Here is a 230,686-nt window from a genome sequence, read left to right on the forward strand (position 1 = left end):
CGAAGCTGCTCTTCTCCTCGTTCTTCATGCCCAGCGCGATGTAGCGTCCGGCAATCAGGTCGTACAGGGTTTCCACGGTGTAGGCCGGCACCTGGTGGTCGTAGTAGAACTGCGAATGGCCTTCGGCAACGCGCCACAGTTGGCCGCGGCCGTCGTAGTGGTCCACCAGGGCGACTTGCCAGCTGTCTTCGTCGATGAACATATGGCGTTTGGCATAGATGTGCCGCTCGCTGGGCTTGACGGTGCCGACCACTTCCCACACGCGGTGCAGTTCATAACGGGTCAGGTCCTGGTTGATATGCCCGGCCCTGATGATGTCGTCGTACTTGAGGCTTGGCGAATCGAGCTTGTAGCTGTTGTAGGGAATGTACATCTCCTTCTTGCCCACCAGTTTCCAGTCATAACGGTCGGGCGCGCCGGAGAACATGTCGAAGTTGTCGGTGGTGCGCAGGCCGTCGGAGGCGGTGCCTGGGCCGTCGTAGGACACCTGCGGCGCGCGCCGCACCCGGCGCTGGCCGGCGTTGTAGATCCAGGCCAGGCGCGGTTCCTTCACCTGGTCGAGGGTTTCATGCACCAGCAGTACGTTGCCCGCCAGCCGCGCCGGGGCGGTGACCGATTGCTTGAAATAGCTGAGCACGTTGGCGGCCTTGGCCGGGTCGATATCCGGAATGGCTTGCGGCACCGCTACTTCTTCTTCGAAACGGATCGGCGTGTAGCTGCCATTGGTCTGGGGCGTGGCCTGAGTGATGATGCGCCGCAGGTTGCCGCCGTGGTAACGGGTGATGTGATTCCACAGCACCTCGACGCCATTTTTAGGGATAGGGAACGCGTAGTAACGGTTGCCGGTAAAATTCTCCAGGCCGTTGCCATCGTTGATCGCCTTCACATTCACGGCGCTGCGCTTGATCGACTCGTAAATGTCCGCCGGCAAGTTGACCGTGCGGTGGCTGGTGTACACCGGAATCTTGTAGGTCTCGGGGTAGCGCTTGAACATCGCCACCTGGCCGTCGGAGAGCTTGTCCTTGTACTTGTCCACCGTGGCAGCGGTGATCACGAACAGTGGTTTTTCACTGGCGAAGGGGTCGGCGAGAAACCCCTTGCTGTCCACCGCGCCTGCATTCTTGGGGATGCCGCCGGTCCAGGCCGGAATCGAGCCATCGGCGTTGCCGGCTTTTTCCGCGCCGACCGGGGTCAGGGAAGTGCCGAGCTTGGCTGCTTCTTCGGGCGATACCGCCGCCATTACGTTGGCGGCCAATACGCTCAGGGCCAACATTGCAATCATCTTACGCATAGGGTCTTGTCCTTCTTTTAAGCCAGATCAGAAGTTCACGCCGAAGCTGAGGGCGAGGAAGTCGCGGTCGGTCAGGGTGTTGTAGTCACCGCCAAAAAAGTCGGTGTAGCTCAGGCTTGCGGTGTAGGTGCTGCGATAGTCCGCATCCACGCCGACGCTGATGGCCTTGGCGCCTTTGTTGAACAGGCCGTTGGGGCCGTAGCCCGCCACGTCGTGGGACCAGGACAGGTTGGGCTTGAGGTTCACACCGGCAATGGCGTTGTTGTAGTCAAGGATCGCCCGCGCCCGGTAGCCCCACGAGGTGGAGGTGACAAAACCGTCGGTGTCACCTTGAAAACCGTAGGCGCCGTACACCGAGTCTCGGCCGTAACGCAGTTTGGTTTTGTCTTCCAGGCCGGCGACGTGCACCACCGCCGCTTCGCCCACCAGGGTCAGGCGCTCGGCGCCCAGTACCTGGTCGAAGAACTGGGTCATGGTGCTCTGGATCTGGGTGATTTCCTTGCGGCGGTAGCCTTTGTTGTCATCGCCGAAATTGCTGCGGATGGGTGAGGCGAGCTGACCCGCGATGGGGTTGACCAGGGCCAGGGTCAGGTCGGTGGTGTTGAGCTGCACCGGCGCATTGGGCCGATAGCTGATTTCGCCGGTCCACGCCGTGCCCGTGGGCAAGGTGGTGGAGAAACTGGCGCCGAACAGGCGGATGTCTTCCGGGTAATCCAGGTAGTACTGGCCGCGGCCAAGCATGGTGCTTTGCGCCAAACCGCCCCCGGAACCGGGTGCCAGGGCGTTGGCGGTGTTGATGATGCGCCCGATGGTGGCCAGGTTGGTATTGGCGGTCAGGGTGCCGACGGTCGGTGTACGGCTGTGGTAGTTCATAAAGTACAGGCCGTACTCAGTGTCATCACCCAGCCAACGCAGGGCCGCGCCGAACTGGCCGGAGTCACGCGCATCGCGGTCACCGGCACGCCGCACGATCACGCCTTCATTGGTCACGCCAAACCCTTGACCAAAGGCAGCGGCCACCGGTTGCAGCGGTCGGATCGCCGGGCTGCCCACGGTGTAGTTATTGGTGCAGCCGTCCGCCGCCACGTCCCCACCGAAGAAGGTGCCGCAGTTGTCGAGCACCGTCTGGTCCCATTCCAGTTGGTAGAAACCTTCCACTGTCAGTTGATTGGTCAGGCTCTGGGAGGCAAACAGCATGTTCACCGGGATCAAGCCTTCCTTGATCTCGGCACCGGGCCTGCGAAACGCCGACACGTCGATCGGGTTGATGCTGTTGATGGAGTTACCGATGAAGGTACTTTCGCCCCAACTGACCACCTGCTTGCCGGCGCGCACGGTGCCGGGCAGGTCGCCCAGGGAGTAGTTGTGGTAGACGAAGGCATCGAGGATCTGCGCACCGCTGGACTTGGCGCCTTCCTTGCGGTTGTGATCGCTGATGGGCTTGAACTCGCGGTCTTCGTCCTTGAGCTCGAAGTCGTACCAATACTTGCCACGCACGAATACCCCGGTGTCGCCGTACTTCAACTCAAGGTCGTGCAGCCCCTTGAAGATCTTGGAGAAGGTCTCGCCCTTCTTGAAGTTGAGGCGCCCGTCATCCCCGGTGGACGCCTGGCCCGTCCCGCCATTGACCGTGCCGACCAGGCTTTTATCGGCATCGCGCATGCCCCAACTGGCGCCGACCGACAGCGAGGAGTCGAATTGCCCTTCGATCTCGCCGATGTTGAACGAAACAGCCTGCGCCTGGGCACAGCAGCCCAGCGCAACCGCAGTGGCCAGCGCCTGTGGCGTGAAGATGGCGCGCATTATTGTTTTTGTCATGCGTCTTCCCCGGTGAGTGACAGAAGGCCCCACCCTACTGCCGCCCTTGAGGAGCGATAAGCGCACCAAGGAGGTATTCGTGTTGTCGCTCGAAAGGATGACGGGGTTCTCTGGCCGGGCGTTGGCTTGGTGACATGCATGCGATGGATGAAGGGTTATCAGAAGGATCGATGGCGCCCTGTAATTATTGCCGATCTGGTAATAGTCCTTGTCCTGATTCGCTATTACTCATTTTGTTACAACCGACTATTCTTGCCTGGCTTTCAGGGCAAACAGCCCGCTCCCGCATTGGGGAGAAAAGCTGATTTATAACGGATTGATCCCGTAATCAGTCTGTTCCCGGTGTTCACTGACGTTGATTTGTCGCTCCTTGATCCAACGTCTTACTTCGGCCGCTGCCTATGCAGCGGCCTTTTTTATGCCTGCAATAAAACGGGGCGTCATCGACGCCCCGTGGGATTCATTGATTTACCGGCAATGATCAGAGGCTGAACTTCTGCAAGTTGGCCATCATTTCCTTCAGTGCCTCGATATTGTCCTTGGGGTGCGCAGCCCCTTCGAAATCGCAGATCTGCTGCCAGTGCGCGGCCACATCCTGCGGCGAAAAACCGGCCTCGGGATCAAAACCCACACCCAGGCTGCGCTCCCAACGGGTCTTGCCGATCCAGCCGCCACCCACTTCAAACAAGCCTGCGGTTTCTTCACAGGCGTCACTGCCCAGGTACACCACCAGCGGGCTGACCAGTTCCGGCTTGAGGCGCTCGAACACCTGCGGCGGGATCAGCCCTTCGGTCATGCGTGTGCCACCGGTGGGGGCAATCGCGTTGACCAGAATGTTGTTCTTGCGCCCTTCCAGCGCCAAGGTGCGGGTCAAGCCATACAGGCCCAACTTGGCCATGCCGTAGTTGGACTGGCCGAAGTTGCCGTAAATGCCTGACGTCGACGCCGTGAAGATCACCCGGCCATAACCCTGCTCGCGCAAATGCGGCCAGGCGGCGCGGGTGACTTTGTAGGCGCCTTCGACATGCACCCGGTAAACCAGGTCCCAGTCGTTGTCGTCCATTTTGTGAAAGGTCTTGTCGCGCAGGATGCCGGCGTTGTTGACCACCACGTCGACCCGGCCGAAAACATCCAGGGCGTTCTGTACGATCTTGTCGCCGTCGGTGACGGAGTCATGGTTGGCCTCGGCAATACCGCCTGCCGCGCGGATCTGCGCCACCACCCGGTCGGCCGCCGAGGCGTTGGCGCCCTCGCCTTGGGTTGAGCCACCGAGGTCGTTGACCAGCACTTTGGCCCCGTGCTTGGCGAACAGCAGCGCATGGGCCTGGCCCAAGCCACCACCGGCGCCGGTGACGATCACGACCTTATCCTGAAACTGCACTGACTCACTCATACCGAACTCCGCTGGCGACAATGGGATAGGCAGAGTGTCACGCACGCAGCCTTTGGTCACAATAAAGACGGCCGGGGCTGAATGGTGCTTGATAAGGCAGCGGGATGATGCGCGGAATCAGGAATAGGCCGCGCGGGGTGAAGGCTGGCTGATGCGCTCACGAAACGCCTGGTAATGCTTGAGCACCTGGACCGGCGCCTCGATCTGCGGGTAGTGGCCGATATTGGCCAGCCTTATCGTGTCGGGCGCGGGCACCAGTTGGCGATAGCGCTCGACCATATGAGCCCCGGAAATCGGGTCTACTTCGCCGTCGATCACCCGCAGCGGCACTTCACCTCGCTGCATGGCCGTGAGCCAGCGCTCGCGCAGACGACGGCGCTGGGGGATGTAGGCGATGAGTTTGTGCAGGATACGCGGGCCGTCGTTGCAACTGATCAAACTCCAGAAATCATCCAGCACGCTTTCACTGGGCCGCGTCTGGGGGCCGAAGATCTGGTTGAAACTGCTGGCCAAGGCATTGCGCCCAAAGGCCCGACCGATCATCCAGCCCAACGGGCTGAGCAGCAGCTTTTGCACCAGCGCCGGCCGATGGGTTTCCGGAAACAGCCCGCCGTTGAGAAATACACAACTCGCCATCGGAAACCGGCCCTCGTAATGCCGAGCCAATAATTCCTGGGCGACACTGTCGCCGTAGTCATGAGCCAACACATGCACCGGCTGCTCTACGCGCAGGTGCTCAAGCAGCGCCTGTTGCAGATCGGCCTGTTCCAACAGGCAATAGTCGTGGTCCAAGGGTTTGGCCGAGTCGCCAAAGCCGAGCATGTCGCAGGCAATCACCAGATTGCGCTGGGCCAGGGGTTGCCACAGGTAGTGCCAGTCCCAACTGGCCGTGGGGAAACCATGAATCAGCAGCAACGGCTCGCCCTGCCCGGCCATCCAATACCGCACGGTGTGGCCACGAAAGACGAAGTCCTGGCCGCGCTTGCGCCAGGCTCTGAGCGGTATCTCGGCGAGTGGCATCAGCTTTTATACCCGGGGTCCTGGTGGTCCAATTTGCGTAGCAGCGCCGGCCAGGCCAGCGCACCACCCATACCTTGGGCGCTTTTTGTGACAGCTGCCACCATCGCCTTGGCACCGGCGAGAATCTGCGGCTCGATGGCGATCAACTCGGTGCCGCCGCTCTGGGCCAGCACCTGGATCTCGCAGGCGCGCTGGAAGGTGAACATCATCAGGAAGGTATCGGCGATGGTGCCGGCGCAGGTCAGCAGGCCGTGGTTATGCAGCATCAGGAAATTGTTCTGGCCCAAATCCGCTTGCAGGCGGGCCTTTTCCTCGTGATTGAGCGCCACGCCCTCATAGGCGTGATAGCCCAGGCTGGACAGTACAAACAGCGATTGCTGGCTGATGGGCAATACACCCTGCTTTTGCGCACACACCGCTACGCCCGCAGCAGTGTGAGTGTGCAGCACGCAGGTCACGTCGTGGCGCACTTCGTGGATGGCGCTGTGGATGGTGTAGCCCGCAGGGTTGATATCGTAGGGGCTCTCCATTTGCTTATTGCCGGCCTGGTCAACCTTGACCAGGCTCGACGCGGTGATCTCGTGGAACATCAGCCCATAGGGGTTGATCAGGAAATCTTCAGTGCCCGGCACCTTGGCCGAAATATGCGTGAAGATCAGGTCATCCCAACCGTGCATGGCCACCAGGCGATAGCAGGCCGCGAGGTCCACGCGGGTTTGCCATTCGGCGGCGCTGACCTGGGCTTTGACGTTTTGTGGCGATGGAGCAGGGGCTAGGCTCATGGCAATGACCTCCTTGGCGCACTTCTTATGGTGTCTAAAGTGAGAGCCAGTCTAGTCAGACGCCGAGGCGCAAGGAGTTTCCTTGGCAGCCAGCTTGATGACTGAGCGAGTCAGTCAAGAGAATAGTACAAATACGTGTCAAACAAGCGCCGTCAATAACGGCGCTCCCTGGGGCTCAACCGCGCAGCGCGGTGATCAAATCGGCCAGCCAAGGCTCGGCGTCAGCTTCCGGGGTGACGCTTTCGCTGGCGTCCAGGCGCAGCATCGGCTGCACTTCGCGGATGCCCAGTTCGGCGAACAATTCGCGCATTTGTTCACCGCCGCCACAGAAAGTATCGCCATAGCTGGCGTCGCCCAGGCCGATGACCGCTCCCGGCAGGCCGCGCCAGGCGGCGGGCAGTTGGTCGCGGATGGTTGAGTACAGAGGCTGCAGATTGTCGGGCAACTCGCCCATGCCGGTGGTCGAGGTCACTGCCAGGAATGCATCGGGAGCAAAGGCCTGCACGTCTGCCAGCGTGGCACGTGCGTTGTGCCAGGCGTTGAAACCTGCGTCCTTGAGGATTTCTTCCGCGTGGCGAGCGACTTCTTCAGCCGTACCGTAGACCGAGCCGGAGAGGATGGCGACTTTCATCAATCTGATCCTGTGGTTGAGCGAAAGCGTGGGATATTAGCAGCCCGTGCCAATATTTCAGTGCGCACCGTGCAACATTCCAGACTTGCCATAAACTGGCAAGGTCAAAACCAGGCCATGGACCGCTCTATGATTAACGCCAAACTGTTGCAAATGGTCGTCAATGCGTCCAACGACGGAATCGTTGTTGCCGAGCGCGAAGGCAACGACAAACCGCTGATCTACGTCAACCCGGCCTTCGAACGGCTGACCGGCTATACCCTCGACGAGATCCTGTATCAGGACTGCCGCTTCCTGCAGTCGGGCGACCGCGACCAACCGGCCTTGATCGCCATCCGTGACGCGCTCGACAGCGGCGGCGCCTGCCGGGAGATCCTGCGCAACTTTCGCAAAGACGGCACGCCTTTCTGGAACGAACTGTCGCTTTCGACCGTGTACAACGAGGTCGACAAGCAAACGTATTTCGTCGGCGTGCAAAAAGACGTCACCACTCAAGTCAAAGCCCAACAGCGCGTCGCCCAGCTGGAAGCCCAGTTAGCCGAGCTCAAAAGTGAGCTCGCGGCACTCAAGGCGACGAGTGGATTTAACAAACTGTAAAAAACGCGGTCTTTAGAGCGATAATGGCTTTTTAATGCCTCAGCCTTGAGCCAGATCAATGCAACGCGACACGCTATTGACGCAGGACGAGCTGGATTTTATCCAGGACATGCAGCACAACCCGCAGCTCAACCTGCGGGATGCATGGTCGAGCCTGACGGTTAATGGCGGCGCACAGATTCGCGATTTGCTCACGCGGCTAGCGGCTCACGACCAGGTCACCATCCAGGCGCAGTTCGACAACCAGCAACTCACCTTCCCGTTGCACCTGGTGGAAGATGAGTTTCATGCCGTGCATTTGCGCCTGGGCGTACCGAGCATTTTTGAAGATGGGCCGATGATCCGCCCGTGGCGCCTGGCGCTTGAAACGCCGGTGGCGCTGGAAAACATCAAGGGCTACTCCAGCGCGCTGTGGGTGCACGAAGTGTCATTCAAAGGGGTGCTGGTAGAAGTGCGTGGCCGGGTCAAACCGCCAAAGACGTTTTCCCTGTGGTTCAGCCCTTCCGGCTACGAACGCATCGCCCTGCGCGGTACGCTGGAGCGGGAAACCGCCCGCGGCCTGTTCGCTTATCGCCTCAGCCAGAGCGATGCCGATGAGATCGAACGGTTACGCCAGTTCATCCTGCACCAGCATCGCCTGGTTCATCCTCACGTTCATGCCTGAGACTCCAGATGGCCGCTGAGCAGTTGCTGCAAGCGGCGCGGCATCAAGCGCCCGTCATTGCCCAGACAACCAATCGATGCCCCCTCCAGGCTGTGTTCTGCCAGCTCTGACGCCTCTCCAGCCAGCAGCAACGGGCAGTCGAGGGTGAAGGCCAGGCGATTGAGCCGCGACGCCAGCTCTGCGCCAGGGGCATGGTTGGAAAACAGCACCAGGGCTTGCGGCCGAGTGCGCTCACAGATCAGCGTTAACTCATCCAGTGGCTGGCCAACGCCCAGGACCTTGACCGCCAGTTTCTCGCTCGACATCAACAAGCCCGCCACCAGCAACTCCAGCTCACGGCACTCTCCGGCAATGGCTGACAGCAATACCCTGGGCGCTGGCGAGGCACAGGCCATTTGCAGGCACCGTGCGACACGCGAGCGCAGGAAATTATCGAAGAACAGCCACTCGCTGGCTTGGCCAAAGCGGCCTTGGTGACGTAACAACTGCTGCCACAGCGGGACCAGAATGTCCTGGAACACCACGGCCGTCGAATAGACGCTGAAGATCTGGCCGTACAACCGGTCGAGCTCACGATCATCAAAGGCACTGATGGCCTGCCGCAATTGCGCCTGCCATTGGCGCCACTCCAGTTCGGTATCGCTGCGTGACGCGGTAGCCGGTTCGTTGGGCTGTGGGTCGCGCGCCAAAAGCTTGCCGACTTTGCTCACCGCCACGCCACGTTCGATCCAGTCGAGGATGCGGTGCACGGTGTCGATATCGGTGCTTGAGTACAGCCTGTGCCCACTTTCGGTGCGTAAAGGCTGGATCAAACCGTAGCGACGCTCCCACGCCCGCAAGGTCACCGGGTTTACACCTGTGAGTCTTGCCACTTCACGAATCGGAAACAGCCCCTCGCAGTCAGAGTGGCTGTCGGCTGTCGTTTCGCGAAGAGGCGCAGTGATTTCGGGCATCAGCGGTCAAAAAACTTGTATGAATTTGAACACCATTTAACGCCGATTGAACTGCATGATTCAAGATCTACGGCGATCCATCCGAAGTTTCTGGCGTATTTGGGCAAATCCGGAATAATCCTTGCCTGTTCTTTTGCGTCGCTGCACCACCCCGCAGCCTCGTTCGTGCACAGCCTACCCGGCTCGGCGCACTTGCTGATTTGGAGATATACGATGTCTACCTCACCCGTCACCTTGATGGTTGCGCGCCGCGTGGCCAAAGGTCGCTACGAAGAACTGATGGCCTGGCTGCGTGAAGGCGAGCAATTGGCGACTGACTTCCCCGGTTACCTGGGTTCCGGCGTGCTGGCCCCGCCACCCCATGATGATGAGTTCCAGATCATCTTCCGCTTTGCCGATGAAAAAACCCTGCATGCCTGGGAATTCTCCGCGTCGCGCAGCGCGTGGCTGAGCCGAGGCAGCGAGCTGTTTGCCGACCCGTCGGAACACCGCGTCAGCGGTATCGATGGCTGGTTTGGCGCAGTGGGTGCCCGCCCGCCACGCTGGAAACAGGCGGTGGCCATCTGGTTGGCATTTTTCCCGGTATCGCTGCTGTTCAACTTCGGCCTGGGGCCGCTGCTCAGCGAGTTGGACCTGTTCAGCCGCGTACTGGTGAGCACCGCAGCGCTGACCCCGTTGATGGTTTATTTCTTTATACCGCTGTCGACCCATCTGTTGGCGAACTGGCTGCACCCTTCGCCCCCTCGCAAAGTCACTGAAGCCGCCGCTTGAGTACAGGGAGGCCGGCGCGCTGGTATAGTTTGAGCCTGCCAGCGACTTGAGCCTCCCATGAATGCAACCAACGCTCCGATCCTGATCACCGGTGCCGGCCAGCGTGTCGGCCTGCATTGTGCCGAGCGCCTGTTGGATGAAGGCCAAGCGGTGATGTTCAGCTACCGCAGCGAACGCCCCGGCGTGCAGGCGCTGCGTGAGCGCGGTGCCATCGGCGTGTTTGCCGATTTCTCCAGCGAAGCCGGAGTGCTGGCTTTCATTGCCGCAGTCAAAACCCATACTCAAAGCCTGCGCGCAATCATCCACAACGCTTCAGCCTGGGTCGCCGAAACCCCGGGCGACGAAAGCCGTGCCTTTATCGACATGTTCAGCGTGCACATGCTTGCGCCGTACCTGATCAACCTGCATTGTTCACCTTTGCTGCAACGCTCGACACCCGCCGATATCGTGCATATCAGCGACGACGTGGTGCGCAAGGGCAGCCGGCAGCACATCGCCTATTGCGCCACCAAGGCCGGGCTGGACAGCCTCACGTTATCGTTTGCCGCGCAGTTTGCGCCGCTGATCAAGGTCAACGGCATCGCACCGGCGATGGTGATGTTCAACGAAGGCGATGACGCGGCCTATCGCGCCAAGGTCCTGGACAAGTCGGCCTTGGGCATCGAGCCCGGGCCCGAGGTGATCTACCAGAGCGTGCGTTACCTGCTGGACAACCCCTATGTCACCGGTACCACCCTGACCGTCAACGGTGGGCGGCATATCAAGTAAGCCGTTTTTGAGGATGTTGTATGACCTTATCCCTGCCCCACCACTACCGCGAGATCCTCAAGGGCCTGGGCGAAGACCCGCAGCGCGAGGGCCTGCTCGACACGCCCAAGCGTGCCGCCAAGGCCATGCAGTACCTGTGTCATGGCTATGAGCAGAACCTGGAAGAAATCGTCAACGGCGCACTGTTCGCGTCCGACAATGACGAGATGGTGATCCTCAAGGACATCGAGTTGTATTCGTTGTGCGAGCATCACCTGCTGCCCTTCATCGGCAAGGCCCATGTGGCCTATATTCCGACCGGCAAGGTGCTGGGCCTGTCAAAACTGGCGCGCATTGTCGACATGTTCGCCCGGCGCCTGCAGATCCAGGAAAACCTCACGCGGCAAATCGCCGACGCCATCCAGGACGTGACCCAGGCCGCCGGCGTGGCGGTGGTGATCGAAGCCAAGCACATGTGCATGATGATGCGCGGCGTGGAGAAACAGAATTCAACCATGAACACCTCGGTGATGCTCGGCGCCTTTCGCGAGTCGAACACCACCCGCATGGAGTTCCTGCAACTGATTGGACGGAGCAAGTAGCAATGCCACAACTTCAACCAGGCATGGCGCGTATCCGGGTCAAGGACCTGTGCCTGCGCACCTTTATCGGCATCAACGAGGACGAAATCCTCAACAAACAGGATGTGCTGATCAACCTGACCATCCTGTATGCCGCCCAGGAAGCCGTGCGTGACAACGACATCGACCACGCCCTGAACTACCGCACCATCACCAAGGCCATCATCGCTCACGTCGAAGGCAATCGCTTTGCCCTGCTGGAGCGCCTGACCCAGGAACTGCTGGACCTGGTGATGAGCAACGAATCGGTGCTGTACGCCGAAGTCGAAGTGGACAAGCCCCACGCGCTGCGCTTTGCCGAGTCGGTTTCGATCACTCTGGCCGCCAGCCGCTGATACCAAGTGAGCCCTATGAACGACCAACAACGCCTCGAACTCGAAGCCGCCGCCTTTCGCCGATTGGTGGCCCACCTGGACAGCCGCAAGGATGTGCAGAATATCGACCTGATGAACCTCGCCGGCTTCTGCCGCAACTGCCTGTCCAAGTGGTACAAGGCCGAGGCCGACGAACGCCAGATCGAGGTCAGCCTCGATGAGGCCCGTGAAGTGGTGTACGGCATGCCGTACGCCGAGTGGAAAGCCCAATACCAGCAAGAAGCCAACGCCGACCAACAGGCCGCGTTTGCCAAAGGAAAGCCTCATGACTGATTTGAACACCCTGCGCGCCAGCCTCAACAGTGGCGAACACCTCTTTGCCGACACCCTGGCGTTCGTCGCGGCCGGTTACAACTACCAGCCGCAAGCTTTCACCAACGGCGGTGTGGAAAACGCTGCCGGACAGAACGAAGGTTCGTGCAAGACCCTGGGTTTGGCGCTGCTGGAAGGGTTGAGTGATAAGGAAGCACTGCTAGCATTTGGTGAGCATTATCGGTCGGTGGTGGCGACGCCTGAGGGCAGTGACCATGGCAATATCCGAGCGTTGATTGCCCATGGGCTGGCCGCAGTGAAGTTTGCTGAACAGCCTCTGACTCGCCGCTGATTTAATAATCAACCCCGCTCAATGTAGGAACCGGGCTTGCCCGCGAGGGCGGTGGTGACTATCACACCGCTATCGCAGGCAAGCCAGCTCCCACATTTGTTTTGCGGTGTCTCGGCTAGATCGCAGGCATAAAAAAACCGGCTTTCGCCGGTTTTTTCAATTTCACAGGTTTAGAACGAAGCGTCCTTCAAACCGTCGAGGTAACGCTCGGCATCCAGGGCCGCCATGCAACCGGCGCCGGCCGAGGTGATGGCCTGGCGGTAGACGTGGTCTGCCACGTCGCCGGCAGCGAAGATACCTTCGATGTTGGTCGCGGTCGCATTGCCTTCACGGCCACCTTGCACCACCAGGTACCCGTCTTTGGCTTCCAGCACGCCTTCGAACAGCGAGGTGTTCGGGGTGTGGCCGATGGCGATGAACACACCGTCGACTTTCAGCTCGTCGAAGCTGCCGTCGTTGTTTTTCAGACGGGCACCGGTCACACCCATGTTGTCGCCCAGGACTTCATCCAGGGTGGCGTTGAGCTTGAGGATGATCTTGCCTTCGGCGACACGGGCGTGCAGCTTGTCGATCAGGATCTTCTCGGCGCGGAAGGTCTCGCGGCGGTGAACCAGGGTCACGGTGCTGGCGATGTTGGCCAGGTACAGCGCCTCTTCCACAGCAGTGTTGCCACCGCCGACCACGGCAACCGGCTTGTTGCGGTAGAAGAAACCATCGCAAGTGGCGCAGGCCGAAACGCCCTTGCCCATGAACGCTTCTTCCGAAGGCAGGCCCAGGTAACGCGCACTGGCGCCGGTGGCGATGATCAGCGCGTCGCAGGTATACACACCGCTGTCACCGGTCAGGCTGTAAGGCTTTTTCGAGAAGTCGACCTTGTTGATATGGTCGAAGACAATCTCGGTTTCAAAGCGCTCGGCGTGCTCTTTCATCCGCTCCATCAGCACCGGGCCGGTCAAGCCGTGGACATCGCCAGGCCAGTTGTCGACTTCAGTAGTGGTGGTCAACTGACCGCCCGCCTGCATGCCGGTGATCAGCAGCGGCTTGAGATTGGCCCGGGCAGCGTAGACAGCGGCGCTGTAACCGGCAGGGCCGGAACCGAGAATAATCACTCGGGAATGACGGGTATCAGACATGACTCACTCCTACCGACCGCCCAAACCACAGGGCGGCGGGAATAAAAAAGGACCGCGAAGCACTTGGGGAAGGCTTTGACTCGCCAGGTCCTGAAAATAATGGGTGCAGCGTATCGAGGGGGGCAAGATTAAGGAAATACGCATTAACAATCCAGCTCATAGGTGTTCTCTATGTGCGCAATTAAGTTAATCGACACCTTTGTAACCCTGGATGTCGCCTACCTGCCCGCGCTTTCACAACAGGTGCAAAGCCGGTAAGGTCGGCGCGTTCGCCATTTTGCTCGGAGTATTCCATGCCCGCCCCTGCTCTTTCCGGCCCGCAATACCTGCGTGAAGGCCTCAAACTGGTGTTGAGCCCTGGCCTGCGCCTGTTCGTGTTGCTGCCGTTGGCGATCAACCTGGTGCTGTTCGTCGGGTTGATCTATTTCGCCGGCCATCAGTTCAGCCTGTGGGTCGATAGCTTGATGCCGACGCTGCCCCACTGGCTAGGCTTTTTGAATTACCTGTTGTGGCCGCTGTTTGTTGTGCTGGTGGTGCTGATGGTGTTTTTCACGTTCACCATGCTCGCCAATATCATCGCCGCGCCGTTCAACGGGTTTCTCGCCGAGAAGGTCGAGGTCGTGGTACGTGGCACCGACGACTTCCCGCCGTTCAGTTGGACCGAACTGGCCGCCATGGTCCCACGCACCCTGGCGCGGGAGATGCGCAAGCTGGGTTACTTCCTGCCACGTGCCATCGGCCTGTTTATCCTGTCGTTCATCCCGGTGGTCAACCTGATCGCGGCGCCGTTGTGGCTGCTGTTTGGCGTCTGGATGATGGCGATCCAGTACATCGACTACCCGGCCGATAACCATAAGCTGGGCTGGAACGAGATGCTCGCATGGCTGCGCCAGAAACGCTGGCAGAGCATGAGTTTTGGCGGCATTGTCTACCTGGTACTGCTGGTGCCGGTGGTCAACCTGTTGATGATGCCAGCGGCGGTGGCCGGCGCAACGTTGTTCTGGGTGCGTGAACAAGGCGCCGAGGCGATGGCGCAGCAAGCGGTGGCCAAGTCATAAATCCATCATCGCACTGACACAATGGCGACATGGCCCACGCCGACACTGTGGGTCATGACGACAGCCTCGCTTCACATCACCCTCATTACCGAAACCTTCCCGCCGGAAATCAACGGGGTGGCCAATACCCTTGGCCGCCTGTGCGAGGGTTTGCGCTCACGCGGCCATCAGGTCGAACTGGTGCGCCCACGTCAGAACACCGATAAGAGCCGATCAAGTGACGATCAACTGCTGCTGTGCCGCGGCTGGCCATTACCCGGTTACCCAGGGCTGCAATGGGGCCAATCGTCGATGCGAAAACTGCTCCGACGCTGGAGCCGGCAGCGCCCGGATGTGTTGTATATCGCCACCGAAGGGCCGCTGGGATTGTCCGCTTTGCGGGCGGCGCGGCGGTTGGGAATCAGCGTCGTCAGCGGCTTTCATACCAACTTTCAGCAGTATTCGAACCAGTACGGCTTGAGCCTGCTCAGTCGCGTGGTCACCCATTACCTGCGCTGGTTTCACAACCGCTCGAGCCTGACCCTGGTACCGAGCGCCAGTCAGCGTCTGGAACTGGAGCGTCGGCATTTTGAGCGCTTGGGGATGTTGGCCAGAGGCGTCGACAGCCAACTGTTCCACCCCGCTAAACGCGACAGCACTCTGCGCGAACGCTGGGCATTGAATAATGAGCAAATCGCAGTACTGCATGTAGGACGACTGGCGCAGGAAAAGAACCTGGGACTGCTCAAGCGCTGTTTCGAGACCTTGCAAGACAGATACCCACTGCGTCAGATGAAACTGATCATCGTTGGTGATGGGCCGCAGCGAGCCATGCTGGAGAAAGACCTTCCCGACGCCATTTTCTGCGGTGCCTTGCGCGGTGAAGAACTGGCTCGTCATTACGCATCCGGCGATGTGTTCCTGTTCCCCAGCCTGACCGAAACATTCGGTAATGTGGTTTTGGAGGCCATGGCTTCAGGACTGGGAGTTGTGGCCTACGACCAGGCAGCCGCCACCCAGCATATTCGTCATGGCTATAACGGGGTGCTGGCGATGCCGGGGGATGAAAATGCGTTTTGCGATGCCGCCAATTGGCTGCTGGAGGACGCAGAAGGTTTACGCCGTATGCGCCTCAATGCCCGTCAACACGCAAGCCGCCAAGGCTGGCCAGCGATTGTCGAGCAATTCGAGCATCAGTTACGTGGGGTGTGCGGGGAGAGTTTTGACCTTCCAACGCAACCTTACGTGCGCTGAACAATCGGTCAATGATCAAACGCATGGCGAGCCTGCTACCGGCCACTCAAGTTTTGCCCGGTATTTAAACCGGGAACCAACGGTTGCGTAACGCCAATCATAGAGACCTGCCGATCAAGCAGGCCCTTTGAATATGGAGATAATGAACAATGCCAATTTATGGAATGGGTGTACGCAATGGCGTCAACATGCCAACCGCGGAGTGGACACGCCAGCAACAATGGCTGGATCAATCCCGTGCAGAACCGCCAACCTACGGCCAGCCTGGGCACAAAGATGGGCTCAAGACTGATCATCACAAAGAGCTGAATAAGCGGCCAGGGTATTAATCACTAAAGCAACAGAACTCCCTGTGCCCCATCACAGGGAGTCCGAGTCCTTACACTAAGGTCGTCAACGCCTCACGACTGAAGGGCAGGATGTCGCCTTCACGCCCTTCGCGCACCTTCACCGCCCAATCCGGGTCCACCAGCAATGCACGGCCCACTGCCACGAGGTCGAACTCATCGTTGTTCAGGCGCTCCAGCAGTTTCTCCAGGCTGGCAGGCTGGGCGACTTTGTCGGTGTTGACCATGAACTGCAGGAACTCGCCATCCAGGCCCACGCTGCCCACCGTGATGGTTGGCTTGCCGGTGAGCTGACGCGTCCAGCCGGCCAGGTTGAGGTCCGAGCTTTCAAATTCCGGCTCCCAGAAACGACGGGTGGAACAGTGGAAAATATCCACGCCAGCGTCAGACAATGGCTTGAGGAACTCACCCAACGCTTCAGGGCTTTGTACCAGGCGCGCGGTGTAGTCCTGCTGCTTCCACTGGGAGAAACGCAAGATGATCGGAAAATCCGGGCCGACAGCGGCGCGGGTCGCCTGGATCAGTTCGATGGCAAAGCGCGAGCGGTTGGCCAGGCTGCCACCGTATTCGTCGGTGCGCTGGTTGCTGCCTTCCCAGAAAAACTGGTCGACGAGGTAGCCGTGGGCACCGTGGATTTCCACGCCGTCCATGCCGATCGCCTGGGCATCCTTGGCCGCTTGGGCGAAGGCGTTGATCACCTGCGTGATGTCCTGTTTGGTCATGCCGTGCACAACGACATTGCCGTCCTTGAGCTTTTCCATCGGGCCATAAGCCGGCACGCTGGCGTCAGGTTCAGTGCCGATACGGCGCACACTGCCCACATGCCACAGTTGCGGGACAATCTTGCCGCCTTCGGCGTGGACTGCATCGACCACTTTCTTCCAGCCGGCCAAGGCGGCTTCACCGTAAAAATGCGGCACGTTGGGGTAGCCGTTGGAGGCTGGGTGCCCGACCACGGTGCCTTCAGTGATGATCAAGCCCACACCGGCAGCGGCACGGCGACGGTAGTACTCAATGACTTTCGAGTTGGGTACGCCACCTGGGGAGAACGAGCGGGTCATGGGCGCCATGACCACGCGGGTCGACAATTGCAATGCACCGAGCTGGAAGGGTTTGAACAAGGCTTGGACGGGCATGGAGCGCTCCACGGCTAAGAAATTTATGACGTGGATAATATGGAGAGCAGAGCGTCTCTCAAAGCACTATTGATCTAAATGATTAAGGTATAGAAGCGCCCGAATACCTGTAGGCGTCAACTCAGGGCTTTTTCGATGGCCTGGATGATGGAGGGATCTTCTGGGGGCGTACGGGGTGAGAAGCGCGCAAGTACGCGGCCATCTTTACCTAACAGGAATTTCTCGAAGTTCCAGGTGATATCCCCGGGGAATTCAGCGCCCTCGCCCGCCAGCAAGCGGTACAACTGGTGCCGATCAGGGCCGTTGACGTCGATCTTGCTGCCCAGTGGAAAGGTCACGCCATAGTTCAGGCTACAGAACTCGCGGATTTCTTCCTCGCTGCCCGGTTCCTGACCGGCAAACTGATTGCACGGCAAGCCGAGCACCGTAAACCCTTGGCCCTTGTACTGCTGGTAGAGGTTCTCCAACGCCGCGTATTGCGGGGTCAAACCACATTTGGACGCCACATTGACCACCAGCACGACTTGGCCCTTGAAAGGCGCCAGCGGTAGCGCTTGTCCGTCCAAGGCTTTGAGTTTCAGATCGTGGAAAGCACTCATGACGAACTCCAGATATCCCATGTTCTTTGCATTGCAGCCCTTCGGAGCTTACAACCGGCAAAGCTGCAATCATAGACGCCGATGACGAAACTCGCCTGCAGGTTACTGAGCGGTCGGCCAGGGCAAAATCGGAATCGCCGTCACCGCATTCTGCGGGCTGCCTTCGATCAGGCGGTCGCTGTAGACCAGATACACCAAGGTGTTGCGCTTCTTGTCGAGGAAACGCACGACCTGCATGGTCTTGAACACCAGGGAGGTGCGCTCCTTGAACACTTCGTCGCCGTCCTTGAGCTCACCCTTGAAGTGGATCGGGCCCACCTGGCGGCAGGCGATCGAGGCTTCGGCACGGTCTTCGGCCAGGCCCAGGCCGCCCTTTACGCCGCCGGTCTTGGCGCGGGACAGGTAGCACGTCACGCCATCGACCTTGGGGTCGTCAAACGCTTCGACCACAATCCGATCGTTGGGGCCGACGAACTTGAACACCGTCGACACCTGGCCGACCTCTTCGGCCGAGGCCAGCAGTGGCATGGCCAACAGCAGGCCGAGCAATCCCTTCATCACGCGCATCGTGTATTTCCTATGGTTAGACCAGGATCAGGTTGTCGCGGTGAACCAGTTCCGGTTCTGCCATATAACCCAAGAGTCCGACAATGGCGTCGGAGGGTTGTCCGATAATCTTCTGTGCTTCCAGGGCGCTGTAGTTGGCCAGGCCGCGCGCAATCTCGCGACCGTCTGGCGCAACGCACACCACCATCTCGCCACGGCGGAAGCTGCCCTGCACCAACTTCACACCCACCGGCAGCAGGCTTTTGTTGCCCTGGGACAACGCCGCTACTGCGCCTGCGTCCAGCACCAGGGTGCCACGGGTTTGCAGGTGACCGGCCAGCCATTGCTTGCGCGCCGCCAGCATGCCGCGCTCCGGCGACAGCAACGTACCGATGCGCTCACCGGCCTTGAGGCGATCGAGCACGCGCTCCAGGCGCCCGCCGACGATGATGGTGTGGGCCCCCGAACGCGCGGCCAGGCGCGCAGCGCGCAGCTTGGTCTGCATGCCACCGCGACCCAGGGCACCGCCGACACTGCCGGCGACCGCATCCAGCGCCGGGTCATCGGCGCGGGCTTCATAGATAAGCTGGGCATCGGGGTTGTTGCGCGGGTCGGCGTCGAACATGCCATCGCGGTCGGTGAGGATCACCAGCAGGTCGGCCTCTACCAGATTGGCCACCAGGGCGGCCAGGGTGTCGTTGTCACCGAAGCGGATTTCGTCGGTGACCACGGTGTCGTTCTCGTTGATGACCGGGATGACCTTGAGCTCCACCAGCGCGCGCAAGGTGCTGCGGGCGTTGAGGTAGCGCTTGCGGTCGGACAGGTCGTCGTGGGTCAGCAGCACCTGCGCCGTGTGGCGGCCGTGCTCGGCAAAGCTGGATTCCCAGGCTTGCACCAGGCCCATCTGGCCGATGGCGGCGGCGGCTTGCAGTTCGTGCATCGCGCTGGGTCGCGCGGTCCAGCCGAGGCGGCTCATCCCGGCGGCAACCGCTCCGGACGACACCAGCACCAACTCAACGCCTGCTTCATGCAAGGCCACCATCTGCTCGACCCAGACGCTCATGGCTGCGCGATCCAGACCTTTGCCATCCGCCGTCAACAGCGCACTGCCGATTTTCACGACCCAGCGCTGCGCACCTGTCACTTTGCTCCGCATCATCTTCAACCTTAGAGTGAGGGCCGCGCGACCCAGCGCTGCCCATAACGTTATACCCGGATACCAAAACGCCGCTCCAAGGAGCGGCGTTCAAGTTTATCGCAACGGATCAGTCACGCACGTAAATGATTTCCGGACCGTCTTCATCATCCACGTCTTCTTCGTCCCAATCATCGTCGCCGATGTCGTGGACTGACTTCACGCCGCTGCGGCGCAGGGCGCGCTGGTCGTCCAGGGCCTGCAACTGGGCACGGGCTTCGTCTTCGATCTGCTGGTCGAGTTCGGCGAGTTCGGCCTTGTACACCGGGTCGGCCGCCAGGCGGTCGGCACGGTCTTCCAGGTAACGCATGATGTCGCGGGTCAGGCGCTCGGTGCCTTCTTTGGCGATGGCCGAGATGACGTAGACCGGGCCTTCCCACTCCAGGCGATCAACGATCTCCTTGACGCGCTCTTCGTGCTCTTCTTCAAGGATCTGGTCGCACTTGTTCAGTACCAACCAGCGATCGCGCTCGGCCAGGGCCGGGCTGAACTTGGTCAGTTCGCTGACGATGACTTCGGCGGCATCGGCGGCACTGGTGTCATCCAGCGGTGCCATGTCGACGAGGTGCAGCAGCAAACGGGTACGGGACAAGTGCTTGAGGAAGCGAATACCCAGGCCCGCGCCGTCGGAAGCGCCTTCGATCAAGCCAGGAATGTCGGCGACTACGAAGCTTTTCCAGCGGTCTACGCTGACCACGCCCAGGTTTGGCACCAGGGTCGTGAACGGGTAGTCGGCCACTTTCGGCTTGGCGGCCGATACCGAACGAATGAAGGTACTTTTACCCGCGTTCGGCAGGCCCAGCAGGCCCACGTCCGCCAGTACTTTCATTTCCAGCTTCAGGTCGCGCTGCTCGCCCGGCTTGCCCGGCGTGGTCTGGCGTGGTGCACGGTTGGTACTGGACTTGAATCGGGTGTTACCCAAACCGTGCCAGCCGCCCTGCACAACCATCAGTTTCTGGCCGGCCTTGGTCAGGTCGCCAATCACTTCCTGGGTCGCGGAGTCGATGATCGTGGTGCCGACCGGTACGCGCAGTACCAGGTCTTCACCTTTTTTACCGGTGCAGTCGGTGCTGCCGCCGTTGGAGCCACGCTCGGCATCGAAGTGCCGGGTGTAACGGTAGTCGACCAGGGTGTTGAGGTTTTCGTCGGCCATCATGTAGATGGAACCGCCGTCACCGCCGTCACCGCCGTTCGGGCCACCGTTTTCGATGAATTTTTCGCGACGGAAACTCATGCAACCGTTACCGCCGTCGCCTGCTTTTACTCGGATGGAAACTTCATCAACGAACTTCATAACAAAACGCCTCTCGCCGCATGGACGAGCTTAAGAAACCAAGACATAAGACTCTTGCAAAAATGAGCGCAGCGACCTCAATCAGCGACCGCAAACCAGCGCCTGAGCTCATCACAGACAGCTTTGCAAGAGACTCACTCCACAAACGAAAAAGCCCCGTCGCAAGACAGGGCTTTTCCAGCGATCTCGCAATTAAGCTGCGACAACGCTCACGTAACGGCGGTTGAACGCGCCCTTTACTTCGAACTTGATCACGCCTTCGATTTTAGCGAAGAGGGTGTGATCTTTACCCATGCCAACACCGTAACCGGCGTGGAATTGGGTGCCGCGCTGACGCACGATGATGTTGCCCGGAATGATTTTCTGGCCGCCATACATCTTCACGCCAAGGCGTTTGGCTTCTGAGTCGCGACCGTTACGGGTACTACCACCAGCTTTTTTGTGTGCCATGAGTCAATTCTCCTAGTGAGGAATTAGGCTGAAATTAAGCCTGAATACCGGTGATTTTGATCTCGGTGTACCACTGGCGGTGGCCCATACGCTTCATGTGGTGCTTACGACGACGGAACTTGATGATGCGGACTTTATCGTGACGACCTTGGGAGATCACTTCAGCCACAACGGTAGCGCCAGCAACAACTGGAGCGCCGATGTTCACGTCATCGCCATTGGCGACCAACAGAACGCGATCAAAAGTAACGGATTCGCCAGTAGCGACTTCCAGTTTCTCGATCTTCAGGTATTCACCTGGGGCGACTTTGTATTGCTTGCCACCAGTAACAATTACTGCGTACGACATGGTATTTCTCCGATAATCCTGCTCACCCAGCGCTTTATAAGAAGAGGTATTGGCTGGCATGGCTGCATGGGATGGACGTCCCGAATGCAATTGCGTAAGGCAGGTGCTGCCCAGGAAGTTCAGGGTGCGCGATTGTACGCAAGCTATGGGAGGCTTGCAAGGGGCCGTCTATCGCGCCTTGACACCCGGGGGTCAGGGTCCTAGCATGCCGCGCAACCCTTCTGGAGCGACTGTCGCTGATGCAACCCCAAGCTTTCTACCGCGCGGTCGCGGACGATTTTAGCGCCGTCGACGGCATCATCAAACAGCAGCTGACGTCTAAAGTGCCGCTGGTCTCCAAAATTGGCGACTATATTACGTCGGCGGGCGGCAAACGCCTGCGTCCTTTATTAGTGTTGCTGTGCGGCAAGGCCCTGGGCCGCCAAGGCGATGACCTGCGCCTGCTGGCCGCCACGATCGAATTCCTGCACACCGCCACCTTGCTGCATGATGACGTGGTCGACATGTCCGGCATGCGCCGTGGTCGCGAGACTGCAAACGCGATGTGGGGCAATGCGCCCAGCGTGTTGGTGGGCGACTTCCTGTATTCGCGCTCGTTCGAAATGATGGTCGAGCTGGGCTCGATGCCGGTGATGAAGATTCTTTCACAGGCCACGCGCATCATCGCCGAAGGCGAAGTGTTGCAGCTGTCCAAGGTGCGCGACGCCAGCACCACCGAAGAAACCTATATGGAAGTAATTCGCGGCAAAACCGCGATGCTCTTCGAAGCCTCTACCCACAGTGCCGCCGCGCTGTGTGGCGCCACCGCCGAACAGGCCGAGGCGCTGCGCACGTTCGGTGACCACCTGGGCGTGGCGTTCCAACTGGTGGATGACCTGCTCGACTACAAGGGCGACGCCGAAACCCTGGGCAAGAACGTCGGTGACGACCTGGCCGAGGGCAAGCCGACCTTGCCGCTGATCTACACCATGCGCGAAGGCACGCCGGAACAGGCCGCCCTGGTGCGCAAGGCGATCCAGAAAGGCGGGATCGAAGACCTGGAAGCCATCCGTGCCGCTGTAGAAGCTTCGGGTTCCCTGGAGTACACCGCGCAACTGGCGCGTGACTACGTGGCGCGGGCGATCACATGCCTGCAAGCGCTGCCGGCCAGTGAATACCGGGATGCCCTGGTTGAGCTGAGTGAGTTTGCGGTCGCCCGTACTCACTGATTCCGCGCTGTTTAATGTGGGAGCTGGCTTGCCTGCGATGACTGGAGTGAACTCACTGCCGCTATCGCAGGCAAGCCAGCTCCCACATTAGGACGAGTCCAACCCCATCCGCGTTTAAAACCCTATATAATGTGCGACTTTTAGCCATCCCTGACTTTCTAGGAGCTTTAGTGAGCACGTTGCCTCCCTGCCCGAAATGCAATTCCGAATACACCTACGAAGACGGCGCCCAGCTGATCTGCCCGGAATGCGCCCATGAATGGTCCGCCACTGGCGAGGCCGAAGTGGCTGGTGATGAAACCGTGAAGAAAGACGCTGTGGGCAATGTCCTGCAGGACGGCGACACCATCACCGTGATCAAGGACCTCAAGGTCAAGGGCACTTCCCTGGTGGTCAAGGTCGGCACCAAGGTCAAGAACATCCGCCTGTGCGACGGCGACCACGATATCGACTGCAAGATCGACGGGATCGGCCCGATGAAACTCAAGTCCGAGTTCGTACGCAAAGTCTGATCCTGCTGCATTCCATCCCGCGCCCGCCGCGGGATGGCGTTTCGCCCTCTGCGTTGATCGAACGCAATACCCACACAGAAAAACCCAGAAACTGCCAATAGACGCTTGCTATTCTACGAATAAGAATTATTCTCATTGAAACCCATCAAGGAGAACGACCATGACTTATTTGATAGATGCCTGGCTGGATCGCCCCCACCCTTACCTGCGAATCCTGCATCGGGAAACCGGTGAAGTCTGTGCGGTGCTTGAGGAAGAAGCGCTGAACGAGCTACAGGACCAAGGCGATCTGGACGTGAATGGCCTGAGTTCCAGTGAGCCTGGGGTGCTGAAGGAGGTGGTAAGGAATCTGTTTCTGTTCTGCTATGCACGAGCGTTGCGCCCGGCGACCGACTTGAATGGCAAGTTCCATCCATGAAGAAACTGGCAAATGCCTGTTGGGGCGAACGCGTTCGTCCCAACAGGTAATCAGCAGGTCTTACAGAACGTCGAGCAGCTCGACGTCGAATACCAGAACGCTGTGCGGCGGGATGCTGCCAACGCCTTGAGCGCCGTAAGCCAGTTCGCTCGGCACGTACAGGCGCCATTTGCTGCCGGCATTCATCAGTTGCAGGGCTTCGGTCCAGCCGGCGATCACGCCACCCACCGGGAATTCCGCAGGTTGGCCGCGCTCGTAGGAGCTGTCGAACACAGTGCCGTCGATCAGGGTGCCGTGGTAGTGGGTGCGCACTTGGTCTTCACGGGTCGGCTTCGCGCCGGTACCGGCGGTCAGCACTTCAAATTGCAGGCCGGAAGCCAGGGTGGTGATGCCATCACGCTTGGCGTTTTCTGCCAGGAAAGCCAGGCCAGCGCCCGCAGCAGCTTCAGCCTTGGCAGCGGCTTCGGCTTGCATGATTTCGCGGATCACTTTGAAGCTGGCTGCCATTTGCTCTTGGTCAACACGGCTTGGCTGGCCTGCAAACGCGTCGGTCAGACCGGCCAGGATTGCGTCCAGGCTCACGCCCGGTGGCGGGTTGTCGCGCAGTTGGTCGCCCAACTGACGGCCGATACCGTAGCTGACGCGGGTTTCGTCGGTGGACAGATTAACGTCGGACATGAAGAGGCTCCGCTGTAGGACACCACGGTTTCCCGCGCTGCCCAGAACTAAAAGGGCCCGCAGACTAGCACACAAGAGCGGCCCATGATCAGCCCCACCCCGGCATCGCATTAGCGTGCCGATGACCCTTCGTCGCCCGGCAATAAAAGTATTTCAGAATTGTCCCTTGCCGCCGATACAGCCCTACACATCTTGGCTGGCTCAAACAACAACACACCGTCCAGCAGACAGACATCACTCTTCAAGGAGCTTTCGATGAACAGCTGGTTCGGTAACATCAGCGTCAATCTCAAACTCGGCCTGGGCTTCGGCCTGGTGTTGGTCCTCACTTCAGTCCTGGCGCTCACGGGCTGGACCAGCCTCGGCGGCTTGATCGACCGTAGCAATTGGATGAGCGATATCACCCAGCTCAACGCCTCGCTGACCAAGCTGCGCATCGTGCGCTTGCAATACATGCTGGCCAATGGCGACGAAGCCGTGGCGCAGAACGTACAGACCAGCCTCGATGCCTTCGCCGCTCAGCAACAGAAGCTGCTGGATAGCTTCAAGAGCCCGGAAAACCTCAAGCTGCTCAATGACCAGAAAGCCGTCATTACCGCCTACCGCCAGTCCTTGAACAAAATGCGCGAGGCCTACCGCAATGGCAACGCTGCGCGCGACGTCATGGGCGCCAAGGCCGATATCGCCAACGCGCAAATCAATGCGCTGCAAACCAGTGTGCAACAGGCGCCGGATAGCCCGGAACGCTTCACGCAATTTCTGGCCGTGACCCAAGCCAAGAATGAGTTCCAGCAAGCTCGCTACGAAGTGCGCGGCTATACCAATAGTCCCAACGCAGAAACCGAAGCCCGCGCTGCGGCGCAACTGGAAAAAGCCGTCGCCGGTTTGAAGGACCTCAGCGCGGCGTTCGGTACCGGTCAGCAAAGCGCATTGTCGGCCCTGGAAACCGCCCTCGGTGCCTACCGCAGCGCCGTGCAGAGCTACAAGGCAGCCAACGCCAACATCGTCACCGCCCGCGCCGAAATGACCACCCAGGGCGCCGATATCGTGACCATCAGCGACAAGCTGTACGACATTCAACTGGAACGTCGCGACGCTGAAAGCACCCAGGCCCGCAGCCTGCAATTGATCAGCACCTTGCTGGCTTTGCTGGTTGGCGTAATTGCCGCCTGGGTCATCACCCGACAGATCACCCGCCCGATCCAGGACACCCTGGCGGTGGTAGAGCGCATCGCTTCGGGCGACTTGAGCCACAACATCCAGGTAACCCGTCGTGATGAGCTGGGCGTGCTGCAACAAGGCATCCAGCGCATGGGCACGACCCTGCGCGAGTTGATCAGCGGCATCCGCGATGGCGTCACTCAGATCGCCAGCGCCGCCGAAGAGTTGTCAGCGGTGACCGAGCAGACCAGCGCCGGCGTGAACAGCCAGAAGATCGAGACCGATCAGGTCGCTACCGCCATGCATGAAATGACGGCCACTGTGCAAGAAGTCGCGCGCAATGCCGAGCAGGCTTCCCAAGCCGCTTCCGACGCCGACGGCCAAGCCCGCGAAGGCGATAACGTGGTGGCTGAAGCCATCGCCCAGATCGAACGCCTGGCGGCCGAAGTGGCGCGCTCCACCGACGCCATGACGCACCTGCAACAAGAGAGCAACAAGATCGGCAGCGTGATGGACGTGATCAAGGCCGTGGCCGAACAGACCAACCTGCTGGCCCTGAACGCCGCGATTGAAGCCGCGCGTGCCGGTGAGGCCGGGCGTGGCTTCGCGGTGGTCGCCGACGAAGTACGCGGCCTGGCCCAGCGTACACAGAAATCCACCGAAGAAATCGAAGGCCTGGTTGCCGGCTTGCAGAACGGCACCCAACAAGTCGCCAGCGTGATGAACAACAGCCGCAGCCTGACCGACAGCAGCGTCGAACTGACGCGCAAGGCCGGGGTATCCCTGGAAAACATCACCCGCACCGTGTCGAATATCCAGTCGATGAACCAGCAGATCGCAGCGGCCGCCGAACAGCAAAGCGCCGTGGCGGAAGAGATCAGCCGCAGTATCGTGAATGTGCGGGATGTGTCCGAGCAGACCGCGACTGCCAGTGATGAGACGGCCAAGTCGAGTGTGGAACTGGCTCGATTGGGTAGCCAGTTACAGCAGATGGTCAGTCATTTCCGGGTGTAGCACCACAACCACTGTGGCGAGGGAGCTTGCTCCCGTTGGACTGCGTAGCAGTCCCGTTTTTTAGGGGCGCTTCGCACCCCAGCGGGAGCAAGCTCCCTCGCCACAGGTGCAAACTTAGACATACTCGGCCCTCCTAGAGTTGGGCCTTACCTCCAGCGCACTTACCGGAACACGTGAGCCTTTGGACGCGGGTCAATGCGTCCTTTGAGGTGGCCGGGCTAGTAGGCCTTCCGCATCAATCCGGCACGGATTACTAGCCCGTGGCGGTCAGTCCAGAATTCGCGCGCGTACCCGGCCCCCCAAAAGCGACAAACGCAGAACGGGGAAGATCCTAACCAACATTCCCGTCTAAGGTGTGTCTAACAGTGGTCAAATATCCAGTATCGCCGATAGATTCATTGCAAGCTTTTGCAGTCAAAATCAGGCAAGAGAAGATGCCTAAAGGATCCATGCCGGCCATCGTTCCGTCTTGCGTGACGACGTGACCGGCAGTTAGTATCCACCTGCGGGTCAATGCGTCCTTTGAGATAGCAAACCCCAGCCACTCACTGGGTTTGCAATAAAAAACCGCCCTACTAAGGCGGTTTTTTTTTGCCTGCCATTTACCCTTCAGACCTCGCTGTCCTCGACAAACGCCAGCCGATTCCCAAACGGGTCACGGATACTCATCTCCCGCGAGCCCCAGGGCGTGTCCTCAACCCCAGGCTTGGCATATCGGTACTCTTTGCCCAGCAACTGCTGCTGATACGCATCGACCCCTTGGGCCTGAATTCGCACCGCCGCCCCCGGCGAAGCATCACCATGATGCTCGGACAAATGCAGCACGCATTCCCCCAGCGAGACCTGAAGGTACAACGGGAAATTCGCCTCGAAACGATGCTGCCAATCGACCTTGAACCCCAGGAAGTCGACGTAGAATTCCAAGGCTTTGACCTCGTCGAAAATCCGCAGAATGGGGACGACTTTTCCTAAGTGCATGGCGACAGCTCCGTATAAAAGAAGCCCCACTATAGAGCCGTAAACCCACCACGCAAATCCCCGCTACGCGCCAGGAACCGGCCTGCTCTCGCGCCGTTCGCCTGCCCATCGCGATAGCTCAATACGCCATTGACCCACACGCCATCAATCCCTTCAGCTGCGCGCTGCGGTGCGGTGAAATCCGCCACATCCCGCACCCGCAGGGGGTCGAACAACACCAGGTCAGCCCAGTAGCCTTCACGGATCTCGCCACGCTCGGCCAGCCCAAAGCGCGCCGCCGACAAGCCGGTCATCTTGTGCACCGCCGTGTGCAAAGGGAACAAGCCGACATCCCGACTGAAATGCCCGAGTACCCGTGGGAAGGCCCCCCACAAGCGGGGATGAGGAAACGGGTCTTCAGGCAAGCCGTCCGAGCCCACCATCGACAACGGATGCGCAAGGATGCGCCGAACGTCGGCTTCATCCATCCCGTAATACACCGCCCCTGCCGGCTGTAAACGGCGAGCGGCCTCCAACAGCGAAACGTTCCACTCGCCAGCGATGTCCTGCAAATCGCGCCCGCCCATGTGCGGGTGCGGTGTCGACCAGGTGATGGTGATGCGAAACGCGTCGGTGACCTGTTTGAGGTCCAGGGTCGAGGAACTGGCAGCATAGGGATAGCAATCACAGCCCACCGGATGATTTTCCGCTGCAGCTTGCAGAGCCGCCAACAACTGCGGACTGCGCCCCCAATTACCGGCACCCGCGCATTTAAGGTGGGAAATAATCACCGGCACCCTGGCATGTCGGCCGATCAGAAACGCCTCATCCATTGCCTCCAGTACCGGCTCGAACTCGCTGCGCAAATGCGTGGTGTACACCGCACCGTAGGCCGTCAGTTCTTCAACAAGCTGCAACACCTCATCAGTCTCGGCGTTGAATGCGCTGGCGTAGGCCAGGCCTGTGGATAACCCAAGGGCACCGGCCTCCAGGCTCTCTTGCAACTGCACGCGCATGGCCGCGATTTCATAGGGCGTGGCGGTGCGATGCAGGTCATCCATATGGTTGCTGCGCAGCGCCGTGTGGCCGATCAGGGCGGCAACGTTCACTGCCGGATCGGCGCCTTGCACTGCGTTGCGATAATCGCTGAACCGCGGATAACAGAACTGCTCACGCTTGCCCAATAAGTTCATTGGGTCCGGCGGGTCGCTGCGCAAACTCACCGGCGAGGCGCTGATGCCACAGTTGCCGACAATCACCGTGGTCACGCCTTGGCTGAGCTTGGGCAGCATCTGCGGCTGGCGGATCACCACCGTGTCATCGTGGGTGTGCACGTCGATAAAACCCGGCGCCAATACGCGGCCATGGGCGTCGATGACTTGCTCGGCCCGGGCTGTGGACAAGTCGCCGATCGTGCGGATGCGCCCTGCGTGCACGCCCACATCGGCGACATACCCTGGGGTGTTACTGCCATCGATGATCAGCGCCTGGCGAATCAGCGTGTCGTACGTCATATCAGTCTCCAAGCGGCAGGCTGTCAGGGCCGCCGCGGTAATCATCCAGGGCCAGCTTGATCCGGCGCAGGCGTTCCTGGTTGTCGTCCGGCAGGGCCAGCGCCAGCTCGGTGGCGAGCAGGTCGATGGCCAGCAGCATGCCGTAGCGGGCGGCGGTGGGTTTGTAGATAAAACTGGTTTCCGCCGGTTGCAGCGGCAGCAGGACATCCGCCAATTCGGCCAGGGGAGAGTCCGCGAGGGTGATGGCAATGATCCGTGCGTCGTAGTTGCGCGCCAGTTTCACCACATCCAGTAATTCAGGTGTGCGGCCGGTGAGGGAACAGACAATCAAGGCATGTTGCGGGCCCAGGGTCGCGGCCGTGACGCGCATCATCACCGGGTCATGGCAGGCCGCAATCGGGTAGCCCAGACGCACCAGGCGCACCTGCAATTCATCGCTGCACAGGCTGGAAGGGCCGCCCATGCCGAACGCATGAATCATCCGCGCCTTGCCCAGCAAACTGACCGCATCGACAAAGCTGTGCTGGTTAAAACCTGACAAATGCTGGCGCAGCGTCGCTTCGATATCGCCCAGAATTTGCCGATGAAAGGCCGACTGTTCCGGCAACCCCGCCGGGTCCAGGAAGCGGCTGCCCACACCACTGGCCTGGGCCAGCTGCAGGCGCAAATCGCGCAAGTCACGGCAGCCAACGCTGCGGGCAAAACGCGACAAGGTCGCGGTGCTGACCTCGGCCCGCTGGGACAACGCCTCCAGGCTGGCCGAGGCGGCAAAGCCCACATCTTCAAGCATCAACTTGGCGATACGCCCTTCGCCGGCGCTGAACGAGTCCTGGCGGGCGCGGATCTGGTAGAGGATGTCCATGCAGGCTCCGGTTATAGAATCAGGCTCATAACACCAGGGACAAGCCGTAGGTCAGACCGAAGGCGACCAGCGAAATCAGGGTCTCCAGTACGGTCCAGGTCTTGAAGGTCTGGATGACCGTCATATTGAAGTATTCCTTGATCAGCCAGAAGCCGCCGTCGTTAACGTGGGAAAAGATCACCGAGCCCGCACCAGTCGCCAGCACCAGCAATTCAGGGTGTGGATAACCCAGGCCCAAGGCGACCGGCGCGACCACCCCGGACGCGGTGGTCATGGCTACCGTGGCCGAGCCGGTGGCGACGCGCATCAACGCGGCGAACAGCCAGCCCATCACCAGCGGCGACAACTGGAACGCATGAGCCAGGCCAAGGATTTCATGAGTAACACCAGCGTCCACCAGGATGCGATTCAACCCACCGCCCGCGCCCACCAGCAAGGTAATGCTGGCGGTCGGCGCCAGGCATTCGTTGGTGAACTTGAGGATCGACTCGCGGTTGAAGCCCTGGGCCAGGCCCAAGGTCCAGAAACTCACCAGGGTCGCCACCAACAGGGCGATCACCGAGTTGCCGATAAACAACAGGAACTGGTTGAAACCGCTGCCCGGCGTAGAAATCACGTTGGCCCAGCCGCCGATCATCATCAACACCACCGGCAGCAGGATGGTGCCCATGGTCAGCGCAAAGCTGGGCAGGCGTGTACGCGGTTCACGCTCGATAAACTGGCGCTCCAGCGGGTTTTGCGCCGGCAACTGAATGTGCGGCACGATGAACTTGGCGTAGACGGGCCCGGCAATGATCGCCGTGGGGATGCCAATCAGGATCGCATACAGCACCGTTTGCCCGACCGAGGCGTTATAGGCCAGCACCGCCATCATTGCCGCCGGGTGCGGCGGCACCAACGCATGCACCACCGACAGGCCAGCGACCATCGGCAGCCCGACCATCAGGATCGACACGCCCACGCGCCGCGCCACGGTAAAGGCAATCGGCACCAGCAACACAAAGCCGACTTCGAAAAACAGCGGCAGCCCCACCAGGAACGCGATACACACCATCGCCCAGTGGGCATTGCGTTCACCGAAGCGGTTGATCAGCGTGCGCGCCACCTGCTCGGCGCCACCGGACTCGGCCATCATCTTGCCGAGCATGGTACCCAGCGCCACCACCAGGGCGATATGCCCCAGGGTCTTGCCGACACCCGCCTCGTACGAACCCATGATGGTGTCCGCCGGCATTCCGGCCATCAGCGCCAGGCCGATGGACACCAGGGTAATCACGATAAAGGGGTTGAGTCGGTAGCGTGCAATCAGCACGATCAATGCAATGATGGCGATGGCAGCGTATGCCAACAGCCCGAAGCCCGGTGATGCGGCCATGCGGTACTCCTCGGAAAGGGTCACGTCGAATTGGTTGTGAAACTCATAAATCATTCCCGAGGAGCATTTTCAATTTTTATGAAAGTAATTTTCGCCCACGGATAAGCGCTGTCGCTTGGGGATATGCCCGACGTGGGTGGATGAAAATTCGGAGGGTGTTCTTACATGAAGATCAGTGAAGGCGGAAACTCAAACGCCGCCCTTGAGTCATAGACTGCGCATCCATTGCCCAGGAACCCGCTCATGATTCGCGCCACAATTGCCGCCAGCGTCCTGCTCTTGTGCAGCAGCGCTTATGCCGCCGACAACCCTGCCTTGAAAAAATGCATGGACAGCGCCAATACCACCGCCGACATGGTCAATTGCAACGCCAGGCAAACCAAGGTGCAGGACGACCGCCTGAACCGTGCCTACAAAACCGCCCTCGCCGCCCAGGAAGGCCCGCGCAAACAGCAACTGCAAGACGTGCAGCGCCTGTGGATCAAATACCGCGACGCCAATTGCGCCTACGCAGGCAGCGCCACCGGCGGCACGATTGATCAGGTAAACGGCTCAGGCTGCGTGCTGGACATGACCCAGACCCGCGCTCAGGAGCTGGAAGACCTGGTCGGGCCGTAATAACAACCTCGCTCCTACAGAAGAAGGCGTCAGTCGTGATGAACCTTGGCGCGCTTGAGCAGTTTTTTGCAGCGCTCGGATAAATGCAGTACCCGCAGGTGCTTGCCAGCCTTGGTGTAGCGCTCGCGCAGGGTCATCAGGGCGGCAATCGCCGAATAGTCGACAAAGCTCAGGTGACGGCAATCCAGCGTGACCTGAGCCGGGTCGTTGGCCGGATCGAACTGATTCAAAAACGGCGTGATTGAGGCAAAGAACAACGTGCCGTGCAGCCGATAGAGCTTGCTGCCATCGGCCTCCAGGTGTTCATCGGCGTACAGTTCCCGCGCCTGCTGCCAGGCGAAGTTCAGCGCGGCGATGACGATACCGCACAGCACAGCGGTGGCCAGGTCAGTGAACACCGTAATGATCGTCACCGCCATGATCACCAGCACATCATTGAGCGGCACCTTGTTGATCACCCGTAGCGACGCCCAGGCGAAGGTCTGTTGCGACACCACGAACATCACGCCCACCAACGCCGCCAGCGGGATTCGCTCGATCAGTGGCGACAGAAACAGAATGAACAATAGAATCATCACCCCGGCAAACGCCCCGGAGAAACGCCCACGCCCGCCCGAGCTGAGGTTGATCACGGTTTGCCCGATCATCGCGCAACCACCCATGCCGCCAAACAGACCCGAGACCATATTCGCCGCGCCCAGGGCCACGCTTTCGCGGTCAGGATAACCACGGGTCTCAGTGATTTCGTCGGTGAGGTTGAGGGTCAGCAAGGTTTCCAACAGGCCAACCATCGCCATCAAAAACGCGTAGGGCGCGATGATGCCGAGGGTTTCCAGGGTCCAGGGAATCTGCGGCAGCGCGAAGGTCGGCAAGCCACCGGCGATGTGCGCCATATCCCCCAAGGTACGGGTCGGCAAACCGAGCAGGTACACCGCCAGGCCCACACCCAGAATCGCCACCAGCGCGGGCGGCACGGCACGGGTCAGGCGCGGCAGCAGGTACACAATGGCCATGGTGACTGCCACCAGCCCGGCCATCACGTACAGCGGCGTGCCGCTGAGCCAGGTTTCGCCGCTCTTGAAATGCTCCAATTGCGCCAGCGCAATGATGATCGCCAGGCCGTTGACGAAGCCGAGCATTACCGAATGCGGCACCATGCGCACCAGCTTGCCCAGGCGCAACAGGCCGAAAGCGACCATGATCAACCCGCCCAACAATACCGTCGCCAGCAAATACTCCACACCGTGTTGCACCACCAGCGCGACGATCACCACCGCCATCGAACCGGCGGCGCCCGAGACCATGCCCGGCCGGCCGCCGAACAACGCGGTGAGGGTGCAAATGATGAAAGCACCGTAGAGGCCCATCAGCGGGTTGAGATGAGCCACCAAGGCAAAGGCGATGCATTCGGGCAGCAAGGCGAAAGACGTGGTGAGGCCGGCCAGGGCGTCGGCGCGCAGACGGGTGAGGTTCATGGAGTACCAGGGAATTGCGGGGGATAAGGCGGGGAATGGTACGGAATTGCGGCGGGTGGGGCTAGTGAAGTGTCAGCTCCGAGGTACCGAGTCGCCTCTTTCGCAGGCAAGCCAGCTCCCACATTTGATAGGGGTCACACCTTAAAAATGTGGGAGCCGGGCTTGCCCGCGATGGCCACGCCGCGGTGCTAAGCGAACATCAAATCATCTCGTTGCGAATCCACTCCACCACCGACGTACGCTTCGGCGCCCAGCCCAACAGTTCACGAGCGTGTTTACCGCGCACGCGGCTGTTGGAGCCCAACCCGTAATTGGCCATTTCATACCCCCACTCGGCCTCAGCCTCGGCCAATGGCCAATCCTGCGGCTCGCCCAGGTTCAGCGCTTGGGCAATCGCCGTGGTCATGTCGATGAATGCTGCTTCGCTGCTTTCCACGAAGTAGAAAGTACCCGGGACGTTTTTGGTCAGCGCCAGCAGATACAGGGCGACCACGTCTTCAATATGCACGTTGGACCAGATGTTCTGCCCGCTGCCCACATGGCGCACTACTCCGCTTTTGCGCGCCTGCTTGAGCAAGCGCGGCAATTGCACGCTGTCACGCTTCACGCCCAGGCTGTGGCCGTAGATCAGGGTGTTGCAGATCACCGCCGAATTCACGCCGTCATTGGCCGCCGCGAGGATCAGGTTGTCGATGGCCACGCGGGCAGCCTTGTCGACGGTCGGCTCAGGCAGATTGCTTTCGAAGTAGATGACCTCACTGGCCTTGCCACCGGAAGCATCGCCCACGATGCTTGAACCGCTGGTATGCAGGAATGGCTTGTTCGAACCTTTCAGGGCCGCCAGCAAGGTTTCTACGGCGGCGCGGTGATCGCTGCTGGCGGCGTTGATCACCGCATCGGCCTTGTGCGCCTGCTCGATCAATACGGCTGCGTCGTCGAGGGTGCCGATCACCGGTGCGATGCCCAGGGCAGTCATTTCGGCGGCTTGCTCGGCGCTGCGCACGAGGCCGGTGACGTGATGGCCGGCGTTGACCAGGCCGGTGGCGATCGAACCGCCGATAAACCCTGCTGCACCGGTAACGAATACATTCATGGAGGTTGCTCCTGACTGGGTAAGTGATGCGCCCAGTATCCAGCTCCCACTGCTGTCTAATAAGCCCGTACAGCCCAATTCACTCTTGCGCGCAAGTCACGAATCAGCGCGCATACCGCGCCAACTTGGCCTGAATGAAGTCCAGGAAGCACTGAATGCGCAGCGCCAATTGCGAGTTGCGATAGAACACCGCGTGGATCGGCTGGCGATAACCGCTGTTGGACGCCTCCAGCATGGGCACCAGGCGGCCGGCATCGATATCGTCGACCGTCATGAAATTCGACAGGCAACAAATTCCCTGCCCCTGCAGCGCCAACTGGCGCACGGTTTCGCCACTGGAGGCGCTGACATTGGGCTGGATCAGCCAGCGGTCACCTTCACCATGGCGCAGCGGCCAGTGGTTGAGGGTCTCGGTGTGGGTGAAGCCCAGCAAGGTGTGATCAGCCAACTCGGCAACGGTCGTCGGCGTGCCGTACTGCTTGAGGTAGTCGGGGCTGGCCAGGACATGCAGCGGCGTGCTGCCCAGGAACCGCGCATGCAGGGTCGAGTCGGCAAGGGCGCCGATGCGAATGGCGATGTCGGTGCTTTGCTCCAGCAGGTCGATGATCAAATCATCGCTGTTGAGCTCCAACTGGATATCCGGGTAGAGGCTGCGAAATTCAGCGATGTACGGCACGATCCCATGCAGCATGAACGGCACGGCGGCGTTGATACGCAGGCGCCCGGCCGGCTTTTTCTGGCGCGAGGACAGGCGCTCTTCCAGCTCATCCATCTGCGCCAGGATCAGCTTGGCCTGCTCGAAGAAGTACTTGCCCTCCTCGGTCAAGTCCATGCGTCGCGTGGTGCGGTTGATCAGCGTGGTATCGAGCTTGGCTTCCAGGCGCGACAGCGTGCGGCTGACCGCAGACGGCGTTTGCCCGACCTTTTCGGCGGCGGCAGAAATCGAGCCGCATTCAATCACGCTGACGAAGATCTGTAGCTCATCGGAACGGGCTTTCACGGGCAGTCCTTCATTAACGGCTGAAAAATGCCCGCTCATTATTAACCAGCCAGCAACAAATGGCCTCCCAACAACGCCATGCCGGTAAAAAATCCACGTTTGAACCACACGGCACTGATACGCCGACGCACCACCTGGCCCAGCCACATCCCCAGCAAGGCCGGCACCAGCGCCAACACCGACGCCCCCATTTCACCCCCGCCCAGCACACCGCGCCAAGCCAGCCCGGCGGCAAGTGCCAACGTCGATACGGTGAACGACAGCCCCAGCGCCTGCACCAAATGGTCACGGCTCAAGCCCAGCGCTTGCAGGTACGGCACCGCAGGGATCACGAAGACACCGGTGGCCGAGGTAATGATGCCGGTGATCACCCCGCACATGGGGCCCAGCCAGCGCTCGGTTCGGGGCGCGACCTTGAAGGTCGGCAGGAATAACCCGCTCAGCGCATACACCAGTAAAGCCGCGCCCAGGGCACGCACCACCCAAGGTCCGCTACCCATGCCTAGCCACAAGGTGCCCAACCCGGTGCCGAGGAAAATCAGCAACAGCATCGGCCACAGGCGTTTGAGCAAGGCACCCAAGTGCCCGCCAAAGGACAGTTGCCACAGGTTGGTCACCGTCGAAGGAATGATCAGCAATACCGCAGCCTGCGCCGGCAGCATAGCCAGGCCAAGCATGCCCATGGCTACAGTGGGCAAGCCCAGGCCGATGACGCCCTTCACCGTACCGGCCAGCAGGAAGGTAGTGATGACCAGCGCTGTCAGTGCGGGACCGAGGTTTTGGTAGAAGCAGAGGAAGGTATTCATGCATCGATTGTGCAGGGCTGGAGAGTGGCTGAAAATTCGCCATATACTGAGCCAGCCTCTTGTTTTGCGTGAGGCTGATGACGCTATCGCAGACAAGCCAGCTCCCACATTTGGAATTGTGAATACATTCAAGGGTGGGAGCTGGCTTGCCTGCGATGAGGCCCTTCCAGTCACTGGGAAACTTCATGCACTTTGACCTCATCGACCTGCGCCTCTACCTGCACATCCTGGACAGCGGCAATATCACCGCTGGCGCGGCCCGCAGCCACCTGTCCCTGGCTGCCGCCAGCGCACGCATCCGAGCCATGGAGTCTTCACTGGGCATCGCGTTTCTCGAGCGCGGCCGCCGTGGCGTAACCCCAACACCCGCGGGCAAAGCCCTGGCCCGGCATGCTCGCCTGCTGTTGCAGCAGGCCGACCATCTGCAGCAAGACCTGGCCGAATACGCCAATGGCGTCAAAGGCCAGGTACGCCTGCTGTGCAACACCACCGCCCTCAGCGAATACCTGCCGGAGCTGCTCGCGCAGTTTTTGCGCGAGCATCCCAACCTCGATATCGACCTGCAAGAGTTGCCCAGCCTGCGCATCACCCACGCCTTGCGCCAGGGCACCGCCGACCTGGGGATTATTTCCGATGCGGTAGACACCCACGGCTTGCAGACCCTGGCGTTTCGCGACGACCCGCTGGTGCTGATCATGCCCCTGGACCACCCGTTGACCAACCCGAGTTTTATCGAGAGCCTGCAATACGACTACGTGGGCCTGGGGGCGAACAGCGCGTTGGCGGTTTACCTGGAAGAACAGGCACTGCACGCTGGCTTTCGCTTGCAGACGCGCATTCGCGCCGACGGTTTTGAGGGGTTGATTCGCATGGTCGTCGGCGGTGCGGGCCTGGGCATCGTGCCTCAGGCCGCCTTGGACCGCTGGCCGTCAGAACGCCGTTTCAAGGCCCACCCCCTGCAAGAGGAGTGGGCCTGCCGCACGTTGCTGTTATGCGCACGCTCGTTCGAGCAACTGCCGGGTTATGCCAGGGCTTTGTTCGACGCCTTGGCCCTGCCCTTGCGGAAGAACCCGTAATACACAGCCGACAGAATCAGCAGGAACGGCACGCCAAACACCAGTGTCATCTTGAAGGCGTCGGTGAAATAGGTGGTGATCATCACCGCCCCCATCAGCACCAACCCCAGCAACGTGCTGTAGGGAAACAGGCGCAACTGGAACGACAACTTCGCCCCGCCATGACGCTTGCGATAGCGGCGGAAAAACAGGTGAGTGAGGAAGATCATGAACCAGGTGAAGATCGCGCCAAACATCGAGATCGCCATCATCAGGGTGAACGAACTTTCCGGGTACACCACGTTGAGCAACGTCGCCAGGGCAATACCCGAACTGGACAGCAGCAAAGCGTTGAGCGGAATGCCGTTCTTGCTCAACGCGCCCATGGACTTGGGCGCAAAGCCGGCGCGGGACAGGCTGAACATCATGCGCGTGGTGATGTAGAGCTGGCTGTTCATGGCCGACAGCGCTGCGATCAGGATCACAAAATTCATCACTCCAGTGGCGCCGGGAATGCCGATGGTCTGCATCACTGTGACAAACGGGCTCTGGGCCTGGCCGGCCTGGTTCCACGGTACGATGGCGAGCATCAGCGCCAGGGTCAGCAGATAGAACACCACCAGCCGCACGATGGTAGCGCGGAAGGCTTTCTTCACCGCCTGCTCCGGGTCGGCGGCTTCACCGGCGGCCACGGCGATCATCTCGACACTGAGGTAGCTGAAGATCGACACGATCACCGCGATCCACATGCCACTCAAGCCATGGGGGAAAAAGCCGTCGTGGGCCGTGTAGTTCTGCACGCCGTAGTCGGGGTTACCAGAGCCGAACACCACATACACTGCCAGTATGATGAAACCGACAATAGCGCTGATCTTGATCGTCGAGAACCAGTATTCGAAGTTGCCGAAGGTCTTCACGCTGATCGCGTTGAGCAGGATCAGCACACTGGAAAACGACACGATCCACACCCACTCCGGCACGTTGGCAAACCAGTACTTCATGTACATCGCCACCGCCGTGACCTCGGCCCCCACCGCCAGCACAATCGCCGCCCAGTAGGCATACCGCACCAGGAACCCGGCCAACGGGCTGATGTAGAACTCGGCATAGGCGCCAAAGGAGCCGGAGGTGGAATGGGCCACCGTCATCTCCGCCAGGCAGCCCATCAGCAGCAAGGTAATCAATGCGCCGATGGCGTAGCTCACCAGCACGCTCGGCCCGGCATAACCGATGGCGTAGGCGCTGCCCATGAACAGCCCGGTGCCGATGGCGCCACCGATGGCGATCATGCTCATCTGGCCGGAAGTGAGCTGGCGCCTCAGGCCCAGTTCACGGTGGGTAATCTCTGCAAAGCCGTTGTCTGGCGTGGTCACGGGTGTGCCCCTTTATTATTGTGATAGTGGCTGACGCTGAACCTGTGGGAGCTGGCTTGCCTGCGATAACGGTAGTGAATGCACCGACGCTATCGCAGGCAAGCCAGCTCCCACATTTGATCTGTGTTGCTCTTAAGTAACGCTGTTGCGGACTTTGAATTGCGGCTGGTCCCAGGTGGCGTTGTCGAGAATTTCACCGAGAATTTCCACGGCGTCCCACACCTCGGTAAAGCTGCTATACAACGGCGTGAAGCCAAAACGCATGATCCGCGGTTCACGGTAATCGCCGATCACGCCTCGGGCGATCAAGGCCTGGATCACCGCGTAACCTTCGGGGTGTTCAAAGCTGACGTGGCTGCCGCGCCGGGTGTGTTCACGCGGGGTTATCAGTTCCAGGCCATGGGCGGCGCAACGGCTTTCGACCAACGCAATAAACAGGTCGGTCAAGGCCAGGGATTTGCGGCGCAGGCTGGCCATGTCGGTCTGGGCGAAAATCTCCAGGCCGCATTCCACCATGGCCAACGAGGTAATCGGCTGCGTACCGCAGAGGTAGCGGGCAATGCCGGCGCTGGGGGCGTAGGTGGACTCCATGGCGAACTGGCGGGTATGCCCGAACCAACCCGACAACGGCTGGCGCACCACATCCACCAACGCCGGGTTGACCCACACAAACGCCTGGGAGCCCGGGCCGCCGTTGAGGTATTTGTAGGTGCAGCCAATCGCATAATCCGCGCCGGCATGGTGCAGATCGACAGGCACCGCGCCCGCCGAATGCGCCAGGTCCCAGATGCTCAGCGCGCCGCACTCGTGGCTCAGTGCGGTCAGCGCCGCCATGTCGTACATATAGCCGGTCTTGTAGTTGACGTGGGTGAGCATCACCACCGCCACGTCCGCATCAATGGCCTGGGGCAGTTCGGCCGGGCTGTTCACCAGGCGCAGGGAATAGCCTTGTTGCAGCAATTCGGCCAAGCCTTCGGCGATGTACAAGTCGGTGGGAAAGTTGCTCGCTTCGCTGACGATGACCTTGCGCGCAGGTGTACGTTGGCGCTGCACACTCAAGGCGGCGCTGAGCACTTTGAACAGGTTGATCGAGGTGGTGTCGGTGATCACTACCTCGCCGTCACGCGCACCAATCAATGGCGCCAGGCGATTGCCCAGGCGCTGGGACAACTGCGCCCAGCCAGCGCTGTTCCAGCTACGAATCAAGCCGTTGCCCCACTCCTCGGCGATCACCTGTTGTGCGCGTTCCAGCGCCGCCACCGGGCGAGCGCCGAGGGAGTTGCCGTCGAGGTAGATCACGCCCTCGGGCAAGGCGAATTGGGCACGCAGGGGGGCCAAAGGGTCCTGTGCGTCGAGGGCTTGGCAATGGCTTCGAGTGGTCATGGGTCGTCCTGGTTTTTATAGGTGAGGATGGACCAAATAATGAACGAACTTTTAGAGAATTTTCGTGCAAAGTGGTGGGTAAACGGCTATTTAAGCTGTAGGAAATTCGAATTTAACCTCCAAACACGCGGATATCTTCCAAGCATGATTCTCGACGCCACCGACCTGCGCCTCCTGCATTTCCTGCAACAGGATGGCCGCATCAGCAACCAGGAATTGGCGGAAAAAGTCGCGCTGTCGCCGTCTGCATGCCTGCGCCGTTTGCGCCTGCTGGAGAGCGGGAATCATCAGCGGCTACCGCGCGGTATTGAACGCCGAGCAGTTGGGGATCGAGCTGGAAGCCATCGTGCACCTGTCGTTGCGCCAGGATGTGGAGGACTGGCATGAGACGTTCATCAAGAAGGTGCAAGGCTGGCCGGAGGTGGCGAGCGCCTATGTGATCACCGGCGCCAGCAACTATGTGCTGCGGGTGCAGGCGCGCAACCTCAAGCACTTTTCGGACTTTATCGTGAACCACCTGAACCGCACGGCGGGGGTGATGGATATCCGTTCGGAGATCGTGCTGCAGAAGATCAAGGACCGGGATGAGGTGTTGGACCTGGTCGTGCGCAAATAACACAAACACCCCAAAACCAATGTGGGAGCTGGCTTGCCTGCGATAGCGGTAGTGAATGTTCCACCGCTATCGCAGGCAAGCCAGCTCCCACAGTTGACCGAGTTGATCAGTCTTCCAGAGCACGCACTCGTTGCATGCGCTGCTGTTCTATTGGCGCATCCGCCACCTGCAACTCAAAGTCAAAATCAATCTGCGCAAACCGTCCTTGCACGCCAAATTCCCGCGCCAGTTGCGGATCGTCGCTGAAGCGGATCTCGGCAATCAGTTCATCGCGGGTGGCATAGGCGAAGTCATCGTGCAGGTACGGGTCATCCGACAGGTTGATCTGCGTGGTCAGGTGCCGGTGCCCAGGCGCCGAAATGAAGAAGTGGATATGCGCCGGCCGTTGCCCGTGGCGCCCCAATTGGTCGAGCAACTGTTGCGTCGGCCCGCTCGGCGGGCAACCGTAGCCCGAAGGTACGATGCTGCGAAAACGGTAGTTGCCCTGGGCGTCGGTCTCGATACGGCGACGCAGGTTGAATTCAGATTGATTCGGGTCGAACCACGAGTAAGTGCCGCCGGTATTGGCCTGCCACACATCGACAATCGCCCCCGCCAATGGCTTGCCTGCGGTATCGCGCACTTGCCCGCGCATGAACAACGGCACCGCGTCGTCCTGACCATCATCCAGCCGTGCTTCGTATTGGGACAGCGGCGCGCCGGCCACATACAACGGGCCTTCGATGGTGCGCGGTGTACCGCCGGACTTGCCTGCCTGCTCATCGGCGGCGTCCATCAACAGGTCCAGATAATGCTCCAGGCCCAGGCCGGCAGCGAGCAGACCGGCCTCCTGGTTTTTGCCCAGTTCATTGAGGTAGTTGACCGCCTTCCAGAATTCTTCCGGGGTCACTTCCAGGTCTTCGATGATGTTCACGGTGTCGCGCAGGATCCGGTAAATCAGCGCCTTGGTACGTGGGTTGCCCGCGTCATTGAGGTTGCCGCTGGCTTCTTCGAGAAACTGTTGGGCGTGGGCAGTCTGGGACAGGCGGATGGACATGGTGCATTCCTCATCTTGTAGTTATAGGTGCAAGCCGGCTCAGCGGTCGTCCGCATGGATCGACGACGGATGGCGGCACAGCGCGTTCACTTCGATGGCCATGTAGGGGAACAACGGCAGTTGCATCAGCAGGTCGTGCAGGTCCTGGACGCTGTCGACATCGAACACGCTGTAGTTGGCGTAATGCCCGGCGATGCGCCACAGGTGGCGCCATTTGCCCTCTTGTTGCAGGCGCTGCGCCAAGGCTTTCTCCTCGGCCTTGAGGCTGGCGGCACGCTCGGGGTGCATATCGAGGGGCAGGTTCACGGTCATTTTTACGTGGAACAACATGGCAGAGGCCTCTTAGTGTTTGTCACGGCGAAAGAACGCCAGGCGCTCTTCATCGAGCGTCAGACCCAGGCCCGGCGCAGTGGACACATGCAGCTGGAAATCGCGGTACACCGGTGGCTCGGTGAGGATGTCTTCGGTGAGCAACAGCGGGCCGAACAATTCGGTGCCCCACGCCAGGGTGTTCAGCGTGAGAAAGGCATGGGCCGAGGCCAGGGTGCCAATGCCGCCTTCGAGCATGGTGCCGCCGTACAGGCCGATGCCAGCCGCTTCGGCAATCGCCGCCGTGCGCAATACAGCGCGAGGGCCACCGTTCTTGGCGATCTTGAGGGCGAACACCGTGGCCGCGCCTTCACGGGCCAGGTTAAAGGCGTCTTCCACACATTCGATAGATTCATCGGCCATGATCGGCACCGGGCTCGACAGGTTGAGCCGGGCCATGCCGCCACGGTTGTTGCGCGAGATCGGTTGTTCGATCAGATCGATACCGTGGTCGCCGAGCACCTTGCATGCCCGCAGGGCCACGGCCTCATCCCAGGCCTGGTTGACGTCGACGCGCACACTGGCGCGCTCGCCCAGGGCTTTCTTGATTGCGATCACATGGGCCAGGTCGCGGCTGACTTCACCGGCGCCAATCTTCAATTTGAAGAGGCGGTGACGGCGCAGGTCGAGCATTTTCTCGGCCTCGTTGATGTCCTGTTCGGTATTACCGCTGGCCAGGGTCCAGGCCACCGGCAACGCATCACGCACACGCCCGCCCAGCAGCTCGCTGACCGGCAGCCCGAGGCGTTTGCCGAGCGCGTCGAGCAAGGCGCTTTCGATACCGGACTTGGCAAAGGTGTTGCCGCGAATACTGCGTTCCAGGCGCAACATGGCCGCATTGACGTTGCTCGCGTCCTGACCGATCAATAGCGGCGCAAAGTGGCGGTCGATATTGATTTTGATGCTGTCGGGGCTTTCATTGCCGTAGCTCAGGCCGCCAATGGTGGTGGCTTCGCCGATGCCTTCAATGCCGTCGGCACAACGCAGGCGGATGATCACCAGGGTCTGGTTTTGCATGGTGTGCATCGCCAGCTTGTGCGGGCGAATGGTGGGCAGATCAACAATAAGCGTGTCGATCGATTCGATGGCGCAAATCGGCATGGCAATACCCGTTGGGTTCTTTATAGATTTGCGTCGATTCTGTGCCGCATTTTTTTGGGGTTCCAATATAGAATTGGTCTGGTGCAATACCCTCAAGGTATGAAAGGAGTCGATATGGAACTGCGTCACTTGCGCTATTTCCAGGTGCTGGGCGAAACCCTTAACTTCACCCGGGCTGCCGAACGCCTGCACATCGCCCAGCCGCCCTTGAGCCGGCAGATCCAGCAGCTGGAGGATGAACTGGGGGTGGTGCTGCTGGAGCGCAGTCGGCCTTTGCGCCTGACCGAAGCCGGGCGTTTTTTCTATGAGCACGCTAATGTACTGCTCGAACAACTGGACAAGGTCTGCGACACCACTCGGCGCATCGGCCAAGGCGAGAAAACCTGGCTGGGCATCGGCTTCGCGCCGTCGACCTTGTACGGCGTGCTGCCGGAGCTGATTCGGCGCCTGCGCACCCACGAGGCCCTGGAGCTGGAGCTGGGTTTGTCGGAAATGACCACCTTGCAGCAGGTCGAAGCGCTCAAGGCTGGCCGCATTGACGTGGGCTTCGGGCGTATTCGCATCGACGACCCGGCCATTGTCCAGCGCGTACTGGTGGAAGACCGCCTGGTGGCGGTGCTGCCCAGCGGTCACCCGTTGCTGGGCGCTCCGGCCACCCTCGCCCAATTGGCCGGCGAACCCTTCGTGCTCTACCCCGGCAACCCGCGCCCCAGCTATGCCGACCATGTGATCGCGCTGTTCGACGCCCATGGCTTGAGCGTGAAGGTGGCGCAGTGGACCAACGAATTGCAGACCGCTATCGGCCTGGTGGGCGCCGGTATGGGCGTGACGCTGGTGCCGGCGTCGGTGCAGGTGCTGCATCGGGCGGATATTGGCTATACGCCGGTGGTGGAGGCGACGGCGAGTTCGCCGATCATCCTCAGCCGGCGGGTGAATGACCGGTCGCCGGGGCTGACTCATTGCCTGCAACTGGTTGAGGAGTTGATCTGAGATCCTCCAGGCACCCCATACTCCATGTGGGAGCAGGCAAGCCAGCTCCCACCTGTTGATCCTCACCCGAGTTCAAGTAATGCGCAGGCGCTTGCGTTGCAATGTCTGGCTGGGCGACTCATCGAACAGCTTGCGGTATTCCGCCGAAAACCGCCCCAGGTGCGTAAACCCCCAGCCCAGGGCGATTTCAGAAATAGTGCGCATTGAGCCCTGCTCCAGAATTTCCTGGCGCACCGCCCCCAGCCGATGCTTCTTCAGATACGCCATGGGCGACAGTGCGAAGTACTTGCGAAACGCATCGAACAGTTTGAACCGCGACACGCCCGCCGCCGCTTCCAGGTCTTCCAGGTGCAGCACTTCACGGGCGTTGTCGTGGATGAATTGCCGCGCACGGATCAAGTAGTGCGGCAGTTTTACCCCCAACACGTCGCGCAACTCTTCAGAGTAGTTATTCGGTTGGGCCAGGATCAGCCCCTTGATCAGCGAGCTTTCCAGGTCACGGGTAAACGCCGCCTGCTCGTACAACTCGCTGCTGCATTCCAGTTCGGCGATGAAGTATCGCGCCATGCGCCACCACGAGGCCGGTGCTCCGTCCACAGCATCCATCACCGACTCAAACCGCAGCGGTGCATCGATGGGCCGTTGCAGCAAACCTTCCAGTGACTCGCTCATCGCCGCGCGGGTGATCACCACCTGCAACTTGCGGCAGTCACCGGAAATCGCCAGCACCTGATGCTCATTGGGTGAAATGATCACGCCCTGGTCGCGGTTGGAACTGAGGCGCTCACCGTTCTTGCTCAGCTCCTGCTCGCCCACCAGCGGCAGGCTCAAGCTGTAGCTGCGAAAGTGCTCGGCGTCTTCGATGTCGATGGTCACATCGGTACCGTATTCGATCACGCCCAGAGTGGTGGCGCGGGACTTGAACACGTTGGCGCTGTGGTGAAAGCGCAGGCGCTCGGGGGTGGCCGTCGCCAGGCGATGGGGCCCGCAGATGCCGGACATCCAGCTGCGCGCGCCTTCCAGGTCGAAGCGTTGAATATGAATATCGCGTGTCTGGCTACTCATCAGGGTGCACCCACGGCGGTTAGGCATTTGCGCGCTCTGGCGGCGCGTCGTTGAACCTCGACAGCAAGTTCCAGGCCACGCCAGCAGCGTGGCCACTGGGTGGATAGTAACGGTCGACTATGTGGATAAATCCCAGGGCTTTACGACCATCGCCCACCATCACAGTAGCGCATGCCGTCACCTGCGCGCACCGCCATGGGTATTTGCTGCCCAACTTTGCGGCCTGCGTTCCCCCATTAAGCGGATAGCCCGCCACCGCATCGCAGCCGCTTAATGGCTCACCGTTTAGCCATGATCAAAAGGTGCCTCCCATGAGTGGTGCAAGAACCGTCGAGCAGTGGAAATCCTTTATCGAAAGTTGCCTGGACTTTCGCCCGGCGGATGAAGTGTTCCGCATCGCCCGCGACATGTTCACCGAGCCCGAGCTGTTCGACCTGGAGATGGAACTGATCTTCGAGAAGAACTGGATCTACGCCTGCCACGAAAGCGAACTGGCCCATAACCACGACTTCGTGACGATGCGCGCCGGGCGCCAGCCGATGATCATCACCCGCGACGGCGAAGGCCGGCTCAACGCGCTGATCAACGCCTGCCAGCATCGCGGCACTACCCTCACCCGCGTGGGCAAGGGCAACCAGTCCACCTTCACCTGCCCGTTCCACGCCTGGTGCTACAAGAGCGATGGCCGACTGGTGAAGGTCAAGGCGCCGGGGGAATACCCGGAAGGTTTCGACAAGGCCACCCGCGGCCTGAAAAAAGCGCGCATCGACAGCTACAAGGGCTTTGTGTTTATCAGCCTGGACGTGAACGGCACTAACAGCCTGGAAGATTTCCTCGGCGACGCCAAAGTGTTCTTCGACATGATGGTGGCGCAATCGGCCACCGGTGAGCTGGAAGTGCTGCCGGGCAAGTCCGCCTACACCTACGACGGCAACTGGAAGCTGCAAAACGAAAACGGCCTGGACGGTTATCACGTCAGCACCGTGCACTACAACTACGTGGCCACCGTGCAGCATCGCCAGCAGGTCAACACCGAAAACGGCGCGGGTTCCAGCACGACGCTGGACTACAGCAAGCTCGGCGCCGGCGACGCGAATACCGATGACGGCTGGTTCGCCTTCAATAACGGCCACAGTGTGTTGTTCAGCGACATGCCCAACCCCAGCGTGCGCTCCGGCTACGCCACCATCATGCCGCGCCTGGTAGAAGAACACGGCCAGCAGAAGGCCGAGTGGATGATGCACCGCCTGCGCAACCTGAATATCTACCCCAGCCTGTTCTTTCTCGACCAGATCAGCTCGCAGTTGCGCATCATCCGCCCGGTGGCCTGGAACAAGACCGAGATCATCAGCCAGTGCCTGGGGGTCAAGGGTGAGTCCGACGCCGACCGCGAAAACCGGATTCGCCAGTTCGAGGACTTCTTCAACGTCTCGGGCATGGGCACGCCGGATGACCTGGTGGAGTTTCGCGAAGCCCAGCGCGGTTTCCAGGGCCGCCTGGAGCGCTGGAGCGATATCTCACGAGGCAGCCATCGCTGGGAGACTGGGCCGACGCCCAACAGCGAAGCCATTGGCATCCAACCAGCCATGACCGGCACCGAGTTCACCCACGAAGGTTTGTACGTCAACCAGCATCGCAACTGGCAGCAGTTCCTGCTCCAGGGCCTGGAGCGACAAGCGCTGACACTGCGGGAGGTGAAGTGATGAATGCGCAATTGCAGTACCAGATCGAGCAGTTCTTCTACCGCAAGTCCGAACTGTGCGACGCCCAGGACTGGGATGCCTACGTGCAGTTGTTCGACCCGCAGAGTGAGTTTCACCTGCCGCAATGGGATTCCGAACACGTCTACACCCAAGACCCCAAGCGCGAGATGTCGTTGATCTACTACGCCAACCGCTCGGGCCTGGAGGACCGTGTGTTCCGCCTGCGCACCGGCAAAGCCGCCTCTGCCACGCCGATGCCGCGCACCTTGCACCTGATCAATAACGTACGCATTGCCGAGCAGGCCGACGACACGTTGGAGGTGCGTTTGAACTGGCACACGCTCTTCTATCGCCTCGCCACGTCCGAGCAGTTCTATGGGCATGCCACGTACCGCCTCAAGCCTGCGGGCGACAGCTGGCTGATCATGCGCAAGCACGCCTTGCTGCTCAACGACACCATCAATTCGGTGCTGGATTTCTATCACCTTTAAAACCAGCCCCCCTGTGGCGAGGGAGCTTGCTCCCGCTGGAGTGCGCAGCGCTCCCAGTTTTTTGGGGCAGCTTCGCAGCCCAGCGGGAGCAAGCTCCCTCGCCACAGGGGCACGCGTGGAGTTCATCAATGAATCACAAAGTGGCCTTCAGCTTTGCCGATGGCAAGACCCTGTTCTTCCCGGTGGGCGCCCATGAAATCCTGTTGGACGCGGCCCTGCGCAACGGCATCAAGATCCCGCTCGATTGCCGCGAAGGTGTGTGCGGCACCTGCCAAGGGCGTTGCGAATCCGGTGAGTACACCCAGGACTACGTCGACGAGGAAGCGCTCTCCAGCCTCGACCTGCAACAGCGCAAGATGCTCAGTTGCCAGACTCGGGTGAAGTCCGACGCCACCTTTTATTTCGACTTTGATTCGAGCCTGTGCAACGCCCCCGGGCCCGTGCAGGTACGCGGCACGGTGAGCGCGGTGCAGCAGGTCTCGACCAGCACCGCCATCTTGCAGGTGCAACTGGACCAGCCACTGGATTTTTTGCCGGGCCAATATGCGCGTCTGTCGGTGCCCGGCACCGATAGCTGGCGCTCCTACTCCTTCGCCAACCGGCCGGGTAATCAGTTGCAGTTCCTGGTACGCCTGCTGCCCGACGGAGTCATGAGCAACTACCTGCGTGAACGCTGCCAGGTAGGTGATGAAATGCTGATGGAGGCGCCCTTGGGTGCGTTTTATCTGCGGCACGTCACCCAACCGCTGGTACTGGTGGCGGGCGGCACCGGGTTGTCGGCGTTGTTGGGCATGCTCGATGAGCTGGTCGTCAACGGCTGCACACAACCTGTGCACCTGTACTACGGCGTGCGCGGCGCCGAAGACTTATGTGAAGCGGCACGTATCCAAGCCTACGCGACGAAAATCCCGAACTTTCGCTACACCGAAGTGCTGAGCGACGCCTCAGCCGAGTGGACGGGCAAACGCGGCTACCTGACCGAACATTTCGACCTGGCCGAATTGCGGGACAGATCGGCGGATATGTACGTGTGCGGCCCCCCTCCAATGGTCGAATCCATCCAGCAATGGCTGGCGGATCAGACACTTGATGGCGTTCAGTTGTATTACGAAAAGTTTACGCAGAGTAATATCTGACCCTCAGCAGTTCTGAGGGGCCGATGCGGCGTGCAATCACCCTTGAGAAAAACAAGTAGAAGGGAATGTTAATGGCGGATGACATGGTTAACCCGGTGGGCCTCAAGCGCGGCCTGAAGAACCGGCACATTCAGCTGATCGCCTTGGGAGGTGCGATTGGTACAGGCTTGTTCCTCGGCTCGGCCGGGGTACTCAAGTCGGCGGGGCCGTCGATGATCCTGGGCTATGCGGTGGCCGGGTTTATCGCGTTCCTGATCATGCGCCAGCTCGGCGAGATGATCGTCGAAGAGCCGGTGGCCGGTTCCTTCAGCCACTTCGCACATAAATACTGGGGCGGTTACGCAGGCTTCCTGGCGGGCTGGAACTATTGGGTGCTCTACGTGCTGGTGGGCATGGCCGAGTTGACGGCGGTGGGCAAGTACATCCAGTTCTGGTGGCCGGAGATTCCAACCTGGGTCAGCGCGCTGGTGTTCTTCGTCGCGGTGAACCTGATCAACACTCTGAACGTGAAGTTCTTCGGTGAAGCCGAATTCTGGTTTGCGATCATCAAGGTGGTGGCGATTGTCGGCATGATCGTGCTCGGCTGCTACCTGCTGTTCAGCGGCACCGGCGGCCCGCAAGCCTCGGTCAGCAACCTGTGGAGCCACGGTGGGTTCTTCCCCAATGGCGGCATGGGGCTGTTGATGTCGATGGCCTTTATCATGTTCTCGTTCGGTGGCCTGGAACTGGTCGGCATCACCGCCGCCGAAGCCAGCGAACCACGCAAGGTGATCCCCAAAGCAATCAACCAGGTGGTGTACCGCATTCTGATTTTCTACGTCGGTGCGCTGACCGTGCTCTTGTCGCTGTACCCGTGGGATCAACTGCTGCAAACCCTCGGCGCGTCGGGCGATGCCTACAGCGGCAGCCCGTTTGTGCAGATTTTCTCGCTGATCGGCAACGACACCGCCGCCCACATCCTCAACTTCGTGGTGCTGACCGCGGCGTTGTCGGTGTACAACAGCGGCGTGTACTGCAACAGCCGCATGCTGTTCGGCCTGGCCGAGCAAGGTGACGCGCCCAAGGCGCTGATGAAGCTCAACAAACAAGGCGTGCCGCTGCGGGCCCTGGCGATTTCGGCGCTGGTGACCATGCTGTGCGTGGTGGTCAACTACGTGGCGCCGCACAGTGCGCTGGAGTTGCTGTTTGCCCTGGTGGTCGCGTCGCTGATGATCAACTGGGCATTGATCAGCCTGACCCATATCAAGTTCCGCAAGGCCATGGGCGAGCAAGGCGTGACGCCGTCGTTCAAGACCTTCTGGTTCCCGTTCAGCAACTACCTGTGCCTGGCGTTCATGGTGATGATCATTGGCGTGATGCTGGCGATTCCGGGGATTCGCGAGTCGGTGTATGCGATGCCGGTGTGGGTAGGGATTATCTACATCGCCTATCGGTTTCGGATCAGAAACGGGAAGGTTGCCGTGGCGCAGTAACCCCTGTGGGAGCGGGCTTGCCCGCGATTGTGGCGTGTCAGCCAATGGATGAGCCGACTGATACACCGCCATCGCAGCGATGCGGCGACCCGACAAGCCAGCTCCCACAATTGACTGTATTTCACCTAGAAAAAAGCCCCGGTAATCCGGGGCTTTTTTATTAGAGCGTGGAACGTACTCGCCAGAGTTCAGGGAACAGTACCGTGTCGAGCATCTTGCGCAGGTACCCCACGCCTTCAGTACCACCAGTACCCGGCTGGAAGCCGATGATGCGCTCCACCGTGGTGACATGCCGGAAGCGCCACTGGCGGAACGAATCTTCCAGGTCGATAAACTTCTCGGCCAACTGATACAAATCCCAGTAACGGCTCGGGTCACGATACACCTCGCGCCAGGCCGCTTCCACCGATTCATCGTGCACCGTGGCGGCGGTCGGGTCGCGCTCGGCGCGCTTGGGATCAATCGCCAGCCCCGCCTTGACCATCAGGTTTACGGCCTCGTCATACAACGACGGCGTGGCAATCGCCACCTGCAATTGCTGCAGCAACTCCGGGCGATGGGCATGGGGCCGCAGCAGCGCCGGGCTTTTGTTGCCGAGGATGAATTCGATCTCGCGGTACTGAAACGACTGGAACCCCGACGACTGCCCCAGGAACGGGCGAATCGCCTTGTATTCCGACGGGGTCATGGTCGCCAGCACCGCCCAGGCGTGCACCAGTTGATCGAAGATCCGCGACACCCGCGCCAGCATCTTGAACGCCGGTGGCAGCTCACCCAGGCGCACATGTTCGCGGGCGGCCTTGAGTTCGTGCAGCATCAATTTCATCCACAGCTCCGAGGTCTGGTGCTGGATGATGAAGAGCATTTCGTTGTGATCCGGCGACAGCGGGTGCTGGGCGCTGAGGACTTTGCCCAGGTCCAGGTAATCGCCATAGCTCATGGACTCGGAAAAATTCAGTTCGGCGTTATGCCATTCTTCCGGCGGTTGGTAATCAGCTGAGAAAGGACATTGGCTCATCGCGTGGGCTCCTTGAGCGGGCGGAGAATGGCGCGCACGGGGCTCGCGTCCAGGTTGGCGAAGCGCAGCGGCAGCGCGATCAGTTCATAGTCGCCCTCCGGTACGTCATCGAGCACGATGCCTTCGAGGATCGCCATGCCATGGCGCGCCACGGCGTTGTGCGAATCCATGGTCTTGGATTGCTGCGGGTCCAGGGACGGCGTATCGATACCGATCAGGCGCACCCCCAGGCTGGCCAGCAACTCAATGGTCTGGGGGGCGATGGCGGTGAAGTTCGAATCCCAGTCGGTGAGTGGCGCTTGTGGATAAGTGCGCAGCAGCACGCGCTCCGGCAGGTTATCCACACGCCCTTGCAACTGATGGGGCTGCACCAGAGCGCCGCTGCCCAGGCAATGCAATACCCGGCACGGGCCCATGTACACATCCAGCGATACCTCGCCAATCGGCGCCCCATCGGCGCTGTAATGCAGCGGCGCATCCACATGGGCACCGGTGTGCGGCGACAGGGTGACGCGCCCCACATTTACCGGACACTCCGGGCCGAACTGCCACACGCGCTCTTCCTGGAACGGTGTATCGCCCGGCCAGGTCGGGGTGGCCGTGCTCAAGGGCGGGCTGATATCCCACCACGTTTTTATTGGTTTCATTGCAAGGCTCTCACGGGGTACTGGGGTGAATGATACGAGGGCCAGCTCTGAATTTTCTTGCGAATTCTGGCGCGCCACGGGAAATATTTCGCAGTTACTGCGAGGAAACAGCGGTTTGATGCACAGATCTGTCGCTCAGATACACCAAGACCTCCTGTGGGAGCCGGGCTTGCCCGCGATAGCGGAGTGTCAGGCAATGGAGATGCTTGTTGTGCCAGCGTCATCGCGGGCAAGCCCGGCTCCCACAGGGGACTGCGGTGTTCAGGTGACTGCGCTTCTGGGCATCCCAATGTCGAGTTCAGACCACTGGCGCAACGCCCGAGGCCTTAGGGTTGAGCTTTCCCTTCCCTGCCTCGGAGTCATCATGACCAAGCCCATCACCGTACTACGCGACACCCACCCACTGCCGGTCCTGGATGCCTGCAAATGGGAAAAGCTCGAAGGCGACCCGCACACCGTCAACCTCAACGCCTACACCAGCGAAGACGGCAGCAAGATCATGGGCACCTGGATCTGCACACCGGGCAAGTGGTACGTGGAATACGTGAAGTGGGAATACTGCCATTTCCAGGAAGGCTACTGCGTGATCACGCCTGAAGGCATGGAGCCGATCCACTTGCGGGCTGGGGATATCTTTGTGGTGGAACCGGGGATGAAAGGAACGTGGGAAGTGGTCGAGACGGTGCGTAAGTATTTTGTGTTTGCCTGACCCAGCAAAAGCTGTGGCGAGGGAGCTTGCTCCCTCGCCACAGGTTTTTATTTGGGCTTGCGATAGCTGTTGATGATCGCCGAGAAGTCCTTGCCCCCTTCCCCACGCTGGCTCATCGATTGATACAGCTGCTGGGCCACTGCGCCGAGGATCACCGGCTGGTGCACCTGGCGTGCAGCTTCGGTGGCCAGGCCTAAATCCTTGAGCATCAGGTCGGCACCAAAACCACCGGTATAGCCACGCGATGATGGCGCGGTCTCGATCACGCCTGGCCAAGGATTGTAGGTATCGGAACTCCAGCAGCGCCCCGTGGAGCTGTTGATGATGCCGGCCAGCACTTGTGTATCAATGCCAAGTGCATCGCCCAGGGCCATGGCTTCACTGACGCCGACCATGCTGATACCCAGCAGCAGGTTGTTGCAGATCTTGGCGATTTGCCCAGTGCCGACATCGCCGCAGTGCACGATATTGCGGCCCATCTGCGCCAGCACCGGTTGCAGGGTGGCGAACAGTTCCGGGTTGGCGCCAACCATAAAGGTCAGCGTCCCGGCCTGGGCACCGCCGGTACCACCGGAGACCGGCGCATCGGCCACGTCCACGCCTTGTTTGGCTGCCGCAGCCGCTACTTCACGGATGGTTTGCGGGTCAATGGTGCTGCAATCCACGGCGGGGATGCCTTTGCCGATGCCGGCGAGTACACCGTCTTCATTCAGCCACACGCTGCGCACGTGGGCGGCGGCCGGCAGCATGGTAATCACCAGTTCGGCGCCCTGGGCCGCATCACGCGGCGAGCTGCTGATGGTGCCGCCCAGTTCGGCGAGTTCCTTGAGTACCGCCTGGTTCAGGTCGAACAGGTTAAGCGCGTGCCCAGCCTTGATCAGGTTGCGGGCCATGGGCGCACCCATGTTGCCCAGGCCGATAAATGCAATCTTCATGATCGTCTCCCAGGTTCAGCGCAGGTTAATGGTGGTGTTGACGCCATCGTTGACCGTGTCATCGTCGAACCAGCGGCTGGTGACGGTTTTGGTCTGAGTGTAGAACTGCACCACTTGCTTGCCGTAAGGGCCCAGGTCGCCGAGCTTGGAACCGCGGGAGCCGGTGAAGCTGAAGAACGGCACTGGCACCGGGATGGGGATGTTGATGCCGACCTGGCCCACATCGATTTCGCTCTGGAATTTACGCGCCGCCGCACCGCTCTGGGTGAACAGACCTGTGCCGTTGCCGAACGGGTTGGCGTTGACCAGGGCGATGGCTTGATCGAGGGTGTCGACTTCCAGCACCACCAGCACCGGGCCGAAGATTTCCTCGGTGTAGATGCGCATGTCGGTGGTCACGCCCGAAAAAAGAGTCGGGCCGACAAAGTTACCTTGTTCGAAGCCCGGCACCTTGATATCGCGGCCATCCAGCTCCAGCTTGGCGCCTTCTTTCACGCCGCTTTCGATCAGTTCAAGGATGCGTGCCTTGGCGCGCTTGGAAATCACCGGGCCGACATCCGTGCCGGCTTCGCTGCCTGCATTGACCTTGAGCTTTTGTGCCAACGCCTTGAGATCTGGCAGCCACTGCTTGGCCGCACCCACCAGCACCACCACCGAGGTGGCCATGCAACGCTGGCCCGCCGCGCCGAAACCGGCGCCGACCAGGGCGTTGAGGGTGTGCTCGCGGTTGGCATCCGGCAGCACCACCGCGTGGTTCTTGGCGCCCATCATCGATTGGACGCGTTTGCCGTGCTTGCCTGCCAGGTCATAGACATGGGTGCCGACGGCCGTCGAGCCGACGAAGGACACCGCCTTGATGTCTTTGTGGGTGCACAGTGCATCCACCACGCTCTTGCCGCCGTGCACCACGTTGAGCACGCCCGCCGGTACGCCGGCTTCCAGCGCCAGCTCCACCAGGAGCATGGTCGACAACGGGTCTTGCTCGGAAGGCTTGAGTACGAAGGTGTTACCGCAGGCAATCGCCATCGGGAACATCCACAGCGGAATCATCGCCGGGAAGTTGAACGGGGTGATGCCGGCGCATACGCCGATAGGCTGGCGCAGGGTGTAGGTATCCACGCCGCCGGCCACGTTCTCGGCGAACTCGCCCATTTGCAGGGTGCCGATGGAACAGGCGTGTTCGACCACTTCCAGTCCACGGAAAATATCGCCCTCGGCATCGGCAATGGTCTTGCCCTGCTCGGCGCTGAGGACTACAGCAATGCGCTTGGAATGTTCGCGGATCAAGGCTTGCAGCTTGAGCATGATGCGCATGCGCGCGCCGATCGGTGTCAGCTTCCAGGTCTGGAAAGCGCGATGGGCAGCGTCAATGGCGGCGTTGACTTCATCGGCAGTGGCGAACGGGACTTTGGCCAGCACTTGCTGAGTGGCCGGGTTGACGATGTCTTGCCACTCGGTGGTTTTGGACTCGACCCACTCGCCGTTGATCAGCAACTTGACCTGTTGCACGGAAATATCGGCAGATGCGTTCATATGGTCTCCAGAATCTTGTCGTTATGCAGAGAACCAAGGCGTTGAATCGCCTTGAAGAATGAGGCGTTCGGACTGTTTTTGGAGTATAGATGTGCAAATCTCTAATAAGAACGTACATAAAAGCCGGTCCAATATGCAAAAAAACATCACCTCCCTGGGCGCCCTGAACTGGGATGACCTGAAGTTTTTCCTCGAAGTGGCGCGCACCCGCAAGGCCAGCGTGGCCGCCAAGCGCCTGGCGGTGGACTACACCACCGTGTCGCGACGCATCAGTTCACTGGAAGTGTCCCTCGGCACGCTGCTGTTCGAAAAATCCCGGACCAACGGCTTCGTGCTCACCAGCGAAGGCCAGCGGTTGCTGGGTTATGCCGAATCCATCGAAAGCACACTGCACATGGCCTGCGAACAGGTGTCCGGGTCCGGCGTGGCACTGTCGGGCCATGTGCGCATGGGTTGCACCGAAGGCTTCGGCAGCTTCTTCGTCACCCCGCAACTGAGCCATTTCGTCGACACTTATCCCGCGATCTCGGTGGACATCCTGCCCCTGCCCCACTTCATCAGCCTGTCCAAGCGCGAAGCCGACATCGTCATCGCCCTGGAACGCCCGGAACACGGACCGTATGTGTGCTGCAAACTGTGCGACTACAAACTGCAGCTGTACGCCACCCAGGACTACCTCGACCAACACCCGCCGATTCGCACACCTGCGGACTTGGCCGAGCATCCATTTATCAGCTACGTGGATGACCTGGCGTTCAGCTCGGAGCTGCTGTACCTGGCCAACGTCGTGCCCGGCGCCAGCGCGAGTTTGCGCAGCACCAGCGTGATCGCGCAGTACGTGGCGGCGCAGCAAGGCCGGTCGATGGCGATATTGCCGTGCTTTCTGGCAGCGCAGGACTCGCGGTTGTTGCCGGTGCTGGGGGAGCAGATCGCGATTACGCGACAGTTCTGGATGTATTGCCGGGAGGATTTGAGGAAGTTGAAGCGGATTACGTTGTTGTGGGATTACATCCGGGAAGTGACGGAGCAGAATCAGGGGTTGTTGATGGGGGAGACGCGGGAGATCAGGTTTGCAGACTGAATGTGGGAGCTGGCTTGCCTGCGATAGCGGTGCATCAGCAAAAGCTATATCTACCGATCAACCGCCATCGCAGGCAAGCCAGCTCCCACATATTGAATGCATTTCAGCTGGGGGAAGCAGAACCCGCTTAGTCTGCGATTACTACAATTGACACCCGGCGATTCTCGGTGCGGCCTGCTGTGGTCGTATTCGGCGCCACCGGCTCGCTGCTGCCCAGGCCGCGCAGTTGGATGTTTTCTTCTTTCATGCCCACGCGGGTCAGCACCTTGCCCACGCTTTTGGCGCGGCGCAGGGACAGGGCCACGTTGTAGGGTTCTTTGCCGGAGGCGTCGGTGTGGCCGTCGACACGCACACGCTCGATACCCGCGCCTACCAGGGCCTGGCCGATGCGTTCGACGATGTCGGTGCTGGGTTTGTTGAGGGTTTCGACGTCACTGCCAAACAGCACTTTGCCGGACAGGCCGAAGGCCCAGCCTTCATCGGTCAGCTCGAAGCCTTGTTGTTTGAGCACGGCGACTTGCGCCGGGGTCAGGCCTTTGGGTGGCGTCTGGCAGCCGCTGAGGGCCAGGAAAGCGACGAGTAAAGAAACAAATAAAATGCGTGTGTTAGCGAACAAGGGAATCAACTCCTGTGTTGAACGTTGACGACGGGATGCTCCGACTCCGCCGTTTGCTGGCCGCCCGAGGACAATCGTTTGGCCTGGTACATCGCCGCGTCGGCGGCGTTGAGCAAGGTGCCGGGAGTGGCGCCATGCTCGGGATAAATGGCAATACCGATGCTGAGGGAGGTCAACACCTGGGTATCACCTGGCAGGGGGATCGGCATGTCCATGCTGGCAATGATTTTGTCGGCGATGCGATGGGCGTCTTCGGCCTTGTGCAGGGGCGCCAGTAATACCGCGAATTCATCACCGCCCAGGCGCGCCACCAGGTCGTCCTCGCGCAGTTGCGCCCGCACGCGGTCGGCAACGGCCACCAGCACGGCATCGCCAGCGGCATGACCGAAGCTGTCGTTGATGTCTTTGAAGCGGTCGCTGTCGAGGAACAACACCGCCACCCGCTCGTTGACCTTGGCGGCGCTGCGCAAGGCGCGGATCAGCCGGCCTTCGAAGAACGCGCGGTTGGGCAGGCCGGTGAGGCTGTCGTGGCTGGCCTGGTGGGCCAGGGTTTCGTTTTCGCTTTGCAGGTGGCTTTGCCAAGCCTCCATCTCACCGAGCAGGGCATTGAAGTCGCTGCCCAGGCTGTCGAGCTCGGCGATCTGCGCCGAGGGTACGCGGCGGTCGAAGTCTCGTTCGCTGCGGGCGGCGTGGGCGACGGCGGCCAGGCGTTGCAATGGCACGGTGATGCCATTCAATAGACGCCGCGACAGGTGCAATGCCACCCAGGCGCTGAGCGCTGTGCAGATCAAAATCCCGACCAGACCGCTGAGCAAAAAGCGCAACAGGCTGCCACCGTGGCCGACCAGGTGGATGCTGCCGACAGTTTGCCCCTGGCGCAGAATCGGCTGGCTGATGGGCTGTTCGAGCAGGGCGTGCGCTATTTGCAGCTCGACCCGTGACAACATGCCGGTTTCCGGGCGAACCCAGCGCGCCAGCAGCTTGCCGTTGATATCAAATACTTCTGCCTGGGCCACTTCTTCGGTGGAGGCAATCAGGCTCAGGGCTTCGGTGGCCGCCGCGCTATCGTTGAACACCACGGCCGCTTCCACGGTGTAGTTGATGGAGCGGGCGATCAGGTGCAGGTTGTGCTCGGCGTAAACCCGCAGGGCCAGCACGCCGAGCAGGGTCAGGGAAACACTGGCCAGGGTCACCGCTACCAGCGCCAGGATCATATGCCCGCGGGCAATCACCGAACGCAGGGTCGGCCGCACTTTATCGCGGCTCATGAGCCAGGCGCTCGACGGCGAGACAACTGCAACACACTGGGATGGATACGCACGCCGCTGCGGGCGACGGAATCCAGATTGACCTCGAATGACACCTGCTCATCGCTGACCCGCAGGCAGAACAGGCTGCCCACCGTGCATTGGTCGCCCCCTTCGCTGATGCTGAGCACAGGGTGGCCAATCAACGAAGTAAACAGGCGGTTGCGTTCGTCAGGCGTGATTTTGCCGATGTAGATGGCGTCGCAGGCATTGACGATATCCGGATGATCGACCAGCAGGCGCCGCACCCGCACCGGACGACCGGTGGCCTGAGTAGTGCCTTTGACCAGGTCATCGGTGTACTGAGTCGGCCCGACAATGCACAGCCGCAATTGCGCAGGCTCCACCGGCCACCGCGCGTAGCTGAGAATACCCAGCACGACCTGGGTGACCGCCTGGGCGCGCTGCTCGGCGAGGCTGGGCGTCTGCGCCCATACCTGCGGCGCGAGCAGGCACAGAACCGCCACCCGCAACATGCGTCTCCAGCTCAAACTGCGCTCTGTGGGCGAGACAGCCACGTTCATGCAGCACTTCTCTCAGGTATTTTCCAGGGTGATGCCGCAACGATAGCACAGCGGCGGGAACCCCCGCGCAGCACGGCTGGCACGGGGCCTACTATTTTTTCAGAAAAATCAGACATCTGAATCAGAAATATTTCATGACCTATCAGTCAGTTTTTCCGGTGCGGCGTCCAACTCCAGCATCAACCCGCTCAAACGCTTGACCTTGCGCCGTACCGCCTCTTCAAACACGCCACCCCGGGGCTCGATCAAGCTGAACCAGCGCTTGGCGCGGGTAATACCGGTATAGATCAATTCTTTGGTCAGCACCGGGTTCAAAGCATCCGGCAGGATCAGCGCCGTATGGATGAACTCCGAGCCCTGGGATTTGTGTACGGTCATCGCATACACGGTTTCGACATCATTCAAGCGGCTGGGCAGCACGAAACGTACGCCACCCTGGCCATCGTTACGTGGGAAGGCCACGCGTAGCACGTGGGGGCCGCCATCGCTTTCGGGCAGTTTCAGCGCGATGCCGATGTCCCCGTTCATCAGGCCCAAGCCATAGTCGTTACGGGTCATCAAGACCGGACGGCCCTCGTACCACTGCTCGTCGCCTTCGATCAGGCGGACTTTGCGCAGGGCCGCGGTGATGCGCTGGTTCAGCCCTTCAACCCCCCAGGGCCCTTTGCGCACGGCACAGAGCAATTGGAACGCATCAAAGGCTTGCAACAATTGTTGCGCCCAATAGGTCCAGGCCGGGTCATCGCGCGGCGTATCCAGAGGTGGACGTGCCGATTGCAGCAGGTTCAGGTAGTAGCGATAACCCTGGGCGCCGTCGCCCTGCCCGTCCAGCACCAAGCGCTCAAGGCCGTGGTCATGCTCGCCCTTGAGGCTTAGGCAAAACAGGTCGTCATGACGGCGCGCGGCCAGCAACTGACGTGCCTCTTCGGCATTCTGCTGGTTGACCCAGCGCGCCAGCTGGCCGATGCCGCTGCCTTCGCCGAAACGACGCGAATAGCGCAGCATCACCACCTGCTGGGCCAGGGGATGACGGGCATCGAGGTCTTCTTGCAGGCCGCTGGCACTGAGGTCTTCGCCGCTGACCGCTTGCAGCCATTGCAGAGTCTGCGGGCTGTACCAGCCGGCTTCGGCGTCACGGCACAAATCGCCGAGTACCGCACCGGCCTCCACCGACGCCAACTGGTCCTTGTCGCCCAGCAATACCAGACGCGCATGGGGCGCCAAGGCATCGAGCAGGTTGGCCATCATTTCCAGGTCAATCATCGAGGCTTCATCCACCACCAGCACGTCCAGCGGCAATGGATTACCCAAGTGATGCCGGAAGTGGCGGGTGCCCGGACGGCTGCCCAACAGGCGATGAACCGTGGTGACCTGGGTCGGGATTTTTTCCCGCACGTCGTCGGGCACTGTCAGTGACAGCACTTGCTGGCTGATGGATTCGGTCAGGCGCGCAGCGGCTTTACCGGTGGGCGCAGCCAGGCGAATACGCAACGGGCTGCCGGACTCCACAGCGGGTGCCTGCAACAACGCGAGCAGGCGCACCACGGTGGTGGTCTTGCCGGTGCCGGGGCCGCCGGTGACGATACTGAAGGCGCCGCGGGTTGCCAGGGCACAGGCAAGCTTTTGCCAGTCAATTACACCGTCGGGCGCCGGTTGGTCGAACAGGCGGTTGAGGCGTTGTGGCAAATCGGCAGCTGCGGGCTCCACGTTCGCAAGGCGCAGGCGCAGGGCGCGGTCGATACGTCGCTCGTAGGTCCAGTAGCGGCGCAGGTACAGGCGCTTGCCAGACAACACCAACGGACGACTCTGGGCCGCGTCGCTGCCATCGACCGCCAGCGCTACCAATGGGCTGCACGCCAGGGCATGGCACCAATGGGCACCGTCCAGGTCGTGCAGCAATTGCGACGGCAGCAGCATGGCGCCAGTGTGCAGGTCGCCTTCGGGCGGCAATGACAGGGCGAAGTCCGGCGCCTTGAGGGTTTCGAACAGGTCAAGGCAGACGTGACCATGGCCCAGTTGATGGCTGGTCAAGGCGGCCGCCAACAAGACCAAGGAGTCGGCCTGGGCGTCAAGCTCATGCAGGAAGCCGACGAAGGCTTTGTCCAGGGCCCGCAACCAGCCACGCTCGACCCAACGCTCAAGCAACTGCACCAGGTCGGTGGCGCGACTCAGCGGTGCCAGCTCCTCTAGCGGTAACCGCGACAGGCTCATAGCAACACTCCTTGTTCCCAGACGGGCTCGACCTTGGGCGGGATAGGCTTGCCCTGGAACAGCAGATCCAGACTTTCGATCAGCTCGCGGGGCGGCCGGGTAAAATACGCCCCCTGGCTCACCGACTGGGTGCCACGCAGAAACAGGTACAGGGCGCCGCCGACGTGCTGGTCGTAGTCATAATCAGGCAGGCGCGCCTTGAGCTGGCGGTGCAGGGCCAGCAGGTAAAGTACGTATTGCAGGTCGTACCGATGCTCAAGAATCGAGTGCTCCATGGCTTGCTGGGTGTAGGCCGAATCGTCGGGGCCGAGCCAATTGGATTTGTAGTCCGCCACGTAGTAGCGGCCATCGTGTTCGAACGTCAGGTCGATAAACCCCTTGAACATGCCGTTGAGCAGCACCGGCTCAGCGGCCACACGGGAAACACCGCCGTGGGTGTGCAGGCACACCAGTTTGTCGAGGGCCAGCACATCGACTGTGTGACTGGCGAACCAGAACTCCATTTCGATCTGGTACTGCTGAAGGCCGCTTAAGGTCACGTGGTCGTTGTACAGCGGCAACGGCGTTTGCAACAGATGACCCAGCCAGCCGCTGAGGGTGACGATCCAGCCTTCCCAGTTGCGGCGGTTACAACGTGCGCCCACGGCTTTTTCGATGGCCTCGGGCGTCACGTTGAAACCCTCTTCACCGGCCCACTCCAACAAGCCGTGGAGGAAGGTGCCTGGATTAGGACCGCGTGGGAAACGATGAATATCACCGCCGGACGCCGCCACTTCCCGTGGCGCATCGGGGTCGAGGCGTTCGTCATCGAACAGTTTCTGGGCCTGGGGGCTTTCCGGTGCTTCAAGACTGGCGGCGCTCATGCTGTCGCCAATGCGCAAGGCACTGTAGGAAGCAATCCACCAGTTTTCCGTGGCCTTACGTTCAGGCAGCAATGGTGCGAGCAGGGTCGCTTGATTGCGCGGCGGGTGGAACAGGATGTCTTGGGCGTCCGGCACATGGTCATAACCGATGGCCGCGCAGCCTTGCTGCAAGTCCAGCAACCAGCGCGCCAGACCCGCTGATTCGCCTAACGACGCGCCAGCACCAAGCAAATAGCCCAACGCCGACAGGTGCAAGACCGAGCTGCTGTTATTGCCGCGCTTGAGGTCGGCGATGCCTAGCCAGCAGGCGTGTTTGGCGCGGGTCAAGGCCACATAGAACAAACGCAGGTCTTCGGCCAGGCGCTCATCGTCGGCTTGGGCGATCAGCTCGGCCGTGGGTCGCAGGCTGACGTGGGACTTGCCCTGTCCATCGTGGTAATGCAGCGGCAAGCGACTGCCGTCCACAGGCTTGGCCGAACAGATGAACGGCAAGAACACCAGGTCGTATTCCAGGCCCTTGGATTTGTGGATGGTCACCACTTTGACCAGTTGCTCGTCGCTTTCCAGGCGCAGGATCTGCTCTTCACCGGCCTGTCCCGACAGCGCCAGATGCTCGGCCAAATGACGGATCAACGCCTGCTCGCCATCCAGTTCCGAGGCGGCCTGTTGCAACAATTCACTGAGGTGCAACAGGTTGGTCAGCACCCGCTCGCCATCACTGCGGGCGATGAGGGTTTGCGGCAGCTTGAAGTCGTGGAGCAGGCGACGCAGCATCGGCAACACGCCTTGGGTACGCCAGATGGCACGGTAGCCACGGAACTGCATCACCCGTGATTCCCACGCCAGTTCGTCCTGATTCAGACGCTCCAGCTCCGATAGGGACAGGTTCAGGGTGACGCAGGCCAGGGCGGCACGCAGCGGGCGTTCGACATCGGGTTCGGCGCAAGCCTTCAACCAGGCCAACAGGTCATGGGCTTCCTGGGCGGCAAACACCGAGTCTTTATCCGACAGGTACACACTGCGCACGCCACGGCGGGCCAGTTCGGCACGCACGGCCTGGGCTTCCTTGCCATCGCGCACGAGGATGGCGATGTCTGACGGCAACACGCCCTTGAGGTTACCCTCTATTACAAAGCCCGCCGTGCCTTGCTGCCCACCGTTGAGCAGCGCAACGATTTGCGTGGCGCAGGCGGCGGCCAGGTGTTGACGGTAAACCACGTTGGAAATCGGCTGGTCGGTGGGCAGGTGCCAAAGGTTCATGGCCGGCATTGGTTGGCCGTCGACCTGCAGGTGTTCGCTGCGGCCTTGGGACAGCACCGGGTGAAACGGCACCGGGTTATCCCCATTGGGCTCACGGAACAGGAACGCACCACGACCGGTTTCCGCACGCTGGAACACGTGATTCACCGCCTCGACCATCGCATGGCTGGAGCGGAAGTTGGTGCCCAGGGTGTGATGACGGCCGGTGGTGGATTGCCGGGCGCGCAGGTAGGTGTAGATGTCGGCGCCGCGAAAGGCGTAGATCGCCTGCTTGGGGTCGCCGATCAGGAACAGGCCGCTGTCGAGGTGGTTTTCTTCGATGCGGTAGATGCTGTCGAAGATGCTGTATTGCACCGGGTCGGTGTCCTGGAATTCATCGATCAGGGCCACCGGGAATTGCTCGCGGATCACGCTGGCCAGGCGCTCGCCACCGTCTGCCTGGAGGGCGGCGTTGAGGCGGATCAGCATGTCGTCAAAACCCATCTCGGCGCGGCGACGTTTCTCTTCCTCGAAGCGTTTGCCGACCCAGCCGGCAGCGTGTTGCAGCACCGCCGCGTCGGGCGTTGGCAAGGCGTCGAGGCTGGCTTTGAGGCTGGCCATGGCCTCGATGCCAGGGTGCTGCGGCGGCTCGCCTTTCCACGCTTCGGCCATGCCGTCAGGCGTCAGGCGGGTGAAGCCGGTGCCGATGTCCAGTTGTTCCAGGGTTTCGTCAGCGGCCCAGGCGCTGATCTTTTCGAACCAGGGCTCGAAGTAGCGCGCTTGCATCTTGCGCCCATCGACCGCCTTGGCGGCCACGGCTTGCAGGCAGATATCCCGCAGCTCGGCGGCCCATTGTTGCCAGGGTGCCTTGAGAGCAACCAGCGCGGCACGACGTTCTTGCAGGCAGGCGGTGATCAGTTCGGCTGGCTCGCGGGTTTCGTCGGTGGGCCGCTCGCTGCCGAACAACGCACGCACCCGTGGCATCAGCGCCGCGGGGCCGCCCCAATGGTTGCGCACCCAGTTGAGGGCATCGTCGTGCATTGGGTAGCAGAACAATCGCCAGTAGTCGCGCAGCACTTCGCCCAGCAGGTCGCTATGGTCAGTTTCCAGGGTCTGGGTGAACAGGCTGCCGCTGTCGAACGCATGTTCGCGCAGCATGCGCTGGCACCAACTGTGGATCGTCGAGACGGCGGCTTCATCCATCCATTGGGCGGCGATGTCCAGCCGGTTAGCGCAGGCGGGCCATTGCTGCGGTTCATATTGCTCACGCAGGTCGGCAATCAGCGCATCAGGCTGCTCGATTTCGTCACGGAAAAAGCGCGCGGCTTCGGCCAGGCGGATGCGGATGCGTTCACGCAGCTCCTTGGTGGCGGCGTCGGTGAACGTCACCACGAGGATTTGCGGTGGCAGCAGTTCGCGGCCGAAACCGGACTCACCACCGCCGTGGCCGAGCACCAGGCGCAGGTACAAGGCGGAGATGGTGAAGGTCTTGCCGGTGCCGGCACTGGCTTCAATCAACTGGCTGCCTTTGAGCGGGAACGCCAGGGCCAAGGGTTTGCCGATCATGCGTCAGCCTCCGTGCTGGAAAGCGATCGCCAGGGGGCGTTGATCAGCGGGCGATACAGGGTTTCGCACCAGCCTTCGAACTCTTCACTGGCGACCAGGGCCGCGTAGTCGGGAAATTGCCGCGTAAGGGCAGGCGTTTCGCGGCGTTCGCCGTCTGTGGTGATGCCATCGCCTTCATAGGCTTTGCTCGCTGCCGCTTGGGCCTTGGCGGGGTCAGTCTGGCCGAGCCAGGCGAACGCGGTTTTCACCGCGACCGGTAGCGGCGCGCTCATTCCCGTGTGCCAGGCCAACAGCAGGTTACCGAGGATGTCCTCGGCGCCGGCCTTGTCCAGTGGGGCCAACAACAAGGTGTCGTCACTGGCTACCAGGCCGGTGCTCAAGGGCAGGCCACAGGCGCAGGCCACCACGTGATTGACCCAAGGGCGGATGAGGCGGTGCCACTTGCGTGTCTTGATCGAGCCAATACTGTTGGGGATGGTGGTGACGCTTAACAGTCCGCCATCACTGCGTCGGTGCAGACCGCTGATCCAACCTTCCAGCTGGATACCTTGGTACGCAAAGCTGATCGGTTCAGCGCCAGTATGCGGGGTGGGCCACAGCGCTAGAAGGTGTTGATAGCGTTGCACCAGGTCCGGCAACGGCTCGATCAACTCGTTACGCAGGCATTCACCGAAACCGACCATCGGCAGCAGGCCGCTGCCTTGCAGGCGCAGGGCCTGGGCGTTGAGCGCCTGATCGAGTTGGTCGGGTTGGGTGAGGGCCGCGTTCAGCAGGCTGTCGCTTAAGCTGTAGCGTTGCAATGCGTCCAGCACGAAGGGTTCTTCATCAGCCAGGGGCACTTCAGCGGCTTCGAAGAATACTTTCAGGCGCTGGCTGAAGAAGTGTTTGACCGGATTGCGCAGGAAGTCCTGTAACTGGCCAAGGCTCAGGGGTTCTTCCTGTTGGTGAGGGATCAAGCCTTGCTCTTGGGTGATGACCGCCGGTGCCTGATGCAGCAATTGCCATTCGCGGGCATAGCTGAACAGCGAATCGCCTTCGTGGAAGTAGCGTGCGCTGAAGGGTTGCAGCGGGTGCTCTTGGGTCATTGCGTCGAGCAGCGGCTGATCATTGTTGGCGTGCTGCCAGCCGCTGGCCAAGTGGTCGCGCAGTTGGCCGATCAGTACCGAGGCCGGGCGATCACTGTTGTCACGGATGCTGCGGCCTACCCAGCTGATATACAGCTGGTCACGGGCTGACAGCAGCGCTTCGAGCAGTAAGTAGCGGTCGTCTTCACGGCGAGAACGGTCGCCGGGGCGGTAATCGCTGCCCATCAGGTCAAAATCCAGGGGTGGCTGGGCCCGCGGGTAATCGCCGTCGTTCATGCCGAGCAGGCAGACCAGCTTGAACGGGATCGCACGCATGGGCATGAGCGTACAGAAATTGACCGCTCCCGCCAGGAAGCGCTGGGACAGGCGCCCCTGATCCAATCCGGCAAGCCATGCCTCACGTACTACCGTAAGGGGTAACTCGTCTTGCAAGCCGACGGATTCGCAGGTTTCCAGCCAGGTTTCTCTTAGCTGTTCGAGCTGGCCCAGCAGGTAGTCATCGTGCTCGCTGCTGGGCAGGAAAAACAGCTGCATCAACCGTTGTAGACGCTCGCCCCAGGCCTGTGGCGCGGCGGGTTCCGATAGCGCTTGATGGGCATCGTGCAAGGCGTCGAGCAAGCCGACCAGCGGGCCGATCAAGGCCGCATCGAGGCCACCGATTTCGTCATAAGGTTCAATACCGTCGCAGGCCGTGCCGGTGCCGACGGCATAGCCCAGCAGCATACGGCGCAGGCCGAATCGCCAGCTGTTCTGCTCCAGTTCCGCGGGCAGGCCCAAACCGGCGCGTTGCTCGGCATTCAGGCCCCAGCGGATGCCGGCCCCTTCGATCCAGCGATGCAAGGTGGACAGGTCACGCTCTTTGATGGCGAAGCGTTCGCGCAGGGCCGGGACGTCGAGCAGGTCGAGGATTTCGCTGACGGGGAAGCGGCTGTCGGGGAGTTTGAGCAGGTGCTCCACAGCAATCAACAGCGGGTCGCGGCCACGTTGACCTTGGTCTGTGAGGGTGAAGGGGATAAAGCGTGGGTCATGGCGTTCGAGCTGGCCGAAGACCGCGCGAATATGCGGTGCGTAGCTGTCGACGTCGGGGACCATGACGATGATATCCCGAGGGCGCAAGGTGGGGTCGGCGCTGAAGCGATGAAGTAATTGGTCGTGGAGGATTTCTACTTCGCGCTGGGCGCTGTGGGCGATATGGAAACGGATCGAAGTATCGCGTTGCAAGTCGACAGCGGGCCACCGTTCACGGGTTTCATTCAACGGGCGCAGTTCAAGGATATCGTCCTGGAGTTGGTTGAGCAGCGTGGTGGGTTCGCTGTCGCTGAACAGGTCGATACGACCGTCGCGAAATGCGGCGCGGTAGCTGTTGGGATCATCGTAGCTGTCCAGCAGACTGATGTAATCACGGCCCTGCTTGCCCCAGGCAGCGAGCAGCGGATGGGCGTGCTGGTGCAAAGTTTGTGGGTCGATAGTGACGGGCATGCCCGCTTTGCGCGCCTGGCGTTTGTATTCGTTACGCAGCAAGTCTTTGTCGGCGACGATGTCCGACCAATGATGGCGGCAGGGGTTATGCACGCAGAGCAGGACCTGGCTGAAACGGGCCAGACCCGCCAAGGCTTCCAGCGCCTGGGCCGGCAGCGATGAGATGCCGAAGACGATCACCCGGGGAGGCAAGCCGGGCGGTGCTTGTTCAAGGCTGTTGATGCGCTCGATGAAACGCTGATGTACACCGGCCCGACTTTCGGCCATGCCTGCTTCACCCACATCCAGCAGCAGCGCGCGCCACAGCTCGGCTTGCCAGCAGTTGGCTGGGTTGAGCGGTTTGGACTCACCTCGACCATTGCGCAGTTGATGCCGGCCTGCGGCCCAATCTTCCAACCAGTCGGCACGGTAGACTTGGTATTGGTCGAAGAGGTCAGCCAGGCGCTCGGCGAGTTGGTAGCGTTTGCGCAGGTCGGTGTCTTGCGTCAGGAAGCGTTGCAGAGGTTCGAAGTGCGGTTGGTCGATCAGCTCGGGTAACAGACGCATGAGGCGCCAGGTCAGCGGGGCTTTATCAAGCAGGGACTTGGGCGGGATTTCGTCGCGGCCCAGGACCATGCGATAGAGCTGCCACATAAAGCTGCCAGGCAGTTGTACGTCGATGGCTGCGGCAATGCCACAGCCGCCCATATCATCTTCTTGCGGATCTTCAGCCAAGGCCAGCTTCAGCCACTGGGCGATGCCGTTACTTTGTACCAGGGCGATTTCGTTTTCCAAAGGCGCCAGTGGGTAACGGCGCATCCAACTGACCACCAGGCTGCGCAGTTCGTCCAGGCGGTTGCCGTGAACCACCATGAATCCAGGGCTGAGGGACGTCGCGTCCGGCATAACGGCTTCCTTGGGAAAAGCAAAATCGAGGGGTGGACTTTAGCACTGTGGCGCACGGGGCGGGCACAGCCTGACAGGCGTGCGGGGACAAGGCGGACACTTTTCGAGCGCCCAAAACAAAACCCCAACTGCTTTCGCAATTGGGGTTTCGGAATTTAATCTTGACGATGACCTACTCTCACATGGGGAAACCCCACACTACCATCGGCGATGCATCGTTTCACTGCTGAGTTCGGGATGGGATCAGGTGGTTCCAATGCTCTATGGTCGTCAAGAAATTCGGGTACTGAGTCGTGGCCAGCTGGCCTCGCTTCAGCAAATTGGGTATGTGATAGATCGTGGTGTTTTGTGAGCGTCGAACTTTCGGTTCATTGCGTCTTCACACACCGCAATCTGGCCTCTCTCGAGTTCGCAAATTGCTTGGGTGTTATATGGTCAAGCCTCACGGGCAATTAGTATTGGTTAGCTCAACGCCTCACAGCGCTTACACACCCAACCTATCAACGTCGTAGTCTTCGACGGCCCTTCAGGGAACTCAAGGTTCCAGTGAGATCTCATCTTGAGGCTAGTTTCCCGCTTAGATGCTTTCAGCGGTTATCTATTCCGAACATAGCTACCCGGCAATGCCACTGGCGTGACAACCGGAACACCAGAGGTTCGTCCACTCCGGTCCTCTCGTACTAGGAGCAGCCCCTCTCAAATCTCAAACGTCCACGGCAGATAGGGACCGAACTGTCTCACGACGTTCTAAACCCAGCTCGCGTACCACTTTAAATGGCGAACAGCCATACCCTTGGGACCGGCTTCAGCCCCAGGATGTGATGAGCCGACATCGAGGTGCCAAACACCGCCGTCGATATGAACTCTTGGGCGGTATCAGCCTGTTATCCCCGAGTACCTTTTATCCGTTGAGCGATGGCCCTTCCATACAGAACCACCGGATCACTAAGACCTACTTTCGTACCTGCTCGACGTGTCTGTCTCGCAGTCAAGCGCGCTTTTGCCTTTATACTCTACGACCGATTTCCGACCGGTCTGAGCGCACCTTCGTACTCCTCCGTTACTCTTTAGGAGGAGACCGCCCCAGTCAAACTACCCACCATACACTGTCCTCGATCCGGATAACGGACCTGAGTTAGAACCTCAAAGTTGCCAGGGTGGTATTTCAAGGATGGCTCCACGCAGACTGGCGTCCACGCTTCAAAGCCTCCCACCTATCCTACACAAGCAAATTCAAAGTCCAGTGCAAAGCTATAGTAAAGGTTCACGGGGTCTTTCCGTCTAGCCGCGGATACACTGCATCTTCACAGCGATTTCAATTTCACTGAGTCTCGGGTGGAGACAGCGCCGCCATCGTTACGCCATTCGTGCAGGTCGGAACTTACCCGACAAGGAATTTCGCTACCTTAGGACCGTTATAGTTACGGCCGCCGTTTACCGGGGCTTCGATCAAGAGCTTCGCGTTAGCTAACCCCATCAATTAACCTTCCGGCACCGGGCAGGCGTCACACCCTATACGTCCACTTTCGTGTTTGCAGAGTGCTGTGTTTTTAATAAACAGTCGCAGCGGCCTGGTATCTTCGACCGGCATGAGCTTACGGAGCAAGTCCTTCACCCTCACCGGCGCACCTTCTCCCGAAGTTACGGTGCCATTTTGCCTAGTTCCTTCACCCGAGTTCTCTCAAGCGCCTTGGTATTCTCTACCCAACCACCTGTGTCGGTTTGGGGTACGGTTCCTGGTTACCTGAAGCTTAGAAGCTTTTCTTGGAAGCATGGCATCAACCACTTCGTTACCTGAAAGGTAACTCGTCATCAGCTCTCGGCCTTAGAATCCCGGATTTACCTAAGATTCCAGCCTACCACCTTAAACTTGGACAACCAACGCCAAGCTGGCCTAGCCTTCTCCGTCCCTCCATCGCAATAACCAGAAGTACAGGAATATTAACCTGTTTTCCATCGACTACGCTTTTCAGCCTCGCCTTAGGGACCGACTAACCCTGCGTCGATTAACGTTGCGCAGGAAACCTTGGTCTTTCGGCGTGGGTGTTTTTCACACCCATTATCGTTACTCATGTCAGCATTCGCACTTCTGATACCTCCAGCAAGCTTCTCAACTCACCTTCACAGGCTTACAGAACGCTCCTCTACCGCATCACTTACGTGATACCCGTAGCTTCGGTGTATGGTTTGAGCCCCGTTACATCTTCCGCGCAGGCCGACTCGACTAGTGAGCTATTACGCTTTCTTTAAAGGGTGGCTGCTTCTAAGCCAACCTCCTAGCTGTCTAAGCCTTCCCACATCGTTTCCCACTTAACCATAACTTTGGGACCTTAGCTGACGGTCTGGGTTGTTTCCCTTTTCACGACGGACGTTAGCACCCGCCGTGTGTCTCCCATGCTCGGCACTTGTAGGTATTCGGAGTTTGCATCGGTTTGGTAAGTCGGGATGACCCCCTAGCCGAAACAGTGCTCTACCCCCTACAGTGATACATGAGGCGCTACCTAAATAGCTTTCGAGGAGAACCAGCTATCTCCGAGCTTGATTAGCCTTTCACTCCGATCCACAGGTCATCCGCTAACTTTTCAACGGTAGTCGGTTCGGTCCTCCAGTTAGTGTTACCCAACCTTCAACCTGCCCATGGATAGATCGCCCGGTTTCGGGTCTATTCCCAGCGACTAGACGCCCTATTAAGACTCGCTTTCGCTACGCCTCCCCTATTCGGTTAAGCTCGCCACTGAAAATAAGTCGCTGACCCATTATACAAAAGGTACGCAGTCACCCAACAAAGTGGGCTCCCACTGCTTGTACGCATACGGTTTCAGGATCTATTTCACTCCCCTCTCCGGGGTTCTTTTCGCCTTTCCCTCACGGTACTAGTTCACTATCGGTCAGTCAGTAGTATTTAGCCTTGGAGGATGGTCCCCCCATATTCAGACAAAGTTTCTCGTGCTCCGTCCTACTCGATTTCATGACTAAGAGATTTTCGCGTACAGGGCTATCACCCACTATGGCCGCACTTTCCAGAGCGTTCCGCTAATCTCAAAGCCACTTAAGGGCTAGTCCCCGTTCGCTCGCCACTACTAAGGGAATCTCGGTTGATTTCTTTTCCTCAGGGTACTTAGATGTTTCAGTTCCCCTGGTTCGCTTCTTGCACCTATGTATTCAGTACAAGATAACCATCTTATGATGGCTGGGTTCCCCCATTCAGACATCTCCGGATCAAAGTCTGTTTGCCGACTCCCCGAAGCTTTTCGCAGGCTACCACGTCTTTCATCGCCTCTGACTGCCAAGGCATCCACCGTATGCGCTTCTTCACTTGACCATATAACCCCAAGCAATCTGGTTATACTGTGAAGACGACATTCGCCGAAAATTCGAATTTCTCAATTAAGAGAACTCACAAATTTTACCTTAGCCTGATCCGTTACCAGTGAAAGTAACGTTCAGTCTATCTTTCTATCACATACCCAAATTTTTAAAGAACGAACTAGTCAAAGACTAGAAATCAACATTCACCATCACAACGATGGAATGCTCATTTCTAAGCTTTATACAAACAGAAGCAGTAGTGGTGGAGCCAAACGGGATCGAACCGTTGACCTCCTGCGTGCAAGGCAGGCGCTCTCCCAGCTGAGCTATGGCCCCGTATTTCTACAGGCGTTTCCCACACAAAATTGGTGGGTCTGGGCAGATTCGAACTGCCGACCTCACCCTTATCAGGGGTGCGCTCTAACCAACTGAGCTACAGACCCAATTTCGGGCTGCTTCTTTCGTCTTCTTCAATGAATCAAGCAATTCGTGTGGGAACTTATGGAGCAGCTGATGTCGTCGATTAAGGAGGTGATCCAGCCGCAGGTTCCCCTACGGCTACCTTGTTACGACTTCACCCCAGTCATGAATCACACCGTGGTAACCGTCCTCCCGAAGGTTAGACTAGCTACTTCTGGTGCAACCCACTCCCATGGTGTGACGGGCGGTGTGTACAAGGCCCGGGAACGTATTCACCGCGACATTCTGATTCGCGATTACTAGCGATTCCGACTTCACGCAGTCGAGTTGCAGACTGCGATCCGGACTACGATCGGTTTTATGGGATTAGCTCCACCTCGCGGCTTGGCAACCCTCTGTACCGACCATTGTAGCACGTGTGTAGCCCAGGCCGTAAGGGCCATGATGACTTGACGTCATCCCCACCTTCCTCCGGTTTGTCACCGGCAGTCTCCTTAGAGTGCCCACCATAACGTGCTGGTAACTAAGGACAAGGGTTGCGCTCGTTACGGGACTTAACCCAACATCTCACGACACGAGCTGACGACAGCCATGCAGCACCTGTCTCAATGTTCCCGAAGGCACCAATCTATCTCTAGAAAGTTCATTGGATGTCAAGGCCTGGTAAGGTTCTTCGCGTTGCTTCGAATTAAACCACATGCTCCACCGCTTGTGCGGGCCCCCGTCAATTCATTTGAGTTTTAACCTTGCGGCCGTACTCCCCAGGCGGTCAACTTAATGCGTTAGCTGCGCCACTAAAAGCTCAAGGCTTCCAACGGCTAGTTGACATCGTTTACGGCGTGGACTACCAGGGTATCTAATCCTGTTTGCTCCCCACGCTTTCGCACCTCAGTGTCAGTATTAGTCCAGGTGGTCGCCTTCGCCACTGGTGTTCCTTCCTATATCTACGCATTTCACCGCTACACAGGAAATTCCACCACCCTCTACCATACTCTAGTCAGTCAGTTTTGAATGCAGTTCCCAGGTTGAGCCCGGGGATTTCACATCCAACTTAACAAACCACCTACGCGCGCTTTACGCCCAGTAATTCCGATTAACGCTTGCACCCTCTGTATTACCGCGGCTGCTGGCACAGAGTTAGCCGGTGCTTATTCTGTCGGTAACGTCAAAATTGCAGAGTATTAATCTACAACCCTTCCTCCCAACTTAAAGTGCTTTACAATCCGAAGACCTTCTTCACACACGCGGCATGGCTGGATCAGGCTTTCGCCCATTGTCCAATATTCCCCACTGCTGCCTCCCGTAGGAGTCTGGACCGTGTCTCAGTTCCAGTGTGACTGATCATCCTCTCAGACCAGTTACGGATCGTCGCCTTGGTGAGCCATTACCTCACCAACTAGCTAATCCGACCTAGGCTCATCTGATAGCGCAAGGCCCGAAGGTCCCCTGCTTTCTCCCGTAGGACGTATGCGGTATTAGCGTCCGTTTCCGAACGTTATCCCCCACTACCAGGCAGATTCCTAGGCATTACTCACCCGTCCGCCGCTCTCAAGAGAAGCAAGCTTCTCTCTACCGCTCGACTTGCATGTGTTAGGCCTGCCGCCAGCGTTCAATCTGAGCCATGATCAAACTCTTCAGTTCAAACATCTTTGGGTTTTTAAGAAACCCTAAACTTGGCTCAGCAATCGTTGGTTACATCTTTGATTTCTCGCGGAGTAACTTGTGATGCTGATAATCTTGTTGACTATCAGTCTGACTCCACAAGCACCCACACGAATTGCTTGATTCAGTTGTTAAAGAGCGGTTGGTTAAGATCTTTCGTCTCAACCGAGGCGCGCATTCTACAGCAGCCTCATTTGCTGTCAAGTGGTTATTTTCAGAAGTTTTCGAAGATTTCTTCAACAACTTCAACCACTTGCGCTTGCGATCTCTCGTAAGCGGGAGGCGAATTCTACAGCGTTACACGCTGCTGTCAACACCTCTTTTTCAACTTCCTTTTGGCTTCGATGAACTGAAGCAACTTGCTGTCGAGAACTGCGTAACTCATTGTTTACCAAGGAGTTTTCCGTTTCGACTGCGCCGGAAGTGGGGCGAATTATAGGCTTCCAGAATCTGCCGTCAAGGCTTAATTACGCTTTTGTGGCAGAAGGCGCTTTTTTAGCAATAAGGCGAGGGATTCGACGCATTACCGGCGGCACCCGCATCAACAGAAGTAGCGCACCTATAGACGCGTAGATGGCCCACTCCTTCAGGTCCGCCCGCACTATCCATAGCATGTGCAGCAAACCGAGCCCAAGAATCACATAGACCAGACGATGCAGCTTCTTCCATCGACTCCCCAACCGACGCTGGCTATAGCGGTTCGACGTGACGGCCAAGATAAGGAGAGCAACAAACCCCAGCGCCCCCACAATGATGTAGGGCCGCTTGCTCAACTCTACACCGAGCTGCGACCAATCCAGCCCCAGGACAAACACACAATAGGCCGCCAGGTGCAGCACAACATAAGCAAAGCACCACAGCCCCAACTGTCGCCGCACCGCTATCCACCCCGCCCAACCGCTCAATTTCTGCAGCGGCGTCATAACAAGCGTGATCAGCAATAAAATGAGCGCCCCCAAACCCAGGCGATCAACGAGCACCTTGCCTGGATCAGGCCCCAGCGCAGAACTCCACGCTTCATACAGCCAGAGCAATGGCCACACTGCTGCGGCTACAAACACGCCGATGCGCCAGATGGGATAGCGCATCAGTAGTTCTTCCGCAGATCGAGGCCTGCATATAAAGAAGCGACCTCATCCGAATAGCCATTGAACATCTGCGTCTGGCGCACATTCGGACTGAACAGGCCGCTCGGCAGGCGGCGCTCCCGCGCCTGGGTCCAGCGCGGATGATCGACCGTAGGATTCACATTCGCATAAAACCCATACTCATCGGCAGCAATACTTTGCCAGGTCGTTTTCGGCTGCTCACTGACCAGACTGATACGTACGATGGACTTCACACTCTTGAAGCCATACTTCCACGGCACCACCAAGCGCAACGGCGCGCCGTTCTGGTTAGGCAACTCCCGCCCATACATGCCCACAGCGAGGATCGCCAAAGGATTCATCGCCTCATCCAGGCGCAGCCCTTCCACATAAGGCCAGTCGATCAAGCCGAAACTTGAGCGTTGCCCAGGCATGCTCTTGGGATCCTGGAGGGTTTCAAAACGGATGTACTTGGCTTTGGAGGTAGGCTCGACCTGCTTGAGCAACGCCGAGATGGGAAAGCCTATCCACGGAATCACCATGGACCATGCCTCGACGCAACGCAGACGGTAGATGCGCTCTTCCAGCGCATAGGGTTTCATGAAGTCCTCCAGGGCATAGCGCCCAGGTTTTGCGACTTCACCATCAATCACCACACTCCAGGGCTGCGTCTTGAGCGAGCCCGCATTCGTTGCCGGGTCGCCCTTGCCTGTCCCGAACTCATAGAAGTTGTTGTAGTGAGTTGCATCCTTGAATGGCGTGATGGCCTCATCTTTGACCGTCACCGATTGCCACGTCGTGTTCGGAAGTTTTTCCGTAAACCAGTTGGGCGCGCTGCCCGGCTCGACGTCGGCATACCGCGAAGCATCGCTCGCACTGGCCCAACGCGGCAAGCTGCTGGCGGCAATACCAGCAAGCGCACCACCGAGCAGGCTGCGGCGAGAGAGATAGAAGGATTCAGGCGTGACGTCCGATTCGTGACAATCGGACGCTTTGGGTAATTTGATTAACATGGTAACTCCGCAGCGTTGGAGAACTGATGCACCAATAGACTGCGGAGTATGGGGGAAATTACATTAAGACAATGTTTTGTCCCGACGCAGACGCAACAAGTACTGAATCGGACCCGAAGCGGCGTAGGCCAGGAACGCCAGCAGCAGGATACGCGGTGGATCACTGAACACGACCGCGAACACCAGCACCACCACAAGGATGGCCACGAAAGGCACGCGCCCTTTGAGGTCAAATTCCTTGAAGCTGTTGTACTTGATGTTGCTGACCATCAGCATGCCGGCCGCTGCCACCATCAGGGCAACCAGGAACGACATCTTCGATCCCTGAATCCCGTAATCACTGAACGCCCAGACAATCCCCGCGACAACACCCGCCGCTGCCGGGCTGGCAAGGCCGATGAAGTAGCGCTTGTCGGCAGTCCCCACCTGGGTGTTGAAGCGCGCCAGGCGCAAAGCGGCACCCGCGACATAGATGAAGGCAACCATCCAGCCAACCTTGCCCATGTCACCCAATGCCCAGGCAAATGCCAGCAATGCGGGGGCAACACCGAAGGCGACCATGTCCGACAGCGAGTCGTACTCGGCGCCAAAAGCGCTTTGAGTATTGGTCATGCGCGCCACGCGACCATCCAGGCCGTCGAGCACCATGGCCACGAAAATTGCGATAGCAGCAAAGCCAAAGTATTTGCTGGCACTCGCCGCATCACCCGCCGCCAGCGCGCTCTGGGCACTCATGGAGTTGATGATGGAGTAGAAGCCGGCGAACAGGTTCGCCGTGGTGAACAGGTTGGGCAGCAGATAGATGCCACGATGCCGGACCTTGCGGCCTTCGGCGTCATGCCCTTCTTCGACATGTTCATCGATCGGCAGCATGCTTTCGGCGTCGGAAGCCTGGTTTGGCTCTTCGGGACGTTCGCTCATGGACTTTACCTTGCAACGGTGTGAAAAAATTCGACAGATACTTGCAGCGAGTGTTCGCCTGCAAACGATGCAGCTTTATACCAGAACCAACCCCTCAAACGAAAAAACGCGGCCTAAGCCGCGTTTTCCCTTGATGCGTACGACTTAGTTCTTGGCTTTGTCGACGATCTTGTTGGCACCGATCCACGGCATCATGGAGCGCAGTTGCTCGCCGATGACTTCGATACCGTGAGCGGCGTTGTTACGACGCTTGGCGGTCATCGAAGGGTAGCCGGTAGCGCCTTCGCTGATGAACATTTTGGCGTATTCGCCGTCCTGAATACGTTTCAGGGCGTTGCGCATGGCCTGGCGGGACTCGGCGTTGATCACTTCAGGGCCTGTCACGTACTCGCCGTATTCGGCGTTGTTGGAGATCGAGTAGTTCATGTTGGCGATGCCGCCTTCGTACATGAGGTCAACGATCAGCTTGAGTTCGTGCAGGCATTCGAAGTAGGCCATTTCCGGCGCGTAGCCAGCTTCAACCAGGGTTTCGAAACCGGCTTTTACCAGCTCAACGGTACCGCCGCACAGAACGGCTTGTTCGCCGAACAGGTCGGTTTCGGTCTCGTCCTTGAACGTGGTTTCGATGATGCCGGTACGACCGCCACCCACGCCAGCAGCGTAGGACAGTGCAACGTTCTTGGCATTGCCCGACGCATCCTGGTAGATCGCGATCAGGTCAGGGATACCGCCGCCTTTGACGAACTCGGAACGCACGGTGTGGCCCGGTGCTTTCGGCGCGATCATGATCACGTCGAGGTCAGCACGCGGCACAACCTGGTTGTAGTGAATCGCGAAGCCGTGGGAGAAGGCCAGGGTAGCGCCCTTCTTGATGTTCGGCTCGATTTCGTTCTTGTACAGCGAGGACTGGAACTCGTCCGGGGTCAGAATCATGACCAGGTCGGCAGCCGCGACAGCAGAAGCAACGTCGGTCACTTTCAGGCCATGGGCTTCAGCCTTGGCTACGGTGGCCGAACCTTTGCGCAGGCCAACGGTGACGTCAACGCCGGAGTCTTTCAGGTTGCACGCTTGAGCGTGGCCCTGTGAACCGTAGCCGATGATGGCGACTTTCTTGCCCTGGATGATCGACAGGTCACAATCTTTATCGTAATAAACTTTCATGAGGTTCCTCTATATATCCAGGCCGTGAGGCCATTCGCTAATTTGGGTTAGATGCTGAGTACTTTGTCGCCACGGGCAATCCCGGTGACACCACTGCGTACGGTTTCCAGAATCGAGGCCGTCCCGATCGACTGGATGAAGCTGTCCAGCTTGTCGCTTGTACCGGTCAGTTGAACGGTATAAACGCTGGCGCTCACATCGACGATCTGCCCGCGATAAATATCGGTAGTGCGCTTGATCTCGGCACGTTGGGCACCCGTGGCCTTGACCTTGACCAGCATCAGTTCGCGCTCGATGTGGGCGCTTTCCGACAGGTCGACCAGCTTGACCACTTCGATCAGCTTGTTGAGGTTCTTGGTGATCTGCTCGATCACCTCATCGTGGCCCACAGTAGTCAACGTCAGGCGCGACAGGGTCGGGTCTTCGGTCGGGGCCACGGTCAGGCTTTCAATGTTGTAGTTGCGTTGCGAAAACAGGCCGACAACACGGGACAAGGCGCCGGGTTCGTTCTCCAGAAGCAGGGAGATAATATGCCGCATGATTAAGTACGCTCCGTCTTGTTCAGCCACATGTCGCGCATAGAGCCGTCTTTGATTTGCATCGGATAGACGTGCTCGCTGGTATCGACCTGAATATCGATGAACACCAGACGGTCCTTCATGGCAAACGCTTCTTCCATCTTCGGCTTCAGATCTTTCAAATCAGTGATGCGAATGCCGACGTGGCCATAGGCTTCAACCAACTTGATGAAGTCCGGCAACGATTCCATGTAGGAATGGGAGTGACGGCTACCGTAGCTCATGTCCTGCCATTGACGAACCATGCCGAGCACGCCGTTGTTCAAGCAGACGATCTTCACCGGAAGACCGTATTGCAGGCACGTCGACAGTTCCTGGATGTTCATCTGGATGCTGCCTTCGCCGGTGACGCAGGCAACGTCGGCATCCGGGAAGCTCAGTTTCACACCCATGGCCGCAGGGAAACCAAAGCCCATCGTGCCCAGGCCACCGGAGTTGATCCAGCGGTTAGGCTTGTCGAACTTGTAGTACTGCGCCGCGAACATCTGGTGCTGGCCCACGTCGGAGGTCACAAAGGCGTCGCCCTTGGTCACTTCGCACAGGGTTTCGATCACGGTTTGTGGCTTGATGATGCTGCCGTCACCCTTGTCATAAGGGAACAGACCGCGATCACCGCGCCATTCGTCGATCTGCTTCCACCAGCTGGCAACGGATTCCTTGTTCGGCGTTTCGCCGATGTCCTTGAGCGCAGCGACCATTTCGGTCAATACGCTCTCTACAGGACCCACGATTGGCACATCGGCCTTGATGGTCTTGGAGATGGACGCAGGGTCGATGTCGATGTGGATGATCTTGGCATTCGGGCAGAATTTGCTCGCGCCGTTGATCACTCGGTCATCGAACCGCGCGCCCACGGCCAGGATCACATCGGCGTGGTGCATGGTGAGGTTGGCGGTGTAGCTGCCGTGCATACCGAGCATGCCGACGAACTGACGGTCCGAACCCGGGAATGCGCCGAGGCCCATCAGGGTGTTGGTCACCGGCAGGTTGAGCAACTTGGCCAGTTCGGTCAACGGAGCGGAACCGCCGCCCAGAATCACGCCACCGCCGGAGTACAACACGGGGCGCTTGGCCGCCAGGAGCATTTCTGCCGCCTTGCGGATTTGCCCCGAGTGCCCACGGACGGCCGGGCTGTAGGAACGCAGCTTGGCTTTCTTGGGAAAAACATATTCGAATTTTTCGGCCGGGTTGGTCATGTCTTTCGGGATATCAACCACCACAGGGCCCGGGCGACCGGACTGGGCGAGGTAGAACGCCTTTTTCATGACTTCCGGGATTTCCGACGCGTGCTTGATCATGAAGCTGTGTTTCACGATCGGGCGGGAAATACCGATCATGTCGGTTTCCTGGAAAGCGTCGGTGCCGACCATGGTGCTAGGCACCTGGCCAGAGATGATCACCATCGGGATGGAGTCCATATACGCAGTCGCGATGCCGGTAATGGCATTGGTTGCGCCTGGGCCGGACGTTACCAGTACCACGCCGGCTTTACCGGTGGCACGGGCGTAACCGTCAGCCATATGGGTCGCGGCCTGTTCGTGGCGAACCAGGATGTGGGTAACAGCCGGTTCCTTGAACAGTGCGTCGTAGACATGCAGCAGAGCACCACCTGGGTACCCGTAGATATAGTCGACGCCTTCGTCACGCAAAAAGCGGACGAGCATCTCACCGCCAGATAAAAGCTCCACGTTGTTCACCTCTAAAACGCCAGAATACCGTCCGTTAAAAAACCGACGGGTCTTAATAGGTTTACTTCTCAACAGAGCATGAGCGACGGTGGTCGCCGACTACGTCAGCACTGACTGAGCAAGTATTGGGATCGTCCCAAGTGTTGCGGGCTTTTCCCACCCAGCGCGAGGTAACGCGTTGCGGGTGTTACAGGTCGGCGCGGATGTGCGCCTCATGATCTGCTGAGCGGGCCTGCTTCTGGCAGTCCCGATACAGCGGACTTTGGATTCTTCTGTTTCACGCCCTTCAAGTCAAGCAATAATTGCGCTTTTTTCCAACTAAGCGCATGAGAACGTAGAAGAAAGGGCTTTGAGGAGGGATAAAACTCGCCTGAATGTCGTCAAGCGGTAGAAATGTGCGCAAGACTGCCGGAAAAACCGGCAGTCAGGCAATTAACGAGCGTCGACGATCAATTGATCGAACTTTTTCAGCGCGTTACGCAAGCCGAGGCTCTCCCGCGGCCGGTCGGCGTAGACCATCTCGGCCATTTCCAGGATCCCCGACGCATTCGGCAAGGGCAGGTCCTGTTCCAGGATCTGCTTCATACGCGCAAGGAAGATCCACTGCAGCCACTGGTGGAAGTCCAAGGTATCGACGGAAAAGGGCTCGACACTGCTGAGCGCTTCAGCACTGGGGGAGACTTCATCCCACCAGCCCTGAACGCGCAGTTCGCGCTCGATCAGCAATAACTGCTCGGCAATCGCGGGAAAACGCGCATCCATCAGAGGCTGACCTTGGCTTTTTGCCGTGCCTGCGCAGCACCCGCTGCATCGCCTTGGGCTGCACGCGCATCCCCGATCAAGGCCCACAGGCTGGCTTGCAGGTCTGGGCGCCCATTGGCCAGGCTCAGGCCACGGCGAGCGAACTGCTCCGCCTGGGGCGCATCGCCCTGGGCCATGCGCACCTGGGCCAGGCGATAGAGCACTTGTGGCTCACGCGGCGCCACGCGCTGGGCACGTTCAAGGCTCGACGAGGCGCCATTCAAATCGCCACCCGCCTGCTGCTGCTGTGCGGTTGTGAGCAACGCCAGCACCGGGCCATCGAGTTGTTCGTCAGCCGACAACCCGCCCGCATTGGACGATGACGGAATACCGCTCGGCGTAGAAGGCATGTTGTAGGTGCCCTGGTTGACCGGCGCGGTTTGAATCGGCGTGGAGTTCACCGGCCCGGAAGTGCTCGGGCCTGGGGTCCATGGTTCGGCACTGATAGGCGCCGAGGTTGCAGCCCCACTGCCGGGCACCATCACCACGACGCCGGAATCCTGTGGAATTGCCTGGGTTGCAGCTTGGGCAGGCCGTTTGACCACGGTCTGACGGAAGCCACCATTGGCCGAAATGCGGTCGTTATTGGAGACGGACGTGCTTGAGTCCACCACAGGGATAGAGCCGCGCTGCACGCTGGAGCAACCGCCGAGCAAAGCCAGAGCCGTAATGGCTGGAATCCACAACTTGTTCACTTGAAACCCTCTTTGCTTAATTCATCCAGCCCTTGACCCAATCCATCACCGAATCCGCGTCAGCAGGGGCACTGCCACTGCACGCGGCGCCGGGTGGTGGTTCGCTGCCGCGAATATACGGCATCTGCACCGCGCCCGGACAGTTGGCATCGGAGCCTTGGCCGGTGTGCGGATCAATCCAGGCCTGCACGATATTGTCCGGCTGCGGCATGTTGAGCGGCAACGGGTCAGCCTTGCGCATGAAACTGGTCCATACCTGCAACGCGCCTGTCGCACCGGTGAACGGCGTCTTGCCATTGTCGTCGCGCCCCAGCCATACCACGGCCAGTACATCCTGGCCGAAACCCGCGAACCAGCTGTCGCGAGAGTCGTTACTGGTACCGGTCTTGCCCGCCAGGGTCAGGTTCGACGGCAGCACGCTATAGACCGAACGCCCTGTACCCTCGCGCATCACACGCTGCATGGCGTTCTGGATCAGGTAGATGGAGCCGGCGTCGAAGCGCTGCTGAATCTGGAACGGGTAGCGCTTGAGCGGTTCGCCATCGGCGGTCAGCACACTGCGAATACCGCGCATCGGCGTATTGAAGCCACCATTGGCCAGGGTCTGGTACATGGTGGTCACTTCCATCGGCGTCATGGCCGCAGCGCCCAGAAGCATGGACGGGAACGCCGGGAACTCACGTTCGATCCCCAGTCGCGCCAGGGTCTTCAGCACATTCGGCACACCGACTTCAAGCCCCAGGCGCGAGGTCGAGATGTTGTAGGAATGCGCCAATCCTTGATACAGGAACACCGTGCCATGAGAGCGGCGGTCGAAGTTCTTGGGCGTCCATACCTGGCCATCCGCACCTTTGATCGACAGCGGGTCATCGGACAGCCAACTGGTCAGCGTGTACTTGCTGGGTTTTTCCAGTGCCGTGAGATAGACCGCGGGCTTGACCAGCGAGCCAATCGGCCGCACGGCATCCAGTGCGCGGTTGAAGCCTGCAAAACTGGCCTGGCGGCTGCCGATCATGGCCTGGACCTCGCCGGTTTCCGGGTTGGTCACGACCATGGCGGCTTCGACTTCATCCGAGCCTTTACGGCCAGTCAGGCGCTTGAAGGTGTCGTTGACCGATGCTTCGGCCTTCATCTGCAGGATGGGGTCGAAGCTGGTGAAGATCCGCAGCCCCTCTTCGGTCAAGTCTTCGTCGCGGTAGTCTTCGCGCAGTTGGCGCTTGACCAGGTCGATAAAGCCCGGGAACGAGCTATCCGCCAGCTTGCCGCGGGTTGTCACACCCAGTGGCATTTTTTTCGCAGCGGCCACTTGTTCAGCGGTGGCCACACCCTGCTGCTCCAGTACATCGAGCACCAGGTTGCGACGTTCAAGCGCACGCTCCGGGTTGCGGCGCGGGTTGTAATAGGACGGCCCCTTGACCATCCCCACCAGCAACGCAACCTGATGCAATTTCAATTCGGACAACGGCTGCCCGAAGAAGAACTGGCTGGCCAGGCCAAAACCGTGCACGGCGCGCTGGCCATCCTGCCCGACGAATACCTCGTTGAGGTAAGCCTCAAGGATTTCCTGCTTGCTGTAATGCAGCTCCAGCAACATCGCCATCATGGCTTCGGTGAGTTTACGGGTCAGGCTGCGCTCGTTGGTCAGGTAGAAGTTCTTGACCAGTTGCTGCGTCAGCGTACTGCCGCCCTGAGTCATCTTGCCGCCGGAAGTGTTGACCCAGATAGCGCGGGCAATCGACTTCGGAGAAACACCCCAGTGGCTATAGAAATCGCGGTCTTCGACAGCGACCAGGGTATCCAGCAGATACGGTGGTACCTGATCGAGCTTGATCAGGATGCGATCTTCAAGGTTCTTCGGGTAAATACCGCCGATCAGCAACGGTTCGAGACGCACCACCGGCAGCTTGGAGCCATTGAGCGAGGACAGCTCAGCCACATAATCGCCAGAGAAACGCACGCGCACCGGCTGGGCTTTTTCCAGGCCTTCGTAGAACTGGAAGCCACGGGTGTTCAGGTCGACGGTATTACCGCTGACCGCCGCAGCGCCAGGGCCATTGCTCACGGGTTCGCGGCGGTAGCCCAGCGCATCGAGCTCGGTAAGGAAGTCTTCCTTGCTCAGCTTCTGACCAGAGAACAGCTCCAGCGGGCGTGCATACACCTTGGCCGGAATCGTCCAGCGCTTGCCGGAGAATTTTTCCTGCACCACGGCATCGAGGTACACCGCAAGGCCGGCGACCGCCACAAGGCCCACCAGGCCAAGCTTGATCACCCAGCCCAGCCAAGGGCGCGGGCCGCGGGAAGGAGGTTTTTTACGGGAACGGGGAGATCGGGTTCGAGTCATGGCGGCGGATTATACGCACTTTATTGATGATCAACATGAGCCGGACAGCGGTTTGCACGACTGGCATCAGCAGCCATAATGCCCCCCATGATTTTCCCCCGACTTTGAAGGATCGCCCGTGAGCCAGACCCTGATCGCTGCCCTGCAAAACCCGGCCTTGTACCCTCATCCGGTTGACGCGTTTCAAGTCATCGAGACCCATATTTCCTGGGTGATACTGACGGGCCCCTATGCATATAAGCTGAAGAAACCGATGAACTTCGGCTTCCTGGACTTCACCAATCTGGACGACCGCGGGCATTTCTGCCGCGAGGAACTGCGCCTCAACCAGCGCCTGACCGAAGACTTGTATCTTGAAGTGTTGCCGATTACCGGCACTGCCGAGGCGCCGCAACTGGGTGGCGACGGCCCAGCCATCGAGTACGCGCTGAAAATGCGCCAGTTCCCGCAAAGCCAGATGCTCAGCACCCTGCAAGCCAACGGCGAACTGACCAGCGCGCACATCGATGAGATGGCCAAGCAGATTGCGCAATTCCACCTCAGCGCCCCCAAAGTCCCGCAAGATCACCCCGCCGGCACGCCGGAAGAGGTGATGGCTCCGGTACGCCAGAACTTCGACCAAATCCGCCCATTCCTCAGCGACAAGGCCGACCTGACTCAGCTGGAGGCTCTGCAAGCCTGGGCTGAAAGCAGCTTCGAACGCCTCAAGCCTCTGCTTGCGCAGCGCAAGCTCGACGGTTATACCCGTGAATGCCACGGCGATATCCACCTGGGCAACGCCACGCTGATCGATGGCCGCGTGGTGATCTTCGACTGCATTGAGTTCAACGAGCCTTTCCGCTTTACCGACGTGTACGCCGACACCGCTTTTTTGGCGATGGACCTGGAAGATCGCGGCCTGAAATGCCTGGCACGGCGCTTCATAAGCCAGTATTTGGAGCTGACCGGCGACTACCAGGGCCTGGAGCTTCTGAACTTCTATAAAGCCTACCGTGCATTGGTACGCGCCAAGGTTGCGCTGTTCAGCATGCCCAGCGAAGCCAACCCGGTGCAACGCGCTACCACCCTGCGCCAGTACCGCAACTACGCCAACCTGGCGGAAAGCTACAGCACTATCCCTTCGCGCTTCCTGGCAATCACCCATGGCGTTTCAGCCGTGGGCAAGAGCCACGTGGCCATGCGCCTGGTCGAAGCCCTGGGCGCGGTACGCCTGCGTTCGGACGTAGAGCGCAAGCGCCTGTTTGGCGAACAACAGGTAGAGAACACCCTGCAGGCCGGTATCTACAATCAGGACGCCAGCGCTGCCACCTACGCACGCCTGAACGAGATTGCCGACACCGTGCTGCGCGCCGGCTACCCGGTGGTGCTGGACGCCACGTTCTTGAAACGCGCGCAGCGTGACGCCGCCGCCCAGGTTGCCGAAGCCACTGGCGCGCCGTTCCTGATCCTCGACTGCAACGCCCCGCAAGCCGTTATCACCAGTTGGCTGGCACAACGCCAGGCGGATAAAAACGATCCGTCTGACGCCACCCTGGCCGTTATCGAAGAGCAACAAGCCAGTCGTGACCCGCTGACTACCGAGGAGCTGCTGCTCAGCAAGCGTGTGGAGACCAATGAAAGCGGGACGCTCGACGCGTTGGTCGGGCATATCCGTCAACACCTGCCGGGCCTGTAAGAAATATTTCTTGGTCGCGTCGTCGTCTTCGGCGCGCGACCCAGCGATAGTGGCACTATACTGGCTCAATAACGCCAGCCAGAGTCGCGATCATGAGTCAGCCAAAGCTTCTTGATACCCCGCTCTACGCCCTCCTGCACAAGGACGACATCCGCGGCTTCAACCAGGAGCGCCCTGAAAATGGCCCCATCGACATGCGCGGTGGCGACTTTCGAGGGCTGGACCTGCGCGACCTGAACGCCACCGGTATTGACTTCACCGACGCCTATTTTCGCTCTGCCGACCTGCGCGGCCTGGACTTGCGTGGCTGCTCACTGGAAGGCGCCAGCCTGGCCCATGCGCAGATATCGGGGGCTTATTTCCCGCCCGAACTCACGGCTGACGAAATACTCATGTCGGTCAATTTCGGTACTCGCCTGCGCTACCGCACCAAGTAACGCCACACACCGAGTTCCTGCCACATCCCCTGCCTGCCGGGCACTTTGCGCCTGCCTGCGAGTAAGCGCCGTCGCGCCATCCTTATAATCTTTTCAGCCCTTTCTGACCAAAGAACCACGCTTTTCCTACTCAACGCTACACTCATTTTCAGGCTGCCTGGTCACGACACCCACCGCACCATTCAGCCAACGCAAGGAGGCTTGATGAACGATGAGCTGCAACACCTGAAAAACCTTGGCAAGACTTCAGCGCAGTGGCTGCATGCGGTGGGCATCCACAGCGCGTCCGACTTGCGCCGGCTGGGGGCGGTCGATGCTTACCGAGCCGTGCGCACGCGCGGGTTTCGAGCTTCGAAGGTTCTGCTGTATGCCATTGAAGGGGCATTGATGGATGTGCACTGGAACGACATACCCACGGAGCGCAAGGAGGCCTTGAACCGTCAGCTTGAAGCGATCTCAGTGCATCAGAAGAACTAGAGTGGCACTCAAACCCAGTGTTTACGGGCATTACAAACGAGCGTTTGAGAAAAATGGATGAAGCAGAAAAACAGATGTTGACTCTCAAATGAGAATCGTTATGATTATCACAACTGGTCGCGAGATCAGCCGATAACTGAAAGACCATTGGTTCGGACTCTCAGATTATCTCCTCATCAGGCTAATCACGGTTATTTGACCCGGCTCTTGCCGGGTCTTTTTTTGCCCGCGAATTAACCGGCCTCAGCGCGCAATGATCAACGGATGCCCACGCTCCGGATGCGGCTGTACCAATACATCCAGACCGAATACAGCCTTGAGCGGCTCTGGTTGCAGGACGTTAGAGGGCGTATCCAGCGCGTGGGGGCGGCCGTTTTCCAGCAACAGGATCCGGTCGCAGTAACGCGCCGCCAGGTTCAAGTCATGCAGGATGACCAGCACCGCAGCGCCTCTGTCGGCAAAATGCCGGATAGCTTGCAAGGTGGTGTGTTGGTGCAGAGGGTCGAGCATCGATGTGGGCTCATCCAGCAACAACGTCTGCCCTGCCTCACCCGGCCATAACTGCGCCAATACCCGTGCCAGGTGCACACGCTGCCGCTCGCCGCCCGACAAGGCCAGGTAACTGCGGCCACTCAGGTGGCCTACATCAGCAGCCTGCAGCGCGGCGTTGATGATTTCGTCGTCGCGCACTCGCCCGGTCTGATGAGGCAAGCGGCCCATGCCCACCACCTCTTCGACACGAAAGGCAAAGTCCAGGGTGGAGGATTGTGGCAGCACCGCCAGGCGCTGGGCACGCTGCACACCTGTCATGTGCTTGAGCGCCTGCTGATCCAGCCACACCTTGCCCTGATCCGGCTGCAACTCCCCGCACAGCGCTCCAAGCAAGGTACTTTTGCCGGCGCCATTGGGGCCCAGAACGCCCAGCACTTCGCCCGGCAATAGGTCCAAGGTGATATCGGCGAGCACGGTCTTACCACCGCGCCGGATCTGCAACGCTTCTACCCGCAACATCAGGCGCGCCCTCGTAACAATAAATAGAGGAAAAACGGCGCACCGATAAACGCGGTGACAATACCGATCGGCAGTTCCGCCGGCGCTAACGCCAGGCGCGCCACCAGGTCCGCAAACAGCAGCAGGCTCGCACCCGCCAACACCGAGGCCGGTAACAACACCCGATGATCCGGCCCAGCCAGCAGCCGCACCAGATGCGGTACCACCAACCCGACAAAACCAATCATGCCCGCCGCTGCCACTGCGGCGCCAACGCCCAAGGCCGTGCAGAACACCAACTCGCGCTTGAGCCCCTCGACATCAACACCCAGATGCTTGGCCTCGGACTCACCCAGCAACAGCGCGTTCAGCGCCTTGGCCCGGCGCGGCAACCATAGCGCCACGCCCGCACTCACCAGCAACAAGGGCCACAACCGCGAATAACTTGCACCATTGAGGCTGCCCAGGTTCCAGAACGTCAGGGTGCGCAAGGTGGCATCGTCTGCCAGATAGGTAAACAGGCCCACGGTCGAACTGGCCAGGGCCGTCAGCGCAATACCGGCAAGCAACATCGTCGCGACATTGGTCTGGCCATTGCGACGCCCCAGGCGATAGACCAGTGCCGTGACGCCCAGACCACCGAGGAAGGCGCACAGCGACAACAGGTACGGCCCGAAAGCATCCGGCAGCCCGCCAAATAGCGAGCCACCGACAATCGCCACCGCCGCTCCCAGCGCCGCCCCGCTGGACACGCCGACCAAGCCAGGATCGGCCAGCGGGTTGCGGAACAACCCCTGCATCGCCACACCCGACAATGCCAGCACACCGCCGACCGCCAGCCCCAACAGGGTCCGCGGCAGGCGAATCTGCCCCAGGATCAACTCGGCCTGCTCCAACCCCTGGGCCTCTATCGGTACGCCCATTAGTTTCAGCGCAGCCCTGAGCGTGTCCACTAACGGCAGGCTGACCGGCCCCAGTGCCAATGAAAGCCAGATCGCCAATACACACAGCAGCGACAGCCCAATAAACAGCGTTTTTGGCTTAACCAGAGTGGTCATGGAGCAGGCTTAGGCTGGGACGGATAAAAACCGGCAGACAGTTTCTCCAGGCTTTGCGGCAATCGGGGCCCAAGGCCACCTACCAGCAAGGTCGGATCCAGCTCAAAGACGCGGCCGTTCTTGGCTGCCGGCGTCGAGGCAAGGATCGGATTTTCCTTGAACAAGGCAGCACGTGCCGCGTCACCGGTCAGGGCGCGATCGGCAAACACCAGCACCTCAGGGCTCAACCCCGCCAGCGACTCGACGGAAAACGGTTTATAGCCGGTGTGCGTGGCCAGATTACGCCCTCCAGCCTGCTGCAACATCCAATCAGCGGCCGTGTCCTTGCCCGCGATCAGCGGCTTGCCACCGGCATGGCCGAGCAGCAACAGCACGCCTGGAGCTTTTTGCGTGGCCTGGGCCTTGACCACCCAATTTTTTTGCTGTGCCAGCGCCTGCTCATACCCGGCAAACAGGGCATCAGCCTGGGCCTCACTGCCGAGCAGTTTCCCCAAGTGTTCGAGGTTGCCTTTGAGCGTGGGCAAATCCGGCTGGGCCGAGAACATATCCACCTGCACCCCGGCACTGCGAATCTGTGCCAGCACCGGCGGTGGTCCCATTTCCTCCGTGCCCACAAGGATTTGCGGGCGCAGGCTGAGAATGCCTTCGGCTGACAACTGTCGCTGATAACCAATGCTTGGCAAGGCCTTGAGCGAGGCGGGATGCTGACTGGTGGTATCCACTCCCACCAACTTCGATTCACCGCCCAGAGCCGTCACCCACTCCGACAGCGCCCCGCCAGCACTGACCCAGCGTTGCGGCAGTTCAGAGGCGTGCGCCCCAGGGTTGACCAGCAGTGAAGCAACAAGCGCAATAGCGCTGGTACTCAGGCGCATAACAGGGTTTCCTTCCTAGGGCAGGGCCACTCAAGCACTCATTGATGTGACAGATAACCCCTGCCAGGCATCGTATTGAGCACCCAGTCAGCTGACGGGCGAAGCAGGCATTTGATAATTGTTTGCATTTGAACGTCAAGGCACTTAAGGATTGAAATGAAGTTTCTCTGCGCCTCAGGCGACCTCACCCCCAACAGCAGCCGCGGTTTTGATATCGATGGCCACAGGCTGTTGGCGGTGCGTCGGGACGGCACTGCGTACTTCTATCTCAACCGCTGCCCCCATCGTGGGATCCCACTGGAATGGCAACCTGATCGCTTCCTCGACGACAGCGCCAGCCTGATCCAATGCGCCACCCATGGCGCGTTGTTCCTGATTGAAAGCGGCGAGTGCATCGCCGGGCCCTGCGCAGGCCAACACCTCACTGCCCTGCCCGGTCGCGAAGACGAACAGGGATTGTGGGTCGATCTCTAGTCGCCCAGCAGCACCTTCAACCGACGCTCGACGTAAATCTCCTGCGGCGTGACCCGTACGCCGTAGGCGAGCACCTCCACACCTGCAGCCTTGGCCTCACGTAGCGCCGCCGCATAACCGGCGTCGATTTCCACAGCCGGGCGCACCGCGTCGATCCCCGACAGGTTCACGCAATACAACTGCACCGCCCGTATACCGTCGCGCGCCAGGTGGGCCAGCTCACGCAAGTGCTTGGCACCGCGCTGCGTCACCGCATCGGGGAAAGCCGCCACTGAGCTGCCATCAAAGCCCAGGGTGACGCTTTTGACCTCGACAAACGCAGCGCCCTGGGGGTAATCCAGGCGAAAGTCGATGCGGCTTTTCTCCTGGCCATAAGGCACCTCACGCTTCAACGCGGTAAAGCCGTTGAGTTCAGTGATCACACCGGCCAGCAGGGCTTCTTCCACCAATTGATTGGCACGCGCGGTGTTGACGCACGCCAGCCGGCCCTGGGGCGTTTCGGCAATTTCCCACGTGCCCGGCAGCTTGCGCTTGGGATCCGTAGAACGGCTGAACCAGACCTGACCACCTTCGACCATGCAGTTGAGCATCGAACCGGTGTTAGGGCAGTGAATGGTGAGCAACTCGCCGGTAACGGTTTCGATATCGGTGAGAAAGCGCTTGTAGCGGCGGATCAGCCGCCCTTCTTCAAGAGTAGGATTAAAACGCATCAGCCTTGCCAACTCCGCAAACCACGGGCAATCCGCTCCACCGCTTCTTGCAGCCGATCAAGGTTTTGCGTGTAGGCAAAACGCACATGGTGCCCCGCCTGGTAGCGACCGAAATCCAACCCGGGCGTAAAAGCCACATGTTCGGTTTCGAGGAAATGCCGGCAAAACGCGAAGGCATCGCCGCCGAACGCGCTGATATCGGCATACAGATAAAAAGCACCTTCGGGCTCCACGGCGATACCGAACCCCAGCTCACGCAGGGCCGGCAGCAGGAAGTCACGGCGGCGGCCAAATTCGGCACGGCGCTGCTCCAGAATCTCCAGGGTTTGCGGGGTGAAACAGGCTAACGCGGCATGCTGAGCCATGCTTGGCGCACTGATGTAGAGGTTCTGCGCCAATTTCTCCAGTTCACCCACCGCTTCATGGGGCGCCACCAGCCAACCGAGGCGCCAGCCGGTCATGCCGAAATACTTCGAAAAACTATTCAGAACAAAGGCGTCATCATCGACTTCCAGCACGCTGGCCGCGTCGGTGCCGTAGGTGAGGCCGTGATAAATCTCGTCGACCACCAAATGACCGTTGCGCGCCTTGATGGCGCCCGACAGCCCAGCCAGCTCGTCCCGGGTGAGGATCGTGCCGGTGGGGTTGGCGGGCGATGCCACCAGTGCGCCGACACTGTCCTGGTCCCAATGCCTGGCCACCAGATCGGCGGTCAACTGGTAGCGTACGTCTGGGCCGACCGGCACCAACTGCGCCGCGCCTTCCACAAGGCGCAGGAAGTGTCGGTTGCAGGGGTAGCCTGGGTCCGCCAGCAGCCAATGTTTACCCGGATCCACCAGCAAACTGCTGGCCAGCAACAATGCGCCGGAGCCACCGGGGGTGATCAGAATGCGTTGCGGGTCGATGCTCAAACCGTAGCGTTGCTGGTAGAAACCACTGATGGCTTCGCGCAATTCGGGCAAGCCGCGGGCGGCGGTGTAGCGCGTCTTACCGTTTGCCAACGCGGCTTGGCCGGCCTGGATGATCGGCTCGGCGGTGGTGAAATCCGGCTCGCCGATTTCCAGGTGGATCACGTCGTGACCGGCGGCCTGCAGCTCATTGGCACGCGCCAGTAACGCCATGACATGAAAGGGTTCGATGGCGCGACTACGCGCACTGTAGGGCTGAGCCATTAGCCTTCCTTAGACGGTGAGGACAAAATCTGGATTCTACCGAACCCTCACGGTAAAACATGCTCTATTGCCTGATTGGGGCTGCAAGTGCACCCTGCGCACGCTCGTAAAACAGCTAAAATCAATATTCGAGGCGATACATACCCAGTCATGGCGGGCTGCTGCGGTTTGCAACCCCTTTGCCCTGGGCCTCGACAACCGGGAGTAGCGCACCCTGAATCTATCTGGTAAGTTCGCCCGCTTGCAGCCGCAGGGCCGGCAGGTGTCGGTGACGTTGCAATCCTGCGCAATGGATTAGAAGAGTGAGAGGCGGTCTATTCATGTCCACCCAAGCAAAGCAACAGAGCATCAGCGGTTTCCAGCCCTACGTTGAATCCAAGGGCGAGGAATACATGGGCAAGCCCATGCGCGAGCACTTCTCCAAAATCCTGAAGCAGTGGAAACAGGACTTGATGCAGGAAGTCGACCGCACGGTTGACCATATGAAGGACGAAGCGGCCAACTTCCCGGACCCGGCAGACCGTGCCAGCCAGGAAGAGGAATTCGCCCTCGAACTGCGTGCCCGTGATCGCGAGCGCAAGTTGATCAAGAAGATCGACAAGACCCTGCAACTGATCGAAGACGAGGAATATGGCTGGTGCGAATCCTGCGGCGTCGAAATCGGTATTCGCCGACTGGAAGCCCGCCCAACCGCAGACCTGTGCGTAGACTGCAAGACCTTGGCTGAAATCAAGGAAAAACAGGTCGGCAAGTAACGTTGCCGAGTTGAACGAATGGAGCGTGCGAACGCTCCATTTTTGTTTCTGGCGTTTATCGGTTATGCAGTAGTATCCGGGCCATGACAGCCTCTACCTATATTGGGCGTTTCGCCCCCACACCCAGCGGCCATTTGCACTTCGGCTCCCTGGTTGCCGCCCTTGCCTCCTACCTCGATGCGCGCGCCCACCAGGGCCGTTGGTTGATGCGCATGGAAGACCTTGACCCTCCGCGTGAAGAGCCCGGCGCCCAGGCGGCGATTCTGCATGCGCTGGAAAGCTACGGCTTTGAATGGGATGGCGAACTGGTTCGCCAGAGCGAGCGGCATGATGCCTACGCCAAAGTACTGAACGATATGTTCAACCACGGCCTGGCCTACGCCTGCACCTGCTCGCGCAAGCAGTTGGAGCCCTACAACGGGGTTTACCCAGGCTTGTGCCGCAATGCCGGCCACGACCAGCAACACGCCGCCATCCGCCTGCGCGTGCCCGAGCTGGAATACCACTTTACCGACCGTGTGCAGGGCGAGTTCCGGCAGCATCTGGGCCGCGATGCCGGCGACTTCATCATCCGTCGCCGCGACGGCCTCTACGCCTACCAACTGGCGGTGGTGCTCGACGACGCCTGGCAAGGGATAACCGATATCGTGCGCGGCGCCGACCTGCTCGACTCCACACCGCGCCAGCTGTACCTGCAAGAGCTGCTTGGCCTGCGCCAGCCACGTTACTTGCATGTACCGCTGATCGTGCAGCCAGACGGCAACAAGCTGGGCAAGTCCTACCGCTCTCCACCGTTGACAGCCGACCAGGCCACGCCTTTGCTGCTCAGAGCACTGCGCGCCCTTGGCCAACAGCCCGACGCGCAACTGCTGTACGCCAGCCCACGAGAACTGCTGGATTGGGGCATTGCACACTGGGACGCCACCCGCATCCCGCGCACGCTGACCCTGGCCGAAGCGCAATTGAGTTGAAGGCGCTTGCAGGTTGCCAGCCATCCGTTAACATCGCGGCAGATTTTTAATCAGAGGCCAACATGTACATCTATCGTTTGGTCCTGCTGCTGGTCGTCGGGATCTACCTGTTCTCCCCCGCCATCATGGATTGGTGGATCGACGCCACGGGCGCCTGGTATCGCCCTTATCTGCTATGGCTGATCCTGATCGTCGTGACCTTCATCCTGCAGAGCCAAAAAGATGCCGATGAGCTTTAGTCTCACCCAGATGCTGCTGATCAGCGCCGCCTACCTGGCTGCGTTATTCGGCGTGGCCTGGATCAGTGAGCGCGGAATGATTCCTCGGGCGATCATTCGCCATCCGTTGACCTACACCTTGTCCCTGGGCGTGTACGCCAGTGCCTGGGCGTTCTACGGCACGGTGGGGCTGGCCTATCAGTACGGCTACGGCTTTCTCTCCAGTTACCTGGGGGTGTCCGGCGCGTTCCTGCTGGCGCCGGTGCTGCTGTACCCGATCCTGAAAATCACCCGGACGTACCAGCTGTCTTCCCTGGCGGACCTGTTTGCCTTTCGCTTTCGCAGCACCTGGGCCGGCGCGCTGACCACCATCTTCATGTTGATCGGCGTGCTGCCGTTGCTGGCCCTGCAGATCCAGGCGGTGGCCGACTCCATCAGCATCCTGACCCGCGAGCCCGTGCAACATCGGGTTGCCCTGGCGTTCTGCGCGCTGATCACCTTGTTCACCATCTTCTTTGGCTCTCGCCATATCGCCACCCGCGAGAAACACCAGGGCCTGGTGTTTGCGATTGCCTTTGAGTCGGTCATCAAGCTGATCGCCATCGGCGGCGTCGGCCTTTATGCGCTTTACGGCGTGTTCGACGGGCCGCAACAGCTGGAGCTGTGGCTGCTGCAAAACCAGACCGCCCTCGCCGCCTTGCATACCCCCTTGCAGGAGGGACCATGGCGTACGCTGCTGCTGGTGTTCTTCGCCTCGGCGATCGTGATGCCGCACATGTACCACATGACCTTCACCGAGAACCTCAACCCGCGCTCGCTGGTCAGCGCCAGCTGGGGCTTGCCGCTGTTCCTGTTGCTGATGAGCCTGGCGGTGCCGCTGATCCTGTGGGCCGGCCTGAAACTGGGGGCCACCACCAACCCCGAGTATTTCACCCTGGGCATCGGTATTGCTGCCAACAGCCCGGCCCTGGCGCTACTGGCGTATGTCGGGGGGTTATCGGCCGCCAGCGGGTTGATCATCGTCACCACCCTGGCACTCTCGGGCATGGCGCTCAACCACTTGGTACTGCCGCTGTACCAGCCGCCGGCCGAGGGCAATATCTACCGTTGGTTGAAATGGACCCGACGCGCGCTGATCGTCGCGATCATCATGGCCGGTTACGCGTTTTATCTGCTGCTGGGCGCCGGGCAAGACCTGGCCAACCTCGGCATCGTCGCGTTTGTCGCCACCTTGCAATTTCTGCCGGGCGTGTTGTCGGTGCTGTACTGGCCGACTGCCAATCGCCGTGGCTTTATTGCAGGGCTGCTGGCCGGGATCCTGGTGTGGACCGTGACCATGCTGCTACCGCTGGTCGGCAACTTGCAGGGCTTCTATATCCCGTTGCTGAACATGATTTACGTGCTGGACGACACCAGTTGGCACATGGCGGCCATCGCCTCGCTGGCCGCCAACGTACTGATGTTCACCCTGATCTCGCTGTTCACTAACGCCAGCGCCGAAGAAACCAGCGCCGCAGAAGCCTGTGCGGTAGACAACGTGCGCCGCCCGCAACGCCGCGAACTGCATGCGGCATCGCCCCAAGAGTTCGCCACGCAACTGGCCAAGCCCCTGGGCGCCAAGGCCGCACAAAAGGAAGTCGAACAGGCGCTGCGCGACCTCTACCTGCCATTTGACGAGCGCCGCCCCTATGCCCTGCGCCGCCTGCGTGACCGTATCGAAGCCAACCTGTCCGGTTTGATGGGGCCGAGCGTGTCCCAGGACATGGTGGAAACCTTCTTGCCCTACAAGGCCGGTGGCGAAAACTACGTCACCGAAGACATCCACTTCATCGAAAGCCGGCTGGAGGACTACCACTCGCGCCTCACAGGCCTGGCCGCCGAACTCGACGCCCTGCGCCGTTACCACCGCCAGACCCTGCAGGAACTGCCGATGGGCGTGTGTTCCCTGGCCAAGGACCAGGAAATCCTGATGTGGAACAAAGCCATGGAAGAACTCACCGGCATCGCCGCCCAGCGGGTGGTGGGTTCGCGCCTCAATACACTGGGCGATCCCTGGAAAGAGCTGCTGCAGGGTTTCATCAACCTGCCGGACGAGCACTTGCACAAACAGCACTTGGCCCTCGACGGCCAGACCCGCTGGCTCAACTTGCACAAAGCGGCCATCGACGAACCTCTGGCGCCGGGTAACAGCGGCCTGGTGCTGCTGGTAGAAGATTTGACCGATACACAGATGCTCGAAGACAAGCTGGTGCACTCCGAACGCCTGGCCAGCATTGGGCGCCTGGCGGCCGGCGTGGCTCATGAAATCGGTAACCCGATCACCGGTATCGCCTGCCTGGCGCAAAACCTGCGGGAAGAGCGCGAAGAAGACGGGGAAATCACCGAAATCAGCGGGCAGATCCTTGAACAGACCAAGCGGGTTTCACGCATCGTCCAGTCGCTGATGAGCTTTGCCCACTCCGGCGCCCATCAGAATCAGGACGAAGCGGTGTGCCTGGCCGAAGTCGCGCAGGATGCCATTGGGCTGTTGGCCTTGAACCGGCGCAATTTCGAAGTACAGTTCTTTAACCTGTGCGATCCGGACCATTGGGTCGATGGCGACTCACAACGCCTGGCCCAGGTGCTGATCAACCTGCTGTCCAACGCCCGCGACGCGTCGCCGGCCGGCAGTGCTGTACGCGTCAAGAGCGAGGCTTTCGAGCACACGGTCGACCTGATCGTGGAAGACGAAGGCAGCGGCATTCCACAGAACATCATGGACCGATTGTTCGAACCCTTCTTCACCACCAAGGACCCCGGTGAAGGTACCGGTCTGGGCCTTGCACTGGTCTATTCCATCGTTGAAGAGCATTATGGACAAATCACCATCGACAGCCCGGCTGACACACAAAGCCAACGCGGCACCCGTATCCGGGTGACCTTGCCGCGTCATGTCGAAGCGACGTCCGCTGTGAACTGAGACCGTCGAGAGAATTGAATCAATGCCGCACATTTTGATCGTCGAAGACGAAACCATTATCCGCTCTGCCTTGCGTCGCCTGCTTGAACGTAATCAGTACCAGGTCAGCGAAGCCGGCTCGGTGCAGGAAGCCCAAGAGCGATTCAGCATTCCCACGTTCGACCTGATTGTCAGTGACCTGCGCCTGCCAGGCGCCCCGGGCACCGAGCTGATCAAGCTGGGCCAGGGCACCCCGGTGCTGATCATGACCAGCTACGCCAGCCTGCGCTCGGCGGTGGACTCGATGAAGATGGGCGCGGTGGACTACATCGCCAAGCCTTTCGACCACGACGAGATGCTCCAGGCCGTGGCCCGCATCCTGCGTGACCGTGTGTCGGCCAGCAGTGCGCCTGCCGAGCCACGCCCCACCGGCAAGACCAGCGGCGCCGAAAAACCAGGTGCCAACAACAGCAATGGCGAGATCGGCATCATCGGCTCCTGCCCTCCGATGCAGGACTTGTACAGCAAGATCCGCAAGGTGGCGCCGACTGACTCCAATGTATTGATCCAGGGCGAGTCGGGCACCGGCAAAGAACTGGTGGCCCGCGCCCTGCACAACCTGTCCAAGCGCGCCAAGGCGCCGATGATCTCGGTGAACTGCGCGGCGATCCCCGAATCCCTGATCGAGTCCGAGCTGTTCGGCCACGAGAAAGGTGCGTTCACTGGCGCCAGCGCCGGGCGTGCGGGCCTGGTGGAGGCCGCGGACGGCGGCACCTTGTTCCTTGATGAAATTGGCGAGCTGCCCCTGGAAGCCCAAGCGCGTTTGCTGCGCGTGCTGCAGGAAGGCGAAATTCGTCGCGTGGGTTCGGTGCAATCGCAGAAGGTCGATGTTCGATTGATCGCGGCGACACACCGAGACCTGAAGAGCCTGGCCAAGATCGGCCAGTTCCGTGAGGACTTGTATTACCGCCTGCATGTCATCGCGCTCAAATTGCCGGCCCTACGCGAGCGCGGCGCCGACGTCAACGAAATCGCCAACGCGTTCCTGTTGCGTCAAGGCGCACGCATTGACCGCACCGACTTGAAGTTTGCCGCGGACGCCGAGCAGGCGATCCGTCACTACTCGTGGCCAGGGAACGTGCGTGAGCTGGAGAACGCCGTCGAGCGCGCCGTGATTCTGTCGGAGAGCCCGGAGATCTCCGCCGAATTGCTGGGCATCGACATTGAGCTCAGCGACCTGGATGACGACGACTTCATCGGCCTGGCCCCGCAGCAGGGCGGCGGTAGCAATACCAGCCATGAGCCGACGGAAGATTTGTCACTGGAAGACTACTTCCAGCACTTCGTGCTCGAGCATCAGGACCATATGACCGAGACCGAACTGGCCCGCAAACTGGGTGTAAGTCGCAAGTGTTTGTGGGAACGGCGTCAGCGCCTGGGCATTCCACGGCGCAAGACCGGGGTGGCCAGCGAAAGCTGAGCGCGCAGCCCCACAGGTAACACCTGTTGATGTGAAAAAACTGTTACCGCTGACTTTTCACGTAACAAAAGCCGGGGCTTACGGTAACGAAGCCCCGGCTTTTTTTTGGCCCTCAATCTGGCGAAACCAGCCCAAACCCCCGGTTTTGCTGGACGGCGCAAAAGTTGGCACGCACCCTGCTATATGCTTAGTACAAAAACAATAACAAGCTTTGTACAAGACAATAAAAATAAGACGAATCGACTCACGCATAACAAAAACAACACGGCGGAGGCGCAGCTAACTGATTCTTTTGGAGAGGCGTTGCATTTGGGGCTTGCCCCGCAACCAGGCCGAGAACAACAAAAACTGCCCTAAGGCAGAGCCTGAACTGGTTGGATCGTAGATCAGCAACACAGCGACCAAAGCAATCCGTTTGCTCTTGACTCCCGATTGGGAGTGTCATGAAGGTGAAACTTCGTGGCGAGGGCGATCAACAAAAACAAGAAGCCCGACATCAATAATAAAAATAGAGCACGCAACTACTTCTGGGGGAGCTTCGGCTCCCCTTGTAGTTTCCGGGATTTGACCTGCAAACGCTTATGGCGCAATGCCTTTAGCTTGTTCCTACACCATCCCCTGACTAAATGCTAGAATCCCCGCCCATCATGCGGTCATTCTTCGTTATGGCCGAACATTCCTTCAAACAGTGCATCCCATGCTGAAGAAGTTGTTCCAGTCATTCCGTTCTCCCTTGCGTCGAACGCAACACAAACGCAGCACGCCTGAAGTGCTCAATAGCAGCCAGCATTCGCTGCAGCGCGCTCAATTCAGCCGTTATGCAGTGAACATCGTCGAACGTTTGCAGAACGCCGGCTACCAGGCCTACCTGGTGGGTGGCTGCGTACGCGACATGTTGCTCAACATCACGCCCAAGGATTTCGACGTCGCCACCAGTGCCACGCCTGAACAAGTGCGCGCCGAGTTTCGTAATGCACGAATCATCGGCCGGCGCTTCAAGCTGGTGCATATCCACTTTGGTCGCGAAATCATCGAGGTCGCAACGTTCCGCGCCGGTCACCCGCAAAACGATGAAGAGGAGGACACCAACCAGTCTTCCCGCAACGAGAGCGGGCGCATCCTGCGCGATAACGTCTATGGCACTCTGGAAGAGGACGCGCAACGTCGCGACTTCACCATCAACGCCTTGTATTACGACCCGGTCAGCGAGCGCATCCTCGATTACGCCAACGGCGTACACGACATTCGCAACAACCTGATCCGGCTGATCGGCGACCCGACGCAGCGCTACCAGGAAGACCCGGTGCGCATGCTGCGTGCCGTGCGATTCGCCGCCAAGCTCAACTTTGGCATCGAAAAACACACCGCCGCACCGATTCGCGAACTGGCGCCGATGCTGCGGGAAATCCCCTCGGCACGCCTGTTTGAGGAAGTGCTCAAGCTGTTCCTTTCGGGCTACGCCGCCGACACCTTTGAAATGCTGGTGGACCTGCAGTTGTTCGACCCCCTGTTCCCGGCCAGCGCCGAGGCCTTGGAGTACAACCCGACGTACACCCACACCTTGATCAGCGAAGCCTTGATCAACACCGACCTGCGCATCAAGCAGAACAAACCGGTGACCCCGGCGTTTCTGTTTGCCGCCTTGTTGTGGCCGGCCCTGCCCAAACGCGTACTGCGCCTGCAGGACCGTGGCATGCCGCCGATCCCGGCCATGCAGGAAGCGGCTCACGAGCTGATCGCCGAACAGTGCCAACGCATCGCCATCCCCAAACGTTTCACCATGCCGATCCGCGAAATCTGGGACATGCAGGAGCGCCTGCCACGCCGCAGCGGCAAGCGCGCCGATCTGTTGCTGGACAACCCGCGCTTCCGTGCCGGCTACGACTTCCTGCTGCTACGCGAAAGCGCGGGCGAGCAGACCGATGGCCTGGGCGAATGGTGGACCGATTATCAGGACGCCAATGACAGCCAGCGCCGCGAAATGATTCGTGAACTGGGCAGCAAAGGTGATAGCGCCGGCGAAGGCCCGAAAAAGCGTCGCCGCAGCGGCACCAAGCGTAAACGCAGCAGTGCCGATGCCTCGGGCGCTGCGGGCGAATAAACGTGGAACGTATCTACATCGGCATGGGCAGCAACCTGGCTGCCCCGGAGCAACAATTGCGCAGCGCGATCGAGGCGCTGGCGCAATTGCCTGGCACTCAGCTCGCCGGTGTGTCCGCCTTCTATCAAAGCGATTCACTGCTGCCCGGCCAGCCGCCCTACACCAACGCCGTTGCGGCGCTGGACAGTCACCTGGCGCCATTGGACCTGCTCGATGCGCTGCAAGCCATCGAAAACGATCAGGGCCGCGAACGCCTGGAACGCTGGGGCCCGCGCACCTTGGACCTGGATATCCTGCTGTTCGGTGATCGCCTGATCGATGAGCCGCGCCTCAAGGTGCCGCACTACCAGATGCATCTGCGCGCGTTTGTACTGTATCCGTTGGCTGAGTTGGCGCCAGCCGACCTGCAGCTGCCTGACGGCCAGCGTTTAAGCGACCTGCTCACCGCCTGCCCGTTCGTCGGCCTGGAACGCCTCCCTCAAGAATGACCCGGTCAATGTGGGAGCTGACTTGCCTGCGATGCAAGCGACACGGTGTATCAGCCACACCGAGGTGATGCCATCGCAGGCAAGCCAGCTCCCACATTGGATATTCAGTGCGCCCCAAGCCTGTGCCCATCTTGCTGAATCGCGTCAGTAACAGCGGTAACACCGCCATCGTAACAATGCGGTAACACATCCAATTGACTTCCCGTGTCCTCCTCACGACTATAGGCGTCCCGCTGCCGCCAACCCGGCGCGACAGGGCGCAATCCAGGCCTTATAAGCACTGCTTTCAAGACAGTGCGCCTGTATAAACGAAGACTCACGCGCGTTACTCGCTGTTTCCAAGCGCCTGAACGAGGACCCTTTCATGCCAGACATTACCCTGACCACCTTGCAGAGCCTCAAGCTCAAAGGTGAAAAAATCACCATGCTGACCTGCTATGACGCCACCTTCGCCCACGCCAGCTGCCAGGCTGGCGTCGAAGTGCTGCTGGTGGGCGACTCCCTGGGCATGGTTCTTCAAGGGAATGACAGCACGCTGCCCGTGACCACCGATGAGCTCGCCTACCACACCGCCAGCGTCAAGCGTGGCAATGATGGCGCCTTGATCATCGCGGACCTGCCGTTCATGGGTTACGCCACCCTTGAGCAAACCTTCCTGAACGCCGGCAAGCTGATGCAGGCGGGCGCGCATATGATCAAAGTCGAAGGTGCCGTGTGGCTGGCCGAGTCGATCCGGTTGCTGGCCGAGCGCGGCGTGCCAGTGTGCGCGCACATGGGCCTGACACCGCAGTCGGTCAATATCCTCGGTGGTTACAAGGTCCAGGGCCGCAATGAAGCCCAGGCCCGCCAGATGCGCGCCGATGCTATTGCACTGGAACAAGCCGGTGCTGCGATGATTCTGCTGGAGTGCGTGCCGAGCGAACTGGCCGCCGAAATCACCCAGGCCGTCAAAGTGCCCGTGATCGGGATTGGCGCAGGTTCCGCCACCGATGGCCAAGTGCTGGTATTGCACGACATGCTCGGCCTGTCGATCACCGGCCACGTACCGAAGTTCGTGAAGAACTTCATGGCCGGCCAGGACAGCATCCACGCGGCCCTGAGCGCCTACGTCAGCGAAGTCAAGAATGTAACTTTCCCAGGTATTGAACACGGGTTCTCGGCATGAACACCGTTAAAACCGTCCGCGAACTGCGGGCTGCCGTAACCCACGCCCGCAGCGCCGGCAAACGCATCGGCTTTGTGCCCACCATGGGTAACCTGCACAGCGGCCACGCCACCCTGGTGACCAAGGCCGCGCAGCAAGCGGACTTCGTAGTGGCGAGCATTTTCGTCAACCCGCTGCAATTCGGCGCGGGCGAAGACCTGGACAAATACCCGCGCACGTTGGCCGCCGACCAGGAAAAACTCCTGCAGGCGGGCTGCAACCTGCTGTTTGCGCCCACGGTCGAGGAAATGTACCCCGATGGCATGAACGGCCAGACCCGAGTCAGCGTGCCACAGCTGTCCGAAGGCTTGTGCGGCGCCAGCCGCCCAGGGCACTTCGAAGGCGTGGCCACGGTGGTCAGCAAGCTGTTCAACATGGTCCAGCCGGACATGGCCGTATTCGGCCAGAAGGACTACCAGCAGTTGGCGGTGATCCGCGCCATGGTCCGCGACCTGAACATGCCGATCCAGATCATTGGCGAGCCTACCGTGCGCGCCGAGGACGGCCTCGCGCTGTCATCACGCAACGGTTACCTCACCGAGGAGCAACGTGCGGTCGCGCCAGTGCTGTACCGCGCGCTCAGCCAGATCGCCACGGCCATCCAAAGCGGCGATCATGATTTTGCCAGGCTTCGCGCCGAGCACATTCAGCAGATTGAAGCCGCAGGGCTGCGCATGGACTACCTGGAAGTGCGCCAAGGCGTACATCTGCGCCCGGCCACGGCTGAAGATCGTGATGTGGTGATTCTGGTCGCCGCCTATCTGGGGGCAACACGCCTCATCGATAACCTGCACCTGAACCTCGCCTGACCCCCGCTTTACCCTCAACCTGTTGCCCCGACGGCTGTGCCGGTATAAAAAAGTACCGGCCACAGCGCAGACAAAGCCAAGACATATCCACACGCTAGGTTTAATGTAACTGCCCTGCGCTATGGTTAGCGCTGTCTGGAACCCAATCCTTGCGATAAGACTGGATGTTCCGGGCTTTGAAGTGTCCTAAAGGCAGTCCCCGTAATAAAAGGAAACCCGCAGCGATGGCGTACTACCGCACCCCTCATGACGTTACCGCGCTGCCCGCCTGGCAAGCGCTTGTTCAACATCGCCAAGCCATGCAGGATTTCAGCATGCGCGAGGCGTTCAATGCCGATCCTCAGCGTTTTTCCCAGTTCACCTTGAGCAGCTGCGGACTTTTCCTCGATTACTCGAAAAACCTGATCACCAGCGAAACCCGCGACCTGTTGGTGGGCCTGGCCAAGGAAGTCAATCTCAAGGCGGCGATCGACGCGCAGTACGCTGGCGAACCGGTCAACTCCTCTGAGGGCCGCCCTGCCCTGCACACCGCCCTGCGCCGCCCGGTGGGCGATAAGCTGTCGGTCAACGGCGTGAACATCATGCCGGACGTGCACAAGGTGCTGAATCAGATCACTGACCTGGTCGGCCGTATCCACGACGGCCTGTGGCGTGGCTACACCGAGAAGCCGATCACCGACGTGGTGAACATCGGCATCGGTGGCTCGTTCCTCGGCCCGGAATTGGTCTCGGAGGCCTTGCTGTCCTACGCCCATAAAGGTGTGCGTTGCCACTACCTGGCGAACATCGACGGCAGCGAGTTCCACGAACTGACCATGAAGCTGCGCGCCGAGACCACGCTGTTTATCGTCTCGTCCAAATCCTTCAACACCCTGGAAACCCTGAAAAACGCCCAGGCCGCCCGCGCCTGGTACCTGGCCCAGGGAGGCTCGGAAGCCGAACTGTATCGCCACTTCATCGCCGTCTCGAGCAACAATGCCGCAGCCGTGGCCTTCGGTATCCGCGAAGAAAACATCTTCCCCATGTGGGACTGGGTCGGTGGGCGCTACTCGCTGTGGTCTGCCATCGGCTTGCCAATTGCCCTGGCTATCGGCATGTCCAACTTCAAGGAACTGCTGTCGGGTGCCTACACCATGGACCAGCACTTCCTGAACGCGCCGTTCGAAGCCAACATGCCCGTGCTGCTGGGCTTGCTGGGGGTGTGGTACGGCAACTTCTGGGGTGCGCAGAGCCATGCGATCCTGCCGTACGACCATTACCTGCGTAACATCACCAAGCATTTGCAGCAGTTGGACATGGAATCCAATGGCAAGAGCGTGCGCCAGGACGGTACGCCAGTGTCCACCGATACCGGCCCGGTGATCTGGGGCGGCGTAGGCTGCAACGGCCAGCACGCTTACCACCAGTTGCTGCACCAAGGGACTCAATTGATCCCGGCCGACTTCATCGTGCCGATCGTCAGTTTCAACCCTGTGTCCGACCACCATCAGTGGCTGTACGCCAACTGCCTGTCCCAGAGCCAGGCGCTGATGCTCGGTAAGACCCGCAGCGAGGCCGAAGCCGAGCTGCGTGAGAAGGGCTTGCCGGAAGCCGAAGTACAGAAGCTGGCACCGCACAAGGTGATCCCGGGCAACCGTCCGAGCAACACCCTGGTGGTCGAGCGCATCAGCCCACGCCGCCTGGGTGCGCTGGTGGCGATGTATGAGCACAAGGTGTTCGTGCAGAGCGTGGTGTGGGGCATCAATGCCTTCGACCAATGGGGCGTTGAACTGGGCAAGGAGCTGGGCAAAGGCGTGTACAACCGCCTGACCGGCGCCGAAGAAACCTTGGCCGAAGATGCTTCGACCCAGGGCCTGATCAACTACTTCCGTGGTCGCCACCGCGGCTGAAGCCGTTCATTCAAGGCCAACGTCCGTTTGGACGTTGGCCTTGAACCCTCCCGCCCCAGGGTGCATCTTTATGGCTTGTCGCAAAAACAAGAATAAGGAGCGCTCATGTTCGATATCAGCACCTTTCCCACCGCCGATGCCGTCCGCCGGGCTGCGCAGCTCAGTCAAGAGGACTACCAGCGCCTCTATCGCCAATCCATCGACCAGCCAGACACCTTCTGGGCCGAACAGGCCAAGGGCTTTCTCGACTGGATAAAACCCTGGCACAGCGTCCAGCAGTCAGACATCCACACCGGTGCCGCCCAATGGTTTGCCGGTGGCCAGTTGAACGTCAGCTACAACTGCATCGACCGCCATCTGGCGCAACGCGCCGATCAGCCGGCTTTCATCTGGGAAGGCGATGACCCGTCAACATCCTGCACGATTACTTACCGTCAACTGCACCAAAACGTCAGCCGCCTGGCCAATGTGTTGAAAAGCCGTGGCGTGAACAAAGGTGATCGCGTGTGCATCTATATGCCGATGATCCCCGAGGCGGCGTACGCCATGCTGGCCTGCACGCGAATTGGCGCAGTGCACTCGGTGGTGTTTGGTGGTTTCTCTCCTGACGCCCTGCGCGACCGCATCCTCGACGCCGATTGCCGCACCGTGATCACCGCCGACGAAGGCATACGCGGTGGCAAGCCCGTGGCGCTGAAACAGAACGTCGACAAGGCCCTGGCCAGTTGCCCGAATGTCAGCACGGTACTGGTGGTGGAGCGCACCGGGGCGGGCGTGAATTGGCACGAGGGCCGCGACCTCAAATACCAAGCCGCCCTGGACGCCGCCAGCGACAACTGCCCACCCGAGCCGATGGACGCCGAAGACCCGCTGTTTATCCTGTATACCTCCGGCAGCACCGGCAAACCCAAAGGCGTGTTGCACACCACCGCTGGCTACCTGCTGCAAGCGGCGATGACCTTCAAGTACGTGCTCGATTACCAAGAAGGCGAAGTGTTCTGGTGCACCGCCGACGTGGGCTGGGTCACCGGCCACAGCTATATCGTCTATGGCCCGCTGGCCAATGGCGCCACCTCGCTGATGTTCGAAGGCGTGCCGAGTTATCCGGACAGTTCGCGCTTCTGGCAGGTCATCGATAAACACCAGGTGAATATCTTCTACACAGCGCCCACCGCCCTGCGCGCCCTGATGCGCGAAGGCCACGGCCCGCTGCAGAGTACATCGCGCGCCAGCCTGCGCCTGCTGGGCAGCGTAGGTGAGCCGATCAACCCGGAAGCCTGGGACTGGTATTTCAACGCCGTCGGCGAACAGCGCTGCCCGATTGTTGATACCTGGTGGCAGACCGAAACCGGCGGCATCATGCTCAGCCCGCTGGTCAGCGCCCAGCGCATCAAACCGGGCTGCGCGACACAGCCCATGTTCGGCGTACAACCGGTGTTGCTTGATGAACAAGGCAAGGAAATCAGCGGCGCCGGCAGCGGTGTACTCGCCATCAAATCAAGCTGGCCGGGGCAGATTCGCAGCGTCTACGGCGACCCGCAGCGCATGATCGACACCTACTTCAAGCCCTACCCCGGCTACTACTTCACCGGGGATGGCGCACGGCGCGATGAAGACGGCGACTACTGGATCACCGGGCGGATCGACGATGTGATCAACGTGTCCGGCCATCGCATCGGCACCGCCGAGGTGGAAAGTGCGCTGGTGCTGCATGATCAGGTCGCCGAAGCCGCGGTGGTGGGCTACCCCCACGACGTCAAAGGCCAGGGCATCTACGCCTTTGTCACCCCCATGAATGGCGTCGAACCCAGCGACGCGTTGAAAAAGCACCTGCTGGAGTTGGTCAGCAAGGAGATTGGCAGCTTCGCCAAACCGGAGTTGATCCAATGGGCCCCTGCCCTGCCGAAAACCCGCTCCGGCAAGATCATGCGACGCATCTTGCGCAAGATCGCCTGTAACGAACTGGACAGCCTGGGCGACACCTCGACCCTGGCCGACCCCAGCGTGGTGGACGGTTTGATCGACAAACGCCTCAACCGGTAGGGCCAGGATAATCCCCGGCCTGTGCAGGCCGGGGTTAGCTGTTAAACTTCGCGCCCCCTTTTTCTTATTCATCTGCAAGCAAGGCGCGCTCCATGACTCCCTTGAATCAGGCGCTGCGCGCCGCCCTCGATCACCGCCAAGACCTGATCAACACGCTGCACGCCCAGGGTACGGACTGCTATCGGCTGTTTCACGGCAGCCAGGAAGGCGCCGGCGGCTTGACCATCGACCGCTACGGCCCGCAATTGCTGGTACAAAGCTTCCACCAGTCCCTGGAAACCGCAGACCTGCTGGACCTGCACCAACTGATCAACCAATACATGGGCCTGGAATTGTTGCTGGTGTACAACGACCGTGCCCGCGGCAACTCGCGCATCGACCGCGAAGACACGGTGTACCGCGCCGAGCCTGGCGCATTGGAAGACCTGGTCGGCCACGAGTGGGGCCTCAATTACCGTGTGCGTGGGCGCCACGCCGGGCAAGACCCACTGCTGTTCCTCGACCTGCGCAACACCCGGGGCTGGGTCAAGGACCACAGCGCCGGCAAAAGCGTGCTGAACCTGTTCGCCTACACCTGTGGGGTAGGTTTGAGCGCAGCGGCGGGGGGCGCACGGGAAGTGTGCAACCTGGATTTTGCCGAGGGCAACCTGGCGGTGGGACGTGAAAACGGCCAGCTCAACCCGCAGTTGCCGAGCATGGAATTTGTGCAGTCCGATTACTTCCCGGCGATTCGCCAACTGGCGGGCCTGCCGATCACCCAGCGGCGCGGGCAGAAGCTGCCGAGCTATCCACGCCTGGAGCAACGCCAGTACGACCTGGTACTGCTCGATCCTCCCGCCTGGGCCAAGAGCGCTTTCGGCACCGTCGATTTGTTGCGCGACTATCAAAGCCTGCTCAAACCCGCACTGCTGGCCACCGCCGACAATGGCGTACTGATTTGCTGCAACAACCTGGCAAAAGTCAGCATGGAGGACTGGCGTGAGCAGGTGCTGCGCTGCGCGGAAAAAGCCGGGCGCCCGGTACGCGAGTGGCACGTGATGACACCTGGGGCCGACTTTCCTTCCAGGGATCAACAGCCCCCGTTGAAGACCCTGATCCTGCATTTGTAGGAAGTTTCCCAGCGCCCACGGTTCTTCGGAACCGAATTCCCGTGCCATACTCCAAGGCACTCTCGTTCGACATAGATGGCGTTCACCCATGCCCAAAGGATTGATCCGCGCCGTAGGCGCCTTGTTGACCGCCCTTGCTTTGTACAGCTTGCTGGGCTTTCTGATATTACCCGGCATCGCCCTTCGCATTGCCAACCAACAGTTGGCCAATTACGCCACGGTGCCGTCGCGAATCGAGCGCATCGAGCTCAACCCCTTCAGCCTGGAACTGACGCTGTGGGGCCTGAAGATCGGTGAGCCAGGCAAAGAGCAAGTAGGTTTCGAACGCCTCTACGCCAACCTGCAGATCGACAGCCTCTGGACCCGCGCCCTGCACCTGGCTGATGTGCAACTGGACAAGCCCAAGACCGAACTGCTGTTCGACAAGTCCGGCCAACTGAACCTGGCGCAGTTGTTCAAACTGCCGCCGAGCGAGCCAACCCCGGCCGATCCTGATGCCAAGCCGTTCCCACTGCGTATCGACAGCATCAAGCTGGCGGGTGGTAACCTGCATTTCCAGGACCTGCGCCCCAGCGAGCCCATCGAATTCCTCTACGACGAACTCGACTTCGAGCTGAAAAACCTTAGCACTTTGCCCGACGACAATGCCGACATGACCCTGGTCGCCGCCGGCCCCGAAGGTGGGCAAATCGACTGGAAAGGCAACTTCAGTCTGGTACCGATCACCTCCGAAGGCACCTTGAAGGTGACCGACGGCAAAATGAAAGCCTGGTGGCCGTATGTACGTGACGCCCTGCCACTGGTGCTGGAAGACGGGGTGCTCAACTTCAGCACTGACTACAAATTCAGCCTGGCCAAAGAAACCGAGCTGAACCTGACCAACACCGCCGCCAGCATCGCCCCCTTTGCTATAAAGGCCCCCGATGGCCGGCCACTGGCACGCCTGGAACGCCTGGACGTCAGCGAAACCACGGTAGACCTGGCCAAGCAGCAGGTCATTATCGGCAAGATCCGCAGCAACAAGCTGGAAACCTGGGCCGCCCGTGAGGCCGATGGTCAATTGGACTGGCAGAAGCTGTTCGCCAGCCAACCGAGCAAACCGGCCAAGGCACCGGAACCAACCGCTGCCGACGCGCCGTCGGCGCAACCGGCGGCCCCGAGCAAACCGTGGCAAGTGCTGCTCAAGGATGTGCAACTGCGTAACTATCAGGTGCACCTGGCCGACCGCCAGGCTAAACCTGCGGTCGCGCTGGAACTGGGCCCGTTGAATGTCGACGTACAGAACTTCGACAGCCTCAACCAGAGCCCCTTCGCCTTGAAGGTCGACACCGGCCTGGGCAAGCAAGGCAAGATCCAGGCAACCGGCGAAGTTAACCTCAACCCGGTCAGCGCCAAGCTGAAAGTGAACACCCAGGACATCGACCTGCGGGTCGCCCAGGCCTATATCAGCCCGTTTATTCGCCTGGAATTGCGCAGCGGCATGCTCGGCAGCAACCTGGACGTAAACCTCAAAAGCACCGAGCCACTGGCCCTCCAGGTCACCGGCCGCGCCCAGGTTGACCAGTTGCATACCCTGGACACCCTGAAGACCCGCGACTTCCTCAAGTGGCAGCGCCTGGTGCTAGAGGGCGTGAACTACCAGCACGGCCAAAGCCTGTCGATCGACAAGGTCAACCTGTTGCAGCCGTATGCGCGCTTCATGATCAACGAAGATCGCACCACCAACATCGACGACCTGCTGATTCCGCAGCCGGCCGACAGTGGCAGCAAGTCGGCCGCCAAACCTGCCGCCAGTAACGACAAACCCCTGGGCATTCATATCGGGCAGATCGCGATCAACGACGGTTCGGCCAACTTTGCTGACTTTAGCCTCACGCCCAACTTTGCCACCGCGATTCAACAGCTCAACGGCCAGATTGGCACCATCGACAGTCGCCAGGCCAAACCGGCGAGCGTCGACATCAAGGGCAAGGTGGACCGATACGCACCAGTGACGATCAAAGGCAGCGTGAACCCGTTTGACCCGATGGCCGCGCTGGACATCGCCACCAGCTTCAAGCGTGTCGAGCTGACCAACCTGACACCTTACTCAGGTAAATTCGCAGGCTTCCGCATCCGCAAGGGTCGCCTGAATCTCGATCTGCACTACGTGATCACCAAAGGCCAGTTGAAGGCTGAAAACAAAGTGGTGGTCGAGCAACTGCAGTTGGGTGAAAAAGTCGACAGCTCCGATGCCGTGGACTTACCGATTCGCCTGGCTGTCGCCCTGCTCAAGGACTCCGACGGCAAGATCTCCATCGAGCTGCCAGTAAGCGGCGACCTGAACAACCCGCAATTCAGCGTGATGCCGATTGTGTGGCAGACCCTGCGCAACCTCGTGGTACGCGCGGCAACCGCGCCCTTCAAGTTCATTGGCGGGCTGGTCACCGGTGGTGGCTCTGAAGACCTGGGCAATGTGTCGTTCGCCGCAGGCTCCAGTGAGCTGAACAAAGACGCCGAAGGCGCTCTGAACACCCTGGCCAAGGCGCTGAAAGAACGCCCTGCCCTGCGCCTGGAAATTGAAGGCACCGCCGCTGCCAGCAGCGACGGGCCGTTCCTGGCCGCACAGCGACTGGAGCGTGAATACCAATATAACTACTACAAGATCCTCCAGCGCCGTGGCGACAAGGTCCCGGCCCAAGCCTCCCTGCTTGAAGTGCCAGAGAAGGAAAAAGCACCATTGCTGGAAGGCATCTACCGCACCCGCCTCAAACAGCAACCCCCGGCCGAATGGAAAGACCTGGGCAGCGATGAGCGCTCGGCGAAGCTCAAGGACGGTGTGATCAAGTTCTGGAGTGGCAGTGACGTGCTACTGCGCCAGTTGGGGCAGGACCGAGCCAGCACGATCAAGGATTACCTGGTAGACAAGGGCCAGTTGGAAGATGACCGCGTGTACTTCATCGATGCGCAGCTGGGGCAGGCCGAGAAAGATGGCCGGGTGATCACTCCAATGCACCTGGATGCTGAGTAACTTCTAAGCACCACCCATCCTAATGTGGGAGCTGGCTTGCCTGCGATAGCATCACCTCGGTGCAACTGAATGACCGAGGTGCCAGCATCGCAGGCAAGCCAGCTCCCACATTTTTTGACCTGATCATTCTGTTTCAGCCTGAAATAGAACAGGCCCCGACACAAGTGCCGGGGCCTGTAATGACCACATCCGTGTGGTCGGTCGCATGAACTCCAGAGGTGCGTCAGGTGGATATCTAACTCACCCTAAGCCGCCGCTATTCAGTCCAGACGAAACGTCAACGTTACTCTGCTTTCAGGCCATCGGCCGATACAGCTTTAACGCCTTTGATCTTCTTGGTGATCGCTACAGCCGTTTCTTTCTGCGAAGCGGTCACAGCGGTAGGGGACGACAGGGATACAACACCTTTGTTGGTTTCAACCTTGATGTCGGTGCCAGGAATGCCTTTTTCAGTGACCAAGTCAGCCTTCACTTTGGTAGTGATCCAGGTATCGCTGGTGGTCTCTTTAGCGTCGTGGGCAGCGCCTTTGGTTTTGTCGATGCCGTCAGCTTTGGTAGCACCGCCAGCCAGCAGGCCGTCAGCAGAAACCGCGGTCACACCTTTGATTTTCTTGGTGATGGCTACAGCAGTAGCTTTCTGCGAATCCGAGACTGCTACGTCGGAGGACAGGGAAACCACACCTTTGTTGGTCTCAACCTTGATGTCCGAACCTGGAATGCCTTTTTCGGTCAGCAGGTCAGCTTTGACTTTAGTGGTGATCCAAGTATCCGAAACGCTTTCCTTAGCCTTGGTCGCTTCACCGGCCGCCAAAGTCATAGGGGCTTGGGAAGTCTGAGCAAAGGCTACGTTAGCACCCATGGCCAGGGTCAGAGCGGTAGCAGTAGCGAGAGCGAACTTCTTCATACGAGTAACTCCTGTTTTATTAAAAGTCTGCAGGCGTAAACCTTCATGCTGCAGCGCTACCAGGGATATTGCAGACAGTGTGCCAACTCGCTGAACAGATTAAATCCCTTATTAAACAATGACTTATGAAAAGCATAAATTTTCGAAATCGTGCAACTTGCATGAAGCTCATCGTGCCTGCATGCAAGTTGCGGCTTTTAGGCGGCGCTAAACAGCTGATTCTGCTTCATTTTCTCGCGCCCATAAAAAAAGGACTCCGAGGAGTCCTTTTTTCAGCGTGAAGCCTGCGGGTGATTAAACGCCCGAAGCCTTGGCTGCTGCTACGTCCTTGATGGACAGCTTGATACGGCCGCGGTTGTCCACGTCCAGTACCAGCACTTCCACTTCCTGGCCTTCTTTCAGAATGTCGGTCACTTTCTCAACGCGAGCATCGCTCAGCATGGAGATGTGAACCAGACCGTCTTTGCCCGGGAGGATGTTGACGAACGCGCCGAAGTCGACGATGCGCTCAACCTTGCCGACGTAGATCTTGCCGATCTCGGCCTCAGCAGTGATACCCAGTACGCGCTGGCGTGCTGCTTCAGCTGCTTCCTTGGTTTCGCCGAAGATCTTGATCGAACCGTCGTCTTCGATGTCGATCGAAGCCTTGGTCTCTTCACAGATCGCACGGATGGTCGCGCCGCCTTTACCGATAACATCACGGATTTTGTCGGTGTCGATTTTCATCGCGATCATGGTCGGAGCATTTTCCGACAGCTCGGTGCGGGACTGACCAATGATCTGGTTCATCTGGCCGAGGATGTTCAGGCGCGCTTCCAGGGCTTGGCCCAGGGCGATTTCCATGATCTCTTCGGTGATGCCCTTGATCTTGATGTCCATCTGCAGCGCGGTCACACCTTTGGCGGTACCGGCTACTTTGAAGTCCATGTCGCCCAGGTGGTCTTCGTCACCCAGGATGTCGGTCAGGATGGCGAACTTCTCGCCTTCTTTAACCAGGCCCATGGCGATACCGGCAACCGGTGCCTTCATTGGCACACCGGCGTCCATCAGCGCCAGGGAAGCACCGCAGACCGAAGCCATGGAGCTGGAACCGTTGGACTCGGTGATTTCCGATACAACACGGATGGTGTACGGGAACACGTCAGCGGCAGGCAGCATGGCCTGAACCGAACGACGAGCCAGACGGCCGTGACCGATTTCACGACGACCCGCGCCGCCCATACGACCACACTCGCCCACCGAGAACGGAGGGAAGTTGTAGTGCAGCATGAAGGGGTCTTTTTTCTCGCCTTCCAGGGTGTCCAGCAGTTGTGCGTCGCGGGCAGTACCCAGGGTCGCAACGACCAGGGCCTGGGTTTCGCCACGGGTGAACAGCGCCGAACCGTGAGTCTTCGGCAGTACGCCGACTTCGATGTTCAGCGGACGCACGGTGCGGGTGTCACGACCGTCGATACGTGGCTTGCCGTTAACGATGTTTTCGCGAACGGTGCGGTATTCGATCTCACCGAAAGCAGCTTTGACTTCGCTGGAAGAAGGCTGGCCTTCTTCACCGGACAGCTTGGCAACGACCTGGTCCTTCAGCTCACCCAGGCGAGCGTAGCGGTCGGCCTTGACGGTGATGGTGTAGGCGTCGGAGATGGCAGCGCCGAACTCGGAGCGGATAGCGCCCAGCAGTTCGGTGGCTTCCGGGGCAGCAGCCCAGGTCCAGGTCGGCTTGGCAGCTTCGGCAGCCAGTTCTTTAACCGCGTTGATCACAACCTGGAACTCGTCGTGAGCAAACAGTACGGCACCCAGCATCTGGTCTTCGGTCAGCTCTTTGGCTTCCGATTCAACCATCAATACGGCTTCGGACGTACCGGCAACGACCATGTCCAGGCTCGAGGCTTTCTGTTGCTCGTAAGTCGGGTTCAGCAGGTAGCCGGTGCTTTCGTGGAACGCAACGCGGGCAGCGCCGATCGGGCCATCGAAAGGAATACCGGAGATGGCCAGGGCAGCCGAGGTACCGATCATCGCAGCGATGTCCGGATCGGTCTTCTTGCTGGTGGAAACGACGGTGCAGACAACCTGCACTTCGTTCATGAAGCCTTCTGGGAACAGCGGACGGATCGGACGGTCGATCAGTCGGGAAGTCAGGGTTTCTTTCTCGGAAGGACGGCCTTCGCGCTTGAAGAAACCGCCAGGGATCTTACCGGCAGCGTAAGTCTTTTCCTGGTAGTGAACGGACAGAGGGAAGAAGCCCTTGCTCGGGTCAGCGGTCTTGGCGCCAACAACGGTCACCAGTACGGTCACGTCGTCGTCAACGGTAACCAGCACTGCGCCGGAGGCTTGACGGGCGATACGGCCTGTCTCGAGGGTAACGGTCGACTGACCGAACTGGAATTTTTTGATAACCGGGTTCACGGTGTCCTACCTTCTTTGTGGCTCTTGGGGGAACTTGTCTTCTTGCGAAATTCTTGGGCAATGCCGGGAATCGGCCCGACGCTCGTCCAGGGTAAAACGTGTATCCAGATAAAACTTGAGGCTGGGAGCCTACCACGGGCCAACGGGAATCCCGATGACACGCGGCAGACAACCAACCTCTAGCGCAATCGCTTATTAGCGACGCAGACCCAGGCGACCGATCAGAGTCTGATAACGACCCAGATCCTTGCCTTTCAGGTAGTCCAGCAGCTTACGGCGCTGGTTTACCATGCGGATCAGACCACGACGGGAGTGGTGGTCTTTACCGTTGGCCTTGAAGTGACCTTGCAGTTTGTTGATGTTGTGGGTCAGCAGTGCAACTTGCACTTCTGGCGAACCAGTGTCACCAACAGCTTGCTGATAGTCAGCTACGATTTGTGCTTTTTCTTGAACGTCGAGAGCCATGAGGCAATCCTTTTTTCAGGAAACCACCCAAAGGGCAGTTTCAACAGGCCAGGGACAAATCCCTGTATCTAAAAATGAGTGTTGACCATGCCTGTTAACAGCCACACTCGTTCGGTCATTCTGACCGAATCAGCCGACGCGGCGCGATGCGCCCGTCTTCGCTCACTTCACCGATACCGATAAAGCGACCGTTATGATCCTGTACTCGCACCATGCCGAACTTCGGGGCATCCGGGGCGCGTACCGGCTGGCCGTTGAGCCAGTAGAACGCGCTGTGCTCCGAGAAGTGCAGCAGCGGCCAATCGAGCAAACCGCTGTCCGATGGCATGAGGAAGCGATCAACCGCTTCATTGCCGCCCTCGGCGTGTACCGCTTCCAACTCTTCCAGCGTGACCGTCTGGGCCAGGCTGAAAGGCCCGGCCTGGGTGCGTCGCAGTTCTGCAACGTACGCGCCGCAACCGAGCTTTTCACCAATATCTTCCACCAGGGTACGGATATAGGTGCCTTTGCTGCAGTCCACGGCCAAACGGGCAGTGTCGCCTTCACAAGCGAGCAATTCCAAGCGCGCAATAGTAACAGAACGCGGTTCGCGCTCCACTACTTCGCCCGCACGTGCCAGCTTGTAAAGTGGCTGGCCATCGCGCTTGAGTGCCGAGTACATCGGCGGTATCTGACTGATTTGCCCACGAAAAGCGGGTAAGGCAGCTTCGATATCCGCACGACCAACGGTCACGTCGCGAACCTGCAAAACATCACCTTCGGCATCCGCCGTGGTGGTGGTCTTGCCCAGTTGCATCAGGGTTTCGTAACCCTTGTCGGAATCAAGCAGGTATTGCGAAAACTTGGTGGCCTCGCCAAAGCACAACGGCAATACACCGGTGGCCAATGGATCAAGGCTGCCGGTATGCCCGGCCTTCTCGGCGTTGAGCAGCCAGCGAACCTTCTGCAACGCGGCATTGGAGGTAAAGCCAATGGGTTTGTCGAGCAGAATGATGCCACTGACGTTGCGACGAATACGTTTGACCTGAGCCACCGCTTACTCCTTGGCGTCTTCAGGTGTGGACGGATGCTGGCTGTCTTCAGCCACGGCGCGCTCGATCAGGGCCGACAGGTGCGCGCCACGCACGACGCTTTCGTCGTAGTGGAAGTGCAACTGCGGAACGCTGCGCAGCTTCATTTCACGGGCCAACTGCATACGCAGGAAACCTGCAGCAGAGTTGAGCACCTTGATGCTTTGCGCAATTTCTTCGCTGTTGTCCTGCCCCATTACGGTGATGAAGATCTTGGCGTGACCCACGTCACGGCTCACTTCAACAGCGGTAATGGTGACCAGGCCAACGCGTGGGTCTTTGACTTCGCGGCGGATCAGTTGGGCCAGCTCACGCTGCATCTGATCGCCGATACGCTGGGTACGGCTGTATTCTTTTGCCATGTCTTGTTACCTGTTACTGCCACACGGTGAAACCCGTGGGGTCTGAAAGCGGCAAACGCCCGGCCTGACAAAAGCCAGACCGGGCGTTGCGTTTAGAGTCCTGACGCTGCGCGGGGCATCTGCATGCCCACACGCTGCGCGGCTCCTGAAGTGCGCGAGTTAGAGGCTGCGAGCAACCTGAACCTTCTCGAAGACTTCGATCTTGTCGCCAACCTTGACGTCGTTGTAGCTCTTGACGCCGATACCGCATTCCATGCCGGCACGTACTTCGGCAGCGTCATCCTTGAAGCGGCGCAGGGATTCCAGCTCGCCTTCGAAGATAACGATGTCTTCACGCAGTACACGGATTGGACGGTTACGGTACACAGTGCCTTCAACCACCATACAGCCGGCAATCGCGCCGAATTTCGGCGAGCGGAACACGTCACGCACCTCGGCGATACCCAGGATGTTCTCCCGGACGTCACTGCCAAGCATGCCGGTAAGGGCCTTCTTGACGTCTTCGATGATGTCGTAGATGACGTTGTAGTAACGCATGTCCAGGCCTTCCTGCTCGACGATCTTGCGAGCGCCAGCATCGGCACGCACGTTGAAGCCGAACAGTACAGCGTTGGAAGCCAGTGCCAGGTTGGCGTCGGATTCGGTGATACCACCGACACCGCCACCGACAACGCGCACTTGCACTTCGTCGTTACCCAGGCCGTTCAAGGCGCCGTTCAACGCTTCGAGGGAACCGCGGACGTCGGATTTGAGGACGATGTTAAGCGTCTTCTTCTCTTCCTGGCCCATGTTCTCGAAGATGTTTTCCAGCTTGCCGGCGTGAGCACGGGCCAGCTTGACCTCGCGGAACTTGCCTTGACGGAACAGAGCCACTTCACGGGCTTTCTTCTCATCAGCCACTACGCTCATCTCGTCGCCAGCGTCCGGCGTACCGTCCAGGCCGAGAATCTCGACCGGGATAGCAGGACCTGCTTCCTTGATTGGCTTGCCGTTCTCGTCGAGCATGGCACGTACACGGCCGTAGTTCGAACCGACCAGTACCATGTCGCCTTGGCGCAGGGTACCGTCTTGGACCAGCACGGTGGCAACCGGGCCACGGCCCTTGTCGAGACGGGACTCCACCACGACGCCACGGCCAGGAGCCGATGGAGTAGCGGTCAGTTCCAGGACTTCGGCTTGCAACAGGACCGCTTCGAGCAGTTCGTCAACGCCGGTACCCATTTTCGCCGAGACCGATACGAATGGCGTCTCGCCACCCCATTCCTCGGACGTCACGCCGTGAACCGACAGTTCGCTACGGATGCGATCGAGATCGGCGCCCGGCTTGTCGATTTTGTTCACGGCAACGACCAGAGGAACACCGGCAGCCTTGGCGTGCTGGACGGCTTCAATGGTCTGCGGCATTACGCCGTCGTCCGCTGCAACCACCAGGATCACGATGTCGGTCGCCTTGGCACCACGGGCACGCATTGCGGTAAACGCGGCGTGACCTGGGGTGTCGAGGAAGGTGACCATGCCGCGTTCGGTTTCAACGTGGTATGCACCGATGTGCTGGGTAATACCACCGGCTTCGCCTGCGGCAACCTTGGCACGACGGATGTAGTCGAGCAGGGAAGTCTTACCGTGGTCAACGTGGCCCATTACGGTCACGACCGGCGCACGGGAAACCGCTTCACCTTCAAACTTCAGGGACTCGGCCAGGGAATCTTCCAGGGCGGTGTCGCTGACCAGGGTCACCTTGTGGCCCAGCTCTTCAGCAACCAACTGGGCAGTTTCCTGGTCCAGTACCTGGTTGATGGTGGCCGGAGTGCCCAGTTTGAACATGAACTTGATGATTTCAGCAGCCTTGACCGACATCTGCTGGGCCAGATCGCCCACAGTGATGGTCTCGCCGATCTTCACTTCACGCACGACAGGGCCGGTTGGGCTCTGGAAACCGTGGGCGTTGCGCTTCTTCAGCTTGGCCTTGCCGCGACCACCACGACGGAAGCCATCGCTTTCTTCGTCGGTGGTACGTGGGGCAACGCGTGGCGCAGGCGCTTTCTCTTTGACCGAGGCGCGGTGCGGAGCGTTTTTACGCTCGCCATCGCCACCACCACCGCGACGATTGTTGTCGTCAGCACGTGGTTTGTCCGGACGACGAGGCTCGTCGCGCTTGCGGGCGTCTGCTGCAGGAGCAGGTGCGGCGGCAGCCGGGGCAGCCTCACGCACAGCTTCAACAGGGGCGGCGACCGCGTCAGTGGCAGCAGGTTGCGCAGCAGCAGGCTGGCGACGCGCTTCTTCTTCGGCGCGACGCTTGGCTTCTTCTTCAGCCTTCTGACGTGCAGCATTTTCTACTGCGCGACGTTCTTCCAGCTCGCGTTTGCGCTCGGCTTCGATTTCTTCCGGGCTGCGCTGTACGAAGACTTTCTTCTTGCGTACTTCAACGCTGATGCTCTTGCTACCTGCAACCCGCAGGGTGCTGGTGGTTTTGCGCTGCAATGTAATCTTGCGCGGTTCTTCCACTTTCGCCTTGTGGCTGCTCTTCAAGTGAGTCAGCAAAGACTGCTTCTCACTATCGCTCACACCTTCATCGGCGGCGGTGTGCGGCAGACCTGCCTCACGCATCTGCTGCAACAGGCGCTCTACCGGTGTTTTGACCTCATCGGCCAGTTGTTTCACCGTGACTTGCGTCATGCACTTCTCTCCTCAGGCCGCGCCTAATTACTCGAACCAATGGGCTCGGGCGGCCATGATCAACTTGCCGGCACGATCTTCGTCAATGCCGTCGATGTCGAGCAGATCGTCAATAGACTGCTCGGCCAGGTCTTCGCGGGTAATTACGCCGCGCACCGCCAGTTCCATCGCCAAATCCTTGTCCATACCCTCAAGCGAGAGCAGGTCTTCGGCCGGATGGGCGTCTGCCAGCTTTTCCTCAGTAGCGATGGCTTTAGTCAACAAACGATCCTTGGCCCGAGCGCGGAGCTCGTTGACGATATCCTCGTCAAAGCCGTCGATGTTGAGCATTTCTTCCAACGGTACGTAGGCAATCTCTTCCAGGCTGGTGAAGCCTTCATCTACCAGCACCTGTGCCAGTTCTTCATCGACTTCCAACTCTTCGATGAAGTTGCGCAGGATGTCACCGGTTTCAGCTTGCTGCTTAGCCTGGATGTCCGATTCGGTCATCACGTTCAGGGTCCAGCCGGTCAGTTGGCTGGCCAGACGCACGTTCTGACCACCACGACCAATGGCCTGAGCCAGATTGTCTGCGCCAACGGCGATGTCCATTGCATGGGCATCTTCGTCAACGATAATTGCCGCCACTTCAGCTGGCGACATGGCGTTGATCACGAACTGCGCCGGGTTATCGTCCCACAGGACGATGTCCACACGCTCACCGCCCAATTCTCCCGACACTGCCTGGACGCGCGAACCGCGCATACCGATGCAAGCGCCTTGCGGGTCGATGCGTTTGTCCTTGGAGCGGACCGCGATCTTGGCACGCGAACCCGGGTCACGGGACGCAGCCATCACTTCGATCAGGCCTTCGGCGATTTCCGGCACTTCGATACGGAACAGCTCGATCAGCATTTCCGGCGCGGTACGCGACAGGATCAACTGCGGGCCGCGGTTCTCGGTGCGGATTTCCTTGAGCAGCGCACGCAGACGCACGCCGACACGGAAGGTTTCGCGAGAGATGATGTCTTCGCGGGCCAGCAACGCTTCGGCGTTGTTGCCCAGGTCGACGATCACGTTGTCGCGGGTAACTTTTTTCACGGTGCCAGAGATGATTTCACCCAGGCGTTCGCGATAGGCGTCAACGACTTGAGCGCGCTCGGCTTCGCGAACCTTCTGCACAATGACCTGCTTGGCGGTCTGTGCAGCAATACGGCCGAATTCGATCGACTCGATCTTTTCTTCGACAACATCGCCAACCTGAGCGCCCGGATGCGTTTGCGCAACCTTGCTTGGCCAGGTTTCGATGGCCGGATCATCAAGATCGTCCTCTTCGACCACCGTCCAGCGACGGAAAGTCTCATAGGCACCGGTGTGGCGGTTGATTTCCACACGCAGATCTACTTCGTCTTCAAAACGTTTCTTGGTAGCAGTGGCCAGGGCCAGCTCCAACGCTTCAAAAATCACGCTTGCCGGTACACCCTTTTCATTGGATACCGACTCAACAACCAGCAGTACTTCTTTGCTCATCGTACGCCTCGCCTTTCGCAAGCCATTGGATCCGCGGGATCCGCGTCTCAGTCAAAACTGGGAATAATGTTGGCCTTGTCGATCATATCGATCGGCAACAGGAACTCGTGGTCTTCTACCTGCACCACGACATCCTGCTCTTCTACACCGCGCAGAAGGCCCTGAAAGTTGCGTCGCCCTTCAAAGGGGGAGCGCAGCTTGATCTTCACTTGTTCACCGGCATATTTAGCAAACTGCTCGATAGTGAACAGTGGGCGTTCCATGCCTGGCGAGGAAACTTCAAGGGTGTATTCAACGGAGATTGGATCTTCAACATCCAGCACACCGCTGATCTGACGGCTGACAATGGCACAATCGTCCACCAGCACACCGCCCTCTTTATCGATATAAACGCGCAACATTGAGTGGCGACCTTGAGCCGAAAACTCAATACCCCAGCATTCATAGCCTAGGGCCACGACCACCGGGGCCAACAAGGCCTGCAACTCTTCTAGCTTGCTCGACACCTGAACCCCCTCGTGCATGTATGTGCATGCTGTGCAAAATAAAAAAATGGGCGAAACGCCCATCCTTGAAACGCCGTCGAACAGCGGCGTTGAAAGTGTCCAGCTAACAAAAAGCCCCTTAAAAGGGGCTCCGCTAAAACTGGTTGCGGGGGCCGGATTTGAACCGACGACCTTCGGGTTATGAGCCCGACGAGCTACCAGACTGCTCCACCCCGCGACAAAGCTGGGGCGGAAGTATACGACCGATCCCTTACAGGGTCAATGTAACCTTCCACCTACAAGAAAGCCCGCAACAGCGGGCTCTCCTGATAATTGGTACCGAGAAGGGGACTCGAACCCCTACACCCTATGGGCACAACCACCTCAAGGTTGCGTGTCTACCAATTCCACCACCTCGGCAATACAGCGCTTACAACCCTTCTTACTTCTGCTCTTGAGCTGGAGGTACGTCAGTCGCTGGAGTAGCCGACTTTTGCTCTTGAAGCACCGGGACATCATCAGAAGCCGGTTTTGCTTTTGGAACTTCCAACACTGCTGGGTTTGGCAAACCTACTTGAGTCAGCACATGAGCTTTCTCTTTAGCAAAGTAACCTAACCCTAAGCTGGTTATGAAGAAACCTGCGGCAAGTATAGCAGTAAACTTACTAAGAAAGGTAGAGGAACCTTGGCTTCCGAACACAGTATTTGAAGCACCTGCACCGAAAGACGCACCAGCATCCGCACCTTTACCCTGTTGCAACAAAACCAGAGCAACTACGCTCAGGGCAGCCAACAGATGAAAAACGACTACGACTGTTTCCAGCATTTTTTCAGTTTCCCGCGGCGCGACAGATCGCACCGAACTCATCTGCATTCAGGGAAGCTCCACCAATGAGCCCCCCATCGATATCCGGCATGCCGAACAGTTCGACCGCATTGGCCGCCTTCACGCTGCCGCCGTATAGAAGCCGCACACCTTGTGCGACTTCAGAATTCTCTGCCGCCAACTGCGCGCGGATGGCTGCGTGCACATCCTGCGCCTGTTGCGGTGTAGCAGTCAGCCCGGTGCCAATGGCCCAGACCGGCTCGTAAGCAATAACTGCCTTTGCAAATGCACCAACACCCAGCTCCTCGATGATGCTGCCCAGCTGACGCGAGACAACTTCAAGAGTCTTGCCCGATTCGCGCTGCTCAAGGGTCTCCCCTATGCACAACACCGGAATCAAGCCACAAGCCTGTGCTGCGGCGAACTTGCGGTTGAGCGTCCCATCCCGCTCGCCCATCATCTGGCGACGCTCGGAGTGCCCGACAAGCACATAGGAACAACCCGCATCAACCAGCTGACTCGGCGAAATCTCGCCGGTCAACGCACCTTGCATCGGCTCTACCGCAGAGTTCTGCGCGCCGACCTGAATCGACTTGCCCTTCAAGCCATCAACCACTTGGTTGATATGCAAGCAAGGCGGGAACACCGCGACGTCAACACCGCTAGGCAAGGCCAAGTGACGAAGGCCGTTGATCAGCTCAGCGACACTGGCGCGGGTACCGTGCATCTTCCAGTTACCAGCTACCATAGTGCGACGCATGCTGTACCCCGTCGGTCAAAGTGGGCGCAGATGTTACCCAACCACATCATCACTGGCAAGCCGAATTCAGGCGCAAACTTCAGTTACCAGTTTTGCCAGGTCTTCGGCATGGCCGCGAACCTGTGTTTCGTCCTCGCCTTCGACCATCACACGCACCAGCGGCTCTGTGCCGGACTTGCGCAGCAACACACGCCCGCGCCCCGCCATTGCCTGGGTCACGCGCTCGCAAGCCTCTTTGACAGCAGGGTGCTCGATGGGGTTTTCGCCACCGGCAAAACGCACATTGAGCAGCACTTGCGGGCACTTGCGCAGGGCTTGACGCGCCTGGGCCAGGCTCTCCTCGCGGCGACGCAGGGCCAACAGCACCTGTAGCGCGGCGATGATCGCGTCACCCGTGGTGGTGTGCTGGAAGCAGACCACGTGCCCGGAGTTCTCGCCGCCGACCAACCAGTTACGCTCCAGCAGTTCGGCGATCACGTAGCGGTCACCGACATTGGCGCGAATAAAGGGAATCCCCAGTTCTGCCAACGCCAATTCCAGCCCGAGATTACTCATCAGAGTGCCGACCACGCCACCTTGCAGCTTGTTACGCTCATGCAGGTCACGGGCAATGATGAACAACAGGTCATCACCATCCACGATCGTGCCAGTGTGATCCACCATCAGCACGCGGTCGCCATCGCCATCAAAAGCGATGCCCAGGTCCGCATGCTCAGCCAGCACAGCAGCCTGCAGCTGCTCCATGTGGGTGGAACCGCAGTTGTCGTTGATGTTCAAGCCGTTGGGCTGAGCCGACAGCACGGTAACCTGTGCACCCAGTTCCTTGAAGACGCTCGGCGCCACCTTGTAGGTCGCCCCATGGGCGCAATCGACAACAATCTTCAAGCCTGCAAAATTGGTGCTGCTCGGGACGCTGCTTTTACAGAATTCGATATAGCGGCCTGACGCGTCGTTAATGCGCGACACCTTGCCCAGCTTGCTGGACTCGACCACCGTCATCGGCGCATCCAGCAGCTCTTCGATCATCAACTCGATCTCGTCAGGCAACTTGGTGCCCTGCCCCGAGAAAAACTTGATGCCGTTGTCATCATGAGGATTGTGGGAGGCGCTGATCACAATACCGGCTTCAGCGTGGAAGGTACGCGTCAGGTAAGCGATTGCCGGCGTGGGCATAGGCCCCAATAGCATCACATCGGCCCCGGCGGCGGACAATCCGGCCTCCAGCGCAGACTCAAACATGTAGCCCGAAATACGGGTGTCCTTGCCCACCAGGATGCGACACGCGCCCATGCTGCGGAACGCCATGCCTGCCGCCCAACCCAGCTTGAGCATGAAATCAGGGGTGATCGGGAATTCGCCGACCCGACCACGAATGCCGTCGGTGCCAAAATATTTTTTAGTCATAAGTACTCCATCATTCTTATTCGGCTGATTCTACAGCAGCGAGCATGCGCACCACATCGACCGTTTCGGCGACATCATGCACACGCAAAATACGTGCGCCCTTGGTCACGGCTAGTGCCGCAAGCGCCAGGCCGCCATACAGGCGTTCGCCGACGGGGCGATTCAAGGCGAGCCCTATCATGCTCTTGCGCGAAACGCCGACCAACAGCGGGCGACCAAGGGCGTGCAGCGCTTCCATGTGTTTGAACAGGCTTAGATTGTGCTGCAGGGTCTTGGCAAAGCCAAACCCCGGATCGAGGATGATCTGTTCGGGCGCAATACCCACAGCCACACACTGGGCAACCCTCTCAGCAAGAAACCCACCCACCTCGCCGACCAGATCGTCGTAATGCGGATTGTCCTGCATGTTGCCGGGCTCACCCAACATATGCATCAGGCAGACAGGCAAGCCGGTTGCAGCGGCCGCATCAAGGGCGCCGTCGCGCTGAAGCGAGCGCACGTCGTTGATCAACCCAGCTCCCAGACGCGCGGTTTCGCGCATCACTGCCGGGGTGGAGGTGTCTACCGAGATGATGACATCCAGCTCACGGGCAATACGCTCAACTACCGGTGCCACCCGCTCCAGCTCCTCCAATGGAGAAACAACGCGGGCGCCGGGGCGGGTCGATTCCCCACCCACATCAATCAGCGTCGCACCGGCAGCCACCATCGCCTCGGCATGGCGCAACGCGGCGTCCAACTGACTGAAGCGGCCACCATCGGAAAAGGAGTCAGGGGTTACATTGAGGATGCCCATGACATGCGTCCGGGCCAAATCAAGAACCCGGTTGCCGCAAGGCAACCGGGTAGAGGACAAAGCAGAAGTCATTTCAAACCTTAGTGATCAGCTGCCGGGCCGCCGATAGGCGTTTCAGGGCGCTCATTCTGCACCACAGGCGGAGTGCCCGAAGTACCCGAACCACCTTCCCAGTCGCGCGGCTCACGCGGCGTGCGGCCCGACATGATGTCGTCGATCTGGTCGGCATCGATGGTTTCGTACTTCATCAACGCATCAGCCATGGCGTCCAGCTTGTCACGGTTGTCAGTGAGGATCTGCTTGGCAGTGCCGTAGCACTGGTCAATGATGCTGCGAACCTCGGAGTCGATCAGCTTGGCTGTCTCACCCGAGAAGCTGGCGCTTTGCCCACCGCCGCCACGGCCCAGGAACACTTCGCCTTCTTCTTCGGCGTACATCAATGGGCCGAGTTTTTCCGACAAGCCCCACTTGGTCACCATGTTTCGCGCAATCTGGCTGGCACGCATGATGTCGTTGGAGGCGCCAGTGGTCACACCGTCGAAGCCAAGGGTCATTTCCTCAGCAATACGGCCACCATACAACGAGCAGATCTGGCTGATCAGCGCACGCTTGGAGAGGCTGTAGCGATCTTCTTCCGGCAGGAACATGGTCACACCCAGTGCCCGACCACGAGGAATGATCGACACTTTGTAGACGGGGTCATGCTCAGGCACAACGCGACCTACAATGGCGTGACCTGCCTCGTGATAAGCGGTGTTCTGCTTCTCTTTCTCGGACATGACCATGGATTTGCGCTCGGCGCCCATCATGATCTTGTCTTTCGCCAATTCGAACTCTTTCATCTCAACGATGCGCTTGCCAGTACGGGCAGCAAACAGCGAAGCCTCGTTCACCAGGTTCGCCAGATCAGCACCGGAGAAACCGGGAGTACCACGGGCGATCACAGCCGGAGCCACGTCGTCACCCATTGGCACCTTGCGCATGTGTACTTTCAGGATCTGCTCACGACCACGAATGTCCGGCAGGCCGACCACAACCTGGCGGTCGAAACGGCCCGGACGCAGCAACGCAGGGTCGAGAACGTCGGGACGGTTGGTTGCGGCGATGACGATAATGCCGTCATTCATCTCGAAACCATCCATCTCTACCAGCAACTGGTTGAGGGTCTGCTCACGCTCATCGTGACCACCCCCCATGCCCGCGCCACGATGGCGACCGACGGCATCGATTTCGTCGATGAAGATGATGCATGGCGCGTGCTTCTTGGCCTGCTCGAACATATCGCGAACACGGCTGGCGCCGACGCCGACAAACATCTCGACGAAGTCAGAACCGGAAATCGTGAAGAAAGGCACCTTGGCTTCGCCGGCAATCGCCTTGGCCAGCAAGGTTTTACCGGTACCCGGAGGCCCCACCATCAGCACACCGCGAGGAATACGGCCACCCAGGCGCTGGAACTTGCCCGGATCACGCAGGAACTCGACCAACTCACCGACTTCTTCCTTGGCTTCGTCGCAACCTGCGACGTCAGCCAGGGTGGTCTTCACCTGGTCTTCGGAGAGCAGGCGCGCCTTGCTTTTGCCGAAGCTCATCGGCCCGCCCTTGCCTCCCGCACCGCCTTGCATCTGGCGCATGAAGAACATGAACACGGCGATAATCACCAGGATCGGGAAGCTGGCAACCAGGAGCTGGGTCCAGATGCTTTGCTGTTCAGGCTGCTTGCCTTCCACAACGACCTTGTTATCCACCAGGTCACCGATGAGACCGTTGTCCTGAATGGCAGGACGAATGGTCTTGAAGCTGTCGCCATCGTTGCGCTTACCGGTAATCACGTAGCCATCAACCGCTACGCGCTCGACCTTGCCATCCTTAACTTGCTGGATGAAGTCGGAATAGTTGAGGGTCTGCGGCTCGTTAGGGCTGGAGAAGTTGTTCATCACCGTCACCAGGACAGCCGCGATGATCAACCACAGGATCAGATTCTTTGCCATATCGTTCAATTAACTACCCTCTGAAGCAAGCTCCGCTACTGGCGCGCGCTTCGCATGATATTCACCGGCCTAACTTACTACATTACCTACAACTCTGGCAGGCGCCGTCTGTAACCCTTTGTGAAACTTTGACTACGCAATATTCGTAAAGCTTCGTGACGAAAGCGATATAAAAAAACCTATCGCCCTCCTCGATTTTCTCAAAAACGCTCTTCGCTCGCAGCGCCTTCGACACCGCGGAAGCCACGGCACAGCAGATACTGCTCCCTGGACCGGTCACGGGATGAGTCCGGCTTGCGTGTCTGTACCTTGTCGAACAACTTGCGAATGTTCTTGTGGTACTCGTCGAAACCTTCGCCCTGGAAGACCTTCACCAGGAAATCGCCACCCGGACGCAACACCCGACCTGCCAGATCCAGCGCCAGTTCACACAGGAACATGGCACGCGGCATATCAACAGCCGGTAATCCACTCATATTGGGGGCCATGTCGGAAATCACAAGGTCTACCTGCGAATTTCCCACAGCCTCCAGGATCTCGGCCAATACCTTGTCCTCGGTGAAATCGCCGTGAACAAAGGTCACGTCCGGGATGCTGTCCATCTCGAGGATGTCCGAAGCGATCAATCGACCTTGCCCACCAATCAGACGACTGGTCACCTGGGACCAGCCACCGGGGGCCGCGCCGAGATCGATAACGCTCATGCCTGGACGAATCAATTTGTCCTTGTCCTGGATCTCCAGCAACTTGTAGCTGGCCCGGGAACGGTAGCCGTCCTTTTGCGCCTTTTTGACGTAAGGGTCATTGAAATGTTCTTGTAGCCACTTAAGGCTGGTTTTGGAACGGGCCACGGGCCACCTCGAAAAAATAAAACGGGTCGTGATTAACTGGGCGGTCCCGGACTCGCTCGGGTAAACTGGCCGCCGCTTTTTACAAGATCAGACGCAGGGGTCAGATTATGCCGCTCACTCAAGAGCAGAAGAAACAGTACAAATCCATTGGCCACCATCTGAAACCAGTTCTGATTGTGGCAGACAACGGTTTGACTGAGGGTGTGCTAGCCGAATTCGAGCGCGCACTGAACGATCACGAACTGATCAAGATCAAGGTCAACATCCTTGATCGCGAAGCGCGCCTGGCCGCCGTTGCAGAACTGTGCAAGGTCGGCAAAGCGGACCTTGTTCAGGTCATCGGCAAGATGGCGCTGCTGTATCGCAAGAACTTCAGCGTCAACAAGCAACTGTCGAACGTTCATCGCTTCAAATGATGAAAAGGGTCAAGGGCGTGCTTCGCGCGCCCCGCCACTCCATCCCGGCGCAGGTTGCATAACCAGCACCAGGCCAGAGAACCCTAGCACAAGATAGCTGAATAACTGCCAGCGCAACGCTTGCGGCAGCCACACATGCACCACGCAAAACATTGCGCATGCATACAGCGCCATCAACAGCAGTTGCCCGCGGATATCCCGCCACAAACTCTTCAGGCCTTCGGCCTTGATCAGCACCAACACCTGAAGCATCACGCACGTCGCCGCAAAACCCACCAGCAGCGCACTCAGCAATCCGTCGATCTCATCGATCAGCAGCGGCGCCAGGCCAATCAGGCCCAACGCCGGCAATACACCAATATGTAACAGCCATAGGCCGCCCACCCAAAGCATCTGAGAGAGCTGCCAAAGCATGGCGCCCGCACGCAGCGGGCGCCGTCTTTCAGATGTGACGAACTTCGACAATCTCGTACTCAATGACGCCGCTCGGCGTTTTCACGGCAACCACGTCGCCTTCTTCCTTGGCAATCAGGGCGCGAGCAATCGGCGAGCCGACAGAGATCTTGCCTTGCTTGAAGTCAGCCTCATCCTCACCCACGATCTGGTAAGTCACGCTTTCGTCGGTCTCGACGTTGGCGATTTCCACGGTCGTGCCGAAAATTACCTTGCCGGTATGCGGGATGGTGGTGACATCGATGATCACCGCATTCTGCATACGGCCTTCGATGTCACGAATCCGCGCCTCGACCATCCCCTGCTGCTCGCGAGCAGCGTGATATTCAGCGTTTTCCTTCAAGTCACCCAGCTCGCGGGCCGTACCGATGTCCTGACTCAGCTTCGGACGTACGACCTTGGTCAGATGGGCGTGTTCCTCTTCCAGGGCCTTGGCGCCCTGGACGGTCATTGGGTATTTGATCATGCCTTCAATCCTGCGTGTAGATCCTGCAAGCGACGCACGGTCTTTTCCGGACCGAACTTGAGCGCTTCACAGATAGCTTCGCCAGCAGCAATGGTAGTGGTGCAGTAAATCTTGTGCTGCAAGGCATTACGACGAATGGAATAGGAGTCCGCGATCGACTGACGACCTTCGGTGGTGTTGATGATCAGGGTGACTTCGTCATTCTTGATCATGTCGACCACATGCGGACGGCCTTCCGTCACCTTGTTTACGCGACGTACTTTCAGGCCGGCAGCTTCGATCAGCTTGGCGGTCCCGGCGGTAGCCACGACTTCAAAGCCCAAGTTGATCAGATCGCGGGCAACCCCTGCAACCAGTGGCTTGTCGTCATCACGCACGCTGATAAACGCAGTACCGCCGGTCGGCAGCACTTCACTGGCACCCATCTGGGCCTTGGCGAAGGCTTCACCGAAGGTATCGCCCACACCCATCACTTCACCGGTGGACTTCATTTCTGGGCCCAGGATCGGGTCCACGCCAGGGAATTTGGCGAACGGGAACACCGCCTCTTTCACACTGTAGAAGTTCGGAATGATTTCCTTGGTAAAGCCGATTTCTTTCAGGGTCTTACCAGCCATCACACGCGCAGCGATCATGGCCAAGGACACACCGATGCACTTGGACACGAACGGTACGGTACGCGAAGCACGCGGGTTGACTTCAATGACGTAGATGTCTTCGCCTTGCAGCGCCAACTGTACGTTCATCAGGCCGACCACACCCAGTTCCAGGGCCATCTTCTTGACCTGTTCGCGCATCTCGTCCTGGATGTGCGCCGGCAGCGAGTACGGCGGCAGGGAGCACGCGGAGTCACCGGAGTGAACGCCGGCCTGCTCGATGTGCTGCATGATCGCGCCGATCACGACGTCAGTACCGTCGCAGACCGCATCCACGTCCATTTCGATGGCGCAGTTGAGGAAGTGGTCCAGCAGCACCGGGCTGTCGTTGGAGACTTTCACCGCATCACGCAGGTAGCGCTTGAGTTCTTCTTCTTCGTAGACGATTTCCATCGCCCGGCCGCCCAGTACGTAGGACGGACGCACCACCAGCGGGTAGCCGATCTTGCTGGCCGCACGAATGGCTTCGTCTTCGCTGCGCACGGTGGCGTTCGGCGGCTGACGCAGGTTCAGGCGCTCAACCATTTGCTGGAAACGCTCACGGTCTTCGGCACGGTCGATAGCATCCGGGCTGGTACCGATGATCGGCACGCCAGCGGCTTCGAGGGCGCGCGCCAATTTCAGCGGGGTCTGGCCGCCGTACTGGACGATCACGCCTTTAGGCTTCTCGACGCGGCAGATTTCCAAGACGTCTTCCAGGGTTACCGGCTCGAAGTACAGGCGGTCGGACGTGTCGTAGTCAGTGGAAACCGTTTCCGGGTTGCAGTTGACCATGATGGTCTCGTACCCGTCTTCGCGCAGGGCGAGGGCGGCGTGTACGCAGCAATAGTCGAACTCGATGCCCTGGCCGATACGGTTCGGACCGCCACCCAGGATGATGATCTTGTCGCGGCCCGTCGGCGCGGCTTCGCACTCTTCTTCATAAGTTGAGTACATGTAGGCCGTGTCGGTGGCGAATTCTGCGGCGCAGGTGTCAACGCGCTTGTAGACCGGGAAGATATCCAGCTTGTGGCGATGAGTACGCAGGTTCTTCTCGGTCACACCCAGCAGCTTGGCCAGACGCTGGTCGGAGAAACCTTTGCGCTTGAGGCGGAACATCAAGTCGCGATCGATAGACGACAGACCCAGCGTCTTGACCTTCTCTTCTTCTTTGATCAGATCTTCGATCTGCACCAGGAACCACGGGTCGATCATGTTCATGCCGAAGATATCTTCGACGCTCAGGCCGGCACGGAAGGCGTCAGCCACGTACCAGATACGCTCGGCGCCCGGCACGGTCAGCTCGCGCTTGAGGATGCTCATGCTTTCCGGGTTGCTCAGGTCGAGCTTCTCGTCCAGGCCGCAAACACCCACTTCCAGGCCGCGCAGCGCTTTCTGCAGGGATTCCTGGAAAGTACGGCCGATGGCCATGACTTCACCGACCGACTTCATCTGGGTGGTCAGGCGCGCATCAGCCTTGGCGAATTTCTCGAAGGCAAAGCGCGGCAGCTTGGTCACGACGTAGTCGATAGACGGCTCGAAAGACGCCGGCATAGCGCCGCCGGTGATTTCGTTTTGCAGCTCGTCCAGGGTGTAGCCGATAGCCAGCTTGGCAGCGATACGCGCAATCGGGAAGCCAGTCGCTTTCGAGGCCAGCGCCGAAGAACGCGATACACGTGGGTTCATCTCGATCACGACCATGCGGCCGGTGTCCGGGCAGATGCCGAACTGGACGTTGGAACCGCCGGTTTCAACGCCGATCTCGCGCAATACCGCCAAGGAGGCGTTACGCAGGATCTGGTATTCCTTGTCGGTCAGGGTCTGTGCTGGTGCCACGGTGATCGAGTCACCGGTGTGCACGCCCATCGGGTCGAAGTTTTCGATGGAGCAGACGATGATGCAGTTGTCCTTCTTATCGCGGACAACCTCCATCTCATATTCTTTCCAGCCGATCAGCGATTCGTCGATCAGCAGCTCTTTGGTCGGCGACAGGTCCAGGCCACGCGCGCAGATTTCTTCGAACTCTTCACGGTTGTAAGCAATACCACCGCCGGTGCCGCCCATGGTGAAGGACGGACGGATGATGCACGGGAAGCCCAGGGTCTCGAGGACCGCATTGGCCTCTTCCATGCTGTGGGCGATACCGGAACGCGGGCACGCCAGGCCGATGGACTTCATGGCCTTGTCGAAACGCGAACGGTCTTCAGCCTTGTCGATGGTGTCGGCATTGGCACCGATCATCTCTACGCCGAACTTTTCCAGGACGCCTTCGCGCTCCAGGTCCAAGGCGCAGTTCAGAGCGGTCTGGCCACCCATGGTTGGCAGCAGCGCGTCCGGACGCTCTTTTTCGATGATCTTGGCAACGGTCTGCCACTTGATCGGCTCGATGTAGGTGGCGTCGGCCATGGCCGGGTCGGTCATGATGGTGGCCGGGTTGGAGTTCACCAGGATGACGCGGTAGCCCTCCTCGCGCAGGGCTTTACAGGCCTGGGCGCCGGAGTAGTCGAATTCGCAGGCCTGGCCGATCACGATCGGGCCAGCGCCAAGAATCAGGATGCTTTTTATGTCTGTACGTTTTGGCATGGGTTTGTCACTCAAATCCGCAGGTCAGTCGGCAAGCCGTCTTGAACAATCTTTGAAGAGCCTGCGGGGGCCACCGCACTCCGGGGCCGCCCGCAGGCCACTCAGTCAGCGTCGCTTGGCCATCTCATTGATGAAACGGTCGAACAGCGGCGCTACGTCGTTCGGGCCCGGGCTGGCTTCAGGGTGGCCCTGGAAGCTGAACGCGCTCTTGTCGGTGCGCTCGATGCCTTGCAGGGAGCCGTCGAACAGCGACTTGTGAATGGCGCGCACATTGCTCGGCAGGGAGGCTTCATCCACCGCAAAACCGTGGTTCTGGCTGGTGATCATCACAACGCCGGTGTCCAGGTCTTGTACCGGGTGGTTGGCACCGTGGTGGCCGTGGCCCATTTTCAGGGTCTTGGCGCCGGAGGCCAAAGCCAGCAACTGGTGGCCAAGGCAGATGCCGAACACCGGAATCTCGGTCTCCAGTACGTCCTTGATGGCCTGGATAGCGTAGTCGCATGGCTCAGGGTCACCCGGGCCGTTGGACAGGAACACACCGTCCGGCTGCATCGCGAGCACATCGCTGGCAGGGGTTTGCGCGGGCACCACGGTCACACGGCAACCGCGCTCGACCAACATGCGCAGGATGTTGTACTTGACGCCGTAGTCATAGGCGACCACGTGGTAAGGCAGATCGGCAGCCTCGATAGTCGCGTGGCTGTCGGTCTTCAGATCCCACACAGTGGAACGCCACTCGTACTTCTCTTTAACGCTGACGACTTTCGCCAGGTCCATGCCCTTCAGGCCGGGGAAACCTTGCGCCGCGGCAATCGCCGCCTCTTCGGAGATATTGTCACCGACCATGATGCAGCCGTTCTGCGAGCCTTTTTCACGCAGGATGCGCGTGAGGCGGCGCGTATCGATACCGGCGATCGCCACAACGTTGTTGGCTTTCAGGTAATCGGACAGCGACATCGTGTTACGCCAGTTGCTCGCAACCAGTGGCAGGTCACGAATCACCAGGCCCGCCGACCAGACACGATCAGACTCGACATCTTCCGGCGTAGTGCCGGTGTTGCCGATGTGCGGATAGGTCAGGGTAACGATCTGTTGGGCGTAGGAAGGATCGGTAAGGATTTCCTGATAGCCGGTCATGGCAGTGTTAAACACCACCTCTCCAACGGTCTGACCGTCGGCTCCAATGGCTTCGCCGCGAAAAATGCTGCCATCAGCAAGGGCGAGTATGGCTGGCTTAGTCAAGAAGACCTCCCGTAAATAAAGCCTGAAAGGGCGATCGCAGGTTGTAAAAAAGCGGAGTGACGTATGGACACGTCACCCCGCTTCTTCACTGAATTATTCTGCGCGCTTTTAGTGGACACACTAAAGCTGTAGCTTACAGAAAAAGGCTTTTTTGGTCCACCGCTAATGAGCCTTAAAGGCAGGGGAATGCGACAGGACGTCGCCTAGCGGGTAAAAACGGGGCCACAGGATAATCCTGAGCCCCCGTTTTAGCTACTGGTTAGTGCAAATCCAGCACGTCACGCATGTCGTACAGGCCCGGCTCGCGGCCGTCCAACCAAAGCGCAGCACGCACCGCGCCCTTGGCGAAAGTCATGCGGCTGGAGGCTTTGTGCGTGATCTCCAGGCGCTCGCCTTCGGTGGCGAACAGCACGGTGTGATCGCCAACCACATCACCACCGCGCACGGTTGCAAAACCGATGGTGTCGCGTGCGCGCTCCCCTGTGTGGCCTTCACGCCCGTATACCGCCACTTTCGACAAATCGCGGCCCAGCGCATCGGCAATAGCTTCACCCATGCGCAACGCAGTGCCCGACGGGGCGTCGATCTTGTGACGGTGATGAGTCTCGATAATCTCGATATCAGCCTCATCACCCAGCACGCGCGCCGCCAGGTCCAGCAATTTCAGCGACAGGTTTACGCCCACGCTGAAATTGGCAGCGAAGACGATCGGAATATCCTTGCCCGCCTCCACCAGCAACTGTTTCTGCTCGGCGCTCAAACCGGTGGTACCAATCACCATGGCCTTGCCCGCCTTACGGCAGAAGGCCAGATTTTTCAGCATCACTTCCGGCAGGGTGAAGTCGATCAGCACGTCGAACTCGTCAGCCACCTGCTCAAGGTTGCCAGACAACGAAACACCGATGCGGCCCAATGAGGCCAACTCACCTGCGTCCGCGCCGATCAACGTACTGCCTGGGCGAACAATCGCCGCCGTCAGCCCGGAGGCCGGCGAGCGTTGCTGCACCGCCTCGACCAGCGTCTTGCCCATGCGCCCGGCAGCGCCCATTACGGCTATACGTCGCATATTCAGATCCTTACAGGTCGCCGAAGAAGCGTTTTACACCGTCGAAGAAGCCCGTAGTCTTCGGCGAGTGGGAGTCATCGCCTTCCAGCGAGCTGCGGAACTCTTCCAGCAGTTCACGCTGACGACGATTCAGGTTCACCGGGGTTTCCACCGCCACACGGCACATCAGGTCGCCAGCACCGCCACCACGCACGGGCGCAACGCCTTTGCCACGAATGCGGAACTGCTTGCCGGTTTGAGTCCCTTCGGGAATCTTGAGTTTGACCCGACCATCCAGCGTCGGAATCTCCAGCTCGCCACCCAGGGCCGCATCAACAAAGCTGATCGGCACTTCGCAGAACAAGTGCTTGCCGTCACGCTGGAAGATCGAGTGCTCGCGCACATTGATCACCACGTACAGGTCGCCCGTAGGGCCACCCTGGGCACCCGCCTCGCCTTCGCCCGACAGTCGAATACGATCACCGGTATCCACACCCGCCGGCACTTTCACCGACAGCGTCTTGTACTCTTCGACGCGGCCTTCGCCGTGGCAGGAGTCGCACGGATCGGAAATGATCTTGCCCTGGCCATGGCAACGCGGGCAGGTTTGCTGCACCGAGAAGAAGCCCTGCTGCATGCGTACCTGCCCGATACCGCCGCAGGTCGGGCACGTGATCGGCGAGGAGCCTTTCTTCGCACCCGAGCCGTCGCACGGCTTGCAGTTGACCAGCGTCGGCACACGGATATTGACACTGGTGCCGCGCACGGCTTCTTCCAGGTTCAGCTCCAGGGTGTAACGCAGGTCGCTGCCGCGCTGAGGGCCGCCACGCTGACCGCCACGGCCACCGCCGAAGAAGTCGCTGAATACGTCGCCGAAAATATCGGAGAAGTTCTGGCCACCAAAACCGGCACCGCCGCCGCCCATGCTCGGGTCGACGCCAGCATGGCCATACTGGTCGTAGGCCGCACGCTTATTGGGATCACACAGGCATTCGTAGGCCTCGTTGGCCTCTTTGAACATCTCTTCGGATTCTTTGTTATCCGGATTACGGTCCGGGTGGTGCTTCATCGCCAGGCGACGGTAGGCTTTTTTCAGCTCCGCCTCGCTGGCGCCACGCTCCACACCCAATACTTCGTAATAGTCACGCTTTGCCATAAGTCTTTGCACTCTTAAGGACGTTCGACCTGGCCCTCCTGAACCCTGCCAAACTCGTTGAGCCCCAATACAGGCCCGGACCCAACTCACGTCAATTCAACGATCCTGGTCATTACTGTTTTCAGCCAGGGAGCCGGCCAAAAACGCGGTGACTGTCATTCGGAAAGCAGGAGCATTCCCGTTCACACCGCCAGCATCCGAGCGTTGTCGCATGCTGTAAAAATTCGCATACCCCAGACACGCCAACGCGGGAGCAAGCTCCCGCGCGGCGACATCCTACCAGTCACCGCTTGTGCGCGGTCAACCGGGCGACAACTTACTTGTTGTCTTTAACTTCTTCGAACTCAGCATCGACAACATCGTCGTGCTTGGCTTCAGGCTCTGCTTGTTGCGCAGCGCCGTCAGCCGGCTGGCCTTGCTCGGCGTACATTTTCTGAGCAACTGGCGCGGAGACTTTCGACAGCTCCTCAACCTTGGCTTCGATGGCAGCCTTGTCGTCGCCTTTAATGGCGGCTTCCAGCGCAACCACTGCCGCTTCGATTGCGGTTTTCTCTTCGTCTGTCACTTTGTCGCCAGCATCAGCGATCATTTTGCGCGTCGAGTGAACCAGCGCGTCACCCTGGTTACGGGCGCCTGCCAACTCTTCGAACTTCTTGTCGGCTTCAGCATTGGTTTCAGCATCACGGATCATCTGTTGAATTTCTTCATCAGACAGGCCGGAGTTGGCCTTGATGGTGATCTTCTGCTCTTTGCCGGTGGCCTTGTCTTTCGCGCCGACGTGCAGGATGCCGTTCGCGTCGATGTCGAAGGTTACTTCGATTTGTGGCACGCCACGTGGTGCTGGTGGAATCTCAGCCAGGTCGAACTTGCCCAGGGACTTGTTCTGTGCGGCTTGCTTACGCTCGCCCTGCAGCACGTGGATAGTCACGGCGCCCTGGTTGTCATCGGCAGTCGAGAACACCTGAGATTTCTTGGTAGGAATCGTGGTGTTTTTCTCGATCAGCGCAGTCATCACGCCACCCATGGTTTCGATACCCAGGGTCAGCGGGCTTACGTCCAGCAGCAGCACGTCTTTCACATCACCGGCCAGTACCGCACCCTGGATGGCAGCACCCATGGCAACGGCTTCGTCCGGGTTCACGTCTTTACGGGCTTCTTTGCCGAAGAACTCGGTGACCAGCTTCTGAACCAGTGGCATACGGGTCTGACCGCCCACCAGGATCACGTCGTTGATCGAGCCAACGTCGATACCGGAGTCTTTCAGCGCGATGCGGCAAGGTTCGATGGTGCGCTGAACCAGGTCTTCAACCAATGCTTCGAGCTTGGAACGCGAGATCTTCACGTTCAAGTGCTTAGGACCGGTAGCGTCTGCAGTGATGTACGGCAGGTTCACGTCAGTCGACTGAGCGGAAGACAGCTCGATCTTGGCTTTTTCAGCGGCTTCTTTCAGGCGCTGCATGGCCAGCGGGTCACCCTTGAGGTTCATGCCGCTTTCTTTCTTGAATTCGTCAACGAGGTAGTCGATCAGACGAATGTCAAAGTCTTCACCACCCAGGAAGGTGTCACCGTTGGTGGCCAACACTTCGAACTGGTGCTCGCCGTCAACTTCTGCGATCTCGATCACGGAGACGTCGAACGTACCGCCACCCAGGTCGTAAACGATCACGGTGTGGTCGCCCTTGGCCTTGTCCATACCGTAAGCCAGCGCGGCTGCGGTTGGTTCGTTGATGATACGTTTTACATCCAGGCCCGCGATGCGGCCGGCGTCTTTGGTAGCCTGGCGCTGGCTGTCGTTGAAGTAGGCCGGAACGGTGATCACCGCTTCAGTCACGGCTTCACCGAGGTAGTCTTCGGCGGTCTTCTTCATCTTTTTCAAGATTTCAGCCGAGATTTGCGGCGGCGACATTTTCTGGCCGTTCACTTCAACCCAGGCGTCACCGTTGTCGGCCTTGGCGATTTTGTAAGGCACCATCTTGATGTCTTTCTGTACGACTTCTTCGTCGAACTTACGACCAATCAGACGCTTTACCGCGTACAGGGTGTTGTGCGGGTTGGTCACCGCCTGACGCTTGGCCGATTGACCGACGAGGATTTCACCGTCGTTGGCGTAAGCGATGATCGACGGAGTGGTACGTGCGCCTTCGGCGTTTTCAATAACTTTTGCAACGCCGTTTTCCAGCACGGAGACGCAGGAGTTGGTGGTCCCCAGGTCGATACCGATAATTTTGCCCATGATTTACTCTCCCGAAACTTGAATTTGGTTGCCGCAGCAGTTTTGGCTAACTGCGGTAGCACTTAAACGCTTGACTTATAAATGGGGGCCTTGCGGCGAATTTCAAGCCTGCTCATCAATAGAAGGTGCAACGGGTGCAGGAGCCTTGCTCACCACCACCATTGCCGGACGCATCAGGCGACCGTTGAGCTGGTAACCCTTCTGGAACACCTTGATCACGCTATTAGGTTCCAGGTCATGGCTTTCTTGCATGGCCATGGCTTGGTGATGTTCAGCATTGAACGGCTCGCCGGCTTGCGGATCGATAGCTTCCAACTGATAACGCTTCAGGGTGTCCTGGAACATTTTCAGGGTCAGCTCGATGCCTTCGCGCATTGGGCGGATGTTTTCATCGTCCGGGTTGGACAACTCAAGACCACGCTCCAGGCTGTCGATGATCGGCAGCAGGTCACCGGCGAATTTTTCCAGCGCGAACTTGTGAGCCTTCTCTACATCCTGCTCGGCACGGCGGCGGACGTTCTGCAGATCGGCGGCAACACGCAACGATTGATCCTGCGCAGCGGCCAATTGCTCTTCGAGCACTTGCACACGTGTCGCCAGTTCATCACCGGCAGCCGAATTGGCGTCTGGAGTTTGCGTATCCTGCGTCTGTTCGTCAGCCATAGATTTCTCCTTTCAAAATCATGCGCGAACTCAACTCGCGCTTCTGCTCCGGTATATGGGGCCACAATTTTCAGGTTCAAGGGCGCAGGCGTTACCAAAAGTCTTTCGATTGACCTGGATCATTTCCTTCACGCTCATTCCACATCGCGCTAAAAAAATTAACGACTCAAGCAAATCGAGCTAAGTGCCAGGATTGTCAGGCCTGAACAAAACACTGTATAAATAACCAGACCTAAAGCCTGGGAGCGGCCGTCATGCTCGTGCACCTGTCTGTACATAACTACGCCATCGTTGAACATCTGGATCTTGAACTGGATCGCGGGATGAGCGTAATCACAGGCGAAACCGGCGCCGGCAAGTCGATCATGCTCGACGCCCTCGGCCTGACGCTTGGCGACCGCGCCGACAGTGGCGTGGTACGCCCTGGCTCCGACAAGGCCGACATCCTGGCCACCTTCGACCTGGCGGACATCCCTGAAGCCGAGGCATGGCTGGCCGAGCGCGACCTTAATAATGAAGGCCCCTGCATTCTGCGCCGGGTGATCACCGCCGAGGGACGCTCGCGCGGCTATATCAACGGCACGCCTTGCCCACTGGGCGACTTGAAAGCCCTGGGCGAATTGCTGATCGATATCCACAGTCAGCACGAACACCAATCCCTGTTGAAAACCGATACCCACCGTCGCCTGCTCGATGAGTACGCCGGCGCCACCGATCTTTCCCGGCAAGTTCAACTGGCCGCCCAACGCTGGCGCCAGACACGCCAGGAACTGGAACGCCTCTCCAACTCCGGCGACGAACAACGCGCCCGCCACCAGTTGCTCAGCTATCAACTGGAAGAGCTCGAGAGTCTGGGCCTGGGTGAGACAGAACTGGAGCAACTTGAGCAGGAACACAAGAACCTGACCAACGCCGAGACCCTGCTGGGTATCTGCCGCCAGGTCGTCGAGCAATGTAGTGAGAGCGACTCCGGCAATGTCCTTAATGCACTGACCGCCAGCCTCAACCGCCTGTCCAGTGTGAACAATGCTTCCGGCTCACTGAGCGAAGCGACCACCCTGTTGACCAGCGCGCAGATCCAGGTTGAAGAGGCCGTGGGCGAACTCAATCGTTTCCTGGACCATTTCGACGCCGACCCAGCTCGCCTGCAGGAAATAGAAGAACGCCTGGACACTATTTATACCCTGGCTCGCAAGCATCGAATCCAGCCGACAGAAGTCGCAACCATGCAGCAGAAACTGCTGGATGAAATCGAAACACTCAACGCGAACGACGAATCCATCGAACGACTGGGCGAGGAGCTCGCTTCGTTTGCCCGTCATTACCAGGAAAAGGCCCGGGAGCTGAGCGCTCTGCGCCAGCAGGCAGCTACTAGCCTGGCAAGCGCCGTTGAGCTGGAAATCCAACGCCTGGGCATGCCAGGCGGGCGCTTCACCATCGAGCTGCATCCCAACGCCAGTCAAGAATTGCAGCCCCATGGGCTGGAGCACGTCGAACTGCTGGTGAGTGCCAACCCCGGCCAACCGCTCAAGGCCCTGGCCAAAGTGGCCTCCGGCGGCGAACTCTCGCGGATCAGCCTGGCGATCCAAGTGATTACCGCCCAGACCTCACGCGTACCCACCCTGGTATTCGATGAAGTGGATGTGGGCATTGGCGGGCCGACCGCAGAAATTGTTGGCCAATTGCTGCGTCGCCTGGGGGATCGCGGCCAGGTGCTTACGGTGACCCACTTGCCGCAAGTGGCAGCCCAAGGGCATCAGCACCTGTTTGTGCATAAGGTGCGCGGTAGTGACGCGACACACACCGCCGTCTCCAAGCTGAACAAGTCGGAACGGGTGGAAGAAGTGGCGCGGATGCTCGGCGGTATCGACTTGACCAAGGAGTCCTTGGCTCACGCGAAAAAAATGGTGGTGGCCGCGAAGGCCTGAAGCGATATTTTCCACTCTATAGAAAGCACGAAGGCGACCCGAGGGTCGCCTTCAATCGTTTCGCAAAGCAAAACTGCGTCGATTTTTACTTTTTCTTACGGATGTACAACACGAGATTATGGTCGACCAAATCGAACCCATGCTCTTCAGCAATTTTGTGCTGCAGCGCTTCGATTTCAGGGCTGGTGAACTCGATAACCTCATTGGTATCCAGATCAACCATGTGGTCATGGTGACCACCGTCAGCCAATTCAAACACCGCATGACCGCCGTCGAAATTATGACGAACCACCAGCCCTGCGGCTTCAAACTGGGTCAGTACACGGTAGACCGTGGCCAGGCCGACGTCCTCGTTAGACTCCATCAGCGCCTTGTAAACATCTTCGGCACTCATGTGGCGCTGCTCAGCAGAATCGAGCATTTGTAGAATCTTGACTCGTGGCAGAGTCACTTTGAGACCGGCTTTGCGTAGTTCGCTATTTTCAACCATGGTTAGCTTTCTCGCGGATGCTGCTTCGCAGCTTCTCTTAATACGGGTATGATCGGCGTTTACGTTGTCCCAGCCAAGATAGTGGAAGTCGCCCACCGATGCAAAACACCAAGCTCTTGCTAACCAGTTTCACCTTTGTGGGACTGCTCGCACTCGCCGGTTGTTCATTCCCCGGGGTTTACAAAATCGACATCCAGCAGGGCAATGTCGTCACGCAGGACATGATAGACCAGTTACGCCCGGGAATGACCCGACGGCAAGTACGGTTTATCATGGGCAATCCCCTGCTGACCGACACTTTCCATGCCGATCGCTGGGATTATCTCTACAGCCTGCAGCCTGGTGGCGGTGAACGCCAGCAGGAGCGCGTCAGTGTCATCTTCAATGGCAATGACCAGCTCGTGAGCCTGTCCGGTGACTTCATGCCCGGCGTAAGCCGCGATGAAGCCTTGCTGGGCAAGGACAGCGGCACCAACGTGACCGCACCTGCGCAGGAAGCTGAAAAACCAAAATCCGAGGTACCGGCCAAGCCTGGTTCGTTGCTGGACACCATCCAGAAAGACATCGACAACGTGGAAACCGTGCCCGTCCCGACGCCTGAGCCTCTGGACACCAGCCCGCAATAATTTTGCGCTCGATAAAAAGCCCGGCATGCCGGGCTTTTTGTTGCCTGCCATTTACATAGGCATCTCTACATAACCTTGGTGCGACGCTGAACCTGTGGGAGCTGGCTTGCCTGCGAAAGCGAACTGACAGTCAACCAGGATCCTGGATCAGATCGAGTACATATCCGCTATCGGAACCGCCCCCTTCCACATTTGGATCGCGGGGATCAGGTAGATATGCGCCGGCTATCAGGGCGTCATCGCAGGCAAGCCAGCTCCCACAGTTGGATCGCGGCGCTCCAGATAGCTAGGCTGCCACTTGGCAAGCTCAAGAATTCGTTTGCCTGGCCAATGCCGCCTTGGCCGCGCGCAACCTGCGCACCTCTTTAGGGTCGGCCAGCAAAGGCCGGTAGATCTCAATACGGTCGCCCGCTTGTACGAAACGCGCCCCGGCATCCACGACAACCTTGCCAAATATACCCAGCGGGCAATCAGCCAGATCAACGTCAGGAAAATGCGCCGCTATTCCCGACGCCCGCACCGCCTCGCGCAAACTAGTGCCTTCAGCCACCTTTACCCCCAGCAACACCTGGCGATCCTCAGCGGCGAACACCACCTCAATCTCAACCATGCAGTTGCTTGGCGCGCTGACAGAACGCGTCCACCAGGGTATTGGCTGCTTGATTGAACAAAGGCCCCAACGTCGCACGAACAATCGGCCCGGCATAATCAAACGAAAGATCCAGGCTGATCTTGCAGGCCTTGTCCGTCAGCGCCTTGAACACCCACACACCGTGCAGCTGGGTGAACGGCCCTTCCTGCAGGTTCATTTCGATGGACTGACCCGGCACCAGCACATTACGCGTCACAAAATGCTGGCTGAGGCCGCCCTTGGCCACCCCCACGCTGGCAACCATGTGCTCGTCACTGCTCTCCAGAACCTCGGCCGTCGAGCACCAAGGCAGAAACTCCGGGTAACGCGCCACGTCGTTGACCAGGTCATAGAGCGCCTGCGCCGGGTAGGGCAACAGGGCCGAACGTTGAATATGCGTCGTCATGTGAGCGTTACTTCCACTGCTTAAGGCAAACATCGCGAAAGAACAGCCCAATCCGCGAGAGAAAAAAACCAAAGAACTGCCCGCATTGTCCGGGATTCGTCCAACTCGCTCAAGCACACAGGTTGACCGTAGCCGACACGCTCGCAACTCCCTATAATGCCGCCCCTATGGCTAAACAAAAGAAACACCCCACAGGGACCATCGCGCAAAATAAAAAAGCGCGACACGATTACTTCATCGAACATCGGTTCGAGGCTGGTCTGGTCCTGGCCGGCTGGGAAGTAAAAAGTCTGCGTGCCAGCAAACTGCAGCTGGTCGACAGTTATGTGCTGCTCAAGGATGGCGAGGCATGGCTGCTTGGCAGTCATATCACTCCGCTGACCACCGCGAGCACCCACGTGATTGCCGACCCGGTGCGTACGCGCAAGTTGTTGCTCAATGCCCGCGAGCTCGAAAAACTCGCCGCAGCCGTGCAGCAAAAAGGCTACGCGTGCGTCTGCTTGTCCTGGTACTGGAGCAAGCACCTGGTCAAATGCGAGATCGCATTGGGCAAGGGCAAGAAGGAATACGACAAGCGCGACACCGAACGCGAGCGCGATTCCAATCGCGAGCTGCATCGCGCCGTGCGCAACAAAGGCAAGGAAGAGTAATCCTTGTGACGGTGTAGCCCAGGCGGGCTACATCCCTTTGCGCCGCTCCGCCCGAGCCACGCGTTGAACCTCCTGACGCACCTCCTCCAACACCTCCTGCACATACAGCAGATGCCGTGTCGAGACTTCGCGCGCCTGCTCGGCCCGCCCCTCGATGATGGCCAGGTACAAGTCCCGATGCTGATTGATCAGCATGTCGCGGGTCTCAGTACGCTGCTGGTACATGCCACCAATATTCGTCACCACGTTACGCTTGAGCAGGTCGAACAGCCCGCGAATGGTGTGCAGCAACACGGCGTTATGACTGGCTTCGGCAATCGCCAAGTGAAACCTTGCATCCGCAGCACCCTCCTCCACTCGGCTCACTTCGTCGGCGCGCGCATAGCAATCCTGCAACGCCTCAAACGCTGCGGTCAGCCGTTCACGGTCAACCTCCGTGGCGCGTAACGCCGCGTAATAAGCACACGAAGCCTCAAGGGTCTGGCGAAACTCCAGCAGATCGCGCTGCGCTTCGGGATTGCTTTCCAACAAGTGCAACAGCGGATCGCTGAAGGTCGAACCCAGGGAGTCCACCACATAGTTGCCACCGCCCTGACGACTGACCAACAACCCCTTGGCCGCCAGTTTCTGAATCGCCTCACGCAACGACGGGCGCGACACACCAAAGCGCTCGGCTAACGCGCGCTCGGCCGGCAAGCGCTCGCCCGACTTCAGCGTGCCCTCGAGAATCATCCCCTCAAGCTGCTCGACAATATCGTCAGACAAACGGCGCTGACGCACCTGATCAAACCCCATAACTCACTCTCCACCATCCCGACCACTCGCCGGGGCCCCTATTCTGGCCTATCGACGTGCCGGCAGCACCTATCAGAACGCCTTCAATTTCGCCGATCAGAACACCCCGCCTACCGACTTACGACCAAAGTTTCGCAGGCGGCAAATTGACACACCCCTGCCCAGGCTCTTAATCTAGCCCACAGCGACTGTAAATTGGTATTACCAATTAACCAAGCTCACCAAACAACAACAATCAGGGGCCACCCCATATGCAAACCTGGCAACAGCTTTACAGCCCACTCGGCAGCCTCGGCCTGTCCGCACTGGCCGCCGTCATTCCTATCGTATTCTTCTTCCTGGCGCTGGCCGTGTTCCGCCTCAAAGGCCATGTAGCCGGCAGCATCACCCTGGCCCTGTCGATCCTGGTCGCCATTTTCGCCTTCCAGATGCCCGTAGACATGGCACTGGCTGCGGCCGGTTATGGTTTTGCCTACGGCCTGTGGCCCATCGCCTGGATCATCGTCGCGGCTGTATTCCTGTACAAATTGACGGTCAAGAGCGGCCAGTTCGAAATCATCCGCAGCTCCGTTTTGTCGATCACCGACGACCAGCGCTTGCAGGTGTTGCTGATCGGTTTTTGCTTTGGTGCCTTCCTGGAAGGTGCGGCCGGTTTTGGCGCGCCCGTGGCGATCACCGCCGCGCTGCTGGTAGGCCTGGGTTTCAACCCGCTGTACGCCGCCGGCCTGTGCCTGATCGCCAATACCGCGCCTGTGGCCTTCGGCGCATTAGGCATTCCGATCATTGTCGCAGGCCAGGTCACCGGTATTGATGCGTTCAAGATTGGCGCCATGACCGGCCGCCAACTGCCGCTGCTGTCGTTGTTCGTGCCGTTCTGGCTGGTGTTCATGATGGACGGCCTGCGCGGCGTTCGCGAAACCTGGCCGGCAGCCTTGGTGGCGGGCTTGAGCTTTGCCGTCACCCAATATTTCACCTCGAACTTCATTGGCCCAGAGCTGCCGGACATCACCTCGGCACTCGCCAGCCTGATTGCCCTGACGCTGTTCCTGAAAGTCTGGCAACCCAAGCGCACCGCAGGCGCACAAATTGCCGGCGCCACCTCCAGCGTAGCGGTCACTTCCAGCGCCGGCGGCTTCGGCTTGCCACGCAACACCGTGGTTTCGCCCTACAGCCTGGGGCAAATTTTCAAGGCATGGTCGCCGTTCCTGATCCTCACCGTACTGGTGACCATCTGGACTCTCAAACCCTTCAAGGCCCTGTTCGCCGCGGGCGGCTCGATGTACGGCTGGGTGTTCAATTTCGCGATCCCGCACCTGGATCAACTGGTGGTTAAAGTCGCGCCCATCGTGACCAACCCCACCGCCATCCCGGCCGTCTTCAAGCTGGACCCGATATCTGCCACCGGCACTGCAATCTTCTTCTCGGCACTGGTCTCCATGCTGGTGTTGAAAATCGACGTCAAAACTGGTCTTACCACTTTAAAAGAAACCTTCTTTGAGCTGCGCTGGCCGATCCTGTCCATCGGCATGGTGCTGGCATTCGCCTTCGTCACCAACTACTCCGGTATGTCCTCGACCATGGCCCTGGTTCTGGCTGGCACCGGTGCTGCCTTCCCGTTCTTCTCTCCATTCCTTGGCTGGCTGGGAGTTTTCCTGACAGGCTCCGATACCTCATCCAACGCCCTGTTCAGCTCACTGCAAGCCACTACCGCGCACCAGATCGGCGTCAACGACACCCTGCTGGTAGCCGCGAACACCAGCGGTGGCGTGACCGGCAAAATGATCTCGCCGCAATCAATCGCCGTGGCCTGCGCCGCCACCGGCCTGGTGGGCAAGGAATCCGACCTGTTCCGCTTTACCCTCAAGCACAGCCTGTTTTTTGCCACCATCGTCGGGCTGATCACCTTGGCGCAGGCGTACTGGTTCACCGGTATGCTGGTGCACTGAGACCTGCACGTAATAGGGTAAGAATCGACGCCGGGGCACCCTTCCGGCGTCTGCTATTTCTGGAGGACCGATGAGCCTGCCTGCTGCTTTCCTGAGCGACGTCGCACAACTGATCCCGCAAGATCGTCGCTTCGACGATCCACTTTCCACCCTCGCCTTCGGCACCGACGCCAGCTTCTACCGACTGATCCCACAGCTGGTGATCCGTGTGGAGTCAGAAGACGAAGTGGTAACCCTGCTGCAACTGGCCCAGCGCGACCGCGTGCCGGTGACCTTCCGTGCCGCAGGCACCAGCCTCTCGGGCCAGGCCATCAGCGACTCGGTGCTGATCGTGCTGGGTGATAACTGGAACCACCGCGAAATTCGCGGGCAAGGCACCCAGATACGCCTGCAACCGGGTGTGATCGGCGCCCAGGCCAACGCCTGGCTCGCACCGTTCGGGCGCAAGATCGGCCCGGACCCTGCGTCCATCAATGCTTGCAAGATCGGCGGTATCGTCGCCAACAACGCCAGTGGCATGTGCTGCGGCACGGCGCAAAACACCTACCACACCCTGGCGGGCATCCGCCTGGTGCTGGCCGATGGCAGCCGCCTGGACACCGAAGATGCCGCCAGCGTGCAAGCCTTCCGCCAGTCACATAGTGCACTGCTTGAACGCCTGGCCCTGTTGGGTCGCGAAACACGGGCAAATACTGAGCTGGCGGCAAAGATCCGCCACAAATACCGCCTGAAAAATACCACCGGCCTGTCACTCAATGCCTTGGTGGATTTCGATGACCCGCTGGATATCCTCAGCCACCTGCTGGTCGGCTCCGAGGGCACCCTGGGGTTTATCAGTGCGGTCACCTACGACACCGTGATCGATCACCCCAACAAAGCCTCGGCGCTGATCGTCTTCCCGGATGTCGAAACCTGCTGCAACGCCGTCACCGCGCTGAAAACCCAGCCAGTCTCCGCCGTTGAACTGCTGGACCGACGCAGCATGCGCTCGGTGCAGGACAAACCAGGCATGCCTGCTTTCGTGCAGCACCTATCGGAAAACGCCTGCGCACTGCTGATCGAATCCCGCGCCGCTTCGCCATCGCTGCTGCACGAACAACTGACGCGGATCATGGCGTCCCTGGCGGCGTTTCCCGTGGAGCAACAAGTCGACTTCACCGAAGACCCACTGGAAAACGCACGCCTGTGGGCGATCCGCAAAGACACCTTCCCCGCCGTAGGTGCCGTGCGCAAAACCGGCACCACCGTGATCATCGAAGACGTGACCTTCCCGGTCGAACAACTGGCGATTGGCGTGAACCGCTTGATCGCACTGTTCGACAAACATCACTACGACGAAGCCATCCTTTTCGGACATGCCCTGGAAGGCAATCTGCACTTTGTGTTCACTCAAGGCTTCAACAGCAGCGAAGAAGTCGCACGCTATCAAGCGTTCATGGACGACGTCGCGCAACTGGTGGCCGTGGAGTTCGGTGGCTCGCTGAAGGCTGAACACGGCACCGGCCGCAATATGGCCCCTTTCGTCGAACTGGAATGGGGCAGCGACGCTTATCAACTGATGTGGCAGCTCAAGCGCCTGCTCGACCCCAATGGCATCCTCAACCCCGACGTGGTGCTCAGCGAAGACCCGCAGATCCACCTCAAACACCTCAAGCCGTTGCCCGCCGCTGATGAGCTTGTGGATAAGTGCATCGAGTGTGGCTTCTGTGAGCCGGTGTGCCCGTCAAAAGGCCTGACCCTGAGCCCGCGCCAGCGCATCGTGATCTGGCGCGACATCCAGGCAAAAAAACGCGCAGGCGTGGACACTACCGAACTGGAAGCGGCCTACCACTATCAGGGCATCGACACCTGCGCCGCCACCGGCTTATGCGCGCAACGTTGCCCTGTAGGCATCAATACCGGCGACCTGGTGAAAAAGCTGCGCAGCCGCGCAGCCGACCGTACGAAAACCGCCGACTGGCTCGCCAGCCATTTCGCCACCGCACTGCAAGGTGCGCGCTTTACCCTGCACGTCGCCAATGGCGCACGCATGCTGCTGGGGGCTCCACGGCTGGCCAAGCTCTCGAGCACGCTGACCAAGCTGTCCAAAGGGCAAATACCGCAGTGGACCAACGCCATGCCACAGCCCGAAAAAGCCATCCGCTTCAGCCCAGCGGTGACAGACGCGCGCCCGCGCGTGGTTTACCTGGCCGCCTGTGTCTCCCGCGCCATGGGCCCGGCAGCTGGTGATAAAGAGCAAATATCGCTGTACGACAAAACCCGCCAGCTGCTGGAAAAAGCCGGTTACCAGGTGGTCTTCCCCGACAACCAGGACAGCCTCTGCTGCGGCCAACCCTTCGCCTCCAAAGGCTACGCCGAGCACGCCGAACACAAACGCCAGGAACTGATCGGCGCCCTGCTCCACGCCAGCCGCGGCGGCCTCGACCCGATCTACTGCGACACCAGCCCCTGCACCCTGCGCCTGGTGCAAGAGTTGGGAGAAACGCGCCTAGACCTCTACGACCCCGTGCGCTTTATCCGCACCCACCTGATGGACCGCCTCGACTTCACACCCCAGGAAGCGCCCATCGCCGTGCACGTCACCTGCAGCACCCAACACCTGGGCGAGAGCCAGGCCCTGATCGAACTGGCGCGACGCTGCGCAAAAACCGTGGTGATCCCCGAAGGCATTCATTGCTGCGGCTTTGCCGGCGACAAAGGCTTCACCACCCCGGAACTCAATGCCCACTCCCTGCGCTCACTCAAGGACGCCGTGCAATATTGCAGCGAAGGCATCTCCACCAGCCGCACCTGCGAGATCGGCCTGAGCCAGCATGGCGGCATCGACTACCACGGCCTGGTCTACCTGGTAGACCGCGTCACCCGCGCCCGCGCCCACTGACCCGGCAAAAAAACCGAACCCTCGCGCACCGGCGCAGTCATCTGCATAGGCCTCGACAAACGAGGCCCATCAGTGATGTCGCTGGCAGCGGTTGCACGCCAGCAGCGTCGAGCCCTTTTGCGCAAGGAGACACCCTATGAAGCGTTCCGCTCTTGCTGGCTTGTTCATGACCGCTGCGATGCTCGCCTCCCCCGCTTTCGCCGCCAGTGACAAAGACCTGTGCCAGATCAACCTGGACAAAATCAACAACGGCAAAGCCCTGCTCGCCACCGACACCAGCGGTAAAAGTGGCGAAATAGACACCGCCGTCTCCCAGGCCAAGGCCGCCCACGCCGCAGGTGATGAGAAGAAGTGCATCGAAATCACCTCCAAGGCCCTGCAAGACCTGCAGAACAGCGAGAAAGGCGGCCAGTAAGCGAGAGGGCCAACCTTCGGGTTGGCCTTCGCTGACGTTTTGGCGTACACTGCACAGGCTTGTCACTCACTAAGAAACAACGAGTTACAAGCACGGGGCCGTTTAGGATTCGACGCCGGTCGCGAAACTTTAGGTGCATGCCGAGTTGGTAACAGAACTCGTAAATCCACTGTTGCAACTTCTTATAGTTGCCAATGACGAAAACTACGGCCAGGAATTCGCTCTCGCTGCGTAAGCAGCCTTAGCCCTGAGCTTCTGGTACCTTCGGGTCCAGCAATCACCAGGGGATGTCTGTAAACCCAAAGTGATTGTCATATAGAACAGAATCGCCGTGCAGTACGTTGTGGACGAAGCGGCTAAAACTTACACAACTCGCCCAAAGCACCCTGCCCTTCGGGTCGCTGAGGGTTAACTTAATAGAAACGGCTACGCATGTAGTACCGACAGCGGAGTACTGGCGGACGGGGGTTCAAATCCCCCCGGCTCCACCAATTGAACGAGAAAAGACGTCCTTGGACGTCTTTTTTTGTGTCTGGAATCCAGTGAAAAATAAGTCCGTGCCCTTTTCCAGCCCCCTTTTCCAATGTGGGTGGCTAGGCAAATGGAGCATACCGACTGGCTGATGATCGGCCGAGTGTCCAGACGCAGGATGCCCGCGGCAGATAAAGCGCCGGTGACCGCGCCGAATTAATATGGGGTCACGGTATTGACAAAAAGGGCCTAGAAGCACTTTAATTCACTCGGATCGCGTTGTCCCCGAAAAGGCAGCGCTGTAATTGGCAATTACTAAAACATAGGTGCATCTATGCGCTCTCGCTATCGCGACGACCTTCCGAAATATTCTGATTTCTTCCAAACTGTATACGATGAGCAGTACAACGTCGGTGCACTGGAAGCGCACTATTCCATTCTCTCCCTCCCTCTATTTATTGCGCCTGAAGCGCCCATTAAACTGCAGCGTATTGCCGTTGTTTGGGACCGCGATCATGATGATCGAATTATTGCTCTTCTCGAAGCAGCATTCTTCGCTGACTTGATCGCACCATGCGTTCTATATGCTTTGGAGCACAAGGGTTTTGTGGCGGTCATCGTCAATGGAGACTACGACGAAGCCGAGAGAGACCGAAAAACCAGGATCTGGCAAAAAATTTGCGACAATGTAATTACCGATGACAAGTTTAGCGTGAAGGTCATGCTCGAAGAAGAGTACCTCCTCGACCTGAAGAAAAATCTGCAAGACTCATTCCGTAACTACTTTCAGTATATTGACGATGCTTGGGCGCTGGGGCCAAACGAATATCGGCACCGTAGAGAGGCCAGCAGTCCCTCAAGTGTGCTCGCAAATGGTGTACGCCCAGGTCGGCGGTCAAGTTTCTGAGTGAAGGCTTTATACCAACCTTGACGCTGGATGGCATGTAGATAGCAGTATGTAGGGGTTCAGATCGCCCCTGCCAATTGAACGAAAAAAGACGTCTCTGGACGTCTTTTTTTGTGTCTGGAATCCAGTGGATACATGGGCTTCAGTGCTTACGGGGGCTTTGGAAAGTCTCGGAGTTCCACCCGCGTTGGTATCTCGGACTGCCAAATGCTGTTTTTCAGGATACTAAAACCGTGCTGAGGTACCCCATACCTACTAAAGCAACCCGCCTCTCCGATCTCTAGCTCAAGGCCATCAAAGCAACTGGTAAAAATTTCGGAAATGGCTTGTAGCTTCGAGTACGCGCGAGCGGCTCGATGATGTGGAGTTTCAATTACCGCGAGCCCCAGACCAGAAACCGTAAAAATATGGCGCTTTACCTCTCGCGAGCCAACGCCTGGAAGAAAGCTGCGCAGAGGCGCGTAAACTTCTCGCTTTGGACACTGATCCCAAAACCCAGCGTGATGAGGTAAGGCAAGCCAAGCTTGCTTAGACTGAACGCACTTTCGAGAAGGTGACCGCCGCCTGGTTCGAATTGAAGAAGGATTCCGTCACACCTGCTTATCCCGAAGGCATGTGGCGCTCGCTCAAACTGGACGTTTCCCAGTTTTGAAGACCCCCCCCCTCGCGAAAATCACCGTGCCGATGGTGATCGGGTCGCTTCGTCCAACGAAGCGAAAGGCAGCCTGGAGACGGTCAAACGTTTTAGCCAGCGGCTAAACGAGATCATGACCTAAGGCGTCGGGTGACGCGTTAGGCGGTTAACAGAACTTCCTGAACCTCCGATATATCGAGCGACGGCAGGCTGCCGACATTGATGCTGTACCTAACGCCTGTCACACCGAGTGGCGGCACGTAGTCATCGGGGAGTCTGGGGAAGCTACCTGCAACTTCGAAGACATGGACATCGCGGAATGTGAACCGGAGGAGTGCGCCTGCCTGTCGTAGGCCCTCGTGCCAACCGAGTTGTCCTAGGCGTGAATCGAAAACATCTAGCGCACGCCCATCGGATACCAGTTTCTCTCGAATTTCATCGACGCGGTCTGCCAGTGTTTCGTCGCCACCAAGACTGCGCTCCAACATGACGCTGACAAACAGGAGGCGCTTGTCGGCGGGCGCCTTCAACTGATCGAAACGAGATATTTCGTGCTTCGGTTCCGATCGAGTAGTGGTTTTCACTTCGACGTGGACGCCCTGTCCGACGAAATCATGACGTTCGCTTTCAGGACCACTCCAAAGGTGGCTGACGCGAGGACCGATGGACGGGAGCAGCACGTTGGACAGCACCCAGAGTTCGCCGAAAAGACCGATCTGCTCAGCCGCGCTAAGGTCCGGTGCGAGCGGGCGCAATGCCGCACGCATGTCGTCGATGATGCGTTCAACCGAGACAGCAGGATCGCGGCCTTCAATGCGGATAGCGTGGAGGACCTTGTTGGCTACCAGCGTAAGCAGTTCTTCGTGATGGCTGCGTGCGGAAACGTCCAGCCAAGTGTGTCCGCCCTCCAGGATGCGGACTTGAAGACTCTGCAGGTCCGGCGGCAGGTTTTGTGGGGCGACATCGATGGCCAGCAGCAGGTGCAGGCGTCCGTCGTCTGACACTCCGATCAGCGCTGCTTCCAGGTCTTCGGCTGCCTGTTCGTAGATGTCCTCATACGGAAGCCGCTGCTCGCGCAGACTTGCCCAGCGGTCCTGCGTGATCTCAACCATTGCGTACCCCACGGTTCACGACAAGCCGTTGTTCGCCGTCCGCAGTGCGAGGCAGAGAAAGTGCGAGGCCCAGCACTGCCTGTGTTGGCGCGCGGAGCGGCTCGGGATCCAGGGGGTAGAGCAGGAGCAAGCCCTGCTGCGCGGGTCGCTCCTCGCGCATTGCCCGTGCATTGAAGCCTGAGCCAGCGCGGTAGTTCCCCGGCCCGCCATGCAGGTCGACACCTTCATGGCGTGGATCGATCAAGATGCCGATCGACTCGTTGGCCTGCAAAGAACGTCGAACAAGGCCGAAAGGCCTTCCGCCCAGAAGTACCTGTCGTTCCCGCTCCGGGTTGGCTACGAACACGGTCCAGTTCGTCAGCTCCCCCGCTTCAGTTCGCTCCAGGATCCAGTCGGCAATCTCTGCGCCCAGAAATGCAATGCTGTTCGGGTGTCCCTCATAACGCCTAAGGAACAGTGCGATGTCCTCGGCCGGCACATCGTGTGCTATGGCACCGCCGTGTGCATCTTGTGTCGGGGGGTGCTGTCGCAGTAGGGCGGACGCCAAGTCCAAGTTCCGTTCCAGCAGTTCCCGGTCCTGCATGGGAAACAGAATCGTCTGCGGGTTTTCGCCAGACCATGACCGCGCATCATCCGCCTGCATCCTGCTCTTGTTCTTGCTGGTAAGGAGGAGCTTTGAATGGGCGCGCATCCGGATGGCCATCTGGTCAGGCCTGCGGCCGGCCTTGTTCAGTGCCGTGATGGAGTTACGCAGGGATTCTTCGACCAGCGCCAGCTCCACAAACCACTGAGCGATGCCTTCGGTTGTCCAGATGCGGATCAGGTCTTCATAGCCTGTCCTGAACCCATACCAGCGGGCCATCTGAAGCAGAGCGTCTGCCAGTGTTGTAGTGCGCAGGAAGTATGCGATCGTGAGCCCCTCAAGCGTCAATCCGCGCGACAGCCGATTGCCGCCCACTGCAACGAGCTGCCGTCCAGGCTTCGCGTCGTATTCCAGTTCGTCGCCCGTCGTACTGTTGAGCACAACGACGACCAGACGAGCCAAGTTCGTCACGGCCTCTTCCATTAGAGTTTCTTCGCTGCAAGGCAAATATACCGGTCCCAACCCTGCGAGCGTTGACCGGAACATCTGTTTGAGCACGCCGGGTTCGGCGCTCTCATGATGGAACCAGTTGCGGATCTGTTCCTGGATCGCCTCTCCAATGCGCATCTGGTCCTCCTGGAGCCGGGATACGTGCACGAGCATCGTGTTCGGCTTACCCACCTGGCCGCGCTGCAGTCTGATAGCGCCAACAAGTGCAAAGGTCAGCAGGGCATCGGCGAGCGACTGGGGAAGATCCAGCGGTCCCCGGACAACAATCGCCTCGCTCCTTTTGCGCGGCTTCGGCTTCAGAGCCTTCACATCCGCCGAGCCTACAGGGCGCAGTACATCGCGGCCCTGCGAACTGACACCGAAAAGCTCTTCCGTTCCCGTGTAGCCGTCCGGTCGCGGAAGCTGCACGACGAAGTCCTTGGGGAATAGGTCTTCGCCGACCTGGCTGTCGCTGGCGTCTGGGTCGATAAGGATGTTGGCGAATGGCGTAGCCGTGTAGGCGATGTATGTGGCCCGCGGAATCTTTTTGAGAATGTCGCGAATCAGGGCGTTGGTCAGTGACGGGGCCGTGTCGTCATCCGATTCGGTGTCGGTGTCGATACTGGGGTCGCGCCGATTTCCGCGTGTATTGATTGAGGCCTGATCGGCTTCGTCATCGATGAGAAGAACAGGTACATCAGCAAGCCGGCCTTCGAGTTTGCCGAACCACTGGTTGAGCCGTTTCAGGATCGGCGTGATCTTCTTCGCGACGATCAGAACGGTACCGGTCGACGCGAATCCGTCGGCCACCTCCGGCTCACGAAAGTCTGAAGTTTCATCGGTCAGCGTGATCCAGTCGACGCCGGTCCCAGCCAGCTCCAGATCCAGGCGCTTCTGCGTCTGGTTCCGAAGTGAGTCGTGAATGCCTGAAAGAACGATGATCAGACGGTAGCCGACATCGGCCGCGCGCGCTGCCACAGCCGTGAAGTTGGCGGTCTTGCCGGACTGAACGTATCCGACGACCAGACCGCGACATTGGAATTCAGGACGACCTACCGGTGTGGTCTTCGAGATGATCCGCAGTGACTCTTCCGCGACCGAAGCAATCTGGTGTGGCTTCCATTTGGGCTGGGCTCGCAGATAGGCTTCATGCCGGGACCAGTTGGTCCAGGCGGTTGCGTCAGTCCACAGGGCCAGCCTGGGCTTCAGTGTAAGGTGAAGCGGAAGCCGGACCTGCATCAGGCCTTGTCCGACAGCTGGTCCGGGACACCGGCCGTTTCCAGTGCGCGAAGGAATTCAGACAAAGCCGTCTTGGCCTCGGCATCTTTGTCGATGAGCTGCACGAGCGTCACCAGCGTCGGCATCAGCGGCGTGACCTCGACTTCCTCCCCCTTGAATCCGGTCTTGCGCTGCCATGGCTTGTCGCCGCTGCTGACAAGGCGTATTGAAGTTTTGTCCTTCTTTGCAGCCGGGGCCGGAGCAGGCGCCGCCACGGGGATGCCTCCCTCTGCTGTAGTTGCAGGCAGCAAGCCGCCTGGCGCTGGCGTGCCAGCCGGCGACACAGTCTTGCCGCCTCCTCTCGGAGTCGGCGCAGGTTTTTCCTTCTTGTTGTACCGGAGGCGGGCTGCTGCGCGAGGGGCCTTGATCAGGTCTCCGAGGGGCTTGGTGATCGCAAAGGGCAGGCGAATGAGCTGCTTGCTGATATCTACCTGCAGTTGCTCATCTGCCAGCCTATCGAAGTCGACTGCGACACGAATCAGCTTGGTGTGCTCATCCTTGGCGAAGAGATCTTCCCAGCCGCCCCATTTGATAAGGCGGTCAAGACGATAGAAGTAAAGGCCCTGAGCATCGTTTGCGCGGCCATTCAGGGTGTGGCGGTCGCGTTCGACGCGTTGCTCCAGCGGCGGCAGATCCTTGATGTACTCGTCGAACTCTTCCTCGTTTGGCGTGACGTACGCACGAACATAGAGGACAGGCATCTTGTCCGGGGAGGCGCAGGGAAGCTCGATGCGATGCTGGTCGTACTCTTTCGTCAACGGGTGCCCCATGGGGTTATTGGCACACAGAACCTCATCGTTCAGCCGTATGACAACCTTCTCGCGCCCCCGCGCCTTGCCTTCAAGGTAACGGTGGAAGACCAGTTCGAGGTGCGACTTGATGGCAGCGAGTTCCTGCGCGTAGGGAGAATCTGCCCTGCCTCTTGCAGGCTCCATCGAGGGGCGCATCTGTGTGAGCAGCACGGCCGTGCCCGAGTCGCCGAGATTCACTGCCGAGGTATGCTCGGGTGCTACCGGATCGCTCAGAAGCGCCCAACGGCGCGTCTTGGCGAGATGGTCCTTGTCCCAGGTGAGTGTCGTGCTCTCGTTTCCGGCAACTTTCGATACTACCGTCAGTCGATCGGCCTGGGACCAGGCCGCCCCCTTCAGCCCATAGCCAAACTTGCCCAGATCGCCGTCGTCATATTTACGCTGGTGCCCGATCTTCATGGCGTCGCGCAGACCCGATGGAGTCATGCCCGTGCCGTCATCGCGAATGCACATCCACCGACCGCCCGCGTTGGGGCTCGGAAAAGTGATGTCGATCTCCCGAGCGCCATGCGACAGGCTGTTGTCCACCAGATCGGCGACGGCGCTGGGCAGGCTGTGCCCAGCACGTGCCAGGATATTGAAGAGACCGAGCGGGTCCGGTGCAGCGTCATCATCGTTGCCGTTGTTGTCGTTTTCTTTTGGTGACGTCACGGACACTGTTTCTGCCTCCTTGAATAGCTGCGGGAAATGCTCCGAGAGTACTGCCTGGCAGTGCTGGCCTTCATCACCATACAACGCGATCATTGCGGATTTGCCGAGACGAGTGCTCTCTCCATGGCCGAGGATCGAAGAGCAGGCTGGGTGGTCCGCAGGGATGACAACCCAGGATGCATTGGCCGGGGTGGTCGAGGCGTCAACCACCATTGCGAACAGAACGCCTGGGTCGACGAAACTGTAGAAAGAGCTTTTCGGGCAATCGCCTTCGAATCTCCAATTTTTGTGCTGCCGCTTGAGCCATGAAGCAATCTCAACCACGGTAACTTCGTCTTCGAGACGCCGGCAGGTGATTGCGATGGTGTCAGGGTTCTCTGCTGAAGGAAAAACCCTGTTGACGACGTCCAAGTCGAAGTTGATGGAACGCTGCTTGGCGCGTTCCTTCCCCTGACGACGGTACTCATGAAACATGCCGAGTTCGGAATGAGTCAGCAGTCGGAGAATGGTGAACTTCACTTACTGCCCTCAGTAGTCTTGATTTGTGATTGCTCCAAATCGAACAGTGCTACACGCATGTCCATTGTCTCCGGTGCCCCCAAGCACTCCCGCATTCCACGAGCGATCGCATATGCAAAGAGCGGTGGCACGGCATTGCCGATCTGCTTGAATGCTGGATTCATCGATCCCTTGAAAACGAAACCGTCAGGAAATGACTGGAGCCGCGCAGCCTCACGGACGGTGATGGTGCGTGCCTGTTTCGAGTCGAAGTGGATGTGGGAATATGAGTCCTTGCCAAGATGAGCCATCAGCGTACGTACCGGGGCGTCGGGGCGGAGCTTCCACCACTTGTTCGGAAACTTTCCCGGGTCATACGGGATGCGCCAGGACGTAATGTATGTGCTGACGTCTGCGTTTCTCGGGTCGGTGGGCAACCCGAGTATCCTTCGGTCGGCAAGCCAGTTCGCAATTTTCTGTTCTACATAGGCATGCACCTGCGGGTACTCCCAGCCAGGCTGAATCTCGGCGAAGATCTTGTAGTCGCGCGGCAGATAGCGAAAAACATGGCCAGTCGTAGACTTGGTCGCAAATCCGTGCCACTCCCGCATCAGCCGCGAATAGGCATTCGACGGCTTTTTTGCTGTGTACTCTACAGGTTCTGACGGGTCTTTCGCCCCGCGACGAATGGCACCCGAGCGAAGCATTTCTTCAGCGAACAGGTGCGGCAGATCTGCCAGCGCATCAGAGGCCGATGTGGCCGCGGGAGAGTCGGGAGCTGGATCGGGAATCCAGCGGTGGTGCGCTGAGCCTTCGGCTTTGATAACTCGCCTCGCAGCATTCTTGGAACTGGTATAGCCGGATGGCAGAACCAAGTGGTGCGTTGGCACCGGAAATTTTGGCTTGATGCCGGTAGAACGATGGAAGCCTACCAAAATCATGCGTTCCCGCATCTGCGGAACGCCGTACCAGACGGAGTTCAGCAGTGTGTAGGCTACGTCGTAGCCTTCTTCGGCAAGGCTTTTGGAAACGAGCTCGGCAACATTGGTGCCGCCATGGTTGAGGATGTCTGGCACGTTCTCCATCAGAAGCGCAACAGGCTTTGTCGCTCGGATGAACGCAACGTAGCGTTCCCACAGGCTGACCCGCCCATCCACCAAGAAAGCTTCGTCTGCGGTCACCTCTTCGCGCAGGCGGGCCTGTTCGCGGAGCTTAGCCCGGCCTACACGGGCGAACGCCTGACAGGGTGGCCCGCCGACGAGAACATCAATCTGGCGGTCCGTTGCACCCAGCAGCCCGAGATCGCCGAAGACAGTGTCAGCGGTTTCGGTTACCGCGTCGCGCGGGGCGTGGTGCGCTTCCTTATCGCCCCCCACCGAGTGCGAGCCAAAGTTAGCTCCGTGCGACTTCGCAGCCCACGGGTCCATTTCGATCGATGCGACCGGTGTAAACCCGGCGGTCAGGAAGCCAAGGGATATGCCGCCACAGCCTGCGAACATGTCCATGTAGCGGATTTCGCCATTTTCCTGAATACGCTGCAGTTTGCTGCGTATCAGCTCGTCGTCTGGGGTAGAGGCGCGGGAATTCTTGCCAGTCGAGGGGGACAGGTCTGCAGCCTGGGCAATGGGCTTTTCGTAGGTATTGCTGGGCTGCGATTTGCGCAGCTCGGTCTGGATGGACATCCGGTATCTCTCATAGGGAACATGCGCCGAGACCAGCTGCACGGAGCGGAGAAGGTCGGCGGCTCAGGCATGCTCATACCACGCGCATCCCGGTTTGACGAATTGTCAACCGGACGCTAAATGCTACATGGTGTCAGAGTGTAATGAAAATGCCGCGAGATGTCGCCTGCGCAGGTCGCGTGAACCTTCACAATTAGCCAGCCTCATCGGCGAAAGAATCCCCTTAGCATCAAGGTTTACGGGCAACGGGGTATATCTCGACCTAAACGACGATATCTAATCGCTCACCTTTGCCTGATGAGGCAAAGCCTTCCCCAGCCCTCCGGGACCTGCGAAGAAGCCACAACTTGAATTGGCTCACGAAGCGGAATAGTTTTTCCCAAGGAGGTATCCTGCGCCAGAGGCAAGCTCATCTGGGGGGTGTTCATGGACATAGTCAGCAGAGAAGTCAGGTCTCGAATGATGGCGGGCATCCGCGGCAGCGATACATTGCCAGAGATGAAGGTCAGGAAACTGCTTCACCGGCAAGGCTTCAGGTATCGCTTGCATCAGCGAAATCTTCCAGGCAAACCCGATGTCGTACTCCCTCGTCATCGTGTCTGCATCTTCGTTCATGGTTGCTTCTGGCACAGGCATCCGGGCTGTAGATACGCCGCGACCCCAAAGACCCGCGAGTATTTCTGGCAGACGAAATTCGATCAGAACGTGAAGCGTGACATCAGGAACCGAGACGAACTGCTCAGGTTAGGCTGGCGAGTGATCGAGCTCTGGGAGTGCGGAATACGCGGACCGGAAGCGGGCATGAACTGGCTTCTGGAAACGATCCCGGATCGCACCCAAAAATACGTCTCATGGCCCAACTTCTCCGACCTGCTCGTCCCCAGCGATTAGTTAACCGTAACCTGAGCCTATAGGCTTTCCGCACTCCATTTCCATGCAGTCCGAAAGACTATTCAAAGCAGTCTGAGGCGGGTGGCGCGAAACAATTAACAGCAACTCTTCCCCAGCCATGGCTGACGTTTTCACTGCCATTCGCTTGATAGGTTCAATCCCGACGGATTAAGAGGCAGCTCAAATTGCACCGTCCATCGGAATCCAATACACGCAGCGTTCCAACTGTATTCCAAGCTAGATTACCCAATAATTATTAACCAGCAATAACAGGTAGACACCCACTTGTTTCAGTTTCCCCCGACCCGCCAATTAAACAAAAAAAGTCGTCCAACAATGTCTTTTTTTGCCTAGAGTTCCATCCACCACACTGCTAATGTCACCTTATGACTACCCATTGCCTCACCTCGACAACCACCACCACGACCGCATCAAGCGGAGCGTGCGAGGTGTCGTGAAGCAACAACAAACGAACTTCAAAGGCCCGCCAGCGATGGACAGGGCCTTTTTTTATGCCTTGTGTCGCTGGTTCACACGCAAGGAGATGCACCTATGTACGCCCTGTTGATACTGGATATCCAAGTCGGACTCATCCACGGCCCAGAAAAACCATGGCGCTGCGACGAGCTGTTGGAAACGCTCAATACCCTGATGGACAAGGCCCGTAGCGCAGGTGCGCCGATTTTTCTCGCTCGCCACATCGGCCCCGCTGGCTCGCCAATCGAACCCGGCAGCCCGCTTACGCTGATTGCACAGGAACTGAAGTTGCTGGGTGGGGAAGTGGTGTTCGAAAAACGTCGGCCTAACGCTTTTGCAATGACTGACCTGGCGGACAATCTGCGCTCCAGCGGCGCCTCCGGCGTGGTAATCACCGGGATGAAAACGCAATACTGCGTCGACAGTACCTGCCGTGCCGCGCGTGATCTTGGCTTCGATGCGGTACTTATCGCCGACGGTCATACCTGTTCTGATACGCCTTTGATGAAAGCCGAGGCCATCGTGGCTCATCACAATGCCACGCTCAACGGGCCGCTCTGCCAGTTAGTTCAGGCTGAGGACTGGAGCTTTTAACAGAGCCTGACGACGAGGGAGGTCAACAGGGCTGGGCTTCGGAATTTTCCTGCAAGATGCCGCGCTTTTGGTGAACTGGTCAACTCCGCCTGCCGCAGATAACCTTCAACTGTCGCAGCAATGGTAGCGCCCAGCTCTAAGATGGCTTCATCTTGTCCTTGACGCTCAGGCGGCGACTGAACAAAACTATCTACCAGCTCAGTACAGCGCGCAGGCAATTGTTAGAACCTGCCCAGCAGTCCTGAGCTTTTTTTTGCCCGGAGAAAAGTGAGTGAAGCGAACAGCTGTTCTCATAGATGGTGGTTTTTTCTTTCAACGCGTGCTGTTCTTCGGGCGAAAGTATTTCCGGGACAGCCTGCTGCCGAACGCGGAAAATTTGGCGCAGATCATCAGGAAGCTGGTCAGGCTTCACATTGAGGACGAGCGATCCGCCCGCCGGGAACTCTACCGAGTCTATTACTACGACTGTCCTCCGCCCTCCAATCAGGTACGCCTCCCGCTCATACCACCAGGTCACAAAACACCAGGGCATTTGAACTTCAATACGCATCCGCCCTACCAGTTACGACGTGCCCTTCATGACAATCTCAGGTGCAGCAGGAAAACAGCGCTCAGGCTCGGCGAGCTAGCGAAAAGTGGAGAATGGCGGCTCAACTCCCACTCACTCAAAGCTTTGCTAAATGGCCAAAAGGCTTGGAGCGAGCTCACCAATGCAGACTTTCACTACAACGTGGAGCAGAAAAGCGTAGATACCAAACTGGGCATGGATATCACGACCCTGGCCATGGACCGGCTGGTTGACGTCATTGTTTTGGTGGCCGGCGACGCTGATTTCGTACCTGCGGCAAAGCTGGCAAGGATGAAAGGGATCGACTTCGTTCTGGATCCCATGTGGGCCAATACGACCAGCAGTCTTAGCGAACACGTAGATGGCCTTCGATCCTTCGACATTGTGAAGATGATCAGGGATATCACCGGCGCCGATGTCATTAAGAGTCCGGAGTGGTGGGCTATACGACCAGATATGCGACACCAACGCGATGAGGCCACTGAAATCGCAATTGCGGGTAACCTGGAAGCTGATCCAGGGGTGCACGTTAAAAAGCCATGCCTGGAAGCCAAGGACTGAGCTCAACTTCACGGCTTCCATTGTGTCGCGCGTCTAGAAGCGGTACAGGACCGGGCTTCGGAATTTTCCCGCAAGACGCCGCGCTATTGATGAACTAGCGCCCCCCACCCAACAAGCCTAGCCTCCCCCTGTCGCTGCAAAATCAGCGACCGGGTTTAGCAGCTCGGTTAATATCAAGGCCTGCAAAGCCACCATCCGTGCGAGCGATGCTTTCAGCATCCGCTGGTTCGTGTCATGGCGGCTGTGCGTGGGGCACTTTCGGGTGCGCCGGGTTCCTTGATTCCTGGTCTGCTAACCCGCGTACGGTCGCCACCCTTTTCGTTTAGCAGCGATGTCTGGCGACTCCATCAATCAAGGAGTTTCAGCCATGAAAAAAATCACCCCCAATCCCCCAACCACCCTCTTCACCCTCGCCGAAAACATCCACCCCGAAACCCTGCTAATCCAAGCCAGCGAAACCCTAGCCTCCCTCAACGCCATGACCACCGACCTGGCTTTCGAACTTGAAGGTGCGCACCGCCACAAGTTGCTCGCCGCCCAACAATTGATCGTTCTGGGTGAGCTACTGGTAGAACGAGTCTTGAACACCCAACCATTCACTACCCATCCGCCACACCCCTAAAACACGCAAACGGGCGAGACGCCTCAGCGCATCTCGCCCGCTGGCATCCCCTCACACTTCCCATTACCCTGACGGCCTTTATCAGACAACCGGAAGTCAGATACCCGTGTTCAAGCCCTTCGCCGTCATCGCCCTCGCCGTCATCCCTTCACTCGCCACCGCTGCCGAGTTGGCCGGGGTTTGGCAAGGCACCTTGGGCAAATCCGCTATCACCGTCTGTTTCAACGGCGCCGACGGGGAGCATGGCAGTTATTACTACCAGCGCATCCGTACCCCTATCCAGTTGACTCAGGCCAACGACAACGCGCCGTGGGTGGAGGAAGGAAGCACCGGTTTCTGGGCCCTGCAAAAACCTCAGGCCGATACCCTTTCGGGTGCCTGGAGCAAAACCGATGGCGGTGCGCCGCTGCCACTGGCCCTGCGCCGCATTGGTACGGACGGCTGCGGTAGCGATGCCTATAACGCGCCCATGGAAGCCGCGCCGCTGCCGATCAAGACTGAGAAGAAGACTTTCCACAACCACACCTACCAGCTCAAGACCCAAGGCCCCCGCGTCACGCTCAAGCTGGAGGGTGACAGCCCGGCGGTGCAGAAGATCAACCAGCAACTCGCCGCGTTGGCCGTCAATGACGAAGATCTAACCGACTATTTTTATGAACGGCGTGAATACCTGGGTCGAAACGGTTCGGTCTATACCAGTGAGATCGAGGTTGAGCCTGCCTATTGGTCATCGCAATTTCTCACCGTGCGGTTCTACCGCTGGGCCGCGGGCCAAGGCGCCATGGGCATCAGTTGGGGCCTGCACTCCTGGAACCTGCAAACCGGCGAGAGTGTGGACCCATGGGCTTGGCTCGGCGGCCATCAGCAATGGCATGACGCCTATTCCGGCCATTTGAAGCTGCCGGCCGCCTTCAGCACTTGGCTGGCCAAGCAAACCACCACCGACGAGGGCTGCCCGGCGATCACCGATTATTCCAACTTTCACCTCAGCTTCAACACCCAGGGCCTGCAACTCTCGACACCGGCCAATGGTGACGGTTGCGACAACGACTTGGCCTTCACCTGGGAGCAGTTGGAGCCGGTGCTGACCGCACAAGGCAAAGCGGCAGTGCCCAGCTTGAAACTGCCTTGATCCGCCGGAGAAAAACCCCACGGCCGTTCACCAAAGGTTAAGAATCGCGCTCGTATACTCCCTGACTACCCATGACCGGTCGCCCGATCGGTCTCATGCCTCGGTAGCCAGACTCCATGACGCGCCCCGCTCCCCTGCTGCTCTTGCTTGCTGCTCTGTTGTTCTTCTTTGCCCTCGGCAACCACGAGCTGCAAGGCTCTACCGAAGCCAGGGTGTCCGGGATCGCCATGGCGATGCACCTGGACAATGACTGGGTGGTGCCGCGCCTGTTTCGTGAACCCTTCTTGGAAAAACCGCCCCTGAGCCTATGGCTGGATGCCGGGGCGATTCGTTTGTTTGGCGCTAGCACCGGGGCGGTGCGCCTGGCCTCAGCGTTTGCCGGGTTGTTCAGTGTGATGCTGTTGTACGGGATGCTGCGGCGTTTTGGGCGGCCGCAGACGCTGGCGTTCAGCGCTGCGCTGATCCTGGCGACCATGGCCAGTTATTGGGGCAATGTGCGGGGTGTGGGTGAGGATTCGTTGCTCAGCCTCGGTGTCACCGCGGCCCTGCTGGGGTTTTACCAGGCGGTACGGCCCGAGCGCGAAGGTTCGAGTACCTGGGCCTGGGCGTTGTTTACCGCCGGGATGGTCATCGCTACGTTGAGCAAGGGCGTGTTGGGCCTGGCGATGCCGGGCATTGTGATTTTCGTGTACCTGTTCAGCACCAGCCTAATGGATAAGCGCCTGCGGCTGGGCGATTGGCTCAAGCCGGCGCTGTTCACCTTGTTGGCGTTGGTGCCGTTGCTGATCTGGCTGGGGTTTCTGTTTCAGCGCGGTGGGATGCAGGCGGTGGGTGAAGTGTTATGGACCAATAGCGTCGGGCGCTTCAGTGGTTCGTTCGTAGAAGCCGGGCATTACGAGCCGTTTTACTATTACCTCGCGAAACTACCCGAGGCCTTCCTGCCCTGGAACATCCTGGTGTACCTGGGCCTGTGGCACTTCCGCAAAAGCCTGGTGCGTAACCGCTATCGGTTGTTTTTCAGTGTGTGGCTGGTGGCGCAGTTCACTCTGCTGACCTTGGCTTCCAGCAAACGCACGGTGTACTTGATGGCGCTGACGCCAGCCGCCGCGGTATTAGCCGCCGAATATGCGCGGGTGCTGTTGGAGTGGGTCAAAGACCATAAGCCGGGGCTGTACCGTTATCATCGGCGCATTATTGGCGGGGTTTTCGCCCTGGCCATCGCCTGCTACCTGAGCGCAGCGTTCTGGTTTGCACCCAAAGCCGATGTGCGCCATTCATTCGTACCAGTGATGAGTCAGATCCAGGCCCTGCAAGACGAAGGCAGGACGGTAGCGATGTATCAACCCAACGAGCGCATCGACGGCGCCAGCGTGTTCTACCTGCAGGCCTACTTGCCGATCCTGAACACCGAAGCCGAACTGCGTACCTTCCTCAGCGCCAAGCCCGGCAACGTGGCGTTGACGGACCACACCGACCGGCTGAAAGAGCCGGTCACGGTGATCAAGCAAATGGCAGTCAACCGCCAGCCTTACTACTTCGTGGAGCAGTAAGGCCGGCGCGGGGTATCAATGCTTGGTGAGTTTGTCCAGGTAGCCCATGGCAAACGCCGAGACCACGAACGTCATGTGGATGATCACGTACCACATCAGGTGCTGTGGATCGACGTTCTTGGCGTCCATGAAGATCCGCAGCAGGTGGATGGAGGAAATCGCCACGATGGAGGCCGCCACTTTCATCTTCAGCGACGAAGAGTCCATGGTGCCCAGCCAGTTGAGCTTTTCTTTGTTTTCGTCGATATCCAGCTGCGAGACGAAGTTCTCGTAGCCGGAAATCATCACCATCACCAGCAAGCCACCGACCAGGGCCATGTCGATCAACGACAGCAGCAGCAGGATCACTTCGGCTTCCAACATGGTGAAGATGTTGGGAATCACGTGAATGATTTCCTGGAAGAATTTCAGCGCCAGGACCAGCAAGCCCAGGGACAGGCCCAGGTAGATCGGCGCCAGCAGCCAACGCGAGGCGTACATTGTATTTTCGATAAAGCGTTCCATTGAATCTCACACAGCTTGGCTAAAAATGGCGCCGAGTATACCAGCCGCCACCCGGCCCCTGTCACCGCGAGAAAACTGACCCAAGTGGCATCTGTAAGAGAATTTTTCTGCTAGTGTCGAGGCCATTCACTCGGCTCGATGATGTCGGACAGGAAAACTCAGATGATGGATGTGCGATCCCCTTTGGCCACTTTCGGCCTGTGCGCGGCGTTGCTGATGGCCAGCGGCTGCTCCCCCAAAGAAGAGCAGAAGCAGGCGACCCTCGAAGAGAAAACCACAAAGTTCGAACAGTCCCTGGACACTATTCAGGACCCCAAGCTGCGCGATGCCATTGCGGACCTGGGCGGCTCGCTGTTGTTGCTGGAACGTGCGCGCGTCAAGCTCGCCAGCAAGCCCATCGAAGCCGAATACGGCGAAGACAGCCTGGCCCTGCTCAAGCATTACCCTACGCCCCAAGCGCTGGTGAACACCTACATCAATGGCCTGTTCGTGCTGCGCAAAACCTCGCATTCCGACTACCTGACGGATTTGCAGCCTGTCTTCCCGTTCAACTTCAACGCCCCGGACCAGTTCCCGTTCCCCCATGGCCTGGAATGGCAGTCGGTCACCCTGAGCAACAATAAAGTCATTCCCTTCCAGCCGGAGTGGTCAGAAACCGACCCCGGCATCCAACTGAGCCCCAGCAGCTCCAACCTGACCAACCCCGACGACCTGACGGTGACCTACCCGTTTATCGAAGGGATCGAGACGGAAAACAAGAGCCAGCCACAACCCATCAGCCTCAAGGGCGCGGTGGAGGTGATCACCCCGGGTAAGGTGCTGACGTTCGACCTGACCAAACAAGACGTGGGCCATAAACGCACCGACGGCAATATCACCCTCAACCTGCTGACGCTGGAAAAGAACTACGCCGAGATTGAACTGACCAACAGCCAGCCCCTGGCCGCCGAAGTGGGCGATGCGTCACCCAACCCACTGCTGGTGCAGGCACGGGACAGCACCGGGCAGTTTCTGACCCGCTCAGGCTCGATCAACGAGAGTGCCGCGCAAGTGGCGTTCTATGAAAAACAACTGGCCGAGATGCAAAAACAGACCGCGTGGTCCGATGCCTTCGATAAACAGCTCACCGACGCGCAAAAAGCCTTCGAGCGCCAGCAGACCAGCCATTACGCCAAGGTGTATTTCAACGGGCTGATCGATAACCTGCAGGTGAATGTGCTGGATTTCTCCAAGGCCACGCTCACCCGTAAAGACCTGGACCTGCCGGTGATGCGCTTTGACAGGAACAGCCTGCAAAAGACCGTACAGCCCCTGCCAATGCCGGTCACGGTGTATGACGACGGCGCCGCCAGTTGGCTCAAAGATGCCTCGATGACCGAGGACCAGCTGAAAAACAGCGTCACCATCAGCCAATCGACCGAAGACGCCAGTGCCGCAAAAATCGTGTTCGACCACCCGTTCACCTTCAATGACGACCTGGTCGGTGCCGAGCGCAACAACAGTGACGCGCCTATCACCTTCTTCACCGCCGACGACAAGGGCGAGCGCGGCGAGCCTATCGAGCTGCCGACCGAGGCGTTCGAGCTGAATGCCGTCAGCGGCACGCTCACCTACGACCTCAACCTGTTCCCGGAAACACCGGCGTTTGTGGTGGGCTCGGTACCGTTGTTTTTGGCCACCATCGAGAAGGCCACGATTGACGCCGCCAAGCTGCCCAAGGGCCTGTCGCTCAAGGACAACGCGCTGATCGTCGACCAGAAGGACTTCCCCGCCGACAGCTGGCGCTTCTACGCCAAGGACGCCAGCGGCAATTACCTCAAGGAGATCCTCGGCGTCAGCCACCGCGCCGAGGAATACGGCACGGCGATGTTTGACGTGCATTACTTCTACGGCCAGCCGACCACGCTGGAAAGTTACCAGCGCACCGACCTCAGCACCGTGCAGTACGGTTTTGAGGTGAAGCTGGACAGGCCTGAGAGCAAATAGCCCTGGGTGGACGCGGAGCGTCCGGGGCGGCGTTACCACGCGGAGCGTGGGAACGATCCTCAGAGGGCCAGCCGCTCCTGGCCGCCATTGAGTTGGCGCAGATGAGCCTGCAGGTGCAGGCACCAGATCTGCGGCTCGTCCATTTGCTCGTAGCCGTGCAAGGTCAGGCTATCAACGATGGTGCCCAGCATGCGTTCTGCCACGAAGGGCCCATGGAACGGGCCCTGGGATTTGACGGTGGAAGGCTGCTCGCCCGACATGCCGGCGGCAAACAACAGCGTCCACATCCCGTTATCCCCGGCGAGAGGGCGAATGGAGCATTCGATACGGGTGACCAGGCCCAGGCACTGGCGAGTAAGGCAAAGGTTGCGCGACATGGCGGCGCCCCTCGGTAGATCGGTGTTCAGCCCCAGCGCACGGCGAGGCTGTTTCTATCCTACGACTCCTGTGGATATCCCTGAGTCTGAGAATAGAAGAAAAACACGACAAACCAAGGTTGTAGGGACCAACGGGCGTTGGTCCCCGAGAATGGAGTCAATTTTGTGGCACGCTAAACGCGCCCCGAAACACCACGGACCACTGTGGGAGCTGGCTTGCCTGCGATGACAGACTCATAGCCAACCTCCCAGTTGGCTGATACACCGCTATCGCAGGCAAGCCAGCTCCCACCTTAGCCGAGTGATGACAGCAATCAGGTCGGCTTGGCTTCGGCCAACGCCTGCTGCGCCAGCTCCTTTTCCGCCTCCTTCAAATCTTCCTCACTGATCATCTCGGCAATCGCGCGCAGGCGCTCCACCACCCGCGCATTCACGGTGCCTTCCGGGAACTGCCCCTCGGCGTCCGGCTCACCGGCATCCTCGCCCACCAGCAGGCTCAAGGCCTCATCCGCCTGGCGCACCGCATAGATATGGAATTGCCCGGCACGCACGGCCTGCAACACCTTCTCGTCGAGCATCAGCGTGGCGACGTTGGCCTGAGGGATGATCGCACCCTGCTCACCAGTCAACCCACGGGCTTCGCAGAGGCGGAAGAAGCCTTCGATCTTCTCGTTGACCCCGCCCACCGCCTGCACTTCACCAAACTGGTTGATCGAGCCGGTGATGGCAAAACATTGCTTGAGCGGCGTCTTCGACAGAGCCGAGATCAAGGTGCACGCCTCGCCCAGGGACGCACTGTCGCCGTCCACATAGCCGTAGGACTGCTCCAGGGCAATACTGGCGGAGATGGCCAACGGGAATTCCTGGGCATAGCGGCTGCCCAGGTAACCGGTGAGGATCATCACGCCCTTGGAGTGAATCGGCTGGCCGAGGTTAACTTCGCGCTCGATGTCGACAATACCGCTACCACCTGGGTACACCGTGGCGGAAATCCGCGCCGGCACGCCGAATGCCGAGTCGCCGACCTCCAGTACCGTCAAGCCGTTGCACTTGCCCACAGCGGCGCCGGCGGTGTCGATCAGGATGACGCCGGCGAGCATGTCGTCGAGGATCCGCGCCGACACGCGGCCGGTGCGCGTGGCCTTGGCCTTGAGGGCGCGCTCGATATGCCCGGCATCGGTCATTTCGTCGCCGGCCAGGTGGCGAATAAAGTCCGCCTCGCTCACCAACTGGAACAAATCACCAATACGCGCCGACAAGCGCCCCTGATGTTCGGCCAGGCGTGCGCTGTAGGTCGCCAGGCGCGCCACCGCGTCCGAAGTCAGCGGCGCCATGCCTTCTTCCGAGGTACGGGTTTTGAGCAACTGGGCGAACTGCTCCAGGCTCTCGTCGACCATGGGGATGTCTTCGTCGAAGTCCACCAATACGCGGAACATCTCCTGGAAGTCCGGGTCGGCGTCCTGCAAGGCGTAATACAACTGGCGCGAGCCGATGATGATCACCTTGACCTGCAAGGGAATCATCTGCGGGTTGAGGGTCACGGTGGCCAGGCGGCCGAGTTCGCCCAGGGGCGATTCCATCTTCAGCTTGCGCGATTGCAGGGAACGCTTGAGCGCATCCCACACAAAGGGTTCGCTGAGCATTTTTTCGGCTTCCAGAATCAGGAAACCGCCGTTGGCGCGGTGCAACGCACCTGGACGCAACTGGCGATAGGTGGTGTAGAGCGCGCCCTGGTCGGTGCTGTATTCGATACGGCCGAACAGGTTGTCGTAGGTCGGGTGCGGTTCAAACACCACCGGCGCGCCGCCGTTGACCGAGTGGCCCACCACCAGGCTCGGGCAGTACTGCTCTTCGAGCAGCTTGCGCGCCTGGGCGTCGGTCTTGGCGTCGTCCACCAATTGCTCCACCACGGTTTTGAGCAGGTACACCTGCATGGCCTGCAGGTAGCCACAGACGCCGGCGTTTTCTGCGTATTTTTCCGACAACGGCGCCAGCAAAGGCTGCAGGGCCAGGGTGATGGTTTCTTCGTTGAACTGGCGCAGCTGGTTGTTGGACTCACGCTTCCACTGCGGCAGGCTGGCCAGCTCTTCGTTGAGGCGCTCTTCCAGCTCGGAGATATCGGTGTGGAAGCGCTCGCGATCGACTTCCGGCAGTTGCGAAAACTCGGCTTCGTCCAGCGCCTTGCCGTCGAGCATCGGCGTAAAGGCGATATTGGAGCTGTCGCGGTACAGCGCCACGTCTTTTTCCAGGGCCAGGCGCTCGATCACGTCCAGCGCTTTGTCGTAGCGCTGGTTGAACGCCCGGTCGATGGCGCTTTTACGCTGTTGATAAGTCGGGTGCTCGAACACCGCCGGGAAGGTGGCGACCAGGTTGTCGACCAGGGCGTTGATATCGGCGATAAACGCCGCGGCGGCGCCACCCGGCAATTCCAGGGCGCGGGGCTCGCGGGGCTCATCGAAATTATTCACATAAACCCAGTCCGCCGGGGTTTGCAGGCGCTTGCCTTCGGCTTTGAGGTAGCGTTTGACGAACGAAAAGCGGCCGGTGCCCGGCTCGCCCATGACAAACACGTTGTAACCGGGGCGTGGCATGGCCACGCCGAACTGCAAGGCTTCAACCGCACGTTCCTGGCCAAGCACACCGCGAAAGGGCTCCAAATCATTGGTGGTCGAGAAGCTGAACTGTTCAGCGGAGAAAGGGCGAGTCAGCGCTTCGGGCGCTAGACGCAAGCTGGCAGCAACAGGATCAGGCATCGGGCTTCCTTACATCAGGCGGGGCAGATGGGGCATTCTGGCTCCCGGTTGAGCGCTCTGGCAAGGCGCGCTTTCGGGAAAGCATAGCCACGGCACGCGTCCTGCAAAAAAATCACCCGCCACTGAATGTTTATAAAAAAACACGGAACCCTGGGAACGTGCCTAAACTCCAAACTGCGCGGGTTGGACTAATAACTGGCCCCTAGGGTGCGTTGAGCACCTGAACCCTTGTCCATTGGTTTGCACACAAAGAGAACAAAGCTATGAAACGGATCCTTCTTGGTACTCTCTTCACCGTCGTCTCCCTCAATGCAATGGCAGAAGCACCAGGTGGCCCGAACTGCGGTTGGGGCAACATGTTGTTCGAAGGCCAGCGCGGTACTCCGGCCCACTTCCTCGCCTCCACCACCAACGGTACTTCGGGTAACGCCACCTTCGGCATGACCTCGGGCACCAACGGTTGCAGCACCAACAGCGCCCTGACCTACGGCGGCAAGTCCTGGATTGCCATGAATGGCATGATGAACGAGCTGTCCGAAGACATGGCCAAAGGCAACGGCGAAGCGCTGACCACCTACGCGGTGGTACTGGGTGTTGCGCCGGAAGATCGCGATCACTTCGCGGCCGTGACCCACGAGCACTTCCAGCAGATCTTCAGCAAGGCTGACGTGACCGCTGACGACGTGCACAACAACACCATTGCTGTACTGAAAAGCGATGCCCGTCTGGCGAAATACGCAACCCAGGCTTAAGCTCGACCTGCCCGCGCCTTTCGAGGCGCGGGTTTTATTTTTTCGACCCGCCCACCTTGGGTCTTTTTTTCCGTCCGACTTAAGTAGCCTCCATGCTCAAACGCCTCGCTTGCCTGGCTCTCTTCGCCTGCGCCCCGCTGCATGCGGCACCGCACCTCGACGATCAACGTTTGCAGCAACTGGCCAATGATCCGTTCTGGCTGTCGCTGGGGCACTACGAAGCCGGCAAAGTCAGTGGCTGGCGCAGCTATGTCAGCGACAAGAAATTCTTCATCGCTCCCGATGGCGCACACCATCCGGACGCCGAACTCAAGGCCACCGTTGATGCGCTGTATGCACCGGCCAGCCTGGGTGAAAAGCACGCCCAATGCGTCTACCCCGCACGCACCCGCTGGCTCAAGGCGCAGTTGCAACTGAACGACCTGCCCGCCCTGGAGTGCAAAGAGTTCACCCAATGGTTCAAGGACGTCGCGCCCCATAGCGCAGTGATGATCTTCCCGGCGGCCTACCTCAACAGCCCGTCGTCGATGTTCGGCCACACCCTGCTGCGCATCGACCAGGCCGACGTGCAAAGCAACAACACCGCGCTGCTCAGCTATGCGATCAACTTCGGCGCCTATATCGAAGGCTCCGACAACAGCATCCTCTATGCCTGGAAGGGCTTGATGGGCGGTTATCCGGGCCTGTTCGCCCTGGTGCCCTATCAGGAGAAACTCTCGGAATACCGCAGCCTCGAAAACCGCGATTTGTGGGAATACCGCCTGAACCTCACCGAGGTCGAGACCAAGCGTATGGTCGAGCACGTGTGGGAGCTCAAGCAGATCCAGTTCGATTACTTCTTCTTCGACGAAAACTGCTCCTACCGCCTGCTCGAACTGCTGCAAGTGGCCCGCCCTGGCCTGCGTTTGACTGAGCAATTCCCACTCACCGCGATCCCTACCGACACGGTCAAAGCGGTAAAAGACGCAGGGCTGGTGGAAAAGATCGACTATCGCCCCTCCCGTGAACGTGAACTGCTGGAACGCGCCAAGCCACTCGATAGCGATGAGCAACAGTGGGTGCTGAAAATCAGCGACGACCAAAAGCAACTGCAGGAACCGGCATTCAAAGCACTGCCCCGCGAGCGCCAGGCACTGATCGTGGATGCTGCTTACCGCCTGGGCCGCTACCGCGCCAATGGCCTGGAGCGCGACGCGACACGCTCCCAGCGCAGCTTCGAACTGCTGCGCGCGATCAACCAGAACCCGGCACCAGACCTGAAAATCACCCCGCCTGGCCTGCCGGAAAACGGCCACGAATCGCGCACCTGGCAAGCCGGCATCGGCACCCGTGGCGACAAAGCCTTCGGTGAATACGGCCTGCGCATGGCCTACCACGACCTCAACGACAACGCCGAAGGCTTCCCCTTGGGCGCGCAGATCGAAATCCTGCAAATGAAATTGCGCCAGTACGAGGGCAATCACTGGCAGCTCCAGCAACTGGACCTGGCCACCATCCGCTCGCTGACGCCACGCAATGCGCTGCTGCAACCTTGGTCGTGGCAAGTTACCGGCGGCCTGGAGCGGGTGCCGGGCAAACACGACGACGAAACCCTGGTCGCCCACGTCAACGGCGGCGCGGGCGGCACCTGGCAACTCTCCGACGACATGCTCGGCTTCGCCCTCGGCACCGTGCGCGTGGAGCACAACAACGACTTCAGCGAAGCCATCTCCCCGGCCGCTGGCTTCAACACCGGCGTGCTGTGGAAAAACCCGTTGGGCAACCTGAGCCTGGAAGCCAAGGGCGATTTCTTCACCAACGGCGAAGTGCGGCGCAGCATCAGCCTCAACCAGCAGTGGGAACTGTCGCGCAACCTGGGCCTGCGCCTGAGTGCCCAGCGTGAGTACAGCCACCTGTCCACACCGGTAAATGAAGTGATGCTTGAGGTGAAGTGGTACCACTACTGATTAATGAGTGCGGGCTTGCTCGCGATATACGGTATATCAGCCAAGGTTCAAGTGACTGACGCACCGCCATCGCAGGCAAGCCAGCTCCCACAGGTTTTATACTCGGCCCACAACTTTCTGACCTGCCTTTCACACCGCCCCAACAAATCCTCTTCTAGACTTCCCTTATCAGCCGTAAAACGGCCAGGGAGTACGCCATGTGGCGGTATGCGGTCATGCTGTGCGCGGTGGTGGGGTTGTCGGGTTGCCAGTCAACCCATCAGGAATTGCTGGCCAAAGGTTATCCACCCGCCTTCGCCGATGGTTTTGATGACGGTTGCAGCAGCGGTCGCCAGGCCGCTGGGGTGATTACCGGGGCGTTTCGCAAGAATGTGCCACGCTACCTCAAAGACCGGCCATACGCCGAAGGCTGGGAAGATGGGTTTCGTCAGTGCAAGGCCATGCGCGAGAGCCAGGAACTGCGCGATTACGAGGAAAACCGCAGGGACGACCGCGAACACGATTGGCAGCAGGAAAAAGATCGTGACGCCGCCAAAGCCTATCGCTCACGCTGATCGTTCCCACGCTCCGCGTGGGAATGCCGCCCTGGACGCTACGCGTCCGCTCGCGAGGTCGTGACGCGGAGCGTCACAGGATGCATTCCCACGCGGAGCGTGGGAACGATCAGCCCGCGAACGTGGCCCAACTTCCATAGGAAGGAGAACGCCATGAGCCGAGCTTTTGTAAATGAAGATAACGCGGCGGCCCAGGCTGATCAGCCGGTGGAGCGTCAGGTCAGCGCGCAACCTAACCGCCTGACCGCGCAAGGGTTGGCGCAATTGCAGGCCAAGGTGGCGCAGTTGCAAGGGGAGCACAGCGACGAAGCCGCCAAGGGTGAGCAGGCCGATAAACAGCGCCAGGCGGATCTTGAGCGGGACCTGCGCTACTTCAACCAACGAGTGCAGAGCGCCCAGGTGGTCGCGCCGGCCACGTCCACCGACAAGGTGCAGATCGGCAGTTGGGTCACGTTCGCCAACGAGCAGGACGAACAGCAGCGCATCCAGTTGGTCGGTGAAGACCAGGCCGATGCCAACGCCGGCTTGATCAACTGGGGCTCGCCCCTGGGCCGTGCTTTGTTGGGCGCCCAGGTGGGCGACGAGGTGCTGTGGCAGCGCCCCGTCGGCGATCAGTTGATCGAAGTGTTACGCGTCGAACCCGAGATTTAAACGATGCCTTGGGCCAGCATCGCGTCAGCCACTTTCACGAAGCCCGCGATGTTCGCGCCCTTGACGTAGTTGATACGGCCGTTTTCTTCACCGTAATGCACGCAGGCATGGTGGATCGACTGCATGATGTTGTGCAGCTTGCTGTCCACCTCCCCGGCGGTCCACAGCAGGCGCATGGCGTTTTGCGACATTTCCAGACCGCTCACCGCCACACCACCGGCATTGGACGCCTTGCCCGGTGCAAACAGAATGCCCGCGTCGATAAAGATATCCACAGCCTCCAACGTGGTCGGCATGTTCGCGCCTTCGGCCACGCAGAGGCAACCGTTGCGCAGCAAGGTACGCGCTGCTTCGGCGTCGAGTTCGTTCTGGGTGGCGCAAGGTAGTGCGATATCGCAGGCCAGTTCCCACGGCGCCTGGCCTTTGCGGAACTCCAGGCCGAAACGTGTGGCCAGTTCACTGATACGCCCGCGCTGTACGTTTTTCAGCTCCAACAGCGCCGACCATTGTTCTTCGGTCAAGCCGCTTTCGGCGTACAGGGTGCCTTCGGAGTCCGACAGGGAAATTACCTTGCCGCCCAGGTCCATGACCTTGCGCGCCGCGTATTGCGCCACGTTACCGGAGCCGGACACGGCCACACGCTTGCCTTCAACCCGCTGACCTTGGCGCTTGAGCATTTCCTCGGCGAAATACACACAGCCGAAACCGGTGGCTTCAGGGCGGATCAGGCTACCGCCATAGGTCATGCCCTTGCCGGTCAGCACTGAGGTGAATTGATTGCTCAGGCGTTTGTACTGGCCGAACAGGAAGCCGATTTCCCGTGCGCCCACGCCGATATCGCCGGCCGGTACGTCCACGTCCGCACCGATGTGGCGGTACAGCTCGCTCATGAACGCCTGGCAGAAGCGCATCACTTCGGCGTCGCTCTTGCCCTTGGGGTCGAAGTCCGAGCCGCCTTTGCCGCCGCCCATGGGCAGCGAGGTCAGGGAGTTCTTGAAGGTCTGTTCGAAGGCGAGGAACTTCAGCACACCCAGGTTGACCGAAGGGTGGAAGCGCAAGCCACCTTTGTAGGGCCCAATGGCGCTGTTCATCTGGATACGGAAACCGCGATTGACCTGGACCTTGCCGTGGTCATCCACCCACGACACCCGGAACGTGATCGCGCGTTCCGGCTCGCAGATGCGCTCTAGGATGCCCGAGGTCAGATAGTGCGGATTGGCTTCAAGAAAGGGCCACAGGCTGCGTAGGACTTCTTCTACAGCCTGGTGGAATTCCGGTTGGTCCGGGTCGCGTTTCTTGAGGCGGGCAAGGAAGGAATCGACGGATTCGGTCATGAACAGTCTCGGCAAATTGATTGTTGTTAAACGGAGATTGAGCCGGACTTTATCAATTCGTTTCGCACCGCGACAGGGCAAAATGTCGCTTTTGTGAAATTAAATGGTGCAATAAGTATAAATAACTGCCTTTTTTTGCCCTTAAATGGGGATTTCACTCTGAGTTTTGCACCAACAGGTAGGCCGTTATCGCAGGCAAGCCAGCTCCCACATTGGATCGAGTACACCGGTCATGTGGGAGCTGGCTTGCCTGCGATAGCGGCGGTGCAGTTACAGATGCAGCGACTGACCCACCGCTTTCGCGAGCAAGCCCGCACAGCATTTGCCCACAGACCCGCGCATGTCTCTAGCGCGTACCGGGCACCAGGTCGAGTATCTCGTCGATGCCCAGGCAACGTGGCTCCAGTTCCAGCGTCCTGCCATTGGCGAGTATGCCGACGGCGGTATCGCGCATGGCCAGGTAGGCACTGCGCAACATGTGATTGGCATAAATCACCGCGTTGAAACCTGCTCGCTCCAGCACCTCGAACTTCAGGTGAACATAGCTGGTCGGCACACAAATCAGCGGTACCCTGGGCCGCTGCAGGCGAAACTGCCGGGCGAATTCCAGAATTTCCAGGCCATCCTGCTTGCGGCTGTGGATCATGATGCCATCCGCCCCCGCATCGACATACGCCAGGCACCGCGCCATCGCCTCTTCCATGCCGCGATCCAGAATCAAGCTTTCACACCGGGCAATCATCATCAGCCCTGAGCCGGTGCGACTCGTGCACCCGGCCTGGAGCTTGGCGCAAAAGGCCTCGATGGACTCCTGCGCCTGGTCGACCTCGATGCCCAAGAGTGAATTCTTCTTCAGGCCGCATTTGTCTTCGATCACCACCGCCGAGACGCCTGCGCGCTCCAGCATCTTGATATGAATCGCGAAATGTTCGGCCTTACCGCCGGTATCGGCGTCGAATATCAGCGGCAGCGAGCACACATCGAAGATTTCGCGAATCCCCGGCAATCGGTTACTGGGCGAAAGAATTTCGATGTCGGGTAACCCGCGCTGGGTCGAGTCGGTCAGCGAACTCGACCAGATGGCGTCGTACCCCACCGTATGCCCTGGGCTGATTTCCAGCCTGGCGCGCTGCGCGAGCAACGCCGATATCGGGCTATGGGCTTCGAGTACTCGCAGGCAACGGTTGCTATCCAATAGCGCCGACAGAGGGCGTCGGCGCGCTTCGGTATCCATCATAGGGTTCAGGCTCCTTATCAGCGGCACAACAAGGGTTATCGGACAGCCTCAATCCCAGGCGGGCTGTTCGCACTTGAGCACCGACGCCATCTTTTGCAGATGTTCGCAGGCCCTGGCCACGTACTCCCTGGAAAGCCGCGCGATACGCGCGTAATCCACGGCCTGCCCGGTGGCGCTGGCATACAGCCGCAACGCCTCAGCGGCATGTTTGAAGTGGCGTGCTTCCACGCTGCCGCAATGCACGCTGAGAAAACTTGCGACGCGGCTGGCCTCACCGGCGCTATAGCCCCGTACATCGCGCAACCACTGCTTCCATAGCGGGGTCATCAGGTTGTATTCGCCGGTATTGAACAACTCCGTCATGGCCATCATTTCCAGCGCTTCGATGAGTTGCGGCGCCAATGGGCGTTTTTCCCCCACCCAACCGGAGAACTCTTTGGTAATCGGGTTGAGGAATTTGTCTTGCAGGCGCCAATCATCGGAGCCGCAGATGGCCGAAGCCATGCGGTAATACAGCTTGGAATGGTGCGGATGCCCATGCATTTCACCCAGCCCGATGTCCTCGACAATGATCTCCCCACAATGGGCCGCCGCTTCGAGCATTTTCAACCGGGCGTCATCCGTCAACGATGCCGACTCCTGGAGGATGCGCACGATGACGCTCGAGACGGCATGGGCGGCGCCGTCCGGGCTACGCCAGCCACAGAAGAACGTACACAGTGACGACTCGCTCCAATTACTGGAGGTCATGTCGACATAGGTCTCGCAGTACGTGTCCAGCGCGGCGGTTTGACTGTTGAAACCGCTGAGCAGGGCCTGGACCAGATGTCCGTCCTCGACATCCACCAGCGCCTGGTTCACGTACCCGATCAATTGGCGGCTCAGATTTTCCACGGCTCATATCCTTTTAAGGTGGGGTTAATGCGCAACGATTTCTGACATGAAACGACTAAAGCGTGTGAGGCCCTCAATCAGCGCTTCACGCTCAACGGCGTAGGAGATGCGGATGCTGTTTTCGTCGCCACAGCCAGAGCCGGGCACTACCGCGATATGGGCCTCGGTCAATAACAGATCGGCCAAGTGGTCGACGTCACGAATAACGGTGCCCAGGTAGCGGCCCCCCAACTTGCGGGACACATCGATAAACAGATAGAACGCCCCTTCCGGCGGGGCGCACCGAATGCCGTCGACATGCCCCAGGCAGGTGCAGGCCACGAGCAATTGCTGGTCGAGGAAGGCATTGACCTGGCGGGTAAAGTGCGGCGCGTCCGCCATCAGGCTGCCGAGCGCGGCATATTGGGACAGGCTGCTGGGGTTGGACGTCGTATGCCCTTGCAGGTTGTGCATGGCGGCGATGACTGGGGCGGGCGCGCACGCATACCCTACCCGCCAGCCGGTGACCGCGTGGCTCTTGGAAAACGAATCGACCAGTACCGTCTGATGTTTGAGCGGCGCAAACAGCGACACGATGTTGTGATGTTCATGGGGCGCGCGCACCAGTTTGCGGTAACACTCGTCGAACACCACCCAAAGCCTGTGTGCGAAGGCGAGCCGGGCAATCCCCAGCAGTTCTTCGCGCTGATAAACCGTGCCCGTCGGATTGTTCGGGGTGTTGATCACAATCATCCGGGTGCGCGGGGTCAGGGCCTTCTGGACCGCTGCGCAGGTGAGGCGATAGTCATCCGCAGCCGTGTCGACATAGACGGGAACGCCACCGGCCAGTTGGATCTGGGTGGGGAAGGTTTCCCAGTACGGCACCGCGACGATGACTTCATCCCCCGGATTGAGCAGCACCATTGCGGCGTTATACAGCGCCTGCTTGGCACCGGCGGTCACCGCTATTTCATCGGCGGCGTAATTCACCCCGCAGCGCTGAGTGACCTGCTGCGCCAGCGCGTGGCGAAGCTGGGGCAGGCCGATGGGCGGCGTGTAGCGGTTGCGGGCAGTGGCGAGCGCATCGGCCGCGGCGGCTTTCATCACCGGGCAGGCATCGAAGGACAATTCGCCCGCGGCAAAGTTGACCACGTTGACGCCGGCTTCTTTCAAGGCATTGGCTTTACTGCGCATGCTGGATGTGCCGGGTGCGCTAAGACGTTGCGCACGCTGGGACAACGGCAATGACACGGCAGACGGTTCACTGTTATTCATTGTTATACCTGCCAGAACACGTTGGAACGTTCGTTCGCCCTACCGGGCTTGGGCCTCCAGCCCTTGCTGAACCCGCCAGGACAGCGGCAAGGTCAGCAACAGGGTGGCGGCCAGCAACAGGACGGCCATGGGCACACCGGTGGCGTCCCCAAGGCTGCCGAACAGCACCGGCGCCAAGGCGCCGCCACCGATGGTGCCGGTGTAGAACACGGCGAACGCCTGGTCGCGCCTGCCCGGCCCTGCCAGGTCCGGGACTGCGCCGTACAGCACCGACGACGTGCCGTTCAGCGCCAGCCCCAGCAGCGGCAACATCACCATCAAGCCGGCGTAGGGCAAGTACACCGCCATGACGATCAACACGGCCGTGGTGAACTCCGTGGCCCATACCGTTTTCATCATGCCGATGCGCGCACCGAGGTAACCGCACAACAATTTGCCGAAGGCGCCCCCGACGAACAGCATCGTCAGCGCCAGGCCGATGCCCGCAGGCCCGGCGCCCTTGGCCTTGAGCAAAAACGGCAGGAACGTGAGGAAACCCATGCGCACGGCGCTGTCCAGCGTGCCGGTCACGATCAGCGCACGCAGCCCGCTCGCAGAGCCGGCGCCGACGCTCGTACGGGCGGCTTTCACCGGCGCTGCCGAAGCCTCGGCGCGTGCCGGGATCAGCCACCACAACAGGCCTGCCGCCAGCAGCCCGAGTACACCCAGCAGGGTGACACTGGCGCGCCAACTGATGACCGCCAGCAACAGCCCGATCAACCCCGGGATCAGGGTCTTGCCGATATCGCCGCTGAAGTTGTACTGCGACAGCGCTTGTTTGACGCCTCCGCCGGCCTCGTGCGCATCGGTGATCAACGACGAGGCCAGCGGGTGCTGCGTACTCGCGCCGAGCCCGCCCAGCAGCAGCGCCAACAGCAACACGCCCAGCCCACCGGCCTGGCCGGCCAGCAGGTAGGCCAGGCCCGCCAACGCCGTGCCACCTACCAGCAAGCGTTCACGCCCCCAGCGCGCGGCAGCCCGGCTGGCCAGTAACTGAAAACCGGCCATCATGCCCGCATAGGCACCGCGCAACAGGCCGATCTGGGCGTAGCTGAGGCCGAACTGCGCTTGCCAGATCGGCAACAGCACATAAATCACATCGGTCAGCCCGTCGTGCACGGCATGCGCGCCGCAGCCGGCCACCAGAGCGCGGCGACGCACGCTGACCGGGTCAGGCGGCGACAACGATGGCGTTGCGGTCTGCTTCAGGGTGTTCATCTGGGTCAGAGGCTCTCAGGCAAAACGCCGGGTTAACCCAGCAACTGCGCACAGTCGCTCATCACACTGGCTTTACGCTGCAGGTATTGGGCGAAAATGTCGCGTGCCGTGGCGGGGTCCACTTCAATCTGCATGGCAGTGGTGAACTCATTCACCGCCGCCACCGCATGGGCGAAATGGTTGCTCTCAGTACCGCCGGTGTGCACCGTGACCCAGGCCACCGTCGCACGGGATTTCTCCGGCGGCACGCCCATGTCCCGCACGAACCACTGCGAGTACAACGGGTGGATGAATTCCACTTCGCCATGGGTGTACACCTCGTGGATCAACGTGGTCAGCAACCCCTGCAGCAGGTCGCGATCACGCAGGCGGCGGGTGTCGGTCCAGTCCTTGAACGCCTGTGCCGAGGGCAGGCAATTGTCCTTCAATATCCACTGGTCATCACCGCACAGCGCGGTGGCCATGGTGTAGAACAGGTCTGCGTGCAGGGTGTTGCCCAACGCGCCCAGATCTTCATCGGTGATGCGTTGCAGGCTGCCGCAGGCGCGGTACAACTGCGCCGCGGCGGCGGAGCCTTCATCGGAGCGCGCCAGCAAGGTAATGCGGTTGGCCAGGCCGGACACACTGGCTGCCGAATTATTGGTCTTGGACCAACTGGCGAAGAACTTGCGCAGTACCGCCGGCGAATGCCGACGCGAGGTAAGTCGCGCAAAAGCGTCTTCGATATCCACCAGCGCGTCTTCCTGAGCCCAGAAGGCTTCGAACAGCGCGTGGCGCAAGGCGCCGGCCGGCATGTCGTTCAATACCGGTTCGATGAGCTTTAACAACTGGCTGCGCTTGATCACGGTGTTAGTCATGTTCACCTCTCATAGTCCTTTATTGGATGAAAAATCAGGCTGGTTTGCCGCGCTGTCCGGCGATCAGGGCCTGGGGCTTTACCGGTTTCCAGCCCAGCAGGGCAATCGCCAGCGACAACAGCTGAAAACCTGCGACCAACGCGACGCAGCCCGGCCAGCCCCATTGATTCCAGAGCATGGCCGGGGCCACGGCGCCGGCGCTGCCGCCCAGGTAATAACCGGTCAGGTACAGCCCCACGGCGCCGGACTTGTCCGGGCCCGCCGTGGTGGCGATATACGCATTGGCGGATGCCTGTGCCAGGAATACGCCGGTGGAGCTCAGGGCCAGCCCCAGCACGATCAGCCACAGGGACGGCAACAATGTCAGCGCCGAGCCACAGATGCCGAGCGCCACAGCGCCGGTCAGTAACTGCGATTGTGGTCGCGATTTGCTCAAGCGCCCCGCAACAGGAATGACCACCAGCGCCAGCAGGAACACCGCATACAAAGTGCCCAAGGCTGCAGCGCCCAGGTTGAACGGGGCCTGGCTGAGATACAGCCCGGCATAGGTAAAGGTTGCGACTTGGGAGAACAGCACGCAGAAACCGACGCCATAGGCCGCCAGCAAGGGTTTGCGCAGGAGCCGGCGCACCCCGTGCATGCCCACGGCCGCAACGCCGGGCCGCGCCACCGGATTGGCCGGCAACAGCCACACAATCAGCAGGCCGACCAGCAGGCTGATCACCGCCAACAGTTCGAAGGCTTCGCGCCAGCCCACATATTGGGTCATGACACCCGAGACAAAGCGCCCGGCAAACCCACCGAGCACCGTCCCCGCGACGTACAAACTGGTGATCTCGGTGACCGTGGCCGCACGCCAGCGATCACCGATGTAGGCCACGCTGGTGGCGAACACCACTGGGATTAACATCCCTTCGACAAAACGCCACACCAGCAGCTCGGCAAAACTGTCCACATAGGCCGTCAGCAGCGTCGGTAGCGCCAGCAGCAATGCGGCCACGGCAATCACCGTGCGCTGCTCGAAACGGCCGGTCAGGCGCCCGACAAACGGCGCGGTCAACGCCACGGCCAACGTGGTCACCGTGATGCTCCACCCTGCCTGTCGGGCACTCACCTGGAAGCTTTCGGCAAACGCAGGCAGGATGCTCTGTGTCGCATAAAGATTCAGAAACGCCGCACAGCCACACAGGAACACGGCGAAGCGGGCGTGATGCATGCGCGGGTTCATGTGGCCTCTCGTCTTATAGTCGAGGATGTTTATAGAATACCCAGCGCAGGGAACACCAATACCGAATTCGGACCGATCAATACCCAGGAAACAGAATGCTTGATCTACGCAAGTTACGGTACTTCCTGACGGTCGCCGAAGAGCTGCACTTCGGCCGCGCAGCCCAGCGCCTGCACCTTGCCCAGCCGCCCCTGACGCGGCAGATTTCGGCCCTGGAAACCGAGCTTGGCTTTCGCCTGTTCGACCGCACCAGTCGCACGGTCACACTGACCGCCCAAGGCCAGCACTTTTTGCCGTATGCCCGCGCAGCGCTGGAGCACGCCAGGCTTGCACAAGACATCGCCGCCAAGCTGGCTGCCGGCTCGACTGGCCAACTGGTCGTAGGCTATGCCAGCTCGATCGCGTTGTCGGAACTCTTCAGCCAAACCCTGCAAGCCTTCGCCCAGCGTTTTCCCGATGTGCAACTGACCCTGGTGGAGAGCGCTTCCGGCAGCCTGCACACGCACGTGCTGGACGGGCGCATCGACGTCGGCATGAGCCGCCTGCTGCCGGAGGCTGGGCAAACCGGCGTCGAGGCTTTGTCGTTGGGGCAAGAACCGCTGGTGGCGGCTCTTTGCAGCGACAACCCGCTGGCGGAGCAGAGCGAAGTCACCCTCGCCCAGCTCAGTGAGTACCCGTTGATTCTGTTCCCCAGCGATTACGGTTCGGGCCTCAACGGCTCCATCGAGCACCTGTATCAACGCCGTGGCCTGGCGCTGCGCCCGGGCCCTGCTGGGCGCCAGATCACCTCGATCATCGCCCTGGTGGCGGCAGGCCAAGGTGTCTCGCTCGTGCCCCAGTGCACCCGCACCCTGGCCAGGGAAGGCGTGGTCTACCGCCCCTTGGCAGACCCCGAAGCCTGGGTACACCTGCTGATACTCACGCGCTCACCGTCACGCTCATTGTTGGTCGAGGCGTTTATGGGGGTGGTCGAAGAATTGCTGCGCAGCCGCCCAACGCTGGCGCCCACGACGCTTCCGGCATAACGCGGGCAAAAAAATACCCCTGCGTGAGGGGTATTTTTTCAACAGGCTGTTGCGGCTATTGCAGCATCAGGCCAGCTTTTTGTGACGCACACGGTGCGGCTGGGCAGCGGCCTCACCCAAGCGCTTCTTACGGTCGGCTTCGTACTCGGTGTAGTTGCCTTCGAAGAACACCGCCTGGGAGTCATCTTCGTACGCCAGGATGTGGGTCGCGACGCGGTCAAGGAACCACCGATCGTGAGAGATCACAATGGCGGCGCCCGGGAAGTCCAGCAGGGCTTCTTCCAGGGAACGCAGGGTTTCAACGTCGAGGTCGTTGGACGGTTCGTCGAGCAGCAACACGTTGCCGCCCTCTTTCAGGGTCAGGGCCAGGTGCAAGCGACCGCGCTCACCACCGGACAGGTCCTTGACGAACTTCTGCTGGTCGCCGCCCTTGAAGTTGAAACGGCCGACGTAGGTGCGCGACGGGATTTCATAGTTGCCGATACGGATCTGGTCGGAACCGTCAGAGATCTGCTGGAACACAGTCTTGCTGCCGTCGAGGTCGTCGCGGCTCTGGTCCACACAGGCCAGTTGCACGGTGTCACCGATCTCGATGCTGCCGGAGTCCGGGGTTTCCTTGCCCATCAGCATGCGGAACAGGGTGGATTTACCCGCACCGTTACCGCCGATAACGCCGACGATCGCGCCTTTTGGCATGGCGAACGACAGGTTGTCGATCAGCACGCGGTCGCCATAGCCTTTGGTCACGTTCTTGAACTCGATGACCTTGTCACCCAGGCGCGGACCGGCCGGGATGTAGATCTCGTTGGTTTCGCTGCGCTTCTGGAATTCCTGCGACTGCATTTCTTCAAAGCGTTGCAGACGGGCCTTGGATTTGGACTGGCGGGCCTTGGCGCCTTTGCGCACCCACTCCAGTTCTTCCTTCATGGCTTTTTCGTGGGCCGATTGCTGCTTGGATTCGGCGGCCAGACGGTCGGACTTGGCTTCCAGCCAACCGGAGTAGTTGCCCTCGTAAGGGATACCGGCGCCGCGGTCGAGCTCCAGGATCCAGCCGGCGACGTTGTCCAGGAAGTAACGGTCGTGCGTGATCGCAACCACGGTACCCGGGAAATCGTGCAGAAAGTGCTCCAGCCAGGCGACGGAATCGGCGTCCAGGTGGTTGGTCGGTTCGTCGAGCAGCAGCATGTCAGGGGCCGACAGCAGCAGGCGGCACAGGGCCACACGACGCTTCTCACCACCGGACAGGTGCTCGACCTTTGCGTCCCAGGCTGGCAGGCGCAGCGCATCGGCGGCGACTTCCAGTTGGCGCTCCAGGTTGTGGCCATCGCCCGCCTGCAGGATCGCTTCGAGCTTGGCCTGTTCGGCAGCCAGCTTGTCGAAGTCGGCATCCGGTTCGGCGTAGGCGGCGTACACCTCATCGAGGCGGGCCTGGGCGTCCTTGATCACGCTGACGGCTTCTTCGACCACTTCGCGCACGGTCTTGGTCGGGTCCAGGATCGGCTCTTGCGGCAGGTAACCGATGTTCAGGTCCGGCATCGGACGGGCTTCGCCTTCGAACTCGGTGTCGACGCCCGCCATGATTTTCAGCAGGGTGGACTTACCCGAACCGTTGAGGCCGAGCACGCCGATCTTGGCGCCTGGGAAGAAGGACAGCGAAATGTTTTTCAGGATTTCCCGCTTCGGCGGAACTACTTTTCCCAGCCGATGCATGGTGAAGACGTATTGAGCCATGGTGAACCTAGCGTCAGTGACTGATGAATTAAGCGGACGAAGCCCGTGCCAGGCCATGCGCCGCGCGGGCCTTTGACTATCATCAATGCCAGCGAGCAAAAAAAGCCTGAATGTCTGGGGCTGGAACGCCCCCGCGTAACCGGCAAAGCTACCTGAATGCGCTGGGGCAGTCCAGCCAGGCAGGACTGGCACTTTGCCACAACTCAAGGCATGCTAGCCGCCCTTCGGGCGTCCGGCTTATAGTGCACGTCGCGCGCCAGTCCAGCCAAACCGCAGGATCACAGTTTGTCCAACGTCACGCCGCCCACGCCCTTGCGCGCCGCTCATATTGCGCCGGGAGCGCCCCTGCACGGCACCTTGAAAGGCGCGTTGGCGACGCTTGTCCTGCTGTTGCTCGCCCTGTTGTTCTGGCAACTGCTGGACCAATTGCAGCAAAACCAGAAAAACCAACAGCAATACACCATCGACTACAGCGCCGACCTGGCCGAGCAGATCAGCCAGAACATGGCCCTGAGCGCACAGATCGCCCTGAACCTGTTGCCGATTGTCGAGCCGCCGCGCAATGCCGAACAGCAGCAGGCCCTGATGCGCACGCTGCAGCGCTCATTACCGGACCTGCGCAGCTTCGCCCTGCTCGCCCCCAGCGGCGCACTGATCAGCGACACTGCCGAAGGCAGCCAAGACAGTGCCCTGCTCGAAGACCTGGTCAAGCGCAGTCACGCCCAGTCCTACTACCTGAGCAATGATAATGACGGCACGGTCATCTATCTGTTGCTGCACCAACCCAGCGGTGGCTCCAAGGTGTACTGGGCCTTGCGCCTGGCGCCCAATTATCTGGCCAACCTCACACGCCAGGATGTCCAGGGCCAGCGCCCGATGTGGGCAATCGAGAACAGCCTGAACCATCGTGTGGTCAGCCGTGACAGCGGCATGCCGGCGCAGTGGTCCGGCGCCCTGACACCGGATGAATTGAACCGCAGCGTGCTGGTCACGCCGTTGAGCAAAAGCGATTGGCAACTGCGCGGCATGTTTGACCGCAGCGCGGTATTGGAACAACTACTGCCCGCCTTTATCGGCAAGTGCCTGCTGGGCCTGGCGTTCTCGCTGATCCCGGTGATCGTGCTGCTCAACATGCGCCGCCGCCAACGCCAGGTGAACGAAGGCCGGCGACGCTACCAGGACATCTTCGAAGGCACCGGCGTCGCGTTGTGCGTGTTGGACCTGTCGGGGCTCAAGGCGTTTTGCAACAAGACCCAGGTGCAAAGCCGTGAGCAGTTGCACGCCTGGTTGCAGGCCAACCCCACGGAGCGCAAGCAACTGCTCAAGGAGTTGCGCGTCACCGAGGTCAACCAGATGGCCGTGCGCCTGCTCAACGTCGCGTCCTGCGAGCAGGCGTGGGAACGCCTGATCGATGACTGCCCGCGCAATGCCACGTCCATCGGCTATCAGGTGCTGGAAGCCGTACTGACCCGGCAAAAACAGCTGGAGCTGGAAATCCAGCTCAACGACGTGGCCGGCAACGAACAGTACCTGTGGCTGGTGATGCGTTTGCCGGAGCAGCAGGATGACGTCAAGGCCGTGATTCTCAGCATCAGCGACATCACCAGCCGCAAGCTGATCGAGTTGTCGCTGGTGGAGCGTGAAAGCTTCTGGTCGGATGTGGTGCGCACCGTGCCCGACCACCTGTATGTGCAAGACGTGATCAGCCAGCGCATGATTTTCAGCAACCATCATTTGGGTCACACCCTGGGCTACAACAAAGCCGAACTGCAGCAAATGGGTGAGTACTTCTGGGAAATCCTGCTGCACCCCGAAGACGCCGAGCACTACCATGACGCGCGCCAACAACAACGCCAGGTCGGCTATACGACCCAATTGCACTGCCAACTGCGCTTTCGTCACCGCAATAACCAGTGGCGCCGCTTCGATATCCGCGAACAGGCCCTGGCCCGCGATACGTCTACGGTGGTCACCCGGATCATCGGCGTGGCCAAGGACATTACCGACCAGATCGAGGCCAGTGAATCGCTGCGCGACAGTGAACAGCGCTACCGGATGCTGGCCGAAAGCATCAGCGACGTGATCTGCTCCACCGACAGCCAACTGGCCCTCAACTACATCAGCCCCTCGGTCAACACCGTCCTGGGCTATGACGTGGACTGGGTGTTCAAGAACGGCTGGCAGTCGATCGTTGCCAACCCTCAGCAGTTGACCGGCATTTATAGCCTGATGGAACAGGTCAGCCGCGCCCTCGGCAACCCCGACGCCTTGAACACCTTGCGCGATGAACTGCAGACCCAACTGTTTCTGTTCGACTGCCTGCGCGCCGACGGGCGCAAGGTGCCGATAGAACTGCGCCTGGTGCTGGTGTGGGATGAACATGGCGCGTTTGAAGGCATCCTCGGCGTGGGCCGCGATATCAGCCAGCAACGCCGCGCCGAAAAAGACCTGCGCATGGCGGCCACGGTATTCGAGCATTCCACCTCGGCGATCCTGATCACCGACCCGGCCGGTTATATCGTGCAAGCCAACGAGGCGTTCAGCCGGGTCAGCGGCTATGCGGTGAGCGATGTGCTCGACCAGTTGCCCAATATGCTCACCGTCGATGAGCAGCAGGAAGCCCATCTGCGTTATGTGCTCAAGCAATTGCACCAGCACAGCACCTGGGAAGGCGAGGTGTGGCTCAAGCGTCTCAATGGCGAGCATTACCCGGCCTGGGTGGGCATTACCGCGGTGTTCGACGACGAAGGCGACCTGGCCAGTTACGTGTGTTTCTTCAGCGATATCAGCGAGCGCAAGGCCAGTGAGCAGCGCATCCACCGCCTGGCCTACTACGACGCCCTGACCCACCTGCCCAACCGCACCCTGTTCCAGGACCGCCTGCACACCGCGTTGCAGTCCGCCGAACGGCAGAAGTCGTGGGTGGTGCTGATGTTCCTCGACCTTGACCGCTTCAAGCCGATCAACGACTCCCTCGGCCACGCGGCCGGCGACCGCATGCTCAAGGAAATGGCCACGCGCCTGCTCGGCTGCGTGGCCGAGGACGACACCGTGGCGCGCATGGGCGGCGACGAATTCACCTTGCTCCTGCAACCACGGGTCAGCCGCGACATGGCGCTGAACCGCGCCATTCATGTGGCCGAGCAGATCCTCGCCAGCCTGGTCAAACCTTTTGTGCTGGAGGGCCGCGAATTCTTCGTGACCGCCAGCATCGGCATCGCCCTGAGCCCGCAAGACGGCAACGAGCTGAGCCAATTGATGAAAAACGCCGACACGGCGATGTATCACGCTAAAGAGCGCGGCAAGAACAACTTCCAGTTCTACCAGGCCGACATGAACGCCAGCGCCCTGGAGCGCCTGGAGCTGGAAAGCGACCTGCGCCACGCCCTGGACCAGAACGAATTCGTGCTCTATTACCAGCCGCAATTCAGCGGCGACGGCAAACGCCTGACCGGCGCCGAAGCCCTGCTGCGCTGGCGCCACCCGCGCCGTGGCCTGGTACCGCCCGGGGACTTTATCCCGGTGCTGGAAGAGCTCGGGCTGGTGGTGGATGTGGGCGACTGGGTAATCGGCGAAGCCTGCCGCCAGCTCAAGACCTGGCACCAGAACAAGGTGCGCGTGCCGAAAGTCTCAGTGAACATCTCGGCGCGGCAGTTCTCCGACGGCCAACTGGGCACGCGTATCGCCACCATTCTCAAGGACACCGGCCTGCCGCCGGCGTGCCTGGAGCTGGAACTGACCGAAAGTATCCTGATGCGTGAAGTCAACGAAGCCCTGCAGATCCTCGCCAGCCTGAAAAACCTGGGCCTGAGCATTGCGGTGGATGACTTTGGCACCGGCTATTCGTCGCTCAACTACCTCAAGCAATTCCCCATCGATGTGCTGAAGATCGACCGCACCTTCGTCGACGGCCTGCCCTCGGGTGAGCAGGACGCACAGATTGCCCGGGCGATCATTGCCATGGCCCACAGCCTGAACCTGGCGGTGATTGCCGAAGGGGTGGAAACCCATGAGCAGTTAGACTTCCTGCGTGAGCATGGCTGTGATGAGGTGCAGGGTTACCTGTTCGGGCGGCCAATGCCGGCGAATCGGTTTGAGGTGCAGTTCAGTAATGATGCGCTGTTCATGTTTGACTGAAAGTGCCGTCCCTGATCGTTCCCACGCTCTGCGTGGGAGCGCAATTCTGGACGCTCTGCGTCCGCTTTTAAATGTGACGCAGAGCGCCACGGGATGCATTCCCACGCAGAGCGTGGGAACGATCAGGGGCTGAGTGAAAACCACTTGTCCGCGACATGATGTCCTTTCATATGCCATCTAAAACCCATTGGGTTAGAATGCCCTCCTTTTCTGCCCCCGATCCTTGAGGACCGCCATGTTCAGCCGTGATTTGACTATTGCCAAGTACGACGCCGATCTCTTCGCCGCCATGGAGCAAGAAGCCGTGCGCCAGGAAGAGCACATTGAGCTGATCGCTTCGGAAAACTACACCAGCCCTGCGGTGATGGAGGCTCAAGGTTCGGTTCTGACCAACAAGTACGCCGAAGGCTACCCAGGCAAGCGCTACTACGGTGGTTGCGAGTACGTCGACGTGGTTGAGCAGTTGGCCATCGACCGTGCAAAAGAGCTGTTCGGCGCCGATTACGCCAACGTCCAGCCACACGCCGGTTCCCAAGCCAACAGCGCCGTGTACCTGGCCCTGCTGCAAGGCGGCGACACCATCCTGGGCATGAGCCTGGCCCACGGCGGTCACCTGACCCACGGCGCCACGGTTTCGTCCTCCGGCAAGCTGTACAACGCCGTTCAGTACGGTATCGATGCCAACGGCCTGATCGACTACGACGAAGTCGAGCGCCTGGCGGTCGAGCACAAGCCAAAAATGATCGTGGCCGGTTTCTCTGCCTACTCGCAGATCCTGGACTTCCCACGCTTCCGTGAAATCGCCGACAAGGTCGGTGCCTACCTGTTCGTCGACATGGCCCACGTGGCCGGTCTGGTGGCTGCGGGCGTTTACCCCAACCCAGTGCCTTACGCTGACGTGGTCACCACCACGACCCACAAGACCCTGCGCGGTCCACGTGGCGGCCTGATCCTGGCGCGTGCCAACGCCGAGATCGAGAAGAAGCTCAACTCCGCCGTTTTCCCGGGCGCCCAAGGCGGCCCGCTGGAGCACGTGATCGCGGCCAAGGCGATCTGCTTCAAGGAAGCACTGCAGCCTGAGTTCAAGACCTACCAGCAACAAGTGGTCAAGAACGCCAAGACCATGGCCAGCGTGTTCATCGAGCGCGGCTTTGACGTGGTGTCCGGCGGTACTGAAAACCATCTGTTCCTGCTGTCGCTGATCAAGCAGGACATTTCCGGTAAAGATGCTGATGCTGCCCTGGGCAAAGCCTTCATCACCGTGAACAAGAACTCCGTGCCGAACGACCCACGTTCGCCGTTCGTCACCTCCGGCCTGCGCTTCGGCACCCCGGCAGTGACCACCCGTGGCTTCAAGGAAGCCGAGTGCAAGGAACTGGCGGGCTGGATCTGCGACATCCTGGCCGACCTGAACAACGAAGCCGTGATCGACGCGGTACGTGAGAAGGTCAAGGCCATCTGCAAGAAGCTGCCGGTATACGGCGCTTGATGGCAGTTGCGTGAATAAGAAGCCCGGCTCATGAGCCGGGCTTTTTTATGCCGATTTCAATTTGAAACAGGGTCAAGTGTGGGAGCTGGCTTGCCTGCGATGGCGGTTGTGCAGTCAGCCCATCAGTGATTGACCCACCGCTATCGCAGGCAAGCCAGCTCCCACATTGGCGTGCATTTCAAGCCGAGTTCATTGGTAGACCCGCTCAAAGCCTTGGCGAATCTTGTCTTCGGGCAGCTCATCGGCAATAAACACGATCACACTCTCCCGCGCCTCGCCCTCGGCCCATTCGGTATCCCAGTCGAAGCCATACAGCTTCAGCACGCCCTGGAACACCATGCGTCGATCCTCCCCGGCAATGTTCAACACGCCTTTGTAACGCAGCAGTTGCTTGCCATGGTCTTCCAGCAGCTCGTTCATGAACTCGCTGAGACGGTCGATATCCAGCGGCTGGTCGGTGCGTAGCACCAGGCTGGAAATACGGTCCACCGAAGGCGCTGCACTCACCGGGCGCAGGCTCATGCCGGCATTGAGGTTGAAGCCGCGTACGTCCAGCAGCTCGGCCAAATCAATCTTGCCGTGGTCCACTACGCGAATCGGCGCACGGCGGTTGATGCGGGTGAGGCGCTGGCTGAGGGCGTCGAAGCTGGCGTCGTCTACCAAGTCGCGTTTGCTCACCAGCAAGCGGTCGGCAAAGCCGATCTGGGCCTGGGCGATGGTCTGGGTCAGGTGATGCTCGGCGTGGGCCGCATCCACCAAGGTGATGATGCCGTCGAGGATATAACGCTCGCGCAGTTCTTCGTCGATGAAGAACGTCTGGGCCACCGGCGCCGGGTCGGCCAGGCCGGTGCATTCGATCACCAGCCGGTCGAAGGCGATCTCGCCGCTGTCCAGGCGTTCCAGCAGCAGGTACAGGGCTTTGGTCAGGTCGGTGTGGATGGTGCAGCACACGCAGCCGTTGGACAGGGTCATCACTTGCACCGGCTCGTCGCCCAGCAGTTGGGTGTCGATACCGGCGTCACTGAATTCGTTTTCGATCACGGCGATTTTCAAGCCGTGCTCGGCTTTGAGCAGGTGGCGCAGCAAGGTGGTCTTGCCGGCGCCGAGAAAGCCACTGAGGATGGTGACGGGGATGGGAGAGGACAAGAGATTCTCCTTGAAGAAAAACAGAAACAAATGTGGGAGCAAAGGCCCCTGTGGGAGCTGGCTTGCCTGCGATGCAGACAACTCGGTGCTTGCGTCAGACCGAGGTGATGCTATCGCAGGCAAGCCAGCTCCCACAGAAAGCCCTGCTCCCACAGGGATATTGCATTGGCCCGCGTTACCGGGTCAGCAGCACTTGGGCCCACCCTTGCCGCCGTAACGGGCTTCCTGGCGTTCCCGGAAGAACGCCTTGTAGTCCATCACCGGCTTGTCCGGGTGTTTGGTTTGCATATGCTCGACGTAGGTGTCGTAGTCGGGCATGCCGACCATCAGGCGGGCGGCCTGACCGAGGTATTTACCGAGGCGACTGATGTCATTGAACATGCTTGCAATCCTCGTTTACGCGTCCGGTACAGCCTGGAACGGGGCTTCTTTATCCGTACGTTCTTTGTTACCCCAGGCGGCGACGCCGACTTTGAGCGCATAGAACAGGATGCTGAACACCACGAACAGGAACAGCGCCGTCAGCGTTGCGTTGGTGTAGGCGTTCCAGATCACGTGCTGCATCTGGTCGATGCTCTTGGCCGGGGCGAGGATCTGGCCGTTAGCCAGGGCATCGCTGTATTTCTTGGCCAGCGACAGGAAGCCGATCGCCGGGTTGGCGTCGAACAGCTTGATGAAGCCTGCCGTGGTGGTGCAGATCAGCAGCCAGACAGCCGGCAACATGGTCACCCAGATGTAGCGCTGACGCTTCATTTTGATCAGCACAACGGTCGCCAGCATCAGCGCGATACCGGCCAGCATCTGGTTGGAGATACCGAACAGCGGCCACAAGGTATTGATGCCACCCAGCGGGTCGATCACGCCCTGGTACAGCAAGTAACCCCACATCGCCACGCAGCCTGCGGTAGCAATCAGGTTGGCAGTCCAGGACTCGGTGCGTTTGAGCGCAGGCACGAAGGAACCGAGCAGGTCTTGCAGCATGAAACGACCGGCGCGGGTACCGGCATCCACTGCCGTAAGGATGAACAGCGCTTCGAACAGGATCGCAAAGTGGTACCAGAACGCCATGGTGTTTTCACCCGGCAGCACGCTGTGCAGGATCTGCGCGATACCTACCGCCAAAGTCGGCGCGCCGCCGGCACGTGCCAGGATGGTGGTTTCACCGATATCGTGGGCAACGGCTGACAGCGCCTCAGGCGTAATGGCAAAGCCCCAACTGCTGACGGTTTGCGCCACGGTGACCACGTCGGTGCCGACAATGGCAGCCGGGCTGTTCATGGCGAAGTACACGCCAGGCTCAATCACCGAGGCGGCAACCATCGCCATGATGGCCACGAACGACTCCATCAGCATGCCGCCGTAACCGATGTAACGGGCATGGCTCTCACTGGCGAGCAACTTGGGCGTGGTGCCCGAGGAGATCAGCGCATGGAAGCCCGAGACCGCGCCACAGGCAATGGTGATGAACAGGAACGGGAACAGGCCGCCCTTCCACACCGGGCCGGTGCCGTCGATGAACTGGGTGAGAGCCGGCATTTTCAGATCAGGCATGGTGATCAGGATGCCAATCGCCAGGGCGATGATGGTGCCGATTTTCAGGAACGTCGACAGGTAGTCGCGGGGCGCCAGAATCAGCCACACCGGCAGCACAGCGGCCACGAAACCGTAGCCGATCAGCATCCAGGTGATCTGGATACCGGTGAAGGTGAACGCCTTGGCCCACACCGGATCAGCGGCAATCTGCCCGCCCAGCCAGATCGAACCGAGCAGCAACAGCACGCCGATGATCGAGATTTCACCGATGCGGCCCGGGCGGATGTAGCGCATGTAGATGCCCATGAACATCGCGATCGGGATGGTCGCCATCACCGTGAAGATGCCCCATGGGCTCTCGGCCAGGGCTTTGACCACGATCAGCGCCAGCACCGCGAGGATGATGATCATGATCAGGAAGCAGCCGAACAGCGCGATGGTCCCGGGAATGCGGCCCATCTCTTCGCGCACCATATCCCCCAGGGAACGGCCGTTGCGACGGGTGGACAGGAACAGGACCATGAAGTCTTGCACCGCACCGGCCAGCACCACCCCGGCAATCAGCCACAGGGTACCGGGCAGATAGCCCATTTGCGCCGCCAGCACCGGGCCCACCAACGGGCCTGCACCGGCAATCGCCGCAAAGTGGTGACCGAAAAGAATGTGTTTGTTGGTCGGCACATAGTCCAGACCATCGTTGTTGACCACCGCAGGGGTTGCCCGCCGGGGATCGAGTTGCATCACGTTGTTGGCGATGAACAGACTGTAGTAACGGTACGCAACCAGGTAGATGGCCACCGCAGCGACCACAATCCACAAGGCGTTGATCGCCTCGCCGCGGCGCAAGGCCACTACGCCCAGGGCGCACGCTCCTACAATTGCCAGCACCAGCCAGGGTAAGTGGCGTAGCAGGCTATTATTATTTTTCATTTTTATATTCCAGCCAGGGTGGACAGAAAGGACAGCCAGCCCGAGTTTAGCGCTACTGGCCTTAAAGACCAGCCCCCTACGTTGGTCTAGAGCCTTCAACCGTTAAAAAAAGCCGAAATAAACGCCCCTTGATGGCCCCGGGCTACACTCCTCCCATTCACAGAGGGCTATACCATGACCGAACATGCGTCTGAACGTCGCCGTTTTCGCCGAATCGCCTTTGATGCCACGGCCGAACTTCGGCAAAACGGCAGCGAATGGCCGGTGAAAATGGTGGATCTGTCACTCAAGGGATTGCTGGTGGAACGGCCTGACGACTGGAAGGGGAATAAAGCGCTGCCCTTTGACGTCGACATACGCCTGGACCAGAAGACGCATATAAAGATGCAAGCGCGGCTGACCCATGAAGATCAGGGCCAATTGGGCTTTGTATGCAAGCACATTGATCTGGACTCGATCAGCCATTTGCGTAGGTTCGTTGAGTTGAACCTGGGTGATGAGCAAGAACTGGAGCGCGAGTTGGGCGCCCTGCTGGAGCTTTAGCCGCCAACATGAATCAAGGGTGGGAGCTGGCTTGCCTGCGATGGCGGTGTATCAGACAAGGATGGGTAAGCTGACCCGCCGCTATCGCAGGCAAGCCAGCTCCCACAGGTGTTCAGCAGTGTTGCGGATTATTCGAACAGGGCATCCAACGCCTGCTCCAGCCGCGTCACAGCAATAATCTGCAACCCCGGCGGCGCCTCCTTCGGCGCATTGCCCTTGGGCACAATCGCCCGTTTGAAGCCATGCTTGGCCGCTTCCTTCAACCGCTCCTGCCCACTCGGCACCGGGCGCACTTCGCCCGACAACCCCACCTCCCCAAACACCAGCAAGTCATGGGGCAACGGCCGATTACGCAGGCTGGACATCACCGCCGCCATCAACGCCAGGTCGGACGCGGTTTCCAACACCTTGACCCCGCCCACCACGTTGAGGAACACATCCTGGTCGTGGGTCGGAATGCCACCATGCCGGTGCAGCACCGCCAGCAGCATCGCCAGGCGGTTCTGGTCCAGCCCCAGCGTGACCCGCCGTGGGTTGGCCAAATGGCTGTCATCCACCAGCGCCTGGACTTCCACCAGCATCGGCCGGGTGCCTTCCCAGGTGGCCATCACCACACTGCCTGGGACTTCTTCCTGAGCGCGGGTGAGAAAAATCGCCGAGGGGTTCGAGACTTCTTTCAGCCCCCGGTCGGTCATGGCGAACACCCCCAGTTCGTTGACGGCGCCAAAACGGTTCTTCACCGCTCGCAGCAAGCGCAGGCGACCGTCGGATTCCCCTTCGAAATACAACACGGTGTCGACCATGTGTTCCAACACCCGTGGCCCGGCCAGTGCGCCTTCCTTGGTCACGTGGCCGACCAGGAAGATCGCCGTGCCGCTCTGCTTGGCGTAACGCACCAACAGCGCCGCGCTTTCGCGCACCTGGGACACACCGCCGGGTGCCGATTGCAGTTGTTCAGTGAAAATCGTCTGGATCGAGTCGATAACCATGACCTTGGGCTTTTCGATGCGCGCCGTGGCGATGATGCTTTCGATGCAGGTTTCGGTCATGACCCGCAGTTGGTCCTGGGGCAAGCCCAGGCGCCGGGCGCGCATGGCCACTTGCTGCTGGGACTCTTCGCCGGTGACATACAGCGCAGGCATGCGGCTGGCGATGCTGCACAGGGTTTGCAACAGGATCGTGGACTTGCCGATGCCCGGGTCACCGCCAATCAATACCACCGAGCCGTCCACCAGGCCACCGCCCAGCACCCGGTCCAATTCGCCGGAGGCGGTGGAAAAGCGCGGGATTTCTTCGACGCTGACTTCGGCCAGGGTCTTGATCTGCGCCTGTTGCCCGGTCCAGCCGGCACGGCCGGTGGGGGCCGCGGCACCGCCGCTCTCGATCATGGTTTCAGTCAGGGTGTTCCACGCGCCGCATTCGGAGCACTGGCCCGCCCATTTGGGAAAGGTCGCGCCGCACTCTGTGCAGCCGTACATGCGCTTGGCCTTTGCCATATGAGAACCTCCAACCGAAAAACCGCGATGATAGCTCAGCGCGACGCTGGGGTCCGGATTTCGCCATTAGCCAAACGTGAAGCGCTGTTACCGACCGGGTCTTCGGCGTTCAGGTCGGCGCCTTTGGCTTGCAGCGCGCCCAGCAACTCGACGCGCTTGAACAACCCGGCGTACATGGCGGCGGTCTGCCCTGCGCCGTTGCGTTGGTCGGGGTTGCAGTCGGTGGCCAACAGGCGCTGGGCGATTTTCAGCTCACCTTTGAAGATGGCGCCCATCAACGCTGTGTTACCGCGTTTATCCTGCACGCAGGCGTCGGCGCCGGCATCGAGCAGACGCTCCACATACGGGCCCTGGCCGTGATAAGCAGCCAGGATCAATGCGGTGTAGCCCTTGTCATCCTGGGCATTGAGGCCGTAGCCGGACTCTATGAAGGTGTTGAGCATGTCGAGGTCGCCACGACGGGCGGCGTCGAAATAGTAGTCCTGCAACTGTGCCTTGAGCGCCACCGGGTCGGGGGACTCGGCATGGGCAGCGAAGGCCAGCATGGCCATCAGTAAACCGATAGTGATGCGCATAGGGTGTTCTCCTGCCAAAGGTCGACGCCCGTGAAGGCGCCGACCATAACCAACGAATCAGTCAGTCAGTTTTTCCGCCAGCGCCTTTACGCGAGCCAGGTCGCCCTTGGCGACCTTGGCCACGCCAGTGCCGTACTCGGGATCGGCCTTGTAGAGGAACGACAGGATGATGTGCTTGCTCTCGTCATCGGTGGTGGCCAATGAGCCGCCGAAGTTGTTGATCAGGTCTTCGCGCTCTTTCTTGGTGTAGGAACGGTACAGGTCACCCGCCTGCTTGAAGTTCTGCTCACGCTGGATCTTGGCCTGCTGGGTGCTGCCCGACAGCGGCGCCTGGCTGTAGCGTGCGGCTTGAGGCTCTTCGCGCGGCAACAGGCGGCTTGGCTGGTAATTCACACCGGTGGTGGTCTTGCCAAAGTTCATCGCGCCATCCTGGTTGCCGTTGTTGACGGTGACCCGTGGAGCGTTGATCGGCAACTGCAGGGCGTTCGCGCCCAGGCGGTACATCTGCGTATCGGCGTAGGAGAACACCCGCCCCTGCAGCAAGCGGTCTTCCGACGGCTCGATACCCGGTACCAGGTTGGCCGGGGCCATCGCGACTTGCTCGGTTTCCTGGAACACATTGGCCGGGTTGCGGTTCAGCACCATTTGCCCGACTTTGCGCTCGGGCACATTCGGCCAGATCTTGGTGGCATCCAGTGGGTCGAAATCAAACTTGGCCAGGTCTTCAGGCTTGAGCACCTGCACATACAGGTCCCACTTAGGGAAGTCGCCTTTGTTGATGTGCGTGACCAGATCATTGGTCATATGGCTGTAGTCACGCCCTTGTACTTCGGTAACTTGCTTGGGATCAAGGTTCTTGATGCCCTGCAGGCTCTTCCAATGAAACTTGACGTAGTGCACTTCACCTTTAGTGTTAATCAACTTGTAGGCATGTACGCCATTGCCGTCCATTTCGCGGTAACTGGCGGGGGTGCCGGAGTCCGAGTACAACTCGGTCAGTGTACGAGTGGACTCTGGAACATGGGAGAAGAAGTCGAAACGGCGCGAGTCATCGTCCAGGTTAGTGCGCGGGTCCGGTTTAAAGGCATGGACCATGTCCGGGAACTTGATGGCATCGCGAATAAAGAACGTGGGGAAGTTATTACCGACCAGGTCCCAGTTACCTTCGGCGGTATAGAACTTCGTGGCGAAGCCCCGTGGGTCCCGCAGGGTTTCCGGGGAGTGGTTGCCATGCACCACCGCCGAGAAGCGCACGAACACCGGCGTGGTTTCACCGGCGGCGAACACCTTGGCCTTGGTCAGGTCGCTGAGGTTGTCGGTCACGGTGAAGGTGCCATGGGCGCCCGTGCCGCGCGCGTGCACCACGCGCTCCGGGATGCGTTCGCGGTCGAAGCGCTGCAGCTTCTGGATCAGTTGCACATCCTGCAGCAACACCGGGCCATTGGCGCCGGCGGTCTGGGAGTTCTGGTTATCACCGACGTTGGCCCCGTTATCGCGGGTCAGGTTGGCGGCTTGCACAGAGAGGGAAAGCAGGCTGGCGGTCACCAGTGCCAGCGCGTGGCGCGCCGACACGGGCCTGCGGCTGATTGGAGTATTCATCGAGGTTTCCTCTGGTTTTTTTAATGCACATTCAGTTGTGCTTGCCAGAGGCTAGTGACCTGCGAGTCAGAAGATAAATAGAAAAACACCACAGACCCGATTAAGAAAAAAATCTGGTAACCCGCTGAAATAGCGGCTAATTCGCGCGCGATTGATGGCACTTTGCAAACTATTTGCGATTTGATGTGTCGATAAAAACCGACAGTGTTAACAGTTGTGTCGAGCAAGCGCTGTTCGACTGAATTACACTGACCTCCACCCTCCTCAACTGTAACAAGGAATAACCTATGGGCGTGATCAGTGAGTTCAAGGCCTTCGCGGTCAAAGGTAATGTGGTCGACATGGCCGTCGGTATCATCATCGGTGCTGCCTTCGGCAAGATTGTTTCCTCATTTGTAGGCGACGTGATAATGCCTCCCATCGGCCTGCTGATCGGTGGCGTGGACTTTGCCGATCTGGCCGTCACGCTCAAGGCCGCACAAGGTGATGTACCCGCTGTTGTCCTGGCCTACGGCAAGTTCATCCAGAGCATCATCGACTTTATAATCGTCGCGTTTGCAATCTTCATGGGCGTGAAGGCGATCAACCGTCTGAAGCGCGAAGAAGCCGTGGCCCCAAGCCTGCCGCCGACGCCGAGCAAGGAAGAAGTGCTGCTGGGCGAGATCCGCGATCTGCTCAAGGCACAGAACAACAAGCCGCTTTAACCGGCGGATGCAAAAAAGGCGCCTCGCAAGGCGCCTTTTTTCTACCAATAATTTTCTACCGCCACCTGGCCAGGCCGTCGGCTCAGGCTCAGTTGCATGTCCCGCTGCTTGAGCAACTGGCGCGTGTCATCGACCATCTGTGGGTTGCCGCAAATCAGTACGCGCGAATCCTGCGCCGTCAGCTCCACGCCGGCGGCCCGCTCCAATTCGCCATTTTCGATCAAGGCCGTAATACGCCCATTCAACGCGCCCGGATGCTGCTCGCGGGTGACGATGGGAATGTAGGTGAGCTTGTGGGCGTACTCGGCCAGGTACTCGCGCTCACCCAGCGTGTCGATCAGCGACTGGTAGGCCAGTTCCTTGGCTTCCCGGGCGCTGTACACCAGGATGATGCGCTCGAATTTTTCCCAGACTTCGAAGTCCTGCAGGATCGACAGGAACGGCGCGACGCCCGTACCGGTTCCCAGCAACCACAGGTCGCGCCCGTCGACAAAGCGGTTGAGGGTCAGAAAACCCGTAGCCTGGCGCTCTACCAGCAAGGTATCGCCCACCTTCAGACGGCTCAGTTCACTGGTGAACTCACCACCGGGGACCACGATGGAAAAGAAATCCAGATGCTCATCAAACGGCGAAGACACGATGGAATAGGCACGCCACACGGTGCTGCCATCCGCCTTGGTAACGCCCAGGCGCACGAACTGGCCGGCGGTAAAACGAAAACCGGCATCGCGGGTGGTGCGCAGGGTGAACAGGCTGGGGGTCAGCGATTGCACATCGAGCAGGGTCTGGCGGGTAAATTTCTCAGCACTGGCCGTCATGGGGGGCTCCGTTTTGCACAGGCCTTTAGTGTCCCTCAAAACAGCCCGCGCAAACACCGATGATTGGTACTGGCTTTGCAATCGCTCAAAGCACACTCAGCTGGGCTGCACGTTTTTTGCCCATCACGGGGTCAACCATGCACTCCACTGCGGAACTAACTATTTGGCTATTAACGTGCCCCGAATACCTCACTAGAAGCAACGGCACTTACAGCGACATCATTTTGATACCACCTTCAAAACATTGAAAAAAAAGCCCCTGCCAAGCGCTCCTATACAAAACTTCGAGTCTTGTACAAAACCGGCGAACTAAACGAGCCCTGTAGATAAAATTTTTTTTAAACTCAGTTGTAGGACTTACCCTACACTTCTTTTCGAGTTGCATTGGGAGATCAGGACGTACCCAGGTTACACAGACACCTATGGAGAGTCACCGATGGTCAATTGGCATAATACCCGGCTACCCAAGCTGGACGGCGAGAGTGAAATCACCAGTGTGTTTGAGATGGTGATAAACCACACCTATGAACGAGGCTTCGAATATTGCTCCTTTACCATGAGCACCCAATCACAATGCCCCCATACAAAACCAATTTTATTCAATAACTATCCAAATGAATGGCTCAGTATTTATAAAAAAGCACACTTCTTCGATGTAGACCCCGTTGTAACCCACTGTAAAACTTCGGTACTGCCCATTCTCTGGGAGCAAAAAACCTTTGCTGACGCCCCCCAGCTGTGGGAGTTGGCCCAGGCATGCGGAGTGCATTTCGGCTGGACCCAACCCGTGCATGATTTCCAGGGGGTGTTCAGCATGCTGACCCTGGTTCGCAGCAAGGGCAAGGTCACCCCTGCAGAGCTCTACGAAAAAACCGCCCAGGTGTTGTGGCTTTGCCATGTGATGCATGCGGTGGTCGCGCGCAAGTACGCCAACGCACCCGAGATCAAAGCGCCCAGCAAATTGACTGCCCGGGAAACAGAAATACTCAAGTGGTCCGCGATGGGCAAGACCGCCTCCGAGATTGCCGCGATTCTTTGCCTGTCCGAGCGCACCGTGGGCTTTCATATCAGCAGTACCTTCAAGAAGCTGGGCGTGCATAACAAGATCCAGGCGGTGCTGCGTGCCGCTAAAGCCGGGCTGTTTTAGCCCACGCAAAACACCGCATGTCATCGCGTTGAAAAAAACGTAATATTTACGGCCAATTCTGAGTGTTGAGGGTGCGCTTCGCGTGGCCCCCGCCGTTCACTCAGACGGTCCGTCGATTACCCAGAGCCTTGCCCCGCCATGCCCCTGCTTGACAGCCCTTTCGCCCAGCTCGACCTGATTCGTCAGCCAGAGCAACACAATGATCCGCTGCAAGCCTTCGATGCCGCCGACGAATACCTGCTCAGCCACCTCGCCGCGCAACAGCCCACTGCCGCCACCCGCGTGCTGGTCCTCAATGACAGCTTCGGCGCCCTGGCGGCCAGCCTTCAGGGCCAGGTACAGGTAACCTCCAGCGGCGATTCGTTCCTCGCCGCCCAGGGCCTGGAAAAAAACCTGGTGCGCAACGGCAAGCCCTTCGATGCCGTGCCCTTCATACCGGCTAGCCAGCTCGCGACCGGGCCGTTCGATCGCGTGTTGATCCGCGTGCCGAAAACCCTGGCGTTGCTGGAAGAACAACTGATCCGCCTGCAAGGGCAACTGGCGCCCGGCGCCGAGGTGATCGCAGGTGCGATGGTCAAGCATTTGCCCCGGGCCGCAGGTGAATTGCTGGAGCGTTACATCGGGCCCATGCACGCCTCATTGGCGGTCAAAAAGGCACGGTTGCTGATCGCCAGCGTCGAGCAGCGCCCTGCCGCGGTCTCGCCCTACCCGACCCGCTATACCCTGGATGCGCCGGTCATCGAGTTGTGTAACCACGCCAACGTGTTTTGCCGCGAAGGCCTGGACATCGGCACCCGTGCCTTCCTGCCGCATCTGCCAAAAAGCCTGGGCAGCGCCCGCGTGGCGGACCTGGGCTGCGGCAACGGCGTACTGGCGATTGCCAGCGCCCTGCAAAACCCCGACGCGCACTACACCTTGGTGGATGAGTCGTATATGGCAGTGCAATCGGCCGCCGAAAACTGGCAAGCCGCCTTGGGTGAACGGGACGTCAGCGTACGTGCCGACGATGGCCTGGCCGGCCAGGAGGCGCAATCGCTGGACGTGGTGCTGTGCAACCCGCCGTTCCACCAACAACAAGTGGTCGGTGACTTCCTCGCCTGGCGTATGTTCCAGCAGGCACGCGAAGCACTGGTGGTCGGTGGCGCCTTGTACATCGTCGGGAATCGTCACCTGGGCTACCACAGCAAGCTGGCGCGGCTGTTCCGTGGTGTCGAGCAAGTAGCGGCCACGCCCAAGTTCGTGATCCTCAAGGCGCGTAAATAAAAAAGCCCTGCTTTTCGATCAAGAAAAGCAGGGCTTTTTCGTAGGAGTATCAGTGCGTGCTCAGGCCTGCCGCATTCATGAACATGCGCATCAGGCTGGCCACCACAAACAGGGCCAGCACGCTGCCGGTCCAGATCATCGCCAGCCACCCCAGGCGCCGCCACAATGGCTGCTTCTCGGCCTGTTCAATTTCGTGCAACGAAGGTTTGGACATGTTTCAACCCTCCTAGTGATAGCCGTCTTCGTGGGTGACCTTGCCGCGGAACACGTAGTAGCTCCAGAAGGTGTAGCCCAGGATGAACGGGATGATGAACAACGTGCCCACCAGCATGAAGCCCTGGCTTTGCGGCGGCGCGGCGGCATCCCAGATCGACACGGACGGCGGGATGATGTTCGGCCACAGGCTGATCCCCAGGCCACTGTAGCCGAGGAAAATCAGCACCAGCGTCAACAGGAACGGCGTGTAGTGCGCATTACGTGCCACGGCGCGGATCAGCCCGTACATGGTAACCAGCACCAGGATCGGCACCGGCAGGAACCAGAACAGGTTCGGCAAGGTGAACCAGCGCGACGCGATTTCCGGGTGGGTCAGCGGCGTCCAGATGCTGACGATGCCGATCACCGCCAACACCACGAAGGCCAATGGCCGCGCCAGGTTGTGCATCTGCTCCTGCAACTTGCCTTCGGTCTTCATGATCAGCCAGGTGCAGCCGAGCAAGGCATACGCCACGATCAGCGCCACGCCGCAGAACATCGTGAAGGGTGTGAGCCAGTCCAGTGAGCCGCCGGCGAACTGGCGATCCACCACCGGAATACCGTCGATAAAGGCGCCCAACGCCACCCCCTGGAAGAAAGTCGCCGCCAGCGAGCCGCCAATAAACGCCTTGTCCCACAGGTGACGCTTGTGGTCCTTGGCCTTGAAGCGGAACTCAAAGGCCACGCCGCGGAAGATCAGCCCGATCAGCATCAAGATCAGCGGCAGGTACAGCGCCGACAGCACCACCGAATAGGCCAGCGGGAACGCGCCGAACAACGCCGCGCCGCCGAGTACCAGCCAGGTTTCGTTGCCGTCCCATACGGGCGCCACGGTGTTCATCATCACGTCACGGTCGACTTTGCCCGGGATAAACGGAAAAAGAATGCCGATCCCCAGGTCGAAGCCGTCCATGACCACGTACATCATGATGCCGAAGATGATGATCACGGCCCAGATCAGCGGAAGATCAATACCCATCTCAATTCCCCTTGTGCTGGATGTGGTCGTGGTCGTTATCACTGCCATCGTCGGCAGCAGACAACGGACGCGCCGGGGTGCGTTTCTGGCCAGGGCCACCGTGGGCTGGCTCGGTGCTGTCGTGGGTCACGGGGCCTTTGCGTACCAGGCGCATCATGTAGCCCAGGCCCGCACCGAACAGCGCGAAGTACACCACCACGAACAACACCAGGGTAATGGTCATCTGCGTCAGGCTATGCCCGGAGGAGGCATCCGCCGTGCGCATCAACCCGTAGACCACCCAGGGCTGGCGACCGATTTCGGTGGTGAACCAGCCGGCAAGAATCGCAATCAGGCCAGACGGGCCCATCCACAACGCCAGGTACAGGAACGGTTTGGACGTGTACATCTTGTCGCCCCGGCGCAGCCACAGGCTGAACAGACCGGTGAAGATCATCAGGAACCCCAGGCCGACCATGACCCGGAACGACCAGAACACAACGGTGGAGTTGGGGCGGTCTTCAGGCGGGAACTCCTTGAGCGCCGGCACCTGCTTGTCCAGGGAGTGAGTCAGGATCAGGCTACCCAGGTACGGAATCTCGACCGCGTATTTGGTTTTCTCGGCTTTCATGTCCGGCCAGCCGAACAGGATCAGCGGCGTGGGTTCGTTGCCGATATTTTCCCAGTGGCCTTCAATCGCGGCGATCTTGGCCGGCTGATGCTTGAGGGTATTGAGGCCGTGGAAGTCGCCGATCACCGCCTGGATGGGCGCAACGATCAAGGCCATCCACATCGCCATCGAGAGCATTTTGCGGATCGCCGGGTTGTCCTTGCCGCGCAGTAGATGCCAGGCCGCCGACGAGCCGACGAAGAAGGCCGTGGCCACGAACGCCGCTGTGGCCATGTGCATCAGGCGGTAGGGGAACGAGGGGTTGAAGATCACCGCCAACCAGTCGGTCGGTATCACGCGGCCATCGATGATTTCAAAGCCCTGAGGCGTCTGCATCCAGCTGTTGGAGGCGAGAATCCAGAACGTGGAGATCAACGTACCCACGGCCACCATCACGGTGGCGAAGAAGTGCAGCTTGCGCCCCACCTTGTTCCAGCCAAACAACATCACCCCCAGGAAACCGGCCTCGAGGAAGAAGGCCGTGAGCACTTCGTACGTCAGCAACGGCCCGGTGACGGCACCGGCGAAGTCTGAGAAGCGGCTCCAGTTGGTGCCGAACTGGTAGGCCATGACCAGGCCCGATACCACACCCATGCCGAAGTTGACGGCAAAGATCTTCGACCAGAAATGATAGAGGTCACGGTAGGTGTCGTTGTGGGTCTTGAGCCACAAGCCCTCCAGCACCGCAAGGTAACTGGCCAGGCCGATGGTGATCGCCGGGAACAGGATGTGGAATGAGATGGTGAACGCGAATTGAATTCGGGCGAGATCTAGCGCCTCCAAACCGAACATAAGTCTTCCTCTGTCAGGTAATACCGGCTGCTGGCTGGGAGCCTGCACCCACTGCCCCCACGGATATGGAGTGTGGCGAATTTCAATTCGTTTCTTTTATTACCCATCGCGTGGGGAATCTGGCCTTTCGGCCACCAGAACAATCCCGGGGCAGGTTTTGATCTGGATCAAGCATCGTTGAAAGAGTAGTCCCATTTTTGCCGTAGGACTGTGTGGTCTTTTGCCGCGTGACAGCTTGCCTCAGCTCAGTTCTTGCAACTATTTGTTACAGCTTGATGCTAATCTCGCCATTCTCCCGTTGCCGACCTGATTCCCGATGCCCAGTGAACCTGCGTTGTTGTTACGTCACCACCGCCCTTTCATCGCGTTCTGGCTGGCGCGGATCTTTACCGCCAGCGGCTTCCAGATGCTCACCGTGGCGATTGGCTGGAACCTCTACCAACTGACCGGCAACGTCCTGGACCTGGGCCTGGTCGGCCTGGTGGAATTCATACCGCGCGTACTGTTCATGCTGCACACCGGTCACGTGGCTGACCGCTATGAACGGCGCCGGGTCGCCGCTATCTGCCAGACGTTACAGGCACTCATTGCCTTGTCCCTGGCCATCGGCGGCCTGACCGGCAACGTGACCCGCGAGATGATCTTTATCCTCGCCTTCCTGCTGGGCGCCGCACGTTCGTTTGAAATGCCTACCACCCAGGCGCTGTTGCCGAGCATCGTGCCCAGCGCGCTGTTCCCCCGCGCCGTGGCCGCCTCGCAATCGGCCCAGCAACTGGCAACCATCGTCGCACCGGCCGTGGGCGGTTTGCTTTACGCGTTTGGCAGCGTGTGGGTGTACGGCCCCACCGTGGCGCTGTACCTGATCGCCTGCGTGCTGACCCTGAACCTGCCCGCACGCCAGACCCCACTGAACAAAGCCAAGGCCACGATGGACTCGCTGCTGGCCGGTATTCGCTTTATCCGCAGCCGCCCGGACATTCTCGGCGCCATCTCCCTGGACCTGTTTGCCGTGCTGCTGGGCGGCGCCACCGCGCTGTTGCCGGTGTTCGCCAAGGACATCCTGCTGACCGGCGCTTGGGGCCTGGGCCTGCTGCGGTCGGCCCCGGCCGTGGGGGCATTGCTGATGTCATTGTGGCTGGCGCGGTTCTCGGTAGACCGCCAGGTGGGCCGCGTAATGTTCACCGCCGTCGGCGTGTTCGGGGTGGCAACCATTGCCTTCGGCCTGTCGACTTCGTTCTGGTTTTCACTGGCGGTGCTGGTGGTACTGGGCGCGGCAGACATGATCAGCATGGTGATCCGTGCGTCGTTCGTGCAGTTGGAAACGCCAGATGAAATGCGCGGGAGGGTGAGTGCGGTCAATGGCCTGTTTATCGGTGCGTCCAATCAATTGGGCGAATTCGAATCCGGGATTACCGCCCATTGGTTTGGCACCGTGCCTGCGGTGGTGATGGGCGGGGTTGGCACTTTGGTGGTGACCGGGGTGTGGATCAAGCTGTTCCCGACGCTGGCCAACCGTGATCGTATGCATGTGTCGGAGGGAGAGGGCAAGGCTTAGAACCGACAAGTGGTGGAACGAGTTCGTACGCTGAGTACACATATGGAGTACAGCCGCACAGGTTGAATCCTGTGTTGCAAAGAATTCATACCACCATACGTAAGGTTTTACTGATCATGACTTTCTCTGCTGTTGGCGCCCCCCCTCAAGTAAACAATGTTGCGTCGACCTCACCCAAGTCTTGGGACGCCCCCCGCGACAGCTTTACGCTGAAGACCACCAAAGACACGTTTATAGAAAGCGTGACGAAGGGCTTGAATAGCGGCCAGCTGTCGCCTGACGTCAATCGTCTGGCCGAGGCAATACTTTCACCAGGCAAACCCGGCCTACCCAAAGTGCAAGTCAAGACCTTTGCGGTAGACGGAATGCAAGCGAAAGACATCATGTTCATTGAGCGTGTGCCGCCAGTGCCCGAAGGCCCCAATATCGTTCTTTTTATACCAGACAAAGCCGGCAATTCCTTTCTGACATTCAACACTGTTGAAGATATGAATGCTGGTTTGAAAAAACTGGCTGGCGATCCACAGTGGCTGGAAGCATTCAGTGAGCACTTTGCGGTGGAGGGGCTTCCTGCAAAGAAAAAGCGAGTCATTGATACGATGACTGAGTTCAAAAAGAACAATATCAACGCCATCGTTGGGCCTTATGCCACTGAACGCGTTGATATCTTTGCGCGCCTGGACAAGGAAGCGTCCGCCCCACCCGCTGCGGTTAACGGTTTGACGAACCTTAAAGAAGAGCGCATCCGTACGGACGGGAGCGTGATTTATTCAGGACAGCAGGCCGACGGGACAAAAGTATTTTACGAGTATGACGCGTACGGAAACTTTCAAGGTGCAGACAATAAAGGGAATTCTTATTTCATCAAAAATGGCTTAAACAGCCACATGCCCTTAAAGCCGATGACACCGAGCGAGTTTGACAAACGGGTTTATGAAGAAGTCGAAAAAAATGTCGGCGCAGATGATATCAGGGGGCTCTACGAAGAGCTTCTTACTCATCTTGAACACCCCTTTTCCGGTATTGGCGATGCGCTAAAAGCCCTAGGCGTGAATAAAAATACGGCGGATACCGTAGAGCGCTATCTAGACAACCCTTTTAGCGCGCTGTTACTCGATTTGAACAAAAACAATCAGATCGGCAAGGTATTTGGCGTCGACAAAGCGACCATGGATTCAGCCCTTAAAGGCGCCGGTGATATTGCGCAGGGTTTTGTTCCTTTTTATGGCCAGGCCAGGGGGTTAGGGAATTTGTTGGCGAAGGCGATTCGAAATGAGCCATTGACCAAGCAAGAGACAAGAGATATGGCGGATATGCTTGCATTGAAACCAAACAGCCCAGCCAGGAAAAACCTGTTCGAACCCCAATCACCGAACAGACCAGCCCTAGAGAATAAGCCCACCGTACCCGAGCCCACGCCCAATGAGACGCATGAGCCACCTGTGTCAGGCGACGCCGAGCCAGCGCCCACGCCGCCCAATGCCGAAACCGGCCCTAATCGTCTGCGCCCATCTCAGTGGCCTGACATCAGACACTTCTCCATCGCAGAGGGTGAACAACTGATTGAGGGTGTGACACCAAACGCCAAGGGCATCTATCAAGTCAAAGGGCCACAAAGCACAGACCGATGGATGATTCGGCTAACCGATGACAATGGGGTCAGCCGGGTCTACGAAATTGATGGCCGCTTTAAACTCAGTAATGGTCATGTTCAGATTATCGATCCAAACACCAAAACACCGGTAATGACGGTGCATTCAACCGGCAATGGCACTTGGAAACCGGTTAATGGGCCTGGCGGAAAGTGGCCGTGGCAAACAAAAACTCCTGGACCGGAACAGTTTGACCCGGGCACTTACGACTATCCCGCTGAAGGAAAACCCTCAACGTCAAAAACGAATGAAAAAATAGATGCCGCATTGAAAAAAGATGCGAGTAACTATCATAAAACAGCTAAAACGAAACAACCTCCCAGCCTCTCAGACATCCCTCGCGATGCGGGACCAGGGCAGGTTATTGAGACCGTATACAAGAAGTCGACTGGGATGATCATTGGTGAGAACCATTCAGAATCTGCCGCCTTGCGATTTCTCATTGACCATGCTGACGACTATCAGCGTGCCGAGGTTAAAACGTTGTATTCAGAAGGCTTCGAACACGCCCTGCAGCCAGATCTGGACAGGTTTTTCGAGACGGGTGAGTTCTCACCCGCGTTACGGGAAAATTTGAAGCTCATTGACCGTGGGCATGCTGGGCATGGGCCCTATACAAATAGAAATCTGCTCTTAAAAATGCGTGAAAAGGGTATTCGTATCAAAGCGATTGATGTGCCCTCGGTAGAGCCAAAAACCACACGTATTAAAAATATGAACTACTATACGACCAAAGTGATCGAGCGAGATCAGGCTCTTAACCCCGGAGAAAAATGGGTTGCACGAGTCGGCGACGAGCATGTGTTTACATATGACGGTGAACCGCCTGTTCGAGGAGTCTCTCAACTGACGGGAGCAACAGGGGTGAGCGTCGAGCAAGCCCCAGCCAATACGCCAGCCTCTGTCACTCAATCACGAGACAAAACGGAAATCTATATTGAAATGAAACGTCCTTGAAAAACAGGTCGTCTACAAGGCCGTAAGTAGCTACCGTTTTTTGATACTGCCTCAAGGAAAGTGCAAAAAACGGTAGCCTTCGGTGGGTTGATGATCTACGTCAGAGGACCTTATCCAGCGTAATCGGAAACGCCCGAACCCGCTTGCCGGTGGCATGGTAAACCGCGTTTGCCACCGCCGCCGCCACCCCGACAATCCCGATTTCGCCCACGCCCTTGGACCCGAGCGCGTTGACGATCTCGTCGTGTTCTTCGACAAACAGCACGTCAATCTCGCCAATATCGGCGTTCACCGGGATGTGGTATTCGGCCAGGCTGTGGTTCATGTAGCGCCCCAGTTGATGGTCGACCTGAGTCTCTTCATGCAGCGCCATGCCAATGCCCCATACCACGCCGCCGAGGATCTGGCTGCGGGCCATCTTCGGGTTGACCACGCGCCCGGCGGCTACCGCGCTGACCACACGGCTGACCTTGATGGTGCCCAGGTCTTCATCGACGCGCACTTCGACGAACACCGCCGAGTGGGTAGCGCTGGCATAGCTCTCGCGCTTCTTGTCGGGCTCGCTGTCGACCTGTACCTGCAAGGCTTCTTCACCGCTGTCCTTGACCAGTTGCGCCAACGACACACTCACGTCACCGCTCTGTAGCTGGCCGTCTTCAAACCGAATGGAATCGGCATCCTTAAATACCGGGTAAGTCTGCCGGGCGATCTCCAGCAACTTGGCATTGAGCGCTTCGCACGCTTGCTGCACGGCGGTGCCGACGGAAGACACGGTAAACGAACCGCCCTGCAACGGCGCCGTGGGCAATGACGAATCCCCCAGCAGAAAGCTGATATCGGCCATCGCCACGCCACTGGTTTGAGAGGCAATCTGGGTCATCACTGTGTAGGTGCCCGTGCCGATGTCCGTGGTGGCACTGCTCACGGTGAGTTTGCCGTTGCTATCGATGCGGGCCTTGGCGCTGGCTTTCATCTGCATGGCTTCCCACACCCCACCGGCCATGCCCCAGCCGATCAGTTGGCGGCCGTCACGCATGCTGCGCGGTTCCGGGTTGCGCTGGCTCCAGCCGAAACGTTCGGCGCCTTCGCTGTAGCACTCGCGCAGGGCCTTGCTCGACCAGGGTTTGTCTTCGTTCTGGTTGCGTTCGGCGTAGTTGATCAGGCGCAATTGCACCGGATCGATGGCCAAGGCGCAGGCCAGTTCGTCCATGGCACACTCCAGGCCGATCACGCCCAGTGCCGCACCGGGCGCGCGCATATCCAGCGGAGTAAAGACGTCCAGCGGCACCAGCTTGTAGGTCAGTTGCACGTTGTCGCAGTGATAGAGCATGCCGCTCCACTCCACCACGTGCTCGCTGAAATCCTCAAAACGCGAGGTCTGGCCAATCGCGGTATGCCCCAGCGCCAGCAAGCGACCATTGGCGGCGGCGCCCATCTGCAAACGCTGCAAGGTGCGCGGACGATAGCCGAAGGTGAACATCTGCTGGCGCGTCAGGGTGACCCGCACCGAACGCTTGAGCGCCATGGCCGCCATCACCGCGAGCGGCAATTGGTATTGCGGGCGCAAGCCCGAACCGAAGGCGCCCCCGACAAAGGCAGCGAAGATGCGCACCTGGTTCTTATCCAGGCCGAAGACTTTTTGCACATAGGCCTGGCAGTTCTGCGGGCCCTGGGTTTTGTCGTGAATATGCAGGGTGCCGTCGGGCTGATACAGCACGGTGCTGGCGTGGGGCTCCATCGGGTTGTGGTGCTCGATGGGCGTGCTGTAGTGCAAGTCCAGACTGATTGCGGCACCGGCCCATTCAGCCTCGAAGTTGCCGCGCGGTTTGGGTGGGGTCTGGGGCGACGGGTGCGCCGCCGCTTGCTGGGTGAGCAGGTCGGTTTCGAAGGCTTCAGGCGCGTAGTCGATCTGCACCAGCGAGCCGGCGTGCCGCGCCAGTTCGAGGTTATCGGCAATCACCAAGGCCAGGGGCTGGCCACTGTAGAGTACGCGGTCGTTATACAGCGGGCGAAAAGGCGAGCCATCGGCCGCATCGGCATCGGCGAACGCCTCATCATAGCTGGCGATTTTCGGCCGATTGAGGTGATGGATCACGTCCACCACACCCGGCAACGCCAACGCCTTGGACGCATCGATGCGCAGCACCCGGCCTTTGGCGATAGTGCTCGACACCACGCTGCCATGCAGCAGGCCGTCCTCGGGAAATTCACCGGCGTAGCGTGCTTGGCCGGTGACCTTGAGCAGACCGTCGACACGGTCCAGGGGTTTACCGATGGCGCTCATGGCTGTTCTCCTGCGACGGCGGCGTCGCTCAGGGCACGAATGATTGCGCGTCGCGCCAGCTTGACCTTGAAGCCGTTGTGTTCCAACGGTTCGGCGTCTTGCAGCAGGGCGTCGGCGGCGGCGCTGAAGGTTTCGCGGCTGACCGTGCGGCCGATCAGCAAGGCTTCCACTGCGCGGTCACGCCAGGGTTTATGCGCCACACCGCCGAGGGCCAGGCGGGCGTCGATGATTTCATCACCGTCCAGCTCCAAGGCGGCAGCCACCGAAACCAAGGCGAAGGCATAGGAGGCACGGTCGCGGATCTTCAGGTAGTGGCTGTGGCGGGCCAAGTGATCGGCGGGCAGTTCAATCGCGGTGATCAGCTCATCGTCGGCCAACTGGTTGTCACGTTGCGGCGCATCGCCTGGCAAGCGATGGAAGTCGGCGAACTCGATCACCCGCGCGCCGCCGCGTCCTTCTACATGCACCCGCGCCGCAAGCGCCGCCAGGGCCACGCACATGTCCGAAGGATGGGTGGCCACGCACTGTTCACTGGCGCCGAGGATCGCATGGATACGGTTCAAACCGTTGCGCGCCGGGCAGCCGCTGCCGGGCTGGCGCTTGTTGCACGGCACCGCGGCGTCGTAAAAGTAATAGCAACGGGTGCGCTGTAACAGGTTGCCGCCGGTACTGGCCATGTTACGTAACTGCGGCGACGCCCCGGCGAGGATGGCCTGGGACAGCAACGGGTAACGCTGCTCAATGAGCGGGTGCCAGGCCAGGTCGGCGTTGCTCACCAACGCACCAATGCGCAGGCCGCCCTCGGCAGTTTCTTGAATGTCATGCAGCGGCAAGCCGGTGATGTCGATCAGGTGCTCGGGATGGCTGATGTTTTCCTTCATCAAGTCCAGCAGGTTGGTGCCACCGGCGATAAAGCGCGAGGCGGCGCTGCTCATCTGAACGGCCTGCTGCACATCGGTCGGCCTGCTGTAGTGGAAGGGGTTCATGATTCACCTCCCTGGCGACGGCATGCCGGCAGCGCGTCTTCGATGGCATCGCGGATGTTGTTGTAGGCGCCGCAGCGGCACAGGTTGCCGCTCATCAATTCCTGTATCTGCGCACGGTCGTGGGCGCGGCCTTCATTGGCCAGGCCCACGGCAGAACAGATCTGGCCGGGGGTGCAATAGCCGCACTGGAACGCGTCGTGCTGGATAAAGGCCTGTTGCATGGGGTGCAGTTGGTCGCCGTCAGCCAGGCCTTCGATGGTGGTCAATTCGGCGCCGTCGCACATCACGGCCAGGGTCAGGCAGGCATTCACGCGTTTACCGTCACGCAACACGGTGCAGGCGCCGCACTGGCCGTGGTCGCAGCCTTTTTTGCTGCCCACCAGGTCCAACTGCTCACGCAGCAAGTCCAGCAAGGTGGTCCAGGGCAACACGGTCAGTTGGCGAGCCTGGCCGTTGAGTGTCAGGCGTATCGGGTGGGCAACGAACGGCTGGGCCGCCGCGCCATGGGGGGTCGCGCTCATAAACACCTCACGGGTTGGTGTACATCCGCGGCGTTCAGGAAAATCGCCGTCTTAGGGGTACGACTTCCGGGTGTTTTGAGCGTTCAAGATGATTGATCAGCGGATATTGAGCTGGGCTTTCAGGGTGTTTTGCGGTGGGTTGATCGAGGTATTGGTGAATTCGAACCAGCCCTGGGCCTGGACGTTCAGGTCGAACACATAGATGTAGCCCATCAAGGTGCCCACGCCGTTGCACGCCTCACTGATGTTGCCGACCTGGCACACCGCTGTGCGTTGCCCATTCAACTCTGCGCCGTTAAAGCGGCCCATGGGGCTGTTGCCCAGGCCGACTTCCATCACCGAGACCTGGGTGGGCCCGCGGTGCTCGCACATCTGGGTGGTGTTGACCCGCTCCGGGATCGCTTCGCTGCAGTCGGCCGATTCCACCTTGAACACCCGCACCTCGCTCAAGGCCGGTGCAGTCGCGCCCCACGCCGGTGCTGCGCCCAGCCACAGGCCGATACTGGCGATCAGAGCTAGACTCCACGGGTTGGCTTTTTTCATGCTGTCGATGACCGGCTGTTGAACGTCGGCGCAGTATGCCTCAAGCCCATGCGCCACACAGCCTCGGCTGCTGGTATGATGCGCCGCTTTTTCCGATCCTCTCTGAAACCACAAGCGTTTGGCGCAGTTTGTGCTTTGACTTAGAGGTCAACAAATCACGACGCACACTAGCGTCACAGGGAGCCGGCATGCTGGAAAAGCTGTTTCAACTCAAAGCCCACAACACCAATGTGCGCACCGAGATTCTCGCGGGGATCACCACCTTCCTGGCCATGGCCTACATCCTGTTCGTGAACCCGAGCATCCTCGGCGAGACCGGCATGGACAAGGGCGCGGTGTTTGTCGCCACCTGCCTGGCGGCGGCCATCGGTTCGACCGTGATGGGCCTGATCGCCAACTACCCGATTGCCCTGGCACCGGGCATGGGCCTCAACGCCTTCTTCACCTACACCGTGGTCCTGCACATGGGCCACACCTGGCAGGTGGCGCTGGGCGCGGTATTCATTTCGGCGGTGCTGTTTTTCTTGCTGTCGATCTTCCGCATTCGTGAGTGGATCATCAACGCCATCCCCCTGCCGCTGCGCTCGGCGATTGCCGCCGGCATCGGCCTGTTCCTGGCGCTGATCGCCCTGCATAACGCCGGTATCGTAGTGAGCAACCCGGCCACCATGGTGGGCCTGGGCGACCTGAAACAACCGGCGCCGATCCTGGCGACCCTGGGTTTCGTGCTGATCGTCGCGCTGGAAGCCCTGGCCGTACGCGGCGCGGTGCTGATCGGCATCCTGGCGGTGACCGTCGCCTCCATCGTCCTGGGCTTCACGCCGTTCATCGGTGTGACCTCAGTACCGCCGTCCCTGGCGCCGACCTTCCTGCAGTTGGATATCAAGGGCGCGCTGGACATCGGCCTGGTCAGCGTGATCTTCGCCTTCCTGTTCGTTGACCTGTTCGACAACTCCGGCACCCTGATCGGCGTCGCCAAGCGCGCCGGCCTGATGGGCAAGGACGGCCATATGCCGAAAATGGGCCGTGCACTGATCGCCGACAGTACCGCTGCCATGGCCGGTTCCCTGCTGGGTACCTCGACCACCACCAGCTACATCGAATCGGCCGCAGGCGTGAGCGCCGGTGGCCGTACCGGCTTGACCGCCATCGTGGTCGCGATCCTGTTTTTGCTGGCGCTGTTCTTCTCGCCATTGGCCGCCAGCGTACCGGCCTATGCCACCGCGCCAGCCTTGCTGTTTGTGGCGGTGCTGATGAGCCAAGGCCTGGCCGAAATCGACTGGGACGACATTACGGTGGCAGCGCCGGTGGTGATCACCGCCCTGGCGATGCCCTTCACTTACTCCATCGCCAACGGCATCGCCTTCGGTTTCATCGCCTGGACCGCCATCAAGCTGCTTTCGGGCCGCTACCGTGAGCTGAACCCGGCACTGGTGATCCTGTCGATCCTGTTTGTGATCAAGCTGGGTTGGTTCAACGCATGACTTTCGACGCCGCAAGCTACACCGCTCAACTCCAAGACAAGGTCACGCGCCTGCGTGACCTGCTGGCACCGTTCGACGCGCCCGAGCCGCAGGTCTTCGACTCGCCGCTGCAGCACTTCCGCCTGCGCGCGGAGTTCCGCCTGTGGCGCGAAGGCGGCGAGCGCCACTACGCGATGTTCTCCCAGGAGGACAAGCGCACGCCGATCCTCATCGAAGAGTTCCCCATCGCCAGCCAGCGCATCAACCAGTTGATGCCGCAACTCAAGGCCGCCTGGCAAGCCAGCGCCGCCCTGAGCCACAAGCTGTTCCAGGTGGAGTTCCTCACCACCCTGGCCGGCGACGCGATGATCACCCTGTGTTATCACCGCCCGCTGGACGAACATTGGCACACCGCCGCAAACACATTGGCCGCTGAGCTGAATGTGAGCATCATCGGCCGCTCCAAGGGCAAGCGCGATGTGATCGGCCATGACTACGTGGTGGAGAAACTCGACGTCGGTGGGCGCACCTTCAGCTACCGCCAACCCGAAGGCGCGTTCACCCAGCCCAACGGCACGGTGAACCAGAAGATGCTCAACTGGGCCTACGAAGCGCTGGGCGATCGCCCGGACGATTTGCTGGAGCTGTATTGCGGCAACGGCAACTTCACCCTGCCGCTGGCGACCCGCGTGCGCAAGGTGCTGGCCACTGAGATCAGCAAGACCTCAGTGAATGCGGCCCTGAGCAACCTGGATGAAAATGGCGTGGATAACGTCACCCTGGTGCGCCTCTCCGCCGAAGAACTCACCCAAGCCCTGAACGAAGTGCGCCCGTTCCGCCGCCTGTACGGCATCGACCTGAAAAGCTACGAATTCGGTAGCGTCTTCGTCGACCCGCCCCGCGCTGGCATGGACCCGGACACCTGCGAGCTGACCCGGCGCTTCGACAACATCCTGTACATCTCCTGCAACCCGGAGACGCTGGCGGCGAACATCGCGCAACTGCACGACACGCACCGGATCACCCAGTGTGCAATGTTTGACCAGTTCCCGTGGACGCACCATATGGAGTCGGGTGTGTTGCTGACCCGCCGATAAATCTGCGGGTTGTAGCAGCGAGCTTGCTCGCTCCTACAGTTCCCCTGTTGGTTATTCAAGTGTCTGTTTTCTCTGGGGGCTGCGGTACTTCCTTGCGTGGCCGCCCCCCCTTCTTGCCATTGGCCCGGGCCGCTGCGGTCTTGGCCGCGCTGCTTTTGCGACCATTGCGCGATGCCACCAGGCTGGTTGCCAGGTCCATCAGCGGCTGGCTTGTAGCGATCAACCCTGTGATCGAAACATCCAGGTCCTGCGCTTCACAGCTAATCGCCTTGCCTCCGAAAGTCACTTCCAACTGCTGGAAATCCTTCTCTGAAAACCCTTCGAACTCCGGCAGGCCAGCCACCGGCAACACCACGCGGCTGCCATCGCTGAAGCCAATGGAGAGGCAATCGTTTTCATAACGTACGTTACTGGCGTTGGCGTACAGGCGTTTCAACCTGCGTCCTCGGGCGATTGCCTTGTCAACGTCGGCTTCAGTGAGAGGTACATAAGGTGTGACTTTGGCTTTTATGAGTTTCATAAATTAATCCCCACGCAATCTGGCGCTCTTACCAGATTCAAAATAGTCCGTTGCGCTACGACATCGTGCCTGGCGCTGGCGATGACATAGACGCCGTGTCGAATGACCAATCCTGGAACCAACTCACCAGCGTCCCAATTCCAGGAATGATTCTCCAGGCAAACCGTCTGCAGTTTTTCCCACCAGATCCTGCGTGCCCGCGCCAAGTAGTGCCGCTGCATGATCGCCACGCGTATCTCCTTCAGAAGTGCTGTGGGTGGCCGCCTCCGTTCAGGCTCTACATCCCACAACTCAACTTCCCCATCCAGGAAACTGAAACGAAACCGCGCATCCCATCCCTTGCCCCTGACATGCACATGGGGCGGGCAATGCTCATCCCTGATAAACACCCAAAAGACATAGCCTTTGTAAGCACCTACTCTCATCGTAACCCATCCGTTAGGTTATTTTCCGTCAGGTAACAATTTCCCTCTGCCACCCGACAACCGGCTCCTATTCCCGAAGCTGTTTCACAGATTAGTAAGCACAAAAAACCCGGCGAATGCCGGGTTGTAACCAGGGATGCCAACAACTGGAACTACCCGGTCAATGCTCGAAAGTCCGCCTCGTTCAGCAACCTCGCGCAATACTTCAACCGAATGCCCATCAGCCGGTAATCCAGCAATTGCACTGATTAAACGTTCGATCACCGAACATATCCGCAGCCATCCATTGACCAAATTAACCAACCAGTACATTTTGACTCCACAACCAATAAGAACTGTGGAGAAGCCTCTATGCCGCCCATCGTGCTGGTGCTCAACGGCCCCAATCTCAACCTGCTCGGCACCCGCGAGCCTGCCACTTATGGCCATGAAACCCTGGCCGACATTGCCACCCTGTGTGGTCGCAGCGCCGACAAGCTCGGGCTGAAGATCGAGTTTCGCCAGACCAACCACGAGGGCGAATTGCTTGACTGGATCCACGGCGCCCGCAACCGCTGCGCGGGTATTGTGATCAACCCGGCGGCCTGGACTCACACTTCGGTCGCGATCCGCGATGCCCTGGTGGCCAGTGAAGTGCCAGTGATCGAAGTGCATTTATCCAACGTGCATGCCCGTGAAGCCTTTCGTCATCACTCGTTTGTGTCACCGATCGCTCAGGCCGTGCTGGCCGGGTTTGGCAGCCATGGCTACCACCTGGCCCTGGAACATTTCAGCCTGACGCTGAAGGGACGCACGTAATGAAACCACGCATTCTCGCTGGCCTGATCGGCGCCGGCATCCAGGCCTCACGCACACCGGCACTGCATGAGCAGGAAGGCGACGCCCAAGGCTTGCGCTACCTGTATCGCCTGATCGACCTGGAGCCGCTGCACCTGGACCTCAAAGCCCTGCCGGAATTACTACGGGCCGCTGAGTTGATGCACTTCACCGGTTTGAACATTACTTACCCGTGCAAGCAGGCGATTCTGCCGTTGCTCGATGAGCTCTCCGATGAGGCCAGGGGTATTGGTGCGGTCAACACCGTGGTGTTCAAGGGCGGCAAACGCATCGGTCATAACACCGACTGCCTGGGGTTCGCCGAAGGCTTTCGGCGCAACTTGCACAACGTGCCGCGCCAACGCGTGGTGCAGATGGGCGCCGGTGGTGCGGGCGCGGCAGTGGCCCATGCACTGTTGGCAGAAGGCGTGGAGTACTTGAGCATCTTCGATGTCGACCGCACTCGCGCCCAGAACCTTGTGGATAACCTTGCCCAGCAGTTCGGCGTCGGTCGCGCTCAGGTCGGCAGCCACCTGGAAAGCGCCATGGCCGAGGCCGATGGCCTGGTGAACACTACGCCGATGGGCATGGCCAAGCTGCCCGGCACGCCTGTGCCTGCGGCGTTGTTGCGGGCTGAATTGTGGGTGGCGGAAATTGTGTACTTCCCGCTGGAAACCCAACTGCTGCGGGACGCGCGCGCCTTGGGTTGCCGTACCCTGGATGGCGGCAATATGGCGGTGTTTCAGGCGGTGAAGGCATTTGAGTTGTTCAGCGGCGAAGTGGCGGATGCAGACAGAATGCTGGCGCACTTCCAGAGCATGAATATCTAGGTATGCAACCCCATCATGATCGTTCCCACGCTCTGCGTGGGAACGATCAGTTCTCAGGCTTGCAGGTAGCGCAGCACCGACTCGCAAATCATTTCCCGATGGCGCTGCTTGATCGCCTCATCCGACAGTTCGATCTGGAAAATCTCGCTGAAGGTGTGCCGGTTGGACACCCGGTAGAAACTGAACGAGTTGATCAGCAAGTGCACATCCAGCGGCTCCAGCCCTTCGCGAAACAGCCCCAACTCAGCCCCGCGGCGCAGGGTCTCCCCCAACCCTTCCAGGATTTTGCTGTTCATCGCCTTGATGGTCTCGGTGCGTTTGACGTACTCGGCGTTGTGGATGTTTTCGATGCTGACGATGCGCACGAAATCCACGTTCTGGTCGTGGTGATCAAAGGTGAATTCCACCAGCCGGCGAATCGCCTCACGCGGCTCCAGGGCGGTGAGGTTCATGCGCGTTTCGGTGTTGCGGATATCACCGTAGAGCTTCTCCAGCACCTCGACGTATAGCTGCTCCTTGCTGCCGAAGTAGTAATAGATCATGCGCTTGGAGGTGTGAATGCGCTCGGCGATGGCGTCTACGCGAGCGCCGGCCAGGCCCTGTTGAACAAACTCGACAATGGCTTCCTGGAGAATATTCTCCCGGGTCTTTTCCGGATTGTTCTTGCGACTCTTGCGCGGTGCGTCAGCTACCGCGGGGAGATCGGGACTCGAGGTCATGGTGCGCTCACGGCCATTGTTGTGCAGGCGCTGATTATGGGCCGCGGCGCTCCCCGAAGGAAGCACCTGCCTTGCGGTTATAGCCGAGCCTGGCGTACCGCCCCACTGCGCGACTTGGCCATCGCCGCCAGACGCACCGCCACGTTGGCAGCGCCGTAGCCGGCATAGCCATTCTTGCGCTGGATGATCTCGAAGAAAAACCGCCCCTCGAACGCCTCGGTGTACACATGAAACAACTCACCGCCCTGGGCGTCGCGGTCGTACAGCACGTTGTAATACGCCAACTCACTGAGGAACTCATCGTCAAAATCAAAGCGCGCCGCCAGGTCGTCGTAATAGTTGAGCGGGATATCCAGCAACGGCACACCGGCCTCTTTGGCCCGGCGTACCTCGGCGAAAATATCCGCGCAATCGAAGGCAATGTGGTGCACGCCCGAACCGCGATAGCTGGAGAGCGCGTGGGAAATCGCGGTGTTGCGGTTTTCGGAGATGTTCAGCGGCAGACGGATCGAGCTGCAACGGCTGCGCAACGCACGGCTTTTCACCAGGCCGTAAGGGTCGGGCAGCACCACTTCATCGTCGGCTTCAAAATCCAGCAGGCTCTTATAAAACAATACCCAACTGTCGAGGCTGTCGGCCGGCAAGGCCATGGCCATGTGGTCGATGCGCAACAAGCCGCCGCTAGCGGGTGCGGCCGTTTGCAGGTTGAAATCGGTGTCGTACAGCCCGCCTTCGCTGGGGTCGACCAGGTAAATCAGGCTGCCATCCGGTGCACGCACGGCGGCCAATTCCAGCTCGTTGGGGCCGACCAGGCCGCGATAAGGCTGGCCCTTGTAGGCCACCGCCCGCTCCAGGGCCTTGGCACTGTCCTTGACCCGAATTGCCGTGGCGCACAGCGACGGGCCATGGGCCTCGAAAAAGTTGTGGGCGAAGGAATAGGGTTCGCAGTTGAGGATCAGGTTGATGTCACCCTGGCGCAACAGGCTCACATTCTTCGAGCGATGCTGGCCGGCCTTGGCAAACCCCAGGCGTTCCAGCCAATTGCTCAGTTTGGCGCCAAGGCTTTCATCCACGGCAAATTCGAGGAATTCGATCCCGTCGTACTCGCTGGCCGCCGGGGTTTCAAACAGGATGTCCACTGGCGCAGCGGGCGCCTCTTGCGCCAGGCGCTGGCGGGTTTTTTCCTCGAGGTACAGCAACGAGCGCAAGCCATCTGCCGCATTCGCACGAGTGGGCGCGGCGCGGAAGCCATCGTTGAAAATTTCCAGGGACAACGGCCCGGTGTAGCCACTTTGGATGATCGGCGCGAGAAAGCCCGCCAGGTCAAATTCGCCCTGGCCGGGAAAGCAACGGAAATGCCGGCTCCACTCCAGCACATCCATGGCCAGGATCGGCGCGTCGGCCATTTGCACGAAGAAAATCTTGTCGCCCGGAATCTGGGCGATGCCACCCGGGTCGCCCTTGAGCGACAAGGTGTGGAAGCTGTCGAGCAACACGCCCAGGCTTGGGTGATCGACCTGGCGCACCAGGTTCCATACCTGTTGCCAGGTGTTCACATGCTTGCCCCAGGCCAACGCTTCATAGCCGATACGCAAGCCGCGCTTGCCCGCATGTTCGGCCAGCAGGCTCAGGTCATCGAGCAGAATGCGTTCGTCACCCACGCTGTCGGCCGAGGCGTTACTGCACACCAGCACCAGGTCGGTGCCTAGCTCTTGCATCAGATCGAATTTGCGTTCGGCGCGCTCCAGGTTGCGCGCCAGGCGATCACGGCGGCAGCCTTCGAAGTCGCGAAACGGCTGGAACAGGGTGATGGCGATGCCGAGGTCGGCACACATCTGCCTAACTTCCCGAGGGCTGCCGTCGTAATACAACAAGTCGTTCTCAAAGATCTCCACCCCATCAAACCCGGCGGCGGCGATGGCTTCGAGTTTTTCCGGCAGGGTGCCGCTCAAGGACACAGTGGCGATAGAACGTTGCATGGAAGACTCCCGGCAATTGTTGTTTGTGGCAAATTATTCGCCCCCAGCCTACAGGCAGCAATTAAAATGTACGAACCGGTTAGTTTTTGGTGCGATTATCGAACACTAAGCCCCTTTGGCGAATTGACGACTTTTTAACCACTGCGCACCATCGACCGGGTAATTCGCTCACGTAACAAAGACCCAGAACACACCATAAGAATTTCAAAAAACGGGTACAAACCTCATGCCTCTGCAAAATTCAGCCCTGGCCGCGCGCCCGGGCAACCCGCACGCCGGCATCGGCGACAAGATCCGCGGTGCCCTGGCCGTGGGTAAAACGCGCTGGGGCATGCTGGCCCTGGTGTTCTTTGCCACCACCTTGAACTACATCGACCGCGCCGCCCTGGGCGTGATGCAACCGATCCTCGCCAAGGAAATGAGCTGGACGGCGATGGACTACGCCAACATCAACTTCTGGTTCCAGGTCGGCTACGCCATCGGCTTTGTGCTGCAAGGCCGCCTGATTGACCGGGTCGGCGTCAAGCGCGTGTTCTTCTGCGCCGTGCTGCTGTGGAGCCTGGCCACCGGCGCCCATGGCCTGGCCACCTCGGCGGTCGGCTTTATGGTCTGCCGGTTTATCCTCGGGCTGACCGAAGCCGCCAACTACCCGGCCTGCGTCAAGACCACACGCTTGTGGTTCCCGGCGGGTGAACGTGCAGTGGCCACCGGCATCTTCAACGCCGGCACCAACGTCGGCGCGATGATGACGCCCATGCTGCTGCCGTTGATCCTGCACGTGTGGGGCTGGCAGGCAGCGTTCCTGTGCATGTCGGCACTGGGCGGTATCTGGCTGGTGCTCTGGGGCTTGAAGTATTACAACCCGGAAGACCACCCCACGGTTAAACAATCCGAATTGGACTACGTGCAACAGGAAGTCGAACCCGAACAACCCCGCGTGCCGTTCAGCCGCATCCTGCGCATGCGTGGCACCTGGGCCTTCGCCCTCGCCTACTCGCTGACCGCGCCGGTGTTCTGGTTCTACCTGTATTGGCTGCCGCCGTTCTTGAATCAGCAATACAACCTGGGCATCAACGTGACCCAGATGGGCATTCCGCTGATCATCATTTACCTCACCGCCGACTTTGGCAGCGTCGGGGGCGGGATCCTGTCGTCATTCCTGATTGGCCGTGGGATGAACTCGATCAAGGCGCGGCTGTTGTCGATGCTGCTGTTCGCCTGCTGCATCGTCGGCGTGATCATGGCGGCCGGCTCCAGCCAGCTGTGGGTCGCGGTGTTTGCCATCTCCCTGGCCATCGGCGCGCACCAGGCCTGGACCGCCAACATCTGGAGCCTGGTGATGGACTACACGCCCAAGCACATGATGAGCACGGTGTTCGGTTTCGGCGGCATGTGCGCGGCCATCGGCGGCATGTTCATGACCCAGATCGTCGGCCATATCCTCACGGTGACCAACAACAACTACACGGTGTTGTTCACCCTGATCCCGGCGATGTACTTCATCGCACTGGTGTGGATGTACTTCATGGCGCCGCGCAAGATCCCTACCGTAGACGTTTGATCTACCTGCGCCGCTGCTGCCAGGCAGCGGCCAACCCGCTCATGCAGATCACCCCGATACCCACCACCGTGGTCATATCGGGGGTATGGCTGAACACCAGCCAGCCCAACAACCCCGCAAACACGATCTGGCAATAGCCAAACGGCGCCAGCAAGGCCGGCGCCGCGAAGCGGAACGCCTGGGTGAGCATCAGGTGCGCGGTCATCCCGCAGGTGCCCAGCGCCAGCATCATCACCGCATGCCACAGCGTCGGCACTTGCCAGAAGAACGGCACCATTGCACTCATCACCAAGGTGTTGCACAGGCCGGCGAAGAAGTTGCTGGTGGTCGGGCTGTCGTATTGGCTGAGGATGCGCGTGAGCAACTGGTAGAAGCAGAAGAACAGCGCCGAACACAGCGGCAGCAACACCGCCGGGGTAAACAGCTCGCCGCCGGGGTGGATAATGATCACCACGCCGATAAACCCGCAGATCACCGCTAGCCACTGGCCTCGGGTCACGTGCTCACCGAGCAACGGCACCGACAGCGCCGTCACCAGGATCGGCGCCAGGAAGTTCACCGCTGTAGCTTCGGCCAACGGGATGTAATGCAGCGCTGTGGTGAAGAACAGGCTGGTGCCCAACAGGCATAACGCGCGCACCACCTGCATGCCCGGCCGCTTGCTGCGCAACACGCGCAGGCCCGATTGCGGCAGGAAGATCCCGGCCATCAGCAAGGTGTGGACCATGTACCGCGCCCACACCACCATCACGATCGGGTAAAACCCGGCCAGGTATTTGGACAAGGCGTCGTGGCTGGAGAACAGGAACGTCGCCAGCACAATCAGCAGGATGCCTTTGAACGGATGGTTGACGCCGGAGAGCGGGGTACTGACAGTCATTGAATTCTCTTGTGTGGCGAGCGGGACGCTGAGCGCTGAACCAAGTCGCGCTCAACCCGGTAATCTAGCAGCCGGGCCGGAGTCTGCCCCAAGAGCATAACCAAACACTGGGCGAACAGCGCACTAAATCGATGGATCCGAGTCCAACGCTGCACGCTCGCCCCGGCGTTGCACACTATTTAACCAAGGCCTTGCCGCTATGAAAAAAATCCTCTTTGCCCTGTCTGCCCTCGCCCTGCTCGCCGCCTGCGATAAAACCCCGAAAGAAGCCCCCAAGCCCGCGCCGGCTTCCGTGCAAGCGACCCTGGTGCCCGAGACTCCGCCGACCGATAAATGGGTAGGCAAGTGGGTCGGTGTCGAAGGCTTGCACCTGACCATCGCCAAGGACGACAGCATTGGCCGTGGCCACTACCTGCTGACCATGCAATACGGCCTCGACGCCGATGACGCCGGCACCTTCAAAGGTGAGGCCACCGAAGACGGCATCGCCTTCATCCGCCCCGACGGCCCGCAGTTGTTGCGCGCTGGCGACGGCGCCGCCACCGGCTTGAAATGGCTGGCAGATAAAAAAGACTGCCTGATCGTCGCCACTGGCGAAGGCTATTGCCGTTAATACCGACCATAATCAATCACGGTTTGCACACAGAGGATTGCTCCCATGCTATGGAAAAAAGGCCGACGCAGCGACAACGTGGTGGATGCCCGTAACGACAGTGGTGGCGGCGGTGGCGGTATGCGCTTCGGCGGCGGCAAGGGCCTGAGCCTCACGGCCATCGTGCTGATCGTTGGCATTGGCTGGCTGACCGGCCAGGACCCGATGCAGATTCTTGGTCAATTGACCGGCCAGATGGAACAGGCGCCATCGGTCAGTACCCAGCCGCGTCAAGCGCCGCCAGCCAACGATGAGCAAGCCGACTTTGTGCGCGCTGTGCTGGGCGATACCGAAGACACCTGGGGCCAAGTGTTCCAGGAAAATGGGCTGGCCTATAAGAACCCGAAACTGATCCTGTTCCGTGGCCGGGTGAACTCAGCCTGTGGTGGCGCCACCTCGGCCAGCGGCCCGTTCTACTGCCCGGCTGACCAGCAGGTGTACTTGGACCTGGATTTCTTCCGGGAAATGTCGCAACGCTTCCAGGCCGCCGGTGATTTCGCCCAGGCCTACGTGATCGCCCACGAAATCGGGCACCACGTACAAACGTTGCTGGGCATCTCGTCCAAGATCCAGGCGGCGCGCCAACAGGGCCGGCAGATGGAAGGCGACGGTGGCCTGCTGGTTCGCCAGGAGCTGCAAGCCGACTGCTTTGCCGGCGTGTGGGCCAACCATGCGCAAAAACGTCTGAACTGGCTGGAACCCGGCGATATCGAAGAAGCCCTGAACGCAGCCAATGCCATCGGCGATGACCGCTTGCAGCAACAAGGCCAGGGGCGCGTGGTACCAGACTCGTTCACCCACGGCACCTCGGCCCAGCGCGTGCGCTGGTTCAAGACCGGCTTCGCCCAGGGCCAGATCACTCAATGCGATACCTTCGCGGCCAAGAGTCTCTAAATGATCAAACGATGGGGGTTACTGCTGGGTGTGCTCGTGTCCTGTTGCACCTTCGCAGCCGAACACGGCGTCAAGGTGGTCAGCCCCGATCGCTTTCATCTGGAGGCCGGCGACCTCAGCCTGGGCCTGAGCCAGGATTGGCGCGAACCACTGCCCAAGGTCACACGCGCGTTGATCATCGTGCATGGCCGCCTGCGCAATGCACAAACCTACCTGCAAAGCGGCATCGACGCCGCCGAGCATGCCGGGGTGGGCGGTACTACGCTGGTGATCGCGCCGCAGTTTCTCAATCAAGCCGACGTGAAGCGCAATCACCTGGGCCACGAGGTAGTGCGTTGGACGGGTAACGACTGGATGGCCGGCGAAGCGTCCACCGGCCCAGGGCAGATCAGCTCTTATGGCGCTCTGGACCAGATCATCAAGCACTTGGGCAACCACAAACTGTTCCCGGCGCTGAAAGAAATCGTGGTCGCCGGGCATTCCGGTGGCGGCCAAGTGGTGCAGCGCTTCGCCCTCACCGGCCACGACCACCCGTTGCTGAACTCCGAGGGCATCCGCCTGCGGTATGTGGTGGCTAACCCGTCGTCCTATGCGTACTTCAGCCCGCAGCGCCCGGTGACGTTCGACATCGCCAATTGCCCAGGCTTTAACGACTGGAAGTACGGCATGCAAAACCTGCCGGATTACGTGGGGGGCCGAGGTGCCCAGCAACTGGAACAAGACTACGTCTCACGCGACATCACTTACCTGTTGGGCCAGCAGGACACCGACCCCAACCACCCGGCATTGGATAAAAGCTGCGAAGCCGAAACCCAGGGTGCGTATCGACTGCTTCGTGGCCACAACTACTTTGACTACCTCAAGCAGCGGCATCCGCAGTTGGGCCACCGGCTGGTAGAAGTGCCGGGGGTGGGACATGACGGGGACAAAATGTTTACCTCGCCAGAAGGAGAAAAGGTGCTGTTCGCCCATTAGCACCTGAAGGAACCTAATCAAAATGTGGGAGCTGGCTTGCCTGCGATGACGGACTGTCAGTTGATAAAGTGTCAGCTGACCCACCGCTATCGCAGGCAAGCCAGCTCCCACATTTGCTCTCTGTCGCCCGGCTTAGATCATTCGGCGCAGCGCCGCACAATCCTCGGCATGCCAATCCGCCAATTCCGGCCAAGGGTTCTCCGGCAAGTTCACCAACACCGTCTTGGTGCCCGCTGCCCGGCCACAATCCAGGTCAAAGCGGTAATCCCCGACCATCACCATGTCGCGGGGTGCTACGTCCCAAGCCGCCGCCAGTTTCAGCAACCCACCGGGATCCGGCTTGTGCGGCGCATCATCGCGCCCCAGCACATCCTCAATGGCAAAGCAGTCCGCCAGGCCTATCGCCTCCAGGGTGATATGGGCCAGCTCCCGCGCATTGCGGGTCAGGATCCCCAAGCGATAACCGCGCCCGGCCAATTCGCGTACCAATTCCACCGCGCCTTGCGCCGCCACCGAACCCAGGGCCAGCTCGCGCTCGTGCTCCAGCAACCAGGCGTGCTTGGCCGCTGCAACCGGCGCCGGCAAGGCCGCCAGGTGCGTGAGGATGTCGTCTTCAGGTGGAATGTCCAGCGCCACGCGGATAGCGGCAAAATCATGCACGGCCACCGTGAGGGTGCCGTCCATGTCGAACACCCAGTGCCTAACGTCGCCGAGGCTCATGCCCAATCCTTGCGATGGCGGATCAAACCTTCCTGGGTCACCGACGCCACCAGTTGCCCGGCGCGGTTGTACACGCTGCCCCGGGAGAACCCCCTGGAGTTGCCAGCCCACGGGCTGTCCATGGCGTACAACAACCAGTCATCGGCACGCAGGTCGGCGTGGAACCACAGCGCGTGATCGAGGCTGGCGACCTGCATGTCTTTCTGCCACACGGTCTTGCCATGGGGCAGCAGCGAGGTGGTCAGCAGGCCAAAGTCCGAGGCATAGGCCAGCAGGTATTTATGCAACGCCGGTGTGTCCGCCAAGGCACCGTCGGCACGAAACCACACGTACTTGACCGGGTCGGACGGCTGCGGGTTGAACGGGTCTTTTTCGGTGACCGGGCGCACTTCGATGGGCTTGGGGCACAGCAGCTTGTCGCGCATGTGCTCGGGGATCAGGTGCGCACGTTGCTGGGTCAGCTCCAGTTCCGACGGCAGGTTTTCCGGGCCCACTACCACCGGCATGGTGGTCTGGTGCTCGAAGCCTTGTTCGTCGTACTGGAACGAGGTCGTGCAGGTGAAGATCGGATTGCCCTTTTGAATCGCGGTGACACGACGCGTGCTGAAACTGCCACCATCGCGCACGCGGTCCACCGAATACACCACCGGCAACGCGGCATCGCCAGGGCGCAGGAAATAACCGTGCAGGGAATGTACATGCCGCGCTTCTTCTACGGTCTGGCTGGCCGCCGACAGCGACTGGCCGAGCACTTGGCCGCCGAACAGTTGGCGAAAGCCCAGGTCCTGGCTGCGGCCGCGAAAGAGGTTTTCCTCGATCGGCTCCAGGGTCAGCAAGTCCACCAGATCTTCCAATACTTGGCTCATAGAGCAACTCCTACAATCAATAGGGCATTCCGGGCTGCTTATCCGTGCAGCGTGTCCAACCATTGGGCGCGGGTGATGCGGTACAAAACATGCGGTCGCAGCGGGTCACCGGCTGCGACTTTCGGGTGTTCAAAATCTGCCTGCGGATCGTAATGCATACCGATGGCCTGCATGACTTTTTGTGAGGGCAGATTGCTCTCGGTGGTGAAGGCCAGGATTTCGTCCAGTTGCAAGCGGTCAAAACCACAGCGCAACGCTGTCCAGGCGGCCTCACTGGCATAACCCAGGCCCCAATGTTCGCGGGCCAGGCGCCAGCCGATTTCCACCGCCGGGGTAAAGCCGGCTTCAAAGCTGACATTCGCAAGCCCGGTCAGGCCGATAAATTCGCCCGTGTCCTTGCGCTGCAAGGCCCAAAAACCAAAGCCATATTCAGCAAAATGCCCGCGAATCCGGCCGATCAACGCGGCGCTTTCCAAGTGGCTCAATTGAGCCGGAAAGTAGCGCATCACCTGCGGGTCGGCGCACATGCGCGCAAAGTCCGGCAGGTCGCTGTCGCGCCATTGGCGCAGCACCAAGCGTGCACTTTCCAATTCCAGTATCGGCTCCATGGGTCCCCCTGCCTTGCCATGTGCGTGAGTGTACAGCGCTGTTAAGATCCTTCGCAGGTTCCCGTCAGAAAATCCCATGCCCTTGCCATTGATCTACCACGAAGACTACAGCCCTGAGTTCCCGGCCGACCACCGCTTCCCCATGGACAAGTTTCGCCTGTTGCGTGACCACCTGGTGAACACCGGCCTGACCCAGGACAGCCAATTGCTGCGCCCGCAGTTGTGCCCGGGAGATATTCTGGCCCTGGCCCATGAACCTGGGTATATCGAACGCTACATGAGCGGCGAACTGTCCCGCGAAGACCAACGCCGCCTCGGCCTGCCGTGGAGCGAAGCCCTGGCCCGGCGCACGGTGCGCGCGGTGGGCGGCTCGATCCTGGCCGCCGAACAAGCCCTCGAACATGGCCTGGCCTGCCATTTGGCCGGTGGCACCCACCATGCCCATTACGATTATCCGGCGGGTTTCTGCATTTTTAATGACCTGGCGGTGATCAGCCATTACCTGTTGGCCAGCGGCCGGGTCAATCGCGTGCTGATCTTCGATTGCGACGTGCACCAGGGCGACGGCACCGCACGCATCCTGCACGACACGCCGGACGCCATCACCGTGTCGCTGCACTGCGAAAAGAACTTCCCGGCACGCAAGGCCCAGAGCGACTGGGACATCCCGCTGCCCATGGGCATGGGCGATGCCGACTACCTCAAGGTGGTGGATGACGCGCTCAACTACCTGCTGCCGCTCTACCAGCCGGACCTGGTGCTGTACGACGCCGGTGTGGATGTGCACAAGGACGACGCCCTTGGTTACCTCAAGCTGACAGATGCAGGCGTCGCCGCCCGTGATGAAAGCGTGATGCGCCACTGCCTGGGCCGCGACATACCGGTGATGGGCGTGATCGGCGGCGGTTACAGCAAGGACCGCCCCGCCCTCGCCCGCCGCCACGGCATCCTGCACCACAGCGCGCAGCGGGTGTGGACGTCATCAGGCTGTCATTGAAGTGTGAGCGTTACCCACAATGCCTGTGGAACGGCCTGTGGATAACTTGAGCGTAAGCGGCTACAAGCGTTTGACCGCATGGCCTGTAGGAAAGTGTACGTTTTTTGATCAGGCAGCGGCGTCATGGTCGGGTAGAATGCTCGGCCTATTCACATCACCGTAGCCCTGCCCATGCCTCAGACTTCTGCCCACCACGTCTCCATTATCGGCGGCGGCCCCGCCGGGCTGATGGCCGCCGAAGTCTTGAGCCAGGCGGGCGTGCGCGTGGACCTGTACGACGGCATGCCTTCAGTGGGGCGCAAGTTCCTGCTGGCCGGCGTGGGCGGCATGAACATCACCCACTCCGAGGCGTACCCGGCGTTCCTGTCGCGCTACGCCGAACGCGCGCCGCACATGGCACCGCTACTGCGCAGCTTTGGCGCCGAGGCGTTGTGCGAATGGATTCATGGCCTGGGCATTCAAACTTTTGTCGGTACCTCCGGCCGCGTATTTCCTACCGATATGAAAGCCGCGCCACTGCTGCGCGCCTGGCTCAAGCGTCTGCGGGAGCAAGGTGTGGTTATCCACACCCGGCATCGTTGGACGGGTTGGAATGACGAGGGCGATTTACTTATCCACAGCCCGGACGGCGAAAAAGTTGTCCACAGCGACGCTGTGCTGCTGGCCCTGGGCGGCGGCAGCTGGTCGCGATTGGGCTCCGACGGTGCATGGCTCAACCTGTTTGAAGGCAAAGGCCTGCCCTATGTGCGACTGCAACCGAGCAACTGCGGGTTTGAAGTGTCGGCATGGAGCGCGTTGATGGTCAGCAAATTCGCGGGCGCACCGTTGAAAAACGTCGCCATTGGCCTGGGGGATGACAAGCCTCGGTTGGGCGAATGCGTGATCACTGCCACCGGCATTGAAGGCAGTTTGATTTACGCCTTGTCGGCGCCGATTCGCGAAGCGATCAACCGCGACGGTGCGGCCACGGTGCATATCGATTTGCTGCCCAGCAAGCCGCTGGACAAGGTGCAGGCCGCATTGGCCAAGCCCCGTGGCTCGCGTTCGATGAGCAAGCATTTGCACAGTCAGTTGGGATTGGATGGCGTGAAAGCGGCGTTGTTGCGCGAGCTGACGCCCGCTGAACACTTCACCGATCCGGCGCAATTGGCGGTGGATATCAAGGCGCTGCCGCTGACGCTGGTGAGGACGCGGCCGATGGATGAGGCGATCAGCACGGCGGGTGGTGTGCCGTTTGAAGCGCTGGATGAGCGGTTGATGCTCAAGCCGTTGCCTGGCGTGTTTTGTGCGGGGGAAATGCTGGATTGGGAGGCGCCGACCGGTGGGTATTTGCTGACCGGCTGTTTTGCCAGTGGCCGGACGGCTGGGCTGGGGATGTTGGAGTGGCTCCAACGCTGATCGTTCCCACGCTCTGCGTGGGGATGCCGCCAGGGACGCTCTGCGTCCCGCTTTAGGTTCGTGACGCAGAGCGTCACAGGATGCGTTCCCACGCGGAGCGTGGGAACGATCAATCACTTCTTCTTACGCGGCCCAGTGTTAAACACCGGCACCTTGCGCACCGGCTTGATCGAAGGCTCGGCCGGCGCCACTTCCCCACTGTCCACCCACTTGCCCAGGTTGCGCTTGCCGCCACCGCCGGACGTTTTAGGCTTCTTCGGCTTTTTCGGTTTCTTGACCACCTGCCCGCTGGCATCGGTGTCCGGCACGCGGTGCTCCGGCTCGAAATCCGGTTCCATCTTGCGGGTGAGGGTCTGACGG

At 59.8% G+C, this 230,686-nt stretch carries 197 protein-coding genes, 4 tRNA genes, 3 rRNA genes, 1 other RNA gene and 2 pseudogenes (2 of these 207 running past the window's edge); 81 read left to right on the top strand and 126 right to left on the bottom strand.

Going from position 1 to position 230,686, the window contains the following annotated elements; all coding sequences use genetic code 11:
* The 6 genes from MHH62_RS19515 to MHH62_RS19540 form a co-directional block, all read right to left on the bottom strand.
* Positions 1–1,291, bottom strand: partial view of a DUF1329 domain-containing protein gene (locus tag MHH62_RS19515; RefSeq protein WP_336827158.1) — the 5' portion only. Its footprint begins 68 nt before the window's first position; 1,291 of the gene's 1,359 nt are visible here — the first part of the coding sequence; its start codon is at positions 1,289–1,291; the stop codon falls past the left edge of the window.
* A 27-nt stretch (positions 1,292–1,318) separates the two neighbouring features.
* Positions 1,319–3,109, bottom strand: a complete 1,791-nt coding sequence (locus MHH62_RS19520) for a DUF1302 domain-containing protein (RefSeq protein WP_014719872.1) — start codon at positions 3,107–3,109, stop codon at positions 1,319–1,321.
* A 481-nt stretch (positions 3,110–3,590) separates the two neighbouring features.
* Positions 3,591–4,502 carry an SDR family oxidoreductase gene (locus MHH62_RS19525; protein WP_073453361.1) on the bottom strand — a complete coding sequence of 304 codons (912 nt, stop codon included), beginning with the start codon at positions 4,500–4,502 and terminating at the stop codon, positions 3,591–3,593.
* Positions 4,503–4,619: 117 nt separating this feature from the next.
* The gene (locus tag MHH62_RS19530; RefSeq protein ID WP_032902535.1) at positions 4,620–5,522 is read right to left on the bottom strand and encodes an alpha/beta fold hydrolase; all 903 of its coding nucleotides are present in this window, start codon (positions 5,520–5,522) and stop codon (positions 4,620–4,622) included.
* Complete coding sequence (locus MHH62_RS19535) at positions 5,522–6,304, bottom strand: class II aldolase/adducin family protein (protein WP_020302024.1); 783 nt, start codon at positions 6,302–6,304, stop codon at positions 5,522–5,524. Before MHH62_RS19535 ends, MHH62_RS19530 begins: the two co-directional genes overlap by 1 nt.
* Positions 6,305–6,479: 175 nt before the next feature.
* Positions 6,480–6,935 (bottom strand): flavodoxin, encoded by a 456-nt coding sequence (locus MHH62_RS19540; protein WP_014719876.1) that lies wholly within the window; start codon positions 6,933–6,935, stop codon positions 6,480–6,482.
* Positions 6,936–7,064: 129 nt separating this feature from the next.
* On the opposite strand from MHH62_RS19540, the gene MHH62_RS19545 reads away from it, so the two are divergent.
* Both MHH62_RS19545 and MHH62_RS19550 read left to right on the top strand, forming a co-directional pair.
* On the top strand, positions 7,065–7,532 hold the full coding sequence (locus tag MHH62_RS19545) for a PAS domain-containing protein (protein WP_020302025.1): 468 nt from the start codon (positions 7,065–7,067) through the stop codon (positions 7,530–7,532).
* A 58-nt stretch (positions 7,533–7,590) separates the two neighbouring features.
* Positions 7,591–8,196: a hypothetical protein gene (locus tag MHH62_RS19550; RefSeq protein ID WP_020302026.1), complete on the top strand. Its 606-nt coding sequence runs from the start codon at positions 7,591–7,593 to the stop codon at positions 8,194–8,196.
* Here MHH62_RS19550 and MHH62_RS19555 read toward each other — a convergent pair.
* Complete coding sequence (locus tag MHH62_RS19555) at positions 8,187–9,149, bottom strand: MerR family transcriptional regulator (RefSeq protein ID WP_032902534.1); 963 nt, start codon at positions 9,147–9,149, stop codon at positions 8,187–8,189. The two genes, MHH62_RS19550 and MHH62_RS19555, sit on opposite strands and share 10 nt — an antisense overlap.
* 213 nt (positions 9,150–9,362) lie before the next feature.
* On the opposite strand from MHH62_RS19555, the gene MHH62_RS19560 reads away from it, so the two are divergent.
* Genes MHH62_RS19560 through MHH62_RS19585 form a run of 6 tightly spaced genes read left to right on the top strand, consistent with a single transcriptional unit; the run spans position 9,363 to position 12,286 of the window.
* Positions 9,363–9,920: an antibiotic biosynthesis monooxygenase gene (locus tag MHH62_RS19560; protein WP_336827156.1), complete on the top strand. Its 558-nt coding sequence runs from the start codon at positions 9,363–9,365 to the stop codon at positions 9,918–9,920.
* Positions 9,921–9,977: 57 nt separating this feature from the next.
* The gene (folM, locus tag MHH62_RS19565; protein ID WP_339231685.1) at positions 9,978–10,688 is read left to right on the top strand and encodes a dihydromonapterin reductase; all 711 of its coding nucleotides are present in this window, start codon (positions 9,978–9,980) and stop codon (positions 10,686–10,688) included.
* Between the two features lie 20 nt (positions 10,689–10,708).
* Positions 10,709–11,269, top strand: a complete 561-nt coding sequence (folE, locus tag MHH62_RS19570; protein ID WP_003194072.1) for a GTP cyclohydrolase I FolE — start codon at positions 10,709–10,711, stop codon at positions 11,267–11,269.
* Between the two features lie 2 nt (positions 11,270–11,271).
* Positions 11,272–11,643, top strand: a complete 372-nt coding sequence (gene folX, locus MHH62_RS19575; RefSeq protein ID WP_003194073.1) for a dihydroneopterin triphosphate 2'-epimerase — start codon at positions 11,272–11,274, stop codon at positions 11,641–11,643.
* A 15-nt stretch (positions 11,644–11,658) separates the two neighbouring features.
* A complete protein-coding gene (locus MHH62_RS19580; RefSeq protein ID WP_014719882.1) occupies positions 11,659–11,955 on the top strand; it encodes a DUF1244 domain-containing protein in 297 nt (98 codons plus the stop codon).
* Entirely contained in the window at positions 11,948–12,286 is a 339-nt protein-coding gene (locus tag MHH62_RS19585; RefSeq protein WP_014719883.1) for a HopJ type III effector protein, read from the top strand. Before MHH62_RS19580 ends, MHH62_RS19585 begins: the two co-directional genes overlap by 8 nt.
* Positions 12,287–12,456: 170 nt before the next feature.
* Here the strand turns inward: MHH62_RS19585 and trxB are convergent, their stop codons facing one another.
* Entirely contained in the window at positions 12,457–13,419 is a 963-nt protein-coding gene (trxB, locus tag MHH62_RS19590) for a thioredoxin-disulfide reductase (protein ID WP_003194076.1), read from the bottom strand.
* Between the two features lie 293 nt (positions 13,420–13,712).
* On the opposite strand from trxB, the gene cysZ reads away from it, so the two are divergent.
* Both cysZ and MHH62_RS19600 read left to right on the top strand, forming a co-directional pair.
* Complete coding sequence (gene cysZ / locus MHH62_RS19595; RefSeq protein WP_014719884.1) at positions 13,713–14,477, top strand: sulfate transporter CysZ; 765 nt, start codon at positions 13,713–13,715, stop codon at positions 14,475–14,477.
* Positions 14,478–14,531: 54 nt separating this feature from the next.
* Positions 14,532–15,710 (top strand): glycosyltransferase family 1 protein, encoded by a 1,179-nt coding sequence (locus tag MHH62_RS19600; protein ID WP_019817477.1) that lies wholly within the window; start codon positions 14,532–14,534, stop codon positions 15,708–15,710.
* A 379-nt stretch (positions 15,711–16,089) separates the two neighbouring features.
* Here MHH62_RS19600 and MHH62_RS19605 read toward each other — a convergent pair whose 3' ends face one another.
* The 7 genes from MHH62_RS19605 to rplU all read right to left on the bottom strand — a co-directional run bounded on the left by MHH62_RS19605 (position 16,090) and on the right by rplU (position 21,626).
* Entirely contained in the window at positions 16,090–17,193 is a 1,104-nt protein-coding gene (locus tag MHH62_RS19605; RefSeq protein WP_032902530.1) for an NADH:flavin oxidoreductase, read from the bottom strand.
* 116 nt (positions 17,194–17,309) lie between these two features.
* The gene (locus MHH62_RS19610; RefSeq protein ID WP_003194081.1) at positions 17,310–17,792 is read right to left on the bottom strand and encodes a glutathione peroxidase; all 483 of its coding nucleotides are present in this window, start codon (positions 17,790–17,792) and stop codon (positions 17,310–17,312) included.
* Between the two features lie 102 nt (positions 17,793–17,894).
* Positions 17,895–18,359 carry a CreA family protein gene (locus tag MHH62_RS19615; protein WP_003194082.1) on the bottom strand — a complete coding sequence of 155 codons (465 nt, stop codon included), beginning with the start codon at positions 18,357–18,359 and terminating at the stop codon, positions 17,895–17,897.
* Positions 18,360–18,375: 16 nt separating this feature from the next.
* Positions 18,376–19,494, bottom strand: a complete 1,119-nt coding sequence (gene proB / locus MHH62_RS19620) for a glutamate 5-kinase (protein WP_003194083.1) — start codon at positions 19,492–19,494, stop codon at positions 18,376–18,378.
* A 109-nt stretch (positions 19,495–19,603) separates the two neighbouring features.
* Complete coding sequence (gene cgtA / locus MHH62_RS19625) at positions 19,604–20,827, bottom strand: Obg family GTPase CgtA (protein WP_003194084.1); 1,224 nt, start codon at positions 20,825–20,827, stop codon at positions 19,604–19,606.
* Positions 20,828–21,019: 192 nt separating this feature from the next.
* Positions 21,020–21,277, bottom strand: coding sequence for a 50S ribosomal protein L27 (rpmA, locus tag MHH62_RS19630; protein ID WP_003176049.1), 258 nt, complete (start codon positions 21,275–21,277; stop codon positions 21,020–21,022).
* Positions 21,278–21,311: 34 nt separating this feature from the next.
* The gene (gene rplU / locus MHH62_RS19635; RefSeq protein WP_007950961.1) at positions 21,312–21,626 is read right to left on the bottom strand and encodes a 50S ribosomal protein L21; all 315 of its coding nucleotides are present in this window, start codon (positions 21,624–21,626) and stop codon (positions 21,312–21,314) included.
* Between the two features lie 239 nt (positions 21,627–21,865).
* On the opposite strand from rplU, the gene MHH62_RS19640 reads away from it, so the two are divergent.
* The 3 genes from MHH62_RS19640 to MHH62_RS19650 all read left to right on the top strand — a co-directional run bounded on the left by MHH62_RS19640 (position 21,866) and on the right by MHH62_RS19650 (position 23,764).
* A complete protein-coding gene (locus MHH62_RS19640; protein ID WP_014719891.1) occupies positions 21,866–22,834 on the top strand; it encodes a polyprenyl synthetase family protein in 969 nt (322 codons plus the stop codon).
* A 170-nt stretch (positions 22,835–23,004) separates the two neighbouring features.
* On the top strand, positions 23,005–23,346 hold the full coding sequence (locus MHH62_RS19645; RefSeq protein ID WP_014719892.1) for a zinc ribbon domain-containing protein YjdM: 342 nt from the start codon (positions 23,005–23,007) through the stop codon (positions 23,344–23,346).
* Positions 23,347–23,506: 160 nt separating this feature from the next.
* On the top strand, positions 23,507–23,764 hold the full coding sequence (locus tag MHH62_RS19650; RefSeq protein WP_005791321.1) for a hypothetical protein: 258 nt from the start codon (positions 23,507–23,509) through the stop codon (positions 23,762–23,764).
* A 60-nt stretch (positions 23,765–23,824) separates the two neighbouring features.
* Here the strand turns inward: MHH62_RS19650 and MHH62_RS19655 are convergent, their stop codons facing one another.
* Positions 23,825–24,442, bottom strand: coding sequence for an FKBP-type peptidyl-prolyl cis-trans isomerase (locus tag MHH62_RS19655; protein WP_130175432.1), 618 nt, complete (start codon positions 24,440–24,442; stop codon positions 23,825–23,827).
* Positions 24,443–24,697: 255 nt separating this feature from the next.
* Between MHH62_RS19655 and MHH62_RS19660 the strand changes: the two genes are divergently transcribed.
* Complete coding sequence (locus tag MHH62_RS19660) at positions 24,698–26,617, top strand: methyl-accepting chemotaxis protein (protein ID WP_339231689.1); 1,920 nt, start codon at positions 24,698–24,700, stop codon at positions 26,615–26,617.
* A 609-nt stretch (positions 26,618–27,226) separates the two neighbouring features.
* On the opposite strand, the gene MHH62_RS19665 is transcribed toward MHH62_RS19660, so the two are convergent.
* The 4 genes from MHH62_RS19665 to MHH62_RS19680 are packed head-to-tail and all read right to left on the bottom strand — an operon-like array spanning position 27,227 to position 31,379.
* Positions 27,227–27,595, bottom strand: a complete 369-nt coding sequence (locus tag MHH62_RS19665; RefSeq protein WP_019817475.1) for a glyoxalase superfamily protein — start codon at positions 27,593–27,595, stop codon at positions 27,227–27,229.
* Between the two features lie 29 nt (positions 27,596–27,624).
* The gene (locus tag MHH62_RS19670; RefSeq protein WP_020302506.1) at positions 27,625–29,088 is read right to left on the bottom strand and encodes a D-aminoacylase; all 1,464 of its coding nucleotides are present in this window, start codon (positions 29,086–29,088) and stop codon (positions 27,625–27,627) included.
* Between the two features lies 1 nt (position 29,089).
* Entirely contained in the window at positions 29,090–29,950 is an 861-nt protein-coding gene (locus MHH62_RS19675; RefSeq protein WP_014719896.1) for a MurR/RpiR family transcriptional regulator, read from the bottom strand.
* Between the two features lie 25 nt (positions 29,951–29,975).
* A complete protein-coding gene (locus MHH62_RS19680; protein ID WP_020302507.1) occupies positions 29,976–31,379 on the bottom strand; it encodes a gluconate:H+ symporter in 1,404 nt (467 codons plus the stop codon).
* A 189-nt stretch (positions 31,380–31,568) separates the two neighbouring features.
* Between MHH62_RS19680 and MHH62_RS19685 the strand changes: the two genes are divergently transcribed.
* Positions 31,569–31,943: a lysozyme inhibitor LprI family protein gene (locus tag MHH62_RS19685; protein WP_339231692.1), complete on the top strand. Its 375-nt coding sequence runs from the start codon at positions 31,569–31,571 to the stop codon at positions 31,941–31,943.
* A 29-nt stretch (positions 31,944–31,972) separates the two neighbouring features.
* Here MHH62_RS19685 and MHH62_RS19690 read toward each other — a convergent pair whose 3' ends face one another.
* From MHH62_RS19690 to MHH62_RS19705, 4 genes are all read right to left on the bottom strand, one after another.
* Positions 31,973–33,418 carry a SulP family inorganic anion transporter gene (locus MHH62_RS19690; protein WP_339231694.1) on the bottom strand — a complete coding sequence of 482 codons (1,446 nt, stop codon included), beginning with the start codon at positions 33,416–33,418 and terminating at the stop codon, positions 31,973–31,975.
* Between the two features lie 199 nt (positions 33,419–33,617).
* Complete coding sequence (locus MHH62_RS19695; protein WP_339231696.1) at positions 33,618–34,511, bottom strand: NAD-dependent epimerase/dehydratase family protein; 894 nt, start codon at positions 34,509–34,511, stop codon at positions 33,618–33,620.
* A 103-nt stretch (positions 34,512–34,614) separates the two neighbouring features.
* Positions 34,615–35,511 (bottom strand): LysR family transcriptional regulator, encoded by an 897-nt coding sequence (locus tag MHH62_RS19700; protein ID WP_339231698.1) that lies wholly within the window; start codon positions 35,509–35,511, stop codon positions 34,615–34,617.
* A gap of 41 nt (positions 35,512–35,552) precedes the next feature.
* The gene (locus MHH62_RS19705; protein WP_339231699.1) at positions 35,553–36,317 is read right to left on the bottom strand and encodes a sulfite exporter TauE/SafE family protein; all 765 of its coding nucleotides are present in this window, start codon (positions 36,315–36,317) and stop codon (positions 35,553–35,555) included.
* 185 nt (positions 36,318–36,502) lie between these two features.
* Here MHH62_RS19705 and MHH62_RS19710 point away from each other — a divergent pair, with 185 nt between their 5' ends.
* Positions 36,503–37,393: a LysR substrate-binding domain-containing protein gene (locus MHH62_RS19710; RefSeq protein WP_339231701.1), complete on the top strand. Its 891-nt coding sequence runs from the start codon at positions 36,503–36,505 to the stop codon at positions 37,391–37,393.
* On the opposite strand, the gene MHH62_RS19715 is transcribed toward MHH62_RS19710, so the two are convergent.
* Together MHH62_RS19715 and kynU are read right to left on the bottom strand one after the other, a co-directional pair.
* Positions 37,339–38,745: an amino acid permease gene (locus tag MHH62_RS19715; RefSeq protein ID WP_014719903.1), complete on the bottom strand. Its 1,407-nt coding sequence runs from the start codon at positions 38,743–38,745 to the stop codon at positions 37,339–37,341. The two genes, MHH62_RS19710 and MHH62_RS19715, sit on opposite strands and share 55 nt — an antisense overlap.
* Positions 38,746–38,877: 132 nt before the next feature.
* Complete coding sequence (gene kynU, locus MHH62_RS19720; protein ID WP_060768073.1) at positions 38,878–40,128, bottom strand: kynureninase; 1,251 nt, start codon at positions 40,126–40,128, stop codon at positions 38,878–38,880.
* Between the two features lie 144 nt (positions 40,129–40,272).
* Here kynU and MHH62_RS19725 point away from each other — a divergent pair.
* Positions 40,273–40,744, top strand: a pseudogene (locus MHH62_RS19725) (Lrp/AsnC family transcriptional regulator).
* 106 nt (positions 40,745–40,850) lie between these two features.
* Here the strand turns inward: MHH62_RS19725 and catA are convergent.
* From catA to MHH62_RS19740, 3 genes are read right to left on the bottom strand one after another with little or no spacing between them, the layout of a single operon-like run.
* Positions 40,851–41,780 (bottom strand): catechol 1,2-dioxygenase, encoded by a 930-nt coding sequence (catA, locus tag MHH62_RS19730; RefSeq protein ID WP_020302514.1) that lies wholly within the window; start codon positions 41,778–41,780, stop codon positions 40,851–40,853.
* A 39-nt stretch (positions 41,781–41,819) separates the two neighbouring features.
* Positions 41,820–42,110, bottom strand: coding sequence for a muconolactone Delta-isomerase (gene catC / locus MHH62_RS19735; RefSeq protein WP_014719906.1), 291 nt, complete (start codon positions 42,108–42,110; stop codon positions 41,820–41,822).
* Positions 42,111–42,122: 12 nt separating this feature from the next.
* Complete coding sequence (locus MHH62_RS19740; protein ID WP_020302515.1) at positions 42,123–43,250, bottom strand: muconate cycloisomerase family protein; 1,128 nt, start codon at positions 43,248–43,250, stop codon at positions 42,123–42,125.
* A gap of 114 nt (positions 43,251–43,364) precedes the next feature.
* Between MHH62_RS19740 and MHH62_RS19745 the strand changes: the two genes are divergently transcribed.
* Positions 43,365–44,240, top strand: a complete 876-nt coding sequence (locus MHH62_RS19745) for a LysR family transcriptional regulator (RefSeq protein ID WP_198833724.1) — start codon at positions 43,365–43,367, stop codon at positions 44,238–44,240.
* A gap of 72 nt (positions 44,241–44,312) precedes the next feature.
* On the opposite strand, the gene MHH62_RS19750 is transcribed toward MHH62_RS19745, so the two are convergent.
* Positions 44,313–45,305 carry an AraC family transcriptional regulator gene (locus MHH62_RS19750; RefSeq protein ID WP_103452054.1) on the bottom strand — a complete coding sequence of 331 codons (993 nt, stop codon included), beginning with the start codon at positions 45,303–45,305 and terminating at the stop codon, positions 44,313–44,315.
* Between the two features lie 311 nt (positions 45,306–45,616).
* Between MHH62_RS19750 and antA the strand changes: the two genes are divergently transcribed.
* The 4 genes from antA to MHH62_RS19770 all read left to right on the top strand — a co-directional run bounded on the left by antA (position 45,617) and on the right by MHH62_RS19770 (position 50,107).
* Positions 45,617–47,008, top strand: a complete 1,392-nt coding sequence (gene antA, locus MHH62_RS19755) for an anthranilate 1,2-dioxygenase large subunit (RefSeq protein WP_020302518.1) — start codon at positions 45,617–45,619, stop codon at positions 47,006–47,008.
* Complete coding sequence (gene antB, locus MHH62_RS19760) at positions 47,008–47,499, top strand: anthranilate 1,2-dioxygenase small subunit (protein ID WP_014719911.1); 492 nt, start codon at positions 47,008–47,010, stop codon at positions 47,497–47,499. Before antA ends, antB begins: the two co-directional genes overlap by 1 nt.
* A gap of 128 nt (positions 47,500–47,627) precedes the next feature.
* Positions 47,628–48,635: an anthranilate 1,2-dioxygenase electron transfer component AntC gene (gene antC / locus MHH62_RS19765; protein ID WP_014719912.1), complete on the top strand. Its 1,008-nt coding sequence runs from the start codon at positions 47,628–47,630 to the stop codon at positions 48,633–48,635.
* Between the two features lie 71 nt (positions 48,636–48,706).
* Positions 48,707–50,107, top strand: a complete 1,401-nt coding sequence (locus MHH62_RS19770; RefSeq protein WP_044274391.1) for an amino acid permease — start codon at positions 48,707–48,709, stop codon at positions 50,105–50,107.
* 160 nt (positions 50,108–50,267) lie between these two features.
* On the opposite strand, the gene kynA is transcribed toward MHH62_RS19770, so the two are convergent.
* Positions 50,268–51,125, bottom strand: coding sequence for a tryptophan 2,3-dioxygenase (gene kynA / locus MHH62_RS19775; RefSeq protein ID WP_072434974.1), 858 nt, complete (start codon positions 51,123–51,125; stop codon positions 50,268–50,270).
* Positions 51,122–51,772, bottom strand: coding sequence for an arylformamidase (gene kynB / locus MHH62_RS19780; protein WP_020302521.1), 651 nt, complete (start codon positions 51,770–51,772; stop codon positions 51,122–51,124). The genes kynA and kynB overlap by 4 nt, the downstream gene beginning before the upstream one ends.
* 364 nt (positions 51,773–52,136) lie before the next feature.
* On the opposite strand from kynB, the gene MHH62_RS19785 reads away from it, so the two are divergent.
* Positions 52,137–52,481 (top strand): cupin domain-containing protein, encoded by a 345-nt coding sequence (locus MHH62_RS19785; RefSeq protein WP_019817873.1) that lies wholly within the window; start codon positions 52,137–52,139, stop codon positions 52,479–52,481.
* 47 nt (positions 52,482–52,528) lie between these two features.
* Here MHH62_RS19785 and mmsB read toward each other — a convergent pair whose 3' ends face one another.
* Together mmsB and MHH62_RS19795 are read right to left on the bottom strand one after the other, a co-directional pair.
* Positions 52,529–53,416 carry a 3-hydroxyisobutyrate dehydrogenase gene (gene mmsB / locus MHH62_RS19790; RefSeq protein ID WP_020302522.1) on the bottom strand — a complete coding sequence of 296 codons (888 nt, stop codon included), beginning with the start codon at positions 53,414–53,416 and terminating at the stop codon, positions 52,529–52,531.
* Positions 53,417–53,431: 15 nt separating this feature from the next.
* Complete coding sequence (locus tag MHH62_RS19795; protein ID WP_014719917.1) at positions 53,432–54,949, bottom strand: CoA-acylating methylmalonate-semialdehyde dehydrogenase; 1,518 nt, start codon at positions 54,947–54,949, stop codon at positions 53,432–53,434.
* Positions 54,950–55,082: 133 nt separating this feature from the next.
* On the opposite strand from MHH62_RS19795, the gene MHH62_RS19800 reads away from it, so the two are divergent.
* Positions 55,083–56,030: a LysR family transcriptional regulator gene (locus MHH62_RS19800; protein WP_339231708.1), complete on the top strand. Its 948-nt coding sequence runs from the start codon at positions 55,083–55,085 to the stop codon at positions 56,028–56,030.
* Positions 56,031–56,157: 127 nt separating this feature from the next.
* On the opposite strand, the gene MHH62_RS19805 is transcribed toward MHH62_RS19800, so the two are convergent.
* From MHH62_RS19805 to mrcB, 20 genes are all read right to left on the bottom strand, one after another.
* Complete coding sequence (locus tag MHH62_RS19805; protein ID WP_014719919.1) at positions 56,158–56,646, bottom strand: OmpA family protein; 489 nt, start codon at positions 56,644–56,646, stop codon at positions 56,158–56,160.
* A 5-nt stretch (positions 56,647–56,651) separates the two neighbouring features.
* Entirely contained in the window at positions 56,652–57,914 is a 1,263-nt protein-coding gene (locus MHH62_RS19810) for a diguanylate cyclase (RefSeq protein WP_020302524.1), read from the bottom strand.
* Positions 57,911–58,477, bottom strand: coding sequence for a YfiR family protein (locus tag MHH62_RS19815; protein ID WP_014719921.1), 567 nt, complete (start codon positions 58,475–58,477; stop codon positions 57,911–57,913). The genes MHH62_RS19810 and MHH62_RS19815 overlap by 4 nt, the downstream gene beginning before the upstream one ends.
* 132 nt (positions 58,478–58,609) lie before the next feature.
* Positions 58,610–60,688, bottom strand: a complete 2,079-nt coding sequence (gene recD / locus MHH62_RS19820; protein ID WP_339231711.1) for an exodeoxyribonuclease V subunit alpha — start codon at positions 60,686–60,688, stop codon at positions 58,610–58,612.
* Positions 60,685–64,356 carry an exodeoxyribonuclease V subunit beta gene (recB, locus tag MHH62_RS19825; RefSeq protein WP_032902504.1) on the bottom strand — a complete coding sequence of 1,224 codons (3,672 nt, stop codon included), beginning with the start codon at positions 64,354–64,356 and terminating at the stop codon, positions 60,685–60,687. The genes recD and recB overlap by 4 nt, the downstream gene beginning before the upstream one ends.
* Positions 64,353–67,805, bottom strand: a complete 3,453-nt coding sequence (recC, locus tag MHH62_RS19830) for an exodeoxyribonuclease V subunit gamma (protein ID WP_339231714.1) — start codon at positions 67,803–67,805, stop codon at positions 64,353–64,355. Before recC ends, recB begins: the two co-directional genes overlap by 4 nt.
* A gap of 159 nt (positions 67,806–67,964) precedes the next feature.
* A 5S ribosomal RNA gene (rrf, locus tag MHH62_RS19835) occupies positions 67,965–68,080 on the bottom strand.
* Positions 68,081–68,236: 156 nt separating this feature from the next.
* Positions 68,237–71,127, bottom strand: a 23S ribosomal RNA gene (locus MHH62_RS19840).
* A 247-nt stretch (positions 71,128–71,374) separates the two neighbouring features.
* Positions 71,375–71,450: transfer RNA gene (locus MHH62_RS19845), tRNA-Ala, on the bottom strand.
* A gap of 30 nt (positions 71,451–71,480) precedes the next feature.
* Positions 71,481–71,557, bottom strand: a tRNA-Ile gene (locus MHH62_RS19850).
* A gap of 81 nt (positions 71,558–71,638) precedes the next feature.
* Positions 71,639–73,175 (bottom strand): 16S ribosomal RNA (locus MHH62_RS19855).
* Together the 16S, 23S and 5S rRNA genes with 2 tRNA genes alongside form the textbook arrangement of a ribosomal RNA operon.
* 488 nt (positions 73,176–73,663) lie before the next feature.
* Positions 73,664–74,284 carry a protein-methionine-sulfoxide reductase heme-binding subunit MsrQ gene (msrQ, locus tag MHH62_RS19860; RefSeq protein WP_339231715.1) on the bottom strand — a complete coding sequence of 207 codons (621 nt, stop codon included), beginning with the start codon at positions 74,282–74,284 and terminating at the stop codon, positions 73,664–73,666.
* Positions 74,284–75,297, bottom strand: a complete 1,014-nt coding sequence (msrP, locus tag MHH62_RS19865; RefSeq protein WP_020301782.1) for a protein-methionine-sulfoxide reductase catalytic subunit MsrP — start codon at positions 75,295–75,297, stop codon at positions 74,284–74,286. The genes msrQ and msrP overlap by 1 nt, the downstream gene beginning before the upstream one ends.
* Positions 75,298–75,360: 63 nt before the next feature.
* Positions 75,361–76,218 carry a CDP-diacylglycerol--serine O-phosphatidyltransferase gene (pssA, locus tag MHH62_RS19870; protein ID WP_014719927.1) on the bottom strand — a complete coding sequence of 286 codons (858 nt, stop codon included), beginning with the start codon at positions 76,216–76,218 and terminating at the stop codon, positions 75,361–75,363.
* Between the two features lie 144 nt (positions 76,219–76,362).
* The gene (gene ilvC, locus MHH62_RS19875) at positions 76,363–77,379 is read right to left on the bottom strand and encodes a ketol-acid reductoisomerase (protein ID WP_003194132.1); all 1,017 of its coding nucleotides are present in this window, start codon (positions 77,377–77,379) and stop codon (positions 76,363–76,365) included.
* 47 nt (positions 77,380–77,426) lie between these two features.
* A complete protein-coding gene (gene ilvN, locus MHH62_RS19880) occupies positions 77,427–77,918 on the bottom strand; it encodes an acetolactate synthase small subunit (protein WP_003176102.1) in 492 nt (163 codons plus the stop codon).
* A gap of 2 nt (positions 77,919–77,920) precedes the next feature.
* Positions 77,921–79,645: an acetolactate synthase 3 large subunit gene (locus MHH62_RS19885; RefSeq protein ID WP_014719928.1), complete on the bottom strand. Its 1,725-nt coding sequence runs from the start codon at positions 79,643–79,645 to the stop codon at positions 77,921–77,923.
* Positions 79,646–80,077: 432 nt separating this feature from the next.
* Positions 80,078–80,407, bottom strand: a complete 330-nt coding sequence (locus MHH62_RS19890) for a YqcC family protein (protein ID WP_014719929.1) — start codon at positions 80,405–80,407, stop codon at positions 80,078–80,080.
* Positions 80,407–81,141 carry a tetratricopeptide repeat protein gene (locus tag MHH62_RS19895; protein ID WP_032902681.1) on the bottom strand — a complete coding sequence of 245 codons (735 nt, stop codon included), beginning with the start codon at positions 81,139–81,141 and terminating at the stop codon, positions 80,407–80,409. Before MHH62_RS19895 ends, MHH62_RS19890 begins: the two co-directional genes overlap by 1 nt.
* A 16-nt stretch (positions 81,142–81,157) precedes the next feature.
* Positions 81,158–83,482, bottom strand: a complete 2,325-nt coding sequence (gene mrcB / locus MHH62_RS19900; RefSeq protein WP_339231718.1) for a penicillin-binding protein 1B — start codon at positions 83,480–83,482, stop codon at positions 81,158–81,160.
* Positions 83,483–83,600: 118 nt separating this feature from the next.
* On the opposite strand from mrcB, the gene MHH62_RS19905 reads away from it, so the two are divergent.
* The 3 genes from MHH62_RS19905 to MHH62_RS19915 all read left to right on the top strand — a co-directional run bounded on the left by MHH62_RS19905 (position 83,601) and on the right by MHH62_RS19915 (position 86,071).
* The gene (locus tag MHH62_RS19905; RefSeq protein WP_014719932.1) at positions 83,601–85,157 is read left to right on the top strand and encodes a bifunctional aminoglycoside phosphotransferase/ATP-binding protein; all 1,557 of its coding nucleotides are present in this window, start codon (positions 83,601–83,603) and stop codon (positions 85,155–85,157) included.
* 92 nt (positions 85,158–85,249) lie between these two features.
* Positions 85,250–85,594: a pentapeptide repeat-containing protein gene (locus MHH62_RS19910; RefSeq protein ID WP_014719933.1), complete on the top strand. Its 345-nt coding sequence runs from the start codon at positions 85,250–85,252 to the stop codon at positions 85,592–85,594.
* Positions 85,595–85,798: 204 nt separating this feature from the next.
* A complete protein-coding gene (locus MHH62_RS19915) occupies positions 85,799–86,071 on the top strand; it encodes a TfoX/Sxy family protein (protein WP_003194139.1) in 273 nt (90 codons plus the stop codon).
* Positions 86,072–86,314: 243 nt separating this feature from the next.
* Here the strand turns inward: MHH62_RS19915 and MHH62_RS19920 are convergent, their stop codons facing one another.
* The 3 genes from MHH62_RS19920 to MHH62_RS19930 are packed head-to-tail and all read right to left on the bottom strand — an operon-like array spanning position 86,315 to position 88,994.
* Positions 86,315–87,082 (bottom strand): heme ABC transporter ATP-binding protein, encoded by a 768-nt coding sequence (locus MHH62_RS19920; protein WP_014719935.1) that lies wholly within the window; start codon positions 87,080–87,082, stop codon positions 86,315–86,317.
* Positions 87,082–88,119 carry an iron ABC transporter permease gene (locus tag MHH62_RS19925; RefSeq protein ID WP_014719936.1) on the bottom strand — a complete coding sequence of 346 codons (1,038 nt, stop codon included), beginning with the start codon at positions 88,117–88,119 and terminating at the stop codon, positions 87,082–87,084. Before MHH62_RS19925 ends, MHH62_RS19920 begins: the two co-directional genes overlap by 1 nt.
* The gene (locus MHH62_RS19930; RefSeq protein ID WP_339231722.1) at positions 88,116–88,994 is read right to left on the bottom strand and encodes an ABC transporter substrate-binding protein; all 879 of its coding nucleotides are present in this window, start codon (positions 88,992–88,994) and stop codon (positions 88,116–88,118) included. The genes MHH62_RS19925 and MHH62_RS19930 overlap by 4 nt, the downstream gene beginning before the upstream one ends.
* 156 nt (positions 88,995–89,150) lie before the next feature.
* Between MHH62_RS19930 and MHH62_RS19935 the strand changes: the two genes are divergently transcribed.
* Positions 89,151–89,468, top strand: a complete 318-nt coding sequence (locus tag MHH62_RS19935; protein WP_014719938.1) for a Rieske (2Fe-2S) protein — start codon at positions 89,151–89,153, stop codon at positions 89,466–89,468.
* On the opposite strand, the gene sfsA is transcribed toward MHH62_RS19935, so the two are convergent.
* Together sfsA and MHH62_RS19945 are read right to left on the bottom strand one after the other, a co-directional pair.
* Positions 89,465–90,178 (bottom strand): DNA/RNA nuclease SfsA, encoded by a 714-nt coding sequence (gene sfsA / locus MHH62_RS19940; RefSeq protein WP_020301778.1) that lies wholly within the window; start codon positions 90,176–90,178, stop codon positions 89,465–89,467. The two genes, MHH62_RS19935 and sfsA, sit on opposite strands and share 4 nt — an antisense overlap.
* The gene (locus tag MHH62_RS19945; RefSeq protein WP_020301777.1) at positions 90,178–91,350 is read right to left on the bottom strand and encodes a pyridoxal phosphate-dependent aminotransferase; all 1,173 of its coding nucleotides are present in this window, start codon (positions 91,348–91,350) and stop codon (positions 90,178–90,180) included. The genes sfsA and MHH62_RS19945 overlap by 1 nt, the downstream gene beginning before the upstream one ends.
* Positions 91,351–91,670: 320 nt before the next feature.
* Here MHH62_RS19945 and dksA point away from each other — a divergent pair, with 320 nt between their 5' ends.
* The 13 genes from dksA (at position 91,671) to MHH62_RS20010 (ending at position 110,365) form a co-directional block, all read left to right on the top strand.
* Entirely contained in the window at positions 91,671–92,105 is a 435-nt protein-coding gene (gene dksA, locus MHH62_RS19950; protein WP_005791430.1) for an RNA polymerase-binding protein DksA, read from the top strand.
* 83 nt (positions 92,106–92,188) lie between these two features.
* A complete protein-coding gene (gluQRS, locus tag MHH62_RS19955; protein WP_073844168.1) occupies positions 92,189–93,076 on the top strand; it encodes a tRNA glutamyl-Q(34) synthetase GluQRS in 888 nt (295 codons plus the stop codon).
* A gap of 62 nt (positions 93,077–93,138) precedes the next feature.
* Entirely contained in the window at positions 93,139–93,315 is a 177-nt protein-coding gene (locus tag MHH62_RS19960) for a hypothetical protein (RefSeq protein ID WP_003176118.1), read from the top strand.
* On the top strand, positions 93,299–96,253 hold the full coding sequence (locus MHH62_RS19965) for a sensor histidine kinase (RefSeq protein ID WP_003194154.1): 2,955 nt from the start codon (positions 93,299–93,301) through the stop codon (positions 96,251–96,253). Before MHH62_RS19960 ends, MHH62_RS19965 begins: the two co-directional genes overlap by 17 nt.
* Before the next feature lie 22 nt (positions 96,254–96,275).
* Entirely contained in the window at positions 96,276–97,712 is a 1,437-nt protein-coding gene (locus MHH62_RS19970; RefSeq protein WP_014719942.1) for a sigma-54 dependent transcriptional regulator, read from the top strand.
* Between the two features lie 697 nt (positions 97,713–98,409).
* Complete coding sequence (locus tag MHH62_RS19975; protein ID WP_003194157.1) at positions 98,410–99,813, top strand: polynucleotide adenylyltransferase PcnB; 1,404 nt, start codon at positions 98,410–98,412, stop codon at positions 99,811–99,813.
* Between the two features lie 2 nt (positions 99,814–99,815).
* Entirely contained in the window at positions 99,816–100,301 is a 486-nt protein-coding gene (gene folK / locus MHH62_RS19980) for a 2-amino-4-hydroxy-6-hydroxymethyldihydropteridine diphosphokinase (protein WP_032902683.1), read from the top strand.
* A gap of 364 nt (positions 100,302–100,665) precedes the next feature.
* Positions 100,666–101,466 (top strand): 3-methyl-2-oxobutanoate hydroxymethyltransferase, encoded by an 801-nt coding sequence (panB, locus tag MHH62_RS19985; protein ID WP_014719944.1) that lies wholly within the window; start codon positions 100,666–100,668, stop codon positions 101,464–101,466.
* Complete coding sequence (panC, locus tag MHH62_RS19990; RefSeq protein ID WP_020301775.1) at positions 101,463–102,314, top strand: pantoate--beta-alanine ligase; 852 nt, start codon at positions 101,463–101,465, stop codon at positions 102,312–102,314. The genes panB and panC overlap by 4 nt, the downstream gene beginning before the upstream one ends.
* Before the next feature lie 224 nt (positions 102,315–102,538).
* Entirely contained in the window at positions 102,539–104,203 is a 1,665-nt protein-coding gene (gene pgi, locus MHH62_RS19995; RefSeq protein WP_003194166.1) for a glucose-6-phosphate isomerase, read from the top strand.
* A 105-nt stretch (positions 104,204–104,308) separates the two neighbouring features.
* Entirely contained in the window at positions 104,309–106,246 is a 1,938-nt protein-coding gene (gene acs / locus MHH62_RS20000; RefSeq protein ID WP_014719946.1) for an acetate--CoA ligase, read from the top strand.
* A 92-nt stretch (positions 106,247–106,338) separates the two neighbouring features.
* Positions 106,339–107,355, top strand: a complete 1,017-nt coding sequence (locus MHH62_RS20005; protein WP_198833218.1) for a class I SAM-dependent methyltransferase — start codon at positions 106,339–106,341, stop codon at positions 107,353–107,355.
* An 88-nt stretch (positions 107,356–107,443) separates the two neighbouring features.
* Positions 107,444–110,365 (top strand): DUF748 domain-containing protein, encoded by a 2,922-nt coding sequence (locus tag MHH62_RS20010; RefSeq protein ID WP_020301773.1) that lies wholly within the window; start codon positions 107,444–107,446, stop codon positions 110,363–110,365.
* A gap of 283 nt (positions 110,366–110,648) precedes the next feature.
* Here MHH62_RS20010 and MHH62_RS20015 read toward each other — a convergent pair whose 3' ends face one another.
* The 16 genes from MHH62_RS20015 to rlmE all read right to left on the bottom strand — a co-directional run bounded on the left by MHH62_RS20015 (position 110,649) and on the right by rlmE (position 126,864).
* Positions 110,649–111,269: a BON domain-containing protein gene (locus MHH62_RS20015; protein ID WP_014719949.1), complete on the bottom strand. Its 621-nt coding sequence runs from the start codon at positions 111,267–111,269 to the stop codon at positions 110,649–110,651.
* Positions 111,270–111,563: 294 nt separating this feature from the next.
* Positions 111,564–113,669, bottom strand: coding sequence for a polyribonucleotide nucleotidyltransferase (pnp, locus tag MHH62_RS20020; protein WP_003194180.1), 2,106 nt, complete (start codon positions 113,667–113,669; stop codon positions 111,564–111,566).
* 195 nt (positions 113,670–113,864) lie between these two features.
* Positions 113,865–114,134 (bottom strand): 30S ribosomal protein S15, encoded by a 270-nt coding sequence (gene rpsO / locus MHH62_RS20025; protein ID WP_003177875.1) that lies wholly within the window; start codon positions 114,132–114,134, stop codon positions 113,865–113,867.
* 115 nt (positions 114,135–114,249) lie between these two features.
* Entirely contained in the window at positions 114,250–115,167 is a 918-nt protein-coding gene (truB, locus tag MHH62_RS20030) for a tRNA pseudouridine(55) synthase TruB (RefSeq protein WP_014719950.1), read from the bottom strand.
* Between the two features lie 3 nt (positions 115,168–115,170).
* Positions 115,171–115,566: a 30S ribosome-binding factor RbfA gene (rbfA, locus tag MHH62_RS20035; RefSeq protein ID WP_003176137.1), complete on the bottom strand. Its 396-nt coding sequence runs from the start codon at positions 115,564–115,566 to the stop codon at positions 115,171–115,173.
* Positions 115,567–115,725: 159 nt separating this feature from the next.
* Positions 115,726–118,242, bottom strand: a complete 2,517-nt coding sequence (infB, locus tag MHH62_RS20040) for a translation initiation factor IF-2 (RefSeq protein WP_003194185.1) — start codon at positions 118,240–118,242, stop codon at positions 115,726–115,728.
* Positions 118,243–118,269: 27 nt separating this feature from the next.
* Positions 118,270–119,751 carry a transcription termination factor NusA gene (nusA, locus tag MHH62_RS20045; protein WP_003194187.1) on the bottom strand — a complete coding sequence of 494 codons (1,482 nt, stop codon included), beginning with the start codon at positions 119,749–119,751 and terminating at the stop codon, positions 118,270–118,272.
* Between the two features lie 47 nt (positions 119,752–119,798).
* Complete coding sequence (gene rimP / locus MHH62_RS20050) at positions 119,799–120,257, bottom strand: ribosome maturation factor RimP (RefSeq protein WP_032873230.1); 459 nt, start codon at positions 120,255–120,257, stop codon at positions 119,799–119,801.
* Between the two features lie 140 nt (positions 120,258–120,397).
* Positions 120,398–120,474, bottom strand: a tRNA-Met gene (locus MHH62_RS20055).
* Between the two features lie 96 nt (positions 120,475–120,570).
* Positions 120,571–120,656: transfer RNA gene (locus MHH62_RS20060), tRNA-Leu, on the bottom strand.
* Between the two features lie 22 nt (positions 120,657–120,678).
* A complete protein-coding gene (gene secG, locus MHH62_RS20065; protein WP_003194191.1) occupies positions 120,679–121,062 on the bottom strand; it encodes a preprotein translocase subunit SecG in 384 nt (127 codons plus the stop codon).
* A gap of 4 nt (positions 121,063–121,066) precedes the next feature.
* Entirely contained in the window at positions 121,067–121,822 is a 756-nt protein-coding gene (gene tpiA / locus MHH62_RS20070) for a triose-phosphate isomerase (RefSeq protein WP_003194193.1), read from the bottom strand.
* Between the two features lie 66 nt (positions 121,823–121,888).
* Positions 121,889–123,226 (bottom strand): phosphoglucosamine mutase, encoded by a 1,338-nt coding sequence (glmM, locus tag MHH62_RS20075; RefSeq protein WP_003194195.1) that lies wholly within the window; start codon positions 123,224–123,226, stop codon positions 121,889–121,891.
* A 16-nt stretch (positions 123,227–123,242) separates the two neighbouring features.
* Entirely contained in the window at positions 123,243–124,094 is an 852-nt protein-coding gene (gene folP / locus MHH62_RS20080) for a dihydropteroate synthase (RefSeq protein WP_014719952.1), read from the bottom strand.
* Between the two features lie 8 nt (positions 124,095–124,102).
* A complete protein-coding gene (ftsH, locus tag MHH62_RS20085) occupies positions 124,103–126,013 on the bottom strand; it encodes an ATP-dependent zinc metalloprotease FtsH (protein ID WP_019817951.1) in 1,911 nt (636 codons plus the stop codon).
* 200 nt (positions 126,014–126,213) lie between these two features.
* Positions 126,214–126,864: a 23S rRNA (uridine(2552)-2'-O)-methyltransferase RlmE gene (gene rlmE, locus MHH62_RS20090; protein WP_014719954.1), complete on the bottom strand. Its 651-nt coding sequence runs from the start codon at positions 126,862–126,864 to the stop codon at positions 126,214–126,216.
* Positions 126,865–126,971: 107 nt separating this feature from the next.
* Between rlmE and MHH62_RS20095 the strand changes: the two genes are divergently transcribed.
* Positions 126,972–127,280, top strand: a complete 309-nt coding sequence (locus MHH62_RS20095; RefSeq protein WP_003176146.1) for a YhbY family RNA-binding protein — start codon at positions 126,972–126,974, stop codon at positions 127,278–127,280.
* A 9-nt stretch (positions 127,281–127,289) separates the two neighbouring features.
* Here the strand turns inward: MHH62_RS20095 and MHH62_RS20100 are convergent, their stop codons facing one another.
* From MHH62_RS20100 to grpE, 8 genes are all read right to left on the bottom strand, one after another.
* On the bottom strand, positions 127,290–127,694 hold the full coding sequence (locus MHH62_RS20100) for a hypothetical protein (protein WP_014719955.1): 405 nt from the start codon (positions 127,692–127,694) through the stop codon (positions 127,290–127,292).
* A 28-nt stretch (positions 127,695–127,722) separates the two neighbouring features.
* Positions 127,723–128,199 (bottom strand): transcription elongation factor GreA, encoded by a 477-nt coding sequence (greA, locus tag MHH62_RS20105; RefSeq protein ID WP_005791494.1) that lies wholly within the window; start codon positions 128,197–128,199, stop codon positions 127,723–127,725.
* Positions 128,196–131,417 carry a carbamoyl-phosphate synthase large subunit gene (carB, locus tag MHH62_RS20110; RefSeq protein WP_003194205.1) on the bottom strand — a complete coding sequence of 1,074 codons (3,222 nt, stop codon included), beginning with the start codon at positions 131,415–131,417 and terminating at the stop codon, positions 128,196–128,198. Before carB ends, greA begins: the two co-directional genes overlap by 4 nt.
* A gap of 105 nt (positions 131,418–131,522) precedes the next feature.
* Positions 131,523–132,659, bottom strand: coding sequence for a glutamine-hydrolyzing carbamoyl-phosphate synthase small subunit (gene carA / locus MHH62_RS20115; RefSeq protein ID WP_003194208.1), 1,137 nt, complete (start codon positions 132,657–132,659; stop codon positions 131,523–131,525).
* Positions 132,660–132,918: 259 nt separating this feature from the next.
* A complete protein-coding gene (gene dapB, locus MHH62_RS20120) occupies positions 132,919–133,725 on the bottom strand; it encodes a 4-hydroxy-tetrahydrodipicolinate reductase (RefSeq protein ID WP_014719957.1) in 807 nt (268 codons plus the stop codon).
* Between the two features lie 10 nt (positions 133,726–133,735).
* Positions 133,736–134,860 carry a molecular chaperone DnaJ gene (gene dnaJ, locus MHH62_RS20125; protein WP_014719958.1) on the bottom strand — a complete coding sequence of 375 codons (1,125 nt, stop codon included), beginning with the start codon at positions 134,858–134,860 and terminating at the stop codon, positions 133,736–133,738.
* A 316-nt stretch (positions 134,861–135,176) separates the two neighbouring features.
* Positions 135,177–137,093: a molecular chaperone DnaK gene (gene dnaK, locus MHH62_RS20130; RefSeq protein WP_014719959.1), complete on the bottom strand. Its 1,917-nt coding sequence runs from the start codon at positions 137,091–137,093 to the stop codon at positions 135,177–135,179.
* Positions 137,094–137,195: 102 nt separating this feature from the next.
* Complete coding sequence (grpE, locus tag MHH62_RS20135) at positions 137,196–137,756, bottom strand: nucleotide exchange factor GrpE (RefSeq protein WP_003194215.1); 561 nt, start codon at positions 137,754–137,756, stop codon at positions 137,196–137,198.
* A gap of 254 nt (positions 137,757–138,010) precedes the next feature.
* On the opposite strand from grpE, the gene recN reads away from it, so the two are divergent.
* On the top strand, positions 138,011–139,684 hold the full coding sequence (gene recN / locus MHH62_RS20140; protein WP_003194217.1) for a DNA repair protein RecN: 1,674 nt from the start codon (positions 138,011–138,013) through the stop codon (positions 139,682–139,684).
* Between the two features lie 85 nt (positions 139,685–139,769).
* Here the strand turns inward: recN and fur are convergent, their stop codons facing one another.
* The gene (gene fur / locus MHH62_RS20145; protein ID WP_003194220.1) at positions 139,770–140,174 is read right to left on the bottom strand and encodes a ferric iron uptake transcriptional regulator; all 405 of its coding nucleotides are present in this window, start codon (positions 140,172–140,174) and stop codon (positions 139,770–139,772) included.
* Between the two features lie 98 nt (positions 140,175–140,272).
* Here fur and MHH62_RS20150 point away from each other — a divergent pair, with 98 nt between their 5' ends.
* The gene (locus MHH62_RS20150) at positions 140,273–140,800 is read left to right on the top strand and encodes an outer membrane protein assembly factor BamE (RefSeq protein WP_019817954.1); all 528 of its coding nucleotides are present in this window, start codon (positions 140,273–140,275) and stop codon (positions 140,798–140,800) included.
* Positions 140,801–141,107: 307 nt separating this feature from the next.
* On the opposite strand, the gene MHH62_RS20155 is transcribed toward MHH62_RS20150, so the two are convergent.
* Together MHH62_RS20155 and MHH62_RS20160 are read right to left on the bottom strand one after the other, a co-directional pair.
* A complete protein-coding gene (locus MHH62_RS20155) occupies positions 141,108–141,410 on the bottom strand; it encodes an RnfH family protein (RefSeq protein WP_339231732.1) in 303 nt (100 codons plus the stop codon).
* A complete protein-coding gene (locus MHH62_RS20160) occupies positions 141,403–141,837 on the bottom strand; it encodes a type II toxin-antitoxin system RatA family toxin (protein ID WP_003194226.1) in 435 nt (144 codons plus the stop codon). The genes MHH62_RS20155 and MHH62_RS20160 overlap by 8 nt, the downstream gene beginning before the upstream one ends.
* Before the next feature lie 167 nt (positions 141,838–142,004).
* Here MHH62_RS20160 and smpB point away from each other — a divergent pair, with 167 nt between their 5' ends.
* Entirely contained in the window at positions 142,005–142,487 is a 483-nt protein-coding gene (gene smpB, locus MHH62_RS20165) for an SsrA-binding protein SmpB (protein ID WP_014719962.1), read from the top strand.
* A 27-nt stretch (positions 142,488–142,514) separates the two neighbouring features.
* On the opposite strand, the gene MHH62_RS20170 is transcribed toward smpB, so the two are convergent.
* A complete protein-coding gene (locus tag MHH62_RS20170) occupies positions 142,515–143,282 on the bottom strand; it encodes an FCD domain-containing protein (protein ID WP_014719963.1) in 768 nt (255 codons plus the stop codon).
* 251 nt (positions 143,283–143,533) lie between these two features.
* Here MHH62_RS20170 and MHH62_RS20175 point away from each other — a divergent pair, with 251 nt between their 5' ends.
* The 6 genes and pseudogenes from MHH62_RS20175 to MHH62_RS20200 all read left to right on the top strand — a co-directional run.
* Positions 143,534–145,228, top strand: coding sequence for a lactate permease LctP family transporter (locus tag MHH62_RS20175; protein WP_020301770.1), 1,695 nt, complete (start codon positions 143,534–143,536; stop codon positions 145,226–145,228).
* 70 nt (positions 145,229–145,298) lie between these two features.
* Positions 145,299–148,109, top strand: coding sequence for an FAD-binding and (Fe-S)-binding domain-containing protein (locus MHH62_RS20180; RefSeq protein ID WP_339231734.1), 2,811 nt, complete (start codon positions 145,299–145,301; stop codon positions 148,107–148,109).
* A 136-nt stretch (positions 148,110–148,245) separates the two neighbouring features.
* Positions 148,246–148,524: a hypothetical protein gene (locus MHH62_RS20185; protein ID WP_003194233.1), complete on the top strand. Its 279-nt coding sequence runs from the start codon at positions 148,246–148,248 to the stop codon at positions 148,522–148,524.
* Between the two features lie 94 nt (positions 148,525–148,618).
* Positions 148,619–149,015: a transfer-messenger RNA gene (ssrA, locus tag MHH62_RS20190) on the top strand.
* Positions 149,016–149,329: 314 nt separating this feature from the next.
* Positions 149,330–149,902 (top strand): hypothetical protein, encoded by a 573-nt coding sequence (locus MHH62_RS20195; RefSeq protein ID WP_294363109.1) that lies wholly within the window; start codon positions 149,330–149,332, stop codon positions 149,900–149,902.
* A gap of 293 nt (positions 149,903–150,195) precedes the next feature.
* Positions 150,196–150,675: pseudogene (locus MHH62_RS20200) on the top strand (integrase arm-type DNA-binding domain-containing protein); the annotation flags it as partial.
* A gap of 19 nt (positions 150,676–150,694) precedes the next feature.
* Here MHH62_RS20200 and MHH62_RS20205 read toward each other — a convergent pair.
* From MHH62_RS20205 to MHH62_RS20220, 4 genes are read right to left on the bottom strand one after another with little or no spacing between them, the layout of a single operon-like run.
* A complete protein-coding gene (locus MHH62_RS20205) occupies positions 150,695–151,648 on the bottom strand; it encodes a PD-(D/E)XK motif protein (RefSeq protein WP_294168074.1) in 954 nt (317 codons plus the stop codon).
* On the bottom strand, positions 151,641–153,959 hold the full coding sequence (locus MHH62_RS20210; RefSeq protein ID WP_294168071.1) for a Z1 domain-containing protein: 2,319 nt from the start codon (positions 153,957–153,959) through the stop codon (positions 151,641–151,643). The genes MHH62_RS20205 and MHH62_RS20210 overlap by 8 nt, the downstream gene beginning before the upstream one ends.
* Positions 153,959–155,977, bottom strand: coding sequence for an ATP-binding protein (locus MHH62_RS20215; RefSeq protein WP_294168068.1), 2,019 nt, complete (start codon positions 155,975–155,977; stop codon positions 153,959–153,961). The genes MHH62_RS20210 and MHH62_RS20215 overlap by 1 nt, the downstream gene beginning before the upstream one ends.
* On the bottom strand, positions 155,974–157,638 hold the full coding sequence (locus tag MHH62_RS20220) for a DNA cytosine methyltransferase (protein WP_339231737.1): 1,665 nt from the start codon (positions 157,636–157,638) through the stop codon (positions 155,974–155,976). The genes MHH62_RS20215 and MHH62_RS20220 overlap by 4 nt, the downstream gene beginning before the upstream one ends.
* 426 nt (positions 157,639–158,064) lie before the next feature.
* Here MHH62_RS20220 and MHH62_RS20225 point away from each other — a divergent pair, with 426 nt between their 5' ends.
* The 6 genes from MHH62_RS20225 (at position 158,065) to MHH62_RS20250 (ending at position 164,033) form a co-directional block, all read left to right on the top strand.
* Positions 158,065–158,529 (top strand): very short patch repair endonuclease, encoded by a 465-nt coding sequence (locus MHH62_RS20225; RefSeq protein WP_294168063.1) that lies wholly within the window; start codon positions 158,065–158,067, stop codon positions 158,527–158,529.
* A 552-nt stretch (positions 158,530–159,081) separates the two neighbouring features.
* On the top strand, positions 159,082–159,600 hold the full coding sequence (locus tag MHH62_RS20230; RefSeq protein ID WP_339231740.1) for a cysteine hydrolase family protein: 519 nt from the start codon (positions 159,082–159,084) through the stop codon (positions 159,598–159,600).
* A 271-nt stretch (positions 159,601–159,871) separates the two neighbouring features.
* On the top strand, positions 159,872–160,729 hold the full coding sequence (locus MHH62_RS20235) for an NYN domain-containing protein (protein WP_198790911.1): 858 nt from the start codon (positions 159,872–159,874) through the stop codon (positions 160,727–160,729).
* 367 nt (positions 160,730–161,096) lie between these two features.
* Positions 161,097–161,351 (top strand): DUF6124 family protein, encoded by a 255-nt coding sequence (locus MHH62_RS20240; RefSeq protein WP_073844124.1) that lies wholly within the window; start codon positions 161,097–161,099, stop codon positions 161,349–161,351.
* Between the two features lie 106 nt (positions 161,352–161,457).
* The gene (locus MHH62_RS20245; protein WP_339231744.1) at positions 161,458–162,483 is read left to right on the top strand and encodes a hypothetical protein; all 1,026 of its coding nucleotides are present in this window, start codon (positions 161,458–161,460) and stop codon (positions 162,481–162,483) included.
* Positions 162,484–162,599: 116 nt separating this feature from the next.
* Positions 162,600–164,033 (top strand): glycosyltransferase family 39 protein, encoded by a 1,434-nt coding sequence (locus tag MHH62_RS20250; RefSeq protein ID WP_339231746.1) that lies wholly within the window; start codon positions 162,600–162,602, stop codon positions 164,031–164,033.
* 15 nt (positions 164,034–164,048) lie between these two features.
* Here MHH62_RS20250 and MHH62_RS20255 read toward each other — a convergent pair whose 3' ends face one another.
* Positions 164,049–164,537 carry a TIGR00645 family protein gene (locus MHH62_RS20255; RefSeq protein WP_014719996.1) on the bottom strand — a complete coding sequence of 163 codons (489 nt, stop codon included), beginning with the start codon at positions 164,535–164,537 and terminating at the stop codon, positions 164,049–164,051.
* Positions 164,538–164,699: 162 nt separating this feature from the next.
* On the opposite strand from MHH62_RS20255, the gene MHH62_RS20260 reads away from it, so the two are divergent.
* Positions 164,700–166,523, top strand: a complete 1,824-nt coding sequence (locus tag MHH62_RS20260; RefSeq protein ID WP_339231748.1) for a hypothetical protein — start codon at positions 164,700–164,702, stop codon at positions 166,521–166,523.
* Between the two features lie 59 nt (positions 166,524–166,582).
* On the opposite strand, the gene MHH62_RS20265 is transcribed toward MHH62_RS20260, so the two are convergent.
* Both MHH62_RS20265 and MHH62_RS20270 read right to left on the bottom strand, forming a co-directional pair.
* The gene (locus MHH62_RS20265) at positions 166,583–166,900 is read right to left on the bottom strand and encodes a hypothetical protein (protein ID WP_003194269.1); all 318 of its coding nucleotides are present in this window, start codon (positions 166,898–166,900) and stop codon (positions 166,583–166,585) included.
* A 314-nt stretch (positions 166,901–167,214) separates the two neighbouring features.
* Positions 167,215–169,653, bottom strand: coding sequence for an ATP-binding protein (locus tag MHH62_RS20270; protein ID WP_103451265.1), 2,439 nt, complete (start codon positions 169,651–169,653; stop codon positions 167,215–167,217).
* A gap of 263 nt (positions 169,654–169,916) precedes the next feature.
* On the opposite strand from MHH62_RS20270, the gene MHH62_RS20275 reads away from it, so the two are divergent.
* From MHH62_RS20275 to MHH62_RS20290, 4 genes are all read left to right on the top strand, one after another.
* On the top strand, positions 169,917–170,405 hold the full coding sequence (locus MHH62_RS20275; RefSeq protein ID WP_003194274.1) for a DUF3015 domain-containing protein: 489 nt from the start codon (positions 169,917–169,919) through the stop codon (positions 170,403–170,405).
* Between the two features lie 92 nt (positions 170,406–170,497).
* Positions 170,498–172,351 (top strand): DUF4105 domain-containing protein, encoded by a 1,854-nt coding sequence (locus MHH62_RS20280; RefSeq protein WP_054896143.1) that lies wholly within the window; start codon positions 170,498–170,500, stop codon positions 172,349–172,351.
* A gap of 197 nt (positions 172,352–172,548) precedes the next feature.
* The gene (locus MHH62_RS20285; protein WP_047711822.1) at positions 172,549–172,905 is read left to right on the top strand and encodes a hypothetical protein; all 357 of its coding nucleotides are present in this window, start codon (positions 172,549–172,551) and stop codon (positions 172,903–172,905) included.
* A gap of 153 nt (positions 172,906–173,058) precedes the next feature.
* Complete coding sequence (locus MHH62_RS20290) at positions 173,059–173,556, top strand: GreA/GreB family elongation factor (RefSeq protein WP_014720002.1); 498 nt, start codon at positions 173,059–173,061, stop codon at positions 173,554–173,556.
* Here MHH62_RS20290 and gdhA read toward each other — a convergent pair.
* From gdhA to MHH62_RS20325, 7 genes are all read right to left on the bottom strand, one after another.
* The gene (gene gdhA, locus MHH62_RS20295) at positions 173,553–174,890 is read right to left on the bottom strand and encodes an NADP-specific glutamate dehydrogenase (protein WP_032904174.1); all 1,338 of its coding nucleotides are present in this window, start codon (positions 174,888–174,890) and stop codon (positions 173,553–173,555) included. The two genes, MHH62_RS20290 and gdhA, sit on opposite strands and share 4 nt — an antisense overlap.
* Before the next feature lie 346 nt (positions 174,891–175,236).
* Positions 175,237–176,127: a phosphoenolpyruvate mutase gene (aepX, locus tag MHH62_RS20300; RefSeq protein ID WP_103451264.1), complete on the bottom strand. Its 891-nt coding sequence runs from the start codon at positions 176,125–176,127 to the stop codon at positions 175,237–175,239.
* A 48-nt stretch (positions 176,128–176,175) separates the two neighbouring features.
* On the bottom strand, positions 176,176–177,021 hold the full coding sequence (locus MHH62_RS20305) for a hypothetical protein (protein WP_014720005.1): 846 nt from the start codon (positions 177,019–177,021) through the stop codon (positions 176,176–176,178).
* A gap of 24 nt (positions 177,022–177,045) precedes the next feature.
* Positions 177,046–178,275: a pyridoxal phosphate-dependent aminotransferase gene (locus tag MHH62_RS20310; RefSeq protein ID WP_032904172.1), complete on the bottom strand. Its 1,230-nt coding sequence runs from the start codon at positions 178,273–178,275 to the stop codon at positions 177,046–177,048.
* 39 nt (positions 178,276–178,314) lie between these two features.
* Positions 178,315–179,532, bottom strand: coding sequence for an MFS transporter (locus MHH62_RS20315; RefSeq protein ID WP_339231751.1), 1,218 nt, complete (start codon positions 179,530–179,532; stop codon positions 178,315–178,317).
* Positions 179,533–179,564: 32 nt separating this feature from the next.
* Positions 179,565–180,389: a hypothetical protein gene (locus MHH62_RS20320; protein WP_019818016.1), complete on the bottom strand. Its 825-nt coding sequence runs from the start codon at positions 180,387–180,389 to the stop codon at positions 179,565–179,567.
* A gap of 34 nt (positions 180,390–180,423) precedes the next feature.
* Positions 180,424–181,617 carry an MFS transporter gene (locus MHH62_RS20325; protein ID WP_020301756.1) on the bottom strand — a complete coding sequence of 398 codons (1,194 nt, stop codon included), beginning with the start codon at positions 181,615–181,617 and terminating at the stop codon, positions 180,424–180,426.
* 95 nt (positions 181,618–181,712) lie between these two features.
* Between MHH62_RS20325 and MHH62_RS20330 the strand changes: the two genes are divergently transcribed.
* Positions 181,713–182,642, top strand: coding sequence for a LysR family transcriptional regulator (locus MHH62_RS20330; protein WP_019818018.1), 930 nt, complete (start codon positions 181,713–181,715; stop codon positions 182,640–182,642).
* Between the two features lie 66 nt (positions 182,643–182,708).
* Here MHH62_RS20330 and ettA read toward each other — a convergent pair whose 3' ends face one another.
* The gene (gene ettA / locus MHH62_RS20335) at positions 182,709–184,373 is read right to left on the bottom strand and encodes an energy-dependent translational throttle protein EttA (RefSeq protein ID WP_014720011.1); all 1,665 of its coding nucleotides are present in this window, start codon (positions 184,371–184,373) and stop codon (positions 182,709–182,711) included.
* Positions 184,374–184,658: 285 nt separating this feature from the next.
* On the opposite strand from ettA, the gene MHH62_RS20340 reads away from it, so the two are divergent.
* On the top strand, positions 184,659–188,510 hold the full coding sequence (locus tag MHH62_RS20340) for a bifunctional diguanylate cyclase/phosphodiesterase (RefSeq protein WP_014720012.1): 3,852 nt from the start codon (positions 184,659–184,661) through the stop codon (positions 188,508–188,510).
* Between the two features lie 235 nt (positions 188,511–188,745).
* Positions 188,746–189,999, top strand: coding sequence for a serine hydroxymethyltransferase (glyA, locus tag MHH62_RS20345; RefSeq protein ID WP_003194304.1), 1,254 nt, complete (start codon positions 188,746–188,748; stop codon positions 189,997–189,999).
* Between the two features lie 189 nt (positions 190,000–190,188).
* On the opposite strand, the gene yjiA is transcribed toward glyA, so the two are convergent.
* The 3 genes from yjiA to MHH62_RS20360 form a co-directional block, all read right to left on the bottom strand.
* Positions 190,189–191,145 carry a GTPase gene (yjiA, locus tag MHH62_RS20350; RefSeq protein ID WP_014720013.1) on the bottom strand — a complete coding sequence of 319 codons (957 nt, stop codon included), beginning with the start codon at positions 191,143–191,145 and terminating at the stop codon, positions 190,189–190,191.
* Between the two features lie 183 nt (positions 191,146–191,328).
* Positions 191,329–191,526 carry a YbdD/YjiX family protein gene (locus tag MHH62_RS20355; RefSeq protein ID WP_003194308.1) on the bottom strand — a complete coding sequence of 66 codons (198 nt, stop codon included), beginning with the start codon at positions 191,524–191,526 and terminating at the stop codon, positions 191,329–191,331.
* 15 nt (positions 191,527–191,541) lie between these two features.
* On the bottom strand, positions 191,542–193,608 hold the full coding sequence (locus MHH62_RS20360; protein ID WP_014720014.1) for a carbon starvation CstA family protein: 2,067 nt from the start codon (positions 193,606–193,608) through the stop codon (positions 191,542–191,544).
* Between the two features lie 174 nt (positions 193,609–193,782).
* On the opposite strand from MHH62_RS20360, the gene MHH62_RS20365 reads away from it, so the two are divergent.
* Positions 193,783–194,151: a PilZ domain-containing protein gene (locus tag MHH62_RS20365; RefSeq protein WP_339231754.1), complete on the top strand. Its 369-nt coding sequence runs from the start codon at positions 193,783–193,785 to the stop codon at positions 194,149–194,151.
* A 128-nt stretch (positions 194,152–194,279) separates the two neighbouring features.
* Here MHH62_RS20365 and radA read toward each other — a convergent pair whose 3' ends face one another.
* From radA to katB, 3 genes are read right to left on the bottom strand one after another with little or no spacing between them, the layout of a single operon-like run.
* Complete coding sequence (gene radA / locus MHH62_RS20370) at positions 194,280–195,647, bottom strand: DNA repair protein RadA (RefSeq protein WP_003194313.1); 1,368 nt, start codon at positions 195,645–195,647, stop codon at positions 194,280–194,282.
* A gap of 35 nt (positions 195,648–195,682) precedes the next feature.
* A complete protein-coding gene (locus MHH62_RS20375; RefSeq protein WP_014720017.1) occupies positions 195,683–196,222 on the bottom strand; it encodes an ankyrin repeat domain-containing protein in 540 nt (179 codons plus the stop codon).
* 57 nt (positions 196,223–196,279) lie between these two features.
* On the bottom strand, positions 196,280–197,821 hold the full coding sequence (gene katB / locus MHH62_RS20380; RefSeq protein WP_020301753.1) for a catalase KatB: 1,542 nt from the start codon (positions 197,819–197,821) through the stop codon (positions 196,280–196,282).
* A 287-nt stretch (positions 197,822–198,108) separates the two neighbouring features.
* On the opposite strand from katB, the gene mscL reads away from it, so the two are divergent.
* Complete coding sequence (gene mscL / locus MHH62_RS20385; RefSeq protein WP_014720019.1) at positions 198,109–198,525, top strand: large-conductance mechanosensitive channel protein MscL; 417 nt, start codon at positions 198,109–198,111, stop codon at positions 198,523–198,525.
* 41 nt (positions 198,526–198,566) lie between these two features.
* Here the strand turns inward: mscL and MHH62_RS20390 are convergent, their stop codons facing one another.
* Positions 198,567–199,343, bottom strand: coding sequence for a ferredoxin--NADP reductase (locus MHH62_RS20390; protein ID WP_019818025.1), 777 nt, complete (start codon positions 199,341–199,343; stop codon positions 198,567–198,569).
* A gap of 436 nt (positions 199,344–199,779) precedes the next feature.
* Here MHH62_RS20390 and MHH62_RS20395 point away from each other — a divergent pair, with 436 nt between their 5' ends.
* Together MHH62_RS20395 and MHH62_RS20400 are read left to right on the top strand one after the other, a co-directional pair.
* Positions 199,780–200,490 carry a LuxR family transcriptional regulator gene (locus MHH62_RS20395; RefSeq protein ID WP_339231757.1) on the top strand — a complete coding sequence of 237 codons (711 nt, stop codon included), beginning with the start codon at positions 199,780–199,782 and terminating at the stop codon, positions 200,488–200,490.
* Positions 200,491–200,628: 138 nt separating this feature from the next.
* The gene (locus MHH62_RS20400; protein WP_014720022.1) at positions 200,629–201,753 is read left to right on the top strand and encodes a class I SAM-dependent methyltransferase; all 1,125 of its coding nucleotides are present in this window, start codon (positions 200,629–200,631) and stop codon (positions 201,751–201,753) included.
* Between the two features lie 49 nt (positions 201,754–201,802).
* On the opposite strand, the gene MHH62_RS20405 is transcribed toward MHH62_RS20400, so the two are convergent.
* From MHH62_RS20405 to MHH62_RS20415, 3 genes are read right to left on the bottom strand one after another with little or no spacing between them, the layout of a single operon-like run.
* Positions 201,803–201,967, bottom strand: coding sequence for a DUF2474 domain-containing protein (locus MHH62_RS20405; RefSeq protein WP_003194328.1), 165 nt, complete (start codon positions 201,965–201,967; stop codon positions 201,803–201,805).
* A gap of 12 nt (positions 201,968–201,979) precedes the next feature.
* Entirely contained in the window at positions 201,980–202,987 is a 1,008-nt protein-coding gene (gene cydB / locus MHH62_RS20410; RefSeq protein WP_014720024.1) for a cytochrome d ubiquinol oxidase subunit II, read from the bottom strand.
* Position 202,988: 1 nt separating this feature from the next.
* Positions 202,989–204,428 carry a cytochrome ubiquinol oxidase subunit I gene (locus tag MHH62_RS20415; RefSeq protein WP_014720025.1) on the bottom strand — a complete coding sequence of 480 codons (1,440 nt, stop codon included), beginning with the start codon at positions 204,426–204,428 and terminating at the stop codon, positions 202,989–202,991.
* Between the two features lie 316 nt (positions 204,429–204,744).
* Here MHH62_RS20415 and MHH62_RS20420 point away from each other — a divergent pair, with 316 nt between their 5' ends.
* Complete coding sequence (locus tag MHH62_RS20420; RefSeq protein ID WP_103451793.1) at positions 204,745–205,983, top strand: MFS transporter; 1,239 nt, start codon at positions 204,745–204,747, stop codon at positions 205,981–205,983.
* Between the two features lie 116 nt (positions 205,984–206,099).
* Positions 206,100–208,592, top strand: a complete 2,493-nt coding sequence (locus MHH62_RS20425; RefSeq protein ID WP_339231760.1) for a membrane-targeted effector domain-containing toxin — start codon at positions 206,100–206,102, stop codon at positions 208,590–208,592.
* A 100-nt stretch (positions 208,593–208,692) separates the two neighbouring features.
* Here the strand turns inward: MHH62_RS20425 and MHH62_RS20430 are convergent, their stop codons facing one another.
* From MHH62_RS20430 to MHH62_RS20445, 4 genes are all read right to left on the bottom strand, one after another.
* On the bottom strand, positions 208,693–210,876 hold the full coding sequence (locus tag MHH62_RS20430; RefSeq protein ID WP_339231761.1) for a xanthine dehydrogenase family protein molybdopterin-binding subunit: 2,184 nt from the start codon (positions 210,874–210,876) through the stop codon (positions 208,693–208,695).
* Positions 210,873–211,862, bottom strand: a complete 990-nt coding sequence (locus MHH62_RS20435) for a xanthine dehydrogenase family protein subunit M (RefSeq protein WP_020301733.1) — start codon at positions 211,860–211,862, stop codon at positions 210,873–210,875. The genes MHH62_RS20430 and MHH62_RS20435 overlap by 4 nt, the downstream gene beginning before the upstream one ends.
* Complete coding sequence (locus tag MHH62_RS20440) at positions 211,859–212,383, bottom strand: (2Fe-2S)-binding protein (protein WP_014720030.1); 525 nt, start codon at positions 212,381–212,383, stop codon at positions 211,859–211,861. The genes MHH62_RS20435 and MHH62_RS20440 overlap by 4 nt, the downstream gene beginning before the upstream one ends.
* A gap of 96 nt (positions 212,384–212,479) precedes the next feature.
* A complete protein-coding gene (locus MHH62_RS20445) occupies positions 212,480–212,926 on the bottom strand; it encodes a DUF4879 domain-containing protein (RefSeq protein ID WP_032904795.1) in 447 nt (148 codons plus the stop codon).
* Between the two features lie 188 nt (positions 212,927–213,114).
* Between MHH62_RS20445 and MHH62_RS20450 the strand changes: the two genes are divergently transcribed.
* Positions 213,115–214,410, top strand: coding sequence for an NCS2 family permease (locus MHH62_RS20450; RefSeq protein WP_003194342.1), 1,296 nt, complete (start codon positions 213,115–213,117; stop codon positions 214,408–214,410).
* Positions 214,407–215,486: a tRNA (uridine(54)-C5)-methyltransferase TrmA gene (gene trmA, locus MHH62_RS20455; RefSeq protein WP_339231762.1), complete on the top strand. Its 1,080-nt coding sequence runs from the start codon at positions 214,407–214,409 to the stop codon at positions 215,484–215,486. Before MHH62_RS20450 ends, trmA begins: the two co-directional genes overlap by 4 nt.
* Before the next feature lie 55 nt (positions 215,487–215,541).
* On the opposite strand, the gene MHH62_RS20460 is transcribed toward trmA, so the two are convergent.
* From MHH62_RS20460 to MHH62_RS20470, 3 genes are all read right to left on the bottom strand, one after another.
* A complete protein-coding gene (locus tag MHH62_RS20460) occupies positions 215,542–216,006 on the bottom strand; it encodes a DUF2442 domain-containing protein (RefSeq protein ID WP_032904163.1) in 465 nt (154 codons plus the stop codon).
* Positions 216,003–216,431, bottom strand: a complete 429-nt coding sequence (locus tag MHH62_RS20465; RefSeq protein ID WP_020301736.1) for a DUF4160 domain-containing protein — start codon at positions 216,429–216,431, stop codon at positions 216,003–216,005. The genes MHH62_RS20460 and MHH62_RS20465 overlap by 4 nt, the downstream gene beginning before the upstream one ends.
* Before the next feature lie 84 nt (positions 216,432–216,515).
* A complete protein-coding gene (locus tag MHH62_RS20470) occupies positions 216,516–216,743 on the bottom strand; it encodes a hypothetical protein (protein WP_144269790.1) in 228 nt (75 codons plus the stop codon).
* A 39-nt stretch (positions 216,744–216,782) separates the two neighbouring features.
* On the opposite strand from MHH62_RS20470, the gene aroQ reads away from it, so the two are divergent.
* Together aroQ and MHH62_RS20480 are read left to right on the top strand one after the other, a co-directional pair.
* Complete coding sequence (gene aroQ / locus MHH62_RS20475) at positions 216,783–217,229, top strand: type II 3-dehydroquinate dehydratase (protein ID WP_014720034.1); 447 nt, start codon at positions 216,783–216,785, stop codon at positions 217,227–217,229.
* A complete protein-coding gene (locus MHH62_RS20480) occupies positions 217,229–218,077 on the top strand; it encodes a shikimate dehydrogenase (RefSeq protein WP_289329049.1) in 849 nt (282 codons plus the stop codon). Before aroQ ends, MHH62_RS20480 begins: the two co-directional genes overlap by 1 nt.
* Before the next feature lie 53 nt (positions 218,078–218,130).
* Here the strand turns inward: MHH62_RS20480 and MHH62_RS20485 are convergent, their stop codons facing one another.
* Both MHH62_RS20485 and quiC read right to left on the bottom strand, forming a co-directional pair.
* Positions 218,131–218,796 carry a TetR/AcrR family transcriptional regulator gene (locus MHH62_RS20485; RefSeq protein ID WP_014720036.1) on the bottom strand — a complete coding sequence of 222 codons (666 nt, stop codon included), beginning with the start codon at positions 218,794–218,796 and terminating at the stop codon, positions 218,131–218,133.
* Between the two features lie 77 nt (positions 218,797–218,873).
* A complete protein-coding gene (quiC, locus tag MHH62_RS20490) occupies positions 218,874–220,775 on the bottom strand; it encodes a 3-dehydroshikimate dehydratase QuiC (RefSeq protein ID WP_339231764.1) in 1,902 nt (633 codons plus the stop codon).
* A gap of 226 nt (positions 220,776–221,001) precedes the next feature.
* Between quiC and MHH62_RS20495 the strand changes: the two genes are divergently transcribed.
* The gene (locus MHH62_RS20495) at positions 221,002–222,336 is read left to right on the top strand and encodes an MFS transporter (protein ID WP_058410081.1); all 1,335 of its coding nucleotides are present in this window, start codon (positions 221,002–221,004) and stop codon (positions 222,334–222,336) included.
* A 1-nt stretch (position 222,337) separates the two neighbouring features.
* On the opposite strand, the gene MHH62_RS20500 is transcribed toward MHH62_RS20495, so the two are convergent.
* A complete protein-coding gene (locus MHH62_RS20500; RefSeq protein ID WP_003194370.1) occupies positions 222,338–223,216 on the bottom strand; it encodes a DMT family transporter in 879 nt (292 codons plus the stop codon).
* Positions 223,217–223,415: 199 nt separating this feature from the next.
* On the opposite strand from MHH62_RS20500, the gene MHH62_RS20505 reads away from it, so the two are divergent.
* From MHH62_RS20505 to MHH62_RS20515, 3 genes are read left to right on the top strand one after another with little or no spacing between them, the layout of a single operon-like run.
* Positions 223,416–223,829: a lipoprotein gene (locus tag MHH62_RS20505; protein ID WP_014720039.1), complete on the top strand. Its 414-nt coding sequence runs from the start codon at positions 223,416–223,418 to the stop codon at positions 223,827–223,829.
* Between the two features lie 45 nt (positions 223,830–223,874).
* Positions 223,875–224,762 (top strand): neutral zinc metallopeptidase, encoded by an 888-nt coding sequence (locus MHH62_RS20510; protein ID WP_014720040.1) that lies wholly within the window; start codon positions 223,875–223,877, stop codon positions 224,760–224,762.
* Positions 224,763–225,737: a lipoprotein gene (locus tag MHH62_RS20515; protein ID WP_032904158.1), complete on the top strand. Its 975-nt coding sequence runs from the start codon at positions 224,763–224,765 to the stop codon at positions 225,735–225,737. It abuts the gene before it with no gap.
* 132 nt (positions 225,738–225,869) lie between these two features.
* Here MHH62_RS20515 and MHH62_RS20520 read toward each other — a convergent pair whose 3' ends face one another.
* From MHH62_RS20520 to MHH62_RS20530, 3 genes are read right to left on the bottom strand one after another with little or no spacing between them, the layout of a single operon-like run.
* Positions 225,870–226,457, bottom strand: a complete 588-nt coding sequence (locus MHH62_RS20520) for an HAD family hydrolase (RefSeq protein WP_166406218.1) — start codon at positions 226,455–226,457, stop codon at positions 225,870–225,872.
* The gene (tesB, locus tag MHH62_RS20525) at positions 226,454–227,323 is read right to left on the bottom strand and encodes an acyl-CoA thioesterase II (RefSeq protein ID WP_014720043.1); all 870 of its coding nucleotides are present in this window, start codon (positions 227,321–227,323) and stop codon (positions 226,454–226,456) included. Before tesB ends, MHH62_RS20520 begins: the two co-directional genes overlap by 4 nt.
* A 38-nt stretch (positions 227,324–227,361) precedes the next feature.
* Positions 227,362–227,931, bottom strand: a complete 570-nt coding sequence (locus MHH62_RS20530; RefSeq protein WP_014720044.1) for a GNAT family N-acetyltransferase — start codon at positions 227,929–227,931, stop codon at positions 227,362–227,364.
* Positions 227,932–228,007: 76 nt separating this feature from the next.
* Between MHH62_RS20530 and MHH62_RS20535 the strand changes: the two genes are divergently transcribed.
* Complete coding sequence (locus MHH62_RS20535) at positions 228,008–228,928, top strand: histone deacetylase (RefSeq protein WP_339231766.1); 921 nt, start codon at positions 228,008–228,010, stop codon at positions 228,926–228,928.
* A gap of 171 nt (positions 228,929–229,099) precedes the next feature.
* Positions 229,100–230,326, top strand: coding sequence for a TIGR03862 family flavoprotein (locus MHH62_RS20540; protein ID WP_339231768.1), 1,227 nt, complete (start codon positions 229,100–229,102; stop codon positions 230,324–230,326).
* A gap of 113 nt (positions 230,327–230,439) precedes the next feature.
* Here the strand turns inward: MHH62_RS20540 and MHH62_RS20545 are convergent, their stop codons facing one another.
* A protein-coding gene (locus MHH62_RS20545; RefSeq protein WP_020301742.1) for a DEAD/DEAH box helicase crosses the window boundary here: on the bottom strand, positions 230,440–230,686 show its 3' portion. The gene runs 1,088 nt beyond the window's last position; 247 of the gene's 1,335 nt are visible here — the last part of the coding sequence; the start codon falls outside the window, past its right edge — the gene reads right to left on this strand; the stop codon is at positions 230,440–230,442.

Source organism: Pseudomonas sp. FSL L8-0168 (genome assembly GCF_037976155.1).
Lineage (GTDB): Bacteria > Pseudomonadota > Gammaproteobacteria > Pseudomonadales > Pseudomonadaceae > Aquipseudomonas > Aquipseudomonas paracarnis.

What these genes read in the sequence shown, in the direction of transcription:
- MHH62_RS19520 (WP_014719872.1), bottom strand. Translation starts at nt 3,109, where the DNA reads ATGACAAAAACAATAATGCGCGCCATCTTCACGCCACAGGCGCTGGCC.
- MHH62_RS19525 (WP_073453361.1), bottom strand. Translation starts at nt 4,502, where the DNA reads ATGAGTGAGTCAGTGCAGTTTCAGGATAAGGTCGTGATCGTCACCGGC.
- MHH62_RS19530 (WP_032902535.1), bottom strand. Translation starts at nt 5,522, where the DNA reads ATGCCACTCGCCGAGATACCGCTCAGAGCCTGGCGCAAGCGCGGCCAG.
- MHH62_RS19535 (WP_020302024.1), bottom strand. Translation starts at nt 6,304, where the DNA reads ATGAGCCTAGCCCCTGCTCCATCGCCACAAAACGTCAAAGCCCAGGTC.
- MHH62_RS19540 (WP_014719876.1), bottom strand. Translation starts at nt 6,935, where the DNA reads ATGAAAGTCGCCATCCTCTCCGGCTCGGTCTACGGTACGGCTGAAGAA.
- MHH62_RS19545 (WP_020302025.1), top strand. Translation starts at nt 7,065, where the DNA reads ATGATTAACGCCAAACTGTTGCAAATGGTCGTCAATGCGTCCAACGAC.
- MHH62_RS19550 (WP_020302026.1), top strand. Translation starts at nt 7,591, where the DNA reads ATGCAACGCGACACGCTATTGACGCAGGACGAGCTGGATTTTATCCAG.
- MHH62_RS19555 (WP_032902534.1), bottom strand. Translation starts at nt 9,149, where the DNA reads ATGCCCGAAATCACTGCGCCTCTTCGCGAAACGACAGCCGACAGCCAC.
- MHH62_RS19560 (WP_336827156.1), top strand. Translation starts at nt 9,363, where the DNA reads ATGTCTACCTCACCCGTCACCTTGATGGTTGCGCGCCGCGTGGCCAAA.
- folM (WP_339231685.1), top strand. Translation starts at nt 9,978, where the DNA reads ATGAATGCAACCAACGCTCCGATCCTGATCACCGGTGCCGGCCAGCGT.
- folE (WP_003194072.1), top strand. Translation starts at nt 10,709, where the DNA reads ATGACCTTATCCCTGCCCCACCACTACCGCGAGATCCTCAAGGGCCTG.
- folX (WP_003194073.1), top strand. Translation starts at nt 11,272, where the DNA reads ATGCCACAACTTCAACCAGGCATGGCGCGTATCCGGGTCAAGGACCTG.
- MHH62_RS19580 (WP_014719882.1), top strand. Translation starts at nt 11,659, where the DNA reads ATGAACGACCAACAACGCCTCGAACTCGAAGCCGCCGCCTTTCGCCGA.
- MHH62_RS19585 (WP_014719883.1), top strand. Translation starts at nt 11,948, where the DNA reads ATGACTGATTTGAACACCCTGCGCGCCAGCCTCAACAGTGGCGAACAC.
- trxB (WP_003194076.1), bottom strand. Translation starts at nt 13,419, where the DNA reads ATGTCTGATACCCGTCATTCCCGAGTGATTATTCTCGGTTCCGGCCCT.
- cysZ (WP_014719884.1), top strand. Translation starts at nt 13,713, where the DNA reads ATGCCCGCCCCTGCTCTTTCCGGCCCGCAATACCTGCGTGAAGGCCTC.
- MHH62_RS19600 (WP_019817477.1), top strand. Translation starts at nt 14,532, where the DNA reads ATGACGACAGCCTCGCTTCACATCACCCTCATTACCGAAACCTTCCCG.
- MHH62_RS19605 (WP_032902530.1), bottom strand. Translation starts at nt 17,193, where the DNA reads ATGCCCGTCCAAGCCTTGTTCAAACCCTTCCAGCTCGGTGCATTGCAA.
- MHH62_RS19610 (WP_003194081.1), bottom strand. Translation starts at nt 17,792, where the DNA reads ATGAGTGCTTTCCACGATCTGAAACTCAAAGCCTTGGACGGACAAGCG.
- MHH62_RS19615 (WP_003194082.1), bottom strand. Translation starts at nt 18,359, where the DNA reads ATGCGCGTGATGAAGGGATTGCTCGGCCTGCTGTTGGCCATGCCACTG.
- proB (WP_003194083.1), bottom strand. Translation starts at nt 19,494, where the DNA reads ATGCGGAGCAAAGTGACAGGTGCGCAGCGCTGGGTCGTGAAAATCGGC.
- cgtA (WP_003194084.1), bottom strand. Translation starts at nt 20,827, where the DNA reads ATGAAGTTCGTTGATGAAGTTTCCATCCGAGTAAAAGCAGGCGACGGC.
- rpmA (WP_003176049.1), bottom strand. Translation starts at nt 21,277, where the DNA reads ATGGCACACAAAAAAGCTGGTGGTAGTACCCGTAACGGTCGCGACTCA.
- rplU (WP_007950961.1), bottom strand. Translation starts at nt 21,626, where the DNA reads ATGTCGTACGCAGTAATTGTTACTGGTGGCAAGCAATACAAAGTCGCC.
- MHH62_RS19640 (WP_014719891.1), top strand. Translation starts at nt 21,866, where the DNA reads ATGCAACCCCAAGCTTTCTACCGCGCGGTCGCGGACGATTTTAGCGCC.
- MHH62_RS19650 (WP_005791321.1), top strand. Translation starts at nt 23,507, where the DNA reads ATGACTTATTTGATAGATGCCTGGCTGGATCGCCCCCACCCTTACCTG.
- MHH62_RS19655 (WP_130175432.1), bottom strand. Translation starts at nt 24,442, where the DNA reads ATGTCCGACGTTAATCTGTCCACCGACGAAACCCGCGTCAGCTACGGT.
- MHH62_RS19660 (WP_339231689.1), top strand. Translation starts at nt 24,698, where the DNA reads ATGAACAGCTGGTTCGGTAACATCAGCGTCAATCTCAAACTCGGCCTG.
- MHH62_RS19665 (WP_019817475.1), bottom strand. Translation starts at nt 27,595, where the DNA reads ATGCACTTAGGAAAAGTCGTCCCCATTCTGCGGATTTTCGACGAGGTC.
- MHH62_RS19670 (WP_020302506.1), bottom strand. Translation starts at nt 29,088, where the DNA reads ATGACGTACGACACGCTGATTCGCCAGGCGCTGATCATCGATGGCAGT.
- MHH62_RS19675 (WP_014719896.1), bottom strand. Translation starts at nt 29,950, where the DNA reads ATGGACATCCTCTACCAGATCCGCGCCCGCCAGGACTCGTTCAGCGCC.
- MHH62_RS19680 (WP_020302507.1), bottom strand. Translation starts at nt 31,379, where the DNA reads ATGATTTATGAGTTTCACAACCAATTCGACGTGACCCTTTCCGAGGAG.
- MHH62_RS19685 (WP_339231692.1), top strand. Translation starts at nt 31,569, where the DNA reads ATGATTCGCGCCACAATTGCCGCCAGCGTCCTGCTCTTGTGCAGCAGC.
- MHH62_RS19690 (WP_339231694.1), bottom strand. Translation starts at nt 33,418, where the DNA reads ATGAACCTCACCCGTCTGCGCGCCGACGCCCTGGCCGGCCTCACCACG.
- MHH62_RS19695 (WP_339231696.1), bottom strand. Translation starts at nt 34,511, where the DNA reads ATGAATGTATTCGTTACCGGTGCAGCAGGGTTTATCGGCGGTTCGATC.
- MHH62_RS19705 (WP_339231699.1), bottom strand. Translation starts at nt 36,317, where the DNA reads ATGAATACCTTCCTCTGCTTCTACCAAAACCTCGGTCCCGCACTGACA.
- MHH62_RS19710 (WP_339231701.1), top strand. Translation starts at nt 36,503, where the DNA reads ATGCACTTTGACCTCATCGACCTGCGCCTCTACCTGCACATCCTGGAC.
- kynU (WP_060768073.1), bottom strand. Translation starts at nt 40,128, where the DNA reads ATGACCACTCGAAGCCATTGCCAAGCCCTCGACGCACAGGACCCTTTG.
- catA (WP_020302514.1), bottom strand. Translation starts at nt 41,780, where the DNA reads ATGTCCATCCGCCTGTCCCAGACTGCCCACGCCCAACAGTTTCTCGAA.
- catC (WP_014719906.1), bottom strand. Translation starts at nt 42,110, where the DNA reads ATGTTGTTCCACGTAAAAATGACCGTGAACCTGCCCCTCGATATGCAC.
- MHH62_RS19740 (WP_020302515.1), bottom strand. Translation starts at nt 43,250, where the DNA reads ATGCCGATTTGCGCCATCGAATCGATCGACACGCTTATTGTTGATCTG.
- MHH62_RS19745 (WP_198833724.1), top strand. Translation starts at nt 43,365, where the DNA reads ATGGAACTGCGTCACTTGCGCTATTTCCAGGTGCTGGGCGAAACCCTT.
- MHH62_RS19750 (WP_103452054.1), bottom strand. Translation starts at nt 45,305, where the DNA reads ATGAGTAGCCAGACACGCGATATTCATATTCAACGCTTCGACCTGGAA.
- antA (WP_020302518.1), top strand. Translation starts at nt 45,617, where the DNA reads ATGAGTGGTGCAAGAACCGTCGAGCAGTGGAAATCCTTTATCGAAAGT.
- antB (WP_014719911.1), top strand. Translation starts at nt 47,008, where the DNA reads ATGAATGCGCAATTGCAGTACCAGATCGAGCAGTTCTTCTACCGCAAG.
- antC (WP_014719912.1), top strand. Translation starts at nt 47,628, where the DNA reads ATGAATCACAAAGTGGCCTTCAGCTTTGCCGATGGCAAGACCCTGTTC.
- MHH62_RS19770 (WP_044274391.1), top strand. Translation starts at nt 48,707, where the DNA reads ATGGCGGATGACATGGTTAACCCGGTGGGCCTCAAGCGCGGCCTGAAG.
- kynA (WP_072434974.1), bottom strand. Translation starts at nt 51,125, where the DNA reads ATGAGCCAATGTCCTTTCTCAGCTGATTACCAACCGCCGGAAGAATGG.
- kynB (WP_020302521.1), bottom strand. Translation starts at nt 51,772, where the DNA reads ATGAAACCAATAAAAACGTGGTGGGATATCAGCCCGCCCTTGAGCACG.
- MHH62_RS19785 (WP_019817873.1), top strand. Translation starts at nt 52,137, where the DNA reads ATGACCAAGCCCATCACCGTACTACGCGACACCCACCCACTGCCGGTC.
- mmsB (WP_020302522.1), bottom strand. Translation starts at nt 53,416, where the DNA reads ATGAAGATTGCATTTATCGGCCTGGGCAACATGGGTGCGCCCATGGCC.
- MHH62_RS19795 (WP_014719917.1), bottom strand. Translation starts at nt 54,949, where the DNA reads ATGAACGCATCTGCCGATATTTCCGTGCAACAGGTCAAGTTGCTGATC.
- MHH62_RS19800 (WP_339231708.1), top strand. Translation starts at nt 55,083, where the DNA reads ATGCAAAAAAACATCACCTCCCTGGGCGCCCTGAACTGGGATGACCTG.
- MHH62_RS19810 (WP_020302524.1), bottom strand. Translation starts at nt 57,914, where the DNA reads ATGAGCCGCGATAAAGTGCGGCCGACCCTGCGTTCGGTGATTGCCCGC.
- MHH62_RS19815 (WP_014719921.1), bottom strand. Translation starts at nt 58,477, where the DNA reads ATGAACGTGGCTGTCTCGCCCACAGAGCGCAGTTTGAGCTGGAGACGC.
- recD (WP_339231711.1), bottom strand. Translation starts at nt 60,688, where the DNA reads ATGAGCCTGTCGCGGTTACCGCTAGAGGAGCTGGCACCGCTGAGTCGC.
- recB (WP_032902504.1), bottom strand. Translation starts at nt 64,356, where the DNA reads ATGATCGGCAAACCCTTGGCCCTGGCGTTCCCGCTCAAAGGCAGCCAG.
- recC (WP_339231714.1), bottom strand. Translation starts at nt 67,805, where the DNA reads ATGCCGGACGCGACGTCCCTCAGCCCTGGATTCATGGTGGTTCACGGC.
- msrQ (WP_339231715.1), bottom strand. Translation starts at nt 74,284, where the DNA reads ATGCGCTATCCCATCTGGCGCATCGGCGTGTTTGTAGCCGCAGCAGTG.
- msrP (WP_020301782.1), bottom strand. Translation starts at nt 75,297, where the DNA reads ATGTTAATCAAATTACCCAAAGCGTCCGATTGTCACGAATCGGACGTC.
- pssA (WP_014719927.1), bottom strand. Translation starts at nt 76,218, where the DNA reads ATGAGCGAACGTCCCGAAGAGCCAAACCAGGCTTCCGACGCCGAAAGC.
- ilvC (WP_003194132.1), bottom strand. Translation starts at nt 77,379, where the DNA reads ATGAAAGTTTATTACGATAAAGATTGTGACCTGTCGATCATCCAGGGC.
- ilvN (WP_003176102.1), bottom strand. Translation starts at nt 77,918, where the DNA reads ATGCGGCATATTATCTCCCTGCTTCTGGAGAACGAACCCGGCGCCTTG.
- MHH62_RS19890 (WP_014719929.1), bottom strand. Translation starts at nt 80,407, where the DNA reads ATGGATGCGCGTTTTCCCGCGATTGCCGAGCAGTTATTGCTGATCGAG.
- mrcB (WP_339231718.1), bottom strand. Translation starts at nt 83,482, where the DNA reads ATGACTCGAACCCGATCTCCCCGTTCCCGTAAAAAACCTCCTTCCCGC.
- MHH62_RS19910 (WP_014719933.1), top strand. Translation starts at nt 85,250, where the DNA reads ATGAGTCAGCCAAAGCTTCTTGATACCCCGCTCTACGCCCTCCTGCAC.
- MHH62_RS19915 (WP_003194139.1), top strand. Translation starts at nt 85,799, where the DNA reads ATGAACGATGAGCTGCAACACCTGAAAAACCTTGGCAAGACTTCAGCG.
- MHH62_RS19920 (WP_014719935.1), bottom strand. Translation starts at nt 87,082, where the DNA reads ATGTTGCGGGTAGAAGCGTTGCAGATCCGGCGCGGTGGTAAGACCGTG.
- MHH62_RS19925 (WP_014719936.1), bottom strand. Translation starts at nt 88,119, where the DNA reads ATGACCACTCTGGTTAAGCCAAAAACGCTGTTTATTGGGCTGTCGCTG.
- MHH62_RS19930 (WP_339231722.1), bottom strand. Translation starts at nt 88,994, where the DNA reads ATGCGCCTGAGTACCAGCGCTATTGCGCTTGTTGCTTCACTGCTGGTC.
- MHH62_RS19935 (WP_014719938.1), top strand. Translation starts at nt 89,151, where the DNA reads ATGAAGTTTCTCTGCGCCTCAGGCGACCTCACCCCCAACAGCAGCCGC.
- sfsA (WP_020301778.1), bottom strand. Translation starts at nt 90,178, where the DNA reads ATGCGTTTTAATCCTACTCTTGAAGAAGGGCGGCTGATCCGCCGCTAC.
- MHH62_RS19945 (WP_020301777.1), bottom strand. Translation starts at nt 91,350, where the DNA reads ATGGCTCAGCCCTACAGTGCGCGTAGTCGCGCCATCGAACCCTTTCAT.
- dksA (WP_005791430.1), top strand. Translation starts at nt 91,671, where the DNA reads ATGTCCACCCAAGCAAAGCAACAGAGCATCAGCGGTTTCCAGCCCTAC.
- gluQRS (WP_073844168.1), top strand. Translation starts at nt 92,189, where the DNA reads ATGACAGCCTCTACCTATATTGGGCGTTTCGCCCCCACACCCAGCGGC.
- MHH62_RS19960 (WP_003176118.1), top strand. Translation starts at nt 93,139, where the DNA reads ATGTACATCTATCGTTTGGTCCTGCTGCTGGTCGTCGGGATCTACCTG.
- MHH62_RS19965 (WP_003194154.1), top strand. Translation starts at nt 93,299, where the DNA reads ATGCCGATGAGCTTTAGTCTCACCCAGATGCTGCTGATCAGCGCCGCC.
- MHH62_RS19970 (WP_014719942.1), top strand. Translation starts at nt 96,276, where the DNA reads ATGCCGCACATTTTGATCGTCGAAGACGAAACCATTATCCGCTCTGCC.
- MHH62_RS19975 (WP_003194157.1), top strand. Translation starts at nt 98,410, where the DNA reads ATGCTGAAGAAGTTGTTCCAGTCATTCCGTTCTCCCTTGCGTCGAACG.
- panB (WP_014719944.1), top strand. Translation starts at nt 100,666, where the DNA reads ATGCCAGACATTACCCTGACCACCTTGCAGAGCCTCAAGCTCAAAGGT.
- panC (WP_020301775.1), top strand. Translation starts at nt 101,463, where the DNA reads ATGAACACCGTTAAAACCGTCCGCGAACTGCGGGCTGCCGTAACCCAC.
- pgi (WP_003194166.1), top strand. Translation starts at nt 102,539, where the DNA reads ATGGCGTACTACCGCACCCCTCATGACGTTACCGCGCTGCCCGCCTGG.
- acs (WP_014719946.1), top strand. Translation starts at nt 104,309, where the DNA reads ATGTTCGATATCAGCACCTTTCCCACCGCCGATGCCGTCCGCCGGGCT.
- MHH62_RS20005 (WP_198833218.1), top strand. Translation starts at nt 106,339, where the DNA reads ATGACTCCCTTGAATCAGGCGCTGCGCGCCGCCCTCGATCACCGCCAA.
- MHH62_RS20010 (WP_020301773.1), top strand. Translation starts at nt 107,444, where the DNA reads ATGCCCAAAGGATTGATCCGCGCCGTAGGCGCCTTGTTGACCGCCCTT.
- MHH62_RS20015 (WP_014719949.1), bottom strand. Translation starts at nt 111,269, where the DNA reads ATGAAGAAGTTCGCTCTCGCTACTGCTACCGCTCTGACCCTGGCCATG.
- rpsO (WP_003177875.1), bottom strand. Translation starts at nt 114,134, where the DNA reads ATGGCTCTCGACGTTCAAGAAAAAGCACAAATCGTAGCTGACTATCAG.
- rbfA (WP_003176137.1), bottom strand. Translation starts at nt 115,566, where the DNA reads ATGGCAAAAGAATACAGCCGTACCCAGCGTATCGGCGATCAGATGCAG.
- infB (WP_003194185.1), bottom strand. Translation starts at nt 118,242, where the DNA reads ATGACGCAAGTCACGGTGAAACAACTGGCCGATGAGGTCAAAACACCG.
- nusA (WP_003194187.1), bottom strand. Translation starts at nt 119,751, where the DNA reads ATGAGCAAAGAAGTACTGCTGGTTGTTGAGTCGGTATCCAATGAAAAG.
- secG (WP_003194191.1), bottom strand. Translation starts at nt 121,062, where the DNA reads ATGCTGGAAACAGTCGTAGTCGTTTTTCATCTGTTGGCTGCCCTGAGC.
- tpiA (WP_003194193.1), bottom strand. Translation starts at nt 121,822, where the DNA reads ATGCGTCGCACTATGGTAGCTGGTAACTGGAAGATGCACGGTACCCGC.
- glmM (WP_003194195.1), bottom strand. Translation starts at nt 123,226, where the DNA reads ATGACTAAAAAATATTTTGGCACCGACGGCATTCGTGGTCGGGTCGGC.
- folP (WP_014719952.1), bottom strand. Translation starts at nt 124,094, where the DNA reads ATGACTTCTGCTTTGTCCTCTACCCGGTTGCCTTGCGGCAACCGGGTT.
- ftsH (WP_019817951.1), bottom strand. Translation starts at nt 126,013, where the DNA reads ATGGCAAAGAATCTGATCCTGTGGTTGATCATCGCGGCTGTCCTGGTG.
- MHH62_RS20095 (WP_003176146.1), top strand. Translation starts at nt 126,972, where the DNA reads ATGCCGCTCACTCAAGAGCAGAAGAAACAGTACAAATCCATTGGCCAC.
- MHH62_RS20100 (WP_014719955.1), bottom strand. Translation starts at nt 127,694, where the DNA reads ATGCTTTGGCAGCTCTCTCAGATGCTTTGGGTGGGCGGCCTATGGCTG.
- greA (WP_005791494.1), bottom strand. Translation starts at nt 128,199, where the DNA reads ATGATCAAATACCCAATGACCGTCCAGGGCGCCAAGGCCCTGGAAGAG.
- carB (WP_003194205.1), bottom strand. Translation starts at nt 131,417, where the DNA reads ATGCCAAAACGTACAGACATAAAAAGCATCCTGATTCTTGGCGCTGGC.
- dapB (WP_014719957.1), bottom strand. Translation starts at nt 133,725, where the DNA reads ATGCGACGTATAGCCGTAATGGGCGCTGCCGGGCGCATGGGCAAGACG.
- dnaJ (WP_014719958.1), bottom strand. Translation starts at nt 134,860, where the DNA reads ATGGCAAAGCGTGACTATTACGAAGTATTGGGTGTGGAGCGTGGCGCC.
- dnaK (WP_014719959.1), bottom strand. Translation starts at nt 137,093, where the DNA reads ATGGGCAAAATTATCGGTATCGACCTGGGGACCACCAACTCCTGCGTC.
- grpE (WP_003194215.1), bottom strand. Translation starts at nt 137,756, where the DNA reads ATGGCTGACGAACAGACGCAGGATACGCAAACTCCAGACGCCAATTCG.
- recN (WP_003194217.1), top strand. Translation starts at nt 138,011, where the DNA reads ATGCTCGTGCACCTGTCTGTACATAACTACGCCATCGTTGAACATCTG.
- fur (WP_003194220.1), bottom strand. Translation starts at nt 140,174, where the DNA reads ATGGTTGAAAATAGCGAACTACGCAAAGCCGGTCTCAAAGTGACTCTG.
- MHH62_RS20150 (WP_019817954.1), top strand. Translation starts at nt 140,273, where the DNA reads ATGCAAAACACCAAGCTCTTGCTAACCAGTTTCACCTTTGTGGGACTG.
- MHH62_RS20155 (WP_339231732.1), bottom strand. Translation starts at nt 141,410, where the DNA reads ATGGTTGAGATTGAGGTGGTGTTCGCCGCTGAGGATCGCCAGGTGTTG.
- MHH62_RS20160 (WP_003194226.1), bottom strand. Translation starts at nt 141,837, where the DNA reads ATGACGACGCATATTCAACGTTCGGCCCTGTTGCCCTACCCGGCGCAG.
- smpB (WP_014719962.1), top strand. Translation starts at nt 142,005, where the DNA reads ATGGCTAAACAAAAGAAACACCCCACAGGGACCATCGCGCAAAATAAA.
- MHH62_RS20170 (WP_014719963.1), bottom strand. Translation starts at nt 143,282, where the DNA reads ATGGGGTTTGATCAGGTGCGTCAGCGCCGTTTGTCTGACGATATTGTC.
- MHH62_RS20175 (WP_020301770.1), top strand. Translation starts at nt 143,534, where the DNA reads ATGCAAACCTGGCAACAGCTTTACAGCCCACTCGGCAGCCTCGGCCTG.
- MHH62_RS20180 (WP_339231734.1), top strand. Translation starts at nt 145,299, where the DNA reads ATGAGCCTGCCTGCTGCTTTCCTGAGCGACGTCGCACAACTGATCCCG.
- MHH62_RS20185 (WP_003194233.1), top strand. Translation starts at nt 148,246, where the DNA reads ATGAAGCGTTCCGCTCTTGCTGGCTTGTTCATGACCGCTGCGATGCTC.
- MHH62_RS20195 (WP_294363109.1), top strand. Translation starts at nt 149,330, where the DNA reads ATGCGCTCTCGCTATCGCGACGACCTTCCGAAATATTCTGATTTCTTC.
- MHH62_RS20205 (WP_294168074.1), bottom strand. Translation starts at nt 151,648, where the DNA reads ATGGTTGAGATCACGCAGGACCGCTGGGCAAGTCTGCGCGAGCAGCGG.
- MHH62_RS20210 (WP_294168071.1), bottom strand. Translation starts at nt 153,959, where the DNA reads ATGCAGGTCCGGCTTCCGCTTCACCTTACACTGAAGCCCAGGCTGGCC.
- MHH62_RS20220 (WP_339231737.1), bottom strand. Translation starts at nt 157,638, where the DNA reads ATGTCCATCCAGACCGAGCTGCGCAAATCGCAGCCCAGCAATACCTAC.
- MHH62_RS20225 (WP_294168063.1), top strand. Translation starts at nt 158,065, where the DNA reads ATGGACATAGTCAGCAGAGAAGTCAGGTCTCGAATGATGGCGGGCATC.
- MHH62_RS20230 (WP_339231740.1), top strand. Translation starts at nt 159,082, where the DNA reads ATGTACGCCCTGTTGATACTGGATATCCAAGTCGGACTCATCCACGGC.
- MHH62_RS20240 (WP_073844124.1), top strand. Translation starts at nt 161,097, where the DNA reads ATGAAAAAAATCACCCCCAATCCCCCAACCACCCTCTTCACCCTCGCC.
- MHH62_RS20250 (WP_339231746.1), top strand. Translation starts at nt 162,600, where the DNA reads ATGACGCGCCCCGCTCCCCTGCTGCTCTTGCTTGCTGCTCTGTTGTTC.
- MHH62_RS20255 (WP_014719996.1), bottom strand. Translation starts at nt 164,537, where the DNA reads ATGGAACGCTTTATCGAAAATACAATGTACGCCTCGCGTTGGCTGCTG.
- MHH62_RS20260 (WP_339231748.1), top strand. Translation starts at nt 164,700, where the DNA reads ATGATGGATGTGCGATCCCCTTTGGCCACTTTCGGCCTGTGCGCGGCG.
- MHH62_RS20265 (WP_003194269.1), bottom strand. Translation starts at nt 166,900, where the DNA reads ATGTCGCGCAACCTTTGCCTTACTCGCCAGTGCCTGGGCCTGGTCACC.
- MHH62_RS20270 (WP_103451265.1), bottom strand. Translation starts at nt 169,653, where the DNA reads ATGCCTGATCCTGTTGCTGCCAGCTTGCGTCTAGCGCCCGAAGCGCTG.
- MHH62_RS20275 (WP_003194274.1), top strand. Translation starts at nt 169,917, where the DNA reads ATGAAACGGATCCTTCTTGGTACTCTCTTCACCGTCGTCTCCCTCAAT.
- MHH62_RS20280 (WP_054896143.1), top strand. Translation starts at nt 170,498, where the DNA reads ATGCTCAAACGCCTCGCTTGCCTGGCTCTCTTCGCCTGCGCCCCGCTG.
- MHH62_RS20285 (WP_047711822.1), top strand. Translation starts at nt 172,549, where the DNA reads ATGTGGCGGTATGCGGTCATGCTGTGCGCGGTGGTGGGGTTGTCGGGT.
- MHH62_RS20290 (WP_014720002.1), top strand. Translation starts at nt 173,059, where the DNA reads ATGAGCCGAGCTTTTGTAAATGAAGATAACGCGGCGGCCCAGGCTGAT.
- gdhA (WP_032904174.1), bottom strand. Translation starts at nt 174,890, where the DNA reads ATGACCGAATCCGTCGATTCCTTCCTTGCCCGCCTCAAGAAACGCGAC.
- aepX (WP_103451264.1), bottom strand. Translation starts at nt 176,127, where the DNA reads ATGATGGATACCGAAGCGCGCCGACGCCCTCTGTCGGCGCTATTGGAT.
- MHH62_RS20310 (WP_032904172.1), bottom strand. Translation starts at nt 178,275, where the DNA reads ATGAATAACAGTGAACCGTCTGCCGTGTCATTGCCGTTGTCCCAGCGT.
- MHH62_RS20315 (WP_339231751.1), bottom strand. Translation starts at nt 179,532, where the DNA reads ATGAACACCCTGAAGCAGACCGCAACGCCATCGTTGTCGCCGCCTGAC.
- MHH62_RS20320 (WP_019818016.1), bottom strand. Translation starts at nt 180,389, where the DNA reads ATGACTAACACCGTGATCAAGCGCAGCCAGTTGTTAAAGCTCATCGAA.
- MHH62_RS20325 (WP_020301756.1), bottom strand. Translation starts at nt 181,617, where the DNA reads ATGAACCCGCGCATGCATCACGCCCGCTTCGCCGTGTTCCTGTGTGGC.
- MHH62_RS20330 (WP_019818018.1), top strand. Translation starts at nt 181,713, where the DNA reads ATGCTTGATCTACGCAAGTTACGGTACTTCCTGACGGTCGCCGAAGAG.
- ettA (WP_014720011.1), bottom strand. Translation starts at nt 184,373, where the DNA reads ATGGCTCAATACGTCTTCACCATGCATCGGCTGGGAAAAGTAGTTCCG.
- glyA (WP_003194304.1), top strand. Translation starts at nt 188,746, where the DNA reads ATGTTCAGCCGTGATTTGACTATTGCCAAGTACGACGCCGATCTCTTC.
- MHH62_RS20355 (WP_003194308.1), bottom strand. Translation starts at nt 191,526, where the DNA reads ATGTTCAATGACATCAGTCGCCTCGGTAAATACCTCGGTCAGGCCGCC.
- MHH62_RS20360 (WP_014720014.1), bottom strand. Translation starts at nt 193,608, where the DNA reads ATGAAAAATAATAATAGCCTGCTACGCCACTTACCCTGGCTGGTGCTG.
- MHH62_RS20365 (WP_339231754.1), top strand. Translation starts at nt 193,783, where the DNA reads ATGACCGAACATGCGTCTGAACGTCGCCGTTTTCGCCGAATCGCCTTT.
- radA (WP_003194313.1), bottom strand. Translation starts at nt 195,647, where the DNA reads ATGGCAAAGGCCAAGCGCATGTACGGCTGCACAGAGTGCGGCGCGACC.
- MHH62_RS20375 (WP_014720017.1), bottom strand. Translation starts at nt 196,222, where the DNA reads ATGCGCATCACTATCGGTTTACTGATGGCCATGCTGGCCTTCGCTGCC.
- katB (WP_020301753.1), bottom strand. Translation starts at nt 197,821, where the DNA reads ATGAATACTCCAATCAGCCGCAGGCCCGTGTCGGCGCGCCACGCGCTG.
- mscL (WP_014720019.1), top strand. Translation starts at nt 198,109, where the DNA reads ATGGGCGTGATCAGTGAGTTCAAGGCCTTCGCGGTCAAAGGTAATGTG.
- MHH62_RS20390 (WP_019818025.1), bottom strand. Translation starts at nt 199,343, where the DNA reads ATGACGGCCAGTGCTGAGAAATTTACCCGCCAGACCCTGCTCGATGTG.
- MHH62_RS20395 (WP_339231757.1), top strand. Translation starts at nt 199,780, where the DNA reads ATGGTCAATTGGCATAATACCCGGCTACCCAAGCTGGACGGCGAGAGT.
- MHH62_RS20400 (WP_014720022.1), top strand. Translation starts at nt 200,629, where the DNA reads ATGCCCCTGCTTGACAGCCCTTTCGCCCAGCTCGACCTGATTCGTCAG.
- MHH62_RS20405 (WP_003194328.1), bottom strand. Translation starts at nt 201,967, where the DNA reads ATGTCCAAACCTTCGTTGCACGAAATTGAACAGGCCGAGAAGCAGCCA.
- cydB (WP_014720024.1), bottom strand. Translation starts at nt 202,987, where the DNA reads ATGGGTATTGATCTTCCGCTGATCTGGGCCGTGATCATCATCTTCGGC.
- MHH62_RS20415 (WP_014720025.1), bottom strand. Translation starts at nt 204,428, where the DNA reads ATGTTCGGTTTGGAGGCGCTAGATCTCGCCCGAATTCAATTCGCGTTC.
- MHH62_RS20420 (WP_103451793.1), top strand. Translation starts at nt 204,745, where the DNA reads ATGCCCAGTGAACCTGCGTTGTTGTTACGTCACCACCGCCCTTTCATC.
- MHH62_RS20425 (WP_339231760.1), top strand. Translation starts at nt 206,100, where the DNA reads ATGACTTTCTCTGCTGTTGGCGCCCCCCCTCAAGTAAACAATGTTGCG.
- MHH62_RS20430 (WP_339231761.1), bottom strand. Translation starts at nt 210,876, where the DNA reads ATGAGCGCCATCGGTAAACCCCTGGACCGTGTCGACGGTCTGCTCAAG.
- MHH62_RS20435 (WP_020301733.1), bottom strand. Translation starts at nt 211,862, where the DNA reads ATGAACCCCTTCCACTACAGCAGGCCGACCGATGTGCAGCAGGCCGTT.
- MHH62_RS20440 (WP_014720030.1), bottom strand. Translation starts at nt 212,383, where the DNA reads ATGAGCGCGACCCCCCATGGCGCGGCGGCCCAGCCGTTCGTTGCCCAC.
- MHH62_RS20445 (WP_032904795.1), bottom strand. Translation starts at nt 212,926, where the DNA reads ATGAAAAAAGCCAACCCGTGGAGTCTAGCTCTGATCGCCAGTATCGGC.
- MHH62_RS20450 (WP_003194342.1), top strand. Translation starts at nt 213,115, where the DNA reads ATGCTGGAAAAGCTGTTTCAACTCAAAGCCCACAACACCAATGTGCGC.
- trmA (WP_339231762.1), top strand. Translation starts at nt 214,407, where the DNA reads ATGACTTTCGACGCCGCAAGCTACACCGCTCAACTCCAAGACAAGGTC.
- MHH62_RS20460 (WP_032904163.1), bottom strand. Translation starts at nt 216,006, where the DNA reads ATGAAACTCATAAAAGCCAAAGTCACACCTTATGTACCTCTCACTGAA.
- MHH62_RS20465 (WP_020301736.1), bottom strand. Translation starts at nt 216,431, where the DNA reads ATGAGAGTAGGTGCTTACAAAGGCTATGTCTTTTGGGTGTTTATCAGG.
- MHH62_RS20470 (WP_144269790.1), bottom strand. Translation starts at nt 216,743, where the DNA reads ATGTACTGGTTGGTTAATTTGGTCAATGGATGGCTGCGGATATGTTCG.
- aroQ (WP_014720034.1), top strand. Translation starts at nt 216,783, where the DNA reads ATGCCGCCCATCGTGCTGGTGCTCAACGGCCCCAATCTCAACCTGCTC.
- MHH62_RS20480 (WP_289329049.1), top strand. Translation starts at nt 217,229, where the DNA reads ATGAAACCACGCATTCTCGCTGGCCTGATCGGCGCCGGCATCCAGGCC.
- MHH62_RS20485 (WP_014720036.1), bottom strand. Translation starts at nt 218,796, where the DNA reads ATGACCTCGAGTCCCGATCTCCCCGCGGTAGCTGACGCACCGCGCAAG.
- quiC (WP_339231764.1), bottom strand. Translation starts at nt 220,775, where the DNA reads ATGCAACGTTCTATCGCCACTGTGTCCTTGAGCGGCACCCTGCCGGAA.
- MHH62_RS20495 (WP_058410081.1), top strand. Translation starts at nt 221,002, where the DNA reads ATGCCTCTGCAAAATTCAGCCCTGGCCGCGCGCCCGGGCAACCCGCAC.
- MHH62_RS20500 (WP_003194370.1), bottom strand. Translation starts at nt 223,216, where the DNA reads ATGACTGTCAGTACCCCGCTCTCCGGCGTCAACCATCCGTTCAAAGGC.
- MHH62_RS20505 (WP_014720039.1), top strand. Translation starts at nt 223,416, where the DNA reads ATGAAAAAAATCCTCTTTGCCCTGTCTGCCCTCGCCCTGCTCGCCGCC.
- MHH62_RS20510 (WP_014720040.1), top strand. Translation starts at nt 223,875, where the DNA reads ATGCTATGGAAAAAAGGCCGACGCAGCGACAACGTGGTGGATGCCCGT.
- MHH62_RS20515 (WP_032904158.1), top strand. Translation starts at nt 224,763, where the DNA reads ATGATCAAACGATGGGGGTTACTGCTGGGTGTGCTCGTGTCCTGTTGC.
- MHH62_RS20520 (WP_166406218.1), bottom strand. Translation starts at nt 226,457, where the DNA reads ATGAGCCTCGGCGACGTTAGGCACTGGGTGTTCGACATGGACGGCACC.
- tesB (WP_014720043.1), bottom strand. Translation starts at nt 227,323, where the DNA reads ATGAGCCAAGTATTGGAAGATCTGGTGGACTTGCTGACCCTGGAGCCG.
- MHH62_RS20530 (WP_014720044.1), bottom strand. Translation starts at nt 227,931, where the DNA reads ATGGAGCCGATACTGGAATTGGAAAGTGCACGCTTGGTGCTGCGCCAA.
- MHH62_RS20535 (WP_339231766.1), top strand. Translation starts at nt 228,008, where the DNA reads ATGCCCTTGCCATTGATCTACCACGAAGACTACAGCCCTGAGTTCCCG.
- MHH62_RS20540 (WP_339231768.1), top strand. Translation starts at nt 229,100, where the DNA reads ATGCCTCAGACTTCTGCCCACCACGTCTCCATTATCGGCGGCGGCCCC.